Source organism: Janibacter cremeus, assembly GCF_013409205.1.
Classification (GTDB): Bacteria; Actinomycetota; Actinomycetes; order Actinomycetales; family Dermatophilaceae; genus Janibacter; species Janibacter cremeus.
This window is the reverse complement of record NZ_JACCAE010000001.1, coordinates 1,869,177-2,095,526: the sequence shown is the minus strand read 5'-3', so window position 1 is coordinate 2,095,526 and position 226,350 is coordinate 1,869,177. Positions and strand designations below refer to the sequence as shown.

Annotated in this window: 212 protein-coding genes, 1 tRNA gene, 2 pseudogenes and 2 riboswitches (2 of these 217 running past the window's edge); of the genes and pseudogenes, 100 read left to right on the top strand and 115 right to left on the bottom strand. The window is 70.5% G+C overall.

Features of this window, described 5'->3' with window-relative positions; translation table 11 throughout:
* Positions 1-494, top strand: partial view of a CbiQ family ECF transporter T component gene (locus BJY20_RS09955; RefSeq protein WP_185991386.1) — the 3' portion only. 130 nt of this gene lie to the left of the window's left edge; the window shows 494 of its 624 coding nt (coding positions 131-624); its start codon lies beyond the left edge, outside the window; it ends in the stop codon at positions 492-494.
* Between the two features lie 179 nt (positions 495-673).
* Complete coding sequence (locus BJY20_RS09950; protein WP_185991385.1) at positions 674-1,999, top strand: polysaccharide deacetylase family protein; 1,326 nt, start codon at positions 674-676, stop codon at positions 1,997-1,999.
* Here the strand turns inward: BJY20_RS09950 and BJY20_RS09945 are convergent.
* The 4 genes from BJY20_RS09945 to BJY20_RS09930 all read right to left on the bottom strand — a co-directional run bounded on the left by BJY20_RS09945 (position 1,978) and on the right by BJY20_RS09930 (position 4,751).
* The gene (locus BJY20_RS09945; RefSeq protein ID WP_221935301.1) at positions 1,978-2,235 is read right to left on the bottom strand and encodes a hypothetical protein; all 258 of its coding nucleotides are present in this window, start codon (positions 2,233-2,235) and stop codon (positions 1,978-1,980) included. The genes BJY20_RS09950 and BJY20_RS09945 overlap by 22 nt on opposite strands.
* A 46-nt stretch (positions 2,236-2,281) precedes the next feature.
* A complete protein-coding gene (locus BJY20_RS09940; RefSeq protein WP_185991384.1) occupies positions 2,282-3,337 on the bottom strand; it encodes an SGNH/GDSL hydrolase family protein in 1,056 nt (351 codons plus the stop codon).
* 131 nt (positions 3,338-3,468) lie between these two features.
* On the bottom strand, positions 3,469-4,323 hold the full coding sequence (locus BJY20_RS09935; RefSeq protein WP_185991383.1) for a transglutaminase-like domain-containing protein: 855 nt from the start codon (positions 4,321-4,323) through the stop codon (positions 3,469-3,471).
* A 77-nt stretch (positions 4,324-4,400) separates the two neighbouring features.
* The gene (locus tag BJY20_RS09930) at positions 4,401-4,751 is read right to left on the bottom strand and encodes an ArsR/SmtB family transcription factor (RefSeq protein ID WP_185991382.1); all 351 of its coding nucleotides are present in this window, start codon (positions 4,749-4,751) and stop codon (positions 4,401-4,403) included.
* An 85-nt stretch (positions 4,752-4,836) separates the two neighbouring features.
* Here BJY20_RS09930 and arsM point away from each other — a divergent pair, with 85 nt between their 5' ends.
* Genes arsM through BJY20_RS09915 form a run of 3 tightly spaced genes read left to right on the top strand, consistent with a single transcriptional unit; the run spans position 4,837 to position 7,136 of the window.
* Positions 4,837-5,649 carry an arsenite methyltransferase gene (gene arsM / locus BJY20_RS09925; RefSeq protein WP_185991381.1) on the top strand — a complete coding sequence of 271 codons (813 nt, stop codon included), beginning with the start codon at positions 4,837-4,839 and terminating at the stop codon, positions 5,647-5,649.
* Entirely contained in the window at positions 5,650-6,744 is a 1,095-nt protein-coding gene (gene arsB, locus BJY20_RS09920) for an ACR3 family arsenite efflux transporter (RefSeq protein WP_185991380.1), read from the top strand.
* A complete protein-coding gene (locus tag BJY20_RS09915; RefSeq protein WP_185991379.1) occupies positions 6,741-7,136 on the top strand; it encodes an arsenate reductase ArsC in 396 nt (131 codons plus the stop codon). Before arsB ends, BJY20_RS09915 begins: the two co-directional genes overlap by 4 nt.
* Positions 7,137-7,220: 84 nt before the next feature.
* On the opposite strand, the gene BJY20_RS09910 is transcribed toward BJY20_RS09915, so the two are convergent.
* Both BJY20_RS09910 and BJY20_RS09905 read right to left on the bottom strand, forming a co-directional pair.
* Positions 7,221-8,606 carry a hypothetical protein gene (locus BJY20_RS09910; RefSeq protein ID WP_185991378.1) on the bottom strand — a complete coding sequence of 462 codons (1,386 nt, stop codon included), beginning with the start codon at positions 8,604-8,606 and terminating at the stop codon, positions 7,221-7,223.
* A 244-nt stretch (positions 8,607-8,850) separates the two neighbouring features.
* A complete protein-coding gene (locus tag BJY20_RS09905) occupies positions 8,851-10,410 on the bottom strand; it encodes a SulP family inorganic anion transporter (protein ID WP_425484137.1) in 1,560 nt (519 codons plus the stop codon).
* Positions 10,411-10,505: 95 nt separating this feature from the next.
* Between BJY20_RS09905 and BJY20_RS09900 the strand changes: the two genes are divergently transcribed.
* Complete coding sequence (locus tag BJY20_RS09900; protein ID WP_343062844.1) at positions 10,506-12,119, top strand: peptide chain release factor 3; 1,614 nt, start codon at positions 10,506-10,508, stop codon at positions 12,117-12,119.
* The gene (locus BJY20_RS09895) at positions 12,116-12,505 is read left to right on the top strand and encodes a MerR family transcriptional regulator (RefSeq protein WP_185991377.1); all 390 of its coding nucleotides are present in this window, start codon (positions 12,116-12,118) and stop codon (positions 12,503-12,505) included. Before BJY20_RS09900 ends, BJY20_RS09895 begins: the two co-directional genes overlap by 4 nt.
* A 40-nt stretch (positions 12,506-12,545) precedes the next feature.
* On the opposite strand, the gene nhaA is transcribed toward BJY20_RS09895, so the two are convergent.
* The 3 genes from nhaA to BJY20_RS09880 all read right to left on the bottom strand — a co-directional run bounded on the left by nhaA (position 12,546) and on the right by BJY20_RS09880 (position 14,604).
* A complete protein-coding gene (nhaA, locus tag BJY20_RS09890) occupies positions 12,546-13,820 on the bottom strand; it encodes a Na+/H+ antiporter NhaA (RefSeq protein ID WP_185991376.1) in 1,275 nt (424 codons plus the stop codon).
* A 65-nt stretch (positions 13,821-13,885) separates the two neighbouring features.
* Positions 13,886-14,041, bottom strand: a complete 156-nt coding sequence (locus BJY20_RS09885; protein ID WP_185992662.1) for a hypothetical protein — start codon at positions 14,039-14,041, stop codon at positions 13,886-13,888.
* 38 nt (positions 14,042-14,079) lie between these two features.
* A complete protein-coding gene (locus BJY20_RS09880; protein WP_185991375.1) occupies positions 14,080-14,604 on the bottom strand; it encodes a YbaK/EbsC family protein in 525 nt (174 codons plus the stop codon).
* 94 nt (positions 14,605-14,698) lie between these two features.
* On the opposite strand from BJY20_RS09880, the gene BJY20_RS09875 reads away from it, so the two are divergent.
* From BJY20_RS09875 to BJY20_RS09850, 6 genes are all read left to right on the top strand, one after another.
* Positions 14,699-15,166 (top strand): hypothetical protein, encoded by a 468-nt coding sequence (locus tag BJY20_RS09875; protein WP_185991374.1) that lies wholly within the window; start codon positions 14,699-14,701, stop codon positions 15,164-15,166.
* A gap of 38 nt (positions 15,167-15,204) precedes the next feature.
* Positions 15,205-16,857, top strand: coding sequence for a phosphoglucomutase (alpha-D-glucose-1,6-bisphosphate-dependent) (gene pgm, locus BJY20_RS09870; RefSeq protein ID WP_185991373.1), 1,653 nt, complete (start codon positions 15,205-15,207; stop codon positions 16,855-16,857).
* A 37-nt stretch (positions 16,858-16,894) separates the two neighbouring features.
* The gene (ilvA, locus tag BJY20_RS09865) at positions 16,895-18,145 is read left to right on the top strand and encodes a threonine ammonia-lyase IlvA (protein WP_343062843.1); all 1,251 of its coding nucleotides are present in this window, start codon (positions 16,895-16,897) and stop codon (positions 18,143-18,145) included.
* A gap of 90 nt (positions 18,146-18,235) precedes the next feature.
* On the top strand, positions 18,236-19,048 hold the full coding sequence (locus tag BJY20_RS09860; protein WP_221935300.1) for a methyltransferase domain-containing protein: 813 nt from the start codon (positions 18,236-18,238) through the stop codon (positions 19,046-19,048).
* A gap of 50 nt (positions 19,049-19,098) precedes the next feature.
* Positions 19,099-19,380 carry a metal-sensitive transcriptional regulator gene (locus tag BJY20_RS09855; protein WP_185991371.1) on the top strand — a complete coding sequence of 94 codons (282 nt, stop codon included), beginning with the start codon at positions 19,099-19,101 and terminating at the stop codon, positions 19,378-19,380.
* A gap of 102 nt (positions 19,381-19,482) precedes the next feature.
* Positions 19,483-21,687 carry a heavy metal translocating P-type ATPase gene (locus tag BJY20_RS09850; RefSeq protein WP_185991370.1) on the top strand — a complete coding sequence of 735 codons (2,205 nt, stop codon included), beginning with the start codon at positions 19,483-19,485 and terminating at the stop codon, positions 21,685-21,687.
* A gap of 149 nt (positions 21,688-21,836) precedes the next feature.
* On the opposite strand, the gene BJY20_RS09845 is transcribed toward BJY20_RS09850, so the two are convergent.
* The 6 genes from BJY20_RS09845 to BJY20_RS09820 all read right to left on the bottom strand — a co-directional run bounded on the left by BJY20_RS09845 (position 21,837) and on the right by BJY20_RS09820 (position 27,564).
* A complete protein-coding gene (locus BJY20_RS09845) occupies positions 21,837-23,003 on the bottom strand; it encodes an ABC transporter permease (protein ID WP_185991369.1) in 1,167 nt (388 codons plus the stop codon).
* A complete protein-coding gene (locus BJY20_RS09840) occupies positions 23,000-23,917 on the bottom strand; it encodes an ABC transporter ATP-binding protein (RefSeq protein WP_185991368.1) in 918 nt (305 codons plus the stop codon). Before BJY20_RS09840 ends, BJY20_RS09845 begins: the two co-directional genes overlap by 4 nt.
* A gap of 129 nt (positions 23,918-24,046) precedes the next feature.
* The gene (locus tag BJY20_RS09835) at positions 24,047-24,706 is read right to left on the bottom strand and encodes a response regulator (protein WP_185991367.1); all 660 of its coding nucleotides are present in this window, start codon (positions 24,704-24,706) and stop codon (positions 24,047-24,049) included.
* Positions 24,703-26,058, bottom strand: a complete 1,356-nt coding sequence (locus tag BJY20_RS09830) for a sensor histidine kinase (RefSeq protein ID WP_185991366.1) — start codon at positions 26,056-26,058, stop codon at positions 24,703-24,705. The genes BJY20_RS09835 and BJY20_RS09830 overlap by 4 nt, the downstream gene beginning before the upstream one ends.
* A gap of 7 nt (positions 26,059-26,065) precedes the next feature.
* Positions 26,066-26,707 carry a VOC family protein gene (locus BJY20_RS09825; RefSeq protein WP_185991365.1) on the bottom strand — a complete coding sequence of 214 codons (642 nt, stop codon included), beginning with the start codon at positions 26,705-26,707 and terminating at the stop codon, positions 26,066-26,068.
* Between the two features lie 47 nt (positions 26,708-26,754).
* The gene (locus BJY20_RS09820) at positions 26,755-27,564 is read right to left on the bottom strand and encodes a TrmH family RNA methyltransferase (RefSeq protein WP_185992554.1); all 810 of its coding nucleotides are present in this window, start codon (positions 27,562-27,564) and stop codon (positions 26,755-26,757) included.
* A 32-nt stretch (positions 27,565-27,596) separates the two neighbouring features.
* On the opposite strand from BJY20_RS09820, the gene BJY20_RS09815 reads away from it, so the two are divergent.
* Positions 27,597-28,247 (top strand): phosphatase PAP2 family protein, encoded by a 651-nt coding sequence (locus tag BJY20_RS09815; protein ID WP_185991364.1) that lies wholly within the window; start codon positions 27,597-27,599, stop codon positions 28,245-28,247.
* Between the two features lie 27 nt (positions 28,248-28,274).
* On the opposite strand, the gene BJY20_RS09810 is transcribed toward BJY20_RS09815, so the two are convergent.
* The 10 genes from BJY20_RS09810 to BJY20_RS09765 all read right to left on the bottom strand — a co-directional run bounded on the left by BJY20_RS09810 (position 28,275) and on the right by BJY20_RS09765 (position 37,269).
* The gene (locus tag BJY20_RS09810; protein WP_343062841.1) at positions 28,275-29,081 is read right to left on the bottom strand and encodes a DUF1206 domain-containing protein; all 807 of its coding nucleotides are present in this window, start codon (positions 29,079-29,081) and stop codon (positions 28,275-28,277) included.
* Positions 29,082-29,124: 43 nt separating this feature from the next.
* A complete protein-coding gene (locus BJY20_RS09805) occupies positions 29,125-29,916 on the bottom strand; it encodes an HAD family hydrolase (protein ID WP_185991363.1) in 792 nt (263 codons plus the stop codon).
* Positions 29,917-29,960: 44 nt separating this feature from the next.
* Positions 29,961-30,824 (bottom strand): siderophore-interacting protein, encoded by an 864-nt coding sequence (locus BJY20_RS09800; RefSeq protein WP_185991362.1) that lies wholly within the window; start codon positions 30,822-30,824, stop codon positions 29,961-29,963.
* The gene (locus BJY20_RS09795) at positions 30,821-31,753 is read right to left on the bottom strand and encodes an ABC transporter ATP-binding protein (protein ID WP_185991361.1); all 933 of its coding nucleotides are present in this window, start codon (positions 31,751-31,753) and stop codon (positions 30,821-30,823) included. The genes BJY20_RS09800 and BJY20_RS09795 overlap by 4 nt, the downstream gene beginning before the upstream one ends.
* The gene (locus tag BJY20_RS09790; protein WP_185991360.1) at positions 31,753-32,814 is read right to left on the bottom strand and encodes a FecCD family ABC transporter permease; all 1,062 of its coding nucleotides are present in this window, start codon (positions 32,812-32,814) and stop codon (positions 31,753-31,755) included. Before BJY20_RS09790 ends, BJY20_RS09795 begins: the two co-directional genes overlap by 1 nt.
* Positions 32,811-33,803, bottom strand: coding sequence for a FecCD family ABC transporter permease (locus BJY20_RS09785; protein ID WP_185991359.1), 993 nt, complete (start codon positions 33,801-33,803; stop codon positions 32,811-32,813). The genes BJY20_RS09790 and BJY20_RS09785 overlap by 4 nt, the downstream gene beginning before the upstream one ends.
* Positions 33,804-33,807: 4 nt before the next feature.
* Positions 33,808-34,839 (bottom strand): ABC transporter substrate-binding protein, encoded by a 1,032-nt coding sequence (locus tag BJY20_RS09780; RefSeq protein WP_185991358.1) that lies wholly within the window; start codon positions 34,837-34,839, stop codon positions 33,808-33,810.
* A gap of 170 nt (positions 34,840-35,009) precedes the next feature.
* The gene (gene pyrE, locus BJY20_RS09775) at positions 35,010-35,564 is read right to left on the bottom strand and encodes an orotate phosphoribosyltransferase (RefSeq protein WP_185991357.1); all 555 of its coding nucleotides are present in this window, start codon (positions 35,562-35,564) and stop codon (positions 35,010-35,012) included.
* A gap of 197 nt (positions 35,565-35,761) precedes the next feature.
* A complete protein-coding gene (locus BJY20_RS09770) occupies positions 35,762-36,526 on the bottom strand; it encodes an SDR family NAD(P)-dependent oxidoreductase (protein WP_185991356.1) in 765 nt (254 codons plus the stop codon).
* Entirely contained in the window at positions 36,523-37,269 is a 747-nt protein-coding gene (locus BJY20_RS09765) for a dienelactone hydrolase family protein (protein ID WP_185991355.1), read from the bottom strand. Before BJY20_RS09765 ends, BJY20_RS09770 begins: the two co-directional genes overlap by 4 nt.
* 47 nt (positions 37,270-37,316) lie before the next feature.
* Between BJY20_RS09765 and BJY20_RS09760 the strand changes: the two genes are divergently transcribed.
* Both BJY20_RS09760 and BJY20_RS09755 read left to right on the top strand, forming a co-directional pair.
* Positions 37,317-38,135 carry an exodeoxyribonuclease III gene (locus BJY20_RS09760; RefSeq protein ID WP_185991354.1) on the top strand — a complete coding sequence of 273 codons (819 nt, stop codon included), beginning with the start codon at positions 37,317-37,319 and terminating at the stop codon, positions 38,133-38,135.
* The gene (locus tag BJY20_RS09755; protein ID WP_185991353.1) at positions 38,132-39,013 is read left to right on the top strand and encodes an alpha/beta fold hydrolase; all 882 of its coding nucleotides are present in this window, start codon (positions 38,132-38,134) and stop codon (positions 39,011-39,013) included. Before BJY20_RS09760 ends, BJY20_RS09755 begins: the two co-directional genes overlap by 4 nt.
* Here the strand turns inward: BJY20_RS09755 and BJY20_RS09750 are convergent.
* From BJY20_RS09750 to BJY20_RS09740, 3 genes are read right to left on the bottom strand one after another with little or no spacing between them, the layout of a single operon-like run.
* Positions 38,975-40,675 (bottom strand): MFS transporter, encoded by a 1,701-nt coding sequence (locus BJY20_RS09750; RefSeq protein ID WP_185991352.1) that lies wholly within the window; start codon positions 40,673-40,675, stop codon positions 38,975-38,977. The two genes, BJY20_RS09755 and BJY20_RS09750, sit on opposite strands and share 39 nt — an antisense overlap.
* Positions 40,675-41,364: an LppX_LprAFG lipoprotein gene (locus BJY20_RS09745; protein WP_185991351.1), complete on the bottom strand. Its 690-nt coding sequence runs from the start codon at positions 41,362-41,364 to the stop codon at positions 40,675-40,677. The genes BJY20_RS09750 and BJY20_RS09745 overlap by 1 nt, the downstream gene beginning before the upstream one ends.
* A gap of 9 nt (positions 41,365-41,373) precedes the next feature.
* Positions 41,374-42,477 carry an FAD-dependent oxidoreductase gene (locus BJY20_RS09740; protein ID WP_185991350.1) on the bottom strand — a complete coding sequence of 368 codons (1,104 nt, stop codon included), beginning with the start codon at positions 42,475-42,477 and terminating at the stop codon, positions 41,374-41,376.
* Positions 42,478-42,613: 136 nt separating this feature from the next.
* Here BJY20_RS09740 and BJY20_RS09735 point away from each other — a divergent pair, with 136 nt between their 5' ends.
* From BJY20_RS09735 to BJY20_RS09725, 3 genes are read left to right on the top strand one after another with little or no spacing between them, the layout of a single operon-like run.
* On the top strand, positions 42,614-43,789 hold the full coding sequence (locus BJY20_RS09735; RefSeq protein ID WP_185991349.1) for an acyl-CoA dehydrogenase family protein: 1,176 nt from the start codon (positions 42,614-42,616) through the stop codon (positions 43,787-43,789).
* A gap of 2 nt (positions 43,790-43,791) precedes the next feature.
* Positions 43,792-44,880 (top strand): acyl-CoA dehydrogenase family protein, encoded by a 1,089-nt coding sequence (locus BJY20_RS09730; protein WP_185991348.1) that lies wholly within the window; start codon positions 43,792-43,794, stop codon positions 44,878-44,880.
* Between the two features lie 44 nt (positions 44,881-44,924).
* Complete coding sequence (locus tag BJY20_RS09725) at positions 44,925-45,359, top strand: DUF1330 domain-containing protein (protein ID WP_185991347.1); 435 nt, start codon at positions 44,925-44,927, stop codon at positions 45,357-45,359.
* A gap of 10 nt (positions 45,360-45,369) precedes the next feature.
* On the opposite strand, the gene BJY20_RS09720 is transcribed toward BJY20_RS09725, so the two are convergent.
* The 3 genes from BJY20_RS09720 to clpB all read right to left on the bottom strand — a co-directional run bounded on the left by BJY20_RS09720 (position 45,370) and on the right by clpB (position 50,594).
* Positions 45,370-46,698, bottom strand: coding sequence for a mechanosensitive ion channel family protein (locus BJY20_RS09720; RefSeq protein ID WP_185991346.1), 1,329 nt, complete (start codon positions 46,696-46,698; stop codon positions 45,370-45,372).
* Between the two features lie 51 nt (positions 46,699-46,749).
* Complete coding sequence (locus BJY20_RS09715; protein ID WP_185991345.1) at positions 46,750-47,826, bottom strand: baeRF3 domain-containing protein; 1,077 nt, start codon at positions 47,824-47,826, stop codon at positions 46,750-46,752.
* Positions 47,827-48,023: 197 nt separating this feature from the next.
* Entirely contained in the window at positions 48,024-50,594 is a 2,571-nt protein-coding gene (clpB, locus tag BJY20_RS09710) for an ATP-dependent chaperone ClpB (RefSeq protein WP_185991344.1), read from the bottom strand.
* Positions 50,595-50,717: 123 nt separating this feature from the next.
* Here clpB and BJY20_RS09705 point away from each other — a divergent pair, with 123 nt between their 5' ends.
* The 4 genes from BJY20_RS09705 to BJY20_RS09690 are packed head-to-tail and all read left to right on the top strand — an operon-like array spanning position 50,718 to position 54,350.
* A complete protein-coding gene (locus BJY20_RS09705; RefSeq protein ID WP_185991343.1) occupies positions 50,718-51,827 on the top strand; it encodes a FecCD family ABC transporter permease in 1,110 nt (369 codons plus the stop codon).
* Positions 51,828-51,853: 26 nt separating this feature from the next.
* The gene (locus BJY20_RS09700) at positions 51,854-52,855 is read left to right on the top strand and encodes an ABC transporter substrate-binding protein (RefSeq protein ID WP_185991342.1); all 1,002 of its coding nucleotides are present in this window, start codon (positions 51,854-51,856) and stop codon (positions 52,853-52,855) included.
* Entirely contained in the window at positions 52,852-53,622 is a 771-nt protein-coding gene (locus tag BJY20_RS09695) for an ATP-binding cassette domain-containing protein (protein ID WP_185991341.1), read from the top strand. Before BJY20_RS09700 ends, BJY20_RS09695 begins: the two co-directional genes overlap by 4 nt.
* Complete coding sequence (locus tag BJY20_RS09690; RefSeq protein WP_185991340.1) at positions 53,619-54,350, top strand: class I SAM-dependent methyltransferase; 732 nt, start codon at positions 53,619-53,621, stop codon at positions 54,348-54,350. The genes BJY20_RS09695 and BJY20_RS09690 overlap by 4 nt, the downstream gene beginning before the upstream one ends.
* Before the next feature lie 12 nt (positions 54,351-54,362).
* Here BJY20_RS09690 and BJY20_RS16060 read toward each other — a convergent pair whose 3' ends face one another.
* Both BJY20_RS16060 and BJY20_RS09680 read right to left on the bottom strand, forming a co-directional pair.
* Positions 54,363-55,787, bottom strand: a complete 1,425-nt coding sequence (locus BJY20_RS16060) for an LCP family glycopolymer transferase (protein WP_185991339.1) — start codon at positions 55,785-55,787, stop codon at positions 54,363-54,365.
* A 199-nt stretch (positions 55,788-55,986) separates the two neighbouring features.
* Positions 55,987-56,244, bottom strand: coding sequence for a ribonuclease E inhibitor RraB (locus BJY20_RS09680; RefSeq protein ID WP_185991338.1), 258 nt, complete (start codon positions 56,242-56,244; stop codon positions 55,987-55,989).
* A gap of 104 nt (positions 56,245-56,348) precedes the next feature.
* On the opposite strand from BJY20_RS09680, the gene BJY20_RS09675 reads away from it, so the two are divergent.
* Positions 56,349-56,813 (top strand): SRPBCC family protein, encoded by a 465-nt coding sequence (locus BJY20_RS09675; protein WP_185991337.1) that lies wholly within the window; start codon positions 56,349-56,351, stop codon positions 56,811-56,813.
* A gap of 1 nt (position 56,814) precedes the next feature.
* Positions 56,815-58,020: a cysteine desulfurase-like protein gene (locus BJY20_RS09670; protein ID WP_185991336.1), complete on the top strand. Its 1,206-nt coding sequence runs from the start codon at positions 56,815-56,817 to the stop codon at positions 58,018-58,020.
* Between the two features lies 1 nt (position 58,021).
* On the opposite strand, the gene BJY20_RS09665 is transcribed toward BJY20_RS09670, so the two are convergent.
* The 5 genes from BJY20_RS09665 to dnaK form a co-directional block, all read right to left on the bottom strand.
* Positions 58,022-58,588 (bottom strand): maleylpyruvate isomerase family mycothiol-dependent enzyme, encoded by a 567-nt coding sequence (locus BJY20_RS09665; protein WP_185991335.1) that lies wholly within the window; start codon positions 58,586-58,588, stop codon positions 58,022-58,024.
* Positions 58,589-58,613: 25 nt separating this feature from the next.
* Positions 58,614-59,111, bottom strand: coding sequence for a heat shock protein transcriptional repressor HspR (locus BJY20_RS09660; RefSeq protein WP_185991334.1), 498 nt, complete (start codon positions 59,109-59,111; stop codon positions 58,614-58,616).
* A gap of 70 nt (positions 59,112-59,181) precedes the next feature.
* Positions 59,182-60,207, bottom strand: coding sequence for a DnaJ C-terminal domain-containing protein (locus BJY20_RS09655; protein ID WP_185991333.1), 1,026 nt, complete (start codon positions 60,205-60,207; stop codon positions 59,182-59,184).
* A gap of 27 nt (positions 60,208-60,234) precedes the next feature.
* Positions 60,235-60,879, bottom strand: coding sequence for a nucleotide exchange factor GrpE (locus tag BJY20_RS09650; protein ID WP_185991332.1), 645 nt, complete (start codon positions 60,877-60,879; stop codon positions 60,235-60,237).
* Positions 60,876-62,774, bottom strand: coding sequence for a molecular chaperone DnaK (gene dnaK, locus BJY20_RS09645; RefSeq protein WP_185991331.1), 1,899 nt, complete (start codon positions 62,772-62,774; stop codon positions 60,876-60,878). The genes BJY20_RS09650 and dnaK overlap by 4 nt, the downstream gene beginning before the upstream one ends.
* 281 nt (positions 62,775-63,055) lie before the next feature.
* Between dnaK and BJY20_RS09640 the strand changes: the two genes are divergently transcribed.
* A complete protein-coding gene (locus tag BJY20_RS09640; RefSeq protein ID WP_185991330.1) occupies positions 63,056-63,583 on the top strand; it encodes an HAAS signaling domain-containing protein in 528 nt (175 codons plus the stop codon).
* Positions 63,584-64,076: 493 nt separating this feature from the next.
* Positions 64,077-65,716 (top strand): annotated as a pseudogene (locus BJY20_RS09635) (IS1634 family transposase).
* Between the two features lie 127 nt (positions 65,717-65,843).
* Here the strand turns inward: BJY20_RS09635 and BJY20_RS09630 are convergent.
* On the bottom strand, positions 65,844-66,191 hold the full coding sequence (locus tag BJY20_RS09630; protein WP_185991329.1) for a hypothetical protein: 348 nt from the start codon (positions 66,189-66,191) through the stop codon (positions 65,844-65,846).
* Positions 66,192-66,201: 10 nt separating this feature from the next.
* Positions 66,202-66,696, bottom strand: coding sequence for a hypothetical protein (locus BJY20_RS09625; protein WP_185991328.1), 495 nt, complete (start codon positions 66,694-66,696; stop codon positions 66,202-66,204).
* 810 nt (positions 66,697-67,506) lie between these two features.
* Here BJY20_RS09625 and BJY20_RS09620 point away from each other — a divergent pair.
* Together BJY20_RS09620 and BJY20_RS09615 are read left to right on the top strand one after the other, a co-directional pair.
* Positions 67,507-68,340: a peptidoglycan-binding domain-containing protein gene (locus BJY20_RS09620; RefSeq protein ID WP_185991327.1), complete on the top strand. Its 834-nt coding sequence runs from the start codon at positions 67,507-67,509 to the stop codon at positions 68,338-68,340.
* A gap of 132 nt (positions 68,341-68,472) precedes the next feature.
* Positions 68,473-68,802, top strand: a complete 330-nt coding sequence (locus tag BJY20_RS09615; protein ID WP_185991326.1) for a hypothetical protein — start codon at positions 68,473-68,475, stop codon at positions 68,800-68,802.
* Positions 68,803-68,871: 69 nt separating this feature from the next.
* On the opposite strand, the gene BJY20_RS09610 is transcribed toward BJY20_RS09615, so the two are convergent.
* The 3 genes from BJY20_RS09610 to BJY20_RS09600 form a co-directional block, all read right to left on the bottom strand.
* Positions 68,872-69,660 (bottom strand): VTC domain-containing protein, encoded by a 789-nt coding sequence (locus BJY20_RS09610; protein ID WP_185991325.1) that lies wholly within the window; start codon positions 69,658-69,660, stop codon positions 68,872-68,874.
* A complete protein-coding gene (locus BJY20_RS09605) occupies positions 69,657-70,274 on the bottom strand; it encodes a DUF4956 domain-containing protein (RefSeq protein WP_185991324.1) in 618 nt (205 codons plus the stop codon). Before BJY20_RS09605 ends, BJY20_RS09610 begins: the two co-directional genes overlap by 4 nt.
* 204 nt (positions 70,275-70,478) lie before the next feature.
* Complete coding sequence (locus tag BJY20_RS09600; RefSeq protein ID WP_185991323.1) at positions 70,479-70,904, bottom strand: hypothetical protein; 426 nt, start codon at positions 70,902-70,904, stop codon at positions 70,479-70,481.
* A 115-nt stretch (positions 70,905-71,019) separates the two neighbouring features.
* Here BJY20_RS09600 and BJY20_RS09595 point away from each other — a divergent pair, with 115 nt between their 5' ends.
* Positions 71,020-71,562 (top strand): CPBP family intramembrane glutamic endopeptidase, encoded by a 543-nt coding sequence (locus tag BJY20_RS09595; RefSeq protein ID WP_185991322.1) that lies wholly within the window; start codon positions 71,020-71,022, stop codon positions 71,560-71,562.
* Between the two features lie 158 nt (positions 71,563-71,720).
* Here the strand turns inward: BJY20_RS09595 and BJY20_RS16055 are convergent, their stop codons facing one another.
* Entirely contained in the window at positions 71,721-74,711 is a 2,991-nt protein-coding gene (locus BJY20_RS16055) for a M28 family peptidase (protein WP_185991321.1), read from the bottom strand.
* Between the two features lie 296 nt (positions 74,712-75,007).
* Entirely contained in the window at positions 75,008-75,715 is a 708-nt protein-coding gene (locus BJY20_RS09585; protein ID WP_185991320.1) for a polyamine aminopropyltransferase, read from the bottom strand.
* Positions 75,716-75,803: 88 nt separating this feature from the next.
* On the opposite strand from BJY20_RS09585, the gene BJY20_RS09580 reads away from it, so the two are divergent.
* The 4 genes from BJY20_RS09580 (at position 75,804) to BJY20_RS09565 (ending at position 80,018) form a co-directional block, all read left to right on the top strand.
* A complete protein-coding gene (locus BJY20_RS09580; protein WP_185991319.1) occupies positions 75,804-76,742 on the top strand; it encodes a cation diffusion facilitator family transporter in 939 nt (312 codons plus the stop codon).
* Positions 76,743-76,847: 105 nt separating this feature from the next.
* Positions 76,848-78,353 carry a succinyl-CoA:acetate CoA-transferase ScpC gene (scpC, locus tag BJY20_RS09575; protein WP_185991318.1) on the top strand — a complete coding sequence of 502 codons (1,506 nt, stop codon included), beginning with the start codon at positions 76,848-76,850 and terminating at the stop codon, positions 78,351-78,353.
* A 13-nt stretch (positions 78,354-78,366) separates the two neighbouring features.
* On the top strand, positions 78,367-79,323 hold the full coding sequence (locus BJY20_RS09570) for a DMT family transporter (RefSeq protein ID WP_343062840.1): 957 nt from the start codon (positions 78,367-78,369) through the stop codon (positions 79,321-79,323).
* Complete coding sequence (locus BJY20_RS09565; RefSeq protein WP_185991317.1) at positions 79,320-80,018, top strand: Dph6-related ATP pyrophosphatase; 699 nt, start codon at positions 79,320-79,322, stop codon at positions 80,016-80,018. Before BJY20_RS09570 ends, BJY20_RS09565 begins: the two co-directional genes overlap by 4 nt.
* 7 nt (positions 80,019-80,025) lie before the next feature.
* On the opposite strand, the gene BJY20_RS09560 is transcribed toward BJY20_RS09565, so the two are convergent.
* Complete coding sequence (locus tag BJY20_RS09560) at positions 80,026-80,901, bottom strand: diacylglycerol/lipid kinase family protein (RefSeq protein WP_185991316.1); 876 nt, start codon at positions 80,899-80,901, stop codon at positions 80,026-80,028.
* Positions 80,901-82,562: an FAD-binding oxidoreductase gene (locus BJY20_RS09555; protein ID WP_185991315.1), complete on the bottom strand. Its 1,662-nt coding sequence runs from the start codon at positions 82,560-82,562 to the stop codon at positions 80,901-80,903. The genes BJY20_RS09560 and BJY20_RS09555 overlap by 1 nt, the downstream gene beginning before the upstream one ends.
* 74 nt (positions 82,563-82,636) lie before the next feature.
* Between BJY20_RS09555 and BJY20_RS09550 the strand changes: the two genes are divergently transcribed.
* The 7 genes and pseudogenes from BJY20_RS09550 (at position 82,637) to BJY20_RS09525 (ending at position 89,468) form a co-directional block, all read left to right on the top strand.
* Positions 82,637-84,256 (top strand): glycerol-3-phosphate dehydrogenase/oxidase, encoded by a 1,620-nt coding sequence (locus BJY20_RS09550; RefSeq protein WP_185991314.1) that lies wholly within the window; start codon positions 82,637-82,639, stop codon positions 84,254-84,256.
* A 108-nt stretch (positions 84,257-84,364) separates the two neighbouring features.
* Positions 84,365-85,717: a TrkH family potassium uptake protein gene (locus BJY20_RS09545; RefSeq protein WP_343062838.1), complete on the top strand. Its 1,353-nt coding sequence runs from the start codon at positions 84,365-84,367 to the stop codon at positions 85,715-85,717.
* Positions 85,710-86,117 (top strand): potassium channel family protein, encoded by a 408-nt coding sequence (locus BJY20_RS09540; RefSeq protein WP_185991313.1) that lies wholly within the window; start codon positions 85,710-85,712, stop codon positions 86,115-86,117. The genes BJY20_RS09545 and BJY20_RS09540 overlap by 8 nt, the downstream gene beginning before the upstream one ends.
* A gap of 80 nt (positions 86,118-86,197) precedes the next feature.
* Entirely contained in the window at positions 86,198-86,887 is a 690-nt protein-coding gene (locus tag BJY20_RS09535) for a TetR family transcriptional regulator (RefSeq protein ID WP_185991312.1), read from the top strand.
* Between the two features lie 77 nt (positions 86,888-86,964).
* Positions 86,965-87,309 (top strand): annotated as a pseudogene (locus tag BJY20_RS16640) (ATP-binding cassette domain-containing protein); the annotation flags it as partial.
* Positions 87,310-87,312: 3 nt separating this feature from the next.
* The gene (locus tag BJY20_RS16635) at positions 87,313-87,822 is read left to right on the top strand and encodes an ATP-binding protein DrrA1-3 family domain-containing protein (RefSeq protein ID WP_484496829.1); all 510 of its coding nucleotides are present in this window, start codon (positions 87,313-87,315) and stop codon (positions 87,820-87,822) included.
* Positions 87,819-89,468 (top strand): ABC transporter permease, encoded by a 1,650-nt coding sequence (locus BJY20_RS09525; RefSeq protein ID WP_185991310.1) that lies wholly within the window; start codon positions 87,819-87,821, stop codon positions 89,466-89,468. The genes BJY20_RS16635 and BJY20_RS09525 overlap by 4 nt, the downstream gene beginning before the upstream one ends.
* Here the strand turns inward: BJY20_RS09525 and BJY20_RS09520 are convergent.
* Positions 89,455-89,886: an SLC5/6 family protein gene (locus BJY20_RS09520; RefSeq protein WP_185991309.1), complete on the bottom strand. Its 432-nt coding sequence runs from the start codon at positions 89,884-89,886 to the stop codon at positions 89,455-89,457. The genes BJY20_RS09525 and BJY20_RS09520 overlap by 14 nt on opposite strands.
* Positions 89,887-90,010: 124 nt before the next feature.
* On the opposite strand from BJY20_RS09520, the gene BJY20_RS09515 reads away from it, so the two are divergent.
* Positions 90,011-90,574 (top strand): GNAT family N-acetyltransferase, encoded by a 564-nt coding sequence (locus BJY20_RS09515; protein WP_185991308.1) that lies wholly within the window; start codon positions 90,011-90,013, stop codon positions 90,572-90,574.
* A complete protein-coding gene (locus BJY20_RS09510; protein ID WP_185991307.1) occupies positions 90,571-91,338 on the top strand; it encodes an SDR family NAD(P)-dependent oxidoreductase in 768 nt (255 codons plus the stop codon). Before BJY20_RS09515 ends, BJY20_RS09510 begins: the two co-directional genes overlap by 4 nt.
* A gap of 3 nt (positions 91,339-91,341) precedes the next feature.
* On the opposite strand, the gene BJY20_RS09505 is transcribed toward BJY20_RS09510, so the two are convergent.
* Entirely contained in the window at positions 91,342-92,673 is a 1,332-nt protein-coding gene (locus BJY20_RS09505; protein ID WP_185991306.1) for an FAD-dependent oxidoreductase, read from the bottom strand.
* A 76-nt stretch (positions 92,674-92,749) separates the two neighbouring features.
* Here BJY20_RS09505 and BJY20_RS09500 point away from each other — a divergent pair, with 76 nt between their 5' ends.
* The 3 genes from BJY20_RS09500 to BJY20_RS09490 all read left to right on the top strand — a co-directional run bounded on the left by BJY20_RS09500 (position 92,750) and on the right by BJY20_RS09490 (position 97,442).
* On the top strand, positions 92,750-94,063 hold the full coding sequence (locus tag BJY20_RS09500; RefSeq protein ID WP_185991305.1) for a threonine/serine exporter family protein: 1,314 nt from the start codon (positions 92,750-92,752) through the stop codon (positions 94,061-94,063).
* Positions 94,064-94,206: 143 nt separating this feature from the next.
* On the top strand, positions 94,207-96,720 hold the full coding sequence (hrpB, locus tag BJY20_RS09495) for an ATP-dependent helicase HrpB (RefSeq protein ID WP_185992551.1): 2,514 nt from the start codon (positions 94,207-94,209) through the stop codon (positions 96,718-96,720).
* A gap of 230 nt (positions 96,721-96,950) precedes the next feature.
* Entirely contained in the window at positions 96,951-97,442 is a 492-nt protein-coding gene (locus BJY20_RS09490) for a hypothetical protein (protein WP_185991304.1), read from the top strand.
* Here BJY20_RS09490 and BJY20_RS09485 read toward each other — a convergent pair.
* The 7 genes from BJY20_RS09485 to BJY20_RS09455 all read right to left on the bottom strand — a co-directional run bounded on the left by BJY20_RS09485 (position 97,396) and on the right by BJY20_RS09455 (position 102,431).
* Positions 97,396-97,869, bottom strand: coding sequence for an SRPBCC family protein (locus tag BJY20_RS09485; protein WP_185991303.1), 474 nt, complete (start codon positions 97,867-97,869; stop codon positions 97,396-97,398). The genes BJY20_RS09490 and BJY20_RS09485 overlap by 47 nt on opposite strands.
* Positions 97,866-98,375 (bottom strand): mycothiol transferase, encoded by a 510-nt coding sequence (locus BJY20_RS09480; RefSeq protein WP_185991302.1) that lies wholly within the window; start codon positions 98,373-98,375, stop codon positions 97,866-97,868. Before BJY20_RS09480 ends, BJY20_RS09485 begins: the two co-directional genes overlap by 4 nt.
* Before the next feature lie 90 nt (positions 98,376-98,465).
* Entirely contained in the window at positions 98,466-99,203 is a 738-nt protein-coding gene (locus BJY20_RS09475) for a DsbA family oxidoreductase (protein WP_246297141.1), read from the bottom strand.
* The gene (locus BJY20_RS09470; protein WP_185991301.1) at positions 99,200-100,405 is read right to left on the bottom strand and encodes an MFS transporter; all 1,206 of its coding nucleotides are present in this window, start codon (positions 100,403-100,405) and stop codon (positions 99,200-99,202) included. The genes BJY20_RS09475 and BJY20_RS09470 overlap by 4 nt, the downstream gene beginning before the upstream one ends.
* A 141-nt stretch (positions 100,406-100,546) precedes the next feature.
* Entirely contained in the window at positions 100,547-100,987 is a 441-nt protein-coding gene (locus BJY20_RS09465; RefSeq protein WP_185991300.1) for a universal stress protein, read from the bottom strand.
* A gap of 143 nt (positions 100,988-101,130) precedes the next feature.
* Complete coding sequence (locus tag BJY20_RS09460) at positions 101,131-101,565, bottom strand: universal stress protein (RefSeq protein WP_185991299.1); 435 nt, start codon at positions 101,563-101,565, stop codon at positions 101,131-101,133.
* Positions 101,566-101,726: 161 nt separating this feature from the next.
* Entirely contained in the window at positions 101,727-102,431 is a 705-nt protein-coding gene (locus BJY20_RS09455) for a DUF1361 domain-containing protein (RefSeq protein ID WP_185991298.1), read from the bottom strand.
* A gap of 127 nt (positions 102,432-102,558) precedes the next feature.
* Between BJY20_RS09455 and BJY20_RS09450 the strand changes: the two genes are divergently transcribed.
* Both BJY20_RS09450 and BJY20_RS09445 read left to right on the top strand, forming a co-directional pair.
* Positions 102,559-103,347 (top strand): hypothetical protein, encoded by a 789-nt coding sequence (locus BJY20_RS09450; RefSeq protein ID WP_185991297.1) that lies wholly within the window; start codon positions 102,559-102,561, stop codon positions 103,345-103,347.
* 41 nt (positions 103,348-103,388) lie between these two features.
* The gene (locus BJY20_RS09445) at positions 103,389-103,970 is read left to right on the top strand and encodes a hypothetical protein (protein ID WP_185991296.1); all 582 of its coding nucleotides are present in this window, start codon (positions 103,389-103,391) and stop codon (positions 103,968-103,970) included.
* A 57-nt stretch (positions 103,971-104,027) separates the two neighbouring features.
* Here BJY20_RS09445 and BJY20_RS09440 read toward each other — a convergent pair whose 3' ends face one another.
* The 3 genes from BJY20_RS09440 to BJY20_RS09430 all read right to left on the bottom strand — a co-directional run bounded on the left by BJY20_RS09440 (position 104,028) and on the right by BJY20_RS09430 (position 107,703).
* A complete protein-coding gene (locus BJY20_RS09440; protein WP_185991295.1) occupies positions 104,028-104,522 on the bottom strand; it encodes a flavodoxin family protein in 495 nt (164 codons plus the stop codon).
* 155 nt (positions 104,523-104,677) lie between these two features.
* Positions 104,678-107,053 carry an ATP-binding cassette domain-containing protein gene (locus tag BJY20_RS09435; protein ID WP_343062837.1) on the bottom strand — a complete coding sequence of 792 codons (2,376 nt, stop codon included), beginning with the start codon at positions 107,051-107,053 and terminating at the stop codon, positions 104,678-104,680.
* Positions 107,054-107,058: 5 nt separating this feature from the next.
* Complete coding sequence (locus tag BJY20_RS09430) at positions 107,059-107,703, bottom strand: ECF transporter S component (RefSeq protein ID WP_185991294.1); 645 nt, start codon at positions 107,701-107,703, stop codon at positions 107,059-107,061.
* An 83-nt stretch (positions 107,704-107,786) separates the two neighbouring features.
* A riboswitch (TPP riboswitch) is annotated at positions 107,787-107,888 on the bottom strand.
* Between the two features lie 114 nt (positions 107,889-108,002).
* Between BJY20_RS09430 and BJY20_RS09425 the strand changes: the two genes are divergently transcribed.
* Positions 108,003-108,407 (top strand): DUF4235 domain-containing protein, encoded by a 405-nt coding sequence (locus BJY20_RS09425; protein WP_343062836.1) that lies wholly within the window; start codon positions 108,003-108,005, stop codon positions 108,405-108,407.
* Between the two features lies 1 nt (position 108,408).
* Positions 108,409-109,404 carry a zinc-binding dehydrogenase gene (locus BJY20_RS09420; protein WP_185991293.1) on the top strand — a complete coding sequence of 332 codons (996 nt, stop codon included), beginning with the start codon at positions 108,409-108,411 and terminating at the stop codon, positions 109,402-109,404.
* Between the two features lie 103 nt (positions 109,405-109,507).
* On the opposite strand, the gene BJY20_RS09415 is transcribed toward BJY20_RS09420, so the two are convergent.
* Positions 109,508-111,172, bottom strand: a complete 1,665-nt coding sequence (locus BJY20_RS09415) for an FAD-binding dehydrogenase (RefSeq protein ID WP_185991292.1) — start codon at positions 111,170-111,172, stop codon at positions 109,508-109,510.
* 71 nt (positions 111,173-111,243) lie between these two features.
* Here BJY20_RS09415 and BJY20_RS16470 point away from each other — a divergent pair, with 71 nt between their 5' ends.
* Positions 111,244-112,764, top strand: coding sequence for a metallophosphoesterase (locus tag BJY20_RS16470; protein WP_185991291.1), 1,521 nt, complete (start codon positions 111,244-111,246; stop codon positions 112,762-112,764).
* 22 nt (positions 112,765-112,786) lie between these two features.
* Here BJY20_RS16470 and BJY20_RS09405 read toward each other — a convergent pair whose 3' ends face one another.
* The 4 genes from BJY20_RS09405 to BJY20_RS09390 all read right to left on the bottom strand — a co-directional run bounded on the left by BJY20_RS09405 (position 112,787) and on the right by BJY20_RS09390 (position 116,831).
* On the bottom strand, positions 112,787-114,247 hold the full coding sequence (locus tag BJY20_RS09405; protein ID WP_185991290.1) for a glyceraldehyde-3-phosphate dehydrogenase: 1,461 nt from the start codon (positions 114,245-114,247) through the stop codon (positions 112,787-112,789).
* 91 nt (positions 114,248-114,338) lie between these two features.
* Entirely contained in the window at positions 114,339-115,229 is an 891-nt protein-coding gene (locus tag BJY20_RS09400; protein WP_185991289.1) for a sucrase ferredoxin, read from the bottom strand.
* A gap of 10 nt (positions 115,230-115,239) precedes the next feature.
* Entirely contained in the window at positions 115,240-116,514 is a 1,275-nt protein-coding gene (locus BJY20_RS09395) for a JmjC domain-containing protein (RefSeq protein ID WP_185991288.1), read from the bottom strand.
* Entirely contained in the window at positions 116,511-116,831 is a 321-nt protein-coding gene (locus BJY20_RS09390) for a hypothetical protein (RefSeq protein ID WP_185991287.1), read from the bottom strand. The genes BJY20_RS09395 and BJY20_RS09390 overlap by 4 nt, the downstream gene beginning before the upstream one ends.
* Positions 116,832-117,050: 219 nt before the next feature.
* Here BJY20_RS09390 and BJY20_RS09385 point away from each other — a divergent pair, with 219 nt between their 5' ends.
* Positions 117,051-118,334: a saccharopine dehydrogenase family protein gene (locus BJY20_RS09385; RefSeq protein ID WP_185991286.1), complete on the top strand. Its 1,284-nt coding sequence runs from the start codon at positions 117,051-117,053 to the stop codon at positions 118,332-118,334.
* Between the two features lie 152 nt (positions 118,335-118,486).
* Here BJY20_RS09385 and BJY20_RS09380 read toward each other — a convergent pair whose 3' ends face one another.
* The 5 genes from BJY20_RS09380 to BJY20_RS09360 all read right to left on the bottom strand — a co-directional run bounded on the left by BJY20_RS09380 (position 118,487) and on the right by BJY20_RS09360 (position 124,466).
* Positions 118,487-119,581 (bottom strand): GNAT family N-acetyltransferase, encoded by a 1,095-nt coding sequence (locus BJY20_RS09380; RefSeq protein ID WP_185991285.1) that lies wholly within the window; start codon positions 119,579-119,581, stop codon positions 118,487-118,489.
* The gene (locus BJY20_RS09375) at positions 119,578-120,387 is read right to left on the bottom strand and encodes a crotonase/enoyl-CoA hydratase family protein (protein WP_185991284.1); all 810 of its coding nucleotides are present in this window, start codon (positions 120,385-120,387) and stop codon (positions 119,578-119,580) included. The genes BJY20_RS09380 and BJY20_RS09375 overlap by 4 nt, the downstream gene beginning before the upstream one ends.
* Before the next feature lie 10 nt (positions 120,388-120,397).
* On the bottom strand, positions 120,398-121,132 hold the full coding sequence (locus BJY20_RS09370) for a hypothetical protein (RefSeq protein ID WP_185991283.1): 735 nt from the start codon (positions 121,130-121,132) through the stop codon (positions 120,398-120,400).
* Positions 121,133-121,437: 305 nt separating this feature from the next.
* On the bottom strand, positions 121,438-121,908 hold the full coding sequence (locus tag BJY20_RS09365) for an SRPBCC family protein (RefSeq protein ID WP_185991282.1): 471 nt from the start codon (positions 121,906-121,908) through the stop codon (positions 121,438-121,440).
* Entirely contained in the window at positions 121,905-124,466 is a 2,562-nt protein-coding gene (locus tag BJY20_RS09360; protein ID WP_185991281.1) for an MMPL/RND family transporter, read from the bottom strand. The genes BJY20_RS09365 and BJY20_RS09360 overlap by 4 nt, the downstream gene beginning before the upstream one ends.
* A 103-nt stretch (positions 124,467-124,569) precedes the next feature.
* On the opposite strand from BJY20_RS09360, the gene BJY20_RS09355 reads away from it, so the two are divergent.
* From BJY20_RS09355 to ppdK, 4 genes are all read left to right on the top strand, one after another.
* Positions 124,570-125,775, top strand: coding sequence for an MFS transporter (locus BJY20_RS09355; protein WP_343062834.1), 1,206 nt, complete (start codon positions 124,570-124,572; stop codon positions 125,773-125,775).
* A 165-nt stretch (positions 125,776-125,940) separates the two neighbouring features.
* Complete coding sequence (locus BJY20_RS09350) at positions 125,941-126,495, top strand: GNAT family N-acetyltransferase (protein ID WP_185991279.1); 555 nt, start codon at positions 125,941-125,943, stop codon at positions 126,493-126,495.
* Entirely contained in the window at positions 126,492-127,046 is a 555-nt protein-coding gene (locus BJY20_RS09345) for an SRPBCC family protein (protein WP_185991278.1), read from the top strand. Before BJY20_RS09350 ends, BJY20_RS09345 begins: the two co-directional genes overlap by 4 nt.
* A gap of 119 nt (positions 127,047-127,165) precedes the next feature.
* Positions 127,166-129,883 carry a pyruvate, phosphate dikinase gene (gene ppdK, locus BJY20_RS09340; protein ID WP_185991277.1) on the top strand — a complete coding sequence of 906 codons (2,718 nt, stop codon included), beginning with the start codon at positions 127,166-127,168 and terminating at the stop codon, positions 129,881-129,883.
* Positions 129,884-130,094: 211 nt separating this feature from the next.
* On the opposite strand, the gene BJY20_RS09335 is transcribed toward ppdK, so the two are convergent.
* On the bottom strand, positions 130,095-130,262 hold the full coding sequence (locus BJY20_RS09335; protein ID WP_185991276.1) for a hypothetical protein: 168 nt from the start codon (positions 130,260-130,262) through the stop codon (positions 130,095-130,097).
* A gap of 93 nt (positions 130,263-130,355) precedes the next feature.
* Here BJY20_RS09335 and BJY20_RS09330 point away from each other — a divergent pair, with 93 nt between their 5' ends.
* The gene (locus BJY20_RS09330; protein WP_185991275.1) at positions 130,356-131,258 is read left to right on the top strand and encodes a LysR family transcriptional regulator; all 903 of its coding nucleotides are present in this window, start codon (positions 130,356-130,358) and stop codon (positions 131,256-131,258) included.
* A 35-nt stretch (positions 131,259-131,293) separates the two neighbouring features.
* Here BJY20_RS09330 and BJY20_RS15705 read toward each other — a convergent pair whose 3' ends face one another.
* On the bottom strand, positions 131,294-131,536 hold the full coding sequence (locus tag BJY20_RS15705; protein WP_221935298.1) for a DUF1801 domain-containing protein: 243 nt from the start codon (positions 131,534-131,536) through the stop codon (positions 131,294-131,296).
* A 246-nt stretch (positions 131,537-131,782) separates the two neighbouring features.
* On the opposite strand from BJY20_RS15705, the gene BJY20_RS09320 reads away from it, so the two are divergent.
* Entirely contained in the window at positions 131,783-133,150 is a 1,368-nt protein-coding gene (locus BJY20_RS09320) for an FAD/NAD(P)-binding protein (protein ID WP_221935297.1), read from the top strand.
* On the opposite strand, the gene BJY20_RS09315 is transcribed toward BJY20_RS09320, so the two are convergent.
* Both BJY20_RS09315 and BJY20_RS09310 read right to left on the bottom strand, forming a co-directional pair.
* Positions 133,144-134,772, bottom strand: a complete 1,629-nt coding sequence (locus BJY20_RS09315) for a DHA2 family efflux MFS transporter permease subunit (protein WP_185991273.1) — start codon at positions 134,770-134,772, stop codon at positions 133,144-133,146. The genes BJY20_RS09320 and BJY20_RS09315 overlap by 7 nt on opposite strands.
* A 40-nt stretch (positions 134,773-134,812) precedes the next feature.
* Positions 134,813-136,516 (bottom strand): 3-ketosteroid-delta-1-dehydrogenase, encoded by a 1,704-nt coding sequence (locus tag BJY20_RS09310; RefSeq protein ID WP_221935296.1) that lies wholly within the window; start codon positions 136,514-136,516, stop codon positions 134,813-134,815.
* 139 nt (positions 136,517-136,655) lie between these two features.
* On the opposite strand from BJY20_RS09310, the gene BJY20_RS09305 reads away from it, so the two are divergent.
* Positions 136,656-138,788: an NAD(+) synthase gene (locus BJY20_RS09305; RefSeq protein ID WP_185991272.1), complete on the top strand. Its 2,133-nt coding sequence runs from the start codon at positions 136,656-136,658 to the stop codon at positions 138,786-138,788.
* A gap of 81 nt (positions 138,789-138,869) precedes the next feature.
* Here BJY20_RS09305 and BJY20_RS09300 read toward each other — a convergent pair whose 3' ends face one another.
* Complete coding sequence (locus BJY20_RS09300; RefSeq protein ID WP_185991271.1) at positions 138,870-139,163, bottom strand: hypothetical protein; 294 nt, start codon at positions 139,161-139,163, stop codon at positions 138,870-138,872.
* Positions 139,164-139,277: 114 nt separating this feature from the next.
* Between BJY20_RS09300 and BJY20_RS09295 the strand changes: the two genes are divergently transcribed.
* Positions 139,278-140,795, top strand: a complete 1,518-nt coding sequence (locus tag BJY20_RS09295) for a cytochrome P450 (protein ID WP_221935295.1) — start codon at positions 139,278-139,280, stop codon at positions 140,793-140,795.
* 9 nt (positions 140,796-140,804) lie between these two features.
* Here BJY20_RS09295 and BJY20_RS09290 read toward each other — a convergent pair whose 3' ends face one another.
* The 6 genes from BJY20_RS09290 to BJY20_RS09265 all read right to left on the bottom strand — a co-directional run bounded on the left by BJY20_RS09290 (position 140,805) and on the right by BJY20_RS09265 (position 147,684).
* Complete coding sequence (locus BJY20_RS09290) at positions 140,805-142,388, bottom strand: class I adenylate-forming enzyme family protein (RefSeq protein WP_343062833.1); 1,584 nt, start codon at positions 142,386-142,388, stop codon at positions 140,805-140,807.
* Positions 142,385-143,218: an aldo/keto reductase gene (locus BJY20_RS09285; RefSeq protein WP_185991270.1), complete on the bottom strand. Its 834-nt coding sequence runs from the start codon at positions 143,216-143,218 to the stop codon at positions 142,385-142,387. Before BJY20_RS09285 ends, BJY20_RS09290 begins: the two co-directional genes overlap by 4 nt.
* Before the next feature lie 176 nt (positions 143,219-143,394).
* Positions 143,395-144,396: an NAD(P)H-dependent flavin oxidoreductase gene (locus BJY20_RS09280; RefSeq protein WP_185991269.1), complete on the bottom strand. Its 1,002-nt coding sequence runs from the start codon at positions 144,394-144,396 to the stop codon at positions 143,395-143,397.
* Positions 144,397-144,440: 44 nt separating this feature from the next.
* Positions 144,441-145,292, bottom strand: a complete 852-nt coding sequence (locus BJY20_RS09275) for an SDR family NAD(P)-dependent oxidoreductase (RefSeq protein ID WP_185991268.1) — start codon at positions 145,290-145,292, stop codon at positions 144,441-144,443.
* A complete protein-coding gene (locus BJY20_RS09270; RefSeq protein ID WP_185991267.1) occupies positions 145,289-146,872 on the bottom strand; it encodes a flavin-containing monooxygenase in 1,584 nt (527 codons plus the stop codon). Before BJY20_RS09270 ends, BJY20_RS09275 begins: the two co-directional genes overlap by 4 nt.
* A 152-nt stretch (positions 146,873-147,024) precedes the next feature.
* Positions 147,025-147,684 (bottom strand): helix-turn-helix domain-containing protein, encoded by a 660-nt coding sequence (locus BJY20_RS09265; protein WP_221935294.1) that lies wholly within the window; start codon positions 147,682-147,684, stop codon positions 147,025-147,027.
* A 73-nt stretch (positions 147,685-147,757) separates the two neighbouring features.
* Here BJY20_RS09265 and BJY20_RS15700 point away from each other — a divergent pair, with 73 nt between their 5' ends.
* The 5 genes from BJY20_RS15700 to BJY20_RS09240 all read left to right on the top strand — a co-directional run bounded on the left by BJY20_RS15700 (position 147,758) and on the right by BJY20_RS09240 (position 154,546).
* The gene (locus BJY20_RS15700; protein ID WP_221935293.1) at positions 147,758-148,015 is read left to right on the top strand and encodes a DUF2249 domain-containing protein; all 258 of its coding nucleotides are present in this window, start codon (positions 147,758-147,760) and stop codon (positions 148,013-148,015) included.
* A 7-nt stretch (positions 148,016-148,022) separates the two neighbouring features.
* Positions 148,023-148,481, top strand: a complete 459-nt coding sequence (locus BJY20_RS09255) for a hemerythrin domain-containing protein (RefSeq protein ID WP_185991264.1) — start codon at positions 148,023-148,025, stop codon at positions 148,479-148,481.
* Positions 148,478-151,138 carry a multicopper oxidase domain-containing protein gene (locus tag BJY20_RS09250; protein WP_343062832.1) on the top strand — a complete coding sequence of 887 codons (2,661 nt, stop codon included), beginning with the start codon at positions 148,478-148,480 and terminating at the stop codon, positions 151,136-151,138. The genes BJY20_RS09255 and BJY20_RS09250 overlap by 4 nt, the downstream gene beginning before the upstream one ends.
* Positions 151,139-151,242: 104 nt before the next feature.
* On the top strand, positions 151,243-152,544 hold the full coding sequence (locus tag BJY20_RS09245) for an ATP-grasp domain-containing protein (RefSeq protein ID WP_221935292.1): 1,302 nt from the start codon (positions 151,243-151,245) through the stop codon (positions 152,542-152,544).
* A gap of 13 nt (positions 152,545-152,557) precedes the next feature.
* Positions 152,558-154,546 (top strand): hypothetical protein, encoded by a 1,989-nt coding sequence (locus BJY20_RS09240; protein WP_221935291.1) that lies wholly within the window; start codon positions 152,558-152,560, stop codon positions 154,544-154,546.
* Positions 154,547-154,567: 21 nt separating this feature from the next.
* Here the strand turns inward: BJY20_RS09240 and BJY20_RS09235 are convergent, their stop codons facing one another.
* The gene (locus BJY20_RS09235) at positions 154,568-155,416 is read right to left on the bottom strand and encodes an alpha/beta fold hydrolase (RefSeq protein WP_185991263.1); all 849 of its coding nucleotides are present in this window, start codon (positions 155,414-155,416) and stop codon (positions 154,568-154,570) included.
* A gap of 117 nt (positions 155,417-155,533) precedes the next feature.
* Between BJY20_RS09235 and BJY20_RS09230 the strand changes: the two genes are divergently transcribed.
* Entirely contained in the window at positions 155,534-156,589 is a 1,056-nt protein-coding gene (locus tag BJY20_RS09230) for a YihY/virulence factor BrkB family protein (RefSeq protein WP_185991262.1), read from the top strand.
* A gap of 34 nt (positions 156,590-156,623) precedes the next feature.
* Here the strand turns inward: BJY20_RS09230 and BJY20_RS09225 are convergent, their stop codons facing one another.
* From BJY20_RS09225 to BJY20_RS09205, 5 genes are all read right to left on the bottom strand, one after another.
* Entirely contained in the window at positions 156,624-157,052 is a 429-nt protein-coding gene (locus tag BJY20_RS09225; RefSeq protein ID WP_185991261.1) for a cupin domain-containing protein, read from the bottom strand.
* A 96-nt stretch (positions 157,053-157,148) separates the two neighbouring features.
* Positions 157,149-158,828 (bottom strand): alkyl hydroperoxide reductase subunit F, encoded by a 1,680-nt coding sequence (ahpF, locus tag BJY20_RS09220; protein ID WP_185991260.1) that lies wholly within the window; start codon positions 158,826-158,828, stop codon positions 157,149-157,151.
* Positions 158,829-158,925: 97 nt separating this feature from the next.
* Positions 158,926-159,492 (bottom strand): alkyl hydroperoxide reductase subunit C, encoded by a 567-nt coding sequence (gene ahpC, locus BJY20_RS09215; protein ID WP_185991259.1) that lies wholly within the window; start codon positions 159,490-159,492, stop codon positions 158,926-158,928.
* A 144-nt stretch (positions 159,493-159,636) separates the two neighbouring features.
* Positions 159,637-160,338: an exonuclease domain-containing protein gene (locus BJY20_RS09210; RefSeq protein ID WP_185992541.1), complete on the bottom strand. Its 702-nt coding sequence runs from the start codon at positions 160,336-160,338 to the stop codon at positions 159,637-159,639.
* Positions 160,338-162,215 carry a DUF294 nucleotidyltransferase-like domain-containing protein gene (locus BJY20_RS09205; protein ID WP_185991258.1) on the bottom strand — a complete coding sequence of 626 codons (1,878 nt, stop codon included), beginning with the start codon at positions 162,213-162,215 and terminating at the stop codon, positions 160,338-160,340. Before BJY20_RS09205 ends, BJY20_RS09210 begins: the two co-directional genes overlap by 1 nt.
* A gap of 193 nt (positions 162,216-162,408) precedes the next feature.
* Between BJY20_RS09205 and BJY20_RS09200 the strand changes: the two genes are divergently transcribed.
* Positions 162,409-163,581 (top strand): S1 family peptidase, encoded by a 1,173-nt coding sequence (locus BJY20_RS09200; RefSeq protein WP_185991257.1) that lies wholly within the window; start codon positions 162,409-162,411, stop codon positions 163,579-163,581.
* Between the two features lie 69 nt (positions 163,582-163,650).
* On the opposite strand, the gene BJY20_RS09195 is transcribed toward BJY20_RS09200, so the two are convergent.
* Complete coding sequence (locus BJY20_RS09195; RefSeq protein WP_185991256.1) at positions 163,651-165,150, bottom strand: amidohydrolase; 1,500 nt, start codon at positions 165,148-165,150, stop codon at positions 163,651-163,653.
* Positions 165,151-165,183: 33 nt separating this feature from the next.
* Between BJY20_RS09195 and BJY20_RS09190 the strand changes: the two genes are divergently transcribed.
* Positions 165,184-165,738, top strand: a complete 555-nt coding sequence (locus tag BJY20_RS09190) for a nucleosidase (RefSeq protein ID WP_185991255.1) — start codon at positions 165,184-165,186, stop codon at positions 165,736-165,738.
* Positions 165,739-165,995: 257 nt separating this feature from the next.
* Here BJY20_RS09190 and BJY20_RS09185 read toward each other — a convergent pair whose 3' ends face one another.
* Both BJY20_RS09185 and BJY20_RS16465 read right to left on the bottom strand, forming a co-directional pair.
* Positions 165,996-166,667, bottom strand: coding sequence for a DUF6801 domain-containing protein (locus BJY20_RS09185; RefSeq protein WP_185991254.1), 672 nt, complete (start codon positions 166,665-166,667; stop codon positions 165,996-165,998).
* A 144-nt stretch (positions 166,668-166,811) separates the two neighbouring features.
* Positions 166,812-167,885, bottom strand: coding sequence for a heparan-alpha-glucosaminide N-acetyltransferase domain-containing protein (locus BJY20_RS16465; RefSeq protein ID WP_185991253.1), 1,074 nt, complete (start codon positions 167,883-167,885; stop codon positions 166,812-166,814).
* A gap of 101 nt (positions 167,886-167,986) precedes the next feature.
* Between BJY20_RS16465 and BJY20_RS09175 the strand changes: the two genes are divergently transcribed.
* Positions 167,987-168,406 carry a tetratricopeptide repeat protein gene (locus tag BJY20_RS09175; protein ID WP_185991252.1) on the top strand — a complete coding sequence of 140 codons (420 nt, stop codon included), beginning with the start codon at positions 167,987-167,989 and terminating at the stop codon, positions 168,404-168,406.
* Here the strand turns inward: BJY20_RS09175 and BJY20_RS09170 are convergent.
* The 3 genes from BJY20_RS09170 to BJY20_RS09160 all read right to left on the bottom strand — a co-directional run bounded on the left by BJY20_RS09170 (position 168,358) and on the right by BJY20_RS09160 (position 170,861).
* A complete protein-coding gene (locus tag BJY20_RS09170; protein WP_185991251.1) occupies positions 168,358-168,705 on the bottom strand; it encodes a hypothetical protein in 348 nt (115 codons plus the stop codon). The genes BJY20_RS09175 and BJY20_RS09170 overlap by 49 nt on opposite strands.
* Before the next feature lie 73 nt (positions 168,706-168,778).
* Entirely contained in the window at positions 168,779-170,182 is a 1,404-nt protein-coding gene (fumC, locus tag BJY20_RS09165; RefSeq protein ID WP_185991250.1) for a class II fumarate hydratase, read from the bottom strand.
* Between the two features lie 103 nt (positions 170,183-170,285).
* Positions 170,286-170,861: an LOG family protein gene (locus BJY20_RS09160; RefSeq protein ID WP_343062830.1), complete on the bottom strand. Its 576-nt coding sequence runs from the start codon at positions 170,859-170,861 to the stop codon at positions 170,286-170,288.
* A 110-nt stretch (positions 170,862-170,971) separates the two neighbouring features.
* Here BJY20_RS09160 and BJY20_RS09155 point away from each other — a divergent pair, with 110 nt between their 5' ends.
* Both BJY20_RS09155 and BJY20_RS09150 read left to right on the top strand, forming a co-directional pair.
* Positions 170,972-172,483: a molybdopterin-dependent oxidoreductase gene (locus BJY20_RS09155; RefSeq protein ID WP_185991249.1), complete on the top strand. Its 1,512-nt coding sequence runs from the start codon at positions 170,972-170,974 to the stop codon at positions 172,481-172,483.
* A 39-nt stretch (positions 172,484-172,522) separates the two neighbouring features.
* A complete protein-coding gene (locus BJY20_RS09150; protein ID WP_185991248.1) occupies positions 172,523-173,695 on the top strand; it encodes a sterol desaturase family protein in 1,173 nt (390 codons plus the stop codon).
* 35 nt (positions 173,696-173,730) lie between these two features.
* On the opposite strand, the gene BJY20_RS09145 is transcribed toward BJY20_RS09150, so the two are convergent.
* The 5 genes from BJY20_RS09145 to BJY20_RS09125 form a co-directional block, all read right to left on the bottom strand.
* Entirely contained in the window at positions 173,731-174,573 is an 843-nt protein-coding gene (locus BJY20_RS09145; protein WP_185991247.1) for a maleylpyruvate isomerase N-terminal domain-containing protein, read from the bottom strand.
* A 122-nt stretch (positions 174,574-174,695) separates the two neighbouring features.
* Positions 174,696-175,451: an ATP-binding cassette domain-containing protein gene (locus tag BJY20_RS09140; RefSeq protein WP_185991246.1), complete on the bottom strand. Its 756-nt coding sequence runs from the start codon at positions 175,449-175,451 to the stop codon at positions 174,696-174,698.
* On the bottom strand, positions 175,448-176,455 hold the full coding sequence (locus BJY20_RS09135; RefSeq protein WP_185992539.1) for an iron chelate uptake ABC transporter family permease subunit: 1,008 nt from the start codon (positions 176,453-176,455) through the stop codon (positions 175,448-175,450). The genes BJY20_RS09140 and BJY20_RS09135 overlap by 4 nt, the downstream gene beginning before the upstream one ends.
* A 43-nt stretch (positions 176,456-176,498) precedes the next feature.
* Positions 176,499-177,485, bottom strand: a complete 987-nt coding sequence (locus tag BJY20_RS09130) for an ABC transporter permease (protein WP_185992538.1) — start codon at positions 177,483-177,485, stop codon at positions 176,499-176,501.
* The gene (locus BJY20_RS09125; protein ID WP_185991245.1) at positions 177,482-178,456 is read right to left on the bottom strand and encodes a siderophore ABC transporter substrate-binding protein; all 975 of its coding nucleotides are present in this window, start codon (positions 178,454-178,456) and stop codon (positions 177,482-177,484) included. The genes BJY20_RS09130 and BJY20_RS09125 overlap by 4 nt, the downstream gene beginning before the upstream one ends.
* A gap of 138 nt (positions 178,457-178,594) precedes the next feature.
* On the opposite strand from BJY20_RS09125, the gene BJY20_RS09120 reads away from it, so the two are divergent.
* The 3 genes from BJY20_RS09120 (at position 178,595) to BJY20_RS09110 (ending at position 180,486) form a co-directional block, all read left to right on the top strand.
* Positions 178,595-179,383, top strand: coding sequence for a PIG-L family deacetylase (locus BJY20_RS09120; RefSeq protein WP_185991244.1), 789 nt, complete (start codon positions 178,595-178,597; stop codon positions 179,381-179,383).
* A 71-nt stretch (positions 179,384-179,454) separates the two neighbouring features.
* The gene (locus BJY20_RS09115) at positions 179,455-179,979 is read left to right on the top strand and encodes a ferritin (protein ID WP_185991243.1); all 525 of its coding nucleotides are present in this window, start codon (positions 179,455-179,457) and stop codon (positions 179,977-179,979) included.
* A 36-nt stretch (positions 179,980-180,015) separates the two neighbouring features.
* Positions 180,016-180,486 carry a nucleoside deaminase gene (locus tag BJY20_RS09110; RefSeq protein WP_185991242.1) on the top strand — a complete coding sequence of 157 codons (471 nt, stop codon included), beginning with the start codon at positions 180,016-180,018 and terminating at the stop codon, positions 180,484-180,486.
* Positions 180,487-180,580: 94 nt separating this feature from the next.
* Here the strand turns inward: BJY20_RS09110 and BJY20_RS09105 are convergent, their stop codons facing one another.
* Positions 180,581-181,747 carry a trans-sulfuration enzyme family protein gene (locus tag BJY20_RS09105; protein WP_185991241.1) on the bottom strand — a complete coding sequence of 389 codons (1,167 nt, stop codon included), beginning with the start codon at positions 181,745-181,747 and terminating at the stop codon, positions 180,581-180,583.
* A gap of 86 nt (positions 181,748-181,833) precedes the next feature.
* Here BJY20_RS09105 and BJY20_RS09100 point away from each other — a divergent pair, with 86 nt between their 5' ends.
* The 5 genes from BJY20_RS09100 to BJY20_RS09080 all read left to right on the top strand — a co-directional run bounded on the left by BJY20_RS09100 (position 181,834) and on the right by BJY20_RS09080 (position 189,916).
* A complete protein-coding gene (locus BJY20_RS09100) occupies positions 181,834-183,366 on the top strand; it encodes an SDR family NAD(P)-dependent oxidoreductase (RefSeq protein WP_343062829.1) in 1,533 nt (510 codons plus the stop codon).
* A gap of 133 nt (positions 183,367-183,499) precedes the next feature.
* On the top strand, positions 183,500-186,850 hold the full coding sequence (fdh, locus tag BJY20_RS09095; RefSeq protein WP_185991240.1) for a formate dehydrogenase: 3,351 nt from the start codon (positions 183,500-183,502) through the stop codon (positions 186,848-186,850).
* Entirely contained in the window at positions 186,850-187,962 is a 1,113-nt protein-coding gene (locus BJY20_RS09090; RefSeq protein WP_185991239.1) for a 4Fe-4S dicluster domain-containing protein, read from the top strand. The genes fdh and BJY20_RS09090 overlap by 1 nt, the downstream gene beginning before the upstream one ends.
* Positions 187,959-189,098 (top strand): NrfD/PsrC family molybdoenzyme membrane anchor subunit, encoded by a 1,140-nt coding sequence (gene nrfD, locus BJY20_RS09085; protein WP_185991238.1) that lies wholly within the window; start codon positions 187,959-187,961, stop codon positions 189,096-189,098. Before BJY20_RS09090 ends, nrfD begins: the two co-directional genes overlap by 4 nt.
* Positions 189,099-189,289: 191 nt before the next feature.
* Positions 189,290-189,916: a PepSY domain-containing protein gene (locus tag BJY20_RS09080; RefSeq protein ID WP_185991237.1), complete on the top strand. Its 627-nt coding sequence runs from the start codon at positions 189,290-189,292 to the stop codon at positions 189,914-189,916.
* Between the two features lie 80 nt (positions 189,917-189,996).
* On the opposite strand, the gene BJY20_RS09075 is transcribed toward BJY20_RS09080, so the two are convergent.
* The 3 genes from BJY20_RS09075 to selD are packed head-to-tail and all read right to left on the bottom strand — an operon-like array spanning position 189,997 to position 192,148.
* Complete coding sequence (locus tag BJY20_RS09075) at positions 189,997-190,743, bottom strand: hypothetical protein (RefSeq protein WP_185991236.1); 747 nt, start codon at positions 190,741-190,743, stop codon at positions 189,997-189,999.
* A gap of 1 nt (position 190,744) precedes the next feature.
* Positions 190,745-191,101 carry a PadR family transcriptional regulator gene (locus BJY20_RS09070; protein WP_185991235.1) on the bottom strand — a complete coding sequence of 119 codons (357 nt, stop codon included), beginning with the start codon at positions 191,099-191,101 and terminating at the stop codon, positions 190,745-190,747.
* 45 nt (positions 191,102-191,146) lie between these two features.
* Positions 191,147-192,148: a selenide, water dikinase SelD gene (gene selD, locus BJY20_RS09065; protein ID WP_185991234.1), complete on the bottom strand. Its 1,002-nt coding sequence runs from the start codon at positions 192,146-192,148 to the stop codon at positions 191,147-191,149.
* A gap of 214 nt (positions 192,149-192,362) precedes the next feature.
* Here selD and BJY20_RS16620 point away from each other — a divergent pair, with 214 nt between their 5' ends.
* The 6 genes from BJY20_RS16620 to BJY20_RS09035 all read left to right on the top strand — a co-directional run bounded on the left by BJY20_RS16620 (position 192,363) and on the right by BJY20_RS09035 (position 198,124).
* Positions 192,363-192,656: a zinc ribbon domain-containing protein gene (locus tag BJY20_RS16620; RefSeq protein WP_185991233.1), complete on the top strand. Its 294-nt coding sequence runs from the start codon at positions 192,363-192,365 to the stop codon at positions 192,654-192,656.
* 36 nt (positions 192,657-192,692) lie between these two features.
* Positions 192,693-193,301, top strand: a complete 609-nt coding sequence (locus BJY20_RS09055; protein ID WP_185991232.1) for an AmiS/UreI family transporter — start codon at positions 192,693-192,695, stop codon at positions 193,299-193,301.
* Positions 193,302-193,395: 94 nt separating this feature from the next.
* Positions 193,396-194,649, top strand: a complete 1,254-nt coding sequence (fmdA, locus tag BJY20_RS09050; RefSeq protein ID WP_185991231.1) for a formamidase — start codon at positions 193,396-193,398, stop codon at positions 194,647-194,649.
* A 146-nt stretch (positions 194,650-194,795) separates the two neighbouring features.
* Positions 194,796-194,891 (top strand) — tRNA-Sec (locus BJY20_RS09045).
* 51 nt (positions 194,892-194,942) lie between these two features.
* Positions 194,943-196,325: an L-seryl-tRNA(Sec) selenium transferase gene (gene selA / locus BJY20_RS09040; protein ID WP_185991230.1), complete on the top strand. Its 1,383-nt coding sequence runs from the start codon at positions 194,943-194,945 to the stop codon at positions 196,323-196,325.
* Positions 196,322-198,124: a selenocysteine-specific translation elongation factor gene (locus BJY20_RS09035; RefSeq protein WP_185991229.1), complete on the top strand. Its 1,803-nt coding sequence runs from the start codon at positions 196,322-196,324 to the stop codon at positions 198,122-198,124. Before selA ends, BJY20_RS09035 begins: the two co-directional genes overlap by 4 nt.
* A gap of 109 nt (positions 198,125-198,233) precedes the next feature.
* On the opposite strand, the gene BJY20_RS09030 is transcribed toward BJY20_RS09035, so the two are convergent.
* The 3 genes from BJY20_RS09030 to BJY20_RS09020 form a co-directional block, all read right to left on the bottom strand.
* The gene (locus tag BJY20_RS09030) at positions 198,234-198,713 is read right to left on the bottom strand and encodes an OsmC family protein (RefSeq protein WP_185991228.1); all 480 of its coding nucleotides are present in this window, start codon (positions 198,711-198,713) and stop codon (positions 198,234-198,236) included.
* Between the two features lie 30 nt (positions 198,714-198,743).
* Positions 198,744-198,858, bottom strand: a riboswitch (SAM riboswitch).
* A gap of 38 nt (positions 198,859-198,896) precedes the next feature.
* Positions 198,897-199,592: a membrane protein YczE gene (gene yczE, locus BJY20_RS09025; protein WP_185991227.1), complete on the bottom strand. Its 696-nt coding sequence runs from the start codon at positions 199,590-199,592 to the stop codon at positions 198,897-198,899.
* Positions 199,593-199,596: 4 nt separating this feature from the next.
* Positions 199,597-200,256: a WHG domain-containing protein gene (locus BJY20_RS09020; protein WP_185991226.1), complete on the bottom strand. Its 660-nt coding sequence runs from the start codon at positions 200,254-200,256 to the stop codon at positions 199,597-199,599.
* Between the two features lie 107 nt (positions 200,257-200,363).
* Here BJY20_RS09020 and BJY20_RS09015 point away from each other — a divergent pair, with 107 nt between their 5' ends.
* The gene (locus BJY20_RS09015; RefSeq protein WP_185991225.1) at positions 200,364-201,044 is read left to right on the top strand and encodes a hypothetical protein; all 681 of its coding nucleotides are present in this window, start codon (positions 200,364-200,366) and stop codon (positions 201,042-201,044) included.
* A 13-nt stretch (positions 201,045-201,057) separates the two neighbouring features.
* Here the strand turns inward: BJY20_RS09015 and ppk2 are convergent, their stop codons facing one another.
* Positions 201,058-201,948 (bottom strand): polyphosphate kinase 2, encoded by an 891-nt coding sequence (gene ppk2, locus BJY20_RS09010; RefSeq protein ID WP_185991224.1) that lies wholly within the window; start codon positions 201,946-201,948, stop codon positions 201,058-201,060.
* Between the two features lie 85 nt (positions 201,949-202,033).
* On the opposite strand from ppk2, the gene BJY20_RS09005 reads away from it, so the two are divergent.
* The 3 genes from BJY20_RS09005 to ybaK are packed head-to-tail and all read left to right on the top strand — an operon-like array spanning position 202,034 to position 204,762.
* Positions 202,034-202,696, top strand: a complete 663-nt coding sequence (locus tag BJY20_RS09005; protein ID WP_185991223.1) for an alanyl-tRNA editing protein — start codon at positions 202,034-202,036, stop codon at positions 202,694-202,696.
* A 60-nt stretch (positions 202,697-202,756) separates the two neighbouring features.
* Entirely contained in the window at positions 202,757-204,217 is a 1,461-nt protein-coding gene (locus tag BJY20_RS09000) for a protein adenylyltransferase SelO (RefSeq protein WP_185991222.1), read from the top strand.
* Positions 204,218-204,255: 38 nt separating this feature from the next.
* Positions 204,256-204,762, top strand: coding sequence for a Cys-tRNA(Pro) deacylase (gene ybaK / locus BJY20_RS08995; protein ID WP_185991221.1), 507 nt, complete (start codon positions 204,256-204,258; stop codon positions 204,760-204,762).
* A gap of 95 nt (positions 204,763-204,857) precedes the next feature.
* Here the strand turns inward: ybaK and BJY20_RS08990 are convergent, their stop codons facing one another.
* Both BJY20_RS08990 and BJY20_RS08985 read right to left on the bottom strand, forming a co-directional pair.
* Positions 204,858-205,184, bottom strand: coding sequence for a DUF952 domain-containing protein (locus BJY20_RS08990; RefSeq protein ID WP_185991220.1), 327 nt, complete (start codon positions 205,182-205,184; stop codon positions 204,858-204,860).
* Positions 205,185-205,213: 29 nt separating this feature from the next.
* Positions 205,214-206,686, bottom strand: coding sequence for an NAD-dependent succinate-semialdehyde dehydrogenase (locus BJY20_RS08985; protein WP_185991219.1), 1,473 nt, complete (start codon positions 206,684-206,686; stop codon positions 205,214-205,216).
* Between the two features lie 84 nt (positions 206,687-206,770).
* Here BJY20_RS08985 and BJY20_RS08980 point away from each other — a divergent pair, with 84 nt between their 5' ends.
* Complete coding sequence (locus BJY20_RS08980; protein ID WP_185991218.1) at positions 206,771-208,012, top strand: aspartate aminotransferase family protein; 1,242 nt, start codon at positions 206,771-206,773, stop codon at positions 208,010-208,012.
* Positions 208,013-208,016: 4 nt separating this feature from the next.
* A complete protein-coding gene (locus BJY20_RS08975) occupies positions 208,017-208,511 on the top strand; it encodes a DUF3830 family protein (protein WP_185991217.1) in 495 nt (164 codons plus the stop codon).
* Between the two features lie 82 nt (positions 208,512-208,593).
* Here BJY20_RS08975 and BJY20_RS08970 read toward each other — a convergent pair whose 3' ends face one another.
* Together BJY20_RS08970 and BJY20_RS08965 are read right to left on the bottom strand one after the other, a co-directional pair.
* On the bottom strand, positions 208,594-209,964 hold the full coding sequence (locus BJY20_RS08970) for an amidase (RefSeq protein WP_185991216.1): 1,371 nt from the start codon (positions 209,962-209,964) through the stop codon (positions 208,594-208,596).
* Positions 209,965-209,967: 3 nt separating this feature from the next.
* A complete protein-coding gene (locus BJY20_RS08965) occupies positions 209,968-210,948 on the bottom strand; it encodes a D-2-hydroxyacid dehydrogenase (RefSeq protein ID WP_185991215.1) in 981 nt (326 codons plus the stop codon).
* Positions 210,949-211,025: 77 nt separating this feature from the next.
* On the opposite strand from BJY20_RS08965, the gene BJY20_RS08960 reads away from it, so the two are divergent.
* Genes BJY20_RS08960 through BJY20_RS08950 form a run of 3 tightly spaced genes read left to right on the top strand, consistent with a single transcriptional unit; the run spans position 211,026 to position 213,171 of the window.
* Complete coding sequence (locus tag BJY20_RS08960) at positions 211,026-211,778, top strand: aspartate racemase/maleate isomerase family protein (protein ID WP_185991214.1); 753 nt, start codon at positions 211,026-211,028, stop codon at positions 211,776-211,778.
* On the top strand, positions 211,775-212,491 hold the full coding sequence (locus BJY20_RS08955; protein WP_185991213.1) for a maleate cis-trans isomerase family protein: 717 nt from the start codon (positions 211,775-211,777) through the stop codon (positions 212,489-212,491). Before BJY20_RS08960 ends, BJY20_RS08955 begins: the two co-directional genes overlap by 4 nt.
* Positions 212,488-213,171 carry a GntR family transcriptional regulator gene (locus BJY20_RS08950; RefSeq protein ID WP_185991212.1) on the top strand — a complete coding sequence of 228 codons (684 nt, stop codon included), beginning with the start codon at positions 212,488-212,490 and terminating at the stop codon, positions 213,169-213,171. The genes BJY20_RS08955 and BJY20_RS08950 overlap by 4 nt, the downstream gene beginning before the upstream one ends.
* A 10-nt stretch (positions 213,172-213,181) precedes the next feature.
* On the opposite strand, the gene BJY20_RS08945 is transcribed toward BJY20_RS08950, so the two are convergent.
* Positions 213,182-214,456 carry a Glu/Leu/Phe/Val dehydrogenase dimerization domain-containing protein gene (locus tag BJY20_RS08945; protein WP_185992536.1) on the bottom strand — a complete coding sequence of 425 codons (1,275 nt, stop codon included), beginning with the start codon at positions 214,454-214,456 and terminating at the stop codon, positions 213,182-213,184.
* Between the two features lie 141 nt (positions 214,457-214,597).
* Between BJY20_RS08945 and BJY20_RS08940 the strand changes: the two genes are divergently transcribed.
* Positions 214,598-215,536 carry a LysR family transcriptional regulator gene (locus tag BJY20_RS08940; protein ID WP_185991211.1) on the top strand — a complete coding sequence of 313 codons (939 nt, stop codon included), beginning with the start codon at positions 214,598-214,600 and terminating at the stop codon, positions 215,534-215,536.
* Here the strand turns inward: BJY20_RS08940 and BJY20_RS08935 are convergent, their stop codons facing one another.
* Together BJY20_RS08935 and BJY20_RS08930 are read right to left on the bottom strand one after the other, a co-directional pair.
* Positions 215,537-216,169: a DUF998 domain-containing protein gene (locus BJY20_RS08935; RefSeq protein ID WP_185991210.1), complete on the bottom strand. Its 633-nt coding sequence runs from the start codon at positions 216,167-216,169 to the stop codon at positions 215,537-215,539.
* 56 nt (positions 216,170-216,225) lie between these two features.
* On the bottom strand, positions 216,226-217,155 hold the full coding sequence (locus tag BJY20_RS08930) for an alpha/beta hydrolase (RefSeq protein ID WP_185991209.1): 930 nt from the start codon (positions 217,153-217,155) through the stop codon (positions 216,226-216,228).
* A gap of 94 nt (positions 217,156-217,249) precedes the next feature.
* Here BJY20_RS08930 and BJY20_RS08925 point away from each other — a divergent pair, with 94 nt between their 5' ends.
* The 3 genes from BJY20_RS08925 (at position 217,250) to BJY20_RS08915 (ending at position 219,557) form a co-directional block, all read left to right on the top strand.
* Positions 217,250-217,888: a thioredoxin-like domain-containing protein gene (locus BJY20_RS08925; protein WP_185991208.1), complete on the top strand. Its 639-nt coding sequence runs from the start codon at positions 217,250-217,252 to the stop codon at positions 217,886-217,888.
* Positions 217,885-218,517, top strand: a complete 633-nt coding sequence (locus BJY20_RS08920) for a DUF305 domain-containing protein (RefSeq protein ID WP_185991207.1) — start codon at positions 217,885-217,887, stop codon at positions 218,515-218,517. Before BJY20_RS08925 ends, BJY20_RS08920 begins: the two co-directional genes overlap by 4 nt.
* A gap of 71 nt (positions 218,518-218,588) precedes the next feature.
* Positions 218,589-219,557 (top strand): threonine ammonia-lyase, encoded by a 969-nt coding sequence (locus BJY20_RS08915; RefSeq protein ID WP_185991206.1) that lies wholly within the window; start codon positions 218,589-218,591, stop codon positions 219,555-219,557.
* Positions 219,558-219,680: 123 nt separating this feature from the next.
* On the opposite strand, the gene BJY20_RS08910 is transcribed toward BJY20_RS08915, so the two are convergent.
* From BJY20_RS08910 to BJY20_RS08900, 3 genes are read right to left on the bottom strand one after another with little or no spacing between them, the layout of a single operon-like run.
* Entirely contained in the window at positions 219,681-220,070 is a 390-nt protein-coding gene (locus tag BJY20_RS08910) for a type II toxin-antitoxin system VapC family toxin (protein WP_185991205.1), read from the bottom strand.
* A complete protein-coding gene (locus BJY20_RS08905) occupies positions 220,067-220,315 on the bottom strand; it encodes a type II toxin-antitoxin system Phd/YefM family antitoxin (protein WP_185991204.1) in 249 nt (82 codons plus the stop codon). Before BJY20_RS08905 ends, BJY20_RS08910 begins: the two co-directional genes overlap by 4 nt.
* A 28-nt stretch (positions 220,316-220,343) precedes the next feature.
* Positions 220,344-220,898: a GNAT family N-acetyltransferase gene (locus BJY20_RS08900; protein ID WP_185991203.1), complete on the bottom strand. Its 555-nt coding sequence runs from the start codon at positions 220,896-220,898 to the stop codon at positions 220,344-220,346.
* Between the two features lie 97 nt (positions 220,899-220,995).
* On the opposite strand from BJY20_RS08900, the gene recC reads away from it, so the two are divergent.
* The gene (gene recC / locus BJY20_RS08895; RefSeq protein WP_185991202.1) at positions 220,996-224,430 is read left to right on the top strand and encodes an exodeoxyribonuclease V subunit gamma; all 3,435 of its coding nucleotides are present in this window, start codon (positions 220,996-220,998) and stop codon (positions 224,428-224,430) included.
* Positions 224,427-226,350, top strand: partial view of a UvrD-helicase domain-containing protein gene (locus BJY20_RS08890; protein ID WP_185991201.1) — the 5' portion only. 1,517 nt of this gene lie beyond the right edge of the window; only the first 1,924 of its 3,441 coding nucleotides appear in the window; the start codon lies at positions 224,427-224,429; its stop codon lies beyond the right edge, outside the window. The genes recC and BJY20_RS08890 overlap by 4 nt, the downstream gene beginning before the upstream one ends.

The following is a 226,350-nucleotide window of genomic DNA, read 5'->3' as shown; positions in this document are numbered from 1 at the left end:
CTCTGCTCGCGGCGTCGCTGCTCGCGCTGCTGTCGACCGGGGTACGCCTGCGCACGCTGGCCAAGCCGCTGCGCTTCGTCGGGATCGCTGCCGTCGTGCTCGCCGGGATCATGTGGTGGCAGCAGGGCCCCGGCCCGGCGACCGTGACGGTCGGCCGGCTGCTCTCCCTCGTGCTGCTCGCGTGGACGGTCTCGCTGACCACACGCGTCAGCGAGATGCTGCGCACACTCCAGCGCGGACTGCGCCCACTGCGCCCCCTCGGGGTCCAGCCCGATGTCATCGGACTGACGATCGCCCTGGCCGTGCGCAGCGTGCCGCTGCTCCTGGCGACGGTGGACACCGCCCAGCAGGCCCGTCGGGCACGTGGGCGTGGGTGGTCGATCACTGCTCTCGGCGTGCCCGTGGTCGTGCGGTCGGCGCGTGTTGCCGAGGAACTCGGGGACGCCCTCATCGCGCGGGGATACGACCCGGGTGAGCGTGGGCCGGACGGATGACGCTCTGCGCAAGTGTCGTTGGCGCCGGGAAGAAGCACAGGAGCGGGGTGGCGGGACGCGATCACGCGGCGGCCTCGCCGACACCCGGTCCCACACTCCTACCGACCGGCGTGTCAACATGGCCCCGTCGGCCCATTCAGGGGACAGCACCACGAGGCCGGCACACGTAGGAGGACGACATGCGCCACGGCACGCGAGCGAGACAGAACCTGAGGCTCACCGCACTCACCTCGGGAGCCGCGCTCGTGATCGCCGGATGCAGCACGGTGGCCGGCGAACCCCCGGAGGACACGTCGACGTCGACCTCGTCGGCGGCCTCGTCGCCGGCCTCGTCGGCGGCCACGCCTCCTTCGCCCTCGACCGATGCCACCGAGGACGACCAACCGGACAAGGCGGCCCTCGCCCGGGCACGGGCCCTGGCCGAGGGCCACGACCTCGGCGCGGCACTGGAGGTGCTGGCCGACACCGACGGCTCGGAGGCTCGACAGCTGTCCAGGAGCCTGCGCTCCGAGCGCTCACAGCTGGTCACCTGGCCGAAGGGCAAACCGGTCCCGCACCTGTTCTTCCACAGCCTCGTCGTCGACCCGGAGCGGGCCTTCGACGGTGACGACAGGGCTCAGGGCTACGACGACTACATGGCCACCATCCCGGAGTTCACGCGCACGCTGGAGTCCCTCCTCGAGCGTGACTACGTCCTCGTCGACCCGCATGACATCGCCACGGTCGGCGACGACGGACAGATGCACTACCGCTCCATCCGACTGCCCGAGGGCACCACACCCATCGTCCTGTCGCTCGACGACCTCAGCTACTACGAGTACATGGACGGCGACGGCTTCCCCGACCGGCTCGTCGTCGAGGACGGGCAGGTGCGCACGGTCTACACCGACAGCTCCGGGCAGAAGGAGGTCGGCGCGCACGACGTGGTCCCGATCCTCGACGACTTCGTCGAGAAGCACCCGGAGTTCTCCTACCGGGGCGCGAAGGGCACCGTCGCGATGACCGGCTACGACGGGGTGCTCGGCTACCGCACCTCGCAGCGCTCCCACGGCGAGCGAGACGACCTGGCGGAGCAGCAGGCCAAGGCCACCGAGGTCGCCACGGCGATGAAGGAGGACGGCTGGTCCTTCGCCTCCCACACGTGGGGACACATCACGCTGACCGGGGCGTCACTGGCCAAGGTGCAGGCCGACCAGCAGCGGTGGGCGCGGGAGGTCGAGCCGATCGTCGGGGAGACCGACATGCTCATCTACCCCTTCGGTGCAGACATCTCCGGCGTCGCGCCGTATTCGGGGCCGGTCTACGAGTACCTCCACGACGAGGGCTATGACTACTTCTTCAACGTCGACGGCACGCGTCCATGGCAGCAGATGGAGGGTGGCTACCTCCGCCAGGGTCGGATGAACGTCGACGGACTGCTGCTGCGCAAGAACCTCTCCGGTGAGTCGGACTCCCTCGCGCCCTTCCTCGACATCAAGGACGTCTACGACACCGACCGGGACTGATCACGCACCTCGGGCTCGCGCTCGTCGGCAGCCATTCGGCAATCCCCCGGCCACCAGATCCGATCGCCGACGTCGGCGACGATCGCCGGCACGAGGATCGAGGAGGTGACGATCGTGTCGAGCAGAACGCCGAAGGCGAAGGCCGGCACCGGCGTCGACGGGTCCGCCCCCGGGTAGTCGAGGACGTGGTTGATGAGCACCGCGGCCACCCCGAGCGTCACGCCGAAGCTGAGCACGTTGCCGTCATGGGCCGCGCCGGTGTCCTCTGCTGGATGCGCTCGATCACACCATGGCGGCGTAGAGGGCGAGAGCGCTCGCGCTCCAGCCCGCGGGGCGCGGGTGGACCCACTCGGAGTACTCGTAGCCGGTGCCGAGGACGGGCACGAGCCAGGAGTTGGGGTTGCCGGTCAGCGCGCCCGTCTCGAGGCCGTGCGTGTAGCCGCCCCAGTCCGGCTTGACGTCGACGAAGGTGAATCCGGCCCCGGGCGTCGACGCGGCCAGCTCGTCCATCGCGGCCCGCTGCACCCGGTCGCCGCGCTTCTGCATCGCGCTCAGCGCCTTGCCGGCGTCGTAGGTGGAGCCGAGCTTGTAGGTGTCGGTGTTGATCAGGTGCGGATACCCCAGCAGGTAGACGTGGGCGTTGCCCTCGGAGCGCTCGTGCACCGCCGCCAAGGCCTCCTTGGTGCGGGCCTTCATCTGCGGGATCGTGGCGTTGGCTGCATCCATCGACGTCTTGCAGCTGCCCGGGGAGCGCAGGACGAGGCAGTTGGTGACGATCGTCGTGAAGCCGATGTCGTTGCCTCCGATGGTCAGGAAGACCGCGTCGGTCTCCGGGGTCACCGCGTCGATCTGTGGTGCCGCGGTCAGCTGACACTTCACGGTCGCGGTGAAGAGGTTGCCGATCGCCGCACTCGAGTCGATCGCGTAGCTCCAGGACCAGTCCGGCTGAGCCGGTGTTCCGCACAGCTCGGCGTCCTTGGCCTGCTCCAACCACTGGGCGCGGGCGTCGACGGTGCCCTTGGGCACCTTGAAGGTCCGCGTACGCAGTTTCCGGGAGCCGATGTCCCGGGGGGTGAGGATGTCGGCGATGACACCGCCGCTGCACGCGGCATTCGTGTAGGTCGCTCCCTGACGACGGGCCACCTTGGCCCCGTAGTTCTCCGAGGACCGCCAGCAGATCTTCTCCGCGTAGGATCCCGCGCCATTGCCCGAGGAGTAGGAGTCACCCAGCTGGACGTAGTGGGGCGCGTCCGCGGCGTTCGCCGCGGGTGCGCTGACCCCGATCCCGGCGATGGCGGCGGCAACCGCGGTGGCGATGGACAATGAGCGGTGACGCATGGTTCCTCCGGTGGCGCGACCGGTCTCCTGCCGACCGGCCTTCGACTACCGGACGGTAACTTACTCTTCAGTAGGCCGCGACCCGAGTCCCCGTGACCGTGACCCGGGATGCGAAGGGAGCATCGACCCGGTCAGGCAAGACGCACGAGCGCCCGTGGGCGCTCCCGGGGGAGGTCACCCCGCTCGAGCTCGGCCGTGACGACCTGGCGGTCGAACGCCGTGCGGCCGCCGCGGGTGGTCAGGAAGGCGGTGTCGGCGGCGTCGCGACCGGTGGCGATGCGCACCATCGCCTCGCGGGGGGCGAGGCGGGTGCCATCGACGATGTGCCAGGCGTCTTCGACCCACACCTCCGCGACGGCGTGGAAGTCCATCGGCTGCAGGCCCGGCGCGTACACCGAGACGAGCCGCGCCGGGGTGCCGAGGGCACGCAGCAGCGCGACGACGACGTGGGCGAAGTCCCGGCAGACCCCCTTCGCCTGCAGGATGGAGTCGACGGCACCGTCGGTGCCGCGGCTCGCGCCGGAGATGTAGGCCATGTGCGTGTTGACCCACTCGGTGACAGCATGCACGAGCGCCACGCCGGCCTGCGCGGGGAAGAGCTGCGCGGCCATCGGCGCCAGCCGGTCGGACTCGGCGTAGCGGCTCGGACGGGTGAAGACCCATCGGTCGTGCGTGACCTCGGGGCCGACTTGCTCGCCGGTGGGCCGGGTGAGGTCCACCAGGGCGCTGTAGGTGACCTCCAGCCATCCGTCGCCGACCTCCTCGAGCAGGTGCAGCCGGGTGCCGTGGCTGCCGACCAGCTCGATCGGCTCGACCTGCGTGCCGCCCGTGTGGACGAGGATCTCCTCCTCGAGCACCTCGTGGGCGCTCGAGACGGCGAAGGACAGCAGCGCCTCGCGCACGCCCGTCGTGCTGTAGGCGAACTTGGTGCCCACCCGCGCACGAAGGGTGGTCGGGTCGGCGGCGACGATCGCGAGGTCGGTCATGGGTCAATGGGATCACATCACACGAGGGCTCACGGTCGCTGAGCGACCTGCGCCCCGCGGGCCCTGGAAATGCAGGGTCAGGCCGGCTCGGTCACCGCCAGCAGCGCGGACAGAGAGGCCAGGGCCTGCGGGTTGATCCAGTAGTAGACGTAGGTGCCGCGACGCTCGGAGCCGACGATGCCGGCCTCGCGCAGCAGCCGCAGATGGTGCGAGATCGTCCCCGACGACAGGTCGAAGGCGGGGGTGATGTCGCAGACGCACAACTCGGGCTCGGCCGCGATCATCGAGGCCATTCGCAGCCGGACCGGGTCGCCGAGCGCTTTGAAGACCGGGGCCAGCCGGGCCGCGTCCTCCGCCGAGACCGGCGAGGTGGCCAGCCCGCAGCACGTGACGGCCCGCTCGCCGGGCACGGACTCGATTGCGCTCATGTCGCCATCTTGACACACTTCAAATCAAGGGTCACGCTGTACCGGTCAACCTGATTCGATGGACATCAAAGCAGGAGTGGTCCCCATGACCCAGCAGGACACCCACGACGCCGTCCGCGGGCGCTACGCCGCGGCCGCCCGCAGCTCACTCGACCCCGCCGGAGGGTGCTGCGACCAGACCACCGACCCGATCACCGTCGGTCTCTACGAGGGGAGCGACACCCCTTCGGACACCGCCCTGGCCGCCTCCCTCGGGTGCGGCAACCCCACTGCCCTGGCCGAGCTCGCCCCCGGCGAGGACGTCCTCGACCTCGGCTCCGGCGGCGGGCTGGACGTGCTGCTCTCCGCCCGTCGCGTCGGTCCGACCGGCACCGCCCACGGGCTCGACATGACCGACGAGATGCTCGATCTCGCGCGGCGCAACCAGGCCGAGGCCGGGATCGAGAACGCGCAGTTCCACAAGGGCACGATCGAGCAGGTGCCGATGGCCGACGCGTCCGTCGACGTGATCATCTCCAACTGCGTCATCAACCTCTCCCCCGACAAGGACGCCGTCCTCACCCAGGCCCACCGCGTCCTGCGCGGCGACGGGCACTTCGCCGTCTCCGACATCGTGCTGCTGCGCGAGATCCCCGATGCGCTGCGCGGCATCGTCGGCCTGTGGACCGGATGTGTCTCCGGGGCCCTGCTCGACTCCGACTACCTGGCCAAACTCGCCGACGCCGGGCTCACCGACGCCTCCGTCGAGATCACCCGCACCTTCGACCGGGAGGAGCTGCAGCGCATGTCCGACATGGTCGGCGACCACCTCCCCGAGGGCTGGACGCTGGCTGCCATCATCGACGCGCTGGACGGAGCCTTCGCCAGCGCCTTCATCCGCGCCCGCAAGGAGAGCTGAGTGTCCGTCACCACCCCTGATGCGCCGGAAGCGGCGCGCCTGTCGACCCTCGACCGCTACCTCGCCGTGTGGATCGGCCTGGCCATGGTCGCCGGGCTGCTGCTCGGCCGCGTCGTCCCCGGTCTCGGCGAGGCGCTCAGCGCCGTGGAGATCGACGGAATCTCGCTGCCGATCGCTCTCGGGCTGCTGATCATGATGTATCCGGTCCTGGCGAAGGTGCGCTACGACCGGCTCGACACCGTCACCGGCGACCGACGGCTGCTCGGGTCCTCGCTGGTGCTCAACTGGCTCGTCGGCCCGGCGCTGATGTTCGCCCTGGCCTGGACCTTCCTGCCCGACCTGCCGGAGTACCGCACCGGCCTGATCATCGTCGGGCTCGCGCGCTGCATCGCCATGGTCATCATCTGGAACGACCTGGCCTGCGGCGACCGTGACGCCGCCGCCGTGCTCGTCGCGATCAACTCGGTCTTCCAGGTCATCGCCTTCGCCGCGCTCGGCTGGTTCTACCTCGCCGTGCTGCCCGGCTGGCTGGGCCTGCCGCAGACCGAGTTCGACGTCTCCGCGTGGCAGATCGCCAAGTCGGTGCTGATCTTCCTGGGCATCCCGCTGCTGGCCGGCTACCTCTCCCGCCGGGTCGGCGAGCGGCACTGGGGCCGCGAGCGCTACGAGGAGTCCTTCCTGCCGAGGATCGGTCCGTGGGCCCTCTACGGGCTGCTCTTCACGATCGTCATGCTCTTCGCCCTGCAGGGTGAGGCGATCACCTCCCAGCCGCAGGACGTCGCGCGGATCGCGCTGCCGCTGCTGGCCTACTTCGCGATCATGTGGGGCATCGGGTACCTCACCGGCCGACTGCTGCGGATGAGCTACGAACGCACGACCACGCTCGCCTTCACCGCCGCCGGCAACAACTTCGAGCTGGCGATCGCCGTCGCGATCGCGACCTTCGGGGCGACCAGTGGCCAGGCGCTGGCCGGCGTCGTCGGTCCGCTCATCGAGGTCCCAGTCCTCGTGGGCCTGGTCTACGTCAGCCTCGCGCTGCGACGTCGCTTCCCGCTCCCTTCGCGGGCCGAAGCCGTGGCCGGGGGCACCCGATGAGCTCCGTCCTCTACGTCTGCGTGCACAATGCCGGGCGCTCGCAGATGGCCGCCGCGTACACGCGTGTGCTGTCCGAAGGAGCCGTCGAGGTGCGCTCGGCCGGGTCGGCGCCCGCGGACTCGATCAACCCGGCCGTCCACGAGGCGATGCTCGAGGAGGGGATCGACCTGTCCGCCGAGTCGCCGACGGTGCTGACCACCGATGCCGTGCAGGCCAGCGACGTCGTCATCACGATGGGTTGCGGCGACGCGTGCCCGATCTTCCCCGGGAAGCGCTACGAGGACTGGTCCCTGGCCGACCCGGCCGGGCAGGGCGTGGCGGCCGTGCGCCCCATCCGCGATGAGATCAGGGCGCGGGTGCGCAGGCTGCTCCTCTCGCTCACGGTGGAGTGAAGCTCGCAGGGCCGATCACGTCCCGTCCGGTTCCGCCTCAGCCAGGAACCTGGCCCGTGCGAGCCGCAACTCGCACGGCGTGTGTCACGGCACCGGGAGGATCTTGCGAAGACGCTTCCTGAGCACCGTCGATCCGGCCGGCGGATTGATGGGGTACCGAAGCAGCTCGGGCCACAGGTCCTCGATCAGGTCACGGAAGAAGAGATAGTCGGGCGCGCACCGCAGATCCGGGTCGACGCCGAGCATGCATTCGATGAGCGAGCGCGAGTTGAACGGAGTCACACCCTCCTCCACGACGTCGAACTCGGCCCTGACGTCCGCCAGCCACCCACCCATCTTCTGCTCCCAGTAGAACAGGTCCCAAGGATCGATCCCGGAGGCCTCGATCGCCGCGGCGCTACCCTCGCACCACAGCCCGAACTGCCTCACGGCAAAGGCACTACTCCCCATGCCGGTGGCATCGCCCAGCTGATGCGGATCTGGGGAGCCTGAGCCGGGGGGCCTGACGAGGTACGAACCACGGGCGATCTCGCACACGTTGCCATTGAGGGTGACCCACTCCCCACCGGCAATCGGTGGGTCGGCGGACAGGGCCGAGGCCGACCTCGTTGGCGATGCGTGGGGCGGATGGAAGGTCGACTGCAGGACATCGACGACCTCGCCGTCAGGCGCGGGGTCGACTGCGATGACCTTGTGCCTCAGCCCGGCACGGCGCAGCATCCTCCGCGGGATGCGAAGATCCGCGCTCCGGGCCGCCAGGCTGGTCTTCTTCAGCGTGTAGAAACCCAGACGATCCCTGTGCTCGCGCGAAGCGGCCAGCAGGATGCGCGAGTCGACACCGGAGGTGATGGCCAGCGCCAAGGGGTAGCGCGCAACGGCAGCCGAGACGGTACCGGTGAGCATGGCGCCGCAGGTGGCGACGGCCTTGGTCCGGTCGACGGGACGGATCCGTGCATCCGGCCAGAACCTGGTGACCTCGCGGCTGGCCACATCGAGATGGTGGTTGGGCAGCAGACGATCGATACCGACGAAGGGGGAGGCGGTCCCGGGCCAGAAGTGGTTGGTTTCCGGTGCGAGACCGCCTGCTCGCTGCAGCTCCTCCCGTCTGCTCGCATCGGCCGGTGCGCCCGTCACCCGGGCGAGCAGGCCTGCTCCCGAGCCGACCCACACCGCCCCGTCACGATCGCGGCAGTGGTGGATCTGCCGCAATCCGGCGGCATCGTGGAAGGCCGTGACACGTCCCTCGGCCAGATAGAACGCCGCCCATCGCCCGGCCAGAGGATCGAACTGCCTGAGCAGGTCGCGCAACGGACGCGGCCGGCGCATCACCTCTTCGAGGATCGCGCGGTCACCCCGCTCGGGATGACGGGGGTCGAGCACAAAACCGAGGAGGAGGAGGCTGCGGCTGTCGGCGTCCACCCGTGTGCAGGGCAGGTCCGGGTGGACCACGAGCTGCCAGCGGTCGTCCACCCGGTGGGAGACCCACCGGGGCAATGCCGCGGGCGCTGAGGGGCCGAGTAGGAACTGGCGACGAAACGCAAGGTCACTGACCGCGACTGGACGTGACGCCGGTGTCGATGGCACCTTCCACCCCTCCTCCGCCCGACGCGCCCGGGTGCTCCGTCGTCGCTGGTGCGGTAGCACCGACGCGAACTACGCCGTGCGGGGAAACTAGCAGATCATCGGCCTGCCGGTCGGTGCGGCGGAGCCCTCCTCAGTGCCCCTCGCCGAGGCGCCCGGACAACAGCTCGTGGCGGTCGGCCGAGGCCTGGTTGAGCCCGACGATCTCGACCGTCTTGCCCAGCCGCTCGTACTTGGCCCGAACACCGTCGAGGGCGGCCACGGTCGAGGCGTCCCAGATGTGACTGTCCGACAGGTCGATGACCACGCGCTCGGGGTCGGCGGTGTAGTCGAACTGGTAGACGAGGTCGTTGCTCGTGGCGAAGAAGAGCTCGCCGGTGACCTTGTAGACGCGCACGTCCGGCTCGCCGTCGCCGTCGACGTCGGTCTCGGTGATCCGCTCGACGTAGGCGAAGTGCGCCACCCGCCGGGCGAAGGCGACCATTGCGGCGATGACGCCGACGATGACACCGTAGGCGAGGTTGTTGGTGGCCACGGTGACCAGCACGGTCAGGCCCATGACGACGGTCTCGCCGGTCGGCATCCGACGCAGCGTGGCCGGCTGGATGCTGTGCCAGTCGAAGGTCGCGACCGAGACCATGATCATCACGGCCACGAGCGCGGCCATCGGGATCATGCCCACCAGCGGCCCGGCACCGACCACGAGGGCCAGCAGGAAGGTCCCGGCGAGGAAGGTCGAGATCCGGGTCCGCGCGCCGGAGACCTTCACGTTGATCATCGTCTGGCCGATCATCGCGCAGCCACCCATGCCGCCGAAGAAGCCGGACGCCATGTTGGCCACGCCCTGCCCCCACGCCTCGCGGGACTTGTCCGAGTGGGTGTCGGTGATGCCGTCGACGAGCTTGGCGGTCATCAACGACTCGAGCAGGCCGACGAGGGCCATGGCCAGGGCAAAGGGCCCGATGATCTGCAGCGTCTCGAGGGTGAGCGGCACGTCGGGCAGCAGCAGCTGGGGCAGCGACTGCGGCAGCTCGCCCTGGTCGGAGACGTCCGGCAGGTTCCACCCACCGGCCCAGACCACGGCCGTGATGGCCACGATCGCGACCAGCGGCGCCGGGAAGACGCTCGTCAGCCTGGGCAGGCCGATCATGATCAGGATGCCCGCCGCGACCATCGGGTAGACCAGCCACGGCACCCCGAGCAGGTGCGGTAGCTGCGCGATGAAGATCAGGATGGCCAGCGCGTTGACGAAGCCGACCATGACCATCCGCGGGATGAAGCGCATCAGCTTGGCCACACCCAGCAGGGACAGCACGACCTGCAGGACGCCCGCGAGGATCACCGTGGCCAGGAAGTAGTCCATCCCGTACTCGCGGGCCACCGGAGCGATGACCAGCGCGACGGCGCCGGTGGCCGCTGAGATCATCGCCGGCCGGCCGCCGACGATCGAGATCGTCACGGCCATGACGAAGCTGGAGAAGAGCCCCACCCGCGGGTCGACCCCGGCGATGATCGAGAACGAGATCGCCTCGGGGATCAGCGCGAGCGCGACGACGAGGCCGGCGAGGACCTCGATCCGCAGCCGGCGCGGGTTGCGCAACGCGGCTCGGGTCGAGGTCTCCCGCTCGCCGGCCTCGGGCACCGTCGAGGTGCCGGGGCCGGTGGGCAGGGTGTTGACGGAGGGGTCAGGCACAGGGGTCCTCGGGGAAGGGGAAGGAAGTCAGGGGGTGACGGGGGGTCGGCGACCGCGACGACGAGCAAACTCTACCGCAACGTTAGGGTGGTCCCGTGTCGATCCCCCACACCACCACCAGTGCCGACGTGAGCAGCGAGGCCGCGCGGCGTCGCACCTTCGCGGTGATCTCCCACCCGGATGCCGGCAAGTCCACGCTCACCGAGGCCCTCGCACTGCACGCCCACGCGATCGCCCAGGCCGGGGCGGTCCACGGCAAGGGATCCCGTCGCGGCGTGGTCTCGGACTGGAACGAGATGGAGCAGGCGCGCGGGATCTCGATCACCGCGGCTGCGCTGCAGTTCACCGTCGGCGACGTCGTGCTCAACCTCCTCGACACCCCCGGCCACGCCGACTTCTCCGAGGACACCTACCGGGTCCTGTCGGCCGTCGACTGCGCCGTGATGCTCCTGGACTCGGCCAAGGGGTTGGAGCCGCAGACACTCAAGCTGTTCGAGGCCTGCCGAGCGCGAGCGACCCCGGTGATCACCGTGATCAACAAGTGGGACCGGCCCGGGCGCGAGCCCCTGGAACTGCTGGACGAGATCAGCGACCGGCTCGGCATCCACCCCACACCGCTGAACTGGCCCGTCGGGATCGCCGGGGACTTCCGCGGGGTGACCGACCCGGACACCGGTGGGATGACGGAGTTCAACCGGACCCCCGGAGGGGCCACGATCGCCGTCGGCCAGGCGCTGGACGCCGACGAGGCAGCCCGCCGTCACGGGCAGGACTGGCAGCGCGCCGCAGAGGAGTTCGAGCTGCTGGCCGCCTCCGGTCACGAGCACGACCAGGAGGGGTTCCTCGCGGCCCGGACCACGCCCGTGCTCTTCGGTGCGGCAGTGCTGAACTTCGGTGTCGCAGAGCTGCTCCGGGCCGTGATCGAACTGGCGCCGCCACCCAGCGCGTGGACCGACGTCGAGCGGCAGCCGCGTCCGGTCGACGCGCCCTTCTCCGGGTTCGTCTTCAAGGTGCAGACCGGGATGGACCCGGCGCACCGGGACCGGTTGGCGTTCATGCGGGTGTGTTCCGGACGATTCGAGCGGGGAGCGGTCCTGACGAATGCACGCACCAAGCGCCCCTTCCAGACCAAGTACGCCCAGTCGGTCTTCGGTCGGGAGCGCGAGACCATCGACGAGGCCTACCCGGGCGATGTCGTCGGCCTGGTCAATGCCCATGCGCTCCTGGTCGGCGACACCCTCTACGACTCCCGCCCGGTCAGGTATCCCGGCCTGCCCCGGTTCACCCCGGAGCACTTCGCCGTCTTCCGACCTCGTGACGCGGGGCGGGGCAAGCAGTTCCGGCGCGGCATCGAGCTGCTCGATCAGGAAGGCATCGTCCAGGTCCTCGTCTCCGACCGTCGCGGCGTCCAGGCCCCGGTCCTGGCCGCGGTGGGGCCGATGCAGTTCGAGGTCGCGGCCCACCGTCTCGAGCAGGAGTTCGGCGCTCCGGCCTCGCAGGAGTCGCTCCAGTACGGCGTGGCGCGCCGCGTCGCACCCGAGGCAAGGGCCGTCGTCAACCGCCAACGGGGCGCGGAGGTGCTCGAGCGCACCGACGGCGTGGCGGTCGCGCTCTTCAACGACAAGTGGCGCATGCGGACCATCGCGAGCGACCTGCCGGCGGGCAGCCTCCCGCCCATGTTCGGCGAGGACGACGGGGTGGGACCGTGAGCGAGCCCCACGTCCACATCGGCGAGGTGGTCACCCGCACCGGCCTGTCGCACCGCACCATCCGCTACTACGAGGAGATGGGTCTGCTGACCCCCTCGGCGCGCACCGAGGGGGGGTTCCGCCTCTACGACGAGGCCGGCATCGAGCGGCTGCTGCTGATCAAGCCGATGAAGCCCCTCGGCTTCTCCGTCGAGCAGATGCGCCATCTGCTCGACGCCCTCGACACGCTCGCCGACCCGGGGTCCCCAGGCTCAGCGGCAGCGCGGGCGCAGGTCGACGCGATCCACGACGAGGCGCTCACCAGGGTGGCCGAGCTGAAGGAGGCCACCGCGCGGGCCGAGGCCTTCACGGATCAGCTGAAGCTGATCTCTCCGCCGATGTCGTAGGGCGACAACACCCCGCCCTGCCGGTGCAGGGCGGGGCGCCTCACCCCCTTCGCTCACGGCTGATCCGGCGGCTGCGGCCGGACAGGAGCACCCCTCCGACGACGGCCGCGGTGAAGGACCCCAGAAGGACGCCGATCTTCACGTGCTCCACGGCGGCACCGGTGCCGGCAAAGGCCAGCTCGCCGACCAACAGGGACACGGTGAAGCCGATGCCGGCCAGGAAGCTGGCTCCCACCAGATCACTCCAGCGCAGCGAGCCGTCGAGGTCGAAGGAGGGCAGGCGGCTGAGCACGAAGCTCGTCCCGACGATGCCGATCGGCTTGCCGACGACGAGACCGGCGATGATCCCCAGGGTGATCGGGTCGGACAGCGCGCTGCGCAACCCCTCGACGCCACCGACTCTCACCCCGGCGGCGAAGAAGGCGAACACCGGCACCGCAACCAGTGTCGAGACGATCCCCCACTGGTCGGCCAGGTGAGCCGTGAGCCCGTCATAGGTCGGGTCGCCGTCATCGGTGGTGCCCACTTGCACCCAGGCGCGCTTCGTGGCCAGCACGGGCACGGTGAAGCCGAGCAGGACGCCGGCCACGGTGGCGTGCACGCCCGAGGCGTGCACGAGCGCCCAGGTGATGACGCCCAGGGGCAGCAAGAAGTACCAGGAGTAACGGCCCCGCTGCGCGAGCACGGCGAAGAGCGCCAACGGCACCACGGCCAGCAGGAGCCACTGCAGCTGCAGGCCCTGGGAGTAGAAGAGGGCGATGATCGTGATCGCGATGAGGTCGTCGACGATGGCCAGGGTCAGCAGGAAGACCCGCAGCGCCGCAGGCAGGAAACGCCCGACGACGGCGAGCACGGCGACGGCGAAGGCGATGTCCGTCGCCGTCGGGATCGCCCATCCGCGCAGGGCCTCGCCCCCGGCGGACATCGTGATGCCGGCGAAGATCAGCGCGGGGACGATGACGCCACCGACGGCCGCGGCGACGGGCACCGCTGCCTGTCGTGGGTCGCGCAACTTGCCGGCGACGAACTCCTCCTTCAGCTCCAGACCGACCACGAAGAAGAAGATCGCCAGCAGTCCGTCGGAGGCCCACTGGCCCACGCTGAGGTCCAGGTGCAGTGCCGACGGGCCGAAGGAGAAGTCACGCACCGCCTCGTACCCACCGAATGCCGGGGTGTTGGCCAGCACGAGGGCCAGGACGGTGGCGCCGAGCAGGAGCGCACCGCCGAAGGCGTCGCTGCGGGCGCTCTCCCGCACGCCTCGCCACAACTGGTGGGGGGCGCGGCGCAAAGGTACGGAGGGTCGGATTTCGGGCATGGGGGGACTCAGCTCTCACGGGGATACCGGCATGGGCGACCTGTGCGTCGACGGGGACGCGAGGCTCACGCTGGTGGCGGGCAGCCGGCGATCTCTCCGTGGGCATTGGTGCCCCATTCGCTGGTCCACCCGTTCGTGCCCGGGTGGCGCATGGTGCGCATCAGGACCCGCATGCGCGCGGCATTCGCCATCACGCGCTGGGTGGTCACTGGAGCTGGCACGCCACCGAGTCTACTGAGGTGACGAGCCGGCCGGCGAACTACATGGCCAGCGCCAGCACCTCGGCGCAGGGAAGGGCGGCGATCTCCCCCGCGTCGATGAGGAGCTTCGACCCGCGCACGCCGGAGCCGATGACGACCTCGCCGGCCGCGGCCACGCCCTCGTCGACGAGCACCCGCCAGGCCTCCGGGAGGCCGATCGGGGTGATCCCGCCATAGGCCATCCCGGTCAGCTCCACCGCCTGATCCATCGGTGCGAAAGAGATCTTGCGGGCATCGATGTGCCGACGCACGACGTTGTTGATGTCCGCCCGGTCGGTCGCCAGGACGAGGACAGCGGCGTACGTGGTCTGCCCACCCCTTCGCCCGGCCACGACCACGCAGTTGGCCGACTGCTCCGGCGAGGAGCCGTACGCCTCGCAGAAGGCGGCAGTGTCCGCCAGCTCCGGGTCGATCTCGGCGACCCGGGCAGAAGGCACCTGCCCGATCGCGGCCGCGACCGGCGGAGCCAGCAGTCCGGTCTTCGTGGTCGCGGGCACCCAGTCGAGGTCTCCGGCAGCGCTCATGACCCGACGATAGCCCTGTCCTCCAGCCGGCGGAGATGGGATACTGCACCCACGGGTGTCGGGCCGCAGGGCCGGTGTCTTTGGGGTGGTTGTGATGGTGTGGCCGGAGCAGGTGGTCCTGGGGATCATCGGGCGTCGACCGGACGAGGTCTCGCTGGTGTGGGCCACGGGGCTGGCCAGCCGGTGGGGGTCGCAGTTGCACGTCGTCGCGGGATACCACCCGCCGATCGGGATGTTCCCGCACATCGTCACCGAGCGGGAGAAGCGGGCCGCCCACCAGCGGGCCCGCCGCCACGTGGCCACCCGGACCCAGCAGGCGGTCGGCGGCCTCGCCGCCCCGATCGAGGTCCGGCAGACGGTCGTGACGCACAACCAGCTCGACCACACGATCGCGACGCAGGCCAGCCGGGCCGGGCTCCTCCTCTTCAGCATCGCCCCCACCGGGGTCCTCGTGCGCCGTCACCGGGCGCGGGCCCAGCGCATCGCCGCATTCGTGGGCTGCCCGGCCAGCCTCGGCCCGGGCCAAGCCGTCGAGCTACCGGCCGGGTACGCCGCGCACTGATCCTCGCTCCACGGTGCGCGCGGCGCTACCGTCAAGGCATGAGTTCAGCCGCCGATCGTGCCGGTAGTCCGGCCCTGCCCGAGGACCTCATCGACGTCAGCCACGTGGTCACCGCCTACTACGCGGTCCAGCCGGATCCGCAGGACGTCGACCAGCAGGTCGCCTTCGGGACCAGCGGGCACCGCGGGCGGTCGGTGGACGGATCCTTCAACGAGGCACACATCGTCGCGACGACCCAGGCGATCGTCGACGTCCGGCGCAGCCAGGGCATCGACGGGCCGCTCTTCCTCGGTCGCGACACGCATGCCCTCTCCGAGCCGGCGTGGACCTCCGCGCTCGAGGTGCTCGTCGGCAACGACGTCCTGGTGCTCGTCGACTCCCGGGACGGCTACACCCCGACTCCGGCGATCTCGCACGCCATCTTGACCGCCAACCGCGGCAAGGACCTGACGAAGGGGGGTGGGCTGGCCGACGGCATCGTCGTCACCCCCTCGCACAACCCACCCAGCGACGGTGGATTCAAGTACAACCCGCCCCACGGCGGACCCGCCGACACGGACGCCACCACCGCGATCGCTGATGCTGCGAATGCGCACCTACGTGACGGGCTGCGCCAGGTGCGGCGGACCCCCTTCGCCCGGGCGCGGGCTGCCGCCACCGAGCACGACTACCTGACCGCCTACGTCGACGACCTGCCGAACGTCGTTGACCTGCAACGGATCAAGGACGCCGGTGTGCGCATCGGCGCCGATCCGATGGGCGGCGCCGCGGTCGACTACTGGGCCGCGATCGGCGAGCGCCACGGCCTCGACCTGACCGTCGTCAACCCGCTCGTCGACCCGACGTGGCGGTTCATGACGCTGGACAAGGACGGGCAGATCCGCATGGACTGCTCCTCCCCGGCCGCGATGGCGAGCCTGATCGGCAGCAAGGACCGCTACGACATCGCCACCGGCAACGACGCCGACGCCGACCGGCACGGCATCGTCACACCCGACGGTGGACTGATGAACCCCAACCACTACCTCGCGGTCGCGTTGCAGCACCTCTACGGCGGGGCGCGGCCGGGGTGGTCGAGCGAGCGGATCGGCAAGACGCTCGTGTCCAGCTCGATGATCGACCACGTCGCCGCCGACCTCGGCAAGGAGCTGTGGGAGGTGCCGGTCGGCTTCAAGTGGTTCGTGCCGGGGCTGCTCGACGGGTCGGTCGGCTTCGGTGGGGAGGAGTCGGCGGGGGCGTCGTTCCTGCGCTTCGACGGGTCGGTGTGGACGAGCGACAAGGACGGGATCATCCTCGCGCTGCTCGCCTCCGAGATCCTCGCGAGCACCGGACGCACCCCGAGCCAGCACTACGCCGACCTCGTTGCGCGGCACGGCGAGCCCGCGTACGCCCGCGTGGACGCCCCGGCCGACCGGGCCCAGAAGGCCACGCTGAAGGCCCTTGCTCCCGACGCCGTCACCGCCGACTCGATCGCGGGCGAGCCAATCACCGCCAAGCTCACCCGGGCCCCCGGCAACGGGGCCGCGATCGGTGGGTTGAAGGTCGTCACCGAGTCCGCGTGGTTCGCCGCCCGCCCCTCCGGCACCGAGGACAAGTACAAGATCTACGCCGAGTCCTTCCGCGGGCCCGAGCACCTCACCCGGGTCCAGGCGGATGCGAAGGGGGTCGTCGACGCCGCGCTCGGGGGATGAGGGCCAGCCCGGCGTCCGCGAGGGCTACCGTGGGGGCGTGACTGCCGCTCCCGTGACCGCGACCGCCGTCGACGAGGCAGCTGCTCTGCTGGCCGAGCTCCTCCCCCCGACGCCGCTGCAGCGCTGTGAGCGCCTGTCCGCCGCAACCGGCGCGGACGTCTGGCTCAAGCGCGAGGACCTGCAGCCGGTCCGCTCCTACAAGGTGCGTGGGGCCTTCACCCTGATCGCCGGCCTGAGCGAGGAGCAGCGGGCGAAGGGGGTCGTGGCCGCCAGCGCGGGCAACCACGCGCAAGGGGTGGCCTTCGCCGGGCAGCGGCTCGGGGTCCGCTCGCGGATCTACCTGCCGCGCAACACCCCTCGCCAGAAGCGTGACCGCGTCGCCGCCCTCGGCGGCGACATGGTCGAGGTCATCGTCACCGGTGAGGTCTACGACGACGCCGCAACAGCGGCCGCCACTGACGCGAAGCGCACCGGCGCCGTGGTCGTGCCCGCCTTCAACGCGCTGGAGACCATGGCCGGCCAGGGCGCCGTCGCCGTGGAGATCCTCCAGCAGCTCGGTCGCGAGCCCGATGTCGTCACCGTGCCCGTCGGCGGCGGTGGCCTGCTCGGCGGCATGTCGACGTGGATGGCCCAGCACGCGTCCGACGTACGCCTCGTCGGGGTGGAGCCCGAGGGTGCTGCCTCGATGGCCGCGGCCCTGGCCGCCGGGGCGCCGGTCACGCTCGAGGAGGTCTCCCCCTTCGTCGACGGGGCCGCGGTCCGCCGCGTCGGGGACCTCACCCACGCGGCGGTCGCCGCGACCGGGTCGGAGCTGACGACCGTCTCCGAGGGCGCGATCTGCGTCGAGATGCTCGACATGTACCAGACCGACGGGATCATCGCCGAGCCCGCGGGAGCCATGGCCACGACCGTCCTGGCCGACCTCGACCTCGCGCCGGGGTCCACGGTCGTCGCCGTCGTGTCCGGGGGCAACAACGACGTCTCCCGCTACGCCGAGATCGTCGAGCGCGCCCTGGTCCACGAGGGTCGCAAGCACTACTTCCTCGTCGACTTCCCGCAGGAGCCGGGGGCGCTGCGCCGGTTCCTCGACGACGTCCTCGGACCGGAGGACGACATCACCTTCTTCGACTACATCAAGCGCAACAACCGCGACACCGGCACCGCCATCGTCGGCCTCGAGCTCGGCGACCCGGACGACCTGCTGCCGCTGCTGGCGCGGATGGACACCTCCCCGCTGACGATCGAGTCGATCGCCTCGGACAGCCCGGTCTTCCGCATCATCGGCTGACGGCCCTTCGTCGGCGATGGCCCGACACCGCTGAGCCAATGGCTTGCTGCAGCACTGTTCATCGTGGCAGGGCAGGAACATACTCAGAGGGTGCCCTCCGACAGCAGGTTCGCTGGATCGATCCCCGAGCTCTACGACACCGTCCTGGTGCCGATGATGTTCCTCGACTACGCCGAGGACGTCGCCGCCGAGGTCGCCGCATCCACACCCCACGACGTGCTCGAGACCGCGGCCGGGACGGGCGCCGTGACCCGCGCGCTGCATCGGCTCCTCCCCTCTGCCATGATCACCGCTACCGACCTCAGTCCGGCGATGCTCGCTCGGGCGGCCGACGTGCTCCCCGCGTCCGACCACGTGCGATGGACGCCTGCCGACGCGCAGGAACTTCCCTTCGACGACGCCGGGTTCGATGCGGTCATGTGCCAGTTCGGGGCCATGTTCTTCCCCGATCGTCGGGGCGCATACGCCGAGGCGCGCCGGGTCATGCGGCCCGGGGGACGTCTCGTGCTCGCCACCTGGGGACGGATCGAGGTCAACGAGGCAACGCTGGCCGTGGAGGATGCCCTCACCACCCTCTCCCTCGACGATCCTCCCCCGTTCTTGCGGCGGGTCCCCTTTGGCTACACCGACGCGGCGGTCATCCGGGCAGAGCTGGACGATGCCGGCTTCATCGACGTCGACATCCGCTCGATCGAGCACCGCAGCCGACCGACGTCCGCGCGCGACATCGCCATCGCGCACTGCCAGGGGACACCCTTGGCCAATGCCCTCGCCGAACGCCACCTCGACGCCGTGCAGATCACGTCAGAGGTGACCCGGCTCCTCGAGGAGAGATGGGGCGAGGAGCCCTTCACCGGACGTCTGTCGGCCAATCTCGTCAGCGCCACCCGAGTGACCGACTGAATACCCTAGAGGGGTATGCTGGGAGGCAAATTCGACTTCCAGGAGGACCCATGGCTGGTTACAGCGGCAGCAAGGAGCAGTACCTCAAGCGGCTGGGCCGCGTCGAGGGCCAGATCCGCGGGATCGCCCGCATGGTCGAGGACGACACGTACTGCATCGACATCCTCACCCAGGTCGCCGCGGCGACCAAGGCGCTGCAGGCCGTCAGCCTCGGTCTCGTCGAGGACCACGTCGGCCACTGCGTCGTCGACGCTGCCCGCGAGAGCGACGAGGCCGCGGCCGAGAAGGTCAGCGAGGCCAGTGCGGCCATCGCCCGACTGGTGCGCTCGTGAAACCGACCCGGGTCCCGCACGAGCCCACGCAGTAGCGACAGAGGGAGGCGACGCACCCCCTTCGCCTCCCACCCATCCGACACGCACCCGAGAAGATGAGGCATGAGCACCACGACCACCCCCACTCCCGCTGAGACCACCGACGAGCACACCGTCGACCTGGCCATCACCGGGATGACCTGCGCCTCCTGCTCGGCCCGCATCGAGCGCAACCTCGGCAAGATCGACGGCGTCGAGGCCGTCGTCAACCTCCCGATGGAGAAGGCCCGGGTCAACCACCCGGAGTCGGTGAGCATCGACGAGCTGATCGCGAGCGTGGAGAAGTCCGGCTACGGCGCCACCGTCATCGAGCCCGAGGACCGCCTCGCCCCCCCGACGCACACCCCGGTCGCGCGAGCCGACCTCGCCCGACGCGCCGTCGTCGCCGGTGCGCTCGCTGCCGTCGTCGTGCTGCTCGCGATGGGGCCGTGGAGCTTCCCCGGGAACCCGTGGCTGCAGCTGGTCGTGACCACCCCCGTCGTGCTGTGGGCGGCGTGGCCCTTCCACCGCGCGGCCTTCACCAATGCGCGACACCTGGCGTCGACGATGGACACCCTCGTCTCGCTCGGTGTCAGCGCGGCCTACCTGTGGTCGCTCGTCACGCTGCTGACGGGCGCCGGCCAGGACGGGCACTACTACTTCGAGACCTCCGCGGTCATCACCGCCTTCCTCCTCATCGGCCGCTGGCTGGAGGCCCGCAGCAAGGACGAGGGGCGCTCCACGCTCACCGAGCTGATGGATCTGGGTGCGAAGGGGGTCGCGGTCCAGCGGATCGACTCGCGTACCCGGGCGACCACAGAGGTCATCCTCCCGCTCGACGAGCTGCAGGTCGGTGACCACTTCATCGTCCGGCCGGGCGAGAAGGTCGCCACGGACGGCCGCATCATCGACGGCGCGAGCTCCATCGACACCTCGCTCGTCACCGGTGAGTCCGTGCCCGTCGACGTGCGCTCCGGCGACGAGGTCGACGCCGGCACGGTCAACACCTCCGGGCGACTGATCGTCGAGGCGACCGCGGTCGGCTCGGACACGACCTTCGCCGCGATCGTGCGGCTCGTCGAGCAGGCGCAGACCGGCAAGGCCGACGTCCAGCGCCTCGCCGACCGGGTCTCGGCCTTCTTCGTGCCCGCGGTCCTGGGGATCGCGCTGCTGACCTTCATCGGCTGGTGGATCGGCTCCGGGTCCGCGACGACCGCGATCGGCGTCGCCGTGACCGTGCTGATCATCGCCTGCCCGTGCGCACTGGGACTGGCCACGCCGATGGCGCTGCTCGTCGGTACCAGCCGCGGCGCGCAGAAGGGCATCCTCATCAAGGGCCCGCAGGTCCTGGAGGACACCCGCCGCATCGACACCCTCGTGCTCGACAAGACGGGGACGATCACCACGGGCGTCGCCCAGGTGACCGACCTCGCCGCCGCCCCCGGCCTGCACCCGGCCGCGGCCCTCACTGCCGCTGCCGCCGTCGAGTCCGGCAGCGAGCACCCGATCGCGCGAGCCATCGTGCGGCGGGCACAGAGCCAAGGCATCAAGATCCCGCGGATCACCGACTTCGAGAACCTGCCCGGCTCCGGCGCGGTCGCCACGATCAAGGGCACTCGGGTCACCGTCGGCAAGTCCGACCTCTTCGACGAGGTGCCGCCGGAGCTGGCGACCCTCGAGCGCCGCGGCACGACCGTCTTCGTCGGCTGGGACGCCAAGGCCCGTGGCGCGCTCACCGTCGCCGACGAGGTCCGGGACACCTCCGGTGACGCGATCCGGGCCCTGCGGGCCGAGGGCCTGCAGGTGTGGCTGCTCAGCGGCGACGCCGAGCACAACGCCACCGCGATCGCCGCGACGGTCGGCATCGACGCCGAGCACGTCATGGCGGAGGTGCGCCCCCAGGACAAGCACGACGTCATCCAGCAGCTGCAGGAGCAGGGCCGGGTGGTCGCGATGGTCGGCGACGGCGTCAACGACGCGGCAGCGATCGTCAAGGCCGACCTCGGTATGGCGATGGGCACCGGCACCGACGTCGCCATGGAGTCCGCCGACATCGTGCTCGTCCACGCCGACCTCGAGTCGGTCCCGCGCGCGATCGAGCTCTCCCGCGAGACGCTGAAGGTCATCAAGCAGAACCTCGGCTGGGCCTTCGGCTACAACATCGCCGCGATCCCGCTCGCGGTGGCCGGCCTGCTCAACCCGATGATCGCGGGCGCCGCGATGGCGTTGTCCTCGATCCTCGTCGTGCTCAACTCGCTGCGCCTGCGCAAGGTGCTGCCGGACGACTGAGGGGGACACCTCCTTCGCCGCGCTGCGGATCGGCCGGGCACACCCCCTGCGGGTGCCCGGCCAATCACGTCTTCCTCTCCCTTCGCCCACCCAGTCGTTCTCCCGACCGCGTACGTGGACGCTCTACCCCGTCAGCGGCGTTTGATCCCTCAGATCTCGGCCTTCCACGCCTGTGTGACGGAGAGCTTGCCGGAGGTCTGCATCAGCGCCCGGCGGTAGATCCGCTCGGCGAGCAGGATGACCGCGAAGGTGGCGGCAGCGAGCAGGCCGAGGCTGATCAGCGCCTCCCACCAGGACGACTCACCGGAGACCAGGCGCATCGGTTGGAGGATCGCCGAGAACGGCGGGATCCAGGCGAGCACCTCGACGACCATGCCCTTGGCGAAGATCGCACCGAAGAACATCACCATGATCAGCATCGTCACCGGCAGCGAGGTGGACTGGATGTCCTCCTGCCGCGAGGCGAGCGACCCGGCCACCGCGTACAGCGCCGCGATCATCGTGAAGCCGGCGAGGAAGAAGACCACGAACCACGCCAGGCTCGAGGTGAAGCCCGGCAGCATGTCCCCCCACTCGGTGAAGGTCACCCCGATGACGGCGACGATGCCGTACAGCACGAGCTGGCTCACGGCGAGCACGACGGCAGCGGCGAGCTTGCCGAAGAGGAGGTGGCGAAGGGGGATCGACGTCGCGATGATCTCCACGATCCGCGACTGCTTCTCCTCGGTCACGCTCATCGCGAGGTACATCCCGAAGATGATGGCGGCCATGTAGAAGAGGAAGGCCATGCCGAAGCCGACGGCCTGCCCGATCTGCCGCTGCTCGGCGTCACCGTCGAGGATGTCGGTGCCAACGGCGCTGCCTGCCTGGAGGGTCGCGAGGTCAGTACCGGCTTGCGCGGCGTTGGCGGTCAGGACGTGCTCGCGGATCGCCGTCTCGGCCACGGAGAGCAGACTGGTGTCCACCTCGGACTTGCCGACCAGCTGCCACCCGTCGTCGGTCGGCGAGAGCCAGGCATCGACATCCCCGTCCATGACGGCGGCCTCCGCGGCAGCGTCGTCACCGACCTCGGCGGTCTTGATCGTCACCGTGTCGTCTATCGCCGGTGCCCGGTCGGTCAGGACCTCGCCCATCTGCGCGGACTGACTGGTGACCGCGACGTCGTAGGTCGACTCCTTGTTGCCCTGCCAGATCTGGAAGCCGAAGACACCCAGGATGATCACGAGGGTCAAGAGGGTCGACCCGATGAAGGTCTTGTCGCGCATGCGGACCGACACATCGCGCTGTGCCACGAGTGCCCAGGCGTGCCTACTCATGCCGTCACCTCTCGATAGACCTCGGACAGGGGCGGGATGATCGGGCTGAGTTCCTCCACGCCGCCGCGGCGCAGGCCTTCGGCGAGCACCTCGCCCAGCAGGCGATGACGCTCTTCCCGGGAGTCGCTCGGCAGGTCGATGATCGCGGTCGGGCCGTCCACGTCGACGGCGGCCAGGCCGGGGATATCGCGCACCCAACCGGCGTCGCGGACAGCGACCAGGCGGTGCCGGCGCGGCGCTCCCCCGCGCAGCTCGGCAGGACTGCCGCTGCCGCGGACCCGACCCCCCGCGAGGATGACGAGCTGGTCGCAGAGCCGGTCGACGAGGTCGAGCTGGTGGCTGGAGAAGAGCACCGGGACCCCTCGAGCGGTGTGCTCACGCAGCAGGTCGGCCATCGAGTCGACGGCCTCCGGGTCGAGGCCGGAGAAGGGCTCGTCGAGGATCAGTGCCGACGGCTCGATCATCAGCGCGGCCGCGATCTGCACACGCTGCTGGTTGCCCAGGGAGAGCGCCTCGACGGGGTCGTTCGCGCGCTCGGCGAGGTTGAGTCGCTCGAGGAGGGTCATGACGGACTCGCGGGCGGCGGTGCGGGTCAGGCCCTTGAGCTGGCCGAGGTAGATCAGCTGGTCGAGGACCTTCTGCTTCGGGTAGAGGCCCCGCTCCTCGGGCATGTACCCGATCGTGCGCTGGTCGGCGACCGTGATCGGTCGCTCCCCCCAGAGCACCTGACCCTCGGTGATCGACAGGACGCCCATGATCATCCGCATGGTCGTCGTCTTCCCGGCGCCGTTGCCCCCGACGAAGCCGGTCATCGACCCCTGCTCGACCGTGAAGTCCACGTGATCGACGGCGGTGAAGTCACCGAACCGACGCGTCAGCCCCTCCACGGTGATCGTGTGCGGTGTGTTTGCCATGGTGACAACGCTATGGATCCGGCCGGCCGCGCGGATCCGTCCCCGGGGTGGTCTTGAGGCGTGGGGGGCCTCCCCCCGGGGGTGGAGATCTCGAGGCTCCTTCGCGTCACACCTGGATCAGCGGTGGGGTCAGACGATGCCGGCTTCGTGGGCGAGGATCACCGCACCGACGCGGTCGCGCACCTGCAGCTTGGCGAAGATGCTCGAGACGTGCGTCTTGACCGTGGCGGCGCCGATGACCAGGTCTGCGGCGATCTCCTGGTTGGACTTCCCCGCGCCGACGAGGCGCAGTACGTCCAGCTCGCGTCCGGTCAGGTGGGCCAGCAGCTCCGCGTGGCGTCCGGACTCGTCGGGCCCGGCCGGGCCGGCCGACATCTGGGCGATGACCCGCTTGGTCACCTCCGGGGCGAGCAGCGCGTGGCCGTGGCCGACGGCACGCAGCGCGTCGACGAGCTGCTCGGCCTGCGCGTTCTTCAGCAGGAACCCGCTCGCGCCCGCCTGCAGTGCGTCGAAGAGGTAGTCGTCCCGGTCGAAGGTCGTCAGGATGAGCACCCGACCCAGCTCGCGCTCGACGATCTCCCGGGTCGCGGCGATGCCGTCCATGACCGGCATCTGCACGTCCATGACGATGACGTCGGGTCGGTGCGTGGCCGCCATCTCGATGGCCTCACGGCCGTTGGCCGCCTCACCGACGACTTCGAGGTCCTCCTCGACCGAGAGCATCATCGCGAAGCCGGAGCGGATCAGCGGCTGGTCGTCGACGAGCAGCACGCGCAACCTCTGCGTCACGAGTCACCGCCGGAGCGAAGGGGGATCCGCGCCCGGACGCGATACCCGCCCAACGGGCGTGGTCCCATCTCGACGGACCCGTGATGGGAGTTGATCCGTTCCCGGATACCCAGCTGGCCCATGCCCGTCCCCGAGGTGCCGGGACGGGGGCGACCGTCGTCGGTGACCTCGATCTCCGCGCTGGCCGCGTCCACCCGCACCGCCACACGGGCAGTGCGTGCGCTGGAGTGCCGCGTGACATTGGTCAGTGCCTCCTGGGCGGTCCGGTAGAGGCAGTGGCCGATCGAGTCGGGGACCCCCTCGAGGTCACCTGTGCTCTCCTCGACGAGCTCGTGCACGACGGTCAGCGAGGTGGACGCCCGCGATTCGGCCAGCTCGGGGATGTCCGCCAGCCCCGGCTGCGGGGCATGGTCGGAGCCGTCGGCGCCGACCCAGCCGTCCGCCTCGGCGCCACCGTCCGAGCCGGGGGGAGTCTCCCCCTTGCGCAGGGTGCCGAGCAGGCCACGCATCTGGCCCACCGCATCCCGGGAGCCGGACTCGATCCGGCCGAGGGCCCCCTTCGCCGCCTCAGGGTCCGTGTCGAGAACCCGACGGGCCGCGGCCGCCTGCACCCCGATCCCGGAGATGTGGTGGGCGACGACGTCGTGCAGCTCGCGGGCGATGCGCAACCGCTCCTCGATGATCGCGTTGTCCCGCAATGCCTCCGCCTGATCGCGGATCGTCGCGGTCTGCTGCTCCAGGTCGGCCCTCTGACGGGCCCCGCGCCAGGCCACCTGCCCCCCGATGACCGCACCGCCGAAGTAGAGGATGTTGATGATGCTCGCCATCAGTGCTGCCGCGACCGTCACGGAGAAGAGCGCCCCGGGGTCGGGGTCGGGGGCCATGTCACTCAGCGCACGCCCGACCGCGAAGCTCCACACGAGCCAGAGGAACATTGCGGCGACGATCATGGCGTAGACGGCGACCATCGCCCTGCGGTTGCGTGCCCACGCCACGCCGGCGAGGACGACGAGGAAGAAGACGATCTGTGTCGAGAGCAGGCTAGTCATCAGCGGCACGTAGATCCCGATGGCCAGATACCCCGCCGACGCGAGAGCTGCGGTGGTCAGCGGCCACCGCCGACGAGGCAGCAGGAAGAGACAGGGCACCGCGGTCAGCAGCACCTGCTGCCAGACGGGTTCGTCGACCTGCGACAGGCTGCCGACGGAGCGCATCAGCTCCAGGACGAAGAGCGAGACGACCACGGAGACGATCGTGAGGACCACGTCGGAGCGGCCGATGCCCCCGCCGGGCCGGACCCAGTCGTCGTCGAGCGCGAAGAAGTCACCAACGCGGTCGACCCACGACGCCATGTCGGTCCTAGAGGGTGACCTGGCCGTCAGGCGTGTTGAAGGTGACCGACATCAGGCCCGGCGTGCCGTTGTGGGCGATGAAGTCGAAGTCGATGACCGAGGAGGTCTCCTCGGCGGGGTGGCCGCCGAGCCAGTCGCGGACGCGGTCGGGGTCGCCGGCGATCTGCAGCGACGCGATGGTCACCTGGGTCTCGGCCTCCTGCGACGGGTGCGGCGAGCCCTCGCCCCACTTGACGAAGAAGGGCAGCTGCGGGTCCGCGAGGGTGCCCTTGATGCCGATCTGCTTCCACAGGAACTCGCGACCATCGTTCAGGCGTCGGTTGCCGTCCACGGCCTGGCGGTCCAGACGCTTCTCGACGGCCTCGAGGTCGTCGTCGACGCGGATGACCCACCCCATCCAGCCGCCACCGGCCTCGGAGCGGGCGCGTACGACCTGGCCGAAGGGCGCCTTGTCGGAGCTGGGGTGGTCGAGCACCTCGACGATCTCGACGTAGCGCTCGTGCGCCAGCGGCAGGATCATGTTGCGGGTGCCGAAGCGCGGATGCAGGCCGCCATCGACCGGTGTGACCCCGAGGGCCTCGCCGAGGCGCTCCGCGGTGGCCTTGACACCGCTCTGGTCGGCTGCAAAGGAGACGTGGTCAACGCGCATGGTGGCATCGTGACACAGGCCGCTCTCCGGCCAGTAATCGGGTCCGGTCAGGCGGCCCGGCGCTGGCGGACCGCCTCGTAGACGACGATGGCCGCCGACGTGGCGACGTTGAGCGAATTGGCCTGTCCCACCATGGGGATGCGCACCCGGTACCGGGCCCGCGCCAGGGCCGCGTCGCTCAGGCCGTACTTCTCCGAGCCGACCGCGACCGCGACCGGACCGGTGAGGTCGGCATCCGTGTGGTCGACGTCGGTGTCCGGCGTCGTGGCGACGACGGCGACGCCACGCTCGGTCAGCCACGTCCAGGCCTCGTCGGTGCTCGCGGAGGCGACCGGGACGGAGAAGACCGTGCCCTTGCTCGAGCGGATGACATTGGGGTTGCCCCAGTCGGTGACCGGGTCCGCGGAGATGACCAGGGCGACGCCGGCGGCATCGGCGGTACGCAGCATGGCGCCGAGGTTGCCGGGCTTCTCCACCCCTTCACACAACAGGACGAGCGCATCGTCCGGCAGGTCGACGTCGGCGAGCGCGAGGCCGGGCGAGGGGACCCGCGCGAGGATCCCGTCGGGGCCCTCCCGGTAGGCGACCTTCTCGAAGGCGGTGCGGCCCAGCTCGACGACCTCCGCGCCGGTCCGCCGGGCGCGCTCGACGAGGGCGGCGCCGGCGGTGGGGTCGAGCATCAGCTCTGGGCAGTGGAAGAGGGCGCGCGGCACCACACCGGCGTCGAGGGCGAGGGCAGTCTCCTCGAGGCCCTCGAGGAGCGTGGTCCCGGAGCTCTCGCGCACGCGGCGGCGACGCAGCGTGACGAGGCCCTTCAGGCGCTGGTTGGCGGGTGAGGTGATGACGAGATCCGACATGGCAGGGACCAGCATGCCCCACAATCAGGTGGATGGCCGATGAACGCCCCTCCCCCGCTCGCCTCGGGTCAGCGCTGGCCGCGATGACCGGCGTGATGCTGCTCGTCGCGGCGCTAGGCGAGTGGGTCCTGCTCCCGTCGGCCACGGTCCGCGATCTGGACGAAGGGGGCGTGGCCCGGGCGATCGGCCTGCTCGCCGAGTTCCCGGGCGTGCAGAACGCGGCCGTGGTCTGGGCGGGGCTGAGCGGGCCGTGGCTGGTCCACCCGCTCGTCCTCGTCGTCGCGTTACTCCTCCTCGCCCGGGGACGGGTGACGCCGCGGGCCCTGCTCGTCGTGGCCGTCGGTCTCGTCGGCTGGGCGCTGGGCACGCTGTGCAAGCTGCTCGTCGAGCGGCCTCGCCCCGCCGACGCGATCGTCGAGGTGAGCAACTGGTCCTACCCGAGCGGGCACGCGACGAACGTCGCCCTCGGTACGGTCCTGCTCATCGCCCTGGTCACGTTCGTCCACACTGCCTGGATCCGCTGGGGCACGACCGTGCTGGTACTCGCGGGGGCCGCGCTCACCGCCGCCGACCGTCTCGTCCTGGGGGTCCACTACCCCAGCGACGTCCTGGCCGGTCTCGTCCTGGGCACCGCCATGGCCCTCGTCGGCCTGTGGGTGGGCAGGGTCCTCCCACGAGCCTGAGCAGGGTCGAACGGGCCGAGGAGAACCTCAGATGCGCTGGTGGCGCGCTCGTGCGAAGAGGTAGAGGCCGAAGGCCACGAAACCGACGCCCACGGCAGTGAGCAGGTAGGGCCCGAAGGGCTCGTCCCGCAGGGACTTCAGTGCCCCGTCCAGGCCAGCGGCCTTGGACGACTCGTGCTGCACGGCGGCCATGACGAAGAAGACGCCGACGAGGCCGAGGACGATCCCCTTCGCCGGGTAGCCGATCATCCCGAGGACACGAGCCGGCGTGCCCGGATCCTCCTCGAGGTCCTGGAGGAACGTGCGGCTCAGGCCGCTGTAGACGTGGTAGCCGCCGACACCGACGATGACGACGCCGACGGCGCCGACGAGCACCTGGCCGGCGGGCTGCTCCATGAGGTTGGCCGTGACGTCCTGGGACGACTTCTCGGAGGACTGCGAGGAGCCGGAGCCGAGAGCGAACCGGGCAGCGGTGATCGCCAGGACGGCGTAGACCGCGGCCTTGGCCACGGCCTCGCCCCGGTCGAGCCAGCCGCCACCTGCCCCGGGCGCGATGGCGACGGTCAGCTGCCACACCACGAGCGCCACCAGGCCGATGACGATGACCCACATCACCAGCACCCCGGCCGGGTTGCTCGCGAGCGTGGCCAGCGCACCGGACTGGTCGGCCGAACCGCCACCACCCCACGCCAACCGGGCAGCCGTGTACCCGATGACGATGTGCAGCAGCCCGGACATGACGAAGCCCCATCTGGCCAGGGCGTCGAAGACGGGGTTGTCGCCGACCTCGCGCGCGGCCCGGCGGGCCGAGTCGAGCCCTTCGTTGGTGTTCACCAGCACATCCTGCACCCCGGCGGCCACACCTGGGGCCTCGCGCTCACAGCAGTGGTCGCAACGCGTCCACGAGGCCGTCGTCCGCGACGCGTCCTACCTGCTCGTCCGCAGCGGCGACGACCTCGTCGGGCGCGTCGCCCATGGCGACCCCACGGGCGGCCCAGCGCAGCATCTCGAGGTCGTTGCGCTGGTCACCGGCCGCGAAGGTCAGGGCCGGCTCGATGCGCAGGTTCCGCCGGACGATCTCCAGGGCCGAGCCCTTGGAGACACCCTCCGGCGCGAGGTCCAGCCAGGCGGTGTAACCGACCGCGTAGCTGACGCCGTGCAGACCGATCCGGTCGACGAGCTCGAGGAAGTCGTCGCTGTCGCCCTCCGGGTCGTGGAAGGTCACGCGCGTCGCCGGCTCGGCCACGAGCTCCTCCCACGGGACGACGGTCTGCCGTCCCCACAGCACGCCCTCGGGGTAGGGCCGGGCGACCTTGAAGCCGGCCCCGACCTGCTCGACGGCGCACAGGATGTGCGGGGCGTGCTCGCGGATGAGGGTCATCGCCGGCTTCGGGTCGAAGGTCACCGTCTCCTCGACCCGGTAGCCGTCCGGCTGCGAGGAGTCGAGCGCGATCGTCACCGCCCCGTTGGAGCAGACCGCCCACCCGTGGTCGAGATCGAGCATCTGCAGGACCGGGAGCGTCGCGACCACCGAGCGTCCGGTGGCGATGACGACGTGGTGCCCGCCATTGACCACGGCTCGCACCGCCTCCCGGGTCGCCGTGGGCATCCGGCCGTCGTGGGTGAGGATCGTGCCGTCGACATCCAGTGCGACGAGATGCGGCTCCATGCCCCGAACGCTATCCGGCACGCCCCCCTCCGCTGCGCAGCGGGTCAGCCCCGGGCTGCGCCGAGCTTCCAGTACCCGGAGAAGGTGATCGCCTTCTTGTCCATCCCCTGTGCCACCAGGTGCCGCCGAAGGGAGGTGGCCAGGCCGGACTCGCCGCAGGCCCACGCGTAGTCCAGGCCTGCCGTCGTCGACGGGTCGGCAGCCAGGGCCGCGAGCACCGCGGTCCCCGGGGCGGCGTCGCCGCGCTCGTGCACGGTGATCCCGGCGGGCACCTCGACGCCGTCGAGGACGCACGTCGAGGGCACCTCGACGTGGGCGGCGACGCCTTCACCCAGGCCGGGCAGCCCCCTTCGCGCTCGCTCCTCCACGATCGCCAGGAGTGCGGGCACCGCGGTCTCGTCCGCGACGAGGAGTTGGCACGGCGGCTCGAAGGAGGTGTACAGCGCTCCGCCGGAGCGGAATCCGACCGTGTCCCCGACGACCGCCCGCACCGCCCAGGCCGAGCCGGGGCCCGAGTCGCCGTGGGTGACGATGTCGACGTCCACCTCGCCGCGGGAGCGTCGCAGCTCGCGGAGGGTGTACCAGCGCAGCCCCGGCTGCTGCTCTTCCGGCATCTCGGCGACGGCGGCGCGCACGTTGTACCGCTCACCGTCGGGCATGTGCAGGGCACCATCGGCGCCGGGCACGAGCAGCCCGAAGTACTCGTCCGGCCCGGCGAGGTCGTACCCGGTGAACTCGGGGGCCGCGAGCGTGATCCGCCGCATCGAGGAGTTGAGCTCGCGCACCGCGGCGACGCTCGCCTCGAACTGTGCGTGGCTCGTGCGCTCGGCGACCTCGGCCATCGAGTTGCGGTACCAGACACGTGCGGCGCCGAAGACGATGCGGTCCTTCAGCTCGGCGATCTTCATGACTGCTCCTGGGGTCGGGGAAGGACGACGGGGGTGCCGGTGTCCGGGTCGGTGAGGATGCGGCAGCGCACGTCGAAGACCTCGTGGACGAGGTCTTCGGTGACGACGGCGCACGGGTCGCCCCGGGCGATGATCCGGCCGTCGCGCACCGCGACGAGGTGGGTGGCGTAGCGGGCAGCCATGGCCAGGTCGTGCAGGACCATGACCACGGTGGTGCCACGCGCGCGGTTGAGCGAGCGCACGAGATCGAGCACCTCGATCTGGTGGGCGATGTCGAGGAAGGAGGTCGGCTCGTCCAGCAGCAGGATGTCCGGCTGCTGTGCGAGGGCGAGCGCGATCCACACGCGCTGGCGCTGCCCGCCACTCAACTCGTCGACGACGCGTTCGGCCAGGCCCGTCGTCCCGGTCAGCTCCATCGCCTCGGCGACGACCGCGTCGTCCTCGCGGCTGGCCCGGCGCAGGATCCCCTGGTGGGGGTGACGACCGTGGGCGATCAGCTCGCTGACCGTCAGACCCTCGGGCGCGACCGGCCCCTGCGGCAGCAGGCCGATGCTGCGGGCAACCGCCTTCGTCGGGGTCCTGGCCAGGTCACGTCCGTCGAGGACGATCCGTCCGCCGCGCGCGGGCAACAGCCGGGCCAGCCCGCGCAGGAGGGTGGACTTGCCGCAGCCGTTCGGCCCGACGATCGCGGTCACCCCGCCGTCGGGTACGTCGAGGTCGAGGTGGTCGACGACGGTGCGATCGCGGTAGCCGAGGCTGACCGACTCGGCCCGCAGCCGGGCCGGTGCCGGGACGAAGGCGGTGTCATGAGGCGCGACGGAGTGGGTCCCACGCACCGCGTGGGCGCCTCGAAGGGGCGCCTCGTCCGTCGTCTCGTCTGCCACCGGCGTCACCGGCGTCACCGGCGGGATGTGCGTGTCAGCCGTCATCAGGTCTCCACTCGGGTTCGGGTGACGATGAGCCACAGGAGGAAGGGGGCACCGGCGAGCCCGGTGACCACGCCGACCGGCAGGTTCCCGCCGCCGGGCACGAGGTAGGCGCCCGCGTAGTCGGCGAGGACCACCATGAGCGCGCCGACGAGGGCGATGTCGACCAGTCGGGTGCGGCCCTGGTGCAGGCGGCGACCGATCGGCCCGGCGAGCAGCGCGACGAAGGCGATCGGCCCGCACACGGCGCAGGTGCCCGCGACGAGCAGGACGACCCCGAGCATCGCGAGCGCCCGGTGGCGCTCGACGGCGACCCCGAGGCCGGCGGCGAGGTCGTCGCCGAGCATCATCACGCGCAGCTGTCGGTGCAGCAGGAGCATCCCCGGCAGCGCCACGGCGGCCAGCACCGCGAGACGACCGATCTCGGTCCAGCTCGCGGCGGCGACCGATCCGGTCAGCCAGACCATCGCCTCGGACAGCCGGTAGACGTCGGCCTGCAGCAGGACCCAGTGGGTCAGGGCGACGAGCAGCGCGGAGCAGCCGACGCCGACGATGATCAGGGCGTGGTTGCCCCCCTTCGCTCCCCCGCTGCTCATGCCCACGAGGAAGGCGGCCACGGCGAGCGCCCCGAGGAAGGCAGCCAACGTGACGGCGGGACCCGCCAGGCCGAGGATGATCAGCGCGAAGACGGCCGCGGTGGACGCGCCGCCGCTGATACCGAGGATGTCGGGGCTGGCCAGGGGGTTGCGCATGAGGTCCTGCATGACGGCGCCGGCGACGGCCAGCGAGGCTCCCGCGAGCACGGCTGCGATCGCCCGGGGCAACTTGGACTCCATGAGGATGAAGCTCGCGCCGGGGAGATCGGCGCCGCCGATGATCTGCAGCGCGTCCGGGATGGTGATCGTGTAGTCGCCGAGGGTGACCCGCACGACGAAGGCGGCGGCGACGAGCAGTCCGAGGACCGACGTGCGCCGCAGTGCCCGCCGAGAGCGGTCGCGCCGCACGCGCCGCACGAGGTGCGCGGTCCCGGACGTGGGGTCCGGTGCGGTGGTCAGGGTGCTCATCGGCGCACCGCCCGCCGGGCGAGGACGATGAGCACGGGGGCGCCGACGACGGCGGTCATGACGCCGACCTGGACCTCGCCGGGTGGGGCGATGACCCGGCCCAGGGTGTCCGCCGCGATGACCAGGGCGGGGCCCACCAGCAACGAGCCCAGGAGCAGCCGGCCGTGGTCGGGCCCGCCGAAGAGCCGCAGCAGGTGCGGCACCGCCAGACCGACGAAGGCGATCGGACCGGCGAGCGCGCACGCGGCCGCGGTGAGCAGCAGCGCCCCGGCCAGGGCCCCACCCCGCGCGAGCGCGACCCGCTGACCCAGGGAGCGGGCGACGTCGTCACCCAGGGCCATCGCGTTGAGGGTGCGTCCGGAGGTCAGCGTCAGCAGCAGCCCGACGAGGACGAAGGGCAGGATCGGCAGGATCAGCCCGGCGTCCTTGCCCGCGACCGAGCCCACCTGCCAGTAGCGGAAGAGGTCGAGCGCCGTGTCGTCGGCGAGGAGCAGGCCGACCATGATGCTCGAGCTGGCAGCCATGATCGCCGCGCCGGCGAGGGCGGTGGTCATCGGCTGGTGGCGAAGGGGGACGGTCGCCGCGATCGCGTGGACGACCAGGCCGGCGATGATCACCCCGACCAACGCCGTCCACAGGTAGTCGACGACACCGTCGAGGAGCCCGGCGCGGATCCCGATGACGACGAGCAGCGCCGCGCCGGAGTTGAGCCCGAGGATGCCGGGCTCGGCGATGGGGTTGCGGGTCAGGCCCTGCAGGACCGTGCCCGCGATGGCGACGCAGGCGCCGACGACGACCGCGATGAGCGTCCGGTCGACCCGTGCGGAGACGATGCCGGCCGCCGCGCTGTCACCCGTGTCGCGGATGCCGGCGAGGACCTCGCCGGCGGGGACGGGTTCCGCGCCGTAGAGCACCGACGCGACGGCTGCCGCCGCGAGGAGGGCGAGACCCCCCACGGCGACGGCGCCCGTGCGCGTGGCACCCGTCATGCGCTCAGACGGCCTTCGCGGCGTCGGCCACCGAGGGCAGGAACTTCGTCACCGCGACCTCCATGGAGATCGGCGAGGGCGAGGACATCGTCATCGCGACGGTGTTGTCCGCGGAGGCGACGAAGCTGCCCCGCTCGATCGCGGGGATCTTGCTGAGCAGCGGGTCGGACTTCAGTGCCTCGATCTGCGAGTCCTCGGTGTAGAAGATCAGCACGTCGGCGTCGATGTCGCGCGCCTTCTCGGCGGAGACGGAGAAGAAGAAGGCATCGCCCTGCGAGTTCTTCTTCACGATGTCGGCGTCCTCCATGCCGAATCGGCGCAGCAGCTGCGGGCGCAGGTCGATGCTGGTGTAGATGTCGATCTTCGACATGTCGGTGGGGCTGACGGACATCCAGGCGACGGACTTGCCCTTGACCGCAGAGTTCTCCTCGACCGCGTCGTCGATGAGCTGGTTGGTCTCCTCGATGAGCCGGTCGGCCTCGTCGGGGCGACCGATCGCCTTGCCGATGATCGTCACGCTCTCCTGCCAGGGCGTGCCCCAGGCGAGGTCGGGGTAGCCGACGGTCGGGGCGATCTTCGTCAGCTTGGCGTACTCCTCCTCGGTCATCCCGGAGTTGACCCCGAGGATGAGGTCGGGGGTCAGCTTGGCGATCTCGGCGACGGGGATGCCGTCCGCGTCGTCGTAGCGCACGATCTCGGCGTCCGGGTCGACCTCCTGCACGGCCGCGTCGAACCACGGGGTGGATCCCTGCGCGTTGCCACCCCAGGTGATCTTGGTGGCGCCGACGGGCACGATCCCGAAGGAGGCGACGACGTCCTGGTCGTTCCAGCCGACCGTCGCGATGCGCTTCGGCGCCTCGGTGACCTCGGTCTCGCCGAAGGCGTGCGTGATCGTGACGGGGAAGGCGCCGGACTCCGCGGAGGCCGACGCCCCGCCCTTCGCTGTGGTGTCGTCGGCGGAGCCTGTCGAGCAGGCGGACAGGGCCAGCAGGAGCGCAGGCGTGGAAGCGAGGACTGCGCGGCGGTTCGGGGACACGGTGAAACCTTCCGTAAGTTAGGCAAGCCGTGCCTAACTTAATTTCCCCCCAATCTCCGTGCAACCCCGGAACTACGAAATGCCGCTGGCTCTAGTTCGTATGGTCAGCCGCACCACGTGCTGCGGCTGGGTCAACAAGATGCTGCTGGCTCCGTGCGCTGCAAGGAGTGTCAGGCGAGGCCCAGGTCCGCCAGCCCGAAGACGTGGCGGTACTCCAGGCCGGCCTCGGCGAACCTGTCGGCGGCGCCGGTGGCCCGGTCGGCGATCGTGGCAACGGCGACGACCTCGGCACCGGCCTCGCGGGCAGCGGTGGCGGCCTCGAGCGGGGAGGAGCCCGTCGTCGAGGTGTCCTCGACGACCAGGACGCGCCGGCCCTCGATCGAGGGCCCCTCGATGCGCTGCTGCAGACCGTGGGCCTTGCCCGCCTTGCGCACGACGAAGGCGTCCAGGCGATCCCCCGTCGACGCAGTGGCGTGCAGCATCGAGGTGGCGACGGGGTCGGCGCCGAGGGTCAGGCCACCCACGGCGTCGAAGTCGAGGTCGGCGACCATGTCGAGCATGACGCGGCCGACGAGCGGCGAGGCCTCTCCGTCGAGGGTGATGCGGCGCAGGTCGACGTAGTAGTCGGCCTGCGCGCCGGAGGAGAGGGTGACCCGTCCGTGGACGATCGCCTTCTCCTTGACGATCTCGAGCAGGCGGGCGCGGTCGGCGGCGATGTCAGTCACGGGCAGCAGTGTCCCACGGCGGATGGCCGGAGCGCGCACCCAAGTTACGCGCGGGTACGACTACCACTTGCCGTCTCCACGATCACGAGAACCTTGATTTTCCGGGCCGGAGGTTCTCCGGCGAGCCACAGGTGGTCGTCGTACCCGCAGGTAACCAGAGCAGACCGCGGCCGCATGTGGTCTCCTGCGGCGGCAGGTCAGTTCTTGCGGTGCAGGGAGCTGACCCGACGGCTGCGCAGCAGCGAGCGCGGTACGTGCCGCACGAGCCCGGTGATCACCTTGTACTGCGTGCTCGGCACGGAGATGACCTTGCCGTCCCCGGCGTCGACGAGCGCTTCCCGCACGAGATCGGTCGCGTCGAGCCAGAACGGACCGGACCGCCCACCCTTGTCGATGCCCGCCCGCTGGTGGAACTCCGTACGGACGTATCCCGGAAGCAACGCGGTCACCGTGACGCCTGTACCCGCCAGCTGCCCCGCGAGCGACTCGCTGAAGGTCGTCACGTACGACTTGGCCGCCGCGTAGGTACCGCTCGCGAGCAGTCCCGCGATCGAGGAGACATTGATGATCCGACCGTGACCGCGAGCGACCATGGCGGTCGACGCCGCGTGGCTGAGGACGAGGACCGCGCGCACGAGCACGTCGAGCAGCTGCTCCTCCGCCGCGATGTCGCTGGCGACGAAGCGCGAGTTCAGGCTGTAGCCGGCGTTGTTCACGAGTAGGTCGATCGGCTGGTCGAGGTCGCGCAGCCGCTGCGCCACCCGCTCCAGGTCATCCCGGTCGGACAGGTCGGCCGGCAGGACCTCCACGGCCACTCCATGGGCCGAACGCAGCTCGGCCGACACGGTCGCCAACCGCTCGACGTCGCGGGCAACGAGGACCAGACCGATCCCCTTCGCCGCGAGCTGCTCCGCGAACTCCCGACCGATACCGGCGGTCGCCCCGGTGACCAGCGCCGTCATGCGCGCAGCGAGGCGTCGAAGAGCTCGCGCAGCTCGGCGAAGTGCCGCTCGGCCCCCGCCTCCTGGTAGCTCGCGGTGTCGCTCATCGTGAAACCGTGCGGCGCATCCGGGTAGACCGCCGTGCGGGCCTGCAGGCCGTGCTCGGCGAGCATCGCGTCCAACCGGGCGACGTCCTCGGGCGGGTTGCTGCCGTCGTTGTCGGCGTGGCCGTAGACGAAGGCCGCCCTCGCGTCGGCGAGCCTGCGGTGCGGGCTGTCCGGGTCGCTCGTCGCGATCGCCGCGCCGTGGAAGCCACCTGCGGCGGCGACGCTCGGGTCGAGTCCGGCCGCGCGGGTCGCGAACTTCGCGCCCATGCAGTAGCCGGTGACACCGATCGGCCCGTCGGTGACGCGGTCGAGAACGCGCAGTGCCGCGAGGTAGTGCGGCAGGTCGGCGTCGATGGCCGCACCGGTCAGGGGCGCGAGGTACTCCCCGATCACCTTGCCGTATGCGGCCCGCTCCTGCGGGATGCGCAGGTCCGTCGACGGGGTCGTCTCGGCGGCGGTGCCGGACCGGTACATCGTGTTGGGAGCCAGGACGACGTAGCCCCACGAGGCGATGCGGTCGGCCATGTCCTGGATGCGCTCGCGCAGCCCGACGGCGTCGATGCACAGCAGCACGCCCGGGTGGGCACCACGGTCGGGTCGGGCGACGACTGCCTCGGCCGTGCCGTCAGCAGCGGGGATCTCGATGAACGGTCGCATGGAGACGAACCTAGGTCGACTTGGCGGCCGTGGCTAGGGTGGCGCTCGTGCGTATCGCGACCTGGAACGTCAACTCCATCCGCTCCCGTGCCGACCGTGTCGAGGCGTGGCTGCAACGCAGCGACGTCGACGTACTCGCGATCCAGGAGACGAAGGCGAAGGAGGAGCAGTTCCCCCATCACCGTTTCACCGACCTCGGGTACGAGGTCGCCCACCACGGCATCAACCAGTGGAACGGCGTGGCGATCCTCTCCCGGGTGGGGATCGAGGACGTCGCCATCGGCTTCGACGGTGATCCCGGATTCGGCGACCCGATCGCGCCCGAGGCCCGTTCGATCGGCGCCACCTGCGGCGGGGTGCGCGTCTGGTCCCTCTACGTCCCCAACGGCCGCGCCCTCGACGACCCGCACATGGCCTACAAGCTCGCCTGGCTGGAGCAGCTGCGGCAGCGCGCCGGCGACTGGGCCGCCGACGGCACGCCCCTGGCCCTGTGCGGCGACTGGAACGTCGCCCCGCAGGACGAGGACGTGTGGTCGATGGAGTACTTCCAGGACAAGACCCACGTCTCCCCGCCGGAGCGGGCCGCGTTCAACGCCTTCCTCGACGACGGCTTCGTCGACCTCGCGCGCCCGTACACCCCGGGGCCGGGCACCTACACCTACTGGGACTACCAGCAGCTGGCCTTCCCCAAGCGCCGCGGCATGCGCATCGACTTCGTCCTGGGGTCCGCGAGCCTCGCCGAGCGTGCCTCCGGTGCGGCCATCGACCGCGAGGAGCGCAAGGGCAAGGGTGCCAGCGACCACGCCCCGGTCATCGTCGGTCTCGACGGTGACGACGGGTCCGCGGCCGAGCGCGAGGCGAAGTGACCGCACCGCAGCACCACCGGATGACCATCGAGGCCCCCGACGGTGCGCAGATCGCCGTCTTCGACCATGCCCCGGCCGGAACCCCCACCGGCCCGGCCCTCGTGCTCGCACACGGCTGGTGCCTGACCGGCCGGGCCTGGGACCCGGTCGTCGCCGAGCTGCGACGACGACGTCCGGACCTGCGGATCATCAGCTACGACCAACCCGGGCACGGCCACTCGACGTCGGGCTCCGATCGCCGCGCCGGCCTCGGCGACCTCGGCAGGACGCTGCGCGCGGTCCTCGAGCAGACCGCCGGCGGGGGCGACGTCGTCCTCGCCGGACACTCCATGGGCGGCATGACGATCATGGCGCTGGCCGGGCTCGACCCCGACCTCATGCGCCAGCGGGTCCGCGGCGCCTGTCTCGTCGGGACCGCGGCGCACCTGCCGGGCAGACGGGGGATCCCCGGCGAGCGGATCGCCATGGGCGTCCTCGGCCGGCTCCCCTCGGGTGTCCGCGGCCTGCCCACCACGCCGCGCCTGACCGCAGCCAACCTCTTCGGTGACGACCCCGACCCCGAGGCCGTGCGTGCCACCGCGCGGATGACCAGTCGGACCCGGGCCAACGTCGTCGCCGACTGGTACCACGCGATCATGGGCCTGGACCTGCGGTCGGGGTTGACCCCCTTCGCCTCGATGCCGACGGAGATCGTCACCGGTACCCGCGACCGGCTCACTCCGGTCTCGGCGGGTCGACGCCTGGCGGCGGCGATCCCGGGCGCGACCTTCCGGTCGGTGCCCGGGGTGGGACACATGATCACCTACGAGGCCAGCGGCCTGCTCGCCTCGCGGATCGAGTCACTCCTGGACGCCGAACCCGCGGGCCAGCGCGCCTGACCCCTCCCTGCGCCGGATCCCGAGCAGGGCCAGAGCGACGACCGCGCCGAGGAGTGCAGCGCCGGCGGCGCCGAGGAAGACCGTGTGCACCTGCAGCAGAGCGGCGTCGAGCAACGCCTGACCGTCGGTCTGCTGCTCGGGCGTCATCGCGGCGACGGCCTCGTAGTACCGGTGCAGCCCGATCCCGGTGAGCAGGGCGAGGCCGACGACCATCCCGACCATCCGGGCGACGACGACGAGACTGCTCGCGGTGCCATGGGAATCCTGCGGCGAGTCCGCGAGGGCGGCGTCGTTGACCGGGGCGAGCGCCATCCCCAGGCCGAAACCGACGAGCGCGAGCGTGAGCGTCGCCGAGATCTCCTCGAGCGAGCCCCGCTGCCACCCGGACATCAGGACGAGGCCGACCGTGCCGAGGGCGAGCCCGATGCCGGCGGACAGCCCGTCACCGACCCAGCGCAGGATCCAGCCGCCGGCGAGCGCACCGACGGGGACGGCAAGGAGGAACTTCACCAGCTCCATCGCCGCCTCGGTCTGCGATCCGCCCGTCGTCAGCCGGGAGAAGAGGGGTACGTCGACGACGACCGCGACGATCGCGACGCCGACGAGGAAGGAGACGACCAGCGCCCACGAGGTGCGCCCCCGGACCGTGCCACGCGGCACGAGCGGGTTGTCGGCCCGCTGGTGGCGCCAGACGTAGAGCCCGGCACTGATGGCCGCGATCGGCAGGAGCGCGTAGCCGAGCGGGCCGACGACCTCGGTCTCCGGGTCGGCGGAGGCGAAGGTGAGGACGATGCTCCCCAGCGCCGTGCCGAGCAGGAGCGCGCCGGGTAGGTCACTCACCCGCAGGGGCGGCCACCAGCGGCCGCGAGTGATGACCACGAGCACCAGCAGCAGCACCGCCGTGACGAGCCCGATCGGGGTGAACACCCGGCTGTCCCCGGCGAAGGGGACGAACGGCAGGCCCAGCACGACGTCGGTCGCCAGGACGGCGGGGGCCGCGAGGGTGAGCCACAGCAGGCCGACGGCGACGAGACCGAGCAGCGTGGGGACGAAGGGGGGCCGTCGCCTCTCCCCCGAGACCGCGGCGATCGCGATGAAGAGCAGGACGCCGAGGACGACGTTGAGCCAGAAGATCGCCCGCCAGTCCGCGACGACGAGGACGGCGGCACCCAGGAGCGGGCCGAGGACGGATCCGAGCTCCTGGACCGCGCCGACGATGCCCAGCGGCATGCCGCGGCGCCCCGGCGGCCACAGGTCGGCCACGAGGGCGAGGGTCGCGGGCACGAGCCCTCCCCCGCCGACTCCCTGGACGACGCGTCCGGCGACGAGCACGTCGAGGTCGACGGCCAGGGCGGTCACACCGGAGCCGACGACGAAGACGACGAGGCAGCCCAGCAGGATCTGCGAGCGGGAGACCAGGTCGGCCAGGCGCCCGATCAGCGGGAGGACGGCGACGTAGCCCAGCAGGAAGCCGGAGATGATCGGGGCGGCCCGTTGGAGGTTGTCCAGGCCCAGGCCGACACCGGCCATCATGTCGGTCAGCGCGAGGACGACGACATAGGTGTCCGCGGCGGCGAGGGCGACGGCTGTGGAGGCCAGGGCCAGCAGCGTGCGCGGACGCGCTCCGAGCCGCGGTGACGTCTCTGCCACGGCGCTGCCCATCACTTGGGCGCGGTGATCTCGACGTCCTTGCCGTAGTCCTTCAGGGCGAGGGCGAAGGTCGTCGGCTTCTCCTTGTAGAAGTCGCCGTTGATGGTGACGGCGCGCAGCTCGCCGCTCTCCGGCTCGATGCCGTAGGTGACGTCGAACTCGGTGGCGGTCTCACCGAGGTTGAACAGCCGCTGGATGTCCTCCGCCGGGACGGTGCCGGTGTACTCCTGCAGCACGGTCTTGCCGTCGCGGACCCGGTCCCCGGCCTCGGCGTCGGTGGTGGTCGCCAGGATCTGGTCGACGCCGCTGCCGGCGCGGAAGAACTCGGCCGGGTTGGGCGCGCCGAGGTCGGCCATGTCCACCGGGTTGAAGTCCTCGGTGAAGAAGGACATCCACGTCTTCGTGTCTACGGCGATGATCTCCACCCCGGCCGAGTTGCCGTTGATCACACCGGTGACCTGCCCGCGGAACTTCGGGGTCGTCGCATCGATGATCCCCGAGCCGGAGGCAGCGGAGACGCCGTTGCGGCCCTTGGGGATCGCTGACTGCTTCAGGTCGAAGGCGACGGTCCCGGCGTCGACGAAGGTCTCCTGTGCCGAGGCGAGGGCTTCGTCGGGGGGCGTGGTCTCCTCGAACACCGAGCACGCGCTGACCAGGGCCAGGGCGAGGGGCAGACTGACCAGCACGGCGCGTCGTCGCATGCGCACACGCTAGCCCGTGGGGGGAGCCTGCTGCGGCAACATGCGCAGGACGTGATCACGCACACCGGCCAACCGCGAGGTCGTCGCCGTCCGCAGGGCCACCGACGAGGCCAGACGCAGGACCTGGGTGGTGGCGTGCCGCCGCCTCGGGAAGGCCAGCGGGCCCCCCTTCGCCCCGTGGCGGTGGAGCATCGCGGCAAGCACGGTCGCGTCGCGGATGGCCTCGTTGGCCCCGCGCCCGAGGTTGGGTGCCATGCCGTGGGCAGCGTCACCGATGAGGACGAGACCGTCGGCGGCACTGCGCCGCAAGGGTGGGGCGAGCAGGATGCGCTGCACGTCCGCCTCGCCCCCGACTTCGGCGAGGACCTGCTGGAGAAGGGGGTCCCAGTCACCGAACCGGTTGGTCGCCAGAGCGAGGGCCCCCTCGAGGGACGGTGCCTGGAGACGGCGGTCGGGTTGGTCGGTTCGAACGGCACAGAACCATGCCGCGCCGCGCGGACCGGGTGTCACCCCGAACACGCCGCCTGGACCCCACCACTCGGTCGGTCCCTGTGGTCGTCGCCCGGGGAGGTGACCGCGCAGTGCGATCCACTCGGTGACCACGGGCCGTGGGTTGAGGTGCGAGGAACGAGCCACGAACCCCCGGCCGGCAAGGACTCCCGAAGGGCGAAGGCACGCCTGTCGGCAGACGGACCGCACCCCGTCGGCACCCACGACCAGGTCCGCCCCGACCTCGGTCGCGAGCGCACGCGGGTCCGTGACCTCGCAGGTGAGGCGGGTGACCGTCGTGGGCAGCACGGCCTCGAAGGCGGCGACGAGCTCCGGCCGCGGCGCGAAGCACAGACGCGGGACGCGGTGTCGCGCGAGCACCCCGCCGTGGGAATCCCGCAGGGTCCCGTGATCGGACGTGATGGAGGCGGCGCGGATCCGCTCCCCCACGCCGAGGCGGTCGAGGTCCGCCATCGCGCCCCGCCACAACGCCAGGACGGTCCCCGCTCCGGCACGCTCCGGTCGCTCCTCGACGAGGGTCACGCGGAAGCGGCTCGGGTCTAGCGCTGCCGCCAGGGTGAGCCCGGCGATGCCGCCGCCGACGATGAGCACGTGCTCGCTCATGTGCGCGTCGCCTCGAGATGCATGGCTCCATCTTCCTCTCGCCACGTCCTCACCGAGCGACCGCCGGGAATCGCTGCGGAGCCCGGCCCGTGGGCGGGGGTGTTCAGGAGTCACACCCCGCACTACGTTGGCCGTCATGCACCTGCGCCTCTCGTCGGACGACGCCGCATTCCAGGAACGGATGCGCACCTACTTCACCACCGAGTTCCCCCAGGACCTGCGCGAGAAGGTCCTCGCGGGCGCCACCTTGGAGCCGGAGGACTTCCGCCGCAGCCAGGCGGCCCTCGACGCGGCCGGTCTGGCCGTGCCGAACTGGCCGACGCAGTGGGGCGGTCAGGACTGGAGCACTCTCCAGATGCACATCTGGAACAGCGAGCTCCAGGCGGCGGGCGTGCCACCGCCGTTGCCCTTCAACACCTCGATGGTCGGACCGGTGATCGCCGCCTTCGGGTCCGAGGAGCTCAAGGCCCGATTCCTGCCGAGGACGGCCAGCCTTGACATCTGGTGGTGCCAGGGCTTCTCCGAGCCGGGCGCCGGCTCCGACCTCGCCTCGCTGCGCACGACCGCCGTGCGCGACGGTGACGACTACGTCGTCAACGGACAGAAGACGTGGACCACGCTCGGCCAGCACGCCGACTGGATGTTCGCACTCGTGCGGACCGACCCGGATGCACCGAAGAAGCAGGTCGGCATCTCCTTCATCCTGCTGGACATGCGCAGCGAGGGCGTGACGATCCGGCCGATCCGCACGCTCGACGGTGGGGTCGAGGTCAACGAAATCTTCCTCGACGACGTTCGTGTGCCGGCCGAGCAGCTCGTGGGCGAGGAGAACCACGGGTGGGACTACGCGAAGTTCCTGCTGGGCAACGAGCGGGTCGGCGTCGCGAGCACGGGCCTGCTCAAGCGCTGGCTCGCCGACCTGAAGGGCCACGCTGGGCGGGTCAGGTGCGGCGAGGGGACCCTCGTGGACGACCCCGCCATCGGCGCTCGCCTCGCCGAGCTCGAGGCCGAGCTGATGGCGATCGAGCTGACGGCCGTGCGGGTCTCCGGCGGCTCGACCGATGGCCGTCCCGACCCTGCCTCGTCCATCCTCAAGCTCTGCGGGACGGAGCTGCAGCAGGACGTCCTCGAGCTGGCCGTCGACATCAGCGGACCGATGGGTCTGGCGTGGGACGAGCTCGAGTCGGTCCCGGACTGGGCGAGCTCGAGCGTGCCCACCTACCTCAACTACCGCAAGGCGACGATCTACGGCGGATCCAGCGAGGTCCAGCGCGGCATCGTCGCAGCGACCATCCTCGGACTGAAGGGCTGACCATGGACTTCACCCCCACCGACGAGCAGCAGGCCCTCGGGCAGGCCGTCAGCGGCGCACTCCGGCGACACGGCTCCCCGCCGGCGGAGCGTGGCGCGTCCGCGGCGCCGCCCGCCCACGACCCCGCCCTGTGGGACGCGCTGGTGGAGATCGGCGTACCCGGCCTGACCTGGCCCGAGGACGACGGCGGCGTGGGCGCGGGCGTCACGGACCTCGCGGTCGCGGCCACCGAGCTCGGGCGGGCCGGACTGCAGGCACCACTGGCCGAGACCGTGGTCGCCGGGTCACTCGTCCGTGCGCTGGCCCCGGACGACCTCCGCAGGGAGGTCCTCGGCGGCCTGACCGACGGCAGCGTCCTCGCGATCCCTGCTCTGCCCGAGCCGTTGCGTGCGTGGTCCCCCATACCGACGGATGTCACGGCGACTGCTTCGGGGGCCACGTGGTCCCTCACCGGGACGAAGGCTCCGGTGCGGTACGCACCGGCAGCGACGCACCTCCTGGTGACCGCCGCCACGGATGCCGGAACCGGGGTCTTCCTCCTCCCGGAGCCGGGCGCCCCGACGGAGGAGGTCGCGTTCGACGCCACTGCGGCGACCATGCTCGCCCAGGGCGATGAGGCCGATGCTGCCCTGCGTGAGGCCGTGGCCATCGGTGGCGTCGTCCTGTGCGCCGAAGCGATCGGCGCGATGGACGAGGCCCTGCGGCTGACCACGGAGTACCTTCGGGACCGCACCCAGTTCGGGCGGCCCCTGGCCAGCTTCCAGGCGCTCACCCACCGGGCCGCTGACATGTACGCCCGTCTCGAGCTCGCGCGCAGCGCGACCCTGTTCGCGGCGATGGCCGCCGACGAGCAGCCGCTGGACACCGACGGCCTGCTACGCGCGCGAGTCGTCGTCGATTCGGCTGCCCGCCTCGTCGGCCAGGAAGCCATTCAGATGCACGGCGGCATCGGCGTCACGGCAGAGCACCCGGTCGGCCACCTCACCGCGCGGCTGACCGCGATCACCCGCACCTGGGGTGATCGCCGCTCGCACCTGGCCGAGCTGGCCGGCCGCATCGGCCACCACGACGACGTCACGATCCTCGGCTGAGCCTCACCACGTCCCCGGCCCAGCCACACGACACAGGAGGCACGATGAGCACAGACCACGTCGATCCGAGCAGGGAGGCATTCGACCTGTTCAAGTCGCTCCCGCGCGATGAGCCGATCCAGATGCTCAACCTGATCCGCTACCGGGAGAAGGCGTCCTACCCCGTGGATCACGACAACGCCGGGAAGGACTGGAGCGGGGCGGACGCCTATCGCGAGTACGGCCGGACGAGCGGCCCCGTCCTCCAGCGTGTCGGCGGACAGATCATCTGGCGCGGGAAACCCCAGGTCACCCTGACCGGGCCGGCCGAGGAGCGGTGGGATGCCGGCTTCATCGCCGAGTACCCCTCTGCTGCAGCCTTCTTCGCCATGATCACCGACGAGGAGTACCAGCGAGCGGTCATCAACCGCACGGCAGCGGTGGCCGACAGCCGACTGATCAGGTTCGATCCGCGTGGGGGAGGGGCAGGCTTCGCCTGAGCGGCGTTGGTCAGTCGTGCGGAGCCAAGGGTTCCGGGCGGGCCGCAGCGGGGTCGGTCAGCTCGACCGAGGGATTGGACAGGAGCACCTCGTGCTCGGCGAAGGCATCGAGGATCCGGCGGTAGGTGGCGCTGCGCACGTTGCCCAGTCCCTGCTCCGGGTCGGAAATCCAGAATCGGAGCTCGTGGGTGACTCCGTTGTCCGCCACCGCCGTGATCCTGGCCCGGGGCACCGGCTGGGCAAGCACCCGTTCGTGGGCGTTCGCAGCGTCCACCATGAGCCGTTGGACGAGGTCGTAGTCACTGCCGATCGCGACACTGATGGCCATGCGCAGCCGCACGCGCTGCTGCTCGTACCCCCAGTTCTCGACGCGCTCTGTCATGAGGGTCTCGTTCGGGATGAGATGCACCTTGCCGTCACGGGTGAGCACCGAGACGGCACGGGTCCCGACCTTCGTGACCTCGCCCGCGACGTCGGCCGTGTCGATGACGATCGTGTCGCCCGGTTTCACCGACCGATCCGACAACAACACGATTCCGGCCATGAAGTTCGACACGACCTTCTGCAGGCCGAAGCCCAGGCCCACGCCGAGCGTCCCGGAGAAGATCGACAACGCCGCGGTGTTGATACCCGCGAGGTCGATGGCCAGGAAGATGGTCACGATGCTGAGGAGGATCATCGTGAGCTTCTCGGCGAGTTCACGCTGCGACACGTCGAGGGTGGTGCGTGAGCGGATCACGGTACGAGCCACACGGGCCAGCACCCGGAACGCCGCATAGAGCACGAGGGCTCCCGCGCCGAAGTTCAGCAGGTCCAGCAGCGAGACGTCGACGGACCCGAGGGTGAGGGAGATCCCATCGAGAGACTCCTCGAGGGCATCCAACCGGTCATAGCGCCGGGAGATCGTCACTGCGGCGATCACGACGGCGGCGGCCCGCGCGACCGTCCTGGACCCGAATGCCCCTGCCACGAGGTAGTACGCAGCCACCCCGACGACGAGGGTGATCGCGATGTCGAAGACGAACTCTGCATACGGCGGCCACGCCCCAACGGCTGCAACAACGGACAGGAGGACTGCCGCCAGCGCCTGCCCGAGCCCCTTGGCCAGACGTCCGGTGTCGAGTTGGTCCGTATCGCGTCCCGGCGCCACACGATCGGCGATCACCTCCAGCCAGGTCCGTAGCGAACGCCACACGACCCAGCCGGCGATGAAGGTGGCCGCGCTGACGACGACCGCCGCGCCCAGCGGAACGAACTCGGCCTCCTGCAAGGGCGGGAGGCCGAGGAAGTCCCCCACCCACCGGGCGACGGCGCCGGAACCCCCCGAGGTTGTTGCCATGCTGCATAGTGGCACAGCCGAGCACCTCAGCCGGCCGATCCACCGTGATCTTCAGTAGCGGAAGATCGCGGCGACCTCGCTGTCGGCCACGACGGACTCCGAGGTCGCGTAGACGTGCCCACTGTTCTTCAGTGTGGCGATGGCGGCGGCGTCGACCTGCTCGCACTCGGCATACCGGGCATCGGACCCGAGCTGCACGATCGGCAACGTGGCGTCATCGACGCGCTCCCAGCACCATGGGTCGGCCTGGACGAAGAGCGTCTCGACCCGCCCTTCGGTCGCGGCCTGCGCAATGGTCGTCAGGTCGCCGGAGACGCGGCCGGTCCCGTGCAGCTCGCGGAATCGGTCGATCACCCGAGAACGCTGCTCGCGCAGCCGCTTCTCGATCAACGGCCACGCCATCTCGTGCACCTCTTCGGGCGTGAGTTGGTCCGGGTTGCGGTCGACGACCTCCTCCAGAAGGTTCGGGTAGCTGTTGACCTCACGGTAGGCCCAGACGAGGTGCTCGAGACCGACGAGCACCATGGGCGAGGTCGCGCCGTTGAGCAGGTCGTGCAGCCCGGCGGACACCGAGCGGAGGAAGCGCACCACCTCGGTGCTGCTGAGGTTCTCATCGCCGGCGCCGTGCCCGTAGAACACCGCCGGGCCGGCCCTGCCGGCGCCCGCGGACGGTCGGGCCATCGTGTCGGAGCGCGGCTCGTGCGGCTCCACGACCTCGGTCAGGCTCGTGGGGATGTCGCCCAGGTGAACCTGCTCGACCGAGTTGCGGCTGCCCTCCATCAGTCGGATCTCGCGCTGGCTCAGGGCCAGCAGGAGGAAGTGCTCGTCACCGGAGAGCAGGCGCAGCATCGGCCCGAGGACGAAGTGGTCACCGGCCGTGGCCAAGGCCGGCGTGGGTGCCGGCACGCGGAAGGTGCGCTCCCAGCCCGGACGCAGGAACATCGCCAGTCCGTCACTCATGTACTGCCATGCCATGCCGTCGTCCTGCAGATCTCGGGCCGGGGCGAGCAGCGCCTCGACATCAGGGCGCCGCATCTGCTGGGCGAGCACCGCCTCGACGCCGTCGACGAGGTTCTTCCACCCCAGCCGGTCCGCCTCGATGCCTCGGCCGAATCGGTGGGTGGGCATGAACAACGACACCCGCGCTTCCCCGCCCCCCGGCTCCGCAAGTACGTCGATCTCTGCGCGTGTCAACAGGTCCATGGAGTACCCCCTTCAGGTCTCCTCACTCACCATAGGCGAGCAGGTCAAGAGGCCCGCAACACCGCCCGGCGCCCTCCCCGCGCATGCGGTGGAGGGCGCCGGGCGGTGTTGACGACGCAGGATCAGCGAAGGGTGAGCCCGCTCCCTTCGTCGACGTCGACCGTGACGCCGCTGCCGTCGCGAACCTCGCCGGCGAGCAACCCGGTGGCCAGGCGGTCACCGATCTCCTTCTGCACCAGGCGGCGCAGCGGTCGGGCGCCGTAGGCCGGGTCGTAGCCCTGCTCGGCGAGCCAGGCGCGCGCGGCGTCGGTGACCTCGAGCTCGATCCGGCGGTCGGCCAGTCGCGTGGACAGCTCGCGCACCTGCAGCTCGACGATGTGGCTCAGCTCGTCCCGGCTGAGCGCGTCGAAGACGACGACCTCGTCCAGGCGGTTGAGGAATTCTGGCTTGAAGGCCTGGCGCACCATGCCCATCACCGATTCCCGCTGCGCCTCGACGTCGAGCGTGACGTCGGTGAGGAACTGGCTGCCGAGGTTGCTCGTCATCACCAGGATGACGTTGCGGAAGTCCACGGTCCGCCCCTGGCCGTCGGTCAGGCGCCCGTCGTCGAGCACCTGCAGCAGGATGTCAAAGGTCTCGGGGTGGGCCTTCTCCACCTCGTCGAGGAGCACCACCGAGTAGGGCCGGCGACGTACCGCCTCGGTGAGCTGTCCCCCTTCCTCGTAGCCGACGTAGCCGGGTGGGGACCCGATGAGACGCGCGACCGCGTGCTTCTCGGAGTACTCCGACATGTCGATGCGCACCATCGCCCGCTCGTCGTCGAAGAGGAAGTCCGCCAGCGACTTCGCCAGCTCGGTCTTGCCGACACCGGTCGGACCGAGGAAGAGGAAGGAGCCGGTCGGCCGGTCCGGGTCGGCGACCCCGGCCCGCGAGCGGCGCACCGCGTCACTGACCGCACGCACCGCCTCGGTCTGGCCGATGAGCCGCGAGCCGATGATCGACTCCATGCTCAGCAGCTTCTCCGTCTCCCCCTGCAGCAGGCGCCCGGCAGGGATACCGGTCCAGGCGGCGATGACCTCGGCGATGTCGTCGCTGCCGACGCGCTCCTTGACCATCGGCGACTCGTCGCCGGCGGCGGCCTGCGACTCCTGTGCCTGGGCTGCCTCGAGCTCCTTCTCCGCAGACGGGATCTCGCCGTAGAGGAGTCGCGAGGCACCCTCGAAGTCATTCTCGCGCTGCAGCCGCTCGGCCTGCGTGCGCAGGTCGTCCAGGCGCGACTTGAGGTCACCGACGGCGTTGAGGCCGGTCTTCTCCGCCTCCCACCGGGCGGTCAGCGCCGCAAGCTCCTCGGACTTGTCGGCGAGGTCCTGCTGCAGCCGCGCGAGGCGCTCCATCGAGGCCTCGTCGGTCTCGTTCTTCAGGTGCAGCTCCTCCATCTTCAGCCGGTCGACGGCGCGGCGCAGCTCGTCGATCTCGACGGGTGAGGAGTCGATCTCCATGCGCAGTCGGGAGGCCGCCTCGTCGACGAGGTCGATCGCCTTGTCCGGCAGCTTGCGCCCGGTGATGTACCGATCGGACAGCGTCGCGGCCGCGACGAGCGCGGTGTCCTCGATCTCGACCTTGTGGTGGGCCTCGTAGCGCTCCTTCAGGCCACGCAGGATCGCGATGGAGTCCTCGACGCTCGGCTCACCGACGAAGACCTGCTGGAAGCGGCGCTCCAGCGCCGGGTCCTTCTCGATGTGCTCGCGGAACTCGTCGAGCGTCGTCGCGCCGACCAGCCGCAGCTCACCACGGGCGAGCATGGGCTTGAGCATGTTGCCTGCGTCCATCGCGCTGTCACCACCCGCGCCGGCACCGACGACCGTGTGCAGCTCGTCGATGAAGGTGATGACCTCACCCTCGCTGGACCTGATCTCCTCGAGCACGGCCTTCAGGCGCTCCTCGAACTCACCGCGGTACTTCGCGCCGGCGACCATCGCGCTCAGGTCGAGGCTGATCAGGCGCTTGTCCCGCAGCGACTCCGGGACGTCCCCGTCGACGATGCGCGAGGCGAGCCCCTCGACGACGGCGGTCTTGCCGACGCCGGGCTCGCCGATGAGCACCGGGTTGTTCTTCGTCCGTCGGGAGAGCACCTGCACGACGCGGCGGATCTCGGCGTCACGGCCGATGACCGGGTCGAGCTTGCCGTCCCGGGCCATCGCGGTCAGGTCCGTGCCGTACTCCTGCAGGGCCTCGCCACCGTCGGCCGGCGTCTGCGAGGTGACCTTCCGTCCGCCGCGCAGCTCCTCGAGCTTCGCCTCCATGTCCTTCGCGCCGCGCTTCTCGACCGCGGCCAGGTGGCCGGTCTCGGCCAGCGCGAGCAGGAGGACGTCGAGGGCGAGGTGGGTGTCCCCCTTCGCCCGCATCAGGGTGTCGGCCTGCTGCAGGACGGCACCCAGCTCACGGCCGAGCGAAGGGGGCTGGGCGGCGCCACTCGTGGTGGGCAGCGAACGCAGCGCCGCGTCGGCCTGGCCGAGCACGTGGGAGGCTCCGGTCCCGGCGGCCTGCAGCAGGGTGTCGCACTGCGGGGTGTCGAGCTGCACGAGCGCGCTGACGAGGTGGTCCGGGGTGACCTCCGCGTGCCCCTGCGTCTGGGCGGCGCGCTGGGCGAGGGCAAGCGCCTCGGCGACCTTCGTCGTCGGCTGGAACTCCATGGTTCTCCTTCTGGGCTGATGGTTCGTCTACACGGATCAACCGATGCAAAGTTGAGTCTATTCCACTCAACCCTGCGTATGACCTAGGCTCACTGCGACTGACTTGCAACAAGACGGGCGAGCATGACCACCACTGACCAGACCACGACGGCCCCGGCCGAGTCCGAGGTCACGGCCGACGACGACCTCGGACTCGGCGCCCGACGCCGTCGCGCGACGCTGTGGACCCTCGGTCTTCTCGTCCTGCTGCTCGCCTCGGTCACCGCCTCCGTCGGCGCCGGAGCCGTCGCCATCCCACCTGCGGACACCGCACGGATCATCGCCCACCATCTGCTGGGCGTCGGCGAGCAGGCGTGGAGCGTGCCCCGCGACGCCATCGTCTGGGACGTGCGGATGCCGCGTGCCCTGCTCGCGATCGGTGTCGGTGCGGGCCTGTCCGTGTGCGGCGCCGCCCTGCAGGCGATGGTGCGCAACGTCCTGGCCGACCCCTACCTGCTCGGCGTCAACTCGGGGGCCTCCAGCGGCGCCGCCGCCGCGATCCTCTTCGGCGCCGGCGCGGGCGCCGGGGCGCACGCGCTGCCGTTGAGCGCCTTCGTCGGGGCGCTGGCCGCCTCGATGCTCGTCCTGCTCGTCGCCCGCTCCGGTGGCCGGGTGACCTCCCTGCGCCTGCTCCTGGCGGGGGTCGCCGTCGGCTACGCGCTCTACGCCGTCACCAGCTTCCTCATCTTCGCCTCCGACTCCGCCGAGGGGTCGCGCTCGGTGCTCTTCTGGCTGCTGGGCTCCCTGTCCCTCGCCTCCTGGGGCGCGCCGCTCGTGATCGTCAGCGTCGTCGCCACCCTGACCGTCCTCGTCCTCGTCGGCCTCGGCCGGCGCCTGGACGCCCTGGCGATCGGCGACGAGACGGCGCAGACCCTGGGCGTCGACCCCGACACCTTCCGCGTGCGCCTGCTGCTGCTCGTCGCGCTGTGCGTCGGGGTCGTCGTCTCCGCCTCGGGCAGCATCGGCTTCGTCGGCCTGGTCATCCCCCACCTGGCCCGCCGCGTCGTCGGCTCCGCCCACCGCCACATGGTGCCGGTCGCCGCACTCATGGGCGCCATCTTCCTGCTGTGGGCCGACATCGTCGCGCGCACCGTGCTGGCCCCCCAGGAGATCCCGCTGGGGATCCTCACCTCGCTCGTCGGCGCACCCTTCCTCCTCGTGCTCATCCGACGCATGCACGTCTCGTCCACCTGACCAACCACCACCCAGGAGTCCCTGAAGTGCCCTCCCCGCACCGCCGCACCCACGCCACTGCCCTGATCGCCGCAGCCACCCTGCTCGCGGCCGCCTGCGGTGGCTCGTCCGGCAGCACCGAAGCGGAGACCCGCACCGACGACGGCCACTACCCCGTGACCGTGGAGAACTGCGGTCACGAGGTGACGCTCGAGTCCGAGCCGACCGATGTCGTCATGCTCAAGTCCGCGGTCGTCCCCTTCCTCACCTCCGTCGGGGTCCTCGACCACGTGAGCGCCAAGGCAGGCGTGTACCCGGACGGGTACTTCACGGACGAGACCGCGCAGCAGATCGCCGACATCGACACCCTCACCGACCGCGTCGACGCCTCCGGCCACCTGCTGATCTCCAAGGAAGCCGTCGTCGAGCGCGATCCCGGCCTCGTGCTCGGCCAGACCGACAACCTCTCCCACGCCTCCCTCGACGAGGTCGGCATCCCCTCGCTCGAGGCCTCCGGCCTGTGCACGAGCAACCTCCCCGAGCCCGGCTTCCAGCAGATCTACGACGAGGTCGAGATGTACGGCCAGGTCTTCAACCGCGAGGACGAGGCGGACGAGGCCGTCGCGGACCTCAAACAGCGCGTCGAGGAGATCACCTCCACCGTGACGAAGGGGGAGCGCACCGGGGCGGTCCTCTACCCCACCGTCGGCGGTGGCACCACCTACGCCTACGGCAACAAGTCGATGACCGACCCGATGCTCGAGGCGGCCGGGATCGAGAACGTCTTCGGTGACCAGGACGAGCGGGTCTTCGAGGTCACCCTCGAGACGCTGCTGGCCAAGGACCCGGACGTGCTCGTCCTGCTCCACTCCGAGGGGGCCCCGCAGGAGGTCGAGCAGGCCGTGACCAACCTCCCCGGGGCGGAGAGCCTCACCGCGGTCCGTGAGGAGGCCGTGCACACCGAGCTGTTCAACTTCGCCGAGCCGGCGAGCCCGCTGGCCGTCGACGGGCTGGAGCGGCTCATCGACGAGCTGGGCGACGGCTCGTGATCAGCGCGACCGGGCTGCGCTTCGCCTACGGCCGCACCGAGATCATCCGGGACATCTCGCTCGCGGCCCGGCCCGGTCGCGTCCTCGGCCTCATCGGTCCCAACGGCAGCGGCAAGACCACCCTCCTGCGTCTCCTCCACGGGGGCCTGACGCCTGCCGCCGGCGAGGTCCTCATCGACGGCACCCGACTCGATCGGATCGACCGCCAGACCATCTCGCGGCAGATCGCCGTCGTCGTGCAGGAGTCCGGCGGCGAGACGACGATGACGGCCGCGGAGATGGTCCTCCTGGGGCGCACGGCCCGACTCTCCGGCTTCCAGCGGACCGGTGAGGGGGACATCTCCTCGGCCCGCACAGCGCTGCAGCGAGTCGGTGCCCTCGACCTCGCCCGGCGCGACTTCGCCGGCCTCTCCGGCGGGGAGAAGCAGCGCGTGCTCATCGCCCGCTCGCTCGCCCAGGACGCCGACCACCTGCTCCTGGACGAACCGACGAACCACCTCGACATCCGCTACCAGCACGAGGTGCTCGGCCTGCTGCGCTCTCTTGCGACGACCACGGTCGTCGTACTGCACGACCTCAACCTCGCCGCCCGCTACTGCGACGACGTCGTCCTGCTCTCCCAGGGGCAGGTCGCCGGTGCAGGCACCGTCGACGACGTCCTCGACCCGGACCTGCTCTCCCGGGTCTACGGGATCGGCGTGCGCCGGGTCGACGACACGGACGGGCTGCACCTGCTCTTCACCCCCCTTCGTCAGGAGGTCGCATGAACACCGACACCAACGCCGCCGCCCGCTCGGCCGACACCGCGCTGCAGGCCAGGATCAACGACTACTGGGACCACCGGGCCCGGGTCTACGACGAGGCCCAGCACCGCGAGGGGCGCGATGTCGTCGACCGCGACCTGTGGGGCCGTGTCTGGGCGAGCGCGCTACCGCCGGCGCCCGCACGCGTGCTGGACCTGGGGACCGGCAGCGGCCACGCGGCCTTCGTCCTCGCCGATCTCGGCCACGACGTCACCGGAGTCGACTCCTCGGCCGGGATGCTCGAGATCGCGCGAGCAAGGACGGCCGGGACGAAGGGGGCATCCCCCACCTTCGTCCTCGGCGACGCCGTCGACCCGCCGGTCGCCGGTGGCTTCGACGTCGTCGTCAGCCGCTACCTCATGTGGACCCTGCGGGAGCCGCTGACGGCGCTGCAGCGATGGCGCGCTCTGCTGCGCCCCGGTGGCGTGCTCGCCGTCGTCGACAGCACCTGGTTCGACGCCGGACTCGAGGGGTCGCCCTCGGAGTTCATCGACTCCTACGCAGCGGTGATGGACGACCTGCCCCTGGCGAGCGCCGAGTCGATCGGGGCCACCGCCGAGGTCGTCACGGCCGCCGGGTTCACCGATGTCACCACCCGGCCGCTCACCGACGTCCTCGAGGTCGACCGGCGTCTCGGGGTCGCACCGGGACACCGACCGCGACTGCAATACCTGGTCCACGGGACGGCCTGACGCCGCACCGGCTCAGCAGGTGGCGGCGATGTCGCTGAGGGCGTCCTCGGACGTCTCGCTGGAGGAAGGGGTCTGCGACGGCGTCGGGGTCGGTGAGGACGTGGTCGGGCTGGAGGACGACGACGGCTCGGACGTCGGCTCCGGCGGGTTGATCGCCTCGTGCACCATCAGGTGGATCTTCAGGTAGTCCGGGTTGACGACATCGATGACGTCGTTGGTCAGCGGCAGCGACTTGATCGAGCCGCCGTCCTGGATGCGCAGCACGAGCTCGGCCCACTCGTCGAGATCGTCCTCGGGGATGTCGACCCGGACATTGTCCTCCAGCGTCGAGGCCAGCGCCGGGTAGCGCACGAGCATCGACGTCGGGTTGACCTGGTTGAGCAGTGCCCCGACCATGCACCGTTGCCGGCGCATCCGGGAGAAGTCGCCGTCCTGCGAGGCGGCTCTCGAGCGCGAGTACCACAGGGCGTGGAAGCCGTCGAGCTGCTGCACACCGGGCTCGATCCAGCCCGTGGTCCCCACGACGTTGCCGTACGCATCCAGTTTGCAGCCGATGCAGACGCGCTCCTGGACGTCGACCTCGACGCCGCCCATGGCATCCACGAGCTGGGTGAAGCCCTCGAGGTTGACCACCGTCGTGTAGTCGACGTCCAGGTCCAGGATCTGGGAGACCGCGTCCTTGGTCACCGTCAGGCCGGGGTTCGAGTCGTCGGGGAAGAGGTCGGCGTTGTCCTTGCCCAGCGTCCAGACGAACTCCATCAGGCACTGGTCACCGCAGTTGTAGCCCTCCGGGTAGAGCTCCGAGAGGGGATTGTCCTCCGAGAAGGGGATGTCCTGCAGGTTGCGCGGGATGCCGAAGAGGATCGTCTCGCCGGACTGCGGGTCGATGCTGGCGACCATGATCGCGTCCGGCCGGGTCCCGATCCGGCCCTTGCCTGCGTCGGAGCCCAGGAGCAGGACGTTGACGCGGTCGGTGCCGGCCCACGGATCCTTGCCGCTGCCGGGCCCGACTGCACCGTCGGGGCGCAGCGTTTCGAAGACGTTTCCGATGAGCGAGCGTTGGATCACCGCGTAGCGCACCGCCTGGGCCGCGGGCGCGAAGACGAGCACGGCGGCCAGCGCGGCGAAGACCACCATCGCGGCCTTCGGCCGACCGTGGGCGCCCGCCGGCATGTTGTCCCGGGCCGTGAGGAGGATCGTCCCGATCCACACCACGGCGACGATGATCAGCACGGGGATGACCACGCTGAGCGCGAGACGGCTGACACCGACGCGGATGACGCCCATGAGCCCCTTGGCCAGCACGTAGCCGATGAGGACGACGAGCGCGATGGCGAAGGCGGCGACGATGGCCTGCCCCGTCCGACGACGGGTGCGGATCAGACCGAGTCCGGGGACGATGGTGCTGGCCGCGGTCAGCGTGTAGTAGCGACGCACCTGACGTGCCGCACGACGAGCATTCGCCCCTCGTTCTCCGGGCCCACGATGGCGCCCGGAAGGCCCGTCCCAAGAAGCCACAGGTGCCACCCTTCGCGCTCGCTCCCGTGGACGTCCTCAGTGCGTCCGTGGGCAGATTTCAATCGACATCGTGGCACAACGGGACCCCGGCACGGAAAGTTCCGCTCGCACCCCCGTGTCAGGCGGGGTCGGGGTCGTACCAGCCGTCGAACTCCTCGGCCAGCGCGACGAACCGCTCGCGGACCGCGTCCGAGGCACCATCAGGCGACTGCGGGGGCGCGACCACGTGGACCGCCCACTCGTGGTCCTCTCCGTCGTCCTCCCCGGCGAGGGCCTCGCGCACGACCCGCACCTCGAGAAATCCCTCGTCGATCAGGTCGTCCGCGATGCGCTCGGCATCGTCACGGTCGGGGAAGACCATCAGGTGCTCGGTCATGCCCCGACTTTCCCACGGACGCCACCGACGATGCCACGTCGCGGGTGTCGGGCCCGGGGCGGACCCGGCTTTACAGCGCCGAGGAGACGTGGTCTTGTCGAGACATGGCACAGGAAAAGAAGATCACCGTCCAGCGCACCATCGACGCGCCCACCGAGGACGTCTTCGAGGTGCTGACCAACCCCGAGCGCCACCCCGACCTCGATGGGTCCGGGTTCGTCCGATCGGTCGACAACGCCGACCGGATCCAGTCCGTCGGTGAGGTGTTCACGATGAACATGTCCGGCGACCACATGGGGGGCGACTACCAGACCGACAACCACGTGACCGCGTACAGCGAGAACAAGATGGTCGGCTGGAAGACCGCGCCGGCAGGCACCGAGCCGCCCGGCTGGGAGTGGCTGTGGGAGCTCGCGCCCGAGGGCCGGGACCACACCCTGGTCACCCATACCTACGACTGGAGCGATGTCACCGACGAGGCGCTGCTGGAGAAGATCGACTTCCCCCTTGTCACCCAGGAGAACCTCGAGGACACCCTCGGACGTCTCGCCGCTGCGGTGAGCAACTGACGTGTCCGGCCTCGACGTCGCCGCGCTGCGCGCGCGCTTCCCCTCCCTGTCCTCCGGCATCGCCCACTTCGACGGTCCCGGAGGGACCCAGACACCGGCCGAGGTGGGCGAGGCGATCGCCCGCACCCTCACCGGGCCGCTGTCCAACCGCGGGGACGACCTGGTCAGCGAGACCAACGCCGAGGAGGCGATCGCCGGCTTCCGCAGTGCGCTGGCCGACCTGCTCGGCGCCCGGCCGGAGGGTATCGTCTACGGCCGCAGCGCCACCCAGATCACCTATGACATCGCGCGGACCCTGGCGAAGGGGTGGGGACCGGGTGATGACGTCGTCCTCTCCGAGCTCGACCACGACTCGAACGTGCGCCCCTGGGTGCAGGTGGCCAAGGCCGTCGGTGCGACCGTGCGGTGGCTGCCGCTCGACCCGGCCACGGGCGACCTCGACCTCAGCGGCATCGACGGGGTGGTCACCGGCCGCACCCGCCTCGTGGCGCTCACCGCGGCGTCGAACCTGTTGGGCACCCAGCCGCAGGTCGCCCGGGTCGCCGAAGCCGCCGACGACGTCGGCGCCCTCGTCTACGTCGACGGGGTCCACCACACGGCACATGCGAGCGTGGACGTCGCCGCCCTGGGCGCGGACTTCTACGTCTGCTCGCCCTACAAGTTCTTCGGGCCGCACTGCGCCGCGCTCGCCGCGGACCCCGAACTGCTGGCGAGCCTCCACCCCGACAAGTTGCTGCCCTCCACGGATGCGGTCCCGGAGCGCTTCGAGCTGGGGACGCTCCCCTACGAGTTGATGGCCGGCGCGACGGCGGCGGTCGACGTCATCGCGGGCATCGCCCCGGAGGGTGGCAGCCGACCGGAACGGCTGGTCCGGGCCCACGAGCTCGTGCACGAGCACGAGACGCGGCTGCGCCGGCGGGTCGAAGAGGACCTGGCCGAGCTGGGCGACCGCGTCACCCTGCACTCCGTGGCGCAGCGGCGCACCCCCACGCTGTTCTTCACCTTCGCCGACCAAGACGCTGCCCGGGCCAAGCGCTTCCTCGGCGAGCGCGACGTCCTCGCCCCGGCCGGGACCTTCTACGCCTACGAGACCTTCCGGGCGCTGGACCTGCCAGTGGACCTCGGGATGCGGGTGGGGCTGGCGCCCTACACCGACGACTCGGACGTCGACCGACTGCTGGCAGGCCTGACCGACTTCCTCGCCTGACTCAGCGGGGGTCGCGGCCGGTGCGGCCGATGAGGCGGTCCTGGCGGGAGGCGTCGCCGGGGAGCTCCACCGCCGGGGCGCACACCCCTTCGCCGCGGATGGCCTCCCCGAAGCCGTCGATGGCCGCCTCGATCTGGTCGAGCTCGCGGTCGCTGAAGACCACGTCGATGCCGGCGGTCCGGCCGATGTCCCAGCGGTGGACCAGCAGGTCGAAGCCGTAGAACCGGTCGAAGGCGCCACCGACGGTCGTGCTGCCGAAGGGCGTGTCGTAGGGCCGCTCGGCAAGGGTGTCGTCGGCGAGCTGGCGGGCCACCGCTTCGGCGTGCGTGCGCCACGCGGTGGACGCACCCAGGGCCTCGGTCGTCGGCGTCGGGTCGGGCATGTCGGCTCCGGCCTTCTGCAGGAAGTCGCGCTGGGTGTCGATGAGGTGCTGGACCACGTCGGAGCCCGTCCAGCCCTCGCAGGGGCTGGGACCGGCGAGCTCCAGCGGGTCGGCGGAGTCGACGAGCCGCATCAACGGCGTGTTCTTGCGGTCGAAGACGGAGGCGGCATCACGAGGCAGGGGCATGACCCCAGCGTGCCATCCCCCGGCGTCAGCCGCCCCCTGCCCTCCGAGGGAGGAGGGGAGTGTGCGCGCTCAGTCGGGGGCGCGGACGCCACACGACGAGGGCCTGACCGGCGTTTCGGGGACGCGGGCGCTGCCCGTGGCGCAGGGCGACGATGTCGCCCTGGGAGCCGACGGCGAAGAATCGTCGGCCCTGGCCGAGCTCCTCGCGGGCCCCGTCGAGCTCCGCGTCGAGCTCGTCGACCCGGGCGCGCAGGGCGGCGACCCGGTGCTCGAGCTCGAAGATGCGCTGGATCCCCCCGAGGGAGACGCCCTCGTCCTGGGAGAGGCGCTGCACCTCGCGCAGCCGGGTGACGTCGGCGGCGCTGTACCGCCGACCGCCACCGCGGGTGCGCGAGGGAATGACGAGGCCGATCCGGTCGTACTGGCGCAGCGTCTGCGCGTGCATGCCGGCGAGCTCGGCGGCGACGGAGATGACGAAGACCGGGGTCTGGTCCTCTCCGCTCAGTCCGGAGATCCGGGCCATCGAGCTCACTCCCTTTCGTGGCTCCTGCGTCGCACCTCAAGACGACGCCTTCGTCGGTCAGTCCCGCAGGTCAGGCCCGCGCCGCGGAGGTGAGGTCCGCCCGCGGGTCGTCGGTGGCCGAGTCACGCAGGACCTCGACGGCCTCGCGCTCGGCGTCGCTGAGATCCGTCGGCACGACGACCTGCACCTTGGCCAGGAGGTCGCCCTTCGCCTTGGCGCTCTGGACACCGCGGCCCTTGAGTCGCAGTACGCGACCACTGGGCGTCCCGGGGGCGATCTTGACCTTCACGCTCGACCCGTCGAGGGTCGGCACGGCCACGGTCGCCCCGAGCGTCGCCTCGGCGAAGGTGACCGGCAGGTCGATCGTCAGGTTGTTGCCGTCCCGGCCGAAGACGGCGTGCGTGTCCACCGAGACGGTGAGGATCAGGTCGCCGCGTCCGGCCTGCGGGTCGCCGTGGGCGCCCTTGCCGCGCACGCGGATCTTCTGCCCGTCCTTGACCCCGGCCGGGATCTTGGCGGTGACCTTCTCGCCGTTCACGTCGAGGGAGATCGTGCGCCCCTCGACTGCGTCACGGAAGGACAGTCGCGTACGCGCGGTGAGGTCGCCCCCCTTCTGCGGGCCACGGGGTGCGCGGAATCCGGCGCCCTGTCCGCCGAAACCGGCGGGACCACCACCGCCGCCGAACATCGAGAGGATGTCCTCCAGGTCCGGCTCACCGGCCCCGCCCCCGGCGAAGGGGGAGCCACCCCCGGTGCTGTAGCGCATCCGGGAGCCGCCCCCTCCCCCACCGAAGGCGGAGAAGATGTCCTCGAAGCCCCCGTTGCCGCCGGGGCCACCCGCGGTGAAGCGGGCACCCCCGCCGGTCATGGAGCGGATCGCGTCGTACTCGCTGCGCTCCTCGGGGTCGGAGAGCACGGCGTGGGCCTCGCCGATGTCCTTGAACTTCTGCTCGGCCGCGGCGTCCCCTTCGTTGCGGTCGGGGTGGTACTGCTTGGCGAGCTTGCGGTAGGCCTTCTTGATGTCGTTCGTCTCGGAGTCCTTGCTGACCCCGAGGACGGCATAGAAGTCCTTGTCCAACCAGTCCTGACTTGCCATGTTCTCCTCCTTTCGGGCTTGAGGTTGCTACTGGGGGTCGGCGACGGCCACGCGGGCTGCCCGCAGGACGCGCTCGCCCGCACGGTAGCCGGGCTGGAGCACCGTGACGATCGTCGTCTCGGTCGCACCCGTCGGCAGGTCCGGGTCCTGCGGGTCCCACTCGGCGTGCATCAGTGCCTCGTGGACGTTGGGGTCGAAGGGCTCACCCTTCGCCCCGACGCTCTCCAGGCCGTACTTGCCCAGCGACTGCTGCAACTTGTCGGTGATGGTGCGCACCGGGCTGCCCTCGGGCAGGTCCCCGTGCTGGTCGGCGAGCTGGATCTCGTCGAGCACCGGCAGGAGCGTTTCGAGGACGTCGTGTGCCGCCCGGATCTGGATCTCCGCCCGGTCGCGGTCCACGCGCCGCTTGTAGTTGACGTACTCGGCCTGCAGCCGCTGCAGGTCCTCCAGGCGCTCGGCCGCGAGGACGGTGTCGGGGTGCACGTCGGTCTCAAGGGTGTCCGACGGGGCCGTGTCGTCTCCGTCGGAAGCACCGCCGGGGGCGGCCCCGGAGGTCGCAGTCTCCTGCGCCTCCGGGACCACCTCGGCCTCGACCGGCTCCTCGGCACCAGAGGTGGCGTCGACCGCGTCCACGCTGACCTCGGGGTCGATCGGCTGGTTGGGGTCGGTCACTTCTTCTCCTCGGAGTCGGCGTCCTCGTCGACGACCTCGGCGTCGACGATGTCGTCGTCACCCTCGCTCGAGCCCTGGTCGCCACCGGCGTCGGCCCCCGGGGCCTCGCCACCGGCCTGGTCCTCCTCGGAGGAGGCCGCGTAGAGGGCGGCGCCCATCTTCTGGCTCTCCTCGTTGAGGGTGTCGACCTTCTTGTTGAGGTCCTCGACGCTGATCTCGGACTCGGGCTTGATGGCCTCCTTGAGGTCGGCCAGGGCCTCGTCGACGGGCTTGCGCTGCTCGTCGGTCAGCTTCTCGCCGGACTCGGTGAGGAACTTCTCCGTGGAGTAGACGAGGTTCTCCGCGGTGTTGCGGGCCTCGGTCTCCTCACGGCGCTTGGCGTCCTCGTCCGCGTGGGCCTCGGCCTCCTTGACCATGCGGTCGATCTCCTCCTTCGACAGCGCGGAGCCGCCGGAGATGGTGATCTTCTGCTCCTGGCCGGTGCCACGATCCTTGGCGGAGACGTTGACGATGCCGTTGGCGTCGATGTCGAAGGTGACCTCGACCTGCGGCACACCGCGCGGCGCCGGCGCGATGCCGGACAGCTCGAAGGTGCCGAGGTTCTTGTTCTGCTGCGCGATCTCACGCTCGCCCTGGAAGACCTGGATGAGGACCGAGGGCTGGTTGTCCTCGGCGGTGGAGAAGACCTCCGAACGCTTGGTCGGGATGGCCGTGTTGCGCTCGATCAGCTTGGTGAACAGGCCACCCTTGGTCTCGATGCCCAGGGACAGCGGCGTGACGTCGATGAGCAGGACGTCCTTGCGCTCGCCCTTGAGGACACCGGCCTGCAGGGCTGCGCCGAGCGCGACGACCTCGTCCGGGTTGACGCCCTTGTTCGGGTCCTTCTTGGTCATCTCGGTGACGAGCTCGCTGACCGCGGGCATGCGGGTCGAGCCACCGACGAGGACCACGTGGTCGATCTCGGAGAGGGAGACGCCGGCGTCCTTGATGACGTTCTCGAAGGGCTGCTTCGTGCGGTCGAGCAGGTCCTTGGTCATCTGCTCGAAGTTCGCGCGGGAGAGCGACTCGTCCAGGTGGATGGGGCCGTTCTCGCCCATGCTCAGGTACTGCAGGTTGATCGACGTGGTCGACGCGGAGGAGAGCTCCTTCTTGGCCTGCTCCGCGGCGTCACGCAGACGCTGCATGGCGATCTTGTCGTTGGCCAGGTCCACGCCGGTGTTGTTCTTGACCTGGGTGAGCAGGTGGTCGACGATCCGCTCGTCCCAGTCGTCACCACCGAGCTGGTTGTCACCGGAGGTGGCGCGCACCTGGATGGTGGAGAAGCCGTCCTCGGGGTCCTTGCCGACCTCGAGCAGGGAGACGTCGAAGGTACCGCCACCGAGGTCGAAGACGAGGATGAGCTCGTCCTCCTTGCCCTTGTCCAGTCCGTAGGCCAGAGCAGCGGCGGTGGGCTCGTTGACGATGCGCAGGACGTTCAGGCCCGCGATCTCGCCGGCCTCCTTGGTGGCCTGGCGCTCGTGGTCGTCGAAGTACGCGGGGACGGTGACGACCGCGTCGGTCACGTCCTCACCGAGGTAGGCCTCGGCGTCGCGCTTGAGCTTCTGCAGGGTGCGCGCGGAGATCTCCTGCGCGGTGTACTTCTTGCCGTCGATGTCCTCCGAGGTCCAGTCCGTGCCGATGTGGCGCTTGACGGAGCGGAGGGTGCGGTCGGCGTTGGTCACTGCCTGACGCTTCGCGACCTCACCGGCGAGGACCTCGCCGCCCTTGGAGAAGGCGACGACGGACGGGGTGGTGCGACCGCCCTCGGCGTTCGCGATGATCGTGGGCTCGCCACCCTCGAGTACGGCGACGGCAGAGTTGGTGGTTCCGAGGTCGATGCCAACGGCACGGGCCATGAGGCGCTCCTTCGTAATCGGGTGTCGGGGCGGGACCCCGACGGGAGTTGAGTTGCTGATGCTCAACTTAGATACCGACCTGCGACCTGCGCAAATCCGAGGCTCAAAAGTTGAGTTCACTTGGCTCAACCATGGGCGAAGGGGGTTTGTTCCCGCAGCATCGTTTCGCTCCCCGGGACCCTTTGTGACACAAGATCGTCGTGCGCGGGCCGATCGGACCAGCGCTTGGCTTGACTTCACCGAACGGGCAGCCGCCTACTCCCGGACGTAAGGAGCAATCGATGACCCCCGACCGTACGGACGAGAAGAGGATGGCCAACTATCGCCAGTCGCTGATCTCGGCGCTGCTACCCAAAAACATGCCTGGGGATCGAATCGGGCAGATCGTCGCCGAGGTCGAAAGTCACGTCGCCGAGACCGGTGAAGACCCAGCCGAGGCATTTGGTTCGCCCCGCGACTACGCCGCCGACCTCACAACCGAGCGTCGCTCAGAACCGTGGTGGCACACCGCGCTGATCACTGTGCTGGCTGGCATCGCGGGTGCCTTCGTAGCTCTGGGTGGGTTGTCCGTCTTGCTGGGCGTCGATTACCTCAACCAGCCCGGGTGGCTCTGGCTGACCATGGGCCTCTTCATCGGCGTCCCGGCAGGCGTATGGGTCTACCGCCGGTCGACCCGTGTGCGCGATCCCCGCACGGGCGCCGACATGCTGCCCATGGCACGTTGGGGGCTCGCCGTTCTCATCGTCCCCACACTCGCGATCGTCCTCATCGCCTGGATAGCCATCAAACTCGTCGAGACCCTCACCTAGCACTCAGCGCCCCCACATCACTGACCATGATCGATCCCTGCGGGACGACTTTGGCAACCCTGCTCGGTAGGCCCGGGCATCACCGTAGGCGGTTCCCACAGCTGGGTAGCGGTGGACATCACAAGAAGCTCGCCCGAGACTGAGAGTGAGGCGCTCCTTGGTTAGATCCCCGGGAGCGCCTCGCCACTGAGCGATCGGCTCGCGGAGCGGTGCCGCAGCGCGAGCCACCTCTGGCCCATGCTCCTGGTCGAGGCACTCGCCTGCGCGGGCCTAGACATCCTGCTCCGTGCGATGGAGCTCAGGTGAGCGAACGAGTCGCGTTTCGCGTCCAAGGGGCTTGTGCGATGACGATGTTTCGACAACACCTATGCTGGCCATAGGGCCTGACTTCGGACAGGTCTGCCGGAGTTGATGAGTCGCAGGCTTGTGACCTGCGATAACGCTGACGTGGACGTTGTCGTGAGGCACTAATTGGTGCTCTACGCTCGCTGTGATGGCGTGGATTCGGCGGGTGCGCACGGCCTCGGGGGCGACGGCGGTGCAGATCGCTGAGTCGGTCCAGGGGCGCCGGCGGATCGTGAGGCACGTGGGCTCGGCGCATGACGACGCGCTGTTGGGGGTGCTGGTGGCCCAGGCCGAGGCGCTGCTGGCAGATCCGGGGCAGGGCGAGCTGGAGCTGGGGCTCGAGCCGACCCCAAGGAAGGTCGATCTCCTGCCCGAGGTCGCGGCAGAGTCGCTGTTCGCTCAGGGCGATGGCCGCGAGGAAGTCGCTCGAGTGGCGGCACCGCGGGTGACGGCTACGTCCTCGAGGCTGCTGTACGACGTGCTGACCGAGCTGTATGTCGATCTGGGGTTCGACGTGGTCGGGGATGCCACGTTCCGGGACCTGGTGATCGCGAGGGTGGTCGAGCCGACCTCGATCCTGGATACCGGGCGGGTGCTGGGCGATCTGGGACGGGCGCCGGCCAGTGAGCGCACGATGCGCCGGACCCTTTCTCGGCCCCAGGCGCGGGGCTACCGCGACCAGGTCGCGACCGCGTGCTTCACCCACGCCGCCAGCTGTGGGGATGTGAGTCTGTGCCTGTATGACGTGACGACGTTGTACTTCGAGGCCGAGCACGAGGATGAGTTGCGCAAGGTGGGCTACAGCAAGGAGCGGCGGGTGGACCCGCAGATCGTGGTCGGGCTGCTCGTCGACCGGGGCGGGTTCCCCCTGGAGATCGGCTGCTGGGAGGGCAACACAGCCGAGACCACCACGATCATCCCGATCGTTCAGCAGTTCCAGGCCCGGCACGGGCTGGCGGACATGGTCGTCGTGGCCGATGCCGGGATGCTGTCGACGGCGAACCTGACCGCTTTGGATGAGGCCGGGCTGCGGTTCATCGTCGGCTCCCGAGCGGTCAAGGCGCCGGGGGACTTGGCGTCCCACTTCCGCTGGCACGGTGACGCGTTCGCTGATGGGCAGGTCATCGCTCCCCCAAGCACTCCGTGCAGGGCGGTACCCCCACCATCACTCCCAAGCGAGCCACGAGCGCAGCTCGCGCTGAGAACGATTCGGCCAAGCGTGCCGAACCGGTCTGGGACCCGGCTGAGCATCTGGGGTCGTGGCGGGCGGTGTGGGCGTACTCCAGGAAGCGGGCGGTGCGGGATCGACGGACGTTGACGTTGCAGGAGAACCGCGCCAAGGCTGCCCGCACACCCAGATTCGTCAAGACCACCGGCGGCAACCGCGTCCTGGACCAGGCCTCCCGGCTCGTGGGCTTGAAGGGGTACGTCAGCAACATCCCCGTCGAGGTGATGCCCGCTGGTGAGGTCATCGCCAGTTACCACGCGTTGTGGCAGGTCGAGGCCTCGTTCCGGATGAGCAAGACCGACCTGCGTGCCCGGCCAATCTTCAGCCACACCCGTGAAGCGATCGAAGCGCACCTGACCATCGTGTTCACCGCTTTGGCCCTCAGCCGCGAGGTCCACAACCGCTCCGGACTGGCCATCCGCAACGTACTGCGTCAACTGCGGCCACTGCGCTCAGCGACCGTCGCGATCAACGCCTCCCAGCAGACCTTCCCGCCCGACGTCCCTGCCGAAAAGCAAGCCATCATCGACGCCATCCAGGGCAACGACTTCAGGCACTAAGGCAAATGGCAGAAGTCAGGCGATGACGATGTTTCGACAACACCTATGCTGGCCATAGGGCCGCGAGCCCTCAATCAGGGTCCACCACGCTCAAAGTTGAAGAGCCGTCAAAGTGCCAGCGATCTTCTCAACGTGCAGCTGGCCGCTGCTCCATGTGGAGGGAATGCCACACTGCGGCGGCGACGAATAGCGCTCCTATCAGCGTGATCGCTACCCCTGGGTCGATGAGGTGAATCAGGGAACCACCCCCCAGCACTGCGAGCGGCAACCACGGAATGCGCCGCCACTTGCGCACGTACGCGGATACACACAGCGCGGCGATTCCCACGATCACAAAGGCTGTTAGCGGAAGGGCGACGGAGTTGGTGAAGCCCACGAGCGGACTTGACACGATCAGCGCGCTCAGGACTGCGCCGACCACCACCATCAGTTTGACGAGATTAATGGAGACCTCATCAGGAGTTCGGGCGGACATTGAATTCAATTCAGCAGACGAATGCGTTCAGCTGGGCGTTGACGCCGAGGCAGCCAGCGTCAATCGCCTCTGGTTGCGAGTTTATGTACTTCGCTACGGCAGCTCCCGCAGCGCCACACGCGATGGCTCCTGGCAGGCTGCCAATGGCTGCGCACAGAGCAGGCGCTGCAGTAGCCCCGTACTGGATGATGTCCTGCCACTCCGCATAAGTGGCGTAGACGTACGGGCCCCCGTGAGCCCAGTCCCAGCCAATACCGGCTTGCGTCATGTACTCCGCTCGCTCCGGTGCATTCTTGTCAGCGTCAGGCACGACCTGCCAGCCGATGCGGCCCCCGTCGACACTCTTCTCGAAGAATCGACTCGATTTGGGCGCGTCTGCCGGTGGGGACACCTCACGAAACCCTTCCTGTCGCAGATGCTGCACCTGCTTATTAAGCGACGTGAAGTCGTTCATCCTGTTCGTCAACAATTGAAGGTTCACCTGCGATTTGGGCTGGCGCTGCACCGACCTAGAATTTGCGGAGTGGGTCGCCTGCGCCGTAGCGCTCTGAGTCGCATCGGGATCCGGGGAAGGTGCGGCCGATGGCGCTGCAGTGGCCGAACCCCCAGTTACGATCAAAATGGCCACAGCGGCGGTGGCAGTCGTCCAAGCCTTCGTCGTCATCGTGCTCCCCTGTATTGCAGATGTTCCGTGAAGGATTTCGGTTTCATCGTACGAGTGCCCCGCGCAAACAGGTCAAGGTTTTTGGTGTAACAGACAAAGTCGCTGACCACGTCCTGAATGTCCCCCCGATGAACAGCTCCCCCCAGGCGTGGAAGGGTCGTCCGGGCGTCGGACACCATGACCTGCCGTGCCTTAAGCGAGGACGGTGAGGAGTTGGTGATCCACGCCATGCCAGCGCGCAAGCAGTACTGGGAAACCCTGCCTTGACTCCCGACGCGCAGGCCTGGGCAGCCTGAGGAACTGACATGAATCGCGGAGGATCGCCAGCAGCGGAACCACAGACGGGGAGCCCGCAGCTCATGATGCGGTCTCACCCCGTCATGGCAGTGTCCGTCCCGTAGCACCCGTCCGGCTGGATCTCCCGGGACACGGGCCTCCTACGGAACGCCGAAGTCTGAGGATCTGGACAGATCGTGTGGGAATCTACATCTCCGCAGATTCCGCGGCGCGGATGATGACCGCGCCTGGCCCCCGGTCGCCTACCGCTCGTCGCAGACCCCGGCCGCAAGGGTGTCCCCCCGCACGCACCGGAGGAGACTGGTTCGACACGGCGAGGAGCGAACGCTCAGCCATCGGGCTCGGAGGACCGTCATGAACGTCACACCGTGGTACCCACTCGGCGCCGGGGACCCGCGCGCCAGCCTGGTCGCCGGGGCACAGCACCTCTTGCGGCATGCCGGGCACGCGATCGTCGCAGATGGGATCTTCGGCCCGGCGACCGAGTCCGCCGTCCGCGACGTCCAAGCGACCGTCGGACTCCCGGCCACGGGCGAGGTCGACCCGGACACGTGGGCCCAGGTCGTCGTCCCGGCCCGACCCGGTGACTCCGGCGAGGCAGTGATGGCAATCCAGGCGACCCAGTTGGCGGCGTGGATCGATGAGCCCCTGCTGTTGGTCGACGGAGACTTCGGCCCGGTCACACAAGAGCGGGTCGGCCGTTTCCAGGGGATGTGGGGGCTGACCCACGACGGGATTGCGGGGCCGGAGACGTGGAGCTTCGTCTCGGCCCCACCACGGGATCTCTGGCCCCTGGCCAAGGTCGGCCAGACGATGGCGGGAAACTGGCGGGTGCGGGCAGTGCAGCACCTGCTCGTCCACCACGGCGCCGGCCTCACCGTTGACGGTGACTACGGGCCCGCCACCGGCGAGGCGATGCGCCAGTTCCAGCTGGGCCTGCGGGCTCGGTACGTCAGCACGACGACGGGACAGCTCGACTGGCCGGCGTTGATCGTCACCGTCGGCCCCGGGGCCAGCGGGCCCGCTGTCGCGGCAGTCCAGTCGCTGGTGTCCGTCCCGGAGGACGGCGCCTTCGGCCCCGTGACAGAGCAGGCGGTCAGAAACCTCCAGTCGGTCTTCGTCCCGCCCGACGACGGGATCGTCGGTCCGATCACCTGGCACATGCTCGTCGTGCCGAAGTCCGAGTGACCCTCACCGGCTGCTCGTGAGCCCACGAGCAGCCCGCTCGGCGACCGCCCTGGGCTACTCCATGGCTCCCGGATGAAGCTCCGACTGGCCGTCGACACCCCACGGCCACACGATGCGCGCCATACTGGCGACATGTCATCCAAGTGGTCCATCGCCTCCACGGATTCGATCCTGTGCATCGCCAGCCGGGGGTCGGTCCTGTCGATCGGGTCAGTTGGAAGCGTGGGGTCGATCGGGTCGGTCGGGAGCGCCCTGTCGCTCTGCAGCGCCGCGAGCGCGTTGTCCGTGGGGTCAGCGATGTCGGCCCTCACCCTGGGATCGATGATGTCCAGCAAGGCCGCAGGAAGCGTCATGGGCTCGGCACGCCCCGGTCCGGCGGCCGGCTGGGCAGGCGCCCAGGGACTGATCGTTGCGGTCCTCGCCGCGGCCGCCCTGGTCGGAACTCGTCACCCGCGAGGCTGACGAACAACAGGCCCGCCCAAGCGGCGGGTCCGAACGGGCGATTCCCTCGGCCACCGCGAACCGAGTTCCTCAGGCTGGTAGAAGTTGACGCTGCGAGCCGAACCGCTGCCGCAGCAGCCGGTTCCAGGGGTTGGCAGGCAGGTGCGGATGCAGCAGGGCCGTCCCGATGCAGTACTTGCTCAGGCTCTGCTTGCGCACCCCCATCCGGGCCAACTCCCGGTCGGCCGGCGCGTCGCCGCTGGCGCTCTTGGACTCCACCAGCACCAGATCCGGCCCGGGTTGCCGGGTCTCTCCCTCGGCGCAGACGAGTCCCACGTCGCAGGTCAGGCGGGAGCCCTCGTGCACGTTGACCAGGGTGGCGCGGGCGTAGGTCGTGACCATCGCCTGCACCAGGTCCGGCGGAGTCACGCCGTACTCGTCACCGAGCACCTCCGCGAGGAAACTGGTCGCCTCCCGGGTGAGGTGATGCCTCTCGTGCAACGGGTGGGGGGTGCGGCGCTTGACCGTCTGCCCACGATGGCCCTTGAGCTTCACCTCGAACATCGTCTCCTGCGAGTCGAGGTAGGTGCGGGTGCGCACCTTGTAACGGCGACGGCGGCCCTGCCGGTGCGCACGGAAGAGGGCCAGGTCGAGTGTGTCGAAGTAGACCGACTCGTAGTCGAAGAGGCGGCGTCCCTCCATCTCCAGGACGGAGAAGTCGCCTCCGAGCCCGTCGAGCATCGCCGTGAACTGCTCCGGAGTCAGCAGGTACTTGTGATCGGTCCTCGTCTGCAGCCCGGCAACCGAGAGAACTTCGTCCAGACCCACCGGGGGCAACTCGGCGACGCCGTCGCACAGCGCAGCCCGCGAGGCAGTCATGAGCTCAGGCTGTCGGCGTAGCGCGACGTGGTCATCGGCGCGAAGGGGGCGTCGACCACGTCCCCCTTCGGCATCGTCCGGAAGCGCACATCGACCACGGTCACGTCGCGGACCAGGTCCAGATCGAGGACCACGGTGTGCAGGATCTCGGCCTGCAGCAGCGTCGCGAGGGCGCCGTGCAGCCCCGCCCGGTCGGGGTAGGCCCTGTCCAGGGTGACGTTCTGGCGGTGGGTGGTGGCCGCGAAGCGCGGGTGGTCGACGAGGTACACCACGGCGACGAGCAGGGCCGACATCGTCGGCGCCAGCCAGACGCCGCCCGGGTGCAGCCCGTTGACCAGACCCAGCGCCAACGCGATGAAGTAGTAGGCGATCTCCTCCTGCGTGATCGCGTCCGACCGCAGTCGGATGATCGACAGGATCCCGAACAGGCCAAGACCCAGTCCCAACCCGACATCGCTGCCGGCCAGCAGAGTGGTGACAGCCAGTACGCCGACGTTCAACGCGATGTAGGCCAGCACCAGGTCCCGGCGGAAGTGGCGCCGGAAGTACAGCGCGTAGACCAGCACAGTGATCGCGATCAGATCCGCGACGACCGCGGCCAACAAGTTCGTCATGACGACCTCTCCCTCGATTTCCCCAACGTGATTCGAGAAACCATGACAGCGAAGGATGAGACCGGGATGAGGATGAGATGAAGCCTCTCTCATCTGTGTCGAGAGATGACCGGAGAAGGGTGCCGTTCATGTCGCGACACGTCATCTCATCCACGCCGGATGGCCGGCCCGAGTGCAGCACGGACGCTCACGCGCGTCGGCTGGTCAGCGGTCAGGGCAACTGCGGTACTCACGATCCGCGCGGGTCAGCCCGGTGATCAGGCCACCCAACAGAGCCGGCATGACTACCAGTCCCACCATGAGGGCACCGATGTCGCGCAGGTCCGACCAGAAGATGTCGGCGTCGAAGGGATGGAAACCGTCGATCAACGCGACCATCCCCATCGCGACGATGACGGAAGTCGCGGCCCAGATGACGACCGTGCGCAGAAAGCCGGCCCGCCTTCCGTCGTAGAGACCCCCGAGACCGGAGAGCACCATGATCACCACGAAGAGGAGCAGACCGGCACCGATGTTGGCCCCACCGGAGCCGGGAAGGAGACCGACGATCCACGACGCGCCGAGGTAGAACCCGATCAGAGCCATCGACCGGAGCGCGATATCGCTCAGCGTGCGGGCAGTTGTCCTCATGGCCCATCTTCTCGCGAGCAGGGTCACGGCAGTATCAGTACAGGTACTCAGCCCTGCACCACAGTCACGCCCAGGGTGTCGCAACTCTTGCAAAGGGGCTCTATAGGCTCCCGTGATGACGGAATTCCTCCTCCTCGCGCCTGCCGTCGTGTACGTCGTCGTGCAGTCCCGCGGAAAGGACCGCACGTTCACGTCCGCCTTGGAGCGGGTCGGCGCCTCGAGGGGTTCAGCGGCTACCTACGGATGGGCGTTGCTACTGCTGCCGCTGTTGCTCCTGACAGCGTGGCTGTCCATCGCGCTCATCCCGGCCGGGGTGCTCGAGTCTCCCGGTGTGTCCATCGCTCGGTTCACGTCGGTCGGCATCGCGATCGGGGTGGTGTTGCGTGCCGTCAGCGAGGAGGTCTTCTTCCGTGGGCTCCTGGCCGGAGTACTGATCCGGCGGATCGGCTTCCTCTGGGGGAATCTCCTGCAAGCCGTGGTCTTCCTTCTCCCCCACCTTCCACTCCTGCTGATTGATGCCCGGTTGCTGCCGATCCTGCCCGTGCAGTTCCTCACGGGATGGCTGCTGGGATGGCTGCGGCACAAGACAGGGTCGTTCGTTCCTGGCGCCCTCCTGCATGCCGTTGTGAACATCACCGCAGGACTGATCACCCTCTGAGGACGGCGCGTGGCGTTGCTGCAGGTCAGTGGCCGCACTGCTGACAAGCCACGCGGGAGCCTGCATGCGGTGCGCCGGCCGGTCGACCGTCCGTGGAACAGGTGACCGGCCGGCGCACCGGCGGACGGGGCATCAGGCCCTCAGCAGGGCAGCACCCCTCACTGCAGGCTGACGTCATCGACCAGGAAGGAGGTCTGGTACCGCACGTCCTCCTGACCGATGAACTCGATGGTCACGTCCTGCCCCGCGTACCGGGACATGTCGAGCGTGTGCTGGGCGTAGCTGCTCGACGCGTCCAGGTTTGAGTACGTGGCCATGGTCTCGATCGGGTCGCCGCTCGAGTCGAGAACGTTGACCTTCATCGTGTCGTAGGCGCCCCACCACGTGGACTCGTCCGTGTCCACCCGCAGGTGGAAGGCGAGCTCGCCACCCTTCGGGACGCTCACCTGCTGGCGGATCCCCTCCTGCTTCCGGCTGCCGTAGCCGACGAGGTAGGCCTTGTACTGGCCCGAGTGGGCTCCGGTCCCGAGGTCGTTGATCGTGCCGGTGTCACCCGACCACCCGCTGGCACCGTCCTCGAAGGAACCGTTGGTGACGGCATCGGACGGCTCCGGGTCCGGGTCAGTGCCGTCGTCGCCCCAGTTGTCCGCGTAGTCGAAGACGAGCGAGCCGAGGACGTCCATGTGGGTGTCCATGCCCTCCTCGTCGAGGTTGCCGCGGTCGTCGCATGCGGAGTGGTAGCAGGAGTCGTAGGCCTGACCTGCGGTGCCGCCCCACTTGCTGGCCTGGGCGCTGGACTTGGTGCCCTCGGCGCCGCTGAAGACACCGCTGGTCGGCACGCCGGAGTCGATGAACGAGGCGTGGTCGCTGCGACCGTTGACGTCGACGTGGTCGGAGTCGATACCGGCGGCCTCGAAGAGACCGGCGAGGTCGTCCCGGATGAAGTTGCCGTTCGGGTTGTCGTCATAGACGAAGTACCCGATGTTCGGCGAACCGATCATGTCGGCGTTGACGTACGCCTCGAAGGATTCGATCTCAGGCTGGCCCAAGCTGTCCACGTAGTGCGTCGAGCCGAGCAGGCCCTGCTCCTCCGCGCCCCAGAAGGCGAACTTCATCGTCGCCGTGGGCTCGACGTCGCGCTCGGCGAGGTTGAGGGCGATCTCGAGGGCACCGGCGGAACCGGAACCGTTGTCGTTGATCCCCGCCCCACGGGCAACGCTGTCGAGGTGGGCACCGAGCATCACGACGTGCTCGCCGCTGCCACCGGGCAGGGTGGCGACGACGTTCTTCGAGGTGCCGGAGGTCGTCGAGAACTCCTGGACGTGCACGTCGTATCCGGCGCCCTCGAGCTGTCCGACGACGTAGTCCACGGAGGCCTGGTAACCGGTGGTCCCCGTTGCACGGTTGCCACCGTTGTCGTCAGCGATCTGCTGGAACTCGTCCACGTGGGCGAGCGCGTCTTCCAGCGGGATGTCGACGGCACCGGGCTGCGGGTCCGGGTCCGGACCCGGGTCGCCGCCGCCGTCCAGGGGTGCGCACTCGACCGCACCCCGGGGAACGGTGATGGCGTCGAAGGCGTCCTGGATGCCGTGGCACTCGGTCGATCCGTCGCCGTAGAGCTCCATGGCGGACTCGACCGCGCCGTCACGGGCGTCGGTGTAGGTGCTGCCGGAGGTGAGCTTGGTGTCCAGGGTGCGATACCACACCTCGGCGGCGGCCTCGCGGCCCACGGCCTCGACGGTCGAGCCGTCACAGGTCGGGCTGTTGTACTCGACACCGTTGACGGTCGAGGACCCCGAGCCCTGCGAGGCGAGGAAGAACCAGTGGTTCAGCGGGCCCGACGAGTAGTGCGGGTCGGCGTCACTGACGGCTGAGGAGTAGCAGTCGTAGGAGCTGCCGTCCTTGGAGGGCTGGTCCATGTAGCGCAGCGGCGTGCCGTTGCCGTTGATGTCGATCTGCTCACCGACCATGTAGTCACCGATGTCGGCGGAGTTGGCCGAGTGGAACTCCATCGCCGCGGCAAAGATGTCGCTCGTGGACTCGTTGAGGCCGCCGGCGTCGCCGTAGTAGACGAGACCCGCGGTCGCCTCGGTGACGCCGTGCGTCATCTCGTGCGCGGCGACGTCGAGCGAGGTGAGCGGGTGCTGGTTGTTCCGGCCGTCGCCGTACGTCATCTGGGTGCCGTCCCAGAACGCGTTGACGTACTGGTTGCCGTAGTGGACCCGGCTGCGCGCGCCCTCACCGTTGTCCCAGATCCCGGCACGGTCGTGAACCTGCTCGTAGTACTCGTAGGTCATCTGTGCGCCGTACTGCGCATCCACACCGGCGGTCTGATCGCTGCTCGCGGAGCCATTGCCCCACTGGTCGTCATTGTCGGTGAACAGCTGGCCGCTGCCGCTCTGGCTGTTGTTCATGTCGGTCGTGTAGTTGCCGTGGCTGTCGCGCATCTCGTACGAGCCACCCGAGGCGGTCGTCTCGAAGTCCACGCTTCCCACGTACATCGACTCGCCGGTGCCCGTCTTGATCTCGTCCCACGAGGCGAGGACCTCGCCGGAGGAGGCATCCACGATCGTGTGCAGCCGGCTGGGCGTCTGGTCCTCCTGTACGCCGGTGGTGAGGACGTCATAGGCCAGCACCGGCTTCTCGCCCTGGGCGAAGACGACGAGCTCACTCTCGTGGTCCTCGCTCTCGCCCTTGGCGATTCCCTCGTCCGCTGCACGGCCCTCGCCCTTGCGGAGGGCCTGCTTGCGCGAGAGCCCCGGGTCGATCGACCCGACCGCGATCGTGCCGCTGGCGTTGAACTTCTTGTCGACGATCTCGCCGGATGCCGATCGAGTGACGATCACGTCACCGCCGAGGACGCGCAGGCCCTTGTAGGTCCGGTCGTAGCGCACCGTGGTGGTGTCGCCCGGGCCTGCGGCGAGGTTGCGGACGACCAGGCCCTGCTGGGCCGAGAGCTTCAGCTTGGCGTGGACCTCGTCCGCGCGGTTCTCCTCGGCTGCAAAGCCGGGCTCCTTCGGGTCGGCCGACGAGACCGCGCCCGTCGTCTGGCCCGCAGAGGGCCCCGCCGGCGCGGCGACCGCTGTCAGCGGTACGCACGTCATGGCCAGGGCCGCGCTGAATGCAGCTCCTCTGGACAGTCGTTTCACTGTTCCTCCTCGATGACGCCACGGGTGTTTCCCGGGGCGTCCTGATCCAGTGCATCGACGCGTGCGGTGTGGCTCACGGCGACAGGCACCGAGGGCGACGCTTGTGTCTGCCGCGCACGGGCGTCAATGACTTGGGAGGAACCCTGAAGAAGACCTGAGTGAACCCTTGGAGAATGCTGAATGGGGTAGGAGGGTGCCTTGACTCAACGCAGATGAAGACACACGACCGCGCGCACCCGGACGAGGGCGCGTCAGCAGGATGTTCCCGGCGGCCGGGAACGTGGGGGCCGGCGCGCTCAGTGGGCGACGTAGACGGTGTTGCTCGACTCCCCACCGGTGAGGAAGTTGGCGAAGCTCACCACGTGCGCGTCAACGTGGTCGAAGACCTGCTCGACCAGCGCGCAGAACTGCGCGTCCGGCGGGTCGTCCGACCAGAGCGCGAAGACCCCATCGGGCTTGACGTGCGAACGAAGGCGGCGCAGCCCATCCACGGTGTAGAAGGGCGCGTGGTCCGGATGCAGCAGGTGGTGCGGGGTGTGGTCGATGTCCAGGAGCACGGCGTCGAAGGTACGCCCCGGAGCGTCCGGGTCGAACCCCTCCTCGGACGCGGCGAGCGCGAAGAAGTCGTCGAGGAGCAGCCGACTGCGCGGGTCCCGCACGAGCCGCGCGGACTCCGGCAGCAGCTCGCGCTCGTGCCAGTCGATGACCTCGGCCATGGCGTCGACGACGACCATCGAGCGCACCCTCGAGTCCTCCAGCGCCGCCCTCGCGGTGCAGCCAAGGCCGAGCCCGCCGACGACGACGTCCAGCTCATCCCCCTTCGCCCGGGCCAGAGCGAGCCGGGCCAGCTCCACCTCGGCGACCGTGAAGAGGCTCGACATGAGGAACTCGTCGCCGAGCTTCACCTCGTAGACATCGACCTTGAGCGTCGGCTCGATCCGCCGGCGCAGGCTGATCTCACCGCGCGGGGTCTCGCTCCAGGCCAGCTCCTCGAATCGTCGCATCGCCCCAGTCTGCCCGCCCCCGGTGCCCGGCGCACCCACCCCGCCACCCTGGGTGCTCGTGCGAACGACGAAGGGAGACAATGGCTCCATGGGTGCCGGACACGCTCACTCCCCGGGCGCCGACGACGCAGGACACCCCGGGGACTTCCGCTCAAAGCTCGCCATCGTCTTCGCGATCACGGCGGGGATCACGGTCGCGCAGGCTGTCGGCGCGTGGCTCACCGGAAGCCTCGCGCTGCTGACCGACACGGCCCACGCCCTCACTGACGCATCAGGGCTGCTCGTCGCGCTCGTCGCCGGGACGTTGATGCTCCGGCCACCGTCACCCGGGCGGACGTGGGGGTACCGGCGGATCGAGGTGATCGCGGCGTTGGCCCAGGCCACCCTCCTGCTCGTCGTCGGTGCGTACGCAGCGGTCGAGGGCATCCGCCGACTCCTCGACCCGCCGACGATCCCGGCCGGGGAACTGCTCGTCTTCGGCGTCATCGGCCTGGTGGCCAACGTCATCGCCATCGCCGTGCTCGCCTCGGGCCGGTCGGCGAACTTCAACATGCGCGCCGCCTTCCTCGAGGTACTCAACGACGCCCTCGGCTCGGTGGGCGTGATCATCGCGGCGATCGTCATCTCGACCACGGGGTACCTCCGGGCGGATGCGATCGCCGGCCTGTTCATCGCCATGCTCATCGTGCCCCGCGCGATCAAGCTCATGCGCGAGACCTCGAGCGTGCTCATGGAGTTCGCGCCGAAGGGGCTGGACCTTCACGAGGTCCACCACCACATCCTGTCCGTGGAGCACGTGATCGAGGTCCACGACCTGCACGCCTCCACCGTGGCGACCGGGCTGCCCACGCTCTCCGCGCACGTCGTCGTGGACGAGGAGTGCTTCGTCGACGGGCACGCCGCCGAGGTCCTGGCGCAGGTCAAGGAGTGCGTTGCCGAGCACTTCGACGTGGCGATCCACCACTCGACCATCCAGGTCGAGACGCCGGCGATCAGCCGGGATGAGCCGGGGTCCGCGAAGCACTGACGCTCGCGCGCCTGCGCGCCACCTGTGACACGGTGCACCACGATGGGGCCAAGACCCTTTCGCCGGCATCAGGCGATCACATCCGAGGAATACGAGGGACCTGCGATGCGGATCCAGAGCGCCGAGATGCGCGCCAAGGTCATGACCGCGGCAGCGGCCGCGCAGCTCATCGACAGCGGCTCGACCGTGGGCATGAGCGGCTTCACCGGGGCGGGCTACCCCAAGGCGGTGCCGGTCGCGCTCGCAGAGCGGATCGAGGCCGAGCACGCCGCCGGGCGTCCGTTCTCCGTGCGGATGTGGACCGGCGCCTCGACCGGTCCCGAGTTGGACGGTGCTCTGGCCAAGGCGGAGGGGATCGAGTTCCGGCTGCCCTACAACTCCGACCCCGTCGCGCGGGAGCAGATCAACTCGGGGCGGATGCAGTACTTCGACATGCACCTGAGCCAGGTGGCGCCGATGGCCTGGCAGGGCTTCCTCGGGCCCCTCGACACCGCGGTGATCGAGGTGGTCGGCGTGCGCGCGGACGGCAGCCTCATCCCCTCGTCCTCGGTCGGCAACAACAAGACCTGGCTGGAACGCGCCTCCAAGGTCATCCTCGAGGTCAACTCGTGGCAGAGCGAGGCTCTCGAGGGCGTCCACGACATCTACTACGGCACCGCACTGCCCCCCAACCGGGTGCCGATCCCGCTGGTGCGCCCGGACCAGCGCATCGGCGAGCCCTACCTTGCGGTCGACCCGGACAAGGTGGTCGCGATCGTCGAGACCGACCAGCCCGATCGCAACGGCGCATTCACACCACCGGGAGAGACGGCGCAGACCATCGCGGGCCACGTCCTTCAGTTCCTCGACCACGAGGTGCGGATGGGGCGTCTCGACGAGTCGCTGCTGCCGATTCAGTCCGGGGTGGGCAACATCGCCAACGCCGTCCTGGGCGGCCTGAAGGACTCACGCTTCCGCGAGCTCACCGCCTACACCGAGGTGATCCAGGACGGGATGCTCGATCTCCTCGACTCCGGCACCCTGCGGATGGCGTCGGCCACCGCGTTCTCCCTCAGCCCGGAAGCCGCGGCACGGGTGAACTCCGAGATGGCGAAGTACCGCGACCGGATGATCCTGCGCCCCCAGGAGATCAGCAACCACCCGGAGCTGATCCGCCGCCTGGGCTGCATCGCCATGAACGGACTCATCGAGGCCGACATCTACGGCGCGGTGAACTCCACGCACGTGATGGGCTCGCGGATCCAGAACGGCATCGGCGGCTCCGGCGACTTCGCCCGCAATGCCTGGACCTCGATCTTCACCACCCCCTCCACGGCGAAGGGTGGTGACATCTCCACGATCGTGCCCCAGGCCAGCCACGTCGACCACATCAACCAGGACGTGCAGGTCATCGTCACCGAGCAGGGTCTGGCCGACCTGCGCGGCCTGAGCCCCAAGCAGCGGGCGAAGGCGATCATCGACAACTGCGCCCACCCCGACTACCGGCCGATGCTCGAGGACTACTACGCCCGGGCGCAGCGCGGCTCGCACGGGCTGCAGTCGCCGTCCCTGCCGGCTGAGGCGCTGTCGTGGCACCAGCGCTTCATGGACACGGGATCGATGTTGCCCTGATGACTCGACGGCAGTGGTCGGCGTAACGCGCACCAAGCAGCAGGCGGCAGCGGTGCTGGCCGCCGTCGGTGCCGCTGCGCTCTGGGGCACCACCGGCACCGCCCAGGCACTGGGACCGGAGGGCATGCAACCGGTCGTGGTGGGGGCCCTGCGCATCCTCGTCGGCGCGCTGGCCCTGACGCTGCTGGCCGTCGCGCTCCGGCCCCGGAGCCGCCCGGCCCTGCCCACCGGCCAGGTGGCGCGGGTCCCCCAGACGGTCGTCGTGCTGCTCGGCGGCCTCTGCGTCGCGGCCTACCAGGTGTGCTTCTTCGAAGGGGTCGCGCGGGCCGGGGTGGCGGTCGGCACGGTCGTGGCGCTGGGGACAGCTCCCGTCGCGACCGGCCTGCTCGGGCTGCTCCTGGCCGAGAAGCCGAGTCCCCGGTGGATCCTCGCGACCGCCGGCGCCGTCACGGGCGTCGTCCTCCTCGTGACCGGGTCCGCAGGGCCGGGTGTGCGGGTCGATGCGCTGGGCATCGCCGCAGCCATCGGCGCGGGCCTGTCCTACGCGGGCTACACGGTCGCGGCCCGCACGCTCCTGCTCCGGGGGGTGCGGGGGTTGGTGGTCATGGCTTGGCTCTTCGTCGCCGGTGCCGTCCTGCTGCTGCCCGTGCTCTTCTCGGTCGACCTGACGTGGCTGCGCTCCCCAGCCGGATGGGCGGTGGTGCTCTGGCTCGGGATCGGTGCCACCGGGGTCTCCTACGTGCTCTTCCAGCACGGGCTGGCCCGGCTCTCGGCGAGCACGGTCGCCACACTCTCGCTCGCCGAGCCGGTCACGGCCACGCTCCTGGGGGTGCTCGTCCTGCGCGAGAGCCTCTCGGTGCTCTCCGCCATCGGCATCGCCGTGGCCCTGCTCAGCCTGCTCCTGGTGGCCGTCCCGGCACGGCGGCGCGCACGACGCCGCAGCGCGCGGTCGGTACAGTCCCCGCCATGAGGACGGTCGCCTTCCACTGGAGCGGAGGCAAGGACTCGGCCCTGGCCCTGACCGCCCTGCTCGACGACCCGGACGTCGTCGTCGACCGTCTGGTGACGACGGTCCACCGCGAGGGCGGCACGTCGACGGTGCACGAGATCCCGGACGACCTCCTGCAGGCACAGGCGGACAGCATCGGCCTGCCGCTGCAGATCGTGGCGATCCCGGGGCCCGGTCTGGACGGGTACGTCGAGGCGATGGACGCTGCCGCGACCCGGATGCGAAGGGAGGGCATCGACGCCTTCGCCTTCGGTGACCTGTCTGCCTCGGGGGTGCTCGACCACAAGCGGGAGCAGTTCCAGCCGCTGGGGATCGACGTGCTCGAGCCGCTGTGGGGGCTGTCCTCCGGCGAGTGCGTCGAGCGGTTCCTCGCCTCGGGCATCCGCGCCGTCACCGTCGTCGTCGACGCGGCCGTGCTCGGGCCGCAGGCCCTCGGTCTCCCCCTCGACCGCGCGTTCTTCGCCGGGCTCCCCGCCGGCGCCGACCCGTGTGGCGAGCTGGGTGAGTTCCATTCCTTCTCCCACGACGGTCCGCTCTTCCGGCGACCGGTCGACTTCGAGCTCACCGCTCCGCGCCGGTTCGAGCAGGAGATCGGGACCACCGACGGAGCGCGGACCTTCGCGTACTGGCTGTCCACGCCACGCGCGCGTCGGTGACTCGTGCTCAGACGAGGATGCGCAGCGCCTCCTGCTCGACGGTGAAGGTCATCGGTGTCCGACCGACGACGTCCCCGTCCGCGTAGACCCGCTGCCCGACGGGCGCGGTCACCTCGATCTCCCGCCCCCGAGCGGCGCGGATGTCGATGCCGTCGATGTGGGTGCCCTTGAAGTAGCGCGGCAGCAGCATCGGGTACTTCCACCGTGGCAGGCCCTCGACGGTGGTGATGTCGAGCTCGCCGTCGTCGAGGAGCGCGCCGGGATTGACGATCATCCCCGCGCCGTAGCGGCCGGAGTTGCCGATCGCGACGCTCCACCCGGCGAAGGTCCGCGACACCCCGTCGGTCGTCATCGTGATGGACGTCGAGCGGGTCTCCGCGAGCGCCCGGGCACCGCCGTAGGCGTAGACGAGCGCGGCCGGCAGCCAGGCCGGCGCCTCGTTGGCGTGGTCGTTGGCCCGGGAGTCGTAGCCCACCGTGGCCACCCCGAGGAAGGGGGTCGCCCCCGCGAAACCGACATCCACCCTTCGCTCCGTGGCAAGGGGAAGGGAGGAGGCCGCCTCGTGCAGATCCCGGGATCCACCGATGGCCCGGATGAAGTCGCAACCGCGCCCGCCGGGCAGCGGTGCGACGAGCGCGCCGGAGCGGATGGCTCCCTCGGCCACGCGGGCGACGAGGCCGTCGCCGCCGAGGGCGACCAGCAGCGGCCCGTCCGGCTCACCGGCTGCGGCGATCTCGGCGGCGTGCTCGGCGCACGTCGTGATCGCGATGTCGACGGACCAGCCGTGCGAGCGCAGGATGTCGGCGACGCCCGGGACGCTGGCCCTGGCCCGACCGTTGCGGGCGGCCGGGTTGGCCACGATCAGCGCATCACGGGCCACCATCAGGCGCCCTCGTCGGGGATGAGCTTGCCCGGGTTGAGCACGCCGGTCGGGTCGAGCTCGGCCTTGATGGCGCGCAGGATGCGGATGCCCCCGTCGCCGATCTCCTCCCCGATCCACGGGCGGTGGTCGGTGCCCACGGCGTGATGGTGGGTGATGGTGCCACCGGCGCCGATCATCGCGTCACCGGCGGCCGTCTTCACCCGCTGCCACTGGGCGATCGGGTCGCTCTCGGCGGAGGCCATGAAGGTGTAGTAGAGCGAGGCGCCGCCGCCATCGAGGTGGGAGACGTGGCACTGCACCCAGCCCCGACCCATCGTCTCGACGATGGCCGATTGCACGCTCTCGTAGAGGTGCTCGAGGTTGTCCCACGTCGTCGCGGTCTCGACGGTCTCGACGAGCACACCGCGGTCCATGAGGTGGTCGCGTTGGTACGGACCGCGGAACCGGCCCGCCATCCAGTGCTCGGCGATCGAGTCGGTCAGCTTCACGGCGCCGTGGCGCTTGAGGACCGATGCGAGCTTCTTGCGGCGGAACCTCAGCGAGGCCCTGTCGCCGTCCTCGATCTGGAACACCGCGAGGGCCGGCTCGCGCCAGCCACGGGCGCGCACCAGACCCATCCCTGCCATGCCGGGCAGGCCGGCCTGTGCCATCACCGTCGTCGTCTCGTTGTGGTCCGACAGTCGGGAGACGTCGGGCATGATCCCGTGGCCGAGTTGCTGGGCGAGGTCGCGGAAGGCGGCGAACCCGGTCGCGGTGTCACGCAGCGCCCAGGTCTCCCGGTGCTCGATCTGCGGGCGACGGGCCAGCTGGACAGTCGCCTCGGTGACGACGCCGAGCAATCCCTCGCTGCCGATGACGACATCAAGGAGCTTCGGGCCGGCGGCGCTCTGGTTGGCCGGGGCGCGACCACCGAGGACGAGCTCACCCGTCGGAGTCGCCATCGTCACGGAGACGACGTTCTCCTCGAAACGGCCGTAGCCCGAGGACGCCTGGCCGGCGCTGCGGGTGACGAGGTAGCCACCGATCGTCGCCTGCTGGTAGCTCTGCGGGAAGTGGCCCAGGGTCAGACCGTGCCGCTGGAAGACCGCCTCGGCCGCGGGTCCACGGGCACCGGCCTGCACGACCGCCGTCTGGGAGAGCGAGTCGACGCTCACCACGGCGTCGAGCCGGCGCAGGTCGAGGCTGATCACGGCCGAGAATCGTCCTCGCACGGGGTCGACCCCACCCACGACGCTGGTGCCGCCCCCGAAGGGGACGACCGCCACCTCGTGCTCGACGCAGGCGGCGAGCAGATCGCAGACCTGCTGGGAGGTACCGGGGAAGACGACCGCGTCCGGGGCGCGGGACCCGTCCCCCGTGCGCAGCCGGTACAGGTCGGGGTAGCTCTTGCCCCCGGTGTGCTCGACCCGGTCGAGGCGCGCGGTGGAGAAGTGCTCGTCGCCGACGACGGCGACCAGTTGCGCACGGGCGGCGTCGGAGAGGTGCACCTCGGGCAGGCGCACGTCCTCGAGCGCGACGGGTGGGGTGTCCCGGGCCGCGGGCTCGACCCGGCCGAGGAACTTCAGCAACGGCCAACCACCCGTCGGCAGCGGCTTGACGTGCGCGGGGTCGCCCCACCCGTACCAGATGGAGCGCCGCGGAAGCTCAGTAAGATCAGCCATGGGGCCATTGTGCCCAAGGGGTAGCATCCGATAACCGCCGAGTAACCGTGATTCGTCACTCGCCCGAGGAGCCCATGAGCACCCGCTCGCCGTTCGCCGGCCTCAACCACACCCAGCGGCAGGAAGCCCTCGAGCGGCTTGCCACCGAGCGCTACGACGTCATCATCGTCGGTGGCGGCGTGACCGGCGCGGGGGCCGCGCTGGACGCGGCATCGCGCGGTCTGCGCACCGCTCTCGTAGAGCGCAACGACCTCGCCTCCGGCACGAGCCGCTGGAGCAGCAAGCTGGTCCACGGCGGGCTGCGGTACCTGGCCAGGGCCGACTTCCCCATCGCCTACCGCTCCGCGGTCGAGCGCCACCACCTGATGACTCGCGTCGCGCCGCACCTGGTCCGCCCACTGCGCAACATCGTCCCGGACACCGACCCCGTCGAGTCGATCGCATCCAATGCCGGCATCTTCCTCGCCGACGGCCTGCGCCGGGCAGCCCGTACCCCGAGCTCGCTCCTGCCGACGCCCAGGCGCGTCTCGGCGCGCACCGTCCACGACCTCGTGCCCGCTGCACGCGCAGGTCTGCACGGGATCATGTACTCCGACGGTCAGCTCGAGGACGACGCGCGTCTGGTGACCACACTCGCCCGGACGGCGGCCGCCCACGGCGCCGACGTCGTCACCTACGTCGGCGCCGAGCCGCTCGGCGCCGACCGGGTGCGGTTGCGGGACACCCGGTCCGGCGAGACGATCGAGGCCACCGGTCACGTCCTGCTGGCCACCGGTGTCTGGAGCGGCGAACACGAGCCGTCGATCGAGGTCACCCCCTCGCGTGGCTCCCACCTGGTGCTGCGGGCCGAGCGGCTCGGCTTCCCCACGGCGCAGCTGAGCGCCCCGGTGCCGGGGCACTTCGGACGCTTCATCTTCACCATCCCGATCAGTGGGGATCTGGTCCTGCTCGGCCTGACCGACGAGGAGGCCCCCGGCGTGGACGGAACTGCTCCCACCGTCCCGATCGCCGACGAGCAGTTCCTCCTGAAGGCGATGAGCTCGGTCCTCGCCGAGCCCTTGAGCCGAGCCGACGTCGTGGGCCGCTTCGCCGGCCTGCGTCCGCTGGTCACCATGGCCGATCAGGGCGAAGGCGGTGTCCTTGGGTCCCACGCTCCGCGTGGGCGGTGCGACGGAAGCGGCCCCATGCGCCGCCTGGGCGCCTCGAAGGGGGGCGCCAGCGCCGATGCCTCCCGCGAGCACCTGCTCATCGACGAGCCCGGTCGTCCGATCACGATCACCGGCGGCAAGCTGACCGAGTACCGCACGATGGCGCAGGACGCCATCGACGCCGTCGTCGACCGGATCGGCGGCGGGGCCGGCCGGTTCTCCGCGTGCCGGACCACCTCCCTTCCCCTCCTGGGCGCCGCCCCGGCGCACCTGCTGGCGAAGGTCGACGCGCCGACCCGCCTGGTCCGCCGCTACGGCACCCTCGCGCCGCAGGTGCTGGCGATGGCCGAGGCCGACCCCGCTCTGGCCGGGCCGGTCGCGCCCGGTTGCCCGACGATCGGCGCCGAGCTCGCGTACGCCGTCACCCACGAGGGCGCCCGCACGGTCGAGGACCTCCTCGAGCGCAGGACCCGGGTGAGCTTCGTCGACGCGGACGTCGCCCCCGCCACGGCCGCCGCGGAGCGTGCGCTCATGCTCACCGTCTGAGGGGGCCCCGCGCCGGACCCGACCGGCCCGGTCAGCGCAGCACCCCCGGCCGACCAGCGCAGCAACCACGGGTGAACGGGAGTAGCGTCTCCCGTCGTGGGGCACGACGTGACGAACACGCACCTGCTGAACCGTCTGGTGGCCAACCCGGCCCGGACCGTGATGCTGGGCTTCGCCGTCGTCATCGCGCTCGGCACCCTGGCCCTGTGGACGCCACTGGCCGCCGAGTCGGGCGAGTCCACCGACTTCCTCACCGCCCTGTTCACCGCAACGTCCGCCACGTGCGTCACCGGCCTGGTCACGGTGGACACCGCCACCCACTGGTCCACCTTCGGCGAGGTGACCATTCTCGCGCTGATCCAGATCGGCGGCCTCGGCGTCATGTCGGCCGCGACCCTGCTGGTCATGGTCATCGGCCGCAGGTTGGGCGCCCCGGTCAACGTCCTGACCAGCGCCGAGTCACGCTCCATCTCCCACCGCACCCCGGGCGAGGTCGTCCTCGGCATCGTCTGGTTCACTCTGGCCGTCGAGGTCGCGACCACCGTGGTGCTCTCGGTGCGGCTGCGCGTGGCGTACCACGACGGCTGGGCGGAGGCGCTGTACTCGGGCTTCTTCCACGCGATCTCGGCCTTCAACAACGCTGGCTTCGCGCTCCAGGCCGACAGCGCCGTTCCGTGGGTCGAGGACCCGTGGATGTGCCTGCCGATCATGGCGTCGGTGATGATCGGTGGGCTCGGCTTCCCCGTGTGGTGGGAGGTGCTGCGGCACTGGCGGCAGCAGTTCCGTCGGTGGACGACACACGCACGGATCGTCCTGTGGGGATCGCTCGTGCTGTGGATCGGTGGTGCGGTGACCCTGGCCGCCTTCGAGTGGCGCAACGAGGAGACGCTCGGCCCCTTGGGCACGGGGGGCAAGATTCTCGCGGCGGCCTTCCAGTCGGTGGTCGCGCGCACCGCCGGCTTCAACAGCATCGACATCGGCGCCCTCCACCAGGAGAGCCTGCTGCTGCTCGACACCCTGATGTTCATCGGCGGCGGCAACGCCGGCACCGCGGGTGGCATCAAGGTCTCGACGTTCGCGCTGCTCGGTTTCGTCATCTGGGCCGAGCTGCGTGGCGAGCCCTCCGTGCGCGTGCTGCACCGCCGCCTCTCCGCGGACAACATGCGACAGGCGCTGACGGTCGTCCTGCTGGGCGTCGGTCTCGTCGGTGGTTCGACGGCTGCACTCCTGGTGGCCACCCCCTTCGAGCTCGACACCGTACTCTTCGAAGCGATCTCGGCCTTCGGCACCGTGGGGATGTCGACCGGCATCACCGGCAAGCTCCCACCGGTCGGTGAGCTCGTCATCATCGCCTTGATGTTCCTCGGCCGGCTCGGGCCGATCACCCTCGGCGCCGCGCTGGCGCTGCGCCACCGGCCTCGACGCTTCGAGGTCCCCCAGGAAAGGGTTCTCGTTGGCTAAGTTCGACATCGCCGTCATCGGCCTCGGCCGCTTCGGCGCCGCGCTCGCGCTGCGTCTGGAGGGCCATGGCCGCCGCGTACTCGGTGTCGACATCGACGAGGCGGTTGTCGATGGCCTCGCCGGGGACATCGAGCACCTCGCCATCGCCGAGGCACGGGACGAGGACACGCTGCGCCAGCTCGGCATCACCCGCGACACCATCGTCGTGCTCGGCATGACGAACGTGGCTGCCTCCCTGATGACCGCGACGGCGCTGAACGAGCTCGGGATCCGTGAGGTGTGGGCCAAGGCGGGGTCGCGTCAGCACTACGAGGCCCTGACCCGTCTGGGTGTCACCCGGATCATCCAGCCCGAGCGTGACGCCGGCCTGTCGATGGCCGACGACCTGCTGCAGCGGTGACGTCCGCATCGCCGGGTCTTGACTGGATACTCAGTCAGGAGTGTACTGACTGAGTATTCAGTCAGCGTCGGGAGGCGACCGTGACCAGCGACGACCGTGACGGGATGCAGCGCATCCGCGATGCCGCCATCGAGCTCTTCGGCGAGAAGGGGGTGGCCGGTACCAGCCTGAAGTCCATCGCCACCCATGCCGACGTGTCGCAGGGACTGGTGATCCACCATTTCGGCTCGAAGGCCGGACTTCACCGCGCCTGCGACGAGCACCTCGCCCACCTGGTCCGCTCCAACAAGGAGTCGGTCCTCGCCAGCGGCCCGCAGATGAACCCGCTGGCCGCCCTGCAGCTGATCAAGGAGAGCCGCCCGCTGCTGCGCTATCTCGTGCGCACCCTCAGCGAAGGAGGCGATCACATTGCCGACCTCGTCGACGAGATGGTCGCCGACGCCCAGGACTACATGGCCCAGGGCGAGCAGGCCGGTCTGATCAAGCCGAGCCGCATGCCCCGCGAGCGAGTCATCGTCCTGGTCCTCTGGTCGCTCGGCGCCCTCGTCCTCCACGAGCAGATGCACCGCCTGCTCGGGGTCGACTTCCTCGCCGACAGCTCGGACCCGCAGGACGTGGCGCCCTACTTCCGCCCGGTCATGGAGCTCTACACCCAGGGCCTGCTCACCGAGGGGGCCTACAGCGAGATGGCGACAGCCCTCGACCCACCCACCGACACGACCATGACAGGCGGACTGTCCGCCACCGACGCCACCGAGGAGACATCATGAGTTCCAGCGACGCGGTCATCTCCACGCAGGGGCTGGTCAAGACGTTCGGCACCGTCCGTGCCCTCGACGGCCTCGACCTCGAGGTCGCTCCCGGCGAGGTCCACGGTTTCCTCGGCCCCAACGGCGCCGGAAAGTCAACCACCATGCGCGTCCTCCTGGGCCTGCTTCGTCCCGACGGCGGCACGGTGCGCATGCTCGGTGGCGACCCGTGGCGCGACGCCGTCGGGCTCCACCGACGCCTGGCCTACGTCCCCGGCGACGTCGAGCTCTGGCCGACGATGACCGGTGGCGAGGCGATCGATCTCTTCGCCCGGCTGCGCGGGCACCCCGACACGGCGAAACGCGAGGAGCTGTGCGAGCGCTTCGACCTCGACCCCTCGAAGAAGGCGCGCACGTACTCCAAGGGAAATCGCCAGAAGGTCGCGCTGATCTCCGCCCTCGTCTCCGATGTCGACCTGCTCCTGCTCGACGAGCCGACGGCCGGCCTCGACCCCCTCATGGAGGTCGTCTTCCAGCAGACAATTGCCGAGGCCAAGGCGCAGGGACGCACGGCCCTGCTCTCCAGCCACATCCTCGCCCAGGTGGAGGCCCTCGCCGACCGGATCTCGATCGTGCGCCGCGGCCGCATCGTCGAGTCCGGCAGCCTCGCCGATCTGCGCCACATGACCCGCACGACCTTCGTCGCCGAGACCGACCGCCCGGCCGACGAGCTCGCGACGCTCCCGGGGGTCCACGACCTCACCCTCGAGGACGGGCGCGTGGAGTTCCACGTCGACGGCGACCGGGTCCAGCCGGCCGTCGAGGCACTCTCCGGGCTGGGCGTCCGCTCCCTCGTCGCCCACCCGCCGACGCTCGAGCAGCTGTTGATGCGCCACTACGGCGAGGACGTCACTGCCGGCGAACTCGACACCCACGAGGAGGTCGGGGCGCGATGACGGCCGCGACCGGATCGATCCGCCGGGCGCACCGCGCCTCCTCCCGCACGGCGGCATTCGCCGGCACCAGCACGCTCATCCGCTTCGGACTGCGCCGGGACCGGATCAAGTTGCCCGCGTGGGTGGCGGGCCTGGGGATCTTCGTCCTCTACATCGGCAACGCCCTGCCCCTCCTGGCCCCCACACAGAAGGACTTGGCGGCGTTGGTTCCGGTGTTCACCCAACCCGTCGGCCGGATGTTCACCGGCCCGGCGTTCGGGATGGACGCCCCCACGTACGAGCGGTTCTTCGCCGCAGGTTACGTGCCCTACCTCTTCCTCCTCGCCGCGCTGATGAGCATCTTCCTCATCACCCGCCACACGCGCCTGGAGGAGGAGACCGGTCGTGCCGAGCTGATCCGGGCCAACGTCACCGGCCGTTACTCCCAGCTGACGGCCGCGCTCGCCATCGCCCTCATCACCAACGTGCTGGTCCTTCTCGTGGTGTCGGGGTTGGCGGTCACCAATGGATTCGCCACCACCGGATCCGTCCTCGTCGGCGCCGGCACGGCCCTGTCGGGCCTCGCCTTCGCCGGGGTCACCGCGGTCACCGTGCAGCTGAGCGAGTTCTCCCGCCCCGCCGCAGGGATGGCCTCGGCCGTGCTCGGCGCCTCCTTCGTCGTGCGGGCCGTGGGCGACATGGCCGCCACCGGCGGCAGTGCCGTCTCCTGGCTCTCTCCCCTGGCCTGGCCGGCGCAGACGGCGCCGTACGTGCACGACCGGTGGACCCCCCTTCTCCTCCTGGCGACCCTTGCCGTCGCCGGGACCGCCGTCGGCTACGTCCTGCTGGGCCGGCGTGACTTCGGGGCCAGCATCGTGGCCGTACGCCCGGGACGTCCGCGCGCCCGCCCCGCCCTCGGCACACCCACGGGCCTCGCTCGCCGGCTCCAGCGCGGAGGATTCCTCGGGTGGGGCGTCGGCATCCTGCTGCTCGGCGTCACCGACGGCGCCTTCACCCAGGCGATGCTCGACGCGGGGGACGACATGCCGCCGGCGTTCGCGGAGATGTTCAGCACCGACGCCCTCCTGGACGGCTACGCGTCGTTCCTCGGCGCCTTCGTCACCGTGCTCGTCGCTGCCTATGCGGTCTTCGCGATGCGGAACCTGTGCGTGGAGGAGGACAGCGGTCGTACCGACACCGTGCTGGCCGCATCCGTCGGACGCGCCAGCTGGCTCGGCTCCCACCTGGCCGTCGTGGCGAGCGGGGTCGTCGGCATCAGCACGGTGACCGGGGCGTGCACCGGCCTGGCGGCGGCCGCGGTCACCGGCGAAGCGGGCGTCATCGGGACGGTCACAGCGGCGCACATCGCACTGATCCCGGCCGCCCTGGTCTTGACCGGCCTCGCGGCCGCCCTCTACGGCTGGGCACCACGCCTGCTGGCCCCGCTGTGCTGGGTCCTCGTCGTGTGGATGGGCGTCGTCCAATTCCTGGGCGAGCTGCTGCAGCTGCCGGACGCGCTGATCGCGCTCTCACCGCTGCACCAGCTCGCCCGGCCTCCGGTGGAGGACTTCACCATCGGCCCCTTCCTTGCCGTCCTCGGTGTCGCTGCCCTGCTCGCGTCCATGGGCCTGGTCGGGTTCCGCAAGCGTCAGGTCAACGTGACGTGACGCCGCGCGATCCCCGACGGCCGACACCCAGCGCCAGCGACAGCAGGGCAGCGACGACGATGCCGATCAGCGGCGGGATGCCGACGGCGGTTGCGTCAGAGACCCAGGCGAGCAGGCTGGCCACCAGGTAGACCGCCATGTTGCGGCCGTCGACCGCCGGGAGGCGGGCACCCTCGGGCATCCCCGAGCGCCACCGGGCCAGGTAGTCGCCGACGATCACCCCGCCCAGGGGCGGGATGAAGATGCCGAGCAGGACGAGGTACTCGACAAGGTGCTCGTGGAACCCGAGGAGGGCGAGCACCGTGCCGATGATGGACCCTGCGATGATGAACGGCGCCCTGCGAGGCACCCGGAACAGCTCGGAGCCGGCCACGCCGAACGCATAGGCGGTGTCTGCGGGCCTGTCGGTGGCGCTCACCGCCTGGCGAATGCGGACCGGCCTCGATCCGCAGTCGGCCTTCGAGCGGTCACCACACGTCCCGTGATGCCGGGGTCAAGGCCCCCGAGCAGACCGGCATCAATGGGTCCTGCAGGATGGGCGAGTGCCTGCGAACCCCGCAACGATCCGCCCCCGCCAACCGGCCGACATCCCGCACCTGGCCACGGCACTGCTGGAGCAGCAGCCCACGTCCGGCTACCCGCACCGCGACCCGCTGCCGTACCCGGCCGAGCAGTTCATCCTGCGGCCGAGTGTCGCTGCTGCATGGGTGGTCGAGGCCGACGGCCGACCCGTCGGGCACGTCGCCATCTCCACCCCGTCCGACCCGCGGACGCTCACCGGAGGCGACGCCGACGTCGTGCGTGCCTGGATGGCGGCGCACGACCGCCCCTACGACGAGCTCGGGGAGGTCGCGATCTTCTTCACCGCGCTGTCCGCGCGCGGATCGGGCGCAGGCGGGGCTCTCCTGGCCACCGCTGTCGCCGCACTGCGGGAGCGCGGCCTCGCCCCGTGCCTCGACGTCGTCCCCACGTGTACCGGTGCGATGCGGCTCTACCGGCGCACCGGCTGGCAGGAAGCGGGGCGGGTGCGGCCGGGCTGGTTGTCCCAGGACGCACCGGACGTCATCGCGATGGTGCTGCCGCGTGACTACGGTGAGACCCCATGAGCCGTCGCGTCCTCGTCACCGGTGCCTCGCGCGGGATCGGCCGTGCGGTGGCGCGGGCCTTCGCCGAGCAGGGCGACCACGTCGCCGTCCACGTGCGCACGGCTCGGGACGAAGGGAGCGAGACGCTGGCTTCCCTCCCGGGCGCCGGGCATGCCCTCGTCGCGGCCGATCTCGGTGATGCGGAGGACGCCCGTGGCCTGCCTGCTGCCGCCGAGAGGGCCCTCGGGGGCCCGGTGACAGTGCTGGTCAACAATGCCGGGATCGCGACGACGCCGACCCTGAGACACCCTCCGGCCACGACGGAGTCCATCGTCTGGCAGCACAGCTGGGAGGAGTACCTGCGGATCAACACGCTCGGCACCGCGCTGGTCACCCATGCGATGACCGCGCGCCTGATCGCGCTCGGGCTCTCGGGCCGGGTCATCACGATCGGCACCCGCGGGGTGCACCGCGGTGAACCGGACTTCCCCGCCTACGCAGCCTCCAAGGCGGCGCTGCACTCGATGGACGCCTCGCTCGCCGTCGCCCTGGCCCCGCACCACATCGCGGTCGCGACCGTCGCGCCGGGGTTCATCGACACCGAGAGAGTCGCCGACCGGCTCGACTCACCGGACGGCGACTCGATCAGGGGGGACTCCCCCTTCGACCGGGTCGGCCGACCGGAGGAGGTGGCCTCCGCCGTGCTCTGGCTCGCCTCGCCCGATGCGCAGTGGGCCTCCGGCGCCACCCTCGACCTCAACGGGGCCTCGCACCTGCGGCCCTGAGGCTCACTCGTCGGCGATCCCCTCGCTGGTGCGAAAGTCCGCCTCGTCGGCACTGACCAACCCGAGGCGGGAGATCGGCCGGTCGCTGGTCACCTCGGCGGTCCACGCGAGCGCGGTCGCCCAGCGGTTGGCGGAACGCGGCAGGGACGCCAGGTGGTAGCCGCGGGCGGCGATCTTGGCCGGCCACCCGGACAGCTTGATGCCCAAGGGGTTCGCCACGGCGTACTTCGGCCCGAGGTCGACGACCAGGCCGAGGTTGCGGTGCTTGTAGCGCCTGCTGCTGCCGACGCCGAGGCTCGCCGCGACGTTGCGGGCGACGGCCTTGCCCTGACGCACCGCGTGCTGTGCGGTCGGCGGGGTGATCGCGTCCTTGTCCTTGCTCGCCAGGTCCGGCACGGCCGCGGCATCGCCTGCCGCGAAGACATGCGGGTGGCCCGGGACGGACAGGTCCGCGTTGACGGCGAGGCGGCCCTTCTTCAGCGGCAGGTCGAGCGCCTCGAGCATCGGTGCTCCCGTCACGCCGGTGACCCAGGCGACCGTCCTGGTGCCGATGACGTCGCCGTCGGTCAGGGTTGCTTCCTCCGCCGTGAGCTCCTCCAGGCTCGTGCCGAGCCGGACGTCGATGCCACGGCCGCGCAGTGACTGCAGCGCGCGGTCGCCGAGCGTGTCACCGACCTCGGGCATGACACGGTCGGCGAGGTCGATGAGCACGAATCGGGCCTGGTTCATCGCCTGGCCACGCTGCTTCGCGTGGTCCTCCGCGAGCGCGTGCAGCTGGGCGACGAGCTCGGTACCCGCGTACGAGGCGCCCACGACGACGACCGTGCGGCGAGCCTGCTGAACCTGCGGATCGGCCTCGTGCTCGGCGAGCTCGAGCTGGTGGAGGAACTGCTCGCGCAGGTACAGCGCCTCGGCGACGGTCTTCAGACCCCGGGCGTGCTCGGCGACCCCGGGCACGCCGAAGAGCTTGGTCACCGACCCCGGCGTGAGGACCAGCCGGTCCCAGTGCATCTCCTCGTCCTCGGGCGCACAGCCACTCACGTGCAGTGTCCGTGCCGCCAGGTCGACACCGTCGACGCTGCCCGGTCGCAGTGACACGTCCGGCAGCTCGTTGGCCAGCGGCACCGCCACGTAGCGCGGGTCGATGAGGCCACCGGCCACATCGGGCAGCAGCGGGGTGTAGAGCATGTAGTCGTGCATCGAGACGAGCACCACCTCGGCGGAGTGCTCCGCCCGGCGCAGTCGCCGCGACACCCCTCGAGCAGCCTCGAATCCGGCGAACCCACTGCCGACGACGACCACGCGTTCGCGGCGGTTGCTGCTCGATACGGTCACGGGGACTCCCTTCGTCCTTGGTGCGTCCTTCACGCCCTACCCACCCTTGCCGGCCCCAATCCCCCACAATGGCGCGGTGACCACGACCGCTGCACAGGATACCCGCCGACTGCTCGCCTGGCTCGGCGCCGGGCTGCTCGCCGGCGGCATGCCCGTCCACGAGGTCGAGGAGGACGTACGGGAGGCCGCGGAGACGCTCGGGCACGTCGGCATCGAGGTCGCGGCCTCCCCCACCGGACTCTGGATCGCGCTGACGAGCGGGGACGCGGCCACGTTCGAGGGCGTCGACGGCGGGGTCCGGCTGGATCAGCTCGCCGAGGTGACGGCAGTGCACGCAGCCCTGACCGCAGGAACCCTCCCACCTGCCGACGCCCTGGGCAGGCTGGCGGTCCTGCGTCAGCGTCCGCACCGCTACCCCGCCTACGGACTACCGCTGGGCATCTTCCTCATCGGCACCGGGGTCGCCCTCGTGCTGGCGCCGGCGTGGACGTCGGTGCTCTTCGCTGCCGTGCTCAGCCAGGTCATCGCCGCACTGATGATGCTCAGCGGCCGCACCCTCCTCGTCAGCACCCTGATGCCCTTCCTCGCGGCCTTCGCCTCGGCGATGGCGGCCTTCGGTGCGGCCGAGATCGGACTCATCGATGCGCCGTTGTGGACCCTCGTACCCCCGATCGCCGTGCTGCTGCCGGGCGCCCTCATCGTCACCGGCCTGACGGAGCTGTCCGCGGGTGCGATGGTGGCCGGCACGTCCCGGCTGACCTATGGCGCGACCCAGCTGCTGCTGGCCACCCTCGGAGTGGGGGCGGCCGTCGCCGTACTCGGTGTCCCACTGTCGCGGATCAACGGTGAGCGCCCGGACCAGCTGGGCCTGTGGGCGCCCCTGCTGGGTCTGCTGTTCATCGCCGTGGGGATCTCGCTGCTGGAGTCCGTCCCGCCGTCCCTCGTCCCCGCCCTGCTCCTGACGATCGTCGCGACCGTCATCGCGCAGGAGCTCGGCCGAGCGACGGACCAGGGTCCGTGGCTCGGTGCCTTCCTCGGCGCCTGTGCCGCGAGCCTCGTCGCGACGCTGGTGGAGTTCGTCAGGCCCCAGGTGCCTCGTGTCGTCGCCTTCCTGCCGAGCTTCTGGCTACTCGTACCCGGGTCGCTGGGGCTGGTCTCCGTGGCACAGATCGAGTCCTCCCCGGCTGCCGGCGTCGTCGCCGCAGCCGAGGTCCTGGCCATCGTGGCGGCGATCGCACTCGGGGTCCTCGTGGGCGCTGCCCTCGCCCACCCGTTGCGCGACATCGCGCGGCGGCTCAGCCCTGCCCGCCGGCGTGTCGTACTGCAGTTCGCCCAACGGGCTGCGCGGCGCCCCCGGAAGCCGGGGCCTCCGGGTGGATCAACGCCGTGAACTGCAGTACCGGTGAACGCGACGTGCCCGGCCCGGAGCCGATGGGTTACTGATCGCCGACCCGGCGTCGTTGTGGGCGCCCGGCCCACGAAATACGGGGGGCCAGGCGCGCACAACGACGTCAGGTGTCTTTCGGGGAGACTGTGCGGGTGCCACCCTTCGACCTCGCCGCCATCGGTCGGGGACTCCCTTTCGTCGAGAGCCTCGACGACCTGCGCGCCGCCGTCACCGGCCGGGGCGTCGCGGTGGTACAGGCTCCGCCCGGCAGCGGCAAGACGACCTTGGCCCCACCGCTCGTCGCGGACTGCGTCCCCGGTCGCGTCGTCGTCACCGGTCCCCGCCGCGTCGCCGTGCGTGCGGCCGCTCAGCGACTGGCCCACCTGACGGGCACCGCGGTCGGTGGACTCGTCGGCTACACGGTGCGCGGTGACCGGCAGCTGCGCGCGGGGGCACGGATCGAGTTCGTCACTCCCGGCGTCCTCGTGCGTCGGCTGCTCGCGGACTCGGAGCTGTCCGGGACCGCCGCTGTGGTCCTCGACGAGATCCACGAGCGGGCCCTCGACAGCGACCTGCTGCTCGGGATGCTCGCCGAGGTCCGACAGCTGCGCGAGCTCCCGCTCGTCGCGATGTCGGCGACGCTCGATGCCCCGACCGTCGCGGAGGTCCTGGCCGACGACGACGGTCCTGCGCCGCTCGTCGGTAGCCCCGGGGCGCTGCACCCCCTGGAGGTGCGCTGGGCTCCTTCACCCACTCCGCGTACGGATGCTCGTGGCGTGACACGGGAGTTCCTCCACCACGTCGCCACGACGACTGCCCACCACCACGGGGCCGGCGACACCCTCACTTTTGTCCCCGGTGCCCGCGAGGTCGACCGGGTCGTCGAGGAGCTGCAGGCTCTCGTGCCGAAGGCGGAGGTACTGCCTCTGCACGGGCGTCTCGGCCCGCGCGAGCAGGACCGGGCGACCGGTGCGCGAGAAAGGGACTCGCCACGGATCATCGTCTCCACCGACCTCGCGGAGTCCTCGTTGACGGTCCCCGGGGTGCGGCTGGTCGTCGACGCGGGACTGACCCGCGAGCCGCGCCGCGACGCCGCTCGGGACATGTCCGGGCTGGTGACCGTGCAGGCGTCGCGGGCCTCGATGACCCAGCGGGCCGGCCGCGCAGCCCGCCTCGGTCCGGGGACGGCCGTCCGGCTCATCGAGGAGTCCGCGTGGGTCCGGGCCCCGGAGCACGTCACCCCGCAGATCACGACCGCGGACCTCACCGAGGCGGCGCTGGTGCTCGCGGCGTGGGGCTCACCACGTGGTGACGGGATGCCGCTGCTGACACCGCCCCCTGCCGCTGCCATCACCGCAGCCGAGGGCACCCTCAGCGGGCTCGGTCTCGTCGACGACGCGGGCCGGATCACCGACGACGGCCACGCTGCGAGCCGGGTGCCCGCGGACCCCCGGCTCGCCCGGGCCCTGCTCGTCGGCGCGCAGCTCGTCGGCACCGCGCTCGCCGCCGAGGTCGTCGCCGCCCTGTCCGACGACCTCCGCAGCGACGACGGGGACCTCACCCGGCTCGTGGCGGACCTACGCTCCGGTCGGGGCCGGGAGGCCTCGCGCTGGCGGCGCGAGGTGGACCGGCTCACCCGCCTCGCTCCAGCCGTCGCGGATGGATCCCGCTCGGGCGCAGTGGGACTCGTGGCAGCACTTGCCCACCCCAGCCGCATCGCCCGACGCGTCGGCGACGGGCCGACCTACCTCCTCGCCTCGGGGACGCGGGCCGCCTTGCCGACGGGTGGCTCCCTTCGCCACCACGAGTGGATCGTCGTCGCCGACGTCGCTCGCACCGACAGCAGGGTCGCCGCGGGGACCGGTGCCGTCATCCGGCTGGCTGCCGGGATCACCCGGGAGGAGGCGGAGACCGCCGGGGCCGGGCTGCGTGTGCGGCAGGTCCGAGCCGACCTCGGCGAAGGGAGGGTGACCGCCCGCGAGGTCGACGCCATCGGCGCCATCGAGCTGAGTTCCACCCCGATGCGGGTGGATGCCGAAACCGGCGCCGACGCCGTCGCCCGCGCCCTCGCCGATCACGGGCTCGATGTGCTGGTCTGGTCGCCCGCTGCGGACGCGCTGCGACGCCGCCTCGCCGCGTTGCACCACCACCTCGGCGATCCGTGGCCGGACGTGTCCGACTCCGCCCTCGCCGCGCGGCTCGACGAGTGGCTGGGCCCCGAGCTGCAACGGATCGCCACGGGGACACCGGTGGCCAAGATCGACCTGACCGACCCCCTTCGCCGGTTGTTGCCGTGGCCGGCGGCGACGCGACTGGACGAGCTGGCCCCCGAGCGGCTCGCGGTCCCCAGCGGGTCACGGGCAGCGATCACCTGGCCCGCGCACGACGACCCTTCTGCTGCGCCGGTGGTGGCGGTGAAGCTGCAGGAGTGTTTCGGGCTGACGGAGTCGCCGCGGCTCATCGACGGGCGAGTGCCGGTGCTCTTCCACCTGCTCTCCCCCGCACGCCGCCCGCTGGCAGTCACGGATGACCTCGCGTCCTTCTGGTCCGGGCCGTACGCGCAGGTGCGCGGTGAGATGCGTGGGCGCTACCCGAAGCACCCGTGGCCGCAGGACCCGTGGACCGCGCCGGCGACCGCGCGGACCAAGCGCCGGATGTAACTGACGGGTATGACGACACACTGCTAAGTCGTACCGCCGCACTTGTGCACTACCTCGCGGTTCTATGCTGTGCCGCAGACCGACCGTGTCGTCGCACCCGCGCGTAGGTGACTCAGCGACGGTCAGTGATGCGCAGGTAGTAGCCGTCGGGATCGAGGGTGGATACTTCCACGCGCCCGCCGCCCGCGCGAGCAGAGCACCCGGCCATCACGGGGTGGCACGATGAACTCATGTCCCTGCTCCTGGACGAGTGGCCGGAGCCGCCCGAGCCGCCAACCCTCAAGCGCCGGCGGCCGGTGTGGCTCTGGCTCGCCGCCGTCATCGTCGGGATGGCGAGCTGGCTGGCTGTGCTGCCGCCAGACGAGTTCACGGCCTACGCACTGCTGGGCATCGCACTGGTGCTCGCCCTCGTCGCTGTGGCGCTTCTGGCCCGGACCCGGACACCCGGCTGGCTGCTGGCGATCGCACTTCTGCCCGGGCTGATCCTGTGCTCGTCGGCGGCGACCTACCTGACCGCGGCCATGCAGCTCGAGGACGCCGAGGGCATCCCACCACTGAATGGGTTCGTCCTCTACTTCGGCGGTATCTGGGCACTGATCGCGATCGTCGTCTGCTCGGTCCTGACCGCAGCTCGAGCACTGGTGCGCTGGGGACGACGAGGCCGCACGGCCGAGCTCAGACCAGGAGCCGGCCCAGGACCATCCGGTAGCCGAGTGCCGTGAGGCGAGCGGCAGGACGCTCCAGCCACGACAGGGGTGAAGGGAGCCAGGGCAGCTCAACGTGCTGGTGCCACGTGATCCGGGTCCCACGGCCCGCGACGGGCACGAAGGTCACCTCGATCCGTCCACCGATGACGGAGCCGGCCTTGGCCACGACGGCTCGTCCCGAGCCCGTGGTGGGCGGCTCCCAGAGCACGACTCGCATCGGGTCGTCGAAGCCGACCGGGCCGACGGCGGTGCGCCCGCAGAAGTGCGCGTCGAGCGCGAGCCGCGTCGCGGGCGGCTGGAGGGTCACGGTGGTCAGCGGGATGACCTCGGTGTGCCGGTCCAGGTCCCATACCCGCTCCCACGCCTGCCCGGGCGTGAGCGGCGTATCGACTCGGACGACGAAGTCAGCCGACGCCGCTCCCCCTTCGCCCCGTGACCTCACTCCGACCCGTCGAGCAGACCACGCACGTAGGCCGCCTGCCCGATGTGCTGGGTGTCGTCGTTGACGACGCTGACCAAGCGCACCCCGAGAGTGACCGGCGGGTCCCACGCGTCGTCGACGACACGGTCGAGGTCGGCCTCCGTCAAGCCGCCGATCCAGGCGACGGATTGCCGGTGGGTCGCCTCGACGTAGCGGGCCAGCAGGTGGGCGGGGGCGCGCACCTTCGCCACCTGGGCGGGCGTGTGCCCGAAGCCGGTGTCGTCCTCGTCGAGGTCGAGGTCGAAGTGCTCGATGAATCCCCGCGCTGCCCAGACCTGCTGCAGTCCGGCAGCGTCGGCGACGTGGTCGTCCTGCACGCGGTAGGCGTGCCAGACGAGCCACGCGATCGAGTTGGTGTCCGGGGCGATGCGGTGCGCCAACTGGTCCTCGGTCAAACCGTCGACCACGGCGAGCGCGCCGTCACGCACCCGGTCGAAGGCGTCGATGAGCAACTCTGCAGGTGTCATGTGTCCAGACGCTACGCCGGTGCCGCTCACGACGAAATGCTGCTGGCTCCCGTTCGCATGGCCGGCACCACCTCGTGTGGGCAGAGACGCTCAGGTGGCGCAGCCGTCGGGGCCGCACGCCTGGGCATCGGTGGAGCTGTCGACGACCTGGATCGCCGGGGCCTGCTCCGCCCACGCCTTGTCGATGACCTCACGGAAGACCTCCGGCGGCTGCGCCCCGGAGACGGCGTACTTCATGTCCACGACGACGAAGGGCACCCCGGTGACCCCGATCTGCCGGGCCATGTCGATGTCGGATGCGACGGCGGCCTTGTACCGGCCATCTGCGAGGGACGCGCGGATCTCCCCTTCGTCCACACCTGCCGCCGCACCGATGCGCACGAGGGTGTCGACGTCGCCGATGTCCGCCCCGTGCTCGAAGTGGGCGGACAGCAGCGCCTCCTTCACCTCGTCGCCGAGGCCGCGGTCCTTGGCCAGGTGCAGCAGCTCGTGGCCGCGGGCGGAGTTGGCCACGACGAGCGAGTCGAAGTCGTAGGCCAGACCCTCACCGACGGCCTGCTCGGCAACGTGGCGTGACATCTCCTCCAGCTGCTCGACCGGAAACCCCTTGCGGGAGGCGAGGTACTCGGCCGAGGTCCCGTCGTAGTGCTCCGGCAGGGTCGGGTCGAGCTGGTAGCTGTGCCAGGTGACGCCCACTTCGCCCCGGTGCGGGAAGTCGGCCAGGGCCGTCTCGAGGCGGCGCTTGCCGATGTAGCACCACGGGCAGGCGATGTCGGACCAGATGTCGATCTGCATGTCCAGGGCAACAGCGCACGCCCGCCGGATCATCCCTGGTGGATGGTCAGGGTCTCCTGCGCGCGCAACCACGGGATGATCGCGATTGCCGAGATCACCCCGCTCAGCGCGAAGGCCCAGCCCCAGCCGGCGTGGTCGGCAACGAGTCCGACGATGATCGGGCCGCCGATCCCGCCTGCGTCCTGGCACATCTGGAAGCCGGCGAGGACCTTGCCGCCGGAGCGGTCGTTGCCCACGACGTCGGCGACGCTCGCCTGCTGCGCGGGGTTGAGCAGGCCCGCGCCGGCGCCGACGACGGTCGAGAGGATGAGGATGAGGACGAGCCCACCGGACAGGCCCATCACGCCCATCCCGGCGCCGCTGAGACCGAGGCCGATCATCACGGGCAACCGTCGCCCCACGCTGTCGGCGAGCCGCCCGGAGACCTGCAGGGTCAGCGCGGTCGCGCCCGCTCCGACGGCGAGCGCGACCCCGGCCGCCCAGGTCTCGCCCACGATCGCGACGGCGAAGAGCGGCAGGACGGCCACGCGGACACCGAAGTTCGTCCAGCCGTTGGCGAAGGCGGAGACCATCGCGGCGCGGTAGGCGCTGTTGTGCCGCGCCTCGCGCACGGACATCGGCGGCAGCTCGGCCTTCGTGGGGTCCGGCCGCAGGTGTGCGCCACGCAGCATGACACCGACGAAGGCCGCCGCGATGAGCAGGGCGATCCCATAGACGACGAAGGGCACGCGCATGCCGAACTCGCCGAGGAGGCCACCGATGACGGGGCCGATGACGCCGCCGATGAGGAAGGCGCTGCCGTACAGCGAGGAGACCTTCCCGCGGATCACCGGTGGGGCCATCCGCACCAGCAGGGCCATCGCCGAGACGGTGAACATCGTCGAGCCGATGCCGCCGAGGGAGCGGAAGATCAGCAGCTGCCAGTAGGTCTGGGCGAAGGCCGAGGCACCGGTCGATACGGCGACGATGATCAACCCGGTGAGGTAGACGGGGCGCTCCCCGAGCCTGGTGACCAGCGCCCCGCCCGCAGGCGCGAAGAGCAGCCGGAAGAAGGCGAAGGCCGAGACGATCACGGTCGCGGCCGCGACCGTGACGTCGAAGCTCTTGGCGAACTGCGGCAGGACCGGCGAGATCAGCCCGAAGCCGACCGCGATGACGAACGCCGCGGCCACCAGGACGAGGATCTCCCGGGGGACGGGGGGCCGCTCCTGCACTGTCGCGGCCCGAGTAGTCACCCTCCGTACTCTGCCATCCGGCGGAGGGGGCGGCGAACCACCGCCCCCTCCGAACGAGCAGGACCCACCCCGGACCGGACGCGCGAGCGCGGCCTCATCGGGGACGCAGCATCGCTCCCCGACGCCGAGGTTGCTGAGTGCCTACTTCTTCGGCTGGTCCTCGTGCGGCATCACCATGACGGGGCAGCGCGCGTGGGTGACGACATGCTGGCTCACGGACCCCAGCAACATCCCCATGAAACCTCCGCGACCACGGCTGCCGACGACCACCAGCTGCGCATCTTCGGAGGCTTCGACGAGCACCTTCGCCGCGTGCCCGCGCACGCTGCGCTCTTCGATCTGCGCATCCTTGCCCAGCGCGTCACCGATGGCATCGGCCATCATCGTGCGGGCCTCCCGCTCCACGGACTCGGACGTCTCCCAGTTGGTCATCGCCATGTACCCGTAGACGGGCTCCAGGTCCCACGCGACCAGGCCCACCAAGGGTGCGTCAACCAGTCGTGCGTGCTCTGCCGCCCATTTCAGCGCTCGGACGGAGTCCGCAGATCCATCGATGCCGACGATGATCGGTTTGCTTGCCATGTCGCCCCTCCTGTCGTGGTGCACTCAGGTGTGCGCCTCCGTATCGTCGAGCGAACTCTGCCGACCACACAGGAGTGGGTCGCCCAAGCCGCCCTACCAGTATTACTACCATTAGTAGTAGTTGGGGCGCCAGATGGTGGCGCCTACTTCTTGACCTTCTCGTGCTGCAGGACGGTGACCGGGCACCGGGCGTGGGTGACGAGGTGCTGACTGACCGAGCCCAGCAGCATGCCCTTGAACCCGCCGAAGCCGCGGCTGCCCACGACGATCAGCTGTGCCTCGTCGGAGTCGCGCACGAGCACCTCCGAGGCGTTGCCCTTCTCGACGCGCACGTCGACCTGTGCACCGTCGCCGAGCGCCTCGCCCACGATCTTGTCGGCCACCTCGCGGTGCTTCTGCTCGACGGCGGTGGAGTCCCACGTGCCGGAGAAGGTGTCGCCGTAGAGCGTCGAGACATCCCAGGTGATCACCGCCTGGAGCGGCGCCCCGACGTGCTGGGCGTAGTCCGCCGCCCACTTCAGGGCTCGTCCGGAATCCTTGGACCCGTCGACTCCGACAATGACTGGCTTGACGTCCATGTGGCTCACTCCCGTAGGGGTTTCCGACTTCACGACAAAGTCTGCGTCGGTCGACGCATTGTCAGCCTAGAGCCGCACGAGGCACGAACGGGGGGATAAGCCATGCCGGATCGCTGGCCGGGCCGGCAGCACCAGCCTGCGCGGCGTCGGGAGCGGCCGGCTCACGCGCCGGGTTGCGCCACCCGTCCGATCGGCCGGCGCACGACCATCTGGCCGACACCCCACGTCAGGAGGTAGGACAGGACGAGCCCGGCGGTCATGGCGACGGCGAAGCTGAGCAGGAAAGGGTTTCCGAGAGGGTCCCCGAGTCGATACAGCACGACCTGGACGAGTCCGTCCGGGTTGGTCAGCACGTCCCAGGAGTTGAACCGCGGGAAGCGGCCCAGGTAGATCCCGAGCGAGGACAGCGCCAGCGAGCCGAAGACCAGCACCCAACCGGCGACGGACCCGAGGCGTGAACCCACCACGTCGTGCACCAGCAGCAGCGAAGCCATCCCGAGCAGCAACCCGGTCCCGGCGAAGGCGCCGATGAGCAGCACGTCGAACCACAGCGGCGCACCCGGGATCGCCCCCAGGTGGATGAAGTCGGTCAGCAGGTACGGCGCATTGGGCAGGAAGAGCAGCCACACCACGCCGGGGATCGCCAGGAGCCACCCCGGCGCCCGCACCCGGTTCAGTCCCACGAGGACGAGCGCAACCACGTAGGGCACCCAGGCGAGGAAGAGGTTCCAGTGGAGGAAGGCGAACGCGGGCGCCCCCGTCATGTCGGCGCGCACGTCCTGCAGGCCCGAGGCCAGCAGGGAGCCGGCCACGAGCAGCGCCGTGAGGCCGGCGAGCCACCAGAGCGTGCGCGGGGTAGAGGTCATCCATGAAAATCTAGTCGGTCCGGCTGGGAGAGCACACAGCAGTCGCTGGACGGTCACTGGACGGATCACCTGCTCTACCGGGCCTCAACCGGATCGCCGGGGCCCGCGCCTGACAGGATCGTCTGTCATGGACCTGGCCGAAGCCGTTGACGAGCTCTACGCATCGCCGCTGGCCGACTTCGTCGCCGCACGCACCCGACTCGTGGCGCAGGCAAAGGCTGAGGCCCCTGACCTCGTCGGCGAGCTGAAGTCGCTGCGCAAGCCGACTGTCGTCGCGTGGCTGCTCAACCGGGTCGCCCGCTGCGAGCCGGCGGTGGTCGCCGCTCTGATCGACCTCGGCGAGCGGATGCGCACTGCCCAGGCGAAGGGGGACGGAGCAGCCCTGTCCGCGGCGAGACCGGAGCGCCACGAGGCGATCGAGGCCCTCGTCGCAGCGGCGCGCCGGTCCGCGGAGGCGACCGGTACGTCCTTCGGCGCGAGTGCGTCCGACGGGGTCGCCTCGACCGCGGTGGCAGCACTCGCGGACCCGGGCAGCGGGGAGGCACTCGCGTCCGGCCGGCTGCTGCGGCCGCTGGCCTATGCCGGGTTCGGCGAGGTCGAGCTCGACGACGCGGTGGCGGTGCTGCGGCTCGTCCCACCGATGTCACAGGACGAGGAGGCCGACGGGGCTGGTGGGCTCGTCGCAGACGACGCCCGGGTCACCGAGATCGAGGCAGAGCGGGCCCGGGAGCGTGAGCTGACCGCTGCCAGGGAGTCCTTGCATGAACACGAGCGGGCACTCGGCGCGGCGCGGCTGACCCACTCCGAGGCGGCCACGGCGCTCGAGGCGGCCGCTGCGGACGTCGATCGGCTCGAGGAGGAGGTCGCCCGGGCCACCGAGCACGTCGCCGGCCTGGAGACACGCCCGAGCGGTTGACATGCATGAAATCGCCCTGGGCGCAAGAGATAGTTGTTCACATGAGCAACACGCGCACCATGCCGCCTTCCTCGGGGCCCGCTGCCCTGCCGTCCGTGTCCCGGACGCGCAACATCCCGAGCGAGGACCTCGAGGCGATGCTCGCGACCGACGACGACGTGGTCGACACCGCACTCATCCCCACCCTCGCCTTCCGTGACGCCGTCGAGGAGGCCGCCACGTCCGGCACGTCACCGATCGCCTCCACGAGCCAGGCCACCGAGACCGCGGTCGTACCGGCGCAGGACGCCGAGACCGCCGTCGTCCCCGCAGTCGACACCTCGACGCCGGAGTCCGCGAACACGCCCGAGCGCGACCTCGAGCGGATCGTCCCCCCGGTCGGTCACAGCCTGCGCAGCCGCCACGCGACCCCCGAGTCCAGGGCGGCCGTCCGCCGCAACCTCATCGCCGTCTGCTGCGTCGTCGTCTCCGTGGTGGTCATCGGCGTCGCCGCGGGTCTCGTCGGGGGCTGGATCGCCCTCGCGGTCTATGCGCTGCTCGTCGTCTTCGCGGCCTACGCGCTGCGCCGCGCCAACGCGCGCTACGCACCACGCCACAGTCGTTACACCGCACGTCACGCCTGAGCCCCGGCAGGGCGCGAAGGGGGTTCCCACCAGCTGGTGGGAACCCCCTTCGTCATGTCAGCTGCTGAGCAGGGCGGAGAGAGTGCCGCCGAGCTCGGTGGCGCGGTCGGTGGCGTCCTCGTCGACGTCGCCGAGTACCTCGAGGACGTCCGCCGCCTGCTTCCACTCCAGGGCCGAGACGATCGAGTTCACCGCGCGGACGGCGCCGGTGACGTCGTAGCGGCCGTGGACCCACAGGCCGAATGGCCGCTTGGCGGTCGGGCCGGTCTGCCCCTCGCCCGCGCCTCCCGAGTCGTCGAGCGCGCCGCCGACCTGCAGGAACGTCGAGTCGAAGAAGTGCTTGAGCGCTCCGGACATGTAGCCGAAGTTCGCCGGCGTACCGAGCAGGTAGCCGTCGGCAGCGAGGACGTCGTCGGCGGTCGCCTCCAGCGCAGGGATCACCTCCACCTCCACCCCCTCGATGTCGGGGTGTCGCGCGCCCTCGAGCGCCGCGTCGAGCAGCGCCTGGGTCGAGCGGGTCGGGCTGTGGTGGACGACGAGTAGACGTGCCATGTCCCCATCGTGCCCGTCCCGGGGCGCTTGGGTCGAGAGCGGACGAAGGGAGGGGGTGGCCCTTGGCGCGTCGTCCGCACGACCGGGTGCACACCCAGCCCGGATGCACAGTGCGGACGCCGGCCTGAGTCAGGCCACACCCCTCCTTCGTTCGCTCACACTCCGAGGAAGCGGCTCGCCACGACGATGACGATCGGCACGCAGGCCACGAGCACGACGAGGGTGTCCGCGATTCGCCAGGGAGCGCGAGTGGCCCACGTCCGGCGCCCCGCCGAGGCGAAGCCCCGCGCGTCCATCGCCACCGCCAGGGTCGCTGCGGAGCCGAGCGAGCGCAGCAGCATCCCCAACGTGGAGGACCACAGGTGCGCGACGACGCTGCGCGGGTGGCGCCAGCTGATGCCCTGACCGCGCAACCGGCGCGCCCAGCCGACCTCGGTCCACGCGGCCCCGAAGGACTGGAGTCGCTGCAGCGCCGCGCCGACGGCCACGACGGGCCGCGGCGGCAACCGGAGACGTTGGCCCAGATGGTCGGCGAGGTCGTCGGGGTCGATGAAGGCGAGCGTGATCGCGGACGGCACGACGATGACGAGCATCCGCATCGCCGCGGACAGCGCCGCCCCGACGTCCTGACCGCCGAGCAGCCACGTCGACCACCCGACACCAAGGCCCCCGAGCAGCGCGGGCACCAGACGGATCACCAGCCCCCGCCAGCGCCCGGCCACCGTCCAGCCACGACCGGCGCCGGGCAGGTTCGAGAGCCCGACGAGCGCGCCGAGCGCCAGGAAAGCCAGCACGACGAGCGAGGCCCGCCACCCGGGCGAGAGCACCGCGGCGATGATCGGTAGCGCGGCTGCGGTGAAGAGGGACAAGGGCCCGCACGCCGACAGCACCGCCCGTGGTCGTGGCGGCGCCTCCCGCGGTGGCGGGGGCGCGACGGTGTGCACCTCGTCGACGAGGGCGACGAGGTCGCGGTCGTGCGTCGCGGTGACCACGGCCCCGCCCCGCTCACAGTGCGCGGTGAGCAGCCCGACGACGGCGGCCCAGGTGCCGCGGTCCTGGCCGACGGTGGGCTCGTCGGCCAGGACGACCCCGGGCCCGTGGGCCAGCGCAGCGGCGACCGCCAGCCGGCGCTGCTCACCGCCGGAGAGCGTCTGCGGGTCGGCCCGCTCGAGGTGGGCCAGTCCGAGCGCCTCGAGGAGGCGACGGGCCCTCCCCTTCGAGGCGCCCACGCGGTGCGTGGGACCCACTGCGTCGCACCTCAGGACATCGCCTTCGTCCTGGGTGCCGAGGGTGCGGCCGGTGAGCATGACCTCGTCCAGGACGGTCCGCGCCAGCAGCGCGCTGGAGCTCCACTGCGGCACCCAGCCGAGCCGTCCGGCGACGTCCTGTGCCGGGACGTCGGCGACCTCCAGCCCGTCATGGGTGACCACCTGACCGGCCGAAGGGGGCAGCAGCCCGGCGCTCGCCGCGAGCCAGGTGCTCTTGCCGCTTCCGCTGGGCCCGACGAGCGCGGTGGCCCGGCCTGCCGTGGCGGTCAGGGGCCGGTCGGTCTCCAGCACGGTCGAGGTCTCGCTGCTGCCATCGAGACGAGTGCGACGTCGCTCGACGTGGAGCGGGTCGGCGGTCACGAGGTCGGTGCCGTGCGGCTGCGGCTGGTGGAGGGGACCGAGATCGATGGTCGTCGGCGTCGGCGCGGGGGCGCCCGGGACCCAGATACCGTCGGCGACGAGCTCGTCGTGGTGCTCGGCGAGGACCTGACCGGGGGCGCCGTCATGGCGGATCCGGCCGTCGATGTCCAGGACGACGATCCGGTCAACCAGATCGACCCAGGGCGCGATCCGGTGCTCGACGAGGACGGTCGTCAGCCCCTCGCCGGCAGCGACGACGGCATCACGCACGGACTCGCCGGTGGCCTCGTCGAGCATCGCGGTCGGCTCGTCGAGCAGGAGGAGGGAGGGCCGCAGCGCGAGTGCGCCGGCGAGGGCGAGGCGCTGGGTCTGTCCGCCGGAGAGGGTGTGGGTCGGGGTGTCCAGCGGCAGGTGGCCCAGACCGACTCGCTCGAGCGCGGCCGCCACGCGCGGCGGCATCTCCCGGGCAGGCAGCGCGACGTTCTCCAGCCCGAAGGCGACGTCCCGACCCACGGTGGCCGAGACGGTGCCGGAGCCGGGTTCCTGCAGGACCAGCCCGACGGCCCCGGGCCGCTCCCCCGGTTCGTGGCCGTCGATGCGCACGCTTCCGGCGAGGTCGCCGGAGTCGACGGTGAGCAGCAGGCCGGCCAGCGCCCGCAGCAGGGTGGACTTGCCCGAGCCACTCGGTCCGACGAGCAGCACGCGCTGCCCCGCGGACACGGTGAGGTCGAGGTCGCGCAACACCGGCTCCCGGCGACCCGTCGGACGCCAGGTCAGGCCACGGACCTCGACGCTGCCCCGCGCCCCCTTCGCCTCCGCCCCGGGTGGCGACGGACGCGCGGACGTACCCCTGGCACGGTCACCTCCGCCCGGCGGCGTGCGCGAGTGGATCAACGCAGCCACCGGCCTCAGACCGCCCTCTGCTCCAGGACCTCCTGGCCCGGCGGGAAGGGGTTGAGCGCCCCGGCCCGGGCGAGGGCCCGGGTGAGCAGCCAGCCACCGAGACCGGCGATGACGACGCCGGATATGACCATGAACGGCAGGTAGGCCAGCTGCCAGGCCCAGGTCCAGTCGGTGAAGTAGGTCTTGATCTCGTAGAGCCACTCCAACGGCACGGAGAGGGCTCCGGACAGCACCGCGACCATCGGGCCGAAGGACGCGTAGGCGAAGAGCGCGAAGGCCAGCTCGGCGCCGATGCCCTGCGCGAGGCCGGAGACGATCGTGGTCACGCCCCACTGGTTGCCGAAGAGTGCGGAGACGGTCGCGGCGATGAGTTCGCACGCCACGGCGGCACCCGGGCGGCGGATGACCAGCCCTCCGACGACACCGGCGATGAACCAGAAGCCGACGAAGAGGCCGAAGAGCGGCTGGAAGGCGAGTCCCAGCGCGGAGATCGGACCGTTGTAGATCAGGCCGTAGCCCCAGTAGGCGACGCCGAAGGCCACCCCGAGGAAGGCGACGGTCAGCAGGTCGACGGTGCGCCAGCGCATCAGCGGACGGGTGGCCTTGATGGTGCCGGCACGGACCTCGTTCGCCGGCTTGGTGGTGGTCATGTGGGTGCTTCTCCTGTGTCGATGAACCCACAGGGAGGGTTCCCCTGACGATGACCGCGGCCGCAGGCCCCGACCTCGACGAGGGCCCTTGAGACTCGACTCCCTACGCCGGTGCGAACCGGATCAGGTACGAGGGTCTGCGGTTTCCCGCACTCTCAGCGCTGCGCGCTCCCCTGTCGTGCCCATCCAGCATACCCACCCGCTCCCGCGCTCGTGGGCGCCGGGCGACCTGCGCGCCCGGGTCCGCGCCGAACCACCATGGTCGGCACCTGCCCGAGGTGGCTCGCTGTGGCAGTGTTGTGCCCAACAAGTACCGGGCGCGGCACCCCGTCGCGCCCTCCCGGGACGAAGGGAGCACCGACGTGGGCAACATGGTCTGGAAGCTGCTCGGGACGGGGTCGGCGATCGTCGCCGGCATCGTGTCGAAGAAGGTCATCACGGCGATCTGGAAGAAGACCGGTCACGACTCCGAGATCGATCCGACCAACCCGGACATCCCGTTCGGCGAGGCTCTCGCCTATGCGGCACTCGTCGGTCTTGCCGTGGGTCTGGCCAGGACCTTCACCACGCGCCAGGCCGCCGCGATCTACCAGCGCTCGGCGGGCCACCTGCCCAAGCCGATGCGCGAGAACATCGAGGCGGAGATGGCCGAGGGTGGCCGCAACGCCACCGACATCAGCGCGCACAACCGCAAGCGCTCCTGACGTGCGCGGCATCTCGATCACCGAGCCCGGGGAGGCCGACGTCCTGCAGGCCACCGATGTCCAGGCTCCGACCCCGCAGTCGGGGCAGGTCGTCATCGACACGGTCGCGGCCGGCGTCAACCGGGCCGATGTCATGCAGCGCAAGGGCTTCTACCCGCCGCCGGAGGGGGCCTCCCCCCTTCCCGGTCTCGAGCTCTCGGGCACGATCCGGGAGGTCGGACCGGACGTCGATGGCTGGTCGGTCGGCGATGAGGTCTGCGCTCTCGTCGACGGTGGCGGGTACGCCGAGCAGGTGCTCGCTCCTGCTGCCCAGCTGTTCCCGGTGCCGCAGGGGGTGTCCGTGCGCGATGCCGCCGGCTTGCCCGAGGTCGCCTGCACGGTCTGGTCCAACGTCTTCATGACCGCCAACCTCCAGCCGGGCGAGGTCTTCCTCGTGCACGGCGGCTCGTCGGGCATCGGCACGATGGCGATCCAGCTGGCCAAGGCCGCCGGTGCCACCGTCGCGGTGACCGCGGGCACGCAGGAGAAGCTCGCCTTCTGCCGGGAGCTCGGCGCGGACATCGCGATCAACTACCGCGAGCAGGACTTCGTCGAGGAGGTCCGTGCGGCGACCGACGGCCACGGCGCGGACGTCATCCTCGACAACATCGGGGCGAAGTACCTGCCCCGCAACGTCGACCTGCTCGCGACGAACGGCCGGATGGTCGTCATCGGCCTCATGGGTGGGCGCAAGGGCGAGCTCGACCTGGGGAAGATGCTCAGCAAGCGGGCCGCGGTCATCGCGACCTCGCTGCGGGCACGCCCGCCGAGGGAGAAGGCCACGATCGTCGCCGCCGTGCGCGAGCACGTGTGGCCGCTCATCGACGATGGCGCCGTTCGACCGATCATCCAGGGCACCCACCCGCTGGACCGGGCTGCCGACGCGCACCGCGAGCTCGAGGCGAGCGGTCACATCGGCAAGATCCTGCTGATCGCACGGGAGGCTCACGGTCTCTGAGCGACCTGCGCCCCCGTGTCCCCCTTCGCCGAGTTGAGGTAATCCCGCGCGCCTGGGCCCGCGGGAATACCTCAACCCAACGCAAGGGTGACGGCGAAGGGGGTCAGTCCCCCAGCTCGGCGCCCATCGCCCGACCTGCGGACCGGCCGGAGAAGATGCACCCACCGAGGAAGGTCCCCTCCAGGGCGCGGTAACCGTGCAGGCCTCCGCCACCGAAGCCGGAGGCCTCCCCCGCCGCGTACAGACCGGCGATCGGGGCGCCGTCGTGGCCCAGGACCCGTCCGGACAGGTCGGTCTCGAAGCCGCCAAGGGTCTTGCGGGAGAGGATGTGCAACTTCACGCCGACGAGCGGACCCTTCTTCTTCTCCTGCAGCTTGTGCGGCGGGTAGGCCCGCTTGGAGATCTTGTCCCCGATGTAGGACCGGGCCACGCGCATCGCCGCGATCTGGGCGTCCTTGGCGTAACCGTTGTCGAGCTGGGCATCGCGCTCGTCGAGCTGGCGCTTGACGTGCGCGACGTCGAGCGACGGCTCGCCCTCCTCGACAAGGCCGTTCATCTTCGCCACGAGCTCCTCGACGGTGTCGGCGAGGACGAAGTCAGCACCCTTGTCGAGGAAGGCCTGCATCGACGGGGTGACGTCGGCCAGCGAGCGCTTGCGCAGGACACCCTGGATGTCCTTGCCGGTGAGGTCGGCGTTCTGCTCCGATCCCGACAGCGCGAACTCCTTGCCGGCGACGGAGCGGTTGGTGACGAACCAGCTGTGGTCGTGGCCGGTCGCACGCAGGTGGGCGAGCGTGCCGAGGGTGTCGTAACCGGGCAGCAGCGGCGCGGGCAGACGGTTGCCCTGCGCGTCGAGCCACATCGAGCTGGGTCCGGGCAGTATCCGGATGCCGTGACCGGGCCAGATCGAGTCCCAGTTGCGGATGCCCTCGACGTAGTGCCACATCCGGTCGCGATTGATCAGGCGGCCTCCTGCCTCTTCGGTGATGCCGATCATCCGCCCGTCGACGTGGGCGGGGACGCCGGTGACCATGTGCTTCGGCGGGGTGCCGAGGCGCTCGGGCCAGTTCTCCCGGACGAGGTCGTGGTTGCCGCCGATGCCGCCGGAGGCGACGAGGACGACGGGCGCGCGCAGCTCGAAGCCACCCATCGGGTCGCGGTTGGTCGCCACTCCCCGCTCGGCCCGGTCCTCGGCCAGGTGGACCCCGCGGATACCGGTGACCACGCCCCCTTCGACGATCAGCTCGTCCACCCGGTGGCGGTGCGCGTAGGTGACCAGCCCGCGGTCACGGGCCTCCTCCACGCGGCGGGCGAAGGGGGCGACCACTCCCGGCCCCGTGCCCCACGTGATGTGGAACCGGGGCACGGAGTTGCCGTGGCCGTGGGCGGAGCCGTCGCCGCGCTCGGCCCAGCCGACGATCGGGAACCAGCGCATTCCCTGCCCGTGGAGCCAGGCGCGCTTCTCGCCTCCGGCGAAGTCGAGGTAGGCCTTGGCCCACTCGCGCGGCCAGTGGTCCTCATCGCGGTCGAAGCCCGCTGTGTTCATCCAGTCGGAGTACGCGAGGTCGGCAGAGTCCTTGATGCCCATCCGGCGCTGCTCGGGGCTGTCGACGAAGAACAACCCACCGAAGGACCAGTGCGCCTGCGCGCCGAGGTTGGCCTCGCTCTCCTGGTCGACGAGCAGGACCCTGCGCCCCGCGTCCGTCAACTCGGCAGCGGCAACGAGTCCGGCGAGCCCGTGACCCACGACAATGGCATCAGCATCCATGCGCTGGAGCCTAGACCTCATTACTCAGCAGTAGCAATGGGGTCCGCAGGTGCGCCACCTACAGTGACCCCGTGCGATGGTCAGCAGCTCTTCGTCCCGCCGCGGCAGCCCTGCTCGTCGCGGCGGCAAGCCTCACCGGTGGAGTGGCCGTGACGGCACTGTGGCCGGTCCCTGTGGAGACCGACTACTACGCCGCGGACGTGCGCCTGTCGCCCTCGTGGGGGCAGCACTCGACCATCGGCAGTGACACGGTCGTCGGCAGTGTCTCGGCGGAGTTCTCCGGGCTCGCACCGGGGATCCGCGTCGAGCCGCGGATCAAGCCCGAGATCACCGAACTGGTGAAGTCCGGCAACCTCGCGCTGTCCACGCTCGCCCTGGACGACGCCGACCGGGAGCGCCTCATCCGCGAGGCGGCCATCGGGCTCGGGCTGCGTTTCCTCGGCGGTGCCGTCGCCGGGCTGGGAATCGTCATCCTCGGCGCCGGCCTCTACCGCCGTGGGCATCCCGGGCGCCGTGCGGTCCTCAGCAGCGTCCTGGTCACGGCCGTCACGTGCGCAGGGGTCGGCGTCGCCGCCCAGCGGACCTATACGCCCGACCGGCTCGAGGCGCTGCACTCGACCGGGTTGCTCGAGATGGCCGTGGCCAATCGCAGCCTCTTCGGTGACGTGAACCATCGGACCGACCAGGCGGCTCCGTACCTGCGCAACCTGCTGGCGCTCTCCAACGCGGTCCAGGCCGAGTACGCCCCGGTCCAGATCTCCGACGAGAGCGCCCTGAAGGTGCTGCTCGTCTCCGACATCCACGCGGCCAACCAGTACTCCCTGATGCGCACGATCGTGCAGGAGCAGGACATCGACGTCGTCATCGACACCGGCGACCTGATCAACTTCTCCCAGGCCGTCGAGGCGCGGCTGACCAACCTCTACGACGGCATCTCATCCCTGGGCGTCCCGTACGTCTTCGTCCGGGGCAACCACGATGCGTCCTCCCCCGATGACACTGCCCTGCTCCACGGTCTGGCCGAGATCGACAACGTGGTCCTGGTGGAGCCGGAGCCGGGCGAGTACCAGCAGGTCAGCGTCGGCGGCCTGCGGATCGCGGGCTTCAACGACCCACGCACGTTCGGCCACCCCGCCAGCGAGGAGATGCGCCAGAAGGAGCGGGAGGCGCGCGACGCGTGGATCGAGGCGCTCGGCGACGGGCAGGTACCGGATCTGACCATCGCGCACAACCCGTACGCCCTCGAGGACGCACCGGGACGCCTGCGGATCAACGGCCACATGCACGTGGCCGACCTGGAGGGCAACCGGATCCAGGTCGGTACCTTCACCGGGGCCGGGAACCTGCGGCGCTTCACCTGGAACACCGACGGCGAGCGCCTCGGACAGCCCAGCGCCTTCGACGTGCTCACCTTCGACGACGAGTGCCAGGCAGGGCGGCTGACCCGCTATGAGTACCGCGCCGTCATCGAGGGGCAGCCGACGTACGACTCGGTCTCGGTGATCAACGCCGCCCGCGTGGCCGAGCCGGCCCAGGAGGGGCGCACCTGTGGTGGCGACTCGGTCGAGGTGGAGCCGCTCCCGGGGCCGTGAGCCACCCCCTTCGTCGGGGTGATCAGATGCGCGGGAAGACCGGCGGGTGGACCTCGGCCATCTGCTCCAGGACACGCACGACCTGACAGGAGTAGCCGAACTCGTTGTCGTACCAGACGTAGAGGATGCAGCGGTCGCCCGCGGTGATCGTGGCCCGGCCGTCGACGATGCCCGCGTGGCGGTTGCCGACGAAGTCGGTGGAGACGACCTCGGGGCTGTCGATGAAGTCCAGCTGCTTGTGCATCTCGCCGTACAGCGAGGTCTGCCGCAGATAGTCGTTGAGGGCGTCGGCCTCGACCGGCGTCTTCAGCGTGAGGTTGAGGATGGCCATCGAGACGTTCGGGGTGGGCACGCGGATCGCGTTGCCGGTGAGCAGGCCCTCGAGCTCGGGCAGCGCCTTGGCGACGGCCTTGGCGGCCCCGGTCTCGGTGAGGACCATGTTCAGCGCGGCGGAGCGACCGCGGCGCTCGCCCTTGTGGAAGTTGTCGGTGAGGTTCTGGTCGTTGGTGAAGGCGTGGACCGTCTCGATGTGCCCACCGACGATGCCGTACTCGTCGTTGACCGCCTTCAGCGCCGGGACGATCGCGTTGGTCGTGCACGACGCGGCGGAGACCACGCGGTCCTCGTCGCCGATCATCGCGTCGTTGATGCCGGTGACGATGTTGGGGACACCGCCCTTGCCGGGTGCCGTGAGGAGCACTCGCGAGACGCCGGGGCACTGCAGGTGCTGCGACAGGCCCTCCTCGTCGCGCCACCGGCCGGTGTTGTCGACGACGATCGCGTCGTTGATGCCGTACTGGGTGTAGTCGACGGTGGTCGGGTCGTTGGAGTAGATGACCTGGATCAGGGTCCCGTTGGCCAGGATCGTGCTGTTCTCCTCGTCGACGGTGATCGTGCCGTCGAAGGAGCCGTGCACGGAGTCGCGACGCAGCAGGGCGGCACGCTTGCGCAGATCGTTCTCGGCGCCCTTGCGCACGACGACGGCGCGCAGGCGCAGACCGTGCCCGGCGCCGGCGTGCTCGATGAGGATGCGGGCCAGGAGCCGGCCGATCCGGCCGAAGCCGTAGAGGACGACATCGGTCGTGCCCTGGGCGTCCCCGTCGCCCTGGTTGATGACGTCGGCGAGCTCGCTGCGCAGGAAGTCCTCGAGGGGGACGTCGCTGCCGGTCTCGAGGCGGCGGTGGTGCAGGCGGGCGATGTCGACCGACGCGGGACCCAGGTCGAGGGTCGCCAGGGCCTGGAGCACCGGGAGGGTGTCGCTCACGGTCAACTCGACGTCCACGCGACGGGTGAATCGGTGGGCCTTGAGGATGTCGGTCGGCGACTGGCCCAGGAGCGTGCGGCCGTGGATCGAGGTGACCACGCCGTTCTCCCGGTAGAGGCGTCCCACCAGGGGGATCATGGCCTCGGCCTTGGCCTGTCGGTCAGCCCAGTCGGCGAGGTGGTCGTCTGCGGCGGCGCTCGTCTGCTGCGTCGTGGTCATGAGACCACAGGCTACCGGCGACGGACGCTCACCCGGCTCTCGGGTCCCCGAGGCGGGCGACCGGCCGGGTGGGGCGAAGGGGGCGCCCTCCTCAGGCGCGCATCGTCACCGTGAAGAGCGCCTGCTGCTTTGGCGCCCCGCTGCAGGTGAGGACGTGGGCCTCGCTCATCGTGCGGGTCACCAGCCGGCTGTGGACCGAACCGGCCAGGTCGATGTCCACGCGCCAGGTCCCCGAGCCGAGGTCGGTCTGGGTGGGCTCGGCGACGTCCGCGAGCCGGGCGGCCGGCACCGAGCCGAGCACGTCGTGCACCGCCACCTGGGCGACCGGCGTCCAGCAGCTGCGGCCGCGCCAGCGCTCGAGGTCGACGCGCCCGTCGAAGTGGTCCAGGACGACCTGCGGGGCGATGTCGCCGTCGAGCTGCCCGTACATCGAGCCCTCGGGCAGCAGGGCCGTGTTTCCGGCGAAGCGGTCGACACCCAGGTGGGTGGTCTCCCAGACGGCTCCGGGGAGGACGTCGTCGAGCACGGCAGCCACGACCCGCCCCTCGATGGCGCAGCAGACGTCCTTGCGGGCGTGCGTGCACACCAGGGCAAGGGGCTCCTCGCTCGGGTCGGGCAGGTCGTCGAAGCGTCCGGCGAGCTCGACGAGGTCCTGCGGCGTCCGCCAGGTCGAGCGCCCGATGAGGCCTCGGCGCACGTCGACGAGGAAGACCGGCTGCAGCCCCTCCGACTCGACGAGCGGCCCCTCGAGCCGTCCGTGCCGGCGCACCAGCTGCAGGCGGGCGCCGAAGCGGTTCAGCTGCTGGGACAACCGGCCGGCAACCTCGGTCAGCGGCTCGGCGTCGATGGCCTTCGTCGGCCACGGCCCGGGGTGCCCGACGAGGAACCAGTAAGGGGCCGGCACCGCCGTGCCGACAGGCACGTCCCCCCGCTCGCGGGCGGCGAGCGAGCACCGGAAGCGAGAGTCTGCGGGAGTGCTCACGTGATCGACCCTAACCCTCGCCCTGCAGCCCCGGCAGGGTCCCCACCCCGGCCAGGAGCAGGCGGCGGGCGAGCCCGTCATCGAGGTCGACGCTCTCGCCGTCGAGCCAGCGGCCCACCGTGCGTGTCTCCTCCTGGTCGAGCGGCAGTCGGCCGGCCCGGGAGATGAGCAGGTGCCCGTCGTCGACACGCTCGATCCGGGCCGCGAGGTACGGCCGCGGCCGCAGGCGGTGGCCCAGTGCCTCGTCCGCAGCGGCCACAGTGGCCACAGGGGGCACCGGTGCGGGTCGTTGACCCGCTCGGTGGCGGGCCGCCAGGGCGTGGGCCACCTGCTGCGCGTCGACGTCGGCCAGAGCCTCCAGGAGCGCGGTACGCACCTGCTCCACCTCATCCCCGATCGCGTCCTCGTCACCGACGTCGACCCCGGGGGGCAGTGACGTGCGCTGCTCCTCGTGGGTGAGGACCTCCCTTCGTGCCCGGTCGAGGAGGGCCTCGGCGAGGTGCCCGCGGTGCCACACGTGCACCCCCACGGTGACGTGTGTGCTCACCCCGCCCAGCGCGGTGGCGGAGTGCAGCCAGCCTCGGGGGATGTAGAGGGTGTCGCCGGGCTGCAGGGTGACCTCGAGGTGGGGCGGCGCCGAGGCGGCCTGCTCGACGGCCTCCGCGTGGCCCTGCCACGGCTGGTCGCGAAGGGGGTGGGTCAGCACCGGTGGGTGCAGGCGCCAGCGCTTCTCCCCGGCGATCTGCAGGACGAAGACGTCGTGGACGTCGTAGTGCGCGGAGAAGCCGGTGCTCTGCGCTGGCGTGACGTAGGCGTTGACCTGGACCGGGTGCCCGAGGTCCGCGGCGAGCTGCTGCGAGAAGTCCAGCAACGGCGGGTGGGTGCGGTGCAGCCCCTGCAGGACGAGGGAGTGTCCCTGCGCGAAGAGGCGCAGCAGGGCGGTGTCGTCGAGCTGGTCGGTGATCGCCGCGCCGACGCCACCGCCACGGGTGAAGTCGGCATCGGGCAGGGTGAGTCCATCTCGCGCCACCCGCAGGAAGGGGGTGCGCAGCCCCCGACGGGAGAGCAGGTCGTCCACGTCATCGGGGCCGAACAGGTCGGCGAAGGAGCTGTCCCGGGGTCCGGGCGCCGGCAAGGAGTCCCGAAGGGGGCCCGGCAGCGCCCGGGCCGCGACGTGCCGGGGCTCCTCGCCCCAGATCTGCGCGAACTGGTCCGGGCCGAGGTCGATGATGCGAGCGAGGCCGGTGCACCGCACCGATGCACCGGCCTCGGGGGCGTCGCTCACTCAGGCGCGGCCGTCGGCACCGCCGTCGGCACCACCGTCACCGGCACCCCCATCAGCGCCGCCGTCACCGGCACCACCATCAGCGCCACCGTCACCGGCACCACCATCAGCGCCGCCGTCACCGGCACCACCATCAGCGCCGCCGTCACCAGCACCACCATCAGCGCCGCCGTCACCAGCACCACCATCAGCGCCGCCGTCACCAGCACCACCATCAGCGCCGCCGTCACCAGCACCACCATCAGCGCCGCCGTCACCAGCACCACCATCAGCGCCGCCGTCACCAGCACCACCATCGGCACCGCCGTCACCGCCACCGGTGAGCGGCTGATCGGTCGGCATCCCACCGATCGTCTCGTCGGACAGGTCCGGATTGTTCTGCGGAGGCTGCGTCATGGTGCTTCTCCTTTGCTCTGGGTGGACGGTGCGTGCAACACCGCCATCACACCCATGTCTACCCACATGTCGGCCCCGGCAAAAGCCCCGGAGCCGTCGGGCGCGCAAAAGGCTTGCAGGCCAACGGTTACTGTCGTGCCATGACTTCCCCCACTGACCGGCGCGAGTACGACATCGTCCTCGTCGGGGCAACCGGTTTCGTCGGGCGCCTCACTGCGGCCCATCTACGCGACCACGCACCCGAGGGACTGCGCATCGCGATCGCCGGGCGCTCCCGGGCCAAGTTGGATGCCGTCGCTGCCGAGCTCGGCGGTGCCGCCGGCTCGTGGCCCCGCCTGATCATCGATGTCACGGACCCGGGCGCCTGCGCCGACGTGGCCGGGTCGACCCGCGTCCTGGTCACGACCGTCGGCCCGTACGCCCGCTACGGCTACGAGCTGGTGAAGGCCTGCGCGATGTCTGGCACGCACTACGCGGACCTGACCGGGGAGGTCCTCTTCGCCCGCGACACCAGCGAGGCCTTCCACGACGTCGCTCACCGCAGCGGTGCCCGGATCGTCCACTCGTGCGGCTTCGACTCCGTCCCCTCCGACCTCGGCGTCCTGGAGACCGCGCGGGTGGCTGCCGAGGAAGGCGCCGGGCAGCTGACCGACACCGTCCTCTACGTGCGCAGCCTCAAGGGGGCGCTCTCCGGCGGCACCATCGACTCCATCCGCCAGCAGGCGATGGCAGCACGCGAGACCCTGGAGGCCCGCCGCGCCATCGCCGACCCGTACGGCCTCAGCCCCGACCGGGCTGCCGAGCCGACCCGTGCCGAGCGGGTCGAGGTCGGGGCGCAGGGCGAGCCCTCAGGCCCGCGCAAGCGCTTTGGCGCCCGCCTCCCGGTCCGCCGCACGGACGACGGCCACTGGACGGGCCCCTTCATCATGGCCTCTTACAACACGCGGGTCGTGCGTCGCAGCAACGCCCTGCTGGACTGGCGGTACGGACGAGCATTCCGTTACCACGAGGTGAGCGACTTCGGGACGCGCCGGTTCGCCCCCTTCGCCGCCACGGGTATGACCGCCGGACTGCTCGCACTCGTCGGCGGGATGTCCTTCCGGCCGACCCGGGCGCTGCTCGCCAAAGCGCTGCCGGCCCCCGGGGAGGGCCCGGACGAGGAGGCGCGCGCGGGCGGCCGCTTCCGGATGGAGGTCATCGCCACGACGACGAGCGGGGCGCGCTACGCGACGACCGTCGCGGCCAAAGCGGACCCCGGCTACAACGGCACGGCGATCATGCTCGGGCAGTCCGCACTCTGCCTCGCCGAGGACGACCTCACCAGCGAGGGGGGCGTCCTCACCCCCGCGGTGGCGCTCGGCCCCGCCCTCGTGGAACGCCTGCGAGAGCACGACTTCGTCATCGAGACCCGCCGCGTGGAGTGACCGAGCCAATCCGTCGCGGGTAGTGACTGTCGGGTACGACGACAGCTACAGCCGTAGGACAGGAGCGGAACCCCGAGTTTCCGGGGGTCATCCGATGACGCGGCGCACATGTGGTCGTCGTACCCGCACGTAACTTCCGGCCACCAGCCGGTTCAGTCGTCCCGACGCGCCATCGGCACCGGGTCGTCCGTGCCGTCGAGCCGCACGTCGCGGTGCCACGACTCGGTGCGGTAGCGCGTGGTCCATCCCATCGACTCGTAGAGGCCGTCGGCACCCGTCGGGCTGTCCGCGTCGACCTCGAGGGAGAGGCGGTTGCGGTCACGCCTGGCGGTATCGGCGATGACGGTGTGCAGCAACGACTTGGCCACGCCCCGCCCGCGCGCCAGGCGGTGCACGCCGATGTAGTCGATGTAGGTGCCCTCGACGCCGTCCTCGTCGGGTGGCAGCACGAGCGCGGCGACGGCGCCGCCCGGGACCCATTGGCCCTCGACGTCGATGTCGGCGATCCACCAGTGGTCCCAGCGGTGGCCGGGAGCCTCCCGCAACCGCGCGAGGAACTCGGGGAAGGACTCCCGGTAGGAGTTGAAGTGGTCCGCGAAGGACTCCTCGATCATCCGGTAGACCGACTGCAGGTCGGCCGCCACCGGCGTCCCGTCCTCGCGCTTGGCCACACGTCGGACGACGACGCCCTCCCGCTGGTGGGTCTCGACCAGGTCCTCGTCACCGGGCCGACGGTCACGGGTCATCTGCAACCACGTGCGCGCGAGGTGGTAGCCGTCGGGGGCAAGCATCGAGCGCAACCGGTCGTCGTTCTCGTGCACGGACACATCGAGTCGAGTGCCACCGAGGCCGCGGCCGCGGGAGATGTTCAGGGCGACCTGCTCGGCCCAGTCCAGCAGGATCCCGGCGAGGTGCTGCTCCTGCTCGCGGCTGAGCCCGGGGTCGGCGGTGAGGTCGACGTTGGTCCGTCCGGCGGCCCGGTCGTGGACGCGGGCCCACACGCGGATCCGACCCTCGGCGTCGAGCACGACGACCTCACGTCGGGTCCAGGCGCCCTGCCCGACGGCCTCCCCGGCGATGACGTCCGCTTGGACGGTGCCGGAGCCCTCGACCTCGAGCTTCTCCGCGAGGACGAGCCCGACGATCTCCTCGACGTCCGCCTCCTCCGGGGCGCGGCTCACCCAGCCCTCGGGCAGCCCCTCCGGGACGATCGGGAGGAAGCCGGCTTGCGGATCTTCCTGCGTCATCGCACGAGCTTCCGGCTGCGCGGCAGGTACTCCGGTGGCTGCTGCTGGACGTTGGCCCGACGGGCGCGCTGCGTGTTCGCGCCGAAGAGCAGCCCCAGCTGCTCGATGCGCTCCTGGGCGAAGGTGGCCCGCGGGCCCTTGTGCCAGGTGCTGTCGAAGAGGCGCTTGGCGCCGGCGAGCGCATCCGGGGAGCGCTGCGACAGCTGCGTGGCCAACGCCGTTGCGGCCGCGACCGGGTCGGGCGCGAGCTCGGTGACCAGGCCGAGCTCCCTGGCCCGCTCCCCGGAGAACTTCTCCGCCGTCATCGTCAGCTTCTTGGCGACGTCGATGCCGACGAGCTGGGAGAGGGCGTGCACACCCGACATGTCCGGGACGATCCCCCACTTGCCCTCCAGGACCGACCAGGTCGCCTCGGGGTGGGAGATGCGGAAGTCGGCCGCGAGCGCGATCTGCAGGCCACCACCGAGGCAGTGGCCGTCGACGGCCGCGATGACGGGGACCGGGATGCGGCGCAGCGCCCAGGCCGCCTCCTGGAAGGTGTTCGTCCCGCGCCAGATGCGGGGCACGAAGCGGGCGAAGATGCCCTTTTGGTCCTTCATCGCCGAGCCGAAGTCCAGTCCGGCACAGAAGGAGTCGCCCTCCCCGGAGATGATGACCGCGCGCAGGCGGCGGTCGCTGCGCAGTCCGTGGGCCGCGGCCGCGAGGTCGTCGAGCATCTCGAGGGTGAGCGCGTTGAGCTTGTCGGGCCGGGCCAGGCGCAGGTGCGCGACACCGTCCTCGATCGTGGTCGTGACGTGGCGGGGCATGCGCCCCAGCCTATGCGTCCGCGATCGCGGCGAGGAGGTCCGTCAGGATCTCGGCCGTCTCGGCCGCGGTCTCGGAGGACCCGGAGACGAGGACGCCGTGGCCATCCACGACGCCGACGCACTGGTAGTTCGCGCTGGTGCTCAGCTTGCCGCAGGTGATGTCGCCGTGCCTGGAGGTGTCCTCCCAGATCCGGTCGTAGAAGCCCTCGACCTGGTCACGGGGGATGGCGACGACACTCAGCGCCTCGTCCTCGCCCTTGCGGTAGATCGCCAGGGTGTCCGTCGCGCTGTCGCTCTTGGTCCACTCGCCGAAGGAGTCCGGGAAGTCCACTGTCGGGGCCGCACTCGCCGAGGGCGGGGGACTCGGGGTGGTGGAGGTGGGGCTGCTGTCGGTGGGCGAGCTCGTCGTACTGCTCGTCGCGGAGGTCGACGGTGTCGTCGAGGAGGACGTGCTCGACGACGTGGTCGAGGTGTCCGTCGTGGAGCTGGCCTCCGACGGGCTCGTCGACGACTCGGACGGCTCGCTCTCGTCGTCCCGGACCAGAAGGAGACCGCCGATGCAGCACAGGACGACGATGATCAGGACCACACCGGCGATCCCGGCGAGGACTCCGGCGGTCAGGCGTTTGCGCGGGGGCGGCTGCGGGTCGGGACGCTCCTCCTGCCACGACCCACCGGGTGGCTGCCCACTGCCCGACCCACCGGAAGGCGGGGATGGGGTGGAGCCGGTGGGTGGGTACGCCATGACATGCATGGTCACACAGGACGCGGTGCGTGCGTGGCACCTCCTCGGCAACACGATCGCGTGTCCGTCACCGATGCGTCGGCCGTCATGACGACGCAGGCGGGACTCTCCCCTGCGGAGTCCCGCCTGCGTCTGCCGTGGCCCCCCTGCGGTCCACGGGCCGGTGGTGGCGGGCGATTCCCCTTCTCGCCTGCCGCCACAAGACAATCTATGACGGGGCTCACCGGGGGTCGATGAGGAGAAGTACCCATCTCGGGCGGGGGTACCCGGGAGAGGAGGAAGGGGGGTCTCCCCCCCCTTCCTCGTCAGCTGCGCTCGAGGAGCGCCTTGAGGCGCCGCAGGGTCACGGCCATACCCTCGGTCATCTCGGTGTCGAACTCGGTGATACCGCCGAGGACCTTCTGCTGCAGGAAGCGGGAGACCGCGCTCGTCCCGTTCGCGGCCTCCCGGCGGTGGACCACCCGGGTTCCGGTGGCCGTCGGCTCCAGCTCGAAGGACCAGGTGCTCCCGTTGTCCTTGACCCGGAAGGCGTAGTCACTCGTCGGCTCGAAGCGCACGACCTTCGCCCGGGTCGGCCACAGCAGGGGGCCGCGACGGTTGATGTTGATCGTGCGGGTGCCCGGGCCCACCGGCGCCGTCCCGACGACGTGGGTGCGCAGCACCTGGTCGGACAGGCCGCCCAGGGCGCGCGGGTCGGTGATCACGGCCCACACGGCCTGCGGCGCAGCGGCGATCTCGGTCTCGGTCTGCAGCAGCGGTGCGTTCGTGGTCGTCATGCGTTGACCATATGCGCGGGCTCGGCCTGGGGCTGGTCGGTCGTGACCGGTTCCACCTGGCCGGCCGGCTCCTCGGCGGCCTCGGGGCGCTGCGCCTGAAGGGCGGTGCCCTCGACGTCGAGGTGGGGCAGCAGCCGGTCGAGCCACGCCGGCATCCACCACGCTGCCCCGCCGAGGAGGTGCATCACCGCAGGGGTGAGCGTCATCCGCACCAGCAGGGCGTCGACGAGGACACCGACGGCGAGGCCGAGGCCGATCGGCCGGATCATCGTCAGATGGGCGAAGACGAAGCCGGCGAAGACGGCGGACATGATCAGCGCCGCCGCCAGGACGACCTTGGATCCGTGGGTGAAGCCGGTGCGCACGGCGGTACGCGGATCAGCGCCATGGGCGTAGGCCTCGCGCATCCCCGAGACGAGGAACATCTGGTAGTCCATCGCCAGGCCGAAGAGGACACCGACGAGCATGATCGGCATGAAGCTCAGCACCGGTCCGGGGGTGTCGACGGCCAGCAGGCTGCCCAACCAGCCCCACTGGTAGACGGCGACCACCGCTCCGAAGGATGCGGCCACGGACAGCAGGAACCCGGCGGTCGCGACCAGCGGCACGAGGACGCTGCGGAAGACGATCATCAGCAGCACGATCGACAGCCCGATGACGATGCCCAGGTAGGGCGGGAGCGCCGCGGCGAGTTGGCGGGAGATCTCGACGTTGGCGACGGTCATGCCGGTCACGCCGATGTCGGAGTCGGTCGCCGCACCGATCGCGTCGGTGGAGGCATTGAGCAGCCGCACCGTCTGCGCGGTCTCGGCGTCTGCGGGTCCGGTCTCGGTCACCACCTGGAAGGCCAGTGTCTTCCGGTCGTCACTGACGCCGAAGGGGACGACGGCGTGGACGCCGCCGACGGTGGCAAGCTGCTCGACGACCTCCGCCTGGTCCTGCAGGACGGCGTCGTCGTCGGCAGCGGCCTCGTCGAGGGTGGCGACGGCGATGATCGGGCCGTTGGCGCCGGCTCCGAAGTGGTCCTCGACCTGCACGTAGGCCTCGTGGGCGGTCGATCCGGCCGGCTCGCTCGATCCGTCGGGCAGGGCCAGACGAAGGGAGAGAGCCGGGATCGCCATGATTCCGCACAGGAGGACGACGCCGACCACCACGAGAGCGGGGCGACGGGTCACGGCGCGCACGTAGGCACCGCCGCTCTCCTGGCTCGCCCCGCCGGCGGTGGCGGCCTTCGCCCAGCCGCGGCGGGAGATGACCCGGGTGCCGACGAGCCCGAGCAGTGCCGGGGTCAGCGTCAGGGCGACGATGACCGCGACGATGACGGTGCCGGCGGCGACGAGCCCCATCTGGCCGAGCAGCGGGATGGGGGCGACGACCAGGGCGGTCAGCGCGATCGCGACGGTGATGCCCGCGACGACGACGGCCGAGCCGGCGGTGCCGACGGCGCGCGCGATCGAGTCGGTGAGCTCGTGGCCGTCGAGCAGCTGGGTGCGGTGGCGGTTGACGATGAAGAGGGCGTAGTCGATGCCGACCGCGAGCCCGAGCATGAGGGCCAGCGCCGGTGTCATCGAGTGCATGTCGAAGAAGTGCGTCGTCGCCATCGCACCGGCGAGGCCGACGCCGACACCCAGCAGCGCGCCCAGGATCGGCAGACCGGCGGCCACGAGGGACCCCAGGGCGATGACCAGGACGATGCCGGCGACGAGGAGCCCGATGGCCTCACCGGGGCCGACGAGGGAGTTCTCCTGGGTGATCTCGACGCTGTACTCGGCCTCAACGCCGGCCTCCTGCAGCGCCTGGCCGATCCGCGGGATGGCCTGCTTGATCTCGGGGTCGACGGAGTTGGTGTTGGTGTCGAACTGGATCTGGGTCAGCGCGTAGCCGTCGTCGGTGACGAAGCGGGTGTCGGCAGCGCCCGCCAGGACAGCGGTCCCGGCCTCGTGGGCGGCCTTGGCGTCCGCCAGCTCCTCCTCGCCCTGGGCGTACTCCTCCTTGGCTGCAGAGACCTCCTGCTTGCCCTCGGCGACCCGGTCGCGCACGTCCGCCAGCCTGGGGTGATCGGGCGCCTCGTCCTCGAGCTTGGCGATCCACGCCTTGCCGTAGTCGATCTGCCCCTGGCCTTGCGAGATCTCGCGCCAGGCGTCATCGAGCTGCTTCTCACCAGAGGTGATGTCCTTCTTCCCCTGCCGCAGTTGCCGCGCGGAGTCGTCCAGGGTGGCCTGGCTCTCGAAGGGAGAGATCACCCGCGTCACGTGCGGGACGTCCTCCCACTGCGCGAAGACCTCCTTGACGGCTCGTCGTTGCTTCGGGGTGAACTCCCCCTCGTCGCTGTGCAGCACGATCGTGCCGAACCCGCCGGCCGCATCGGGGATCTCGCCCTGGAGGTCATCGAGGACCTGCTCGAACTGACTGCCGGGCACCGTGACCTCGTTGGTCATCGGCCGGGCGAAGGCGAGCGCGGCGGCGCCGGCTGCCACGAGGACGACGAGCCAGAGGGCGAGGACGCTCTTGGCGTGCCTCGCACACCAGAGGCCGAGACGGTGCAGGCGCAGAGCCATGGGAGATCTTCCGGTCGACGTGTCTTCTACGTTCGTAGAATCTGTATGTTACAAATGTAGGGAAATGTCAGGATCCCGTCAAGGCTGAGGGAAGATGTGCGGTGTGTCCCTCCCTTCGTCCGCCACGGTCGAGACCGACCGCGGTCGATCGACGGCGCTCGCCCTGGCCGCCCTCGTCCTCGGCGGGATCGGCATCGGGACAACCGAGTTCGTCACCATGGGGCTGCTCCCGGAGATCGCCGCGGGCATCGACACCTCGATCCCCCGCGCCGGGCACACGATCTCCGCGTACGCCCTCGGCGTCGTGGTCGGCGCCCCCACGATCGCCGTCCTGGGCAACCGACTCCCCCGCCGGGAGCTGCTCGTCGCGCTGATGCTGCTCTTCGCGCTGGGCAACGCCGCCAGCGCCCTCGCCCCCGGCTACGGCACGCTCCTGCTCTCCCGCTTCGTCGCCGGCATCCCGCACGGCGCCTTCTTCGGGATCGCCTCGATCGTCGCCTTCGACATCGTCGCGCCCGGCCGCGGCGGGTGGGCCGTCAGCCGGATCATGCTCGGCATCCCGATCGCCAACGTCGCAGGGGTCCCGCTCGCGACATGGCTGGGCCAGCAGACCGGCTGGCGCTCGGCGTACTGGCTCGTCGCGGCCATCGGCCTACTCACCGCGCTGCTCGTCAGCACGCTCGTCCCCCACCAGCCCGGCGACCGCGAGGCCCGGGTGCGCAGCGAGCTCGCCGCCTTCCTCGACTCGCAGGTGTGGTTGACCCTGCTCGTCGGCGCGGTCGGTTTCGGCGGCGTCTTCGCGATGTACTCCTACATCTCGCCGATCCTGCGCAACCAGACCGGCCTGCCCGCGGACGCCGTCCCGATCTACCTCTTCATCTATGGCGTCGGCGGACTGCTCGGCACGATCATCGCCGGCCGCCTGGTCGACCGCTCGGTGCTGCACACCCTCGTGTGGTCGACGATCGCCACCGGCGCGAGCCTGGCCGCCTTCGCCTGGGCCGCGGACTCGGCGATCCCCGCCGGGATCGTGCTGCTGCTGGTGTGCATCTCCGTCTCGGCCTTCGTCCTGGCCCTCCAGCTGCGACTGATGGAGGTCGCCGGCAAGGCACGCACCCTCGGCGCCGCCGGCAACCACGCCGCCCTGAACATCGCCAACGCCCTGGGCGCCTGGCTCGGCGGCGTCGTCCTCGCCGCCGGGTGGGGCTGGCGCGCGCCCTCGCTCGTCGGTGCCGGCCTCTCCGTGGCGGGGCTGCTCATCCTCTTCCTCTCGCTGCGGATCCACCGCGGCCGCACCACGCTCGACTGAGACTGCTCGACAACCCGGTCACGCCCACACACGGGAGTCCTCGCTGCCTACGCCTCTGCTCCACCTCGTGGGCACTGCCCGTGTGTTGGAGCAGAAGCGTAGGCGCCAGGACACACCTCGGGAACTGCCCTCGTTGCGTCCCACACAGCAGATTAGGGTCCACCCATGAGCCACCCCGACATCCGGCCGGCCACCCCCGGCGACCTCCCCGACATCCTCCGGCTCGTCCACGAGCTCGCGGTCTACGAGCGGGAGCCGGACGCCGTCGAGGCCACCGAGGCCGACTTCGCGGCCGTCCTCTTCCCGACCGAGGCAGGACCGACCGCCTTCTGCCACGTGGTCGAGGCGGACGAAGGCGGTGTCCTGAGGTGCGACGAAGGAGCCTCGAAGGAGGGGACCCGTCGCGTCGTCGGGATGGCCCTGTGGTTCCTCACCTTCTCCACCTGGACGGGCCAGCAGGGCATTCACCTCGAGGACCTCTTCGTCGAGCCCGAGCACCGGGGGTCGGGTCTGGGCAAGGCCCTGCTGGTGCACCTCGCGCAGATCGCCACCGAGCGCGGGCACCGACGCCTGGAGTGGACGGTGCTGCGGTGGAACGAGCCGGCCATCGCGTTCTACGAGTCGCTCGCGGCGGCCCCGCAGGTCGAGTGGGAGACCTATCGCCTCGACGGGGACGCACTGGCGCAGGTGGGCACGCCGACGCCTAGCGTGGTGCGATGACCCGCCAGAAGACCGTCTCCGACAGCGTCGTCATCGACGTCGACCCGCAGACCGCCTACGCCGCCGTCAGCGACATCACCCAGATGGGCCGGTGGAGCCCGGAGAACCTCGGGGGCACCGTCGGCGCAAGGGCCACGGGCGACCCCGGGAGCCGGGGCCCAGCCACCGGACCGGTCACCGTCGGCACCTCCTTCGTCGGCCGCAACCGGCGCGGCAAGGCGCAGTGGGTCACCGAGTGCACCGTCACGGCCGCCGACCCGGGCGAACGCTTCGCCTTCCGCGTGCACCGCATCGGGGTCGCCACCCCGAGGGTCAACGGCACAATCGCCACCTGGGACTACCGGTTCGAGGCGGTCGACGCCGGCACTCGGGTCACCGAGACGTGGACCGACGACCGCCCGTGGCCGGACATCGCAGCCACGGTCTTCGACAAGGTCGCCACCGGCGGCAGCACCTTCGCGCAGTTCCAGAGGAAGAACATCGCACGCACCCTCCAGCGGCTGAAGAGCGAGCTCGAGGGCGCGCGCAGCACCGACACCGACCGGGGCTGACCCCCTTCGCCGCCCCGCTGCCACCCACCACATCGCAGCGCGGGTGGATCCGCTGGGCGCCCCGCAGGCCGTCGGTGCCATAGTGGGCGGGTTGCAGACCGCGCACAGGAGGCCAGACGGTGATTCAGTACGTCCACATGTTCAGCGACGGCGACAGGGACCAGAAGGACCTGCTCGGCGGCAAGGGAGCCAACCTCGCCGAGATGGTCAAACTGGGTCTGCCCGTCCCGCCCGGGTTCACGATCACGACCGAGGCCTGCCGCGCCTACCTGTCCGAGGGGCGCGTCCCACCGGAGGTCCGCGTCGAGGTCACCCAGCGCCTGCGCGATGTCGAGGACCTCATCGGCCGCACCCTCGGCGACTCCGAGGAGCCGCTGCTGCTCTCCGTGCGCTCCGGCGCGAAGTTCTCCATGCCGGGGATGATGGACACCGTCCTCAACGTCGGCCTCAACGACGACACCGTGCACTCGCTGGCCTCCTTCTCCGGTGACGAGCGCTTCGCTTGGGACTCCTACCGGCGCCTGATCCAGATGTTCGGCAAGACGGTCCTGGACGTCGACTCCGAGAAGTTCTCCGACGTGCTCGACCGGCACAAGGAGGAGGCCGGGGTCACCGCCGACGTCGACCTCACCGCCGATCACCTCAAGCAGATCGTCGCCGAGTACAAGCAGATCGTCCTCGACGACACCGGCTCCCCCTTCCCGCAGACGCCGCGCCGTCAGGTCGACCTGGCCATCGAAGCCGTCTTCCGCAGCTGGAACACCGAGCGGGCCAGCCTCTACCGCCGTCGTGAGCGCATCCCGGACGACCTCGGCACCGCCGTCAACGTGCAGGCCATGGTCTTCGGCAACCTCGGCGACACCTCCGGTACCGGCGTCTGCTTCACCCGCGATCCCTCCTCCGGCCACTCCGGCATCTACGGCGACTACCTGCCCAACGCGCAGGGCGAGGACGTCGTCGCCGGGATCCGCAACACCCTTGCCCTGACCGACCTCGAGGACCGCGACCCCAACGTCTACCGCGAGCTGCGCACCGCCATGCGCCGTCTGGAGACGCACTACCGGGACCTGTGCGACATCGAGTTCACCGTCGAGCGCGGCAAGCTGTGGATGCTGCAGACCCGCGTGGGCAAGCGCACCGCCGGGGCCGCCTTCCGCGTCGCGACCCAGCTGGTCGACGAGGACCTCATCACCATGGACGAGGCCCTGGAGCGGGTCACCGGCGAGCAGCTGAACCAGCTGCTGTTCCCGCAGTTCGACCGCGACGCCGACCGCAGCCTCATCGCCGTGGGCATGGGTGCCTCCCCCGGCGCCGCCGTCGGCCGGGTCGCCTTCGACAACGCGAGCGCCGAGGCCGCCCAGGCCGCCGGCAACTCGGTGATCCTCGTGCGTCGGGAGACCTCGCCCGAGGACCTGCCCGGCATGATCGCCGCGGCCGGCGTCCTCACCGCGCGCGGCGGCAAGACCTCGCACGCGGCCGTCGTGGCCCGCGGCATGGGCAAGTGCGCCGTCGTCGGCGCCGAGGACCTGGTCGTCGACGTCGCCAGGAAGCAGATCCGCGTCGGCGAACACGTCATCAGCGAGGGCGACACCCTGGCCATCGACGGCAAGACCGGTGAGGTCTTCCTCGGCGACGTCCACGTCGTCGACTCCCCCGTCATGACCTACATCTCCGAGGGCGTCGATGCCGCGCTGGCGATCGCCGACGACGAGGAGACCAAGGAGCTCATCGACGCGGTCCACCGCCTGCTCACCCACGCGGACACGCGCCGTCACCTGCAGGTGCGCGCCAACGCCGACTCCGGCGAGGACGCCCAGCGCGCCCGCGACCGCGGCGCCGAGGGCATCGGCCTGTGCCGCACCGAGCACCAGTTCCTCGGCGAGCGCCGTCAGCAGATCGAGCGGGTCGTGCTCGCCGAGACCGACGAGCAGCGCGACGACGCCTTGGCGGAGTTGCTCCAGCCGCAGGTCGAGGACTTCGTCAGCCTGCTCACCGCGATGGACGGGCTGCCGACGACGATCCGGCTGATCGACCCGCCGCTGCACGAGTTCCTCCCCGACCTGACCGACCTCACCGTCAAGGTCGCCCTGGCCGAGGAGCGCGGCGAGACCGGCGAGGAGATCGACCGCGCCCGCGAACTGCGCGACGCCGTGCGCTCGATGCACGAGGCCAACCCGATGCTCGGCCTGCGCGGTGTGCGTCTCGGGCTGAAGATCCCGGGCCTCTTCGCTCTGCAGATCCGGGCGATCGCCGAGGCGGTCGTGCGGCTGCGCGAGGAGGGCAAGGACCCTCAGCCGGAGATCATGGTGCCGCTCATCGGCTCCAACCGTGAGCTGGTCATCGTCCGCGCCCAGGCGGAGAAGATCATCGGCGAGGTCGCCGAGGCCCACAACCAGTCGCTGGACCTGCCCATCGGCTGCATGATCGAGCTGCCGCGTGCGGCCCTGACGGCCAACCGCATCGCCCAGACGGCGGAGTTCATCTCCTTCGGCACCAACGACCTGACGCAGACGACGTGGGGCTTCTCCCGCGACGACGTCGAGACGGCGTTCTTCCCGAAGTACCTCGAGAACGGCGTCCTGACGATCTCCCCCTTCGAGACCCTCGACGCCCTCGGTGTCGGCGAGCTCGTGCGCATCGGCGTGGAGAAGGGGCGCGAGACGAACCCCGACCTCAAGGCCGGTGTCTGTGGCGAGCACGGTGGCGACCCCGAGTCGATCCACTTCTTCCACAACGCGGGCCTGGACTACGTCAGCTGCTCGCCCTTCCGCGTGCCCGTCGCGCGCCTCGAGGCCGGCCGTGCGGTCGTCTTCACCGACGAGGTGGGCACCAAGTAGCGCCGCCCCCTCACCCGCTTCGAAATTCTCGGGTCACCCGGAAAACCCCGGGTTCGCAAGGGTTACTTACTCTTGCGAACCCGGGGAAACCCTTGCGGAGTCACCTGAGACGCGGTGGCGACATGACGAAGGGGGCTTCGCACCGTGCGGTGCGAAGCCCCCTTCGTCATGGGCGGGGTCGGGCTGGATGGCCCCCGGACCCCACCGGGGATCAGCGCGTGGAGAGCGTGGGACGGAGGCGGTCGCTCATCCGGTGGTCGTGGGCGTTGTGGCGCACCTGCTCATGGTCGTGGTCGTACGCAGCGGCGTGGCGGGGTGCGCGCTTGGTCTCGCTGGTGGGACGGAGGGCGTCGATGGCAGTCATCCAGATCTTCTTCATGACCTTGATGTTGCCCCTGTCAATTATCCTTCCCAAATTCAGAGTTCCGAAGGATCATTCAGTTTTGCTTCATTATTGGCTAAAGTTCCCCGCATGGTCGATGCACATCGCGTGAGGATCTTCTTGTCCGTCATGGCTTCCGGCTCGGTCAACGCCGCCGCAGAGCACCTGGGGCTCTCCCCCTCCGCCGTGAGCCAGCAGATCGCCGCGCTGCAGAAGGAGACGCAACTCACACTCTTCACCCGCGACGGTCGCGGCATCGCCCCCACTCCCACGGCCCACACGCTCGCCCAGGAGAGCGAGCCGCTGATGTCGGAGCTGAAGCGCATCGACGCCGTCGTCGACGATCTGCGCCAGGGGTCGACCGGGTCGCTGGAGATCGGGTACTTCGCGTCGGCCGGCTACCGGTGGATGCCGCAGCTGGCCAAACGGATCCAGGCGAAGATGCCCGACCTGACGCTGCGGATGGTGCTCACGGAGGGATACCCGGTGGGCGAGTCGCCGCCGGTGGACATCGACGTCGTCCCCGCCGACCCGACGACCTCGGTGCGCCCGGGTCACCTGGTCACGCCGCTGATGACCGACCACTTCGTCGCGCTCGTACCGGCCGGCCACCGCCTCGCGGGACGACGCCGGGTCGAGATGTCGGAGCTCGCCGAGGAGAAGTGGATCAGCAACGACATCTCGGCCGGGATCACCCAGGACATGGTCGACCGCGCCTGTCGGGCAGCGGGATTCCGTCCGCGGTACACGGTCGAGGCGCAGGACCACCACACGGCGACGGCCTTCGTCGCGGCCGGGGTCGGCATCACGGTGCTGCCGGACATGGCGAGTCGTTCGCTGCCGAAGACCGTGCGCCGGCTGCGCCTGACCAAACCCAACCCGGTCCGGGACCTCGTCGCCCTCACCGCCCCGGTCGCGCGCTCCAACGAGGCCGCGAAGCTCGCGGTCGACCTGCTCCAGCAGGTCGCGGCCGCGAGCGCCCGTCGACGGTAGGGACGGCCGTCCACACACCACCAACGACGGCCCGGTCACGCATCCGCGTTGGTACGCCAGGACCGCTGCACCATCTCCCGCAGCACGTCCTCGTCGATGTCGGACAACCGCTTGACGTACAGGCAGCCCTTGCCGGCCGTGTGCTTGCCCAAGCGGTCGAGCAGGTCCTGGTTGGGGCCGTAGTAGGTCAGCCCGTAGAGGGTGAGCGCCGCCTTGCGGGGAGCCAGCCCGAGCGCGAACCACTCCCGCTCCTTGCCGTCCGCGGTCGTGTACGGCATGGTTCCGAGCCGATCATCGGCGGGCCCCGGGCGACCGGCTCGGCTCCGGTCACCTCACGCATGAGGGCGAGCACCGCCTGCGCGTCCTCCCGGCGCCGGGCGTCGGTGACATCCGCGACGAGGGCGTCGGCAGAGGCATCTGTCGGCTTGGTCCTGCGATCGTCGGTCATGGGGTGAGCCTAGATCGGGTTCCCCTCCCTAGGATGGTTCGAGGAGGGTGCAGCACCTATGCCACACAGCAGATCCGTGACTCCCCCGCTTCGGGTGGCGATCATCGGCGCAGGACCGTCCGGGCTCTACGCCGCGCAGGCCCTGGCCGGGCAGGACGACGTCGAGGTCAGCGTCGACGTCTTCGACCGGCTGCCGGCCCCCTTCGGACTCGCCCGCTACGGGGTCGCTCCTGATCATCTGAGTCTGCGCTCGGTGCGCACCACCCTCGAGGCCGTACTCGACCGTCCCACGGTGCGGCTGCTGGCCAATGTCGAGGTCGGCACGGACATCAGCGTCGAGGAGCTGCACCGGTTCTACGACGCGATCGTCTTCACCTACGGCGCGGCGACGGACCACCGGCTGGAGATCCCCGGCGAGGACCTGACCGGCACCATCTCCGCCACCGAGCTCGTCAACTGGTACTGCGGGCACCCGGATGCCGCCGGCGAGCACGTGGAGGCCGCGATCACGGCGGCGACGTCCGCGGTGGTCGTCGGTGTCGGCAACGTCGCCGTCGACGTGACGCGGGTGCTGAGCAAGACCGCTCCCGAGCTCGAGCACACGGACATGCCGCAGCACGTGCTCGACCTGCTGGCCGGGAGCAGCATCACGAGCGTGACGGTGCTCGGGCGCCGGGGGCCGGCCCAGGCCGCGTTCACGACCAAGGAGCTCAAGGAGCTCGGAGAGCTCGCCGATGCCGACGTGCACGTGGATCCACGCGACCTCGCGCTCGACCCGGTCAGCGAGGCCGACATCGAGGGTGAGCGGCGTCGGGAGCGCAACATGCGGGTTCTGCAGGGGTGGTCCACGAGGGCGAAGGGAGAGGGTCGCCGCACGATCAGGCTGCGCTTCTTCTCCCAGCCGGTCGAGATCATCGGACCGGGCAGGGTCACGGGCGTCCGCGTCGAACGCACCCGGCTCGACGCCGACGGGTCACTGAGCGGGACCGGTGAGCACATCACGATCGACGCCGACCTCGTCGTGCGGTCGGTGGGGTACCAGGGGATGCCGCTGGCCGGCGTCCCCTTCGACACCGCTCGCGGCGTGATCCCCCATGACGAGGGCCGTGTGCACGACGGTGATGACGTGGTCCCCGGTGAGTACGTCGCCGGCTGGATCAAGCGGGGACCGACCGGCATCATCGGGACGAACAAGAAGGACGCCACCGCGACGGTGCGCTCGCTGATCGCCGACGCGGCGCAGCTCCCGCGAGCGGCACGACCGGATCCGGACGCGGTGACGAGCCACCTGTCGGACCGGGGCGTCCACTACGTCAACGTCGACGGCTGGCGGGCGATCGACGCCGCCGAGATCGCGCTCGGGGAGTCCATGGGCCGGGCCCGCACGACCTTGCACGACCGAGAAGCGCTGCTGGAGTCCGCGCGGTGGGCCGATGATCAGTGAGTCGGTTGGCTGCGCCTGCTCAGCCGCAGCATGATCAGCGCGCCGACCAGCCCCAGGGCCAGGAAGACCACCGCGCCGAGGAGCGTCACCTGGGTCGCCTGTGCGAACTGACGGCTCAGCTCGGCGACCAGGTCCTCTTGACCACCCTTCTCGCGCAGTCCCTGCAGGGCGCCGCCGGCAGAAGTCCGGGTCGCTTCGTCCAAGGGTGTGCCGGTGGAGAGGTAGTGCCCCAGCCCCACCGAGAGCAGCGCTCCGGCGACGGCCGTGCCGATGGCCATGCCCACCTGCCGCACCGCGCTCTGGGTTGCCGAGCCCTGCCCGGACTGGGCGGTCGGCACGTCGGCGAGCACGAGGGAGGTCAGCTGCGCCGAGGCCAGTCCCAGTCCCAGCCCGTAGACGACGAGCGGGATGGTCATCAGCCACACGCTGACGGAGGGGGCGAGCAGGAGCGCCATCACGCCGATGCCGATCACCTCCAGACCGAGACCGACGACGACCACGGCCGGGGGGCCGATCCGGTCGGCCAGGTGGCGTGCCTGGGCGCCGGCGATGAAGGCTCCGATCGCCATCGCGGCGAGGACGAAGCCCGCCTGCAGGACGCTCAGCCCACGGGCGGAGACGAGGTAGAGCGGCAGCACGAAGATCAGCGCGAACTCGCCCACCGCGACCGTGGCAGCGGTGACATTGCCCCAGCTGAACCTGGGCAGGGTGAACAGCGAGAGATCCAACAACGCCGAACGGCGCACCCGGGCCCGGTGCCGCTCCCACAGCACGAAGAGTGCGATGGCCACCAGACCGAGCAGCCCGAGCACGGGAACGGGGGAGACCGGGGCGCTCTCGGGCCACGTCCAGAACAGGAATGTGGCCTCCCGCGTGGGCGCCCACCATCCCATCGACGGCCCCTCGATGATGGCGAAGACCAGGGCTCCCACGCCCAGGGCCGACAGCTGGAAACCGTCCACGTCGAGCCCGCGGGAGGTGATCGTGCCCTTGGTCTCCGGGACCAGCAGCACGGTCGCCACGATCACGGCCACGCCGATCGGGACGTTGACCCAGAATATCCACTCCCAGGAGAAGGAGTCGGTGAGCCACCCGCCGAGCAGCGGACCGACGGCGGCCGCCCCGGACATGGTCGCTCCCCACACCCCGAAGGCAGCAGCACGATCCTTGCCGCGGAAGACTGCGTTGACGGTCGAGAGGGTGGCGGGCAGGACCATCGACCCGCCGATGCCCTGCACGACTCGGGCCAGCAGCAGTGGGGTGGCAGAGCCGGAGAGTGCCGCCAGGACGGAGCCGAGCACGAAGGTGGTCGTCCCGGCGATGAACAGTCGCTTGCGACCGAGTCGGTCACCGATCCGGCCCGTCGAGAGCAGCAGGGCCGCGAAGACGACCGAGTAGATGCTGTTGATCCACTGCGCCTGCGTGAGGTCCAGGTCGAGACTGCTGATGATCGCCGGCAACGCGACCCCGACGATGGTGCCGTCCAGGATGATCATCCCCAGCCCCAGCGCCAGGACCCAGAGCGCGGCCCACTTGTGCGGGATGTTCACCTCGTCGGACTCGGTGCCCTCCGCATCCTGCTGGGAGGCCGAGTCAGATCGTTCGCCTTCTGTCCTGCCCATCTGCTCACTGTAGTAACCGGGACGCGACCTCGATCGCGCCTCAGCCCTCGCGTCCACCAGCCGCGTGCCGCGCGGCGATGTCACCGAAGACCAGACCCTGACCGATCGTGGCCCCGGCTCCGGGGTAGCGGTCCCCGAAGGCGTTGGCAGCGGTGTTGCCGGTGGCGTAGAGGCCGGTGATCACGGTGCCGTCCTCGCGCAGCACCCGGGCGTGCTCGTCGGCGCGCAGCCCACCGCAGGTGCCCAGGTCGCTCATCACCACCTGGACCGCATAGAGCGGTCCTTCATCCAGGGGACGCAAGTTCGGGCTGGGCGACCTGGTGGGGTCCCCGTAGTACCGGTCGTAGGCCGACTCGCCCCGATCGAGGTCGGCGTCCCGGCCTGCGGCCGCCATCTCGTTGAAGCGTCGCCCGGTCGCCACGAAGGTCTCCACCGGGACGTCGATCAGCTCGGCCAACTCCGCCGCGGTGTCCGCCTGGTGCGCGATGCCGGCGTCGAACCATGCCTGCGGAATCGGCATCCGCGGGAACACCTCCGTGGCGAAGACGTAGCTGTTGCGGTACTCCTGATCGAAGATGATCCACATCGTCCCGACCGGGTCTCCGGCGCCCTCGCGCCGCAGCACCTCCTGGCCGAAGGTCATGTAGTCGGTGGACTCGTTGACGAACCGTCGGCCGTGCCGGTCGATGATGAACGAGCCGGGCAGCGAGCGCTCGGCGAGCATCACCCCCGGGTCTCCTCCGGGCAGCGGCGCCACGGACGGGAACCACCAGGCCTCCTCGAGGTGGGCCAGGTCGGCGCCGACCTCCACACCCGCCTTGATCGCGTCCCCGGTGTTCGACTCCGCTCCCAGGGGCCACTCCTCCTGCAGGCTCTCCGACTGGTAGCGGTGGCGCATGACCATGTCGTGGTCGAAGCCCCCGGCCGCCAGGACCACGCCCCGCCGCGCGGTGACCGTCACCTCACGGCCGTCCTGCACGAGCACGGCGCCGGTGACGGTGTCCCCGTCGGTGACCAGGCGCTGGAGCGCCGTCTTCGTCCACACCGGGATCCCACGGTCCAGCACCCCGGCATACAGCCCGGCCGCCAGCGCCTGTCCGGTGGCGGCGTAGTGCCTTCCGAGAGCGAGTCCACCGACGCCCTGGGCCACCCGCTTGACCACCTTGGGCAGCGCCTTGGCCGGGGCCTTGGCCATCAGGTTCATCCACCGGTAGTCGGGACTGGTGATCGGCATCGGCACGGGCGCGCTCATCGACGTCGGCCGTAGCCGGGCCCGCTCGTCCCCCAGCACCCCCAGGTCGAACGGCGAGCTCTCCACGCTTCGCCCCTGGTCCGACCCACCGGGCAGGTTCGAGTGGTAGTCGGCGTACCCCTTTGCCCAGATGAACTCCAACGGAGTCGCCCGTCGCATCAGGTCCACCGTGGCCCGACCCTGGTCGAGGTAGGCCTGCCAACGCGCCCGCGGGGAGGCGTCACCGACCAGGTTCTCCAAATAGGTCGAGGCCTGCTCGGTGCTGTCGGAGGAGCCCTGCTCGGCCAGGACGGCATTGCCCGGGATCCAGAACGCACCACCGGACAGGGCCATCGAGCCGCCGACGTACTCCGACTTCTCCACGATCAGGGTGGACAGGCCCTGCTCATCGGCGGCCGTCGCCGTCAGCAGGCCGGTCCCGGAGCCGATGACGAGCAGGTCAACGGTGGTGTCTTCGGCGCGGGTGGTGGGCAGTTCACGGACCTCAGTCACGGTCGAGCACTCTCCTCAAAACAGGACGGCACCGACGACCCGGGGCCGTACCCTCACCATAGGACCCGCGTTCGATCACCTCGCAGGGGCATCTCGGTCGCGGTGTCGCACCCGGTCATAGACACCATAGGGTCAAGGCATGACCGACGCGCAGGACCGCGACTTCCGCAACCTCTACCGCCACGGGTTCGCCCGCGTGGCCGCGTGCACACTCCCGGTGACGATGGCCGACCCCTTCGCGAATGCCGAGGCAACGCTGGAGCGGGTCCGCCACCTGCACGACGAGGGCGTCGCGGTCGCGCTCTTCCCGGAGCTGGGCCTGACCGGCTACTCCATCGACGACCTGTTGCTGCAGGACGTGCTGCTGCGCGACGTCGAGGCCGCCCTGGTCCATCTCGCCAACCAGATGCGAGACCTGACGCCGCTGATCGCGGTGGGCGCCCCCCTTCGCCATCGCAATCGTCTCTACAACTGCGCGGTCCTCATCCACCGCGGCGAGATCGTCGGCATCGCCCCGAAGTCCTACCTCGCCAACTACCGCGAGTTCTACGAGAAGCGCCACTTCGCCTCCGGCGCGGGCATGGCCGACGAGTGGTTCCGCCCGACCTTCACCACGGGCGCGGAAGCCGACCTGCTCGACGGGGTCCCCTTCGGCACAGACGTGCTCATCCACGTCGACGACGTGCCCGGCCTGGTCGTCCACGCCGAGATCTGCGAGGACGCGTGGGTCCCCCTTCCGCCGAGCCACGAGGCCGCCCTGGCCGGCGCCACCACCCTGCTCAACCTCTCCGCCTCCCCCATCACCGTCGCCCGCGCCGACGACCGCCACGCCATGGCCCGCTCGGCCTCGATGCGCTGCAACGCCGCCTACCTCTACGCGGCCGCGAGCGAGGGCGAGTCGAGCACCGACCTCTCCTGGGACGGCCAGACGATGGTCTACGAAGGGGGTGACCTCCTGGGTGAGTCCGAGCGCTTCCCGCGTGGTCCCCGCGCGACGATCGTCGACATCGACGTCGACCGGTTGCGCCAGGAGCGCCTGCGGCAGGGCAGCTTCGACGACAACGGGGCAGCCCACGGGATGGGACGCGGCGTCGGGTCGTCGGGCCGGGCGTACCGAGAGATCCACCTCGAGCTCGACCCGCCGACCGGAGACCTGGGCCTGCGCCGCCCCGTGGACCGCTTCCCCTTCGTCCCCGACGACGAGGCGCGGTTGGCCCAGGACTGCTTCGAGGCCTACAACATCCAGGTCTGCGCACTCGAGCAGCGCCTGCGCGCCATCGGTGGCGAGCGTTGGCAGCCGAAGATCGTCCTCGGCGTCAGCGGCGGACTGGACTCCACCCACGCTCTCCTCGTCGCGGCGAAGGCGATGGACCGTCTCGAACGGCCGCGCACCGACATCATCGGCATCACCATGCCGGGCTTCGCCACGAGCGAGCGCACCAGGAGCAACGCGGTCGACCTCATGCAGGCCCTCGGGATCACGTGGGAGGAGCTGGACATCCGGCCCGCCGCCACGCAGATGCTGCGCGAGATGGGCCACCCCTTCGGCCTCGACCCGGACGGCGACCACGAGCCCGACGTCTACGACGTGACCTTCGAGAACGTCCAGGCCGGGCTGCGCACCGACTACCTCTTCCGCATCGCCAACCAGCGCGGCGGGATCGTCCTGGGTACCGGTGACCTCTCCGAGCTGGCCCTGGGCTGGTGCACCTACGGCGTCGGCGACCAGATGAGCCACTACGGCGTCAACGCCGGGGTGCCCAAGACGCTCATGCAGCAGCTCGTCCACTGGGTCGCCGACTCCGAGCAGCTGCCGGAGGTCTCCGACACGCTGCGCTCCGTCCTCGACACGGAGATCAGCCCGGAGCTCGTACCGAGCACCGACGAGGACCGTCCCCAGTCCACCCAGGACATCATCGGCCCCTACGCGCTGCAGGACTTCACGCTCTTCCACGTCCTGCGGCACGGCTACCGGCCGAGCAAGATCGCCTTCCTCGCCGAGCAGGCTTGGTTCGATGGGACGAAGGGGGCGTGGCCCGCCTCCGTGGCCTCGGAGGACCGGGGCGCATACGACCTGACGACGATCCGGCGCTGGCTGATCGTCTTCGTCGAGCGATTCTTCGCCAACCAGTTCAAGCGGTCGGCGATGCCGAACGGCCCGAAGGTCCTGCCCGGCGGGTCCCTGTCCCCGCGTGGGGACTGGCGCATGCCCAGCGACGTCTCCGGGGCACGGTGGCTGGCCGAGATCGAGGCCGAGGTCCCCCCGGCCTGACCCACGAGCGATGGCGGGTGGTCAGCCGTCCGAGGACGACGACCGCCCGCCCGCCATGGCACGCGAGTGTGCAGCCGGCGACTAGTGGATGCCGATGGACTCGCTGTTGGTCGCGGAGTCGCCGCCCTTGCCGTAGGAGTAGCTGCCCATGCCCATCTTGGCCATCACGACACCGACGACGATCGTCACGACGGCGAGGATGGCGGCGATGATCCCGAGCGTGGGGTTCAGCAGGAGGACGCCCAGGGTGCCGACGCCGCCCGAGAGGATCCCGATGGCCATCACGGTCCACCAGGCGGGGTTCTGCGCGTGGCCCAGTTCCTCGACGGAGTGCGGGCCCGTCGGGGGGTGCGGAAGGCGAGGGTGCTTGCTCATGGCGTCATCATCCCATGCCCCTGCCCCGGTCGGACAGGGACCGGGACCATGGACCCGCGGATGCAGCGCGGCTACGGTGAACTGGATCACTACACCTGACGAAAGGTGGCCCCGATGGCCGTGTCCACCCGGTTGCGACGAGCCTCCGCCGGCTCGTGGGACACGCTCACCACCCACCCACCGAGCGCCGGGATGGGGTGGTCCGGCCACGCCTTCCCACACCCGCCGGGTCGCCGCCGTGTCGTCGGGGACGCCTTCGCCAAGGGCACCGACCCGACGACGCCGGTGCAGAACATGCTGGCCGTCTCCCGCGACCTCGGGCCGATCTACGAGATGCTCGCCCTGGGGCGCAAGTTCGTCTTCGTCGCCGGGGTCGACCTCGTCGGCGAGCTCTGCGACGACAAGCGCTTCGTCAAGACCCTCGCCCCCGGCGTGCACGACCTGCGGATGTTCGTCGGCGATGGTCTCTTCACCGCCCACACCGACGAGCCGAACTGGCGCCTCGCGCACGACCTGCTCGTCCCGGCCTTCGCCAAGCCGGCGATGCGCAGATACCACGACGTCATGGTCGAGACCACGGACGAACTCATCGACGTGTGGGAGGAGGCGGCGAGTGACGGGCACCGCGTCGACGTCTCCCCCTGGCTGACCAAGCTCACCCTCGAGTCGATCGCGCGCGCGGCCTTCAGCCACACCTTCGCCAGCTTCGAGACCGAGGAGGTCGACCCCTTCGTCACGACCTTTGTCTCCTCCATGTCCTACGCGGCCGGCCGCTCCAACCTCGCCTCGATCCCGCTCGTCGGCCGGCACCTGGTGCGCCGGCGCGACCGCCGGGCGCTGGAGCGGCACCGCTACATCGACGACCTGTTGCAGCGGATCGTCGCCGAGCGCAAGGCCGGTGGCGAGCAGGTCGACGACCTGCTCGGACGGATGATGGACGTGCCCGTCGATACGGCCGGGACGATGCTCGAAGCGCAGAACGTGCGCCACCAGATCCTCACCCTCCTCGTCGCCGGGCACGAGACCACCTCCGGTGCACTGTCCTTCGCGCTGTACCACCTCACCCGCGAGCCGGAGGTGCTCGCCCGGGTGCGCGCCGAGCTCGACGAGGTCCTGGGCACGGACCCGACGGCGACGCCGACCTTCGAGCAGGTGCCCAAGCTGCGCTATCTGCGCCGCGTCGTCGACGAGACGCTGCGCCTGTGGCCGACGGCTCCCGGCTTCGCGCGCTCCCCGAGGGAGACGACGGTCATCGGGGCCGACGGTGGCGCCGGGGTACCCGGCGGGCTGGCGATGACGCCGCAGGACTCGGTGCTCGTCTTCATCCCGCAGCTGCACCGCGACCCGCACGTCTGGCCGGACCCGGAGCGGTTCGACCCCGACCGTTTCCTGCCGGAGCACAACCGGGCGCGCCCGGCCCACGCGTACAAGCCCTTCGGCACCGGCGAGCGCGCCTGCATCGGTCGCCAGTTCGCGCTCCACGAAGCGGTGATCGTCCTGGCGAAGCTGCTGCACAGATTCGACCTCACGCCCGAACCCGACTACCGGCTGACGATCACCGAACGGCTGACGCTGATGCCCGTCGGCTTCCGGGTGGGGCTGACCCGCCGCTGGGGCCCGGGGCGGACGTAGGCTCGCGGATCATTCGTCGGCGCGTTCACCTCCACCCGGGGTGGCGGGCAGGTCGCGCCGCACGATCTTGCCGTTCGCGGTGCGCGGCAGGGCCTCCACGACCCGCACCTCGCGCGGGCGCTTGTAGTCGGCCAGTCGCTCCCCGGCCCGGGTGAGCACCCGCTCGCGGATCGTCGCCGTGTCGCCGGGCGGCTGCGTCGGCACCACCCACGCGCAGACGAGGGTCACGCCGTCACCGACGTCCAGCGGGGCGACCGCGACCTCGGCGACGCCGGCGATCTGGCAGAGCGCGTCCTCGACCTCCACCGGTGAGATCCGGTAACCCATCGCGGTGATCACGTCGTCGCAGCGCCCGTGGTAGGTCAGGTACCCGTCCACGTCGAGCGAGGCGAGGTCGTTGGTGACGAACCACTCGCCGCGCATCACCTGCCGGTTCTCCTCCGGGCGGCGCCAGTACCCGAGCATCACGCCCGGGTCATCACGGTGGACGGCCAGGCGCCCGCTCTCCCCCACGGGCAGCGGGGTCGGGTCCTCGAGCCGGTCGGGGTCGAGCACGGCGATCCGTCGGCCGGGCTGGGCACGCCCGGGGCTGCCGGGCCGCACCGGCACCTCGGGGCCGCTGGAGACGAAGGTCGAGACCTCGCTCATCCCCAGGGACTCGTACAGCGCCACCCCCGTGGTCTCGGTCCACTCCCGCCACAACGGCGACGGGAGCGCCTCGCCGGCAACCAGCGCCGCCCGCAGCGAGGACAGGTCCCAGTGGGCGGGGTCGCCGTGGCGCAGCAGGTGCCGGTAGACGCCGGGCACCGCGGCGAGGTGCGTCGCGTCGTACGCCTCGACCAGGCGCGGCCAGAGCAGCCGGTCGGTCGGGCCGTCGTGGACGACCGCCGTCGCGGCATTCGCCCACGGGTCGGTCAGGCCGACGCCGAGGGTGTAGGTCCAGTTCAGCGCCCCGGCGTGCACCATGACGTCGCCCTCGGTCAGGCCGTACCAGCCGCGGTACATCGGGCGTCGCCCCCAAGCACTGCGGTGGGCGTGGGTGACTCCCTTCGGCCGCCCGGTGGTGCCGGAGGTGTAGGTGATGAAGGCGGCGCGGTCGGGGTGGCCGACGTCATGCTCCGCGCGCTCGTCGCCGGCGATCCACTCGGCGATCGTCTGCGCGGTGATCCTCGGGATGTGCGGTGGCACGCTCAGCGGCAGGTCCTCGTCGAGGGCGACCACCTGCGCGCCGCTGTCGGCGAGCAGCCCGGCGGCCTCCTCGCCCGTCAGCTGGGCGCTCGTCGGGACGGCGACGAGGCCGGCGGCGATGGCACCGAAGAAGACGAAGGGGAACTCCGCCCGGTTGCCCATCCGCAGCAGCACCCGGTCACCGCGCTGCAGGCCGAGTCCGAGCAGCCCGGCCGCGACCGCCCGGACGGTGTCGTCCACCTGAGCGAAGGTCCACGTCGACTCGTCGCCGGGTCCGGAGTGGACGACGACGAGCGCCGGGCGGTCAGGGGCATGCTGGGCCGGGTCGGCGACGCAGTACTGCGACATGCCGAAGGGGGCGGGCGTGGCCTCTCCCGGGGCCGGCTCGACGGGCCAGCGGCTCACATCTCCTCGTGGGTGTCCGGGTCCGCGTCGAAGAGGCGACCGTCGGGACGACCGAGCGCGGTGATCGCCTCGACCTGCGCGTCGGAGAGGTCGAATCCGAGGACCTCGAGGTTGCCGGCCCGGCGCTGCGGGTCCGCGGACTTCGGCACCGGCAGCGCGTCGAGGTGCAGGTGCCAGCGCAGGATCACCTGGGCGGGCGTGACGTCGTGGGCCTGCGCGGCGGTCACGACCGGCTCTGCCGTCAGGAGCTCACCCGCGCGACCCAGCGGCGCCCACGACTGGGTGGTGATGCCGCGCCGCTCGTCGTCGGCGCGCTGCTCGACCTGGGGGAAGAAGGGGTGCAGCTCGATCTGGTTCGACGCGGGCGTGACGCCGGTGGCCTCGATGATCGCGTCGAGGTGGGGGGCCTTGAAGTTGCTCACGCCGATGGAGCGGACGAGCCCTGCGTCCTTTGCCTCGACCAGTCCCTCCCAGGCCCGCACGAAGGCGCCCTGCGAGGGGTTGGGCCAGTGGATCAGGGCGCTGTCGATGAAGTCGAGGTCCATGACGTCGAGGGTGGTCTCGAGGCTGCGTCGGGCACCGCCGTGGTCGCGGCCGGGGATCTTCGTCTGGATGAAGACATCGCCCCGCTCGACACCGCTCGCGCGCACCGCCTCGGCGACCTCGCGCTCGTTGCGGTAGTTCACCGCCGTGTCGAGGAAGCGGTACCCGTCCTCGAGTGCCCCGGCCATGGCGCGGACTCCGTCATCGCCACGAAGGGAGTAGGTGCCGAAACCGAGGACCGGCACCGACGTGCCGTCCCCGAGGGTGCGGGTGGGAAGCTCAGCCATTCCCCCAACGTAGGGGACGATTCCGATTCCGACGAGAGTGGTTCCGCACGGTGGATTTCGAGGCTCCTCGCTGGAGCTCGTCGCACCTCAACCACCGAGGGGTCGGAGCTCGTCGCACCTCAACCACCGATGGTTGAGGTGCGAGTCCGCTCTACGGGCGAGCCTCGAAACCCGCCTCAGCCGTCGAGGACGGCGAGCAGATCCCCCTTCGCCGTGAGGTACTCCGCCTCCAGCTGGTCGACGAGCTCGGCCACCGGGAGGACCTCGGTGATGCCCGCGACGGAGTGGCCGGCGCTCCACACGTCCTTCCACGCCTTGGGCGTGACGCTCGAGGTGGTGCTGCGCGGCTCCTCCTCGGCGTGCGGGTTGGTCACGTGCGAGACGTCGACCTTGTCCGGGGCGGGCAGGTTGTCGGGGTCGAGGCCGGCGTCGACGATGCTCTGGCGCAGGAAGTTCGCCGGGATGGTGCTGATCGAGGGCGTGTAGACGATCTCCTCGGCGCCGGAGCGCACGATCATCTGGCGGTACTCCTCGGGGGCGATCGACTCGTGCGTGGCGAGGAAGCGCGTGCCCATGTATGCCAGGTCCGCGCCGGCGGCCTGGGCTGCCAGGACGTCGCGGCCGGTGCTCAGCGAGCCGCCGAGGATGAGCGGCCCGTCCCAGACGCGGCGGACCTCGGTGATCAGGGCGAAGGGGTTGATCCCACCCGCGTGCCCACCGGCCCCGGCCGTGACGAGGATGAGCCCGTCGACGCCGGCCTGCGCAGCCTTGGTCGCGAACTTCGCGTTGGTGACGTCGTGGAAGACCAGGCCGCCGTAGGAGTGGACCGCGTCGACGACCTCCTTGGCCGCGCCGAGGCTGGTGATGACGACCGGCACCTCGTGCTCGACGATCTTCTCCAGGTCGGCCTCGATGCGCTTGTTCGTGCGGTGGACGATGAAGTTCACGCCGTACGGGGCGGGCTCACGACCCGAGTCGTCGGGCTGGGCCAGGGCCTGCTCGATCCGGGTCAGCCACCCGTCGAAGTCCTCGGTCGTGCGCAGGTTCAGCGCCGGGAAGGTCCCGAGCACACCCGCGCGGCAGGCGCCGATGACGAGGTCCGGGCCGGAGCCGAGGAACATCGGCGCGGAGATCACGGGCAGGCGCAGGCGCCCCTGGAGCTGCGTAGGCATGGTCATGGTGTCATCCTCACAGCCCGCCGGCCTGCGAGTCGAAGCGGGGTTCAGCTCCGCTTGGCGGCCAGGGCCATCGCCCGCCCCATCAGCGACCAGTACCGGCTCGGGGTGACCCGGGCGAGGAGGTCCAGGCCCTTGGCGTCGTTGCCGATGAGCAGGCGCGGGCGGCGGGCGACGGCGGCGTCGATGATCTCCTCGGCGGCCTGGTCCGCCGGGTACCGCAGCACCTTGGCGAAGTCGGCCTTGCCGCGCGCGGCCTCCTGCGGGTCGGTCCCTGCTGCGACGCGGGCGTTGGTGGCGATGTTGGTGCGGATCCCGCCGGGGTGGACGACGGTGACCCCGACGGGCCGGCCCTCCTCCTCGAGCTCGGAGCGCAGCGCCTCGCTGAATCCGCGCAGCCCGTACTTGCTCGTGGAGTACGCGCTCTGCCCGGGCGGGCCCACGAGCCCGAAGAGGCTGGAGGTGTTGACGACCTGCCCCTGGCCGTTGGCGAGCATCAGTGGCAGCAGTGCCCGGGTGAGGCGGATCGGCACGAGCAGGTTGATCTCGAGCAGCCAGTCGAAGTCGTCTGCGCCCACCTCGTCGAAGCGCCCACCGAGGGCGACTCCCGCGTTGTTGAAGAGCATCGTCACGCCGGGGCGCTCCTCGCGCACCCGGGCGATGACCGCGTCGGCCGCACCTCGGTCGGCGAGGTCGACGACGTGGGACGTCACGCTCGCGCTCGGGGTCTCCCGGCGGATGTCGGCGACCACCCGGGCCAGGCCGGCCTCGTCGCGATCGATGACGACCACGTCGGCGCCGCGGCGGGCCACCCCCTTCGCCAGGTGCTCGCCCATGCCACCGGCCGCACCGGTGACGACCGCGGTCCCGCCGAGGACGACGAGGTCGGGGCGCTTCACCGGACCGACTCCAGGGCCCGGTCGCCGAGGGAGTCGTCCAGGTTGCTCGAGCTGCCCGGCAGCGGCAGCTCCTGGGGCGCCTGCGCGCCGACGGGCAGCGGGGCTCCCTTCGCCCCGACCGGCACGAAGTGCATGTCCCGGGTGACGTCCGCGCGGCGGAAGGCGATCGTGTCCTTGATGTAGTTCTGCGGCATCGTCCACGGTGCCCGGTCGCCGACCTTGGGAAACTGGGAGATCACCCGCTGCACGTAGCCGGAGGTCAGGTCGAGGATCGGTCCGGCGGTCATGCCGTCGGGGGCGACCGGGACGGCAACCCCGAGGCCGCGGTCGCGCATGTGCCGCACGAGAGCGGCGACGTAGCGGCTGACGAGGTCGGCGCGCAGGGTCCACGAGGCGTTGACGTAGCCGACGGTCATCGTGACGTTGGGGACGCCGGCGAGCATGAGGCCGCGGTAGGCGAAGCGCCGGGCCAGCGGGACCTGCGCCCCGTCGACGACGAAGCGGATCCCGCCGAGGGCCTTCATCAGCAGCCCGGTCGCAGTGACGACGATGTCTGCCTCGACGACCCGGCCGTCGGTCAGGCGCACGCCCTCGGGGACGAAGCGGTCGACGTGCCCCGTGACCACCGAGACCGCGCCGCGACGGATCTGCGCGTACAGGTCGCCGTCGGGCACGGCGCACAGGCGCTGGTCCCACACGTCGTAGGGCGGGTCGAAGTGCTCGTCGATGATCTCCCGGGGCAGGAACCGCGACAGGTTGCCCTGGACGATCTTCTTTGCGGCCGTGGGCCGGCGGCGGGAGAGCTGGTAGAGGAAGGTCTGCAGACCGAGGTTCTTCACCCGGGTCACGGACTGGACCGTCGCCGGGCCGAAGTGACGGCGCAGCAGCTGGACGAAGGGGTCGACCGAGGGCTGGTCGAAGACGTAGCTCGGGGTGCGCTGCAGCATCGTCACGTGCGCGGCCGTGCCCGCCATGGCGGGCACGACGGTGACGGCGGTCGCGCCGGAGCCGATGACGACGACGCGCTTGCCGGCGTGGTCGAGGTCCTGTGGCCAGAACTGCGGATGGATCACCTGCCCGGCGAAGTCCTCGACCCCCTCGAAGCCCGGGTCGTGCGTCTGCTCGTAGTCGTAGTACCCGCTGCCGAGGTGGACGAAGCCGGCACGTACCTGCCGCGGGCCGTCACTCGTGTCGAGGTCGACCGTCCACTCCTGCTGCTCGCTCGACCAGGACGCGCTGCTGACCCGGCACCCGGTGTGGACCAGCTCGGCAACGCCCGTCTCGTCGGCGGTCTCGCGGATGTAGTCGAGGATGTCCGCTCCGTCGGCGATCGCCTTGCGGCCCGTCCACGGGCGGAAGGGGAAGGACAGCGTGAACATGTCCGAGTCCGAGCGCACCCCGGGGTAGCGGAAGAGGTCCCACGTCCCACCGGTCACCTCGCGGGCCTCGACGAGCGCGAGCTCGATGTCGGGGTTGGCCTCGATGATGCGGTGCGCGGCGCCGATCCCGGACAGTCCGGCTCCGACGACGAGCACGTCGACCCGCTCGGGCAGCTCGCGAGTGCGGGGCTCGTTGGTCATACTCGGCCTTCCCTCGACTGAAGTTCCTCGCAAGTAACCTACCGTCTCGAGTCCACGGCGACGCTCCGGCGCGGGGTCGATGTGCCACCGAACGGATGGCCGCACGCCTTCACCTCAACCAACGGGGCGATGGTGACGGCCGCGGGCGGGCGTCAGCGCTCCGGCACCCGCAGCAGGCAGGCGCCCGGCTCGGCGAAGGGGGTCAGCTCGGCCGGCTCGTCGTCGTCCCCCCGCTCGAGGGTCCCGTCGACGAGGCCGAGGTGGACCTGGCAGATGACGTCCGGGTTCTCCACGGCGAGGTCGAGGAGCGGGCAGGTCGTCAGGCGCACGGTCGCGCCGTCACGGACCGGCCCGAAGCCCAGGTCCGCGAGGGTGGTGTCGAGGTGCTCGCGCTCGCTCACCGTGGCCCCGGGCGTGGCCAGCCGCTCGCCCCAGGCCCGGCCGATGCGTCGGGCGCGCTCGCGCACCTGCGGGCTGTCACCGCCGGCGATGAGGTCGGCGGCGAAGGCCCCGGTCAGCGCGCGGTACTCGTCCACCCGCACACCGGGCGCCGGACCGGCCTCGTAGAGCACGGCCGGGCGCCCGCGCCCCTCCGCGGGAGCCGTGGCGGTCGTGACGAGCGAACGGTCGAGCAGTTGCGACAGGTGGCTGCGGACGGTGTTCTCGTGGGACCCGACACCGGCGGCGATCTCGGTGACCCGCATGGGTCGCCCGCCGGCGCGAAGGACCTCGAGCACCTGCCGCACCGCGGCGCCGAGGTCGCTCGGGTCCGCCTGGGGTGCGGGCCGCGGCCCGAGGTTTGTATTTTCCACGACTCCTAATGTAGTAATTTGGGTGCGGGTTGGGCAACCCGACCCGGCCCGCGCCGACGGCAAAGGAAGCCCCATGTCCACGAACCTGCCCATGGTCGAGGAGATCCCCGCCCTCGACTTGCGCCCCGTCCCCCGCTCGATCCGGCACGCGACCGTCATCGGCGCACTCTCGGCGATCAGGCCGGGTCGCTCCCTCGACCTCGTCGCTCCCCACGACCCGCAGCCGCTGCTGCGCCAGGTCGAGGGCCTCGAGCCCGACACGTGGAGCGTCGAGTACCTCCAGCAGGGTCCCGACGCCTGGACCCTGCGGCTGACCCGAGCCCAGTCCTGACCCGACGATGTGCTCCTACTGCGGGTGCCGCTCCATTGGCATCATCGGCCGGTTCAGCACCGAGCACGACGAGCTGATCAACGTCACCGGACTGCTGCGGCGGGCCGTGACCGACGGCCGCACCAACGAGATCGTCGAGCTCGTCGACGATGTCGCCCGGCTGCTCGCCCCGCACACCGACGCCGAGGAGGCCGGCCTCTTCACCGTGCTGCGCCGCGAGGAGGAGTTCAGCGAGCACATCGACACCCTCTGTGGCGAGCACGTGGACCTCGACGACCTCCTCGCCCGCATCCGCACCGGCGAGAGCCACCTCGTCGACCGCTTCGACCGGGAGTTGCGTTCGCACATCCAGCGGGAGGAGAACGGCCTCTTCCCCGCGTCCCTGACCACCCTCGGTGGGGATGAGTGGGACGAGGTCGATGCCCTGACGGCGGCGAGCGTCCCGACCTCCCCCGTGGCCCCGTGAGCCTCTCGACCCCGCGACCGACGCAGCAGCGGGCGAAGGGAGGCGCCTGGGTGATGCGGGACCGTCCCGGCCTGCTGTGGATGGTCGCCGCCGTCATCACCGCGGTCGTGCACCCCTTCGTCCCGGACTCGACCTGGCTGATGGTCCACATGATCGCGCTGGGTGCGCTCACCCACTCGATCATGGTGTGGAGCACGCACTTCACGGTCAGCCTGCTGAAGAACCGCCCCGACATCGACCTACGGGCCACACAGAACCGGCGACTGGTCCTGCTCCACCTGGGCATCATCGGCGTCCTCATCGGGGTCCCGACCACGTGGTGGTGGTTCACCCTGGTCGGCGCGTCGGCCGTCGTCCTCGCGGTCCTGTGGCACGGGTGGCAGCTGGTGCGACGCCTGCGCGGCGCTCTGCCGGGGCGGTTCCGGATCGTGGTGCACCACTACCTCGCCTCGGCCGCCTTCCTCCCCGTCGGCGCGACCCTCGGGGTGCTCCTCGCCCGCGGCCAGTCCGAGGAGATGCACGCACGGATGACGCTGGCGCACTCCCTGGTCAACGTGCTCGGCTGGGTCGGCATCACCGTCGCCGGCACCCTGATCACGCTGTGGCCGACGATCCTGCGGGTGCGCATGGATCCTGCTGCCGAGAAGCGCGCCACCCAGGCCCTGCCCGCTCTCGTCACGGGCCTCTCGCTCGCGCTCGTCGGCGCCCTGGCCGGATGGCGCTGGCTGCTGCTCGCCGGCGTGCTCGGCTACCTGGTCGCCCTGCTGTGGACCGGCCGCTCGCTCATCGCACCGGCCCGGGCCAAACCGCCGATGCACTTCGCGTCCTGGTCGGTGGCGGCCGGTGCGGCGTGGTTCCTCGTCGGCATCGTGATGGTCGCGTGGCGCGTCGCCACCGCGCCCGACATGGCCGCGATGACGATCGGCTACGGCCGGGTCGCGGCGGTGCTCGTCGTCGGCTTCGCCCTGCAGGTCCTCTGCGGCGCGCTCAGCCACCTGGTGCCCGCGGTCATCGGTGGCGGCCCGAAGGTCGTCCGCGTCGGGATCGAGGCCTTCGACCGGTTGGGCATGACCCGGATCGTCATCATCAACGTCCCCCTCGCCCTGTCCCTCATGCCGGTCCCGTCCGGTACCCGCGTCGTGCTGACCACCCTCGTGCTCATCGGGCTCGCGGCCTTCATCCCCGTCATGCTCGTTGGCGTCAAGCGCCTCGTCGCCGCCCGCCGCGAGGTCGCGACCTCGACTCCCGACCCGCGTCGCGACCCCCGGCTGGGCCGGGCCGAGGCCGCCCGGGTGCTCGATCCCCCCTTCCCCCGCACGCAGTTCATGGCCGGCGTCACCCTCGTCGCCCTGGCGCTCGCCGCCGGGCCGGCCCTCCAGCCGGTCCTCGACGGCGGCAGCGGGCCGGTCGCCGCACCCGCCACGAGCGTCTCGCCGACCGGCGAGACCACGACGGTCGAAGTCGTCGCGCAGGAGGACATGAGCTACTCCCCCTCGAGCATCGAGGTGCCCGCCGGCGACCGGCTGGTCATCGAGCTGACCAGCGAGGACGGCAGCACCGTCCACGACCTCTACTTCGACGACGAGCACCGGACCCCGCGCCTGACGAAGGGGGAGAGCGCCACCCTCGACCTCGGCGTCGTCGGCGCCGACCGGCAGGGCTGGTGCACCGTCACCGGCCACAGGGCCATGGGGATGACCTTCGACGTCGACGTGATCGGGGCACCAGCGGACGCGGCCTCCGACGAGCCGCCACCGGGAGCGGGCGGCGACCACGGCGACCACGGCGAGGAGCCCCCCTTCGCCCTGGACCCGGGCGCGGAGTGGCCGGAGGACCACCGGGCCCACGACGCCACCCTGCCGCCGCTGACCGACGAGAGGACCCACCGGGTGACGCTGCGGGTGCAGGATCTGCAGGTCGAGGTCGCGCCCGGGGTGACGCAGACGCGCTGGACCTTCGGTGACACCGCGCCCGGGCCGGTGCTGCACGGACGGGTCGGCGACGAGTTCGTCATCACGCTCGTCAACGACGGCAGCATCGGGCACTCGATCGACTTCCACGCCGGGGCCCTGGCCCCTGATCGCCCCATGCGCACGATCGCGCCGGGCGAGGAGCTGACCTACACCTTCACCGCCGAGCGGGCGGGGATCTGGATGTACCACTGCGCGACGATGCCGATGGCGACGCACATCGCCAAGGGCATGCACGGAGCGGTGGTCATCGAGCCGCCGGATCTGCCCGAGGTGGACCGCTCGTACGTGCTGACCGCGTCCGAGATCTACGCCGGCGAGTCCACGGACGAGGCACCGGCCGCGACGACCTTCAACGGGCGAGCCTTCCAGTACGACGCGGACCAGCTGAGCGCGAAGGTCGGTGAGCGCGTGCGCTTCTGGGTGCTCGACGCCGGGCCCGACTCTCCGCTGTCCTTCCACGTCATCGGTGGCCAGTTCGACACCGTGTGGCAGGAGGGCGCCTACCGGGTCGGCGGGCCCGGCCGCGTGGGCGGGCCCGACACCGGGTCACAGGCGCTCGCACTGCTCCCCGGGCAGGGCGGCTTCGTCGAGCTGTCCTTCCCCGAGCCGGGCCACTACCCCTTCGTCAACCACGTGATGACCGCCGGGGAGAAGGGAGCGCACGGGATCGTCCACGTGCGCTGAGGCCGTGCGTCTGTAGTGTGGTCCCACCGGGACGAGACCCGCGCATCCCCCAAGGTGCGGTCCAGCAAGCGTCGCCCACGTCGGCGGCAGGAGGGAGCGGGAGAGTGACCCCTACTCACGAGTCGACCACCATGTCCGACCAGCAGGACCGGGCGGAGAGCACGACACGGGATCCGCACCCGGAGCGACGCGACCCCGGCAAGGGATTCGTGGCGCTGCTGGGCTGGAGCCCCAACGCCGTGGAGGCCGTCGAGCAGTTCGACCGGCGCTACGTCGTCGTGGCGCCGGACTGGGCCGAGGACTACTGCCGCGAGCACGGCATCCCCTACGTGCCCTGGAACTTCGAGCGACTCAACGACCGCTCCATGGAGATCGCCGAGACCCTCAAGGGGCTCGGTGTCGACGTCGCGATCCCGCTGTTCGAGGAGACGGTCGAGTGGGCCGGCGCCATCAACGCGGTCGTGATGGACCAGCCGAAGCTCTTCGGTCAGGCGATGCTCCTGCGGGACAAGGCGCTGATGAAGCGCCGCGCCCAGCTCGGTGGCATCCGCGTGGGCATCTTCGAGGAGGCCTACGAGCAGGAGGACGTCATCCGCTTCCTCAAGCGCGTCAACCAGACGCTGCTGAAGCTCGACGGCGACCCCAACGACCCGATCCACCTGAAGGCCCTCGACAAGGCGGGCTGCCTCGGCCACCGCATCATCCGCACCCCGGACGAGGTGGACTCCATCCCGGAGGATGAGTTCCCCGTCCTGATGGAGTCCCACCTGGACGGGTGGGAGTTCGCGGTGGAGGCCTGGGTGCACAACGGGAAGATCCGCTTCCTCAACATCTCCGAGTACGTGCGGCTCGGCTACTCCGTCTTCGTCCCGGCCTCACCGGACCTGGAGCGCTACCGCCCGGAGATCACCCGGCAGCTGGAGAAGCTGATCAAGACCTTCGACATCGAGTTCGGCTTCGTCCACCCCGAGTACTTCGTCACCAGCGACGGCGAGATGTACTTCGGCGAGGTCGCCTACCGTCCCCCGGGCTTCAAGGTCTTCGAGCTCATCGAGCGCGCCTACGGGTTCAACGCCTACCAGGCGCTCGTGCTGGCCTTCGACCCGAAGACGACCGAGGAGGAGGTCACGAGTTTCTTCCCCCGCGAGGTCGAGGACGCGACCGGGTACGCCGGGTGCTTCGGGGTGTACCCGCGACGGCGCGTGGTGAGCACGCTCGAGATGCCGGAGGAGACCGAGGACCACGAGTACTTCGAGTCCCACGAGTTGTCCACCCCGCTGGAGGAGACGGTGACCAAGCGCACCGCCTTCGGGACCCACTGGGGCCTGCTCTACTTCTTCGGCGACGACCCGCACACGATGCGCGAGTTGCTTTCGCGACAGGAAGACCTTGACTTCTACGTCTGATGGGGTGATCCGCGTGGAGTCGGACACCTCCCTGCTGGACAAGCGCCTGCGCACTCTGACCGACGCGGTCCGGGCCTTCGACGAGGCCGGCGAGATCGGCAAGACCACCCGACTGCGCCGGGTCCTGGACGGGCTCCGGCTGGTCCTGCGGCAGCCGGGTGGGCCGGCTGCCGTGCAGGCACGTGCCGGCGAGCTCGAGTCGGCCGGGATCTTCGCGGGGACCGACTGGGCGACACCCAGCGCCTTGGTCCCCGCGCTCAGCCCCGCCTCCCTGCGGAGCGGGGACGCCGACACCGTCGTGATGGAGGTCGTCAGCGACCTGCGGCTCGTGGCCGTCGCCCTCGGCACGCTGGAGCACCCCGGCATCAGCGCTGACGAGGCCCGCGAGCACGTCCTGCAGGTGCTGGCGGCCAATGCCACGCTGCTCTTCTCCGCGCCCACGGAGGCCGAACGTGAGCAGCAGGGCCGGATGGCCCAGGTGACCCGGGCCGCGATGAAGCACATCGTCGACCAGCTCGGCTACGGCTCCGTCCTCGACCAGGTGGTGGAGGAGATCTGGCGGATCCTGCGCCAGCGCCCGGTCCAGGTCGACCACGTCAAGGCGACCATCACCCAGATCGCCGTGGCGATGACCGACTCCGACCTGGGCACGGGACACCTGCCTCGCGGGGTCGACCGCCTCGTCAGCAGCCTCTTCGGTCCGACCGAGGCATCCCGGGACGACCCCGGCGTCGCCGAGTACCGCCTGCGCCTGGAGTCGATGGACGACATGACGCTGCAGTACGAGGCCAACGGATTCGCCCGATCGATGCACGACACCGGACTCGTGTCCGCCTACCACGCGGCCCTGCTGCGTTTCCTGCGTGAGCGGAGCGACTTCCTCCTCAGCGAGGCGATGGGGCTCTCGAGCACCGGCCGGGAGAGCCTGCTGTGCTTCCACGACCTGGTCGACAAGCTCATCGACGAGGCAGTGCACCCCGAGACGGCGCAGGACGTCTACGGGTTGACGCTCATGCTGGAGCGGGGAGTGCTCTTCGAGCCACCGGTGGCCCCGGCGCTGTGGCGGCAGCTGTACGTGCCCCTGTCCGCGCACGCTCGCGAGCGCCTCGAGCTCGCCTTCGGCACCGCGCACGATGCGCGCGTCTGGCTGCTCGCCGGGACGCTGTCCGTGCTCGGCCAGCCACTGGGCATCGGGCAGGGCGACAACCCGACCTGCCAGTCGGCCCGCGCCATGTCCATGTGGGCCTACAACGATCCCGACTATCTCCTCCAGACGATCGTCTGGGCTGCCCGTGACGACGAGATCGTCATGCACTTCGAGGGACAGGCGATCTCCTCCTGCGACACGGCAGTCGGTCTGGCGACCACGTTGCCGATCGACCTCGACGCCGTCTCGTTGCTCGTGGTCCCCCACCTGGATCGGATCTACGCCGAGATGGGCCACCGCTGCGCCGGTCGTGCGGGCGACCCGCACCGGTGGATCAACCCCGAGTTCCACGGATGGTGGGCAGGGAGAGGGTTCCGGATCAACGTCGACGTCGGGACCGGCAGGCTGACCGACCTGGACGGGTTCGTCCAGCACTTCTACGCCACCTACCACCCCTTCCACAACGGTGGTCAGCCGCTGATCCACCCGCAGCCGGCAGGCATCGCCGTCACGGACGCCGCAGCCCGCTTCGTCGGGTGGCACGCGATCACGGTGCTGCGCGTGGCCCTCGACCCCGCGGGCACGATGCGGGTCTACTTCTACAACCCGAACAACGACAGCGGTCAGGACTGGGGCGATGACGTCGTCGTGAGCACGGCCGGCACCGGTGAGCGTTTCGGCGAGGCGTCCCTGCCCTTCGAGCAGTTCGCCTCACGGCTGTACATCTTCCACTTCGACCCGCTCGAGCCCGGCGACTACGCCTCGGTGACCTCCGAAGAGGTCGAGCGGGTCGTGGCGGCCATCACGCGCACCTGGGGCGCAGACCGCCTCCCCGAGGTCCCGCCGGCCGACTGAGTCGCTGCGGGGTCGGTAGGGTCAGGCGCCCGGGCGCTGCGTCGCCACGCCCTCGTGCTCGGTCGGACCCGCCCCACGGTCGGCCCGGTTGATCGTCGCGACGACGACGTCGACGACCAGGTCCGGGTGGTCGTGCTGCGGGCAGTGACCGCAGTCCGGCAGCGTCACGTGCGTGGCCTCGGGCAGGCGCGTGCGGGCGGTGTGCGCCTCGGACGGCAGGAGCAGCCGGTCGGTGTCGCCCCAGGCGACGGTCGTGGGCACCTGCACGTCCTTGGTGAACCGCATGACGGTCGCTCGGAAGAAGTGCGGCCAGAACCCCTTCGACCGACGCAGGTTGAGGGTGTCGCCGACCGCGGTCTCGACCGTGACCGTCTCGGGGTGGGTGTACAGCGAGCGGAAGGCGAACTTGCGGAACCACGTGTGGCCGGCCAGCGTGCGGTGCACCGCCTCGGGGAGGTGGCTGCCCACCTTCATGAAGAGCAGGTTCGCCGCGATGTTGGGCAGGTGGTGCACCGGGAAGAAGCCCCCCGGGGAGAGCACCGTGGCCGTGCCCACCGCGCCGTTGTGGGCGAGCTCGAGGCTGACGCTCCCACCGAGGGAGTTGCCGACGACGTGCGGTGTGTCGATCCCGTGCGAGACGAAGAACCGCTCGAACTGCTCAGCGGTGCTGCGCATCGAGTACCCGTCCGGGCGGGTCGGTGTCGGGGAGGCACCGTGACCGGGTAGATCGACCACGTAGACGTCGTACCCGCGGTCGTTGAGCAGCTGCGGCACCTCGCCCCACGCCTGGCGCCGGTGGCCGATCCCGTGGATGAGGACGACCGGCTCGCCGTCCCCGGGCAGGTGCGTGTGGGCGATGGTGCTCTTCATGAGCGTGATGTTACTCCGAGGTCACCTTTGCGACGAGGGGTGTTCGTCGGGAGAGGCGGCCCGTCTCTTCCCCAAGGGACACCCGCTCCGGCTCTCGCGCGCGTATACCGTGACGTCATGGGGCCGGACGGGGCAGGGGGCGCGCGGAGCCGCCCCGATGCGTGGACCCGGTTTCGGCGCGCCGCGTGGCAGCTGATCACCTCGACCGTGGTCGCGTCGTTCCGGCACCGGCTCATGGGGCTGGCCGCCGAGGCAGCCTTCTTCGCCATCCTGTCCCTTCCGCCACTGATCTTCGCGCTCGCCGGCAGCATCGGGTTCTTCGTCGACACCCTCGCCGTGGCCCAGGTCGAGACGCTTCGCGACACCACCCTGAGGTTGGCCGGCCGGGTGCTGACCGAAGACAGCATCGAGAGCGTCATCAGGCCGACGCTGGACGACGTTCTCCGGGGTGGGCGCTTCGACGTCGTATCCATCGGCTTCGTGGTCGCCCTGTGGTCGGGGTCGAGGGCACTCAACGTCTTCGTGGAGACGATCACGATTCTCTACGGCCTCGCCGGACGACGCGGCATCGTCCGTACCCGGGCCCTTTCGTTCGGGCTGTATGTCGTCGGTCTCGTCGTCGGCGTGATCGTGGTCCCGCTGATACTGCTCGGTCCGCGGATCATCGACTCGGTACTTCCGGACCAGCTGCAGGCACTGACCACCCTGTACTGGCCCACGGTGATCCTGCTCAGCGTCGCGTTCCTCACCTCGCTGTACCACCTGTCCGTACCGGTGCGGACCTCGTGGCGCCACGACCTCCCCGGAGCAGGCCTGGCCCTGCTGCTGTGGATCCTGGGTAGCTACGTCCTGCGTTGGGCACTGCAGGGCGTCATCGGGGGCACGTCGATCTACGGTCCGCTGGCCGCGCCCATCGCCCTACTCCTGTGGCTGTACCTCACCGCCGTCGCGATCCTGATCGGGGCTGCGCTGAACGCGGCCTGCGACCGCGTCTGGCCGGAGTCCGAGACCGCCCGGGCACGCCTGGAACTGGTACGTCGGCTGCGCAGCGACGCCAGGTCAAAGCGACTGCGTGACACCGTCAGCGCCGAGGACGTGCAGCAGCTCGGACAACGCCAGGACCGTGATCCCAGCGGCGAGGAGGCGCCACCGCGCGGATCGAACACGACCTGACCCGTGCACCACCCGCGGCTGACCGGGTCCTCGGTCAGTCCTCGGTGGGGTCGGCCTCCTGGTCGGCCTTGGTCGCGTGGACGGTGCCGTGCACGTGCTCCGGCGGGGAGTAGAGCGAGTACACCTTCAGCGGCACGTCACCGGTGTTGGTGATGTTGTGCCACTGGCCGGCGGGGACCATGACGATGTCGTCGTCGCCGACCTCGCGGTCGAAGGACAGGTCGTCCTGCGCCGGCCCGAGCTGGGCGCGACCGCGGCCCTCCTCGATGCGCAGGAACTGGTCGTGGTCCTCGTGGACCTCCAGGCCGATGTCGTCACCGGGCGCGATCGCCATGACGGTCAGCTGCATGTACGTGCCGGTCCACAGCGTGGAGCGGTAGTTGGTGTTCTCCAGCGTCGCGTCCTCGATGTTGACGACGTAGGGCGCAGGGCCGTGGTCGGACAGGTCGATCTGCTCGCTCATGTGGATCTCCTTGGCTACGAAGGGGGTTGGTCGCTTCGAGGCTACGGCCGCTGACGGCCTTCGCGCCTCAGCGCACGGTGAAGGTTGTCCAGAGCCTCAGGCGTTCGCGCCCACGGAGTCCGGGACGTCGATCTGGTCCCCGGCCTCGATGGGGCCGTCGGCCACCTTCGTCGCGGCCATGGCCGCCTCCTCGGAGGGCGCGCTGCTGCGGATCAGGTGGTCGAATGCGCTCAGCGAAGCGGTGGATCCAGCGCCCAGGGCCGTGACGATCTGCTTGTAGGGCTCGATCGTGCAGTCACCCGCGGCGAAAACACCGGGCAGGTTCGTCCTGCCGACGCCGTCGATGACGACCTCGCCGCGCTCGGACAGCTCGACGGCATCTCCCAGCCACTCGGTGTTGGGCAGCAGGCCGATCTGGACGAAGACACCCTCGACGTCGAGCTGCTCGCCCTGGCCACCGTCGCGCGGCTCGATCGCGATACCGGTGACCTTGCCGCCGTCACCGATGACCTCGGTGGTCTTGGTGCCGAGGCGGACGTCCACGTTGGGCAGGGAGTGGACCTTGCGCTGCAGGACCTCATCGGCGCGCATCTCGTCGAGGAACTCGATGAGCGTGACGTGGCCGACGATGCCGGCCAAGTCGATCGCGGCCTCGACGCCGGAGTTGCCGCCGCCGATGACGGCGATGTCCTTGCCCTTGAAGAGAGGGCCGTCGCAGTGCGGGCAGAAGGTGACGCCCTTGTTGCGGTACTCCTCCTCGCCGGGGACACCCATGGTGCGCCAGCGTGCTCCGGTGGCCAGGACGACGGTCTTGCCCGACAGGGCCGCGCCGCCCGCGAGGTCGACCATGGTCAGACCGTCCCGGCCTTCGCTCAGGCCGGCCGCCTGCTGGCTGCGCACGAGGTCGATGTCGTAGTCGGACATGTGGCGCTCGAGGTCGGCCGCGAGCTTCGGCCCCTCGGTGTGCGGGACGGAGACGAGGTTCTCGATCGACATGGTGTCGAGGACCTGGCCGCCGACGCGGTCGGCGACGATCCCGGTTCGGATGCCCTTGCGGGCGGCGTAGATCGCGGCGGAGGCGCCGGCAGGGCCGCCACCGACGACGAGCACCTCGTAGGGCTCGCGGGCGTTGAGCTCCTGGGCGGCGCGCTCGGCGGCGTCACCGCCGGAGAGCTCGTCGACCTTGGCGACGATCTCGGGCAGCTCCATCCGGCCGGAGCCGAAGTTCTCGCCGTTGTGGAAGACGGTGGGCACGGCCATGACGCCGCGGGCGTCGGCCTCGTCGGGGAAGACCGCGCCGTCGATGGCGACGTGCTCGATGTCGGGGTTGAGCACGCTCATGAGGTTGAGGGCCTGGACCACGTCCGGGCAGTTCTGGCAGCTGAGCGAGAAGAAGGTCTCGAACTTGTGGACACCGGTGAGTCCCCGAATCTGGTCGAGGACGTCCTGGGATGCCTTGCTCGGGTGGCCGCCGACCTGAAGCAGCGCGAGGACCAGGGAGGTGAACTCGTGGCCCATCGGGATACCGGCGAAGCGCACGGACACCTCGGGCGCGCCGGTGCGGGTGATCGCGAAGGACGGGACGCGCTCATCGCGCTCCGCACCCTCGACGACACGACGGGTGATCAGCTCGCTCATACCCGCGATCTCGACGAGCAGCTCGTCGAGCTCGATGGACTTCGCCCCGTCGTCGAGGGTCGCGACGAGCTCGATCGGCTCGCGGAGGTTCTCGAGGTAGGCCGTGAGCTGGGTGGCGAGATTCGGATCGAGGGCCATGGCGGAAACGACTCCTGTGGGACGAAGGGGATGTACGGGGTGGGTGAGGGGTGACGCGCGGGGCGCGTCACCCCTCATCCGAGATGCTGCAGGACGATCAGATCTTGCCGACGAGGTCCAGGCTCGGGGCGAGCGTCTCGGCGCCCTCTTCCCACTTGGCCGGGCAGACCTCGCCCGGGTTGTTGCGCACGTACTGCGCGGCCTTGACCTTGCGCACGAGCTCCTTGGCGTTGCGGCCGATGCCCTCGGCGGTGATCTCCATGAACTGGATGACGCCGTCCGGGTCGATCAGGAAGGTGCCGCGGTTGGCCAGACCCTCGTCCTCACGCAGGATGTCGAAGTTGCGCGAGATCGCAGCGGTCGGGTCGCCGAGCATGGGGTAGGTGACCTTGCCGACCGCGTCGGAGGTCTCGTGCCACGCCTTGTGCGTGAAGTGCGTGTCGGTCGAGACGGAGAAGACCTCGACGCCCAGGTCCTTCAGCTCGCTGTCGTACTCAGCGGCGAGGTCCTCCAGCTCCGTCGGGCAGACGAAGGTGAAGTCCGCCGGGTAGAAGAAGAAGATCGCCCACTTGCCGGCGATGTCCGCTTGGGAGAAGTCCTTGAACTCACTGTCGATGTAACCGGTGGCCTCGAAGGGCTGGATCTGGGTGTTGATGAGGGACATGCGTTGGACTCCTGTGCATCTCTCGGGTTTTGGATTTCCCACCCACGAGGACTCTTTGGAGGACCTCGTGTTTTGGAATGACTCCAGACTAGCCACTCTGGTGAGAGCACGCAAATCCGGGTCCGACCCCCTTCGCCCGGGCGGTCAGATCCGCTGGACGGCCTTGAGGGACAACGGCTTTGCCGAGCGGAGGGAGAGCTCCGCCATCTGCGCGAGGTACAGCTCCGCACAGGCCAGGGCGTCCGTCAGCGGCTCGTGGGCGCGGTAGGGCGGCAGGCCGTACCGCTCGCGGGAGGCCCACAGCCGAACCGCACCCGGCAACGGGTCGGCCGGTGCGCCGACCCCCTCGGTGAGCACGCGATGCTGGAGGGCGAGGGTGTCCACGCAGCTGACGACGAGGGGGGCGCCGTAGACCCGCTGGCACGCGGCGGAGAGGAAGCCGATCTCGATCGAGGCGTGGTGGGCCAGCAGCACCCGACCGGCGAGGGCCTCGAGCACCTCGACCAGGACCTCCTTCGGGACGGCCCCGGCAGCGATCGCGTCGTCGGTGATCCCGTGCACCGTCGCGGAGTCACCGACGTCCATCCGCATCCCCACGATGCGCCGCTGCGCGCCGGAGAGATCGATGGTGGTGCCGTCGACCGGCACCCAGCCGGCCGCGATGACGCGGTCACGCCCGACGTCGAGGCCGGTCGTCTCGACGTCGATGGCCAGCAGCGGCAACTCGGCCAACGGCGTGCCCTGATCGGGGAAGGGGGTGGACAGGTAGTCGCGTAGTGGGCCGTGTGGGGCGGCAGCCGCCGCGGACTCCCGACGACGCTGCGGTGATCTGCGAAGGCCGATCATCACGTGTAGTACTGCGTCGGATTGCGTTGGGAGAGAGTCTGTTGCGCGCCACGCACGACGTGGAAGGCTTCCCGGAGCGAGCGCTGCTCGAATGCGGTCAGATCGCTGGGGCGCAGCCGTGAGTCGGGCCAGGTACCGGCCGCGGCCTGTCTGGCCTGGTGGGCGAGCCGCACGTGCGAGATGAACTCCAGCGCGTCGACGAGGCTCGCGGCCGTGTCGGCATCGATGGCACCGACGCGCCCTGCCGCGAGCAGACGTGCCCTGGTGTTGACCGAGACGAGCCCGGCACCGAGCGCGTGGACCCGGGCGAGGTCGACGATGGCGCCCACGCCACCGCGCTTGAGGTCGAGAGTGGCCCTGTTCTCCCCTGCCCTGGCGAGGACGAAGCCACGGAAGAAGCCCAGCGGGGGTTCGTGGGCGAGCGCCTCCTTCGTCAGGTGGGCAAGGAACTTGCGTCCCTGCGGCACCCACGTCGCGATGTCCTCCGCGAGCCGGTCGTGCAGCGCCTCGTCGCCGTGGAGTGGGCGGGAGTCGAAGAAGATGCTCGCGCCGAGGACCGCATCCGGGACCGGCTCATGGATCCACTGGCGGAACTCGCGCCGCCACCCGCGCAGGCGCTGGCGCCAGCGGGGGTTGGTCGCCATGACGTCACCCTCGCAGCGTGGGTAGCCGGCGGCCTCGAGTCCCTCGACCACCCGGTCCGCCAGCGCGGCGATGTATTCCTCGGCGCCGTCGGGGGCGTCGTCGGCGAGGATCACCGCGTGGTCCTGGTCGCTGCCCAGTGCCTGCTCGTGCCGGGCCCGTGAGCCCAGCACCATCCAGCAGTAGCGCGGCGGTGGACCGTGGTCCTCGCGCAGCTCGTCCTGGGCCAGGGCGATCAGCTGTCGTTCGACGGCGTCACCGACGGAGGTGACGATCCGGGTGATGTCGTGGGCGCCGACGTCCTGCTCGACGAGCTGCTCGACGAGCCGCGGAACCCGCCCGGCCATCTCGACCACGCCGGCGACGTCGCGCTGCTGGGTGATGTCGCCGACGATGTGGACGGCGTTGACCCGCTCCAGGCGCATCAGGTCGGTCGACGTCACCACCCCGATCGGCTGCCCGTCCTCGACGAGCGGCAGGTGGTGGACGTGTCGCTCGACCATCGTCAGCAGCAGCTCGACCGCGGCGGTCTCCGCCGGGGCGACGACGGGGTCGGGGGTCATCACCGGCGCCACGGGCCCGTGCAGGTCGATGTCCCGGGCGACCACCCGCCGACGCAGGTCCCGGTCGGTGAGGATCCCAGCCACCCGCTTGCCGTCGAGCACGAGGACGCTGGAGGAGTCCTGCGTCGTCATCACCGTTGCCGCCTCGCTGATGGTCGCGTCGATCGGGACGGTGACGATCGGCGCCTGGCGGATGAGGTCGCGGCCGGAGGAGCGCAGGATCGCCTGGCCGGCGGCGTTCGTCGCGACCGAGGAGGCCGCCATCCGCAGCCGGTCCGCCCGCTCGGCGTCGAAGTGGTCGGCGAAGTCGGGGTGCGCCGCCGACAGCTCGTGGAAGACCCCTCGCGGCAGGAGCAGCACGAGGGTGTCCTCGATGGCGACGACGTCGAAGCGCGACGGGTTGGTCCCGACGAGGGTCGTCGAGCCCGCAGTCGTCCCCTCCCCGCCGCGGCTGACCAGGTCACCGTCGGCGTCGCGGATCTCGATCGCACCCGAGCGCACGACGATGAGGTCGTTGTTGTCGACACCCACGGTCATCAACCTCGTGCTCCGCCGGTGGTAGCGGCTCGTCATCCGGGCAGGCAGGTCACGCAGGACCGTCCCGGGCAGGGCCTCGAAGGGCGCGTGCCCGGCCAGGAAGTCGGCGACCTCCGCCAGCTCGACATCGACCATGGCCTCATCGTGGCACCTCGAGGCCCCGACCTTCCCGCCCCGGTGACCAAACGGTCAGCAGGGGTTCCCGCCCAGGACGGAAGTTCCCCCTTCGCTCATCGAATCAGTTATCTCACATGACGGACCACCTCTCGCTGGGCCACGGTCGATCTTGGCCGGACAACCCGGCCACGGTCGACATCAAGGAGATGGCATGAACCTGCGCAACTCACTCAGCCTCACCGGTGCCCTCATCTCAGCGAGCGTGGTGCTCGCCCCGATGGGAAGCGCAGCCCCGACGCCGGGGGATCCCGGGGTCTCGAAGGACATGGCTGCACCGCTGACCGAGTACGTGATGGAACGCGACGGGAAGAGTCAGGCCCAGGCCGAGAGGTACCTCGCCGTCAAGGACGACAAGCAGGAGACGCTGCAGACCCTCGAGAAGCGCGGGGTCGGTGTGGACGGGGCATGGTTCGAGGGGACCCAGCTCGTCGTGGGCGTGCCTCGCACCGACGCCGCGCAGGTACGCGCCGCCGGCCTTCGTCCGGAGACCGCTTCGTCGCAGAGCGAGCTCGACTCGCTCGCCGAGAAGGTCCTCGAGCACGCCGGCAAGGACTCCGCACACGTGCTCACCGTCGGCGCGAACCTGCCCGACGGGGTCGTCGACGTCCGTCTGGCCGAGGACGCTCCGCGCGGGCTGCGCCACCGCCTCGACGCGATGGACAAGGTGTCGGTGAGCACCGGCGAGGCACTGACCACCCAGGCCGATGTCGTCCCGGGCCGGATCATGGACCTCTCCCCCGGCACCAACTGCAGCCTCGGGTACCCGGGTCGGCTGTCCAACGGCGACAACGTGCTGCTGACCGCCGGTCACTGCGTGGAGGGCCTGCCCGCGATCCTCGACGGCAACGGCACCCACATCGGAGAGGGCGTGCACACCCGGTTCCACAGCGGGTCGAGCAGCGTCGACATGGGTCTGATGGACATCGACTCCGAGGACACCGGGGTGCCGCAGGTCGACAGCCGCGGCCACTCCGGCTACTACGGGGTGAAGGGCATGAGCAAGAACGCGATCGGGTCGGAGATCTGCAAGGCCGGCAACACCACCGGGTGGACGTGCGGTGAGATCACGGCCTACAACAAGACGGTCAACTACGGCGGGACCGTCGTCTCCGGGCTGGCCGAGGCGAGCGTGTGCACCGAGGGCGGTGACTCCGGCGGCGCCTACATCGGCGTCGGCAACCTCGCCCAGGGGATGACCTCCGGCGGTCCGGTCGGTGCCAACTGCGGCTGGAACCAGGGCCACAACGCCGGGTCGTACAGCTTCTTCCAGCCGGTCGTCGACGCAGCCAACTACTACGGCGTCACGATCGACACGGTGAGCTGACCCTCCCTTCGCGCAGACATGGGCCCTGGCTCCTACTCACGCCCGGTGGGGGCCAGAGCCCATGTCTCATCAGGAGTGCGTGATGCGCCCCCCGACGAAGGTCGCGAGGGGGCGCATCGCACGCAGGCGGTCCGCCTGCTCGGCGGTCCCGGTCAGGCTCTCGGGCATCGGGTCCTCCTCGAGGAGGACCAGGTCGCCGGGCCCGCCGACCTCGATCGCGGTGATCCCATCGGTCGAGGCCGCGAGCGCCTCCTGTGGGGTGAGGGCCTGCTCCGGCGCCCAGGGATCGCGTTCGTCGGCGCTGCGGTGGACGGCGGCGGCCATGGCGAGCCACGGGTCGAGCGGTGCGACGGGTGCGTCCGACCCGAGACGAAGGGAGACCCCCGCCTGCGCCATCCAACGCAGCGCGAAGCATCGGTCCAGTCGGTCGGGCCAGAGGTCCTCGGTCGAGTCACGGTCGTCGAGCAGGTGAGCCGGCTGGACGCTGGCGACCAGACCGAGCTGCGCCATCTGCGGCAGGACCTCACGGCGCACGAGCTGGGCGTGCTCGATGCTGCCGCGGGCGCCGCTGGCGGCGAAGGCGGCGACGGCGTCGACCAGAGCCGCGTCGCCGATGGCGTGGACTGCCCCGACGAGGCCGTTCTCGCGGGCTCGGGTCAGCAGCTCGATCAGCTCCTGACGGTCGACGTTCTGCTTGCCGCGCGGGTCACCGAGGGTCGTGTCGGTGAGGAAGGGCTCACAGCACCACGCCGTGCGGGTGTTGAGCGAACCGTCGCTGATGACCTTCAGGGGACCCATCGTGACCATGCCGGCCTCGTCGAGGACGTCCCCGGTGCGCGCGCGGGCCGTGATGACGTCCTCGAGGCCCTCGGGGTAGGTGCAGGTGCGCACGTGCAGCCGGTCCAGGCCGGCTGCGGTGCGCCAGGGCCAGGCGGTACGGCCCGACTCGAACTCCATGTCGACGATGCCGACGATGCCCTTGGCTGCGGCGTCACGCATGGCGGCGTCGATGGAACCGTGGACGATCCGGGGGTCCTCGGGCAGGTCGCTCAGGTGGCTGTAGATGGGGAACCAGTCGTCCTCGTCGAGGTGACCGGGCTGGTGGGGGCGGCCGAGCGCACGGAAGGCGGCGCTGCTCAGCCATCCGGCGTGGCAGTCCCCGGAGATGAGGATGACCGGGTGGTCACCGGCGACGTCGTCCAGCTCGGCGGTCGTCGGCAGTCGGTCCCAATCGGTGACGCGCCAGCCGAATCCTTGCACCACCGCACCGGGCTCCAGGTCCGTCTCGGCGATGTGCCGGGCGATCCGGGCGGTGACCTCCTGTGGGCCCGAGGTGTCGGAGACGTCGACACGTCGTGTCATGGCCGCCCACTGACCGAAGTGCACGTGTGCGTCCCACAGCCCGGGGATGACCAGGGCCCCTCCGCCGTCGTGGACCTGGGCACCGGAATGGCTCAGGCGCGGGGCGATCTCGGCGATCACGCCGCCGCGGACGCGGATGTCGACGGGGTCGCTGCCGGAGCGGAGTCTCACGCCCGTGAGGAGCGCGTGCGGGACCTGGTTGGCCATGTCTCGCACTGTACGTGGGGATAACCTCCCGCCATGCACCTTCTCGTCGTTGCCGCCATCGAGGCCGAGGCCGCCCACCTTCCCGACGACGTGGAAGTCCTCATCACCGGGGTCGGCAAGACCTTGGCAGCCGTCGCCGTGACCCGGGCGATCTGCGAGCATCCGCGGCGGGATGAGCTCGTCGTCGTCAACATCGGCACGGCCGGTGCCCTGCGCGAGGGCGTCACCGGGCTGCACGAGATCGGGACGGTCACCAACCACGACCTGTCGGCCGAGGCGATTCGTCAGCTGGGCCTGGACCCCCGCGAGCGGCTCGAGCTCGATAGCACCCACTCGACCACACTCGCCAGTGGCGACGTCTTCGTCACCGATCCGGCCGTGCGCGACTCGCTCGCACAGCGTGCCGACCTCGTGGACATGGAGGGCTACGCGATCGCGCTCGCCTGCACCGAGCTCGGCGTGCCCGTCCACCTGGTGAAGGTCGTCAGCGACAACGCCGACGAGACCGCGCACGACTGGTCGGCCGCGGTCGACGGGTGCGCGCGTGATTTGGGCAACTGGGTGTCAGCCTTCATCAGAAGGCGGTGACGACACAGTCCGCTTCTCCTCCGCGCGCGTGGTGTGCTGACAATCAGGGCCGGCCCACCGGCCGCCGCGACTCTCAACTTCCTCCGCTGGAGGTGTACCCCTCATCCAATCGACGAACAAGGTCAGCGACTACGCCGCCGCGGGGGCGGTCCAGCACTGTCGGCGCATACACCTAGGAACCCAGCATGTCCGAGAGCCGCAGAGCGCTGAGGGGCCCGCACCCAAGTGGATGCGGGCCCCTCAGCATGAGGTACGCGCTACGCACACTCCTCCACGGTGAAGGTGGCGAGATCGTAGTAGCCGCCTTCGTCTCGCGCAGGATCCTTCTGCAGGTTCGAGTCGTAGGTCTTCCCGTTCGGGTCGCCACTCTCGTCGTAACCGACCAGCGTGGACGACGGTTCGCCCATCGTGATGACGACGAGGCCAGGCGAAGTAGCGCTGTCCACATCCAGAGGGTCACCAGCCCCGCTCGCGACGGTGACGAGATCTTCGCCATCGGCGGGGAAATCGGTGAGCGGGATGGTCAGCGGCGTGCTCGTGACCGTGTCGATGACACCGCTGAGGGTCGACTCTGAACTGGATGTCCCACTGACCTTGGCTGCGTTGCCGAGCATGACGGACCCGAGGAGTCCGGCGAGATCTTCGGGGATGGTGACTGTCGAGGACGTTTCGATCGGGAGGAGCGTGGCACCGGGGTGCGTGACCAGCGGCACGTTGTTTGCCGTCACTTCGACGGTGATGTCTCGCAAGCCGAGGAACGGGACATCCGTCTGGTAGATGAACTCCTTGGTGATGGTTTGATAGGTGGTCTCACAGTTCGTGCTGGCGGCCAAGGACGGGGCGGCAGCAGCGACGGCAACCGCGGGCACACTCCAGGCAGCCCCCTTCGTGATGGCCCGGCGCGACAGGTGGGACTGATCAAACGACATGCATGTACTCCCTCGTAGACGTGCAGCAGACAGTGAGGTCTCCGCTTCGGTGCGGGGCCTACCATGCACGTCTACTACTGACCCGTCAGTCACTAACCCCTCGATGACCGCTTCCGTTGCGCATTCGTTACCCGGCCCGCGAGGTCAGACGATGCGATCGGTGGGGATCGCCATCAGTCGCTCGACCGGGCCGCGGCCCACGAGTCGCCACCACATCCAGCAGGCGAGGACGGTCCCGACGAGGACGCCCCCGGCCAGCAGGGGCCAGGACTCGGCACGCGATTGCCAATCCACCGTCCGCGTCACGACCGCGATCAGGACCACGTGCAGCACGTACGAGGTGAGCGCCAATGCGCCCACGGCCCGCACCGGCGCCATTGCCGTGATCGCCGACGAGGCTCGCGGCCAGCGCGCGAGGAGGACGATCGCCCCGAAGGCACAGCCGGTCAGCGCCAGGTCGAGGAGCGAATCGGCCAGGTCCCCGGAGACGACTTCGCTCCGGCCGATGCCGGTGCCCGTGAGCCACAGGCCGACGACGGCAACGCCGGCGACGAGTCCCACCACGAACGACCCTGCCGCCACCCGGCGCGTCAGGCCCCACCGAGCGAGGACCACCCCGATGAGGACGAAGGGCAGCAGGCTCACCACGCGGTAGTGCGTGGAGAGGACGATCCATTGGAGCACCTGGTCGATCCAGGCTTCGGAGTACACGCGGGCGGGGTCGAAGCCGGCCCGCGCCGCAGCGTTGACAACCGGGCCAGTGACGAAGGCGAGGACCGCGACCACCGCGACCACCCGCGCGGGCAGTAGTGCCAGTGGCGCCGCGACGATCAGGGTCGCCCCGAGCGACTGCAGCACGATCGCGACGAAGGTGTCCAGCTGCTCCAGGCCCACCCCGATCGCGATGAGGGCCACACCGCGGACGAGGTTGCGCAGCATGAAGGTCGTCCCCGTCACCGGTCTGCGGGCACGCGTGAGCACGATGCCGGCGGAGACCCCCATGATCAGCGCGAAGAGCGGCGAGGCGACATTGTTGATCACGAGCAGGGCTGCTTTCCCCGGGGCCGGCGGGGTAGGGGCCCACACCCGCACATGGGCGATCACCATGAAGATGACGGCGATGCCGCGCACGAGATCGACGGCGGCATCGCGCCCGCCGTCCCACGGCCTGGGGCGATCGCGCGTGGCCGGGTACTCGTGGCTGGACACGATGGTCACGGGTGGGGACCTCCACGTCGGGGTGAGAGCGCGGCGAGTTTAGTCGGCGCAACGCGACGGCGCCCGGGAAGAGTCCGCCCACCGCCGGCGTTGGCCCGGACATGAGCACCCCGGTCCACGGCTACGAACGGTACGAGCGGGCGAAAGGCTACTTCGCCCAGGCCCAGTACCTCGAGGCTGCTCATGAGCTCGAGGGCTTCTTCACAGACCTGGCTGCCGCCCGCGCCGAGCAGGAGAGCACGACCTACGCCGACGACCCGGTCGGCCACGGCACGGCCGAGGCCCACCTGCTGCTGGCCCGCGCCTACTTCCACTCCGCGCAGTTCTCCCGCGCGGAGTCGGCCGCCCGGCAGGTGCTCCACGAGGCACCGGACGACCCCTACGCCCACCTCCTGCTCGGTCGCGCCCTCCAGAGGGCGGGCCGGCCGGACGAGGCGAGGGGCCCCCTTCGTCTGGCCGAGCTGCTCGGTGGCTACGAGACGTCGTCGGGCGCCGCAGAGGTCTGCGACCCAGGCTCCTGAGAGCGCGCGCGCAGCATCTCGTGGAGGTCGTCGATCTTCGCCGCGGTGATGACGATCCCATAGGCGAGCGACGTCCAACCGACCAGCGCCGCGACGAGACTCGCGATCAGCAGGCCGGTGACGTCCTCCCCCGACGGCGGCCACATCGTCCACGGCAACCACCCGGTGGCGAAGATGCCCAGCGCCGCGAGCACACCGAGCACGACGGTGCCCGTCACCAGCGGTGCGACGGGATCCTTGTCGACGAGGCCACTGAGGTGCGGCTCCTCGCGGCGGGACGGCCGACGCTTCGGAGTCATCGTGAGGTGGTTTCGAAGACCGTCCCGCATGCTGTGGTTTCGAGGCTCGTACCTCGCACCTCAACCATCGGGCTCAGCCCGCGCTCGGGTGGGTCATGTCGGCCGGCACCACCCAGGCGTCGAAGTCCTCGCCACTGATGTCCCCGGAGGCGACGGCCGCCTCGCGCAGGCTCGTGCCCTCCTTGTGGGCCTTCTTGGCGATGGCGGCTGCCTTGTCGTAGCCGATGTGACGGTTGAGCGCCGTGACGACCATGAGGTTGCGCTCGAGGTTCCCCTCGATGACCTCGGTGACCGGCTCGATGCCGACCGCGCAGTTGGTGTCGAAGGAGACGCACGAGTCGGCGATCAGGCGGATCGACTCCAGGACCGCGTGCGCCATGACCGGCTTGTAGACGTTGAGCTGGAAGTTGCCCTGGCTACCGGCGAACCCGACCGTCGCGTCGTTGCCGAAGACCCGCGTGGCGACCATCGTCATCGCCTCGGCCTGCGTCGGGTTGACCTTGCCCGGCATGATCGAGGAGCCCGGCTCGTTCTCGGGGATGGCCAGCTCGCCGATGCCGTTGCGGGGGCCGGAGGCGTACCAGCGCACGTCGTTGGCGATCTTCATCAGCGCGCCGGCGAGGGTGCGAAGGGAGGCACTCACCTCGACGAGCGCGTCGTGCGCGGACAGCGCGGCGAAGAGGTTCTCCGCCTGGGTGAAGTCGTACCCGGTCTCCCCGCTGATCTTCGCTGCGGTGAGGGCACCGAACTTCGGGTGGGCGTTCAGGCCCGTCCCGACCGCGGTTCCACCGATGGCCAGCTCGCGGGCCCGCTCGTCGGCGTGCCGCACGGCCTCGAGGGCGAAGTCCATCTGGGCGACCCAGCCGGCGATGACCTGGCCGAGGGTGACCGGCGTGGCGTCCTGGAGGTGGGTGCGCCCGACCATGACGATGTCGGCGTACTCCTTGGCCTTGGCGTCGAAGGTGTCCCGCAGCTGCTTCACCGACGGGTAGAGGCGCTCGTTCAGATCGAGCACGATCGCGATGTGCATCGCGGTGGGGAAGGTGTCGTTGCTCGACTGACCGCGGTTGACGTGGTCGTTGGGGTGGACCGGCGCCTTCGTGCCCATCTCGCCGCCGGCGATCTCGATGCCGCGGTTGGAGATGACCTCGTTGGAGTTCATGTTGGACTGCGTGCCCGAGCCGGTCTGGAAGACCACGAGCGGGAAGTGCTCGTCCAGGTCACCCTTGATGACCTCGTCCGCTGCCTGCGTGACCAGGTCGGCCACGTCCTGCGGCAGCTCGCTGAGCTCGGCGTTGGCCAGAGCGGTCGACTTCTTCAGCGTGCCGAGCGCGCGGATCATCGAGCGACCCCAGACGAAGGTGTCCCGGCCGATGTCGAAGTTGCCGAGCGAGCGCTGCGTCTGCGCGCCCCAGTACTTGTCCGAGGGCACCTCGATGGTGCCCATGCTGTCCTTCTCCGCGCGCGTCTGAGTCATGCGGCCCACGCTACTCGGCCGTCCCGACACGCCCCGAGCGAGCCCTACGGCTTTGTGCGCACCCGGCACGCGAAATTTCGGGACACGGTCGCGCACAAAGCCGTCAGGTCCGGCCGGTGAGCATCCGCGTGCCGGTTCCCCGCGCCTCGAGCTCGATCAGGGCCGAGTCGAGGTCGGGCTCGACGACCACGTCCGCCAGGCTCGCCTCGGACATGAAGCCGGCGTCGGCGATCCCGCGGAGGGAGTCCAGCAGCGGCGTCCAGAACCCGTCGGCGTCGAGGAACCCGACCGGCTTGTCGAGCAGCCCGATCTGCCGCCAGGTCCACACCTCGAAGACCTCCTCGAGCGTGCCCATGCCGCCAGGTAGCGCGAGGAAGGCGCTCGTCAGGTCGGCCATCAGCGCCTTGCGCTCGTGCATGGAGGCGACGACGTGCACCTGCGTGAGGTCTCCCCTTCCCCACTCGCGGTCGACCATGAACTCCGGGATCACGCCGATGACCTCACCCCCTTGCTCCAGCGCGCTCTGGGCGAGCGCGCCCATGAGCCCGCTCCCCCCGCCGCCGTAGACGATGCCGATGCCGCGTCCGGCGAGGTCGGCCCCGACCGTGTGAGCGAGATCGACCCACTTGGGGTCGTTGCCGGGGGTGGATCCGGTGAAGCAGGTCAGTCGCTTGATCACCCGGGCACGGTACCCGCGCGCTCAGCACACCGGACCCATCCACACGGCCGGTCGCCAACGAAGTCCCTATGGGACTGGTGGACCCGTCATTTCTCGGCGAAGGTGAATCCATGAGCAGGAGCAGGAGCTACGCCGCACTGGGCGGTGCGGTGAGCGTCGGCGCCGGCCTGGCCGTGGCGGAGTTCGCTTCAGGCGTAGCAGAGCTGGGCGCCTCCCCGGTCCTGGCCGCGGGCGAGGCGGTCATCGCGCTCACCCCCGGCGGCCTGTCCGAGGCCGCGATCCAGCTCGTCGGCACGGCAGACAAGCCCCTGCTCGTCCTCGGCACGGTGCTCATCGCCCTGCTGGTGGGGGCGATCGCCGGCGTACTGGCTCTCACCCGACTCGGCCGCGGGGTCGCCCTGCTGGCCGCCCTCGGAGCCGTCGCCGCGTGGGCCGTCATCGCCTCCGAGGACGGCGGCGTCGCCGACACCATCCCGAGCGTGCTTGGCGTGTGCGTCGCGGCTGCGGCGCTGTCCCTCCTGACCCGACGAGTTCCGCACACCGACCGTGTCACGTCCGGCGGAGCCGACCGCCGTCGATTCCTCCTCCTCGCGGGCGCGACCGCGATGGGCGCCGCAGCGGTCACGCTCGCCGGACGAGCTCTGGGCGAAGGTCGCCGCGTGGTCGAGGAGGCCCGACGGACACTGCGTCTTCCGATCAAGGAACCAGAGGTTCCGACAGAGGTGGCCGTCGACGTCAAGGGCATCGGGCCGTGGCAGACGCCGAACGAGGACTTCTACCGCATCGACACCGCCTTGGGCGCGCCGGAGGTCACACCCCAGGACTGGCGACTGCGCATCCACGGCCTGGTCGAGCGCGAGATCGAGATCGGTTACGACGAGCTCGTCGACCTCGGGCTGGAGAACACATGGCTGACGATCGCCTGCGTGTCCAACCCGGTCGGTGGTCCCCTGATCGGCAATGCCTGGTGGAGCGGGGTGCCGATCGCCGACCTCCTCGCCCGTGCCGGCGTGGCACCGGAGGCGGACGCCGTGCTGCAGACCTCGGTCGACGGGTGGACGTGCGGGACGCCGCTGCGGGCACTGACGGATCAGCGCGGATCCCTCCTCGCCGTCGCCATGAACGGCGAACCCCTTCCCGTGGAGCACGGCTTCCCCGTGCGCATGGTCGTGCCGGGCCTCTACGGCTACGTCTCGGCGACAAAGTGGCTCGTCGACCTCGAGGTGACCCGGTTCGACCGGATCTCTGCGTACTGGACCGAGCACGGATGGGGCGAGCTGGGGCCGATCAAGACCCAGTCGAGGATCGAGGTGCCGGCGGGCGGGGCGACGGTGCCGGCCGGCCGGGTCGGCGTGGGGGGCGTGGCCTGGGACCAGCACGTGGGGATCGACCGCGTCGAGGTACGGGTCGACGACGGCCCGTGGCAGGACGCTCGTTTGGCCGACGTGCCGAACGTCGACACCTGGCGGCAGTGGGCATGGACCTGGGACGCGGAGCCGGGCGAGCACCGGCTCACCGTGCGTGCGACCAACGCCGAGGGAGAGACGCAGACGAGCGAGCGGCAGGGTGTGCTGCCCGACGGCGCCACTGGCTGGCACACCGTTGCCGTGGACGTGGCGTGACCGACGACCAAGGCTTGATCACCGGTGAAGAATAGAGGCATGCAGCGACCCGACCTCACCGTCCTGGCGATCCCGGCTTTCATCGGCGCCATGGGCGCGGAGTACTGGTGGCAGCGCCGCAACCCCGCCGCGCCCGGGACGACGCGCGCCGGTGACTACGAGCTGGGCGACACGATCGCGTCCCTGACGATGGGCGTGGGGAGCCTGGTCGCTCCCTTCGTCACCGGTCCGGTGGTGCGGCGGCTCGCCCCCGGCCGGACGAAGGGGGGCGCCGCCCTGCTGCCCCTCGGCGCGGCTGCCGGAGTGGTCACCACGGTGGGCGACGTCGTACGACGTCGCCGGGAGTGCGGCGGGCAGCTGCCCGAGGCGGGCACGCTCCCCTCCTCCTCCTCCGCGCCGGTGACCGTGCGCTCGCGCGTCGACGCGCTCTCCCTGATGACCTCGCGGTCTGCCGTCGTCGCCGTCGGCTCGACGGCCGTCGCGGCCGCCTCGATCTGGGCGCTGGGCACGAGCGCGACGCGGCTCACGCGCGTGGCACCGGTCGCAGCGCGCCATGGTGCGCTGACGTACCTGGCCGCGATCGCCGGGTGGGACTTCATCTACTACTGGAACCATCGCCTCTCCCACGAGTCCCGGTGGCTGTGGGCGGTGCACGTCGTCCACCACAGCAGCGAGCGGTACAACCTCTCGACGGCGCTGCGGCAGCCGGTGGCGGAGGCCTTCACGATGGCGCTGCCGTACGGCGTGCTGACCCTGGCCGGGATCCCGCCGCGCTACATCGAGGACGCGCGAGCGATCAACCTGATCTACCAGTTCTGGATCCACACCGAGGCGGTGCGCTCGATCGGCTGGCTGGAGAAGGTCCTCAACACCCCCAGTCACCACCGCGCCCACCACGGCAGCCAGCGGCAGTATCTCGACATCAACCACGGCTCGATCCTCATCCTGTGGGACAAGCTCTTCGGGACCTTCGAGCCGGAGGGCGAGCCGGTGCGCTACGGGCTCACGAGCAACATCGACTCGTACCACCCCGCGGTGATCGCGACCCACGAGTGGCGGGACATCGCCGCTGACGTTGCCGACGCGACCACGTGGGCAGGGCGGTTCGGGTTCCTGCTGCGCGGGCCGGGGTGGGCGTACGCGCGGCGGGAGGAACTGGCCTCCGCCGCGGGGTCGGCAGCGCCGCACGTGGCCCAGCCCGTCATGGGCTGACCCCGCCACTATTGACGGGTACGACGAGCCCGGGCTCAGCCGATCGGCTGGGCGAGGATCGCCCGCAGCCGCCCGGCGATCTCCTCGTCGCCGCTCATGCCGGGCTCGAAGGCGCCGGCGCGGTGCCACAGCCACAGGTCGAGGTCCTCGGCGGTGCCGCTGACCCTGAGGTCGAAGGGTTTCGAGGGCTCGCTGGTGTGCTCGTGCGCAAGTACTTGGACGTCGTCCTCGTCCTCAACCGTGCCCGTGTCGGGGTCGGTCCCGGCGAATCGCCCCAGGCCCAGGACCACGCGATGTCCCGTGTCGTCGATGTCGACGGCGATGCGGCTGCCGTCGGGCGCGAAGTGCCCCCACGTGGGCAGCCCGCCGTACATCATCTCGAGGCACTCGGCGACGCCGTCGGCGGCCAGGTGCGGGTCGAGCGGGGTGCGCTCACCCGCCGCGAGCTCGGCGTCGACACGGTGGATGAGTGCCTCGTGCGCCTGCCGACGCATCGTGAAGGCGACCGTGTGGAGGGAGGTGTCCGACGCCCAGGACCAGCACCCGTCGGCCGGGTCGGCGTTGCGCAGCCGGAGCATGAGGTCCCCCTGCGCCCGGTCGAGGACGGCGAGGATCCCGTGCCGGTCCGTCGGCCGCTCCGGCTGAGGGTAGTCCTGGGGCCCCTCCGGTCGGTTGGCGACGATCCAGGCCCAGAAGTGCTGGACGTCCCCTCCCCCGAGGTGCCACAGCAGGTCGTCGACGTCCCAGCCGGGACAGCTGGGTACCGGGGTGCCGGCGGGCTGGTCGACGAGGACCTCCCGGAAGCGCCGTGACTCCCGCTCGATCGCCTCGAGGTACGTGTCCATCGGCAGCCAGTGCTGTTCGGGGTGAGGCCTCATGGGGACGACTCTTCCCCGCTCCGCAGCCGCTGGCAAGGAGGTTCTCCGCAGCAACCACGACGCAGAGATCGAGCGGGGACGCAGTCACCCCTACGTCCTGACTCGATTTCTGCGTCCCGGGCTCAGTAGTAGACGGCAAGCCGGCCGTTGGGGCCCTCGATCACCTGGACGTCGGTGTCGAAGACGGCGGTGAGGACGTCGTCGGTCATGATCTCCTCGGGCGTGCCGAACTCGACGACTGAGCCGTTCTTCACCGCGCAGATGTGGTCGGCGTAGTGGCTGGCGAAGTTGATGTCGTGGATGACGATGATGACCGTGCGACCGAGCTCCTGGGCGGCCCGCCTCAGGTGTTTCATCATGTGCACGGAGTGCTTCATGTCAAGGTTGTTCAGCGGCTCGTCGAGCAGCACGTACTCGGTGTCCTGGGTGAGGACCATGGCGACGTAGGCGCGCTGGCGCTGGCCGCCGGAGAGCTCGTCGAGATAGCGGTGCTCCAGGTCGGTCAGGTCGAGGAAGTCGATCGAGCGGGAGATGGCCTCCTCGTCCACCGCGGTCAGCCGGCCGTGCGAGTACGGGAACCGCCCGAAGCCGACGAGCTGGCGCACGGTCAGGCGGGTGATGAAGTGGTTCTCCTGGCGCAGGATCGACAGGATCTTCGCCAGGTCCTTCGACTTGGTGCTCGCCACGTCGTACCCGGCCACCTCGATCACGCCCTCGTCGATGTCCAGGAGGCGACCGATCATCGTCAGCAGAGTCGACTTGCCCGCACCATTGGGCCCGACGAAGGCCGTGATGCCGCCGGAGGGGATCGTCAGGTCGACCGGGCCGATCCGCACCTCGCTGGAGTAGCTCTTGCCGACACCGTTCAGCGTGATCACAGGCGCCCCTTTCTCAGGATGACGAAGAGGAAGACGGACCCACCGACCATCTCGATGATGATCGAGACGACGCCCTCGGCGTAGAAGACGTTCTTCAGGACGAAGTAGGACCCGGCGAGCACGACGAATCCGATGAGCACCGCGACCGGGAAGAGGTGATGGTGGTCGTAGGTGTCAGCGAACTGGTAAGCGAGCGTCGCGACGAGGAAGCCGAGGAAGGTCATCGGCCCGACGAGCGCCGTGGAGACCGCCATGAGGATGGAGATGAGGAAGAGCACCCGCATGATCTCGCGGCGGTGGTTCAGCCCGAGGTTCGTGCTGGTCTCCCGGCCGAGGGCGACGACGTTGAGCCGCTTGGCCTGCCACCACAGGGCGCCGCCGGCGGCCAGGCACAGGGGGATCGCCACGGGCAGGTAGGAGGCTTCGGCATTGGCCATCGAGCCGAACATCCGGGCGGTGAGCACGTCGAACTCGCTCGGGCTGAGCAGGCGCCGCATGAAGGAGGCGACGGAGGCCAACCCGCCGCCGATGATGATGCCGATGAGCAGCATGATCTGGATGTTGCCGTAGCGCCCGGAGAGCAACCAGCCGTAGAGCGCGCACGAGAGGCCGACCATGAGCACGACCATGAGCACGAACTGCGGCAGGCCCTTGAGCAGCCCGGCACCGGCGACGCCGAGGAAGTAGACGGCGGCGGTCTGCACGGCGACGTAGAGGGCCTCGAAGCCCATGATCGAGGGGGTGACGATCCGGTTGTTCGTCGCGGTCTGGAAACTCACCGTGGCCAGCGCCTGGCAGAAGGCGACGACGAGCATGACCACGACCATCGTCGCCCGCAGCTGCGCGATCCGCCAGAAGCCGTCGGAGCCGACCGGCATCGGGTTGTCCCAGGCAAGCAGGCCGAGGCCGAAACCGATGGCCAGCACGAGCAGGGTGGTCAGGACGATGCGGTAGCGCCGCCGCGAGCGGGCCGTCGGCAACGGTCCCGAGGCCCGCTGCGTCATCGGGGGCCGCGTCGGCGGGGTCAGTCGCGCGCGAGCGGGTGCCTCAGCCACGGCTGCGCTGCCTGAGCAGGAGGGTGATGAAGACGACGGCGCCGACGACCCCGAGGATCAGGGAGACCGGCACCTCGAAGGGGGCGATGATCGTCCGCCCGATGAGGTCGCACACGGTGACGATCGCGATACCGAGCAGGCAGACCCAGGGCAGGTTGCTGCGCAGGTCGTCGCCACGGACCATCGAGACGACATTGGGCACGATCAACCCGAGGAAGGGCAGGTTGCCCACGACGACCGTGACGACCCCGGTGGCGATCGCGATCAGGCCGGTACCGATGAGCAGCACCTGGTTGTAGTTGAGTCCGACGTTCGTCGCGATCTCCTCGCCGAGGCCCGCGACGGTGAATCGGTCGGCGACGACGAACACCGCCACCCCGACGAGGGCGACGATCCACAGCACCTCGTACTGACCGCGCAGCACCGAGGTGAAGCTGCCGGCGAACCACACGCCGAGGTTCTGCAGCATGTCGGTCTGCAGGGCGATGAAGGTCGAGATGGAGCCGACGACGGCGCCGAGCATGATGCCGATGATCGGGACGATCAGCGAGGAGCGCAACGACACCCGGCGCAGGAAGAGGAAGAAGATCATCGTGCCGATGAAGGCGGCGATGACCGCCCCGACCATTCGCTCCATCAGGGAGGCGGTCGGGAAGAGGATCATCACGGCGAGCAGGCCCAGGCCCGCCCACTCGGTCGTCCCCGTCGTCGTGGGCTCGACGAAGCGGTTCTGGGTGAGCAGCTGCATCACCAGCCCGGACATCGACATGGCCGCGCCGGCGAGCACGAGGGCGATGGTGCGCGGGACCCGGGTGATGGCGAACATCTCGGCGCCGTCCTCGGCGCCGAAGACGTCATAGACGCCGGTGACGAGGGAGAGGGCGAGCAGCACAACGACGGCAAGCGTGCCCAGGGCCAGCTTGCCGTCGAGGAGCCGCCCCTTGGCCGGGGCGGCTCCGCGCGTGAGTGCGGTCGTCAGCTCTTCCCCTCGAGTGCGTCGGCGAAGGTGTCGAAGAAGTCGGTGTAGGTCTGGATGCCCTCGTTGAGGTAGGTGTCGGCGGGCATGTAGAGGACGTTGCCCTCCTTGACCGCGGTGACGTCCTGCAGGGCCTCGGAGTTCTCGATGAGGTCCTTCGCCGGGGTGTAGTCCTCGTCGTCGGAACTGATGGCGGCGTCGCGGTCCATGACCAGGATCCAGTCGGGGTCGGCCTTGGCGATGGCCTCGACGGAGATGTCGTCGCCCTGGTGGTCGTCGCTGCCGTCCTCGACCTCCAGCGCCGGCTCCAGACCGAGGACGTCGAACATCGGCCCGATGACGCGTCCGTTGCCCGGGGCGACGTAGCCGAACTCACCCCCGGAGGTGTTCAGGCCCATGACGGTCTCGCCCGAGTCGTAGGCCCCGGTGGCGCGCTCGATCGCGGCGTCGAAGTCGTCGTTGATCTGCTGTGCCGAGTCCTGCTCGTCGAAGACCTCACCGAGAACGCTCGTCTGCCGCTTCAGCTCCTCGTCGAAGGGCTGGCCCTCGCGCGGGTCGAGCTCGAGGATCGTCGCGTCGGGCACGAGCTCGGCGAGCTTGTCGTGGTGGTCGGCGTAGCGCTGGCCGTTGATGATCAGGTCGGGCTCGACGGCGACGACGGCTTCGAGGTCGGGCTCCCGGTGGATGCCCAGGTCGACGATGGAGTCGTCGCTCGTGTAGTCGTTCGTCTCCGGCATGAGGGACACGGCAGCGGCCGACAGCTCGACGTCCCAGTCCGCGAGGGTCTCGAAGGTGCGGTTGTCCGTGGCCACGACCGAGGCCGGGTCAGCAGGGACGGTCTGGGTGCCGTTGTTGTCCTCGACCTCGGTGGTCGGGCCCTCGCTCGCCCCGGTGTCACCGGACGAGGCGCCGCCACAGGCGCTGAGGGCGAGAGCAAATCCACCGATGAGGGCGATCGAACGAGTGCGCGTCATCACCGTGTCCTTTCGACGCAAGAAGGGGAGCGCACGGATCGGCGCCCCCGGAAGTTCTCGCTAAGGCTAGCCTCACCAAACTATGGCTCGTGCACGGGGGTGCGACAGACCCCCTTCGCGCACGGCAGAATCGTGCCGGTGACCACCACCGTCTTCCTGCACGCCCACCCCGACGACGAGGCGAGCGGCACCGCCGGATCGATGATCCTCACCTCCCGGGCCGGGCACCGCGTCGTCCTCGTCTACGCCACCTTCGGCGAGCACGGCACCGTGCCGTCGGACATGGACGAAGGGGGCTCCCTCGCCGAGCACCGCCGCACCGAGGCGATGGCTTCCGCCGCCATCACGGGTGCCGCCCGCGTCGAGTGGCTCGGCTACAGCGACTCGGGGATGACCGGGTGGGAGCAGAACGGCCACGCGACCTCCTTCCACGGGGCCGACCTCGACGAAGCGGCCCGACGGCTCGCCGCGATCCTCGACGAGGAGGACGCGGACATCCTCGTCGGCTACGACTGGCACGGCGGCTACGGCCACCCCGACCACGTCAAGGTCCACCACGTCGCCCACCGCGCCGCGGAGCTGGCTGCCCGCCGTCCTCGGGTCCTGGAGAACACGATGAATCGGGACCGGATGCGCGAGCTGCTCACTGCAGCCCGGGAGATGGGGGTCGACGCGGACTTCGACGCGGACGACCCGATGGACGACGGCAACCCGATGGGCCTGCCGCAAAGCGAGATCCACCATGCCGTCGACGTCTCCGAGGTCATCGACGGCAAACGGGCGGCGCTCGCTTGCCACGCCTCCCAGGCCGACGTCCAGCAGATGCTGGCCATGCCCCCGGAGGTGTTCGCCGCCGCCTTCGGCGTCGAGCACTACGCGGAGCCTGGGTCACCCGAGGGGCTGGCGACGGACCTCCCCTTCGCCTGACCGCCTGCTCGCGCGGGGAGGGTCGCCTTGCCTTACTGGAAGCATTCCAATAAGGGGCCTAGCGTTGAGACATGTCCACATCGAAGTTCGCCGCCCAGCTCACCGCGCAGATCGGTGAGGAGTTCGATGCGCACCAGCAGTACCTTGCGGTCGCCGCACACTACGAGGGCCTGACCCTGCCCCAGCTGGCCGGGTGCTTCTACCGCCAGGCCGCCGAGGAGCGCGGTCACGCGATGATGATGGTCCAGTACCTGCTCGACACCGACCAGCCCGTGCGCATCCCGGGCACCAGCGCACCAACGTGCGACTTCGACGGTGTCGTCGCGCCGATCGAGCTCGCCGTCGAGCAGGAGAAGACGGTGACCGCCCAGATCAACGAGCTGACCCGCATCGCGCGTGAGGAGAACGACTTCGCGGCCGAGCAGTTCATGCAGTGGTTCATCAAGGAGCAGGTCGAGGAGGTCTCCAAGATGCAGGACCTCCTGGCCGTCGCCCGCCGCAGCGGGGACGCCCTCAACGACATCGAGACCTACGTCGAGCGCGACATGGGACCCGGCGCGGTGGACGCCACGGCTCCGCGCCAGGCCGGGCAGTGATCAGAGGGGCCAGTCCGTCATTGCCATGATGTCCCCATGATCGACTCGACCGACCGACGTCACCTGGCCCGGGCCGTGGAGCTGGCGCAGGAGGCGCTCGACGCGGCGGACGAACCCTTCGGATCGCTGCTGGTCGCCGCCGACGGCACGGTCCTCCTCGAGGACCGCAACCGTGTCTCCGGTGGGGACCACACCCAGCACCCCGAGTTCGCGATCGCCCGCTGGGCGGCACAGCACCTGACCCCCGAGGACCGGGCCACCGCGACCGTCTACACCTCCGGCGAGCACTGCCCGATGTGCGCGGCCGCCCACGGCTGGGCCGGCCTGGGTCGCATCGTCTACGCGAGCAGCTCCGCGCAGCTGGCGCAGTGGGCGGGCGAGCTGGGCCTGCCGCCCGCCCCCGTCGCGGCGATCCCGATCACGACGATCGTTCCCGGTGCCGCCGTCGACGGCCCGGACGAGGAGCTCGCCCACCGGGTGCGTGCACTGCACGCACGCCGGCCCTGAGCGTCTCCCGACGCCGGCTGGGTCGAGGTATCCACGCGCCTTCGCAGGCGCCCGAATACCTCGACCCAGCGTGGACGTACGTGAGACCGGACGCTCAGCCGTGCAGCGCCCGGTCGAGGTCGGCACGGATGTCCGCCACGCCCTCCAGGCCCACCGACAGGCGCAGCAGGTCCTCACCGGGCTTGGCGCTCGCCTCGACCGGTCGGTGCGTCAGCGAGGCAGGGTGCTGGATGAGCGTGTCCACACCACCGAGAGAGACGGCATGGGTGATCAGCTCGCACCGGGTGACCAGCTCGGCCGCCGCGTCGAAACCTCCCCGCGGACGGAAGGCGATCATGGCGCCCGGACCGCGCATCTGGCCCTCCGGCACGCTCTGCCCGGGCAGGCCCGGGTAGCGGACCTCCTCGACGAGCTCGTGCTGCGCCAGCCAGTCCGCGAGCACCTGCGCGCTCTCCTGCTGGGCCCGCACCCGCACCGGCAGCGTCTGCAGCCCGCGGTGCAGCTGGTAGGCGGCCATCGGGTCCAGCAGGCCACCGGTGAGTGCACGCACCTGCCGCAGGCGGCTCGCCCACGCGCTGCCGGTGGCGATCACCCCGCCCATCAGGTCGCCGTGCCCGCCGATGTACTTCGTCGCGGAGTGCAGGGACAGGGCGGCGCCGAGGTCGAGCGGTTGCTGCAGCACCGGGGTGGCGAAGGTGTTGTCGACGAGCACCGGCACGTCCCCGGCGGCCTCGACGACTGCGCGGATGTCGACGAGGTCGAGCGAGGGGTTCGCCGGGGTCTCGATGACGACCAGGCCGGTGTCCTGCGGCCGGGCCGAGATGGCGGCGGCGACGCCGTCGGCGTCGGCCCAGGTGACCTCGGTCCCGAGCATCCCGGTGGCCAGCAGGTGGTCGCTGCCCCCGTAGAGCGGGCGGACGGCGACGACGTGCGGCGTGCCGGCGGAGACGCAGGCGATGAGCGAGGCGGTGAACGCGGCCATGCCGGAGGCGAAGGCGACCGCCTCATCAGCATGCTCGAGGTCGGCCAGCGCCTGCTCGAAGCGATCGACGTTGGGGTTCCACAGCCGCTGGTAGACCAGCGAGCTCACGCTCTCCTCCTCCGGGCGGCCGCCCGTGGCCAGTGTCTCGTAGGAGCCTCCACCCGACCCGAGGTCGGTGACCGGGTAGGTGGAGGAGAGGTCGATCGGGGGCACGTGCACGCCGAGAGCCGCGAGGTCCTCGCGTCCACCGTGGACCGCCGTGGTGTCCGGGTGTGTCATGTCTCACATCATGACAAGGGTTTGACCTGAGCGACGAATCGCCCCCTCACAACCCCTCCGCAGCCGGCCATCTACGCTCACTGCTCGTGACCGACCACCCCACCGGCGTCGACCCCGACGACCTGACCACCACCCTTCGCGTCCTGGGGATGCTCCACGAGCTGCCTCCCGGCCACCAGGACATCCAGACGGTCAAGCGGGCCACCGGCACGATGCACAACCGGGTGCGCAAGGCGGCCCGACGCCGGGCCCGGCACGCCGAGCGCGCCCCGAAACTCGCGCACGATCAGGCGGTCCTCGACCAGACGGCGACGGGGTCACCTCTGCGCATCGACGACGAGACGAAGGGGGTCCCCCTCACCTCGTCCGTGGCCGGCGGGCAGCGATTCGCGGGCGAGCTGCAGATCCCACGCGGCTGCTACGTCTGCAAGGTCGACTACACCCTGGTCGACGCGTTCTACCACGCGCTCTGCCCCGACTGTGCCGCGCAGAACCACGTGCGACGCGACCAGGGCACCGACCTGACCGGACGGCGCGCGCTGCTCACCGGCGGGCGGGCCAAGATCGGCATGTACATCGCCCTGCGCCTGCTGCGCGACGGCGCGGACCTGACGATCACCACACGTTTCCCGCGCGATGCGGCACGGCGCTTCGCCGAACTCGCCGACTCGCCCGAATGGGTCGACCGGCTGACGATCGTCGGCATCGACCTGCGCGACCCCACGCAGGTCGTCGCGCTGGCCGACGAGGTCGCTGCCGCAGGGCCGCTCGACATCCTCATCAACAACGCCTGCCAGACGGTTCGCCGCTCCCCCGGCGCCTACTCCCACCTCGTCGAGGGCGAGTCGCAGCCGCTGCCGAGCGGCGTGCCGATGCCGACGATGCTCTCCTTGGAGTCCCTTCGAGGCTCCTCCGTCGCACCTCAGGGACCGCAGTTCCTTGCTCCGGTGGCTGAGGTGCGAGGCCGTCCGCGGCCGAGCCTCGAAGCCCCGGGAGCAGCGGACATGACGCGGCTGGCGCTGAGCGCGGGCAGCGCCAGTCTCGAGGCGCACCGGGCCGGCACCGCCATCGACGCCGGCGGGCTGCTGCCGGACGTCGTCACGACCAACTCGTGGAAGCAGACCGTCGACGAGGTCGACCCCCTGGAGCTCCTCGAGGTGCAGATGTGCAACTCGGTGGCCCCCTTCCTGCTGGTCTCCCGGCTGCGCCCGGCGCTGCGGGCGGCCGTCGAGCGGCGACGGGAGCAGCTCACCCACGAGGACACCGCCAGGGCGTACGTCGTCAACGTCTCCGCGATGGAAGGGCAGTTCTCCCGCCGCTACAAGGGCGCGGGCCACCCGCACACCAACATGGCCAAGGCCTCGCTCAACATGCTCACCCGCACCTCCGCCGGCGAGATGTTCACCAGTGACCGGATCCTGATGACGGCCGTCGACACCGGCTGGATCACCGATGAGCGCCCCCACCACGAGAAGCTGGCGATCGCGGCTGAGGGCTGGCACGCACCCCTCGACCTCGTCGACGGTGCCGCCCGCGTCTACGACCCGATCGTGCGCGGCGAGCGTGGTGAGGACCTGCACGGCGTCTTCCTCAAGGACTTCGGGCCGCACCCCTGGTAACTGCTTCGGCGCCGGCGGCCACCCCCTTCGCCCTCCCCGATACGAAGTGCTGCTGGTTGGTGGGAGCCGACAAAAGGAACAAAGTTGGCTACGGTGAGGGCAGTCACACCGGCGGACGAAGGGAGCGGCGACCATGGCGCCGAAGGATTCGACGTTCCTGGGTTGGCCTGTTCTGCGGCAGTTGGCGTCGGGGGACTTCCTCGGCCGCGGCAACGCAGTCACCTCCCGCCGGACCCGTGAGATCGAACCACGCACCTCGACCGCCGACCGCGTCGTGCAGAGCGTGTGCCCCTACTGCGCCGTCGGATGCGGGCAACGCGTCTTCGTCAAGGACGAGAAGGTCGTGCAGATCGAGGGTGACCCGGACTCTCCGGTGAGCCGGGGCCGGCTGTGCCCCAAGGGTGCCGCCAGCGAGCAACTCGTCAACTCCCCCTCCCGGCAGACGCACGTGCTCTACCGCGCGCCGGGGGCCACGGACTGGGAACGCCTTGACCTGGACACGGCCGTCGACATGGTCGCCGACCGTTATCTTCAGGCCCGCGCCAACAAGTGGCAGGAGGTTGACGACAAGGGTCGCCTGCTGCGACGCACGATGGGGATCGCCTCCCTCGGGGGAGCCACCCTCGACAATGAGGAGAACTACCTCATGAAGAAGCTGTTCACGGCTTCGGGGGCGATCCAGATCGAGAACCAAGCGCGTATTTGACACAGCTCCACGGTTCCCAGTCTGGGATCCTCGTTCGGCCGAGGCGGCGCCACGCAGTACCTGCAGGACATGGCCAACTCGGACTGCATCATCATCCAGGGTTCGAACATGGCCGAGTGCCACCCGGTGGGCTTCCAGTGGGTCTCCGAGGCCAAGGCCCGGGGCGCTCGGGTCATCCACGTCGACCCACGCTTCACCCGCACCTCGGCGATCGCGGACACCCACGTCGCGATCCGGGCGGGCACGGACGTCGTCCTGCTCGGTGCGCTGATCAACCACGTGCTGAGCAAGGACCTGTACTTCCACGACTACGTCGTCTCCTACACCAACGCCGCGACACTCGTCAGCGAGGACTTCGTCGACACGGAGGACCTCGACGGAGTCTTCTCCGGGTACGACCCGCAGACCGGCAAGTACGACACGTCGTCCTGGGCATACCAGTCGGCCGACAACGGCGACGGCACGATCGGCGATCCCACCGGTGGACACGAGCACGGTGAGCACGGGGCCGCCCGGGCGACCGGCGACCTCCACGGCGCGGCGGGACCGGCGCTGGAGCACGGCAACGTCGTGCGCGACGAGACCCTGGAGCACCCGCGCTCGGTCTTCCAGGTACTCAAGCGGCACTACTCGCGCTACACCCCCGAGATGGTGGCCGACGTCTGCGGCATCCCAGTGGACCAGTTCCACCAGATCGCCGACGCCTTGGTCAGCAACTCCGGTCGGGAGCGCACGACATCCTTCGCCTACGCCCTCGGATGGACCCAGCACAGCCTCGGCGCGCAGTTCATCCGCACCGCGGCGATCCTCCAGCTGCTCATGGGCAACATGGGCCGACCCGGTGGCGGGATCATGGCGCTGCGTGGGCACGCGAGCATCCAGGGGTCGACCGACATCCCGACCCTCTTCCACATCCTGCCCGGCTACCTGCCCATGCCGACCGCAGGCACGCACGACACCTTTCAGGAGTACCTGAGCAGCATCGCCTCCCCGGACCAGAAGGGGTTCTGGACCGAGGCGCCCTCCTACACCGCGAGCCTGCTCAAGGCATGGTGGGGCGACGCCGCGACGCAGGAGAACAACTTCTGCTACGACTACCTCCCCCGCCTGACCGGGGCCCACGGGACCTATCAGTCGGTCATGGCGATGCTCGAGGACGAGGTCGAGGGCTATTTCGTCGTCGGTCAGAACCCCGCCGTCGGCTCCGCCCACGGCAAGATGCAGCGGATGGCGATGACCCACCTGAAGTGGGTCGTCGTGCGTGACTTCCAGCTGCTGGAGTCGGCGACGTTCTGGAAGGACTCCCCAGAGATCGCCACCGGCGAGCTGAAGACGCAGGACATCGACACCGAAGTCTTCTTCTTCCCCGCGGCCACCCACGTGGAGAAGTCGGGCACCTTCACCCAGACCCAGCGGATGCTCCAGTGGCACCACCAGGCGGTACAGCCCCCGGGTGACGCGCAGAGCGAGCTGGAGTTCTTCCACGAGCTCGGGGTGCGCATCCGCGAGCGCCTCGCCGGGTCGACCGACGAGCGCGACCGACCACTGCTCGACCTGACCTGGGACTACCCCAAGGACGAGCACGGGGAGACCGACGCAGCGGCCGTGCTGAAGGAGATCAACGGCTACCACCTCACCGGGGAGAAGGCCGGGCAGCTGCTCGACAAGTTCGCCGACATGAGGCCTGACGGGTCCACCGCCGGTGGCTGCTGGATCTACACGGGCGTCTTCGCCGGCGGGGTCAACAAATCGGCCAACCGCGTCCCGGGCTCCGAGCAGGACGAGGTCGCTCTCGACTGGGGCTGGGCGTGGCCGATGAACCGCCGCATCCTCTACAACCGTGCCTCGGCCGATCCGCAGGGCCGCCCGTGGAGCGAGCGGAAGAAGTACATCTGGTGGGACGAGGGCGAGCAGAAATGGGTCGGCAAGGACGTCCCCGACTTCCCGGTCGACCGGGCCCCCTCGTTCCGACCCGGCCCCGACCAGAGTGGACCGGCCGCCCTGGCCGGCGACGACCCCTTCGTCATGCAGGCCGATGGCAAGGGATGGCTCTACGCCCCCAAGGGCATGGTCGATGGCCCCCTGCCCACGCACTACGAGGCGCAGGAGTCTCCCGTCGCGAACCCGCTGTACACGCAGCAGGCCAATCCCAGTCGCATGGTCTACCCGCGCAAGGACAACCTGTGGAGCCCCTCCGGCGAGGAGCCCGGCGCGGACGTCTACCCCTTCGTCTTCACCACCTACCGGCTGACCGAGCACCACACCGCGGGCGGGATGAGCCGCTGGCTGCCGTACCTCTCCGAGCTGCAGCCGGAGATGTTCTGCGAGGTCTCGCCGGAGCTGGCGCAGCAGCAGGGCCTGGTCAACGGCGAGTGGGCGACGATCGTCTCCGCCCGCAGCGCGATCGAGGCCCGGGTGCTCGTGACGCAGCGGATGACGCCGCTGACGATCAAGGGCCGCACGATCCACCAGATCGGGCTGCCGTACCACTGGGGCGTCGGCCGTGACGCCGTCGTCGAGGGTGACGGCGCCAACGACCTGCTCGGGGTCGTGCTCGACCCCAACGTGCAGATCCAGGAGTCGAAGGTCGGCTCGTGCGACATCCGACCGGGTCGGCGCCCGCGCGGCGAGAAGTTGCTGCAGCTCGTCGCCGAGTACCAGTCACGGGCGGGCACCATTGCGCAGACCGGCAACGAGCACGTCACCGAGGTCGACCCGCAGATGCGCGAGAAGCGCGCTGCGACCCGACAGACGACCACGAGCGAAGGAGAGGGCTGATGGGTTACCTGAGCCGCCAGCTCGCCGGGCGGACCAACCCGGCGCAGGACGCCGGGTGGCAGGACCCGCCCAGCCGCAAGGGCTTCTTCACCGACACCTCGATATGCATCGGCTGCAAGGCCTGCGAGGTGGCGTGCAAGGAGTGGAACGGCATCCCCCTCGACGGGCTGACCATCAGCGGCAACTCCTACGACAACACCGGCGACCTCGGCGCGAGCACGTGGCGTCACGTCGCCTTCGTCGAGCAGAGCCAGGACCGGATCGAGGCGGCTCGCGAGTCCGGCAAACGTCTCGTCGACCTCGGGATGCCGAGCGTCGGGGCTCCTGCACCTGCACCGGAGCCGACGAGCGCGCAGCCGGCCGGGTACGGCACCCTGCCGGCACCGATCGAAGGACACGGCCCCGCGCTGTCGGACATGCTCAACGAGAAGGCCTCCGTCGAGGCCGGCGGCACGGGCGACTACGGACTCACCGCCCAGGGAGTGCCGATCGTCGGTCCAGTGCCGGAGTTCCGGTGGCTGATGTCCTCGGACGTGTGCAAGCACTGCACCCACGCAGGCTGCCTCGATGTCTGTCCCACCGGCTCGCTCTTCCGCTCCGAGCACGGCACCGTGGTCGTCCAGGACGAGATCTGCAACGGCTGCGGCTACTGCGTCGGCGCCTGCCCCTTCGGTGTGATCGAGCGGCGCACGGATGACAGCGTCAGCGTCACCGCGGACGACCACGTGCCCAACATCGGGGTCGCCCAGAAGTGCACGCACTGCCATGACCGCCTCAACCACGACCAGACGCCGGCGTGCGCCCAGGCCTGTCCGACCACGTCGATCAAGTTCGGGACGCACGACGACATGGTCGCTTCCGCCAAGGAGCGGGTCGTCGCCCTGCACGACCAGGGGTTCACCGAGGCCCGGCTGTACGGCGCCAACGAGGACGACGGCGTCGGCGGCACCGGGTCGGTCTTCCTCCTCCTCGACGAGCCGGAGGTCTACGGCCTCCCGCCGGACCCGATCGTCCCCACCGCGAGGCTGCCCGAGATGTTCCGCGCAGCGGGGGCCGCCGGCCTCGGCCTGCTCGGTGCCGCGGCGCTGGCCTTCCTCGGGAGCAAGTCGTGACCACCTCTCCCTTCGACAGTTTCCGCCCCCCGGAGTCCGGGCGACGACGTCGCCGCGCCTCGGGTGTGCGCGGTGCCGTCAGCGGTGCGGCCAAGGACGTGGCGAAGGGGGCGCGCCGCGGCTGGATGAATCGCGAGGGCGGGGGCCAGCGCGAGGCGCCGGCCGTCCCGGATGCCGAGTTCTCCAGCTACTACGGGCAACCCGTCGTCAAGCCGGTGCCGTGGGACCACCGGATCTCGGCATACCTCTTCGTCGGCGGCATCGCCGGCACCTCCGGGATCATCGCTGCGGGCGCGGCGGCCACCGGCAACGAGGTGCTGCGGCGCAACTCACGGCTGACCTCGATGGTCACCGTCGGTCTCAGTGGCGCGGCACTCGTCGCTGACCTCGGTCGGCCCGAGCGCTTCTTGAACATGATGCGCACGGTCAAGCTGACCTCCCCGATGTCGGTCGGCACGTGGATCCTGTCGGGCTACTCCGCCTTCGCCGGGGTGACCACGGCGAGCGAGGTGCTCGGCATGCTGCCGGCGCGCGGCCCCCTTCGCCCTCTCTCCCGGGCACTGGCGCCGGTGACAGCGCCGGCCACGATCGGCCAGGCCCTGATGGGCGCGCCGCTGGCGGCCTACACCGCCGTGCTGCTCGCCGACACCGCCCACCCCGTGTGGCACGAGAGCCGGAAGCAACTGCCGTTCGTCTTCGTCGGCTCCGCCGCCCTCGCCTCCGGCGGCATGCAGATGCTGCTCACCCCGCTTGCCCACGCTGGCCCGGCCCGCCGACTCGCGTTGCTCGGGGTCGCCACCGAGCTGGTCGCGATGCACCAGCTCGAGGAGCATCTCGCGCAACTGCGCATCGATGAGCCGATCGTCTCGGGGAAGGGCGCCGGCAAGCTGCGACTGGCCAAGGTGCTCGCCATCGCCGGCGGCGTGGGGACACTGCTGTCCGGCCGCAACCGGCTGGCGGCTCTCACCTCGGGCGCCGCGCTGGCCACCGCTTCCGCCCTGACGCGTGCCGGAATCGTCGAGGCGGGTATCGAGTCGGCAGAGGACCCCAAGTACACGGTCCGGGTACAGAAGGACCGGTTGGAGGCACGGCGCAGCAACGGCGTCGTCGACGACAGCATCGTCACTGTGCAGTAGGTGTACTCGGCCGACAGATTGGTGACACTCCGGTTGGGTCGTTGACGCGACTGCGAGACCGAATGGACCCGGAGTCGGCCCATCCGCACCGTCACTTTGCGCGGTTGGCACTGCTACAGAACGTAGGAGTAACGTCGAATGGACGTCTTGCGCCGCAGCGTCGGCGCGACAGTTCGACGAAAGGACCACTCATGCGCCGCACAACGATCCCCGCCCTCGTCGCGACGGCGGCCCTCGGTCTCACAGCGTGCTCCGGGTCCGACGACGCCTCATCCGATGGCTCCTCCGCCGAGACCACCACGAGCGCGGGATCGAGCCGCACCACCGGGGAGACCGACGAGTCGCAGTCACCTTCCGACACGCGTGATGTGGTCGACAGCCCACCCACGGAGGACATGCACGCCGCTCTCGACGCGACCCGCGACAGCCTGCCCGGGGCCGTGTCGAAGATCGAGCTCGAGTCGGCCGAGACCGGTGGACTCGCGTACAAGATCGAGCTCGTCTCCGAAGACATGGAGTACTCGGCGCAGTTCGACGCCGACACGCTGGACCAGCTGGGCGAGGACCGGGATGAGTTGGACCCCGACGACGCGGCGGAGGCACAGAAGCAGACCTTCGACATCAACGACCTCATCGACCTCGATGAAGCGGTGGGCACCGCCCGTGATGAGCAGGACGGCGCGGTCACGTCGTGGAAGATCGAGGGCAAGGACGACGGCAGCGTGCAGTACGAGTTCGATATCCTGCCCGACGACGCGTCTGACGACGTCGAGGTACAGATCGACGCCAAGGACGGCTCGGTCATCCACGACCCGTGACGGCTCACGTCACCTCGTCGACAGCATCGTCACGGTGAGGTCGCGTCCGCCAACGCCAGGGGCTGCCTCAGCCGTACCGATCACGACGTGAGCGCGTGCATCACCCAGACCTGGGTGAGTAGGAGCACAGTCATCAGCGGCATCGCCAGGGCGGCCAGCAGTCGGCCGCGCCGCTGACCACTCGGCACCTCGCCCGGTGCGATGATCTCGCTCGCGTCGACCCGGAGGTCGAGCCAGTTCACGGCGATGCCGGCCAGGAGCAGGAGGGCACCGGCGACACCCAGCGGCACGGTGGGCACGGTGAAGAGCGGGTCGGAGAGCAGGGCGAAGATACCGACGAAGACGCCGATGAAGAGCGCGGGGAGCAGCAGGGCGAGCCGGGGGTGCTCGACGATGACCCGCAGCGTGCGGGTGAACAGCAGCGTGCTCACCAGCAGCAGGATCACTCCCAGGCCGACCAGCTCACCGGTGGTGACGCCGGCCGGGCCACCCTCCAGCCAGTGGGTGACCGCATGCACCGTGGCGAACATCCCCAGCAGCCCGAGTCCGTTCCCGGCAATGGTCGCCGGACCGATGCTCCCACCGCGGCCGGTCGCCCCGGTGGCCTCGGCGATCTCCCGCGCGTAGGGCTTCGCCTCGCCGAAGGCCTGTGCGGCGGGCTCACCCGACTCCGCGACGTGGGTCTCGACCGTCATCAGCTCGTCCCCGATCTGGTGGCCGGGCGCGGAGAGCAGGCGCAGCTCGACGATGAAGTCGTCGCGCCACTCCTTCTCGACACTCGGGGCGATCCGACCGGGGTCACCGAAGGCACTCCGAGTCCGATTCATGTCAGTTCCTCCCTGCTACCGGCACGAGAGCACCGTCGGTGAGCTCCCGGGTGGTCGTCGTGAAGGCGGCCCAGCGGGCGGCCTGGTCGTGGGCGTGCTCACGGCCGGCCGCCGTGAGCGCGAAGTACTTGCGGCCGGGGCCGCCCTCGCCCGGTCGCCACTCGACCTCGACGTAGCCGGCCTCCTCGAGACGCCCCAGGAGCGGGTAGAGCGTGCCACCCTTGACCGCACCCAGGCCGACCCCGGAGAGCCGTTGGGTGATCGCATAGCCATAGTTGGGGCCGTCGAGGAGTACGCGCATCACACACACACCGAGCACGCCCCGCAGCCACTCCCTGGGCCAGCGCTCCTCATCCATGGCTAGATAGTAGCCCTGACTAGTCAGCCCCTCAACTAGCCAGGGTCACGTCACCTGGACGAGCGCACCATCTGGCAGCGAACCGGCGGGGAGTGTCTCACCGACAACCGGGGCCCCGGGGACCTCACCGAGGACAAGCAGCCCACCGGAGGTCTGGGCGTCGGCGAGCAGGATCAGGTCGTCCTCGCTGATGCCCTCGGCGGACAGGTGCGGACGCACCCAGTCGAGGTTGCGGCGGGACCCACCGGGGACGTGACCGGCAGCCAGCGCTGCGCGGGCGCCGTCGACGTAAGGCACGGCCGAGGCCTCGACTCGGGCCGCGACGCCGGAGGCGCGACACATCTTGTACAGGTGGCCGAGCAGCCCGAAGCCCGTGACGTCCGTCGCCGCACGCACCCCGGCATCGAGCGCTGCGCGGGCGGCGTCCCGGTTGAGGGCGACCATCGAGGCAATCGCCTCCTCGCTGCGCTCACCCGTCGCCTTGTGCCGGTTGTTCAGCACGCCGACGCCCAGGGGCTTGGTCAGGCTGATCGGCAGCCCGGCCTCGGCGGCGTCGTTGCGCATCATCGTCTCGGGGTCCGCGGTGCCGGTGACCGCCATGCCGTAGATGGGCTCGGGGGCGTCGATGCTGTGGCCGCCCAGCACGGGGAACCCGGCCTCGGTCGCGACGTCAAGGCCGCCACGCAGCACCTCGCGCAGGTGGTCGGTCGAGATCAGCTCGCGTGGCCAGGCGACGAGGTTGATCGCCATCACCGGCTCGCCACCCATCGCATAGATGTCGGAGACGGCGTTGGCCGCGGCGATACGGCCCCAGTCGTAGGGGTCGTCGACGACGGGCGTGAAGAAGTCCGACGTCGAGAGCACCGCCTGCCCGCCCCGGATGCGCACGGCGCCCGCGTCATCACCGTCATCGAGACCGACGACGACGTCCGCGCCGGGCGGGCTCGCACCGTGGAGGCCGGCGACGATCTCCTCGAGCTCTCCGGGGGGGATCTTGCAGGCGCAGCCGCCCCCGCGGGCGTACTGGGTCAGCCGAACCGGACTCATGCATTCAGGGTAATCGCTCCGTGCACGACGGCCGCCCAGCCTGCGAGAGTGCCACCAGAAGGGGCCATCAGCGGTCGTGCGATGGGCCCAGGCAAAAACCCTGAAACCTACTGTTGCCCACGTCACATTGCACTGCTAGCCTCATTGACACTTCACTAGCGCAGCAATTGGTCGTCTCCCTTTAGAGACGCTACTGCGCGGTATCATTCAGGGGGTGTTTGCGGTTCCCACGTATGAATTTTCGTGTGCTGACCATGGGCATTTCGACATCCATGCGTCGATCCGCGACATTCCCCACTTCGCGCTGTGTCCCATGTGCTCAGGCAGAAGCAAGAGGGTCTTCAGCACTCCGCGCCTGAACCTCGGCGACTCCCGCGCGCGTCAGCTCCTGGACGCGACCGGCGCCACCGCTGACACCCCACGGGTTGTGAGCTCACCACCCTCCATACCCCGCAGACCTCAACGGGTCACCTATGACCCCCGAGCCCAGAGGTTGCCGCGCAACTAGAAGCTCGACTCGGGGCTGCACGAAGGGATTGATGGCATGAGCTCCGTCGGCCTCCTCTACGTCGGTGCGGTTCTGTACCTCAATGGTCTGGCCTTGATGGGCATCATCAAGGGCACCGGAGCAACGCCCATAAACTGGTTTGTCGGATTCCTGCAGGTCTTGACTCCGACGTACCTCATATTCACGGCCAACGGAGATGCCGACGCAATTTTCTTGGCGAGTGGCCTCTACCTTTTTGGCTTCACCTACTTGTACGTGGCGATGGGAAATACATGGGGCCACGACCCCACCGGATTAGGTTACTTCTCGTTATTCGTCGCGATCATGGCGGTCGGTTATGCGGTGGGGAATCTCCTCATGTTCGACGACTACGCATTCTTCGTGATTTGGCTCCTGTGGTCCGTCCTGTGGTTCCTCTTCTACCTCACCTTGGGCAAGGGGTTGACCAGGCTCACCTGGTTCACCGGCGGCGTCGCCGCGGTTGAAGGGTGGATCACCGGGGCCATCCCCGCGTTTCTTCTGCTCACCGGCGTGTGGCAGGACCTGGACGGCCGTGTGGTCGCTGTCGCCCTGACCGTGGTGTTCGTCGTCGCGCTGGGAATCCTGTGGAGCCGCCAACCTGCGACACGCGAGGAGGCCCCCTGAACCGATCCCTGCTGTGGAGGCTCACCCGTCAGACCGTGATGGGCGCCCGCCCCGAGCCGATGTGGCTCACACACGTGCATCGAGAGGAAATATCGTGACCAAGAATCTCTTCCCCCTGGACTCCACCAAACCCTTCACCGAGCAGGCCATCCTCGGCCACAACCGATGGCACGGCGACATCCCGCCCGCCGTTACCGTCAAGCCCGGTGATGTCTTCCGCGCTGACTGTCGAGAGTGGTTTGATGGCTACATCAAGAACGATGACTCCGCGGTGGACATCGCCTCGGCCCCGATGAGCATCGTGCACGCCCTCAGCGGCCCCTTCGCCATCGAGGGAGCCGAACCGGGCGATCTGCTCATCGTCGACATCCTCGACGTCGGCCCCATCCCCAGCGAGGAGGGACCCCTGGCCGGCCAAGGGTGGGGCTACACCGGGATCTTCGCGAAGAACAACGGCGGGAGCTTCCTCGTCGACCAGTTCCCGGACGCGTACAAAGCGGTGTGGGACTTCGAAGGTGGTTACGCCACGTCGCGGCACGTCCCCGAGGTTCGCTATGCAGGGATCACCCACCCGGGCCTCATGGGAGTCGCCCCCTCGAAGGACCTGTTGTCGACGTGGAACACACGCGAGGCTGCGCTCATCGCCACCGACCCCGACCGGGTTCCGCCACTGGCGCTACCGCCCGAGCCACAGGACGCCATCCTGGGAACCCTCACGGGTGACGACTACGACCGGGTCAGCAAGGAAGGGGCCCGCACCGCCCCGGCGAGGGAGAACGGAGGCAACCAGGACATCAAGAACTTCACCAAGGGCACCCGGGTGTTCTACCCGGTGTATGTCAAGGGGGCGAACCTCTCCTTCGGCGACCTGCACTTCAGCCAGGGCGATGGAGAAATCACCTTCTGTGGCGGCATCGAGATGGGCGGGTTCCTTGATCTCAAGGTTGACCTCATCAAGGGCGGCATGGACAAGTACGGGGTATCGGAAAATGCCATCTTCCAACCCGGGATCTCCGGTCCGCAGTACAGCGAGTGGCTCGCATTCAGCGGCACCTCGGTCACCCTCGACGGCGAGCAGAAGTACCTCGACTCCGATCTCGCCTACCAGAGGGCCTGCCTGCACGCGATCGACTACCTGACAAAGTTCGGGTACAGCCCGGAGCAGGCATATCTCCTGTTGGGGTCGGCGCCAATCGAAGGACGTCTGTCCGGGGTTGTGGACATCCCCAACTCGTGCGCCACGGTCTACCTACCGACGGCCATGTTCGAATTCGACGTCACCCCGTCGAAGAATGGTCTGCACGCGATCGATCCGGGCATCGGGGCCCCCAAGGCGGACAACCCGTGACCGCGGCCGGCCGCACACTCGGCTGACTGGATGGCCACCTGCGATCCCTGGTGCCTCGTGCGAGGCACCAGGGATCGCGCACTCGCGGTGGGTGTCCCGGCGAACCGCGTCAGCACTCCCCCGCGGGCACATCTACAGTGATCCATGGAGGCGTCTGGGTTCCTGGTGGTCCCCCCGGTCTTCAACACCGGCGAGGCCGAGTACCTCGGTCTGGCGGGTTCGATTCCCGTCCGCCTCCGCCACCACTTCGAAGGGGGCGTGTGCTCCCTCGCCCGGACGAAGGGAGCAGGCCGGTGAACGAGGACCCGCGCCGGGCCATCCCGCGCACTGACGTCGCCCTGGCCGCACCCGAGTTCACGGAGGCAACCAAGCGCCTCGGTCGGACCACGGTCCGCGCCGCCGTCACCGCAGCGCAGGAGCGAGCGCGTCGCGGCGAGATCCACCCGGGCGAGGTCATCGAGGCCGCCGCCGCGACCCTGCCGGTACGGACCTCCTCGCTCACGCCCGTCCTCAACGCGACCGGCGTCGTCATCCACACCAATATCGGTCGAGCACCCCTCTCTCCCAGCGCGGTCGCTGCCGTCGTCGATGCCGCCGGTTATGTCGACGTCGAGATGGACCTGGCGACCGGGGGGCGCAGCCGTCGCGGCGCCGGGGCGTTGGCGGCGCTGCGCGAGGCCGTCCCCGACGCGGGTGACGCCCTCGTCGTCAACAACGGTGCCGCCGCGCTCGTCCTGGCGACCACCGCCTTGGCCAGCGGCAAGGAGGTCATCGTCTCGCGCGGGGAGATGATCGAGATCGGCGATGGCTTCCGTCTGCCCGACCTCATTTCCTCGACCGGCGCTCGCCTGCGCGAGGTCGGCACGACCAACCGGACCCACCCGCGGGACTACCTCGAGGCGATCGGCCCCGACACCGGCTGCATCCTCAAGGCACACCCGAGCAACTTCCGGGTCGACGGCTTCACCACGTCGGTGGGGCACGAGGAGCTGCGCGGGGCGATGCGCCCGGACGGATCCCCCGTCCCCCTCGTCGCCGACATCGGCTCCGGACTGCTCGCACCCGACCCGCTCCTGCCCGACGAGCCCGACGCGAGCACCGCTCTGCGCCAAGGGGCGTCGATCGTCACGGCGAGTGGCGACAAGCTCCTCGGCGGGCCGCAGGCGGGCATCCTGCTCGGGGATGCCGACGTCGTCACCGCCCTGCGTCGCCACCCGCTCGCCCGGGCGCTGCGCGTCGACAAGCTGACCATCGCCGCTCTCGAGGCGACCGTGCGCGCACCGGCGACGCCGGTGGCCACTGCGCTGCACACGAGCGCCGACGAGCTCCGCCCCCGGGCCGAGCAGCTGGCTGCCGCCCTCGGCCGCGAGGTCGTGGGCGTCGACGGCCGGGTCGGTGGCGGTGGCGCGCCCGGGGTACCGCTGCTCGGCTGGGCGGTCGAGGTCCCCGCCGATGTGGTCGAGCGCCTGCGCACACCGCCGGCCGACGTCCCCGTCGTCCTCGCCCGGGTCGACGACGGGCGCGGCCTGATCGACCTGCGCTGCGTCCCGGCCGACCGCGACGGCGACGTCGCGACTGCTGTCCGCATCGCCCTCGGGGACGCCGATGCTCCACACCCTGCCCAGGAAGACTCGGGGGGGATCCGGGGGGCGGAGCTCCCCGGACGTCCTTCATGAGGCGGGTACTGGCCACGGCCGGGCACGTCGACCACGGCAAGTCCACCCTGGTGCGGGCAATTACCGGCCGGGACCCGGACCGGCTGGCGCAGGAGCGCGAGCGGGGCCTGACCATCGAGCTCGGCTACGCGTGGACGACGCTGCCGAGTGGGGCTGAGGTGGCCTTCGTCGACGTACCGGGGCACCAACGATTCGTCGGGACGATGCTCTCCGGCCTCGGACCGGCGCCGACGGTGGTCTTCGTCGTCGCGGCGGACCAGGGGTGGCAGGCGCAGAGCAGCGAGCACCTCGCCGCAGTGCAGGCCCTGGGCATCACCGACGGGCTGCTCGTCCTCACGCGGTGCGACCTCGCGGCTGCCGACCAGCGGGCGTCAGTGCGAGCGGAGGCGGCTCGTCGCCTCCGCGCCGCGGGCCTCGACGTGCCGGTCTGCGAGGTCTCTGCCGTCACCGGTGACGGCCTGCACCCGGTGCGCCGTGAGTTGGACGCGCTCGTCGCCCGGATGCCGACACCCGCCCCCGACGCGCCGGTGCGGTTGTGGGGCGACCGGTCCTTCTCGATCTCCGGGGCCGGCACCGTCGTCACCGGCACCCTCGGCGCGGGCACCCTGCGCAGCGGTGACCGGCTGACCCTCCTCGACCACGGCACCACCCGCGAGGTGACCGTCCGGGGCCTGCACAGCCAGGACTGCGCACGCGACTCGGTCGAGCCGGTGTCCCGCGTCGCGGTCAACCTGCGCCGCACCGACGGGGTCTCCCGCTCGGTCGCGCTGCTGACGCCGGGCGCCTTCGTCCTCGCCCGTGTGGTCGACGTCGGCCTGGTCCGCATCGCCGGGGACGAAGGGGGCACCTCCGGCGATGCGGACTCCCCGCCCGAGGGGGCGACGCTGCACGTCGGATCCGCCGACGTGGGCGTGCACGTCCGTCCGCTCGGCGCAGGTGCAGCACGCCTGACCACTGACGCGGACCTGCCCTGGCGCGTGGGGGACCGCGCGATCCTGCGTGATCCCGGCAGCCGCCGACTGTGGTCGGTGCGGGTGCTCGACGTCGACCCCCTGCCGCTCACGCGACGGGGCGCTGCGCAGCGGCGGAGCGAGGAGCTGGCGACGGGGGACCTGGGGGCGGTGCGGTTGCGCTCGCGCTCGGCCGACCGCGATGACGACCTGGCCCGGCTCGGGCTTCCGGCACCGGAGGATGCTGTGCGACAGGGCGAGTGGTGGATCGACGCCGACGCCCTGGCGCAGTGGGGGACACGCCTGAGCGCTGCCGTCCGGGCACTCCACGCCGCCGACCCGCTCAGTGCCGGCATGCCCCTCACCGAGGCTGCTCGGTCGCTGGGTCTACCCACCCACCTACCGGCCGCCCTCGGCCAGGAGCTCGTGCGGGCCCTCGCCGAGGACCCCGGTCTGGTCATCAGCCAAGGGCGTGTCCACGACCCCTCTGCCGGAGGTCTTGGGGCTGCGGAGGCCGGCGTCCGGGCTGTCGAGGAGAAGCTGCGGGAGACCCCCTTCGTCGCTCCGGAGCGGGATGAGTTGTCGCAGCTCCGGCTCGGGAGCACGCAGCTCGCCGCAGCCGAGCGGGTGGGTCGGGTCCTGCGCCTGCCTGACGACGTCGTCCTGCTGCCCGACGCTCCGGCGCGGGCGATGCGCGTGCTGGCGGGGCTGGAGCAGCCCTTCACCCTGAGCCGGGCGCGGCAGGCCCTCGGGACGACACGACGCGTGGCAGTGCCGTTGATGGAGCACCTCGACTCCCGCGGCTGGACCCGACGGGTCGACGGCAGCCTGCGCGAAGTCGTGCGCTGACCCTACGAAGTGCTGCTGGCTGCACTTCGTAGGGCCGGCCGCAGCACGTGCTGCGGCCGGCCATACGAACTGTGGCTGACTCCCCCTGCCGGGACGGGAGCCAGGTCGATCAGACGGCGAGCTCGAGCGTCGTGCGCACGGGGACGCCGTTGGTGAGGTTGTCCGCGACAGGGCAGTGGGTGGCCACGGCCTCCTCCAGCTTGCGGTAGCTCGCGTCGCTCTCCGGGCCGGTCAGGGTGACCGCGAGGTCGATGCCCTGGAAGCCGGGTCGGACCCCGTCGACCGCGCCGAAGAAACCGTTCAGGTCGACGTCGCCGTCGACGGTGACGTCCACTCCCTCGAGCGTCAGGCCGAGCTTCTCCGCCCACACCTGGTAACTGATCACGGTGCAGGATGCGAGGGCCGCGAGGAGGTGCTCGACCGGGTTGGCGCCGAGGTCGGTGCCACCGAGACCGGATGGCTCGTCGATGGTGAAGGTGTGCTGACGCGCCGAGAGGGTGACCTCGGTGGCCGTGCCGCGCTTGAGGGCGCCCGTGACCGACGTGGTCAGGAGGTTCGGGCTGGTGGTGTCGTCGATCGTCTGGCTCATGGCATGACTCTTTCGTCCAGGGCTCTGGTGAACCCGCGCTTGACGCGGCCGGTCGGCACGCGTCCAGGTCCTCACCCGGGGCACCCCACCGAGGGTGGAGGGTTGCCGCCCAGCCAGCCGGGGCTTCGCGCTGGGACTCATGACCAAGCCATAACCTCACACATGCGCACGCATAATGTCTAGTTATGTTTCCGTGCGTCCGCCATCCGGACGCGGCACGCGCAGATCGACGGTGAAGAGCGGCAGGAAGAGCTGCGCGAGAGGACCGATCGCGACGGCGTAGAGCACCGTGCCGACCCCGACGACACCACCGAGGAACCATCCGACGACCACGACGGTGACCTCGATACCGGTACGCACCACCCGCAGCGAACCGCCGGTGGCCTTCGCCAGACCGGTCATCAGGCCGTCGCGCGGACCGGGGCCGAACTGCGAGCCGATGTACATGCCGGTGGCGATCCCGTTGAGGACGACGCCACCGACGAGGAGCGCGATCCGCCAGCCGAGGGCCTCGGGGGGCTCGATGAGGGACAGGACGATGTCGGCGGAGGGCCCGATGAGCAGGGCATTGCCGATCGTGCCGATACCGGGCTTCTGGCGCAGCGGGATCCAGCTGAGGAGGACGAGCAGGGAGACCCCGATGACGATCATGCCGAAGGTCAACGGGACGTGCTTCGAGACGCCGACGTGCAGCACGTCCCACGGGATCTGCCCGAGCGTGCCCCGGATGACCATGGCCATCGACGTGCCGTAGAGGAAAAGACCGACGAGCAGCATCGGCAACCGGACGCCGAGCCGCCCCGCGCGCAGCTGGGCGAGGGGGCCGATGTCGGCGAGCTCGCGGCCGCGCCGAGTGGTGGTCGTCCCGTCGTTGGTCATGGGCTCACCCAACACCCACGAGGCCGAGGGTGTCGACCTGTCTCGCGAGGAGCGCGGCGAAGAGGTGACCGGCCGGGTCGGCACTGCCCACGAGGTGGCCCCCGAGCTCCATCGTCACGAGTCCGATGAGGGCAGCCAGCTCCGCGATGACCGTGGCGGCCCCGGCCCCGGTCAGCCCCTCGGCAAGGACGCTCACGTCAGCCATCTGCCGCACGAGGTGAGGATCGGCGAAGGGGTGCGCCCCGACCCCCTTCGCCCCCACCTCGAGGAAGGGGGCGGCGACCGCGGCCGCCGCGGGGACCGTCTCGTCAGGGGCGACGTAGCCCGGCACCGGCGTGCCGTAGATGAGCTGGAACTCGTGCGGGCGCTCCAGCGCCCAGGCGCGCAGCGCGTGACCGAGCCCGACCCAGCGGCGGTCGGCGCGACCGGCGCCCACCTCGGCGAGCGCCGCGGCGAGACCCTCATAGCTCTCGAGGATCATCGCGGTGAGCAGCGCCTCGCGCGTCGGGAAGTAGCGGTAGACCGCCGAGCTGACCATGCCGACCTCGCGGGCGACGGCTCGCATGGACAGCCCCCCTCCCCCGTGCTCGGCGATCTCCTCCCGCGCGGCGGCAAGGATCGCTGCAGTCGTGCGCGCCCTCGATTGCTCCCTGATTCCGACCACGGGTCGATCATGACACAAAGTGAGAGCGCCGCTCTTGTCAAGAGCGGCGCTCTCACTTATGGTTGACGTAATCGAGAGCACCGCTCTCACTCATGGAAGGGATCGCCATGCGATCAGCCACCCACCACCTGGTCATGCCGGCCGCGGCGTCCGGCGCGCTCATGGTCGCGTACCTGCTGCTGCGGCCCTACGGCGACGCCGGGTCGTCGACCTCACCCGAGGCCGCCGCGGCGTTCGCGAGCGGATGGTGGGTCGTGGCCCACCTCGCCGGAGCGCTCGCCCTCGTCCAGCTCGCCCGCGTGGGGCTGCGCATCGACGACCTGCTCGGGACGACCACGACGTCGATCGCCCGGTGGAGCGGGCTGGCCGGGGCGGTGCTCGTGCTGCCCTACTTCGGCGCGGAGACCTTCGGGCTGCACGCGATCGGCCGCGTCGGTCTGATCGACCCGGCGGCGTTGGCGCTCGTCGAGGAGGTGCGTGGGCACCCGGCAGCGCTGACGACCTTCGGCATCGGGCTGCTGCTGCTCGCCGTTTGCGGGATCACCACGGCCCTCGCATGGAGTGGCGCCGTACGCTCCGGTCGATGGACGGCACCGTCGTGGGCCGCGTGGCCACTGGGCATCGGCGCGGCGCTCGTGCTGCCGCAGTTCTACCTGCCACCGTCAGGCCGGATGGCCTTCGGGCTCGCCTACGCAGCGGCGGCCGTCGTGCTGGCGGTGGCTGCCCATCGGGCGGGGATCCGGGAGGGCAGGGCCACCCCCTTCGCTCCCGTGGACGCCGCCGCCTGATGGGCGTAGGGGGTCAGTCGCCGACGATCTTCTTGCCTCGGGCGACGACCTTCTTGTCCGGCGCGTAGACGACCGACGTGTCCTTGCCCTCGTAGTCGAACTGGTTGAGGAAGAAGCGGATCGCGTTGATCCGGCCACGCTTCTTGTCGTTGGACTTGATGACGATCCACGGGGCGCGCTTGGTGTCGGTCCGCTCGAACATCGCCTCCTTGGCCTCGGTGTAGGCATCCCACCTGTCGAGGCTCTCCAGGTCCATGGGCGAGAGCTTCCACCGACGCACCGGGTCGATCTGGCGGATGGCGAAGCGGGTGCGCTGCTCCTGACGGGTCACCGAGAACCACAGCTTGGTCACGTGCACCCCGGCCTCGGAGAGCATCCGCTCGACCCGGGGTGCTTGGTCCATGAAGGTCTCGTACTGCTCGTCCGTGCAGAAGCCCATGACCCGCTCGACGCCGGCGCGGTTGTACCAGGACCGGTCGAAGAGAACGATCTCACCGCTGGTGGGCAGGTGCTGGACGTAGCGCTGGAAGTACCACTGCCCCTCCTCGCGCTCACTCGGCCTCGTCAGGGCCACGACCCGCGCCCCACGGGGGTTGAGGTGTTCGGTGAAGCGCTTGATCGTCCCGCCCTTGCCGGCCGCGTCCCGCCCCTCGAAGAGGACGACGAACTTCCTCCCGCTGTCCTGCGCCCAGTACTGGAACTTCAGCAGCTCGATCTGCAGCAGGTACTTCTCCACGTCGTAGTCGTTGCGGGTCATCAACGTCTCGTAGGGGTAGTTCTCCCGCCACGTCTCCACGGCCTTGCCGTCCGGGGCGATCAGCTGCGGGTCGTCGCCCTGGTCGTCGCGGACCGTGTACCCCTCGGCCATGAGCCGATCGATGTACTCGCGGAGGTTCTGCTGCATGAACGACCACTACCACACCCGGGTGACGCGCGGGTGCTCGTCGCGCCATCGGATGACGCCGTGGCGCTCCTGTTTCAATGGCGTCATGGAGCAGCACCGCAGGTACTGGGAGGACACCTACCTCTTCGACGTCGACACCCAGGTCGTCGCGGTGCGTGAGGAGCCCGCACCCGGCATCGCCGTGCGCGACGGCATCGTCCATCCGAAGGGGGGTGGTCAGCCCGACGACATCGCCACCGTGGAGATGCGGCCGGTATCGGTGAGCAAGGACGCCGAGACCGTCTGGCTGCACCCCGAGGGCGCGCTCCCCGCGATCGGCGACGTGGTGCACGTCGCGATCGACCCCGAGGTGCGGCGCCGACATGCCGCACTCCACTCCGCGGGGCACCTCCTCGACGCCTGCGTGGCGCCCCTCGGCTTCGTCAACGTCGGGCTGAGCCACACTCCGGGACAGGCCTTCCTGCTCTACGACGTGAACGGTGGCACCCTCCCGGACGGCGAGGAGGCCAAGACTGCCCTGATCGAGACCCTCCTCGCCCGGGCCCACGAACTCGTCGGCGCCGACCTGCCCTATGGGGCCGAGATCGACGCCGACGGGGTGCGCAGGGTGACGATCGAGGGCCTCCAGAGCGACCCGTGCGGTGGCACCCACGTGCGCACCACGGGCGACCTCACCGGCATCGAGATCACCCGCGTGCGGACCAAGAAGGGCCAGCTCAAGCTGAGCTACACCGCAGAGCACGCGTGAGCCCACGCTTCGCCCGACGCGGGAGGAGTTGCCGTTGACCGCACGTGCGATGGTGGACGGATGAGGTGGCCCTTCGACAACACCTTCGTCCGCGACCTCGGCTGGCTCGGGGTGCGGGTCGACCCGGTCCCGGTGAGCGCTCCAGAGCTGCTCGCGCTCAACGAGGACCTCGCCGTCGAGCTCGGCCTCGACCCGGCCGCGCTCCGCTCCCCGGACGGGGTGGCGGTCCTGGCAGGCAACGCCCTCGCCGAGGGCTCGGAGCCGATCGCTCAGGCCTATGCCGGGCACCAGTTCGGGCAGCTCACCCCGGTGCTCGGCGACGGCCGTGCGCACCTGCTCGGCGAGGTCGTCGACACCCACGGCCGACGCCGGGACATCGCGCTCAAGGGGTCGGGGCGCACCCCCTTCTCCCGAGCCGGTGACGGGCGCGCGGTCATGGGCCCGGTGCTGCGGGAGTACCTCGTCGCCGAGTTCATGTACGCGGCCGACGTCCCGACGACCCGGGCCCTGGCCGCCGTCGCGACCGGCGAGCAGGTACTGCGCGAGCGCCGACTCCCCGGCGCCGTCCTCACCCGGGTCGCCGCCTCGCACCTGCGGGTCGGCACCCTCGTCCTCATCGCCACCCGCGGCAGCCGCGAGCAACTCGCCGACGCCGTCGAGCACGTCCGCGAGCGGCACTACCCCGACCTGCCGCCGCACGACCCGATGGCGCTGTTGTCGGCGGTCGTCGAGCGCCAGGCCCGGCTCGTCGCGCGCTGGATGTCCCTCGGCTTCATCCACGGCGTGATGAACACCGACAACATGACCCTGTCCGGCGAGACGATCGACTACGGCCCGTGCGCCTTCCTCGACGCCTACGACCCGCAGACCTTCTTCAGCAGCGTGGACGCGATGGGGCGCTACCGCTACTGCGCGCAACCATCGATGGCGATGTGGGGCCTGGCCCGCCTGGCCGAGTGCCTGCTGCCGCTGGCCGACGGCGAACCGGATGCGCTCATGACCCAGGCCCAGGAGCGCGTCGAGGCGTTCACCGGGATCTACGAGCAGGAGTGGTTGGACGCCTTCCGTCTCAAGCTCGGCCTCGTCCGGGTGGGGAGCGAGGACCGCGAGCTCGTCGAGGACCTGCTGGTGATCGCGAAGGAGGAGGCGCTGGACTTCACGGGTCTCTTTCGGGACCTGGCTCGGGTGCTGCGCCGGGAGCCGACACCGACCCTGGACCGGGTCACGGACGTGCCGCGATGGGAGACGTGGCGGCAGCGGTGGCTGGGCCGCCTCGAGGGCGAAGGCAAGCCGACCGGGTCCAGCGCCGAGATCATGGACGAGACCAACCCGATCCACATCCCCCGCAACCACCTCGTCGAGGAGGCCCTCGCCGCGGCGCACGCAGGGGACCTCGCTCCCTTCGAGCAGCTCCTGGAGGTGCTCAACTCCCCCTTCGTGCAGCAGGAGGGGCAGGAGCGCTACGCCGAGCCCGCCGACCCCGACTTCACGCACGGCTACGTGACCTACTGCGGGACCTAGCCGACGTGTGGCGAGGTCCTCGGTGGCAGGCTGGGGACATGGCACGACGAGCGAAGGGGGGCGGCGCCACCCCCGCGACCCGCGCCCTGGTCGAAGCCGGGGTCGGGTACACCGAGCACCCCTACGAGCACGATCCGGCGGCGCAGTCCTACGGGCTGGAGGCAGCGGAGGCGATCGGGGCACCTCCCGAGCAGGTCTACAAGACGCTCCTCGCCCGGACCGACCTCGCCGCGAACCACGGCCTCGTCGTCGGGATCGTCCCCGTGACCGGTCAGCTTGACCTCAAGGCCCTGGCCGCCGCGGTCGGCGCGAAGAAGGCGACCATGGCCGACCCCGCCCTGGCGGAGAAGACGACGGGCTATGTCGTCGGCGGGATCAGCCCGCTCGGACAGAAGCGGGCGCTGAACACCGTGCTGGACGACTCCGCCCTGGAGCACGCGACGATCTTCGTCAGCGGGGGGCGACGTGGCCTCGACCTGGAGCTCCCCCCTTCGGACCTCGTGGCGCTCACCTCCGCCACTGTTGCCGGCATCGCCCGGGCCTGACCCCGCGTGTCGCGCGGCAGTTCAGCGACGCGCAGACGGGGCCATGCGGGCCCTGGCCCGGCTCCGGCGTGAACTGCCGCGCGACACACCGTTGGTCAGAGCCGCTCGACCCCGGCCACGCACACCACTGGCAAGTTCCCGCCGTAGATGTGCGGGAACTCTTCGATCACTCCCGGGGCCGGCGGCTCCCAGCGAATCTCGAGCCCGTGGTCGGCCAGTGCGGCCTCGTCCAGCGTGAGCAGGAGCAGCGGCTCGACGACGTCGGCGTAGAAGCGCTGCAGCACCCCGGCGGTCTGCTCCGGGGTGCTGCAGTGCATGAAGCCGACATCCGCGATCAACTGACCCCGCGTGGAGACCGGATAGGTGCCTGCGTCCTGCGCCGCGTGCCAGTCGGACTCCGTGGCGATGTGCTGGAGGGTCATGCGGTCACGTTACGACGGGTACCCGTCAGTCACATCTTCACGCCGATGTACTTCGTCTCCAGGAACTCGTCGATACCGGTGAAGCCACCCTCGCGGCCGACGCCCGACTCCTTCACGCCACCGAACGGCGCGGCGGGGTTGGACACGACGCCCATGTTGAGGCCGACCATGCCCGCCTCGAGCGCCTGGCTGACCCGGAAGCCCCGGTCGAGGCCCTGGGTGAAGATGTAGGAGACCAGGCCGAAGGGGGTGTCGTTCGCCAGCGCGATCGCCTCCTCCTCGGTGTCGAACTCCCCGATCGCGGCGACCGGCCCGAAGATCTCCGTGCTCGCGAGCTCGGCGTCGGCGGGGACCCCGGTGAGGACGGTCGCCGGGTAGAAGTAGCCCTCCCGGTCGGAGGGCTCCCCACCGAGCTTCGCCGTGGCGCCGCGGGAGACGGCGTCCTGGACGAGCTCCTCGACCTTGTCGACCGCGCCCTGGTTGACCAGCGGCCCGACGACGACGCCGTCCTCGACCCCACGCCCCATCGCGAGCGCACCCATCCGCTCGGTGAGGCGACGGGAGAACTCCTCGGCGACCGGGCGCTGGACCAGGATCCGGTTGGCGGCCGTGCAGGCCTGGCCGATGTTGCGCATCTTCGCCAGCATCGCCCCCTCGACGGCGGCGTCGAGGTCGGCGTCGTCGAAGACGATGAAAGGTGCGTTGCCGCCGAGCTCCATCGAGGTGCGCATGACGGTCTTCGCGGCGAGCTCGAGCAGGTGCTTGCCGACCGGGGTGGACCCGGTGAAGGAGATCTTGCGCGAACGCGGGTCGAGGATCATCGGCGTCATCACGTCGTCCGTCTTGCTCGTCGTCACGACGTTGACCACGCCCTTGGGCAGACCGGCCCGCTCGAGGATGTCGACCAGCGCGAGCGTCGACAGCGGCGTCTGCGAGGCGGGCTTGATCACGCAGGTGCACCCGGCGGCGATGGCGGGACCGATCTTGCGGGTGCCCATGGCCATCGGGAAGTTCCACGGCGTGATCAGGATGCACGGACCGACCGGCTCCTTGGACACCATGAAGCGCGACCCGCCGGCGGGTGCCGTCATGAACCCGCCGTCGATGCGCACGGCCTCCTCGGCGAACCACCGGAAGAACTCGGCGGCGTACTTGATCTCGCCGCGGGCCTCGGCCAAGGGCTTGCCCATCTCGAGGGTCATGATCAGCGCGAGGCGCTCGCTGTCCTGCAAGAGCAGGTCGTAGGCGCGGGAGAGGATCTCGCTGCGCTCCCGGGGTGCCGTCGCGGCCCACTCGGACTGCGCCTCGGCGGCTGCGTCGAGGGCGGCGGCCGCCTCCTGCGGCGTCGCGTCGGCGACCTCGCACAGAACCGTGCCGGTGGACGGGTCGATCACCGGCAGGGTCGCGGCCGTCGGCTGCCACTCACCGTCGATGAAGAGGCCGGTGGGCACCGACTCGATGGCCTCCCGCTCGCGGTCCTGCGTGATCTCGGTGTCCTGCATCGATGGCTCCTTCGTCGCGTCCTTGCCGTTGCCACCATCCTAGAAGTATTGTCAACAATCAGACAACCAACCTGGAGGTTATCGATGACAGCGCTGTCCCCCCTTCTCAAGCAGGCCACCCCCGTGGTCGTCGACCACGCACTCGGCTCCGAGCTCTTCGACAGCGGCGGTCGCCGCTTCCTCGACTTCACCGCCGGCATCGGCGTCGTGAGCACCGGCCACTGCCACCCGAAGGTCGTCGCCGCCGCGCAGGAGCAGACCGGCAAGCTCATCCACGGGCAGTACACCACCGTCATGCACAAGCCGCTCATGGAGTTGGTGGAGAAGCTCGACGGGGTTCTGCCCTCGCACCTCAACTCGCTCTTCTTCGCCAACTCCGGCAGCGAGGCGCTCGAGGCATCTCTGCGCCTGAGCCGCCAGGCCACGGGCCGGCCCAACGTCATCGTCTTCCACGGCGGCTTCCACGGGCGCACGGTCGCGACGGCGACGATGACAACGTCCGGCACCCGGTTCTCGGCGGGCTTCTCGCCGCTCATGGGTGGGGTGCACGTCGCCCCCTTCCCCACCGCCTACCGCTACGGGTGGAGCGAGGAGGAGGCGACCCGTTTCGCCCTCCAGGAGCTCGACTACATCTTCGCGACGCTCACCTCCCCGGAAGAGACCGCCGCCTTCATCGTCGAGCCGATCCTCGGCGAAGGGGGCTACGTCCCGGGCAACACCGCCTTCTTCCAGGGCCTGCGTGAGCGGGCCGACAAGCACGGCATCGTGCTGGTCATGGACGAGGTCCAGGCGGGCTTCGGGCGCACGGGCAAGATGTTCGGCCACCAGCACTTCGACGTGAAGCCGGACATCATCACCCTCGCCAAGGGCATCGCCTCCGGCTTCCCGATCTCCGGCATCGCCGCGACCGAGGAGCTGATGAGCAAGGCGTGGGCCGGCTCGCAGGGTGGCACCTACGGCGCCAACGCCGTGGCCTGCGCCGCGGCCGTCGCCACCCTCGGCGTCATCGAGGAGGAGGGGCTGGTCGCCAATGCGGCCGAGCGCGGTCACCAGTTGCTCGACGGGGCGAAGTCCGCAGCAGTCGACGGCGTCGGTGACGTGCGCGGCCTCGGCCTGCTCGTCGGCAGCGAGTTCACCACGTCCGATGGCATGCCCGACGCCGAGCGGGCCAAGGCGGCGCAGCAGCTCGCGGCGACCAAGGGCCTGCTCCTGCTCACCTGCGGCGCGCACATGAACACCGTGCGGATGATCCCGCCGCTCGTGGTCACCTCCGAGCAGGTCGACGAGGCCCTGGGCATCTGGTCCGAGGTCCTGGCGGAGGTGTGAGGTGGTGGCCCGGTACTTCACGATCACGCTCGAGTCGCGGGGGGTGAGTTGCCGGGCACGGCTGCTCGACGACGAGGCACCGCTGACGTGCGAGGCGGTGTGGGACGCGCTACCGGCGGGTAGTGACGCCTTCCACGCCAAGTACGCGCGCAACGAGGTCTACACACTCGTCCCCCGGATCACCGCGGCCCCGCGGCGGGAGAACCCGACGATCACCCCGATCCCGGGGGACGTGTGCCTCTTCGACTTCGAGCCATGGGAGATCGGCAACCCCGCCTACGGGTACGACCCGGGCTCGACGGCGCATGCCGAGCAGGGGGCGAGCGACCTGGCGATCTTCTACGGGCGCAACAACCTGCTCATCAACGGCGACCTGGGCTGGGTGCCCGGGTCCGTCTTCGGCGCGATCGAGGAGGGCCTGCCCGAGATGGCCGAAGCGTGCAATGACCTGTGGCGCAACGGCTTCGCCGGGGAGCGACTGCTCTTCGCCCGGGCCTGACCGACCCCTCCGATCCGAGACATGGTCAGGGGCCGCTACTTCTGAGAAGTAGCGGCCCCTCGCCATGTCGCGGCGGGTGAGATCAGGTGGCGAGCAGCCACTCCACGAAGCGCGCGACGGCCAGGACGAGGTCGTCGGAGTGGCGCGGACCGATGATCTGCAGCCCGACCGGCAGCCCCGCGGACGTGGTGCCGACGGGGATGCTGATCGCCGGCTGCTGGGTCATGTTGAAGGGATAGGTGAAGGGGGTCCAGTCCGCCCAGTGCGTCATCCCGCTCCCCGGCGGCACGTCGTGGCCGGCCTCGAACGCCGGGATCGGCATCGTCGGCGTGATGAGCACGTTGTGCTGCTCGTGGAAGGCACCCATCGTGATGCCGAGCGCTGCGGCCACGGCACGCGCCTCGAAGACATCGACGGCGCTCGCCGCCTCGCCGACGTCCCACGCCTCCCCCAGGCCGGGGTCGATGGTCTCGCGCACACCGGGCATCGTCCGCAGGAGGGTCGCGGCGCTGGCGCCCCACAGCAGCTTGAAGGGCTCGAGCGGGTCGTCGAAGCCGGGGTCGACGGCAGTGACGGGCATGCCCGCTGCGTCGATCTTCGCGACGACGGCGTCGCAGATCCGTCCGACCTCCTCGTCGACCTGCACGTATCCGAGCGTCTTGGAGTAGGCGACGGGCAGCCCGGTCACCTCACGGTTGTACTCGCCCCGGAAGGTCAACCGTGGTGGGGCGAGCTGGGTCGGGTCGCGATGGTCGGGCAGCGAGATGATGTCCATGAGCAGCGCCGCGTCCTCGACGGTGCGCGTCATCGGACCGGCGTGGGCGAGGGGCCCGAAGGGGCTGGCCGGATACATCGGGACGCGGCCGTGGGTCGGCTTGAAGCCGACGATCCCGCAGAACGACGCGGGGATGCGCACGCTGCCACCGGCGTCGGTGCCCACGCACACCGGACCCATCCCGGCAGCGATGGCGGCCGAGGCCCCTCCGGAGGACCCCCCGGCAGTCGTTCGGGGGTCGACGGGGTTGCGGGTGATGCCGGTCAACGGTGAGTCGGTGACGCCCTTCCAGGCGAGCTCGGGCGTGGTGTTCTTGCCGACGAAGACCATCCCGTCGGCGCGCAGCCGGGCGGTGACGGGCGCGTCGACCTCCCACGGCTGGTCGGGGTCGATCGCCTTGGATCCACGCCGTGTCGGCCATCCCTTGGTGAGGAAGATGTCCTTGATCGAGGTCGGCACACCGTCGAGCAGACCCTGGGGCGTCCCGGCCTGCCAGCGGGCCTCGGAGGCACGCGCCTGCTCCAGGGCGCTCTCCCGGTCGACGAGGCAGAAGGCGTTGATCTCGCCGTCGGCCTCCTCGATGCGGTCGACGACCGCATTGGTCGCCTCGACGGGCGAGAGCTCCTTCGCGCCGTAGGCGGCGACGAGCTCGACGGCGGTCATCTCGGTTGGGTTCATCTCTCAGCTCCCGGTGGTCGGAACGTAGCCCAGCGACGTGTCGACGACGTTGTCCAACGGACGACCGTCGACCCAGCGCACGAAGTTCTCGGCGAAGAGATCAACCAGTGCGTCGCGCCAGCCGACGAAGTCGCCGGAGTTGTGGGGGGTGATCATGACGTCCGGCAAGGTCCACAGCGCGTGGTCCGCGGGCAGTGGCTCCGGGTCGACCACGTCCAGGGCCGCACCGGCGACCTGCTCGGAGCGAAGGGCGGCGACCAGGTCGTCGGTGACCACCAGCTCGCCACGGCCCACGTTGATGAAGCGAGCATGTGGCTGCATGGCAGCGAAGGCGTCGGTGTCGAACATCCCTGCGGTCTGGTCGGTCAGCGGCGCGATCGCCACCACCCAGTCCGCCTGTCCGAGTGCCTCGTGGAGGTCCTCGGTGGCGCTGACGTCACCGAAGTCCGGGTCGCCGGTCCGCTCCCTTCGCCCGGACCCCGACACCTCGAGGCCGGCGGCGCGCAACAGACGAGCGACGGCCCGGCCGATCGGCCCGGTCCCGACGACGAGCGCGCGCGTCCCCGCGACCCGCTCGGACTCGCGGTGCTGCCACCTGGCCTCGTCCTGCAGTCGCAGGGAGCGCGGCAGGTCCTTGGCGAACGAGAGCACCTGGGCGAGCACGTACTCGGCGATCGCGTCGTCGAAGACCCCTCGGGAGTTGGTGATGACGACATCGCTCGCACGGACCTCGGGCGTCATCAGCGGGTCCACCCCGGCAGCGGCGATGTGCACCCACTCCACCGACCCGGCCGCGTGCCAGGCATCCGCGAGTGCCGTGCTGAGGAAGTCGTAGGCGAAGACGACGTCGGCGCCGTCCATCGCATCGGCGAGCCCGTCGGCCTGCGTGAAGCGGACCTCGGCCCGGTCGGTCACCGGCGCAAGGGCATCCGGCGAGGGGCGATTCTCGTTGTGGAGGACCACGACGACGGGCTTTGTCGACATGTTGACAACCTAGGAGCGCGCTCCCTAGATTGTCAACAATCCGGCAATCCCGCTGCCCGACGAGAGAGGGGCCACGCGTGGAGCTGACAGACGTCGAGTTCGAGGGACCGCTGGCCCAGCGCGGGATCGGCATCATCGCGCCCTTCGACCTCGCGCTGGAACGGGAGCTGTGGCGCTGGGCGCCGCTCGACGTCAGCTTCCACCTGGCACGGACCCCCTTCGAGCCCGTCGCGGTCAGCCTCGAGCAGGCCGAGCTCGTCTCCGGCAAGGAACACCTGCAGAAGGCCACCCGCGACGTCCTCGGCGTCGACCCCGAGGTCGTGGCCTACCTGTGCACGTCGGGCAGCTTCATCCACGGACCGCAGTACGAGACCTCGCTGCGACAGGCGATCCTCGATGCCGGTGCCCCCGCCGCGGTCACCACCTCCGGCGCCCTCGTCGAGGCCGTCGGGAAGCTGGGTCTGCGCCGGATGTCGATCGTCACGCCCTACGACGCCGAGTTGACCGACCGTCTCGTGGCCTTCCTCGGCGACCTCGACGTCGAGGTGATCCACTCGCACTACCTGGGGCTCGGCGGCGGCATCTGGCGGGTCAACTACCGCACCGTCGTCGAGCAGATCCTCGCAGCCGACGACCCGCGATCCGAGGCGATCTTCGTCTCCTGCACCAACCTGCCGACCTACGACATCATCACGCCGCTCGAGCGCGAGCTGGGCAAGCCCGTGCTCACCGCCAACCAACTCACGGTCTGGGCCAGCCTCGGCCGGATGGGGCTACCGATGGTCGGCCCCGGGAAGTGGTTGCGCGACGTCTTCCAGGAGGAGCCATGACCACGATCGGGATGATCTACCCCGACCACGCCGCCGAGGACGAGTACCCATGGGCCGCAGAGCTGCTCGGTGTCAGTCTCCCGGTCGCCCACATCTACGGCACGGACCTGCACGCCATCCCCCAGCTGCTCGACCTCGGCAGCCCGGAGCGCCTCGCCGAGGGCGCCGCGCAGCTGGCGCAGTACGAGCCGGATGCCGTGCTCTGGGCGTGCACCTCGGGCAGCTTCGTCTACGGGGCGAAGGGGGTCGAGAGCCAGATCGCGGCCCTCACCCACGCCGCCGGCGTGCCCGCCTCGAGCACGAGCGAGGCCTTCGCCGCGGCCTTGGCGCACCTGCAGGTGACACGGGTCGCGGTTGCCGCCAGCTATCCGCAGGACGTCGCCTCGCTCTTCGTCGACTACCTCGACGCGAACGGTGCCCGGGTCGTGGCCCTGTCCAGCGCGGGCATCGACACGGCCGCCGAGGTCGGCACCCTCACCTCCGAGCAGGTCATCGAGCTCGCCGTGGCCAACGACCACCCCGACGCGCAGGCCCTGCTCGTGCCGGACACCGCGATGCATACCCTTGCGGTCGTGCCCGAGCTGGAGGACCGGCTCGGCAAGCCGGTGCTCACCGCCAACCAGGTGACGATCTGGCAGGGACTGCGGTTGGCCGGGGTCACCCCCTCGGCCACGCAGCTCGGCACCCTCTTCCGGGCGAAGGCAGGCTCATGACCCTCGAAGACCTCAAACCCGTCAGACGCCGCTCGACGGTCGAGCACATCGCCGGCGAGCTCCGTGCGGCGATCATGTCCGGCTCACTCGAGCCGGGCGACCAGCTCGGCGAGGCCGACCTCGCCGAGCGCTTCTCCGTCTCCCGCGGGCCCCTGCGCGAGGCCATGCAGCGTCTGGTGTCCGAGGGCGTGCTGCTCGCCATCGCCAACCGCGGGGTCTTCGTCGCAGAGCTGACGCTCGAGGACGTGCGCGATGTCTACCGCACTCGCTCGGTCATCGAACGCGGTGCCGTGGAGATCGCGCTCGACGAGCGCCGGCGGGCGGAGCTGCACCGCCGCGTGCAACGCAGCATCGGGCAGATGCGTCGGGCCGCGGCCAGAGGGGACGGACCGGCCGTCTCGGACGCCGACCAGGCCTTCCACGAGGCGCTCGTCGAGTGCTCGCACAGCCCTCGGCTCATCCGCGCGATGCGCACACTGCTCGTCGAGACCCGCATGTGCCTGGGCGAGCTGCGCACCACGTACCCCGACCTGGAGACCCAGGTCCACGAGCACGAGGCCCTCGCCCAGGCCTTCCTCGACGAGTCCCCCGCCAAGGTGAAGTCCGCGCTGCTAGCACACCTCGACGACGCCGTTGACCGGCTCGTCAGCAAGCGTGACGAGCCGGTCAACGGGGACTGAGAGCCCGGTCTCAGGGAACGGTGATCTCCGCTCCGACGAGCTGCTCGTGGTTGGTCGCAGCGAGGACCCGACCTGTCTCCCGGGGGGCGATGCCCATGCCCTTCCACTCACCGAGCAGGACGGCGACCTTGCTGCGCATCTCCGACTTCAGGCGGGTGAAGGAGTCCTGCGGGTCGTCGCCGACCTGGCCCTGCAGGAGCCACCAGGCCCATGCTGCGGCGCCGGCGTTGGCGACGAAGTCCGGGATCACCGGGATTCCACGGACGGTGAGCATCTCCTCGGCCTCCGGCGTCGTGGCCGAGTTGGCCGCCTCGACGACGACCTGGGCCGTGATCTCGGAGGCGTTCTCCTCGCGGATCGCGTAGGAGATGGCGGCGGGGACGAAGATGTCGGCCCGGGCCGAGAGGATCGCCTCGCGCGGCAGCTGCTCGACACTCGCGGGCACCCGGCCGCGGTCGATCTCGCCGTACTCGTCACGCAGGTCGAGCAGCAGCGGGATGTCCAGGCCAGCCGGGTCGGACAGGGTGCCGGCGGCGTCCGCGATAGCCACGACCTTCACACCTGCCTCGTGCAGGTACCAGGCCGCGCCACCACCCATCGTGCCGACGCCCTGGATCGAGACCGTCGTCTCCTCCTGCGCCCAGCCGAGGGAGTCGGCGGCTCCGAGGCAGGCCTCGGCGACGCCGTAGCCACCGATGATCTCGCCCAGCTGCAGGCCGTCGTCGGTGAGGGCATCGAGGCCGGCGCGCACGCGCTGCATCGCCCGGCTCGGGTAGGCCGAGCGCTCGATCGCCGCGTGGTACGACTGCCCGAGGCCGAGGTTGGCGAAGACCTCGTCGATACGGGACTGTGCCACGCCGAGGTCCTCCGCGGTGACCCAGTGGCTGTCCAGCCACGGCAGCATGGCCGCGCAGAAGCGCTCCAGCACACCCACCGCCTCGGGGTCGCGGGGATCGAAGTCGATGCCCCCCTTCGCTCCGCCGACGGGCAGGCCGAAGACGGACGTCTTGGTTGCCATCCCACGGGCGAGGTCACCGACCTCGGTGATCGTGCACCCGGGACGCATCCGGGTCCCGCCCGTGGCCAGACCACCGACGAGGGTGTGCACGACGAGGAATCCGTGGGCGCCCGTGACCGGGTCGACCCACGTCACCTCGTGGGCCGGGGCCCCGTCGAGGAGGTCGCGCCCGGGGACGGCGTCGACGCTCGCGTCGACGGCATGATCAGGAACGCGCAGGACCTGCGGCTCGGCCTGGTTCGTCGAGTCCCATCCCGGACTGTGCATGATCGTCACGTCAACCACCTCTTTCTGCAGGTTCCTGTCCTCCCAGCGTGGGCCCGGTCACAGCGGGGCGTCCAGCGCGTGAACCTGCACGATCATGTGCACTTCCCCTTAAACATGGGGAAGTGGCTCTACATTGGGTCAATGGAGCTGTCCTTGCGTCGGTTGCAGATGCTGCGCGAACTTCATCGTCGCGGCACGGTCACCGCTGCGGCGGCAGCTCTCCACTACAGCCCGTCGGGGGTCTCGCAGCAGCTCGCCCAGCTCGAGCGGGAGGTGGGCGTCACGCTCGTCGAGCGCTTCGGCAGACGGGTCCAGCTGACCGACCTGGGGCTGGTGCTCCTCGAGCACGCCGAGGAGATCCTCGGCGCGGTCGAGCGGGCGACCGCGGCTCTGGAGTCGGCGCAGGAGGGGGTGACCGCCCGCCTGACCGTGGGTGTGTGGGCCTCGGTGGCCGCCGGCCTGCTGCCCCGGGCCCTGACGACGCTGGCGGCCAACCACCCGGGGATCGAGGTGCACACCACCGAGCTGGTCCCCGAGCAGAGTGCCGCCGCGGTGCTCGAGGGGAAGTTCGATGCCGCCTTCGTCATCGACTACTCGGACCACGAGATGGACTGGGACCCGAGCCTGACCCGGACCGTCGTTGCCGTGGAGCGGCTGCACGCGGCCGTGGCAGCGGGCACGGTGCTCGGCGACACGGTCTCCCTGCTCCAGCTGGCGGAGCATCCCTGGATCCTGTCCGGCCCGCGCTCGCACTTCGGCCGGGCTGTGCGCATCGCCTGCCACAAGCAGGGCTTCGAGCCCCGGATCGCGCACACCGTCGAGGAGCAGCCGACGGCACTGGCCCTGGCGGCCGCCGGTCTCGGGGTCACCCTCGTCTCGGACCTCGCGCTGGCCATCCGGCCGGAGGGAGTGGACATCGTCGCCCTGGACAAGCCGGTGATGCGCACGATCTCGGTCGCCCACCGGGCGTCCTCGGCGCCGCGCCGCTCGATCGACCTCTTCATCGACGCGGTACGCACCACGGCAGCCGAGCAGGGGCTCGGGGCGAGCACCTCGCTGCCGCTGTCCACGAGCGACTGATCAGCCGGGCGGGTCCGCGCGTGGTCGGCCCAGCAGGACGGCGATGCCGGCGAGGACCTGCCACACCAGGACCGAGTAGACGGCGATCCGCTCCACGAGGCCGAAGCCACCGATCCCCAGCATCCCGCAGGCGCTGCCGGCCAGGGAGAGCAGACCCAGGGCCGCCGTGACCAGTGCCAGCCGCCGGTAGGTGCCCGACAGCGACACGGCGAGCGCCAGCAGGAGCAGGCTCCCGCCCAGGATGGTCAGGACGGCCCCGACGCCGTGCACGTCCGCCCGCGTCGACGGCATCCCGGTCGGGAAGAGCCCGACGACGACCGTGCCCAGGCCGTAGGCGACGGCGAGAGCGAGCACCGTGCGGCGTGCGCGCCGGGGGACGAAGGGGGCGAGGACCAGCCCGGCGAGGAGGACCCTCACTCCCGTGGCGACGAAGGTCACGTTCATCACCGCGTGCCTGGTCGAGGCGAAGGCGTCGCCCCCCGCGTACCGCGTCTCGGGGACGCCGAGCTCGCTGATCGCGTCGATCGTCCATCGGTAGGGGCGCCCCTCCCAGCCGGTGGCCGCCCACGCCTCCCCGACGAAGTACAGACCGGCGAGCAGCAGGAGGACACCACCGAGGCGGTACCGGGTCACGCTCGCTCGTCCGTGATCCCGCTGATCGAGGTGCGACGAAGGAGCCTCGAGGTCACTCACGCGGGCAGGTGGTCGTCGAACCATCGGATGACGTCGGCGGTGACCTCGTCACGGTTGGTCTCGTTGAGGATCTCGTGTCGTGCCCCGGGGTAGAGCGACACCGTCACGTCACGCACTCCCGCCGCGAGGAAGGCGTCGGCGACCTCGCGCACGCCCTGGCCACCCTTGCCGCCCACCGGATCGCGGTCGCCGGAGACGAAGTACACCGGCAGGTCGACGGGCACGAGGTACGCCTTCTTCGGCAGGCTGTTGACGCCGCCGAGCATGTCCGCGAAGAAACCAGCCGTGAAGACCTCGCCGCAGCGCGGGTCGGCGATGTACTTCGCCACCTCGTCGGCGTCCCGGGAGAGCCAGTCGAACTGCGTCGTCGTCGGACGGAAACCGAGGTTGAACTGCCCGAAGGTCAGCGTGTTCATCAACGGCGAGGTGGCTCGTCGACCGCGCACCCGGGACTCGAGAGCGGCGACGGTCTGCCCCACCTTGCCGAGCAAGCCCTGGTCGCCGCCGGTGCCGCTGAAGACCGCGCCGTCGAGGTGCTGCCCGTAGCGGGTGATGTGGTCGCGGCCGAGGAAGGAGCCCATCGAGTGCCCGAAGAAGAAGAACGGCAACCCCGGGTGCTGTGCCCGCGCGGCCTCGCCGACGGCGTGGATGTCCTCGACGGCGGCGTCCCAGCCGTGGTCGTCGGCGAAGACACCGCGGTCCTCGGGTCGGCTCGCCGTCTCGCCGTGACCACGGTGGTCGTGGGTCCAGACCGCGTACCCGGCGTCGGTGAGCGCCTGCGCGAACCGCTCGTAGCGGCCGGAGTGCTCGGCCATGCCGTGGGCCAGCTGCACGGACCCCTTCGCCTCGCCCTCGGGGAGCCAGGTCCTGACGAAGAGAGGGGAACCATCGTGGGGGGAGACGACGGTCGTGGTGTCGGCGCGCATGACGACAGCGTAACGAGGAGTGCTGCACAGGGGACCTTCAGTTGGCAGTGGAATACTCCTCGCGACTACCACCGCCCCCCGACCCGAGGGACCCATGAGCAAGAAGTCGAAGCCGACGTCCGCCCGCGATGCCCGGCTGGCACAGGCACGCCGGGACCAGCAGGCCAAGGAGCGCCGCCGGACCTACCTCCTCGTCGGGGTGACCGCCGTGATCATCGTCGCGATCGTCGCCATGGTCGGCTACGCGGTCGTCAGCGAGGCCGACGACCGCGAGGCCGCCGGCGACCTCGCGGCGGTCAAGGAGTACGACTACGAGGGCGGCAACCACGTCCAGGGCGAGATCGACTACCAGGAGTCGCCGCCCGTTGGCGGCGAGCACAACCCGATCTGGCTCAACTGCGGGGTCTACGACGAGCCGGTGCCGAACCAGCACGCCGTCCACTCCCTCGAGCACGGCACCGTGTGGGTGACCTACGACCCCGAGCTGCCGGACAGCGAGGTCGAGAAGCTCGAGCAGGCGCTCCCCGACACCTACACGCTCCTCTCCCCCTACGAGGGCGAGATGCCCTCGAAGGTCGTCGCCAGCGCCTGGGGACACCAGCTGGCGCTGGAGTCCGCGGACGACCCGCGACTGCAGGGCTTCATCAAGGAGTATCGCCAGGGGCCCCAGACCCCTGAGCCGGGAGCGGCCTGCACGGGTGGTGTGGACGCGTCCGGAGTCGTGTCCCAGTGAGCCCCAGGGCCATCATCGCGGTCGTCGTCGCGCTCGCCCTCGGGCTGGTCGGCGGACTCGCACTGAGCACGGTCGGCTCGGATGAGCTGCCCGCCGACGACAGCGTCGCCGCCGGCTTCGCCCGGGACATGAAGACCCACCACGACCAGGCGGTGCAGATGTCGTGGATAGTGCGCGAGCGCACCGACGACGAGCTCGTGCGCTCGCTCTCCTACGACATCGCCCGCACCCAGGAGAACCAGTCCGGGCAGATGGCCGGCTGGCTCGACGTGTGGGGGCTGAGCCCGACCGGGCCCGGCGCGCAGATGGAGTGGATGCAGGGGCTGGGGCACGACCACGAGGACGACCCGGACGCCCAGCTGACCGATGACGGCACGATGCCCGGCATGGCCTCACCCGAGCAGCTGGAGAAGTTGAAGTCCCTGACCGGCGAGGAGGCCGAGGTCTTCTTCCTGCAGCTGATGATCCGTCACCACAAGGCCGGCGTGCCGATGGCGCAGGTGGCCGTGGACTACTCGCAGAACGATGCCGTGGAGACCCTCGCGCGCTCGATCATCACCTCCCAGACCGCCGAGGTGGAGACGATGACGCAGATGCTCGACAGGCGTGGCGCGCAGCCGCTCGACTGACCCCCACCCCACGGTCCCTGAGGAGCTTGCTCAGCAAGCATCTCGAAGGGACCACGGTGCAGGATGGCCACATGGACTTCGGCATCGACACGATCAGGACGGCCGCGGAGCGGCTCCACGGGAGAGTCCGCGTCACCCCTCTCCTGTCCTCCCCGATGCTCGACGAGCTCACCGGCGCACAGGTGCTCGTCAAGGCGGAGTCGCTCCAGCTGACCGGCTCGTTCAAGATCCGCGGTGCGCTCGACACGCTGCTGTCGCTCACCGCCGCCGAGCGGGACGCGGGGGTACTCGCGTTCTCGACCGGTAACCACGGCCAGGCGGTCGCGGCGTCGGCGCAGATGACCGGCGCCCGCGCCACGATCGTCATGCCGCAGGACGCGCCGCGGATCAAGGTCGAGGGGGTGCGCTGGTGGGGTGGGGAGGTCGTCTTCTACGACCCGAGCACGCAGGACCGCGAGGACGTCGGGCACGGCCTCGTCGCCGAGCGCGGCCTGACGCTCGTGCACCCCTACGACGACGTGCGCGTCATGTCCGGGCAGGGGAGCGTCGGCCTGGAGGTCATCGACCAGCTGCGCGAAGGGGGGCACTCCCCGGACGCGATCGTCCTGCCCTGCAGCGGTGGTGGGCTGGCGTCGGGGACGATCGAGGCGGTGCGGTCGACGCACCCGGCGGTCACCCCCTTCGTCGTGGAGCGGGACGGGTACCCCAAGATGGCGCGCTCGCTGGCGTCCGGCCGGGTGGAGACGGTGCCGGCGGTGCCGGTCTTCCTCGACGCGATCGGCTCGCCGACGGTCGGACAGCACACCCTGGCGGCCCTGTCCCGGCACCCCGTGACGCCGCTGACGGTCACCGACGACGACGCCCGGGTGGCGATGCGCGCGGCCTTCCGCACACTCAAGCTCGTCCTCGAGCCCGGCGGCTCGGCGGCGCTGGCAGCGGTCCTCGCGCAGCGGGAGCGCTTCGCCGGGCAGACCGTGGTCGTCGTGGCCAGCGGGGGCAATGTCGACGCCTCGGTCTATGCCGAGGTGCTCGCCGGCTGAGCCGTCGCAATCGTCACCCGAGGGCCTGTGTCTGCTCGGCGGTCAGCGGTCGATCGGCATGGAGGAGAGGGACAGGACTCGGGTCCCTACGGTCATCTTCCCGGTCTCCCTGACCGACACCGATCAGCCAGGAGCCACAACGGCGAAGCCCAGGGCACGGGAGGCCTCTGCCATGCGCTGGTCATAGGTGACCACGGCGTCGACGCCGATCCGCACCGCTGCTGCAAGGTGCAGTGCGTCGAGCGACCGCAGGTTGGCGCCCGTCACGAGGCCGGCCTCGCGGAAGAGCGAGGCCGGCACCTCGAACAAGCCGACCCACTCCAGGAACTGGGACACACGCTCCTGCGACAGGACCTCCCTTCGCTGGGCCGCGCGACGTAGCTCCGTCTCCAGCAGCAAACAGGCAACAAGGTCCGGGGCCTCGGTGTCGAGTCGATCAGCGAGCGCGGTCGACTCCGACTCCTCGACCATCAACTTCAGTGCAGCCGAGGTGTCGAGGTACCACCGACTCATCGATCGCCCCGCAAGTCATCCAGCAGCTCGGACGTGGGCTCCTCGAGGGCGACTCGGCGGATCCCAGAGAACTTCGACCGCCTCGTGGCCGGCCGCAGGCACCGCAGGTCCTCGCCAACAGCGATCGGCGTCAACCGGGCGACGGGGACACCGCGCCGAGTCACGGTGTAGGACTCGCCGTGCTCGACCCCACGCATGATCTCTGCGTTGTCGTTGCGCAGTTCGCGCTGGCTGATCGTGGACATGAACCAAGCGTAGCACCTCGTAGCACAATCACGTGAGGGTCGTCGCCCTCTGCTCCTCGGTCAGATCCCGGTCGGCGTAGACCAGACGCACCGCGTCGGGGTCGGGGTTGCCGACGTCGTGGCCCTGCTGCTGGAGGGTCAGGCCGAGCTTCTCGGCGACGCGGCGCGAGGCCACGTTGTGCTCGAGCAGATGGGCGACGACGGGCGCCTGCGGACGGACGACGACGGCCGCTTCCAGCCCCGCCCGAGCGGCCTCGGTCGCCAGGCCCCGACCATGGACCTCGGCAGCGAAGCGGTACCCGAGGTTCCACCATCCGTGCGGACGCAGCGAGCAGCCCGCGTTGCCGAGCACGGCATCGTCATCGCGTGCCCGGACGATCCACTGCCCCAAGCCGTCTCGGTCCCACTCGTCGATCCACCCCTCGAGCATGGACCGGGTCCGCTGCGAGTTCGTGTGGCGCAGGATGGGGAAGTGCGTCCAGACCCTGGGGTCGCTGTAGATCGCGTGGAGCACGTCAAGGTCGTCGATGGTCGGCGCATCCAGGCGCAGTCGCTCGGTGCGGTGGTGACGACGATCGCTCATGCGGTGATCCTGTCAGTCGCTGCCGACGACCTCGGACGGCAAGGCTGCTGTGGACGTGCGGGCCCACGCTGTCCCCGGCCACGGATACGGTCTGATCGTGGCACTTCACCTCCACCGCGCGCAGCGGACCGACCTCCTCGCCGAGGGCCTCGGTGAGCTGCTGGCGAGCCCGCTGCCCGACCCCTTCGCGCAGGAGGTCGTGGTCGTGCCCGAGCAGGGCATCGAGCGGTGGTTGGCGCAGCGCCTCTCGCACCGCCTCGGCACGGGCGAGCGGGGCGGTGACGGAGTGTGCGCCGGCATCCGCTTCCTGCGGCCGCGTTCCCTGGTCACGATGCTCACCGGCCGCGACGAGGACGACCCGTGGCTGCCGCAGCACCTGGTGTGGCCGCTGCTGGAGGTCATCGATGCCGCCATCGGCGAGCCCTGGTGCGCGGCACTGAGCCGGCACCTCGGCCACGGTTCTGCCGACGAGGACCTCTTCGAGGTGCGGGCGGGTCGACGCTACTCCGTCGCGCTGCGTCTGGCGCGACTCTTCCACCGTTACGGCCAGAGCCGTCCGACGATGCTCACCGACTGGAGCCGGGGGCGCGACAGCACCGGCGGCACCGCCCCCCTGGCCGACGACCTGGCCTGGCAGCCCGAGCTGTGGCGACGCCTCCGGGCCCGCATCGACGCACCCACGCCGGACGTGCGCCACCGCGAGACGGTGGCCCGGTTGCAGGCCCTGGGCGAAGGGGGGACCGCCACGGCTGACGCGGATGACCGCGACGGGCTGGATCTGCGGCTCCTTCCGGAACGGCTCTCCCTCTTCGGGCACACGCGCCTCGCGGTCACCGAGGTCGAGCTGCTCGAGGCGCTCGGGCTCTCCCGTGACGTGCACCTGTGGCTGCCGCAGCCCTCGCCCGTGCTGTGGGACCGACTCGCCGACGCCGGAGCGACCGGGGTCGTGCCACGATCGCAGGACCGCACGAGCGATCTGGTCCACCACCCGATGCTCGCCTCGCTCGGCCGCGACTCCCGCGAGCTCGTGCGGGTCCTCGGTGACCGGGCCGAGGATGCCACCGCCCCGGCGGCGGCCCCGGCCTTCCCGCAGACCGTCCTGGGCTGGTTGCAGTCGGACCTGCGCGAGGACCATGTCCCCGATGCCGCTGAGCAGGCCGCCCGCACCGTCCCCGATGCCGACCGGTCGATCCAGGTCCACGCCTGCCACGGCCCCGCCCGTCAGGTCGAGGTGCTGCGTGAGGTGCTCGTCGGTCTCCTCGAGGACGACCCGAGCCTTCAGCCGCGCGACGTGCTCGTCATGTGCCCGGACGTGGAGACCTACGCGCCCCTCATCGGTGCGGCCTTCGGCCTCGGCGACCACGGCACCGACGCCGAGGGTGTCGACACCCACCCCGCGCACCGGCTGCGGGTGCGCCTGGCCGACCGCTCGCTGCGGGCGACCAACCCTCTGCTCGACGTGGCCGACCGACTCGTCGCCCTCGCCGGTGGTCGCCTCACCGCGAGCGAGGTGCTCGATCTGGCCGCGAGCGAGCCGGTGCGCCGCCGCTTCGCCCTCGGCGACGATGACCTCGAGACGCTGACCGGCTGGGTCGGCGACTCCGGTATCCGGTGGGGCTACGACCAGGAGCACCGCGCCCCCTTTCGCATGGAGGTGGAGCACCAGGGGACGTGGCGGTTCGGTCTCGATCGACTGCTGCTCGGGGTCGCCGTGTCCGCCGACGGGCCCCTCCAGGTCGGCGAGGTCATGCCGCTCGACGACGTCGGCAGCGGTTCCGTCGACCTGGTGGGCCGCGTCACCGAGATGCTCGAGCGAATCGGCTCCGGCCTCGACACCCTCGAGGCTGCCCGCACGGCCGGCGAGTGGATGAGCGGGCTGACCGAGGCCGTGCTGTCCCTCACCGATGTCCCGGTTCGCGAGCGCTGGCAGGTCGGGGACCTGCAGCGCACCCTCACCCGCGCTGCCCGCCACGCCGACGACAGCGTGCCGCTGCGACTGGCCGACGTGCGCGTCCTGCTCGCCGACCAGCTGGCCGGACGCCCGAGCCGGGCGAGCTTCCGCACCGGCGGGCTGACCGTCTGCACGATGACCCCGATGCGCTCGGTGCCCCACCGCGTCGTGTGCCTGCTCGGCATGGACGACGACGCCTTCCCGCGCCAGCAGACCGTCGACGGCGACGACGTCCTCGCCCGCGTGCCGCTGACCGGCGAGCGCGACGCCCGCAGCGAGGACCGGCAGCTCCTCCTCGACGCCGTCCTCGCCGCCCGCGAGCGCCTCGTCATCACCTACACCGGCTCCGACGAGCGCAGCGGCGAGCACTGCCCGCCGGCGGTACCGCTCGGGGAGCTCATCGATGCCGCTCGCGAGACGACGAGCGCGCCGGTCGAGGTGGTCGCGCACCCGCTGCAGCCCTTCGACGCCCGCAACCTCGCTCCCGGAGCGCTGGCCGGGGCTGGTGCGGCGACGTCGGACGGGTCGACCGCTCCACCACGGCCCTTCACCTTCGACCGCTCCGCGCTGGCTGCCGCCCGCGCGAGCCTCGGTGAGCGCACCGAGCCGGGGCGACTCCTCACGCAGCCGTTGCCCGGTCAGTCCGTCGAGGACGTCGCGCTGGCCGACCTGATCACCTTCTTCGAGAACCCGGCGCGGGGATTCCTGCGCGACCGACTGCACGTCGGGGTCTCCCGGGAGGCCGAGGAGGTCAGTGACCGGCTGCCGATCGACCTCGACGGCCTGCAGAAGTGGGCCATCGGCGACCGCGCCCTGCGCGCCCGGCTCGCCGGTGACGACGCGCGCGAGATCTACCGGGCCGAGCTGCTGCGGGGGGAGCTTCCGCCGGCGGGGCTCGGCGCGATCACCCTCGAGGAGATCGGTCGACAGGTCGAGCAGCTCATGGCCCAGGTGGCCAGCGGCCCCGCCGACCCGAACCGGTCGGTCGACGTCGAGGTCGCCCTGCTCGGCAACCGCCGGCTGACCGGGACCATCGACGGCGTCCGCGGGATGCACCTCGTCGACGTCACCTACTCCCGCCTCGGCCCCAAGCAGGAGATCGGCTCGTGGATCCGCCTGCTCGCCCTCACCGCCACTGGTGGTGACGACGAGCCGTGGCAGGCGTCAGCCCTGGGCAAAGGGTCTCGGGGGTCGGTCGCCCGCGCCACCCGCGGACCGCTGCCGCGCGAGGCAGCCCGCTCGCACCTGTCCGCGCTGATCGACCTCTACGCGCTCGGCCTCACCGCGCCGCTGCCCCTGCCGGTCAAGACCGCGCACGCCTGGGCCCAGGCCATCGAGCGCAACCACACCCTCGCCCGGGTCGCGACCACCAGGGCCCGGGGTGAGTGGGAGCCGACCCGGATGCGCAACGGCGGGGTCATCCCCGGCGAGCAGGACGACTCGTGGTGGCAGCTCGTCCACGGGAACCGGGCCCCCTTCGCCGTCCTGCTCGACGACGTCGCCGGGTCGGGCACGAACCTGGCCGCCCTCGCCCCGAAGGTGTGGGGCCCGGCCATCGACAACATCACGGGGACCGCATGAGCACACTGACCCCCTTCGACGTGACCGCAGACCTGCCGACCGGCACGGTCCTGCTCGAGGCGAGCGCCGGCACCGGCAAGACGTGGACTATCGGCGCCCTGGTCGCCCGCTACATCGCCGACGGCACACCGCTGGAGGAGATGCTCGTCATCACCTTCGGCCGCGCGGCCTCCCGCGAGATGCGCGAACGGGTGCGCGGGCACCTGCGCCACGTCCACCAGCACCTCGTCGACCCCGACCTCACCAGCGACGACCCGGTCGTGGCCCTCCTGCGGGACGGGAGCCCGGACGAGGTGGCCCTGAAGGAGCGTCGACTGCGGGACGCGCTGACCCACTTCGACGCGGCGACGATCGCCACGACCCACCAGTTCTGCCAGCTCGTGCTGCGCGGGCTCGGCGTGGCCGGTGACTCCGACCCGCACTCCCGGCTCGTCGAGGACCTGTCCGACCTGCGCGACGAGGTCGTCGACGACCTGTACGTGCGCGGCTTCGCCGGTGGGGGCACGCCCGCCTTCACCCGGGCACGTGCCGGCGAGATCGCGCGTGCCGTCACGGAGAACCCCCACGCCACCCTCGACCCGCACACGCGCGACGACGGGTCCGCCGATGCGCGGATGCTGGGTTTCGCCCACCTCGTGCGCACGGAGATGGACCGTCGCAAGCGCCGCCTCGGGGTGCTCGGCTACGACGACCTGCTCTCCCACCTGGCGAGCGCCCTCGAGGCCGAGGACTCGCCCGCCCGCGAGCGGATGCGCCAGCGCTGGAAGGTCGTGCTCGTCGACGAGTTCCAGGACACGGACCCGGTGCAGTGGCAGGTGCTCGACCGCGCCTTCACCGGGCACAGCACGCTCGTGCTCATCGGCGACCCGAAGCAGGCGATCTACGGCTTCCGTGGCGGTGACGTCGACACCTACCTCACCGCCTCCGCCACGGCGACGACCAAGCACACCCTCGGAGTCAACCACCGCTCCGACGGGCCACTCGTGCGCAGCCTCGGGGTGCTTCTGGGCGGCTCTCAGCTCGGCGACCCCGAGATCGTCGTCCACCCGGTGAGCGCGGCGAAGGGGGGATCGCGCCTGGGTACGAGAGAGCGCACCGCCCCCGAGGGGATGCTCGCCCCGGTCCGGCTACGGGCGATCACGACCGAGCGGATCCTGCCGCCCGGCGAGAAGTCCGTCGCCATCTCGGCGGTGCGCCCGCTCGTGGCGGACGACTGCGCCGCCGAGATCACCCGGCTGCTGGCACGGGGCACGACCTTCGACGCTCGTCCCCTGCGTGCCGGGGACGTCGCCGTCCTCGCGCACACCCGCAGCCAGCTCGACCACGTGCGCCGGGCACTCACCGCGGTCGGGCTGCGCTCGGTCATCGTCTCCAGCGACAGCATCTACGCCTCTCCCGCCGCCGCGGCCTGGCTGACCCTGCTCGAGGCGATGGAGCTGAGCCACCGACCCGAGCGGGTGCGCGCGGCGGCGCTGACCCCCTTCGTCGGGGCGAACGCCGCCACTTTGGACGAGCGTGGCCACGACCTCACCGAGGAGGTCGCCCACCGGATGCGCACGTGGGCGGGGCTGCTCTCACGGCGTGGGGTGGCCGCGGTGCTCGCGGCGGCCAGCGCCGACGGTCTTGATGCGCGGGTGCTCTCCCGGACCGATGGTGAGCGTCTGCTGACCGACCTGCGCCACGTCGGCGAGACGCTCCACCAGCGCGTCGTCACCGAGGGTGACGGTCTTGCCTCGCTCACCGCGTGGCTGCGCGAGCGGATCGGCGCCACCCGCAAGGAGGAGCGCGCCCGGCGACTCGACAGCGACGCGGACGCCGTGCACCTGGCGACCATCCACTCGAGCAAGGGGCTGCAGTACCCGATCGTCATGCTGCCCTTCGTCGCCGACCGGTGGCTGCCGACACCGGACGTGCTGCACT

Excerpts from the sequence above, each read along its gene's own strand:
- BJY20_RS09950 (WP_185991385.1), top strand. The coding sequence starts at position 674 with ATGCGCCACGGCACGCGAGCGAGACAGAACCTGAGGCTCACCGCACTC.
- BJY20_RS09940 (WP_185991384.1), bottom strand. The coding sequence starts at position 3,337 with ATGCGTCACCGCTCATTGTCCATCGCCACCGCGGTTGCCGCCGCCATC.
- BJY20_RS09935 (WP_185991383.1), bottom strand. The coding sequence starts at position 4,323 with ATGACCGACCTCGCGATCGTCGCCGCCGACCCGACCACCCTTCGTGCG.
- BJY20_RS09930 (WP_185991382.1), bottom strand. The coding sequence starts at position 4,751 with ATGAGCGCAATCGAGTCCGTGCCCGGCGAGCGGGCCGTCACGTGCTGC.
- arsM (WP_185991381.1), top strand. The coding sequence starts at position 4,837 with ATGACCCAGCAGGACACCCACGACGCCGTCCGCGGGCGCTACGCCGCG.
- BJY20_RS09915 (WP_185991379.1), top strand. The coding sequence starts at position 6,741 with ATGAGCTCCGTCCTCTACGTCTGCGTGCACAATGCCGGGCGCTCGCAG.
- nhaA (WP_185991376.1), bottom strand. The coding sequence starts at position 13,820 with ATGCCCGAAATCCGACCCTCCGTACCTTTGCGCCGCGCCCCCCACCAG.
- BJY20_RS09880 (WP_185991375.1), bottom strand. The coding sequence starts at position 14,604 with ATGAGCGCTGCCGGAGACCTCGACTGGGTGCCCGCGACCACGAAGACC.
- BJY20_RS09875 (WP_185991374.1), top strand. The coding sequence starts at position 14,699 with ATGGTGTGGCCGGAGCAGGTGGTCCTGGGGATCATCGGGCGTCGACCG.
- pgm (WP_185991373.1), top strand. The coding sequence starts at position 15,205 with ATGAGTTCAGCCGCCGATCGTGCCGGTAGTCCGGCCCTGCCCGAGGAC.
- BJY20_RS09855 (WP_185991371.1), top strand. The coding sequence starts at position 19,099 with ATGGCTGGTTACAGCGGCAGCAAGGAGCAGTACCTCAAGCGGCTGGGC.
- BJY20_RS09850 (WP_185991370.1), top strand. The coding sequence starts at position 19,483 with ATGAGCACCACGACCACCCCCACTCCCGCTGAGACCACCGACGAGCAC.
- BJY20_RS09845 (WP_185991369.1), bottom strand. The coding sequence starts at position 23,003 with ATGAGTAGGCACGCCTGGGCACTCGTGGCACAGCGCGATGTGTCGGTC.
- BJY20_RS09840 (WP_185991368.1), bottom strand. The coding sequence starts at position 23,917 with ATGGCAAACACACCGCACACGATCACCGTGGAGGGGCTGACGCGTCGG.
- BJY20_RS09830 (WP_185991366.1), bottom strand. The coding sequence starts at position 26,058 with ATGGCGTCGTGGGTCGACCGCGTTGGTGACTTCTTCGCGCTCGACGAC.
- BJY20_RS09825 (WP_185991365.1), bottom strand. The coding sequence starts at position 26,707 with ATGCGCGTTGACCACGTCTCCTTTGCAGCCGACCAGAGCGGTGTCAAG.
- BJY20_RS09820 (WP_185992554.1), bottom strand. The coding sequence starts at position 27,564 with ATGTCGGATCTCGTCATCACCTCACCCGCCAACCAGCGCCTGAAGGGC.
- BJY20_RS09815 (WP_185991364.1), top strand. The coding sequence starts at position 27,597 with ATGGCCGATGAACGCCCCTCCCCCGCTCGCCTCGGGTCAGCGCTGGCC.
- BJY20_RS09805 (WP_185991363.1), bottom strand. The coding sequence starts at position 29,916 with ATGGAGCCGCATCTCGTCGCACTGGATGTCGACGGCACGATCCTCACC.
- BJY20_RS09800 (WP_185991362.1), bottom strand. The coding sequence starts at position 30,824 with ATGAAGATCGCCGAGCTGAAGGACCGCATCGTCTTCGGCGCCGCACGT.
- BJY20_RS09795 (WP_185991361.1), bottom strand. The coding sequence starts at position 31,753 with ATGACGGCTGACACGCACATCCCGCCGGTGACGCCGGTGACGCCGGTG.
- BJY20_RS09790 (WP_185991360.1), bottom strand. The coding sequence starts at position 32,814 with ATGAGCACCCTGACCACCGCACCGGACCCCACGTCCGGGACCGCGCAC.
- BJY20_RS09785 (WP_185991359.1), bottom strand. The coding sequence starts at position 33,803 with ATGACGGGTGCCACGCGCACGGGCGCCGTCGCCGTGGGGGGTCTCGCC.
- BJY20_RS09770 (WP_185991356.1), bottom strand. The coding sequence starts at position 36,526 with ATGACGGCGCTGGTCACCGGGGCGACCGCCGGTATCGGTCGGGAGTTC.
- BJY20_RS09765 (WP_185991355.1), bottom strand. The coding sequence starts at position 37,269 with ATGCGACCGTTCATCGAGATCCCCGCTGCTGACGGCACGGCCGAGGCA.
- BJY20_RS09750 (WP_185991352.1), bottom strand. The coding sequence starts at position 40,675 with ATGGGCAGCGCCGTGGCAGAGACGTCACCGCGGCTCGGAGCGCGTCCG.
- BJY20_RS09745 (WP_185991351.1), bottom strand. The coding sequence starts at position 41,364 with ATGCGACGACGCGCCGTGCTGGTCAGTCTGCCCCTCGCCCTGGCCCTG.
- BJY20_RS09740 (WP_185991350.1), bottom strand. The coding sequence starts at position 42,477 with ATGAGCGAGCACGTGCTCATCGTCGGCGGCGGCATCGCCGGGCTCACC.
- BJY20_RS09735 (WP_185991349.1), top strand. The coding sequence starts at position 42,614 with ATGCACCTGCGCCTCTCGTCGGACGACGCCGCATTCCAGGAACGGATG.
- BJY20_RS09730 (WP_185991348.1), top strand. The coding sequence starts at position 43,792 with ATGGACTTCACCCCCACCGACGAGCAGCAGGCCCTCGGGCAGGCCGTC.
- BJY20_RS09725 (WP_185991347.1), top strand. The coding sequence starts at position 44,925 with ATGAGCACAGACCACGTCGATCCGAGCAGGGAGGCATTCGACCTGTTC.
- BJY20_RS09720 (WP_185991346.1), bottom strand. The coding sequence starts at position 46,698 with ATGGCAACAACCTCGGGGGGTTCCGGCGCCGTCGCCCGGTGGGTGGGG.
- BJY20_RS09715 (WP_185991345.1), bottom strand. The coding sequence starts at position 47,826 with ATGCCCACCCACCGATTCGGCCGAGGCATCGAGGCGGACCGGCTGGGG.
- clpB (WP_185991344.1), bottom strand. The coding sequence starts at position 50,594 with ATGGAGTTCCAGCCGACGACGAAGGTCGCCGAGGCGCTTGCCCTCGCC.
- BJY20_RS09705 (WP_185991343.1), top strand. The coding sequence starts at position 50,718 with ATGACCACCACTGACCAGACCACGACGGCCCCGGCCGAGTCCGAGGTC.
- BJY20_RS09690 (WP_185991340.1), top strand. The coding sequence starts at position 53,619 with ATGAACACCGACACCAACGCCGCCGCCCGCTCGGCCGACACCGCGCTG.
- BJY20_RS09680 (WP_185991338.1), bottom strand. The coding sequence starts at position 56,244 with ATGACCGAGCACCTGATGGTCTTCCCCGACCGTGACGATGCCGAGCGC.
- BJY20_RS09675 (WP_185991337.1), top strand. The coding sequence starts at position 56,349 with ATGGCACAGGAAAAGAAGATCACCGTCCAGCGCACCATCGACGCGCCC.
- BJY20_RS09665 (WP_185991335.1), bottom strand. The coding sequence starts at position 58,588 with ATGCCCCTGCCTCGTGATGCCGCCTCCGTCTTCGACCGCAAGAACACG.
- BJY20_RS09660 (WP_185991334.1), bottom strand. The coding sequence starts at position 59,111 with ATGGCCCGGATCTCCGGACTGAGCGGAGAGGACCAGACCCCGGTCTTC.
- BJY20_RS09655 (WP_185991333.1), bottom strand. The coding sequence starts at position 60,207 with ATGGCAAGTCAGGACTGGTTGGACAAGGACTTCTATGCCGTCCTCGGG.
- dnaK (WP_185991331.1), bottom strand. The coding sequence starts at position 62,774 with ATGGCCCGTGCCGTTGGCATCGACCTCGGAACCACCAACTCTGCCGTC.
- BJY20_RS09640 (WP_185991330.1), top strand. The coding sequence starts at position 63,056 with ATGACCCCCGACCGTACGGACGAGAAGAGGATGGCCAACTATCGCCAG.
- BJY20_RS09630 (WP_185991329.1), bottom strand. The coding sequence starts at position 66,191 with ATGTCCGCCCGAACTCCTGATGAGGTCTCCATTAATCTCGTCAAACTG.
- BJY20_RS09620 (WP_185991327.1), top strand. The coding sequence starts at position 67,507 with ATGAACGTCACACCGTGGTACCCACTCGGCGCCGGGGACCCGCGCGCC.
- BJY20_RS09615 (WP_185991326.1), top strand. The coding sequence starts at position 68,473 with ATGTCATCCAAGTGGTCCATCGCCTCCACGGATTCGATCCTGTGCATC.
- BJY20_RS09610 (WP_185991325.1), bottom strand. The coding sequence starts at position 69,660 with ATGACTGCCTCGCGGGCTGCGCTGTGCGACGGCGTCGCCGAGTTGCCC.
- BJY20_RS09605 (WP_185991324.1), bottom strand. The coding sequence starts at position 70,274 with ATGACGAACTTGTTGGCCGCGGTCGTCGCGGATCTGATCGCGATCACT.
- BJY20_RS09600 (WP_185991323.1), bottom strand. The coding sequence starts at position 70,904 with ATGAGGACAACTGCCCGCACGCTGAGCGATATCGCGCTCCGGTCGATG.
- BJY20_RS09595 (WP_185991322.1), top strand. The coding sequence starts at position 71,020 with ATGACGGAATTCCTCCTCCTCGCGCCTGCCGTCGTGTACGTCGTCGTG.
- BJY20_RS09585 (WP_185991320.1), bottom strand. The coding sequence starts at position 75,715 with ATGCGACGATTCGAGGAGCTGGCCTGGAGCGAGACCCCGCGCGGTGAG.
- BJY20_RS09580 (WP_185991319.1), top strand. The coding sequence starts at position 75,804 with ATGGGTGCCGGACACGCTCACTCCCCGGGCGCCGACGACGCAGGACAC.
- scpC (WP_185991318.1), top strand. The coding sequence starts at position 76,848 with ATGCGGATCCAGAGCGCCGAGATGCGCGCCAAGGTCATGACCGCGGCA.
- BJY20_RS09565 (WP_185991317.1), top strand. The coding sequence starts at position 79,320 with ATGAGGACGGTCGCCTTCCACTGGAGCGGAGGCAAGGACTCGGCCCTG.
- BJY20_RS09560 (WP_185991316.1), bottom strand. The coding sequence starts at position 80,901 with ATGGTGGCCCGTGATGCGCTGATCGTGGCCAACCCGGCCGCCCGCAAC.
- BJY20_RS09555 (WP_185991315.1), bottom strand. The coding sequence starts at position 82,562 with ATGGCTGATCTTACTGAGCTTCCGCGGCGCTCCATCTGGTACGGGTGG.
- BJY20_RS09550 (WP_185991314.1), top strand. The coding sequence starts at position 82,637 with ATGAGCACCCGCTCGCCGTTCGCCGGCCTCAACCACACCCAGCGGCAG.
- BJY20_RS09525 (WP_185991310.1), top strand. The coding sequence starts at position 87,819 with ATGACGGCCGCGACCGGATCGATCCGCCGGGCGCACCGCGCCTCCTCC.
- BJY20_RS09510 (WP_185991307.1), top strand. The coding sequence starts at position 90,571 with ATGAGCCGTCGCGTCCTCGTCACCGGTGCCTCGCGCGGGATCGGCCGT.
- BJY20_RS09490 (WP_185991304.1), top strand. The coding sequence starts at position 96,951 with ATGTCCCTGCTCCTGGACGAGTGGCCGGAGCCGCCCGAGCCGCCAACC.
- BJY20_RS09480 (WP_185991302.1), bottom strand. The coding sequence starts at position 98,375 with ATGACACCTGCAGAGTTGCTCATCGACGCCTTCGACCGGGTGCGTGAC.
- BJY20_RS09475 (WP_246297141.1), bottom strand. The coding sequence starts at position 99,203 with ATGATCCGGCGGGCGTGCGCTGTTGCCCTGGACATGCAGATCGACATC.
- BJY20_RS09465 (WP_185991300.1), bottom strand. The coding sequence starts at position 100,987 with ATGGCAAGCAAACCGATCATCGTCGGCATCGATGGATCTGCGGACTCC.
- BJY20_RS09460 (WP_185991299.1), bottom strand. The coding sequence starts at position 101,565 with ATGGACGTCAAGCCAGTCATTGTCGGAGTCGACGGGTCCAAGGATTCC.
- BJY20_RS09455 (WP_185991298.1), bottom strand. The coding sequence starts at position 102,431 with ATGACCTCTACCCCGCGCACGCTCTGGTGGCTCGCCGGCCTCACGGCG.
- BJY20_RS09450 (WP_185991297.1), top strand. The coding sequence starts at position 102,559 with ATGGACCTGGCCGAAGCCGTTGACGAGCTCTACGCATCGCCGCTGGCC.
- BJY20_RS09445 (WP_185991296.1), top strand. The coding sequence starts at position 103,389 with ATGAGCAACACGCGCACCATGCCGCCTTCCTCGGGGCCCGCTGCCCTG.
- BJY20_RS09440 (WP_185991295.1), bottom strand. The coding sequence starts at position 104,522 with ATGGCACGTCTACTCGTCGTCCACCACAGCCCGACCCGCTCGACCCAG.
- BJY20_RS09430 (WP_185991294.1), bottom strand. The coding sequence starts at position 107,703 with ATGACCACCACCAAGCCGGCGAACGAGGTCCGTGCCGGCACCATCAAG.
- BJY20_RS09415 (WP_185991292.1), bottom strand. The coding sequence starts at position 111,172 with ATGGATGCTGATGCCATTGTCGTGGGTCACGGGCTCGCCGGACTCGTT.
- BJY20_RS09405 (WP_185991290.1), bottom strand. The coding sequence starts at position 114,247 with ATGACCACGACGCAGCAGACGAGCGCCGCCGCAGACGACCACCTCGCC.
- BJY20_RS09385 (WP_185991286.1), top strand. The coding sequence starts at position 117,051 with ATGACTTCCCCCACTGACCGGCGCGAGTACGACATCGTCCTCGTCGGG.
- BJY20_RS09380 (WP_185991285.1), bottom strand. The coding sequence starts at position 119,581 with ATGACGCAGGAAGATCCGCAAGCCGGCTTCCTCCCGATCGTCCCGGAG.
- BJY20_RS09375 (WP_185991284.1), bottom strand. The coding sequence starts at position 120,387 with ATGCCCCGCCACGTCACGACCACGATCGAGGACGGTGTCGCGCACCTG.
- BJY20_RS09370 (WP_185991283.1), bottom strand. The coding sequence starts at position 121,132 with ATGGCGTACCCACCCACCGGCTCCACCCCATCCCCGCCTTCCGGTGGG.
- BJY20_RS09365 (WP_185991282.1), bottom strand. The coding sequence starts at position 121,908 with ATGACGACCACGAACGCACCGCTGCTGCAGACCGAGACCGAGATCGCC.
- BJY20_RS09360 (WP_185991281.1), bottom strand. The coding sequence starts at position 124,466 with ATGGCTCTGCGCCTGCACCGTCTCGGCCTCTGGTGTGCGAGGCACGCC.
- BJY20_RS09350 (WP_185991279.1), top strand. The coding sequence starts at position 125,941 with ATGAGCCACCCCGACATCCGGCCGGCCACCCCCGGCGACCTCCCCGAC.
- BJY20_RS09345 (WP_185991278.1), top strand. The coding sequence starts at position 126,492 with ATGACCCGCCAGAAGACCGTCTCCGACAGCGTCGTCATCGACGTCGAC.
- BJY20_RS09335 (WP_185991276.1), bottom strand. The coding sequence starts at position 130,262 with ATGAAGAAGATCTGGATGACTGCCATCGACGCCCTCCGTCCCACCAGC.
- BJY20_RS09330 (WP_185991275.1), top strand. The coding sequence starts at position 130,356 with ATGGTCGATGCACATCGCGTGAGGATCTTCTTGTCCGTCATGGCTTCC.
- BJY20_RS15705 (WP_221935298.1), bottom strand. The coding sequence starts at position 131,536 with ATGCCGTACACGACCGCGGACGGCAAGGAGCGGGAGTGGTTCGCGCTC.
- BJY20_RS09315 (WP_185991273.1), bottom strand. The coding sequence starts at position 134,772 with ATGGGCAGGACAGAAGGCGAACGATCTGACTCGGCCTCCCAGCAGGAT.
- BJY20_RS09305 (WP_185991272.1), top strand. The coding sequence starts at position 136,656 with ATGACCGACGCGCAGGACCGCGACTTCCGCAACCTCTACCGCCACGGG.
- BJY20_RS09300 (WP_185991271.1), bottom strand. The coding sequence starts at position 139,163 with ATGAGCAAGCACCCTCGCCTTCCGCACCCCCCGACGGGCCCGCACTCC.
- BJY20_RS09295 (WP_221935295.1), top strand. The coding sequence starts at position 139,278 with ATGGCCGTGTCCACCCGGTTGCGACGAGCCTCCGCCGGCTCGTGGGAC.
- BJY20_RS09285 (WP_185991270.1), bottom strand. The coding sequence starts at position 143,218 with ATGGCTGAGCTTCCCACCCGCACCCTCGGGGACGGCACGTCGGTGCCG.
- BJY20_RS09280 (WP_185991269.1), bottom strand. The coding sequence starts at position 144,396 with ATGACCATGCCTACGCAGCTCCAGGGGCGCCTGCGCCTGCCCGTGATC.
- BJY20_RS09270 (WP_185991267.1), bottom strand. The coding sequence starts at position 146,872 with ATGACCAACGAGCCCCGCACTCGCGAGCTGCCCGAGCGGGTCGACGTG.
- BJY20_RS15700 (WP_221935293.1), top strand. The coding sequence starts at position 147,758 with ATGTCCACGAACCTGCCCATGGTCGAGGAGATCCCCGCCCTCGACTTG.
- BJY20_RS09255 (WP_185991264.1), top strand. The coding sequence starts at position 148,023 with ATGTGCTCCTACTGCGGGTGCCGCTCCATTGGCATCATCGGCCGGTTC.
- BJY20_RS09235 (WP_185991263.1), bottom strand. The coding sequence starts at position 155,416 with ATGAAGAGCACCATCGCCCACACGCACCTGCCCGGGGACGGCGAGCCG.
- BJY20_RS09230 (WP_185991262.1), top strand. The coding sequence starts at position 155,534 with ATGGGGCCGGACGGGGCAGGGGGCGCGCGGAGCCGCCCCGATGCGTGG.
- BJY20_RS09225 (WP_185991261.1), bottom strand. The coding sequence starts at position 157,052 with ATGAGCGAGCAGATCGACCTGTCCGACCACGGCCCTGCGCCCTACGTC.
- ahpF (WP_185991260.1), bottom strand. The coding sequence starts at position 158,828 with ATGGCCCTCGATCCGAATCTCGCCACCCAGCTCACGGCCTACCTCGAG.
- ahpC (WP_185991259.1), bottom strand. The coding sequence starts at position 159,492 with ATGTCCCTCATCAACACCCAGATCCAGCCCTTCGAGGCCACCGGTTAC.
- BJY20_RS09210 (WP_185992541.1), bottom strand. The coding sequence starts at position 160,338 with ATGATCGGCCTTCGCAGATCACCGCAGCGTCGTCGGGAGTCCGCGGCG.
- BJY20_RS09205 (WP_185991258.1), bottom strand. The coding sequence starts at position 162,215 with ATGGTCGATGTCGAGCTGGCGGAGGTCGCCGACTTCCTGGCCGGGCAC.
- BJY20_RS09200 (WP_185991257.1), top strand. The coding sequence starts at position 162,409 with ATGAACCTGCGCAACTCACTCAGCCTCACCGGTGCCCTCATCTCAGCG.
- BJY20_RS09195 (WP_185991256.1), bottom strand. The coding sequence starts at position 165,150 with ATGGCCAACCAGGTCCCGCACGCGCTCCTCACGGGCGTGAGACTCCGC.
- BJY20_RS09190 (WP_185991255.1), top strand. The coding sequence starts at position 165,184 with ATGCACCTTCTCGTCGTTGCCGCCATCGAGGCCGAGGCCGCCCACCTT.
- BJY20_RS09185 (WP_185991254.1), bottom strand. The coding sequence starts at position 166,667 with ATGTCGTTTGATCAGTCCCACCTGTCGCGCCGGGCCATCACGAAGGGG.
- BJY20_RS09175 (WP_185991252.1), top strand. The coding sequence starts at position 167,987 with ATGAGCACCCCGGTCCACGGCTACGAACGGTACGAGCGGGCGAAAGGC.
- BJY20_RS09170 (WP_185991251.1), bottom strand. The coding sequence starts at position 168,705 with ATGACTCCGAAGCGTCGGCCGTCCCGCCGCGAGGAGCCGCACCTCAGT.
- fumC (WP_185991250.1), bottom strand. The coding sequence starts at position 170,182 with ATGACTCAGACGCGCGCGGAGAAGGACAGCATGGGCACCATCGAGGTG.
- BJY20_RS09155 (WP_185991249.1), top strand. The coding sequence starts at position 170,972 with ATGAGCAGGAGCAGGAGCTACGCCGCACTGGGCGGTGCGGTGAGCGTC.
- BJY20_RS09150 (WP_185991248.1), top strand. The coding sequence starts at position 172,523 with ATGCAGCGACCCGACCTCACCGTCCTGGCGATCCCGGCTTTCATCGGC.
- BJY20_RS09145 (WP_185991247.1), bottom strand. The coding sequence starts at position 174,573 with ATGAGGCCTCACCCCGAACAGCACTGGCTGCCGATGGACACGTACCTC.
- BJY20_RS09135 (WP_185992539.1), bottom strand. The coding sequence starts at position 176,455 with ATGACGCAGCGGGCCTCGGGACCGTTGCCGACGGCCCGCTCGCGGCGG.
- BJY20_RS09125 (WP_185991245.1), bottom strand. The coding sequence starts at position 178,456 with ATGACGCGCACTCGTTCGATCGCCCTCATCGGTGGATTTGCTCTCGCC.
- BJY20_RS09115 (WP_185991243.1), top strand. The coding sequence starts at position 179,455 with ATGTCCACATCGAAGTTCGCCGCCCAGCTCACCGCGCAGATCGGTGAG.
- BJY20_RS09110 (WP_185991242.1), top strand. The coding sequence starts at position 180,016 with ATGATCGACTCGACCGACCGACGTCACCTGGCCCGGGCCGTGGAGCTG.
- BJY20_RS09105 (WP_185991241.1), bottom strand. The coding sequence starts at position 181,747 with ATGACACACCCGGACACCACGGCGGTCCACGGTGGACGCGAGGACCTC.
- BJY20_RS09090 (WP_185991239.1), top strand. The coding sequence starts at position 186,850 with ATGGGTTACCTGAGCCGCCAGCTCGCCGGGCGGACCAACCCGGCGCAG.
- BJY20_RS09080 (WP_185991237.1), top strand. The coding sequence starts at position 189,290 with ATGCGCCGCACAACGATCCCCGCCCTCGTCGCGACGGCGGCCCTCGGT.
- BJY20_RS09075 (WP_185991236.1), bottom strand. The coding sequence starts at position 190,743 with ATGAATCGGACTCGGAGTGCCTTCGGTGACCCCGGTCGGATCGCCCCG.
- BJY20_RS09070 (WP_185991235.1), bottom strand. The coding sequence starts at position 191,101 with ATGGATGAGGAGCGCTGGCCCAGGGAGTGGCTGCGGGGCGTGCTCGGT.
- selD (WP_185991234.1), bottom strand. The coding sequence starts at position 192,148 with ATGAGTCCGGTTCGGCTGACCCAGTACGCCCGCGGGGGCGGCTGCGCC.
- BJY20_RS09055 (WP_185991232.1), top strand. The coding sequence starts at position 192,693 with ATGAGCTCCGTCGGCCTCCTCTACGTCGGTGCGGTTCTGTACCTCAAT.
- BJY20_RS09035 (WP_185991229.1), top strand. The coding sequence starts at position 196,322 with ATGAGGCGGGTACTGGCCACGGCCGGGCACGTCGACCACGGCAAGTCC.
- BJY20_RS09030 (WP_185991228.1), bottom strand. The coding sequence starts at position 198,713 with ATGAGCCAGACGATCGACGACACCACCAGCCCGAACCTCCTGACCACG.
- yczE (WP_185991227.1), bottom strand. The coding sequence starts at position 199,592 with ATGACCAACGACGGGACGACCACCACTCGGCGCGGCCGCGAGCTCGCC.
- BJY20_RS09015 (WP_185991225.1), top strand. The coding sequence starts at position 200,364 with ATGCGATCAGCCACCCACCACCTGGTCATGCCGGCCGCGGCGTCCGGC.
- ppk2 (WP_185991224.1), bottom strand. The coding sequence starts at position 201,948 with ATGCAGCAGAACCTCCGCGAGTACATCGATCGGCTCATGGCCGAGGGG.
- BJY20_RS09005 (WP_185991223.1), top strand. The coding sequence starts at position 202,034 with ATGGAGCAGCACCGCAGGTACTGGGAGGACACCTACCTCTTCGACGTC.
- BJY20_RS09000 (WP_185991222.1), top strand. The coding sequence starts at position 202,757 with ATGAGGTGGCCCTTCGACAACACCTTCGTCCGCGACCTCGGCTGGCTC.
- ybaK (WP_185991221.1), top strand. The coding sequence starts at position 204,256 with ATGGCACGACGAGCGAAGGGGGGCGGCGCCACCCCCGCGACCCGCGCC.
- BJY20_RS08990 (WP_185991220.1), bottom strand. The coding sequence starts at position 205,184 with ATGACCCTCCAGCACATCGCCACGGAGTCCGACTGGCACGCGGCGCAG.
- BJY20_RS08985 (WP_185991219.1), bottom strand. The coding sequence starts at position 206,686 with ATGCAGGACACCGAGATCACGCAGGACCGCGAGCGGGAGGCCATCGAG.
- BJY20_RS08980 (WP_185991218.1), top strand. The coding sequence starts at position 206,771 with ATGACAGCGCTGTCCCCCCTTCTCAAGCAGGCCACCCCCGTGGTCGTC.
- BJY20_RS08970 (WP_185991216.1), bottom strand. The coding sequence starts at position 209,964 with ATGAACCCAACCGAGATGACCGCCGTCGAGCTCGTCGCCGCCTACGGC.
- BJY20_RS08965 (WP_185991215.1), bottom strand. The coding sequence starts at position 210,948 with ATGTCGACAAAGCCCGTCGTCGTGGTCCTCCACAACGAGAATCGCCCC.
- BJY20_RS08955 (WP_185991213.1), top strand. The coding sequence starts at position 211,775 with ATGACCACGATCGGGATGATCTACCCCGACCACGCCGCCGAGGACGAG.
- BJY20_RS08950 (WP_185991212.1), top strand. The coding sequence starts at position 212,488 with ATGACCCTCGAAGACCTCAAACCCGTCAGACGCCGCTCGACGGTCGAG.
- BJY20_RS08945 (WP_185992536.1), bottom strand. The coding sequence starts at position 214,456 with ATGCACAGTCCGGGATGGGACTCGACGAACCAGGCCGAGCCGCAGGTC.
- BJY20_RS08940 (WP_185991211.1), top strand. The coding sequence starts at position 214,598 with ATGGAGCTGTCCTTGCGTCGGTTGCAGATGCTGCGCGAACTTCATCGT.
- BJY20_RS08930 (WP_185991209.1), bottom strand. The coding sequence starts at position 217,155 with ATGCGCGCCGACACCACGACCGTCGTCTCCCCCCACGATGGTTCCCCT.
- BJY20_RS08925 (WP_185991208.1), top strand. The coding sequence starts at position 217,250 with ATGAGCAAGAAGTCGAAGCCGACGTCCGCCCGCGATGCCCGGCTGGCA.
- BJY20_RS08915 (WP_185991206.1), top strand. The coding sequence starts at position 218,589 with ATGGACTTCGGCATCGACACGATCAGGACGGCCGCGGAGCGGCTCCAC.
- BJY20_RS08910 (WP_185991205.1), bottom strand. The coding sequence starts at position 220,070 with ATGAGTCGGTGGTACCTCGACACCTCGGCTGCACTGAAGTTGATGGTC.
- BJY20_RS08905 (WP_185991204.1), bottom strand. The coding sequence starts at position 220,315 with ATGTCCACGATCAGCCAGCGCGAACTGCGCAACGACAACGCAGAGATC.
- BJY20_RS08900 (WP_185991203.1), bottom strand. The coding sequence starts at position 220,898 with ATGAGCGATCGTCGTCACCACCGCACCGAGCGACTGCGCCTGGATGCG.